Consider the following 230,686-nt stretch of genomic DNA (forward strand, 5'->3'; position numbering starts at 1 on the left):
TCCAGGGTTTGCGCCATCGTCTGTAGTTCAGCGATCTTCGCCTTCAGACCTGCAATGTGTGAGAGCGCCACCGCCTTAACATCGGCGCTTGCGCGTTCACGGTCGTGCCACAGGGTCAGCAATGCCGATATTTGCTCAACAGAAAAACCCAGGTCGCGTGAGCGCCGAATAAAACGCAGGCTATGCACGTCCGGCGAGCCGTAATGGCGATAACCTGCATCGGAGCGCGCCGCTCGCGGGATCAGGCCGATTTGTTCGTAATAGCGAATCATTTTCGCCGAAACGCCGGATAATCTGGCGGCTTGTCCGATGTTCATCCTGCTCTCCTCTTATAATGATGCCGATGCCCCGGTGGAACGGGCTGCCACCCCCGTCGTTTCAGGGGGAGACGCCACGGCCATCGGCGCTGGAAAACGTTTGAGCCGCAGCGCGTTGCCGAGCACGAAGATGCTGGAAAGCGCCATCGCGGCCGCGGCGAAAATGGGTGAAAGCAACGTGCCATTCAGCGGATAAAGCGCACCTGCTGCGACCGGGATCAGGACGGCGTTATAAGCGAAGGCCCAAAACAGGTTTTGCTTGATGTTGCGTATCGTCGCCTGGCTGAGCGCGATGGCATTCGGCACGCCGCGCAAATCGCCCGACATCAACACCACGTCAGCGGCCTCTATCGCCACATCGGTACCCGTGCCGATGGCCAGTCCGACGTCCGCTTCCGCCAGCGCCGGTGCATCGTTGATGCCATCTCCGACAAAGGCGACGTGGGCGCCCTGGCTGCGGAACGACTTCAGCGCCGCCACCTTGCCGTCGGGGAGAACCTCAGCGGCGACGTCATCAATGCCCAGTTGCCGGGCGATCGCCGCTGCCGTCGCCGCATTGTCGCCGGTGATCATCGCGACCTTGAGCCCAAGCGCGTGCAGTGCCTGGATCGCCTCCGGCGTTGTCTCCTTGATCGGATCGGCGACGGCGATCACCGCCGCCAGACGGCCGTCAACGGCGGCATAAAGTGGGCTTTTGCCCTGCGCGCCGAGGCGTTCGGCGACGGATTGGAAACTTGTCGCATCAAGGCCGAGCCGGGTCATGAAGCGATCTGCGCCAACGGACACCGTCCGGCCGCCGATCGTAGCCGAAACGCCGAAGCCTGGCGTGGCGGTAAAGCTGTCGATAGCGGCAAGCGTGAGATTTCGCTGTTTTGCCGCCGTCACGAGCGCTTCGGCGATAGGATGCTCGGAGCGCGTTTCGACTGCTGCGACCAAAGCCAGCACGTCATCGTATGCGAAACCGTCTGCGGGAACGAGATCGGTCAACTCCGGGCGGCCTTTGGTCAGCGTGCCGGTTTTATCGAGGGCGATAACGCTCACATCGCGCAGCGCTTGCAAAGCCTCTCCTTTGCGGAACAATACGCCCAGCTCGGCGGCACGCCCGGTGCCGACCATGATCGAGGTCGGCGTAGCCAGCCCCATGGCGCAAGGGCAGGCGATAATCAGCACCGCCACCGCATTTACCAATGCGAAAGTCAATGCGGGGGTCGGCCCGAATAATAACCAGACCAGGAAGGTCAGCACGGCCGCCGCCATCACGGCCGGAACAAACCACATGGTGACTTTATCGACCAGCGCCTGGATCGGCAGTTTGGAACCTTGCGCCTCTTCCACCAGACGAATGATTTGCGCCAGCACGGTATTCGCACCGACTTTTGTCGCCCGGAAACTGAACGCGCCGTTTTTGTTGATCGTTCCGCCGACCACTTCAGCCCCTACGTTTTTCGAAACCGGCAGCGGTTCGCCGGTGATCATGCTTTCATCGACATAAGATGCGCCTGCAACGACGTCGCCATCCACGGCGATTTTCTCACCTGGCCGAACGAATACCACATCGCCGGCGACCACCTGGGCGAGGGGGATTTCAACGGTTTCACCGCCGCGTTCGACGCGCGCGGTCTTGGGTTGAAGGTTCACGAGCCGTTTGATTGCCTGCGAGGTTCGCCCCTTGGCGCGCGCTTCCAGCATGCGCCCAAGCAGGATCAGTGTGACTATCACGGCGGCGGCCTCGAAATAGACGTTGGCGGTCCCCTGCGGCAACACCGCAGGAGCGAAGGTGGCGACCAGCGAATAGCCGTAAGCCGCCGCCGTGCCGACCGAAACCAGTGAGTTCATGTCAGGGGCGCCGCGCAGGAGCGCCGGAATGCCTTTGCGGAAAAAGCGCAGCCCCGGGCCGAGCAGCACAAGGGTGGTGAGTGCGAACTGTATGTGCCAACTCGTTTGCTCGCCCAACGTATGCATAACCCAATCATGCACGGCGGGGATGAGGTGCGAACCCATTTCCAGCAGAAATACCGGCAAGGTAAGGAGGGTGGCGGCGAGCAACGCGCGTCGTAATGCCCGCGCCTCGTTCTCGCGACGTTCGGCATCCCGCTCGGCCGCGTTGGCGATATCCGCTGACAGGCGGCGAGGCGTGTAGCCTGCGCGCGTGACGGCGGCCTCAAGATCTTCTGTGGACACCGCGCCGGCAAGGTAACGTACGCGGGCGCGTTCTGTCGCCAGATTAACCGTGGCTTCAAGCACGCCGCTGACTTGCGCCAGCGCTTTCTCCACCCGGCCGACACAGGAAGCGCAGGTCATATTTTCGATCGCAAACTCGGCGCTTTCCTCCCGCACGGCATAGCCGGCATCTGCGATGGCGCGGACGGCCGCTTGCGGATCGGCATCGCGGCTGAAAGTGACGTCGGCGCGTTCGGTTGCCAGATTAACCGTGGCCGCCTGCACCCCAGGCACTGCGTTCAGCGCGCGTTCGACGCGGCCAACGCACGATGCGCAGGTCATGCCTTCAACCGGCAGGCTGAGACGCACGGCCGAGGGTGGGGATACGTTGACGTTAAGTGAATTCATGTCATAGGCCCTTAAAGAGTGGCTGGTATAAGAAGGCTAGAGCTTCCCATCGGGGGAAGGTCAAGGTTCATTGAGGATCTTTATCGCCGGCGTTGAACCGCGTGCGCCACGGCAGTCTTTGAGCGCCGTCGTGCACGCTTCCCAGCCGCCGCCGAGCGCCTTGTAGATGCTCACCACGGCAAGTTGCTGATTAGCGCGAGCTATTGCCACTGCGCGTCGGCTGGCAAAATCGGCCCGTTCGGCCTCGAGCACCTCCAGATAAACGCCTTCACCTGCGGCGAATCGCACCTGTGAGAGCCGCGCCGCCTCACGATTCGCCGCCGCTTCGAGCAGCCGCAGATCTAGCGTGCTGGCCGCCCCGGCATAGGCTTTGAAAGCATCATCCGTTTCACGCAGCGCACGCAGCACCGTCTGGTCGTAAATCAACAGCGCCTGTCGCGTGCGCGCCTCGCTGGCGGCGATCCTGGCGCGTACACGGCCGATATCGAGAAAAGACCAGCGAATCACCGGGCTGATGAAGCCGGAGAGCACGCCGGCATCGCTCATCGCATCGAGGTTGCCGGCGACCAGCCCGATCGCCCCCCGAGCCTCGATTTGCGGGTAAAGCGCCGCTGTCTCCACCCCAATCAGGGCGGTAGCCGCCGCCAGATCCCGTTCAGCCGCCGCAATGTCGGCGCGCCGTGAAAGCAGGGCGCCGGGGGTGCCCACGGTGACGGTCCGCAGCGCCGGTGTCCGATTCTCGGCGGGGGCGGCCGGAAGACGAAATGTCTGGGGCATTTCGCCAAGCAGCGAGGCCAGCGCGTTGGCGGTGGCCGCGCGGCGGCGTTCCAGTTCCGGCGCCGTCACCTCGGTGCCGCGCAATAGCGCCTCGGCGCGCAATCGATCGAATTCGCTGGCGGCGCCGGCGCGCAGTTGCCTGTCGACCAACGCCAGGCTCTGGCGCTGGCTCCGGCTGATGTCGGCGACCACATTGAGCTCGGCCTCGATGCCGCGTAGTTCGAACCAGGCGGCGGCCACTTCTGCGGCGACGCCCGCCTGAATGGCGCGCAGCAGTGCCTCGCGGCTCCCCGCCTGCGCCTGAGCGGCCTCAACCGAACGCCGCACACGGCCAAAAAGGTCGATTTCCCATGCGGTTTCAACAGCCCCGCGGTAGATTTCCGCATGACGCGGTTGCCCGGGCGATCTTTCAATTTCGCCCAGGCGACGAGTCTCATAACTCAGTGCCGCGCCGCCGTGCGGCAGGGCATCCTGCCGCTGTTCACGCAGCATGGCCTTCGCTTCGTCAAGCCGGGCGACGGCGATGCCAATGTCATGGTTGGCCGCCAACGCGCGCTGAATCAAGGCGGTGAGCGCCGGATCGTCAAAGATGCGCCACCACTCAACCTCGATGTCTCCCGTGCCTATCCCCTGGGGCGGTTGCCCGAAGTCGGCGGGAAGCCGCGCGGCGGGCGGCGAGTAATCGGGTCCGACGGACGCACATCCGCTTAGCAGGGCGAGCGCGCTCAGCGGGAATAAAAAGGCTTTATAAAGGCGTTTCATCAAGTGCGCTCCTGGCTACTGCGTTGTTTGGCTTGTGAGCGATAGTGCTCGAACCAGGTTGCCAGGCCGCGGACCACCACATAAAAGACCGGCGTCAGGAACAGGCCGAATAGGGTCACGCCCAGCATGCCGGCAAAAACCGCAACCCCCATGGCCTGACGCATTTCCGCGCCCGCGCCGCTGGCGAAGATCAGCGGAACGACGCCGGCGATAAAAGCAAGCGATGTCATTACGATGGGCCTTAACCGCAGCCGGCAGGCTTTGATGACCGCATCGAGCGCGCTTGCGCCTTCCTCTTCCAGACTGCGGGCGAACTCCACGATCAGAATGGCGTTCTTGGCGGCCAAACCGACCAGCACAATGAGGCCTATCTGGACGAAGACGTTGTTGTCGCCGCCCACCAGCCAGACGCCCAGGATGGCGCTCAGCAAACACATGGGCACGATGAGCAGCACCGCCAAAGGCAGCAGCCAGCTGTTGTATTGCGTGGCGAGGATCAGGTAGGCGAGCAGTACGCACAGTGGGAAAATGAACAACGCCGTATCCCCTGCGAGTTTTTGCTGGTAGGTGAGGTCTGTCCATTCTACGGCCATGCCTTCTGGCAGCGTCTCTTTGGCCAAACGCTCCATGAGTGCAACCACCTGCCCGGAACTGACGCCCGCCGCCGCGCCGCCCGTGATATCGGCCGAGGGATAGCCGTTGTAACGGATGATGCGATCCGGGCCGGCGCTCGGCGTCACGGTGACAAAGGAAGACAGCGGCAACATGTTTCCGGCGGCATTGCGCACCTGTAGCCGACCGATGGCCTCAGCCTGCATGCGATGATCGGCATCGGCCTGGGCGGTCACCTTGTAGGTGCGGCCAAACCGATTGAAATCATTGATGTAGAGTGAACCGAGGTAGATCTGCAGCGACTCGAACACCTCTGCCAGACGCACCCCTTGGCTCTGGGCCTGAGTGCGATCGATAGAGACGTCGAATTGCGGCGCATTGATGTCCAGGCTGGTCATCAGGCCGGCTACCTGTCCTGACTCGGCGGCTTTCGTCATCAGGATTTGGGTGTGCTGAACCAAGGCTTCAAGCCCGGCGCCGCTGCGATCTTCTACCTGCATCTTGAATCCGCCGGTGGCGCCGAGACCGGGCACCGGCGGCGGCGGAAAGACGCCGAGGAAGCCATCGGGGATGTCGGCGAATTTTGCCTGCAGCCGTCCGGCTATCGCCGTCGCGGCGAGTTCTGGCGTTGTGCGATCCTTAAACGGATCGAGCATGACGAACATCACGGCGGCATTGGGCACGTTGACGAAACCGTTGATGGAAAGCCCCGTGAAAGCCACGACGCTTTCAACGCCGGGCTCCGCCAATGCGATCTGCGACATCTTTTTCACCACCGTATCGGTGCGATCCAGCGAGGCTGAGTTGGGCAACTGGGCGATACCGACGAGGTAGTACTTGTCCTGCATAGGCACGAACCCCGGCGGTACGGCCTTGAAACCAAAGAAGGTCAGGACGAGGAGCCCGCCGTAAATCAGCAACGCCACGCCGCTGATGCGCACGATCTTGCGCACGGCATTGCTATACGCGTCCGGAACGCGTTGGAAGGGACGAACGATCGTGTGCCACGGCCGGGGAAGGCGTTCACCGGCCGGGTGCGGGCGGAGCAACAGCCCGGCCAACGCCGGACTGAGCGTGAGCGAATTGAGCGCCGACAAGAGGGTCGAAATAGCAATGGTCAGGGCGAACTGCCGATAAAATTCGCCCTGCAGGCCGCTCAAGAAAGCGGTTGGAATGAAAACGGCGGCAAGCACCGAGGTGATGGCGATGATCGGACCGGTGACTTCGCCCATGGCCAGCTGCGCGGCTCGCTGCGGTTTCTCGCCATTTTCGAGGTGCCGTTCCACGTTTTCCACGACCACGATCGCATCATCGACGACGATGCCGATCGACAACACCAGGCCGAACAAGGACAGCGTATTGAGCGAGAACCCCAGCAAATACATGATGGCGAAGGTCCCGACCAGTGAAACCGGCACTGCCATCAATGGGATCAGCGAGGCTCGCCAACTGCGCAGGAACAGCACGACCACAAGGACGACCAGCAGGATAGCTTCCAACAGGGTCGTCGCCACCGACTCGAGCGACGCGCGCACGAAGACCGTGGGATCATAGGCGATCCGGGAACTGAGCCCGGCCGGGAAGTTGCCTTCAAGGCGCTTGACGGTCGTTCTGACCGCTTGTGCGACGTCAAGCGCGTTGGCGCCGGGACTCTGAATGATTTGCAATGCGACGGCCGGCTCACCGTCGAGCAGGCTGCGCAGTGTGTAAGCATCAGCGCCCATTTCGATGCGGGCGACATCGCGCAAACGGGTCACCTGACCGTCGTCGCCGGTGCGAATGATGATATCGCCAAACTGCTTCTCGTCGGTCAGCCGCCCGAGGGTGTTTACCGTAACCAGGAATGCGGCGTTGGCATCGGGCGCCTGGCCGACGGAACCGGCCGCGACCTGAACGTTTTGCTCGCGCACTGCGGTAACCACGTCGCCGGCAGTCAGCCCGCGTGCGGCGATCAGGTCCGGATCCAGCCAGAGACGCATACTGTATTCGCCGGCCCCCCAGACCTGAACGTCGCTGACTCCCGGAATGCGGGACAGTTCGTCACGGACCTGAAGGTAGGCGTAATTCGAGATATAAAGCGGGTCATAGCGTTTGTCGGGAGACAGGAGATGCACCACCATCAGGATATCCGGTGATGTTTTCTGCGTCACCACCCCCTGATGCTGCACTTCTTCAGGCAGGCGTGGTAGCACGCGCGCGACCCGGTTTTGCACCTGGATTTGCGCCATATCGGCATTCGTCCCTTGTGCAAAGGTGATGCTCAAGGTCATTCGGCCGTCGGTCGCCGCCTGCGATGACAGATACAGCATGCCTTCGACGCCGGTGATCGCTTGTTCAAGCGGGGCCGCCACCGTTTCCGCAATCACTTGCGGATTGGCGCCGGGATAAGAGGTGGTTACTTGTACGGTGGGCGGCGTGACCGCGGGATACTCGCTGAGCGGCAATCGGAACAGCGCCACGATGCCGGCGATCAGCGTCAAGATGGAAAGGACGATGGCGAAGATCGGGCGTTTGATGAAAACGCGAGGGAAGTTCATGTCGCGTCTCCCGAAACGTGCAGCGGCGCGATAGGGGTGCCGTCAATCGCGGTGGGGTGCGGCGTGATTGGCATGCCGGGACGCACCAGCCCTTTCACCACGATACGTTCTCCCGGCTGCAGGCCTTGCTCTATTACGCGCATGCCCTCAACGAGTGGGCCAAGTTCGACGGGGCGGTATTCGGTCTTATCGTTTTTGTCTACGACCAGTACGTAGCGGCGGCTTTGATCGGTGCCGATCGATTGATCGGAGATCAGGATCTTGGCTTGCGGCGCGCCGGTTTCCAGCTTGACCTTGGCGAACAGCCCCGGTGACAGTCGTCCATCCGGATTAGCGATCGCCGCGCGCAGTCTCACCGTTCCCGTCGCGCGGTCGGCGACATTGGCGAGGAAGTCAACGCGGCCGCGTCGGGAATAGGTCTTGTCGGCGAGCAACGCCACCGTCACCCTGATGTCATGCGTCACCGTCTTGTCGCGCCACGCGGCGAGCGATTGCAAATAGGTGCGTTCATCGACATCGAAATAAACGTGGAGCGGGTCGATCGAGACAATAGTGGTGAGTGGCGTGACGCCGCTGGCGACGTAGTTGCCTTCGGTGATGAGCGTCTGGCCGACGCGCCCGGTAATCGGTGCGGTAACGCGGGTAAAGTCCATGTCCAACTTCGCCGCCTCTCGCGCCGCCTTCGCCACATTGACCTGCGCTTTGCTCGCATTCATCGCGGCGGTGGCCGCATCCAAGCGATCGCGGGCGATGACGTTTTGGATAAACAGCGTTTTGGCGCGCGTATAGTCGGCCTGGGCGAGGGTTGAGGCGGCTTCCGCCTCTTGCAAGCGCGCCGTGGCTGCGTTGAGCGCGGCCTGGAATGGCCGCGGATCAATGAGAAAAAGCGGGTAGCCTTTTTCTATGACGCGTCCTTCCGGCACATGCACTTCCTGCACGTAGCCGGCGACGCGAGGACGCAGTTCAACGCGCTTGATGGCGGTCAGCGAACCGGTGAGTTCGACAAAGGGCGTGATTGGGCGAACCAGCACCTCGGCTACCGGAACGTTGGGCGGCGGCACAGGGGCCGCCGGGGAAGGATTCTCTTTGCACCCGACGGCAGCGAAAGCGACGCTTGTCGCCGCTGCAATCAGGGTAATCGTTTTGGCTTTCATCATGTGACCATTCCTATCGAAGTCGACAGTAGAATTGGCTGCGTCGAGGCAGCTCATCCTGCGTTATCCGACTTCCAACGTTTGGAAGGTCAAGCGATTTTTGGCCTATGAAAAGGGGGAGGGGCTGCAGTAAGGGAGCCTTATTCTGCGTCAGCCCCCGCCGTTTACTGCTCCAGCAGCTCGGTGAACTTCGCCAGCCATTGCGGGTGCGCCGGCCAGGCCGGTGCGGTGACCAGATTACCGTCGACGTGCGCCTGATCGAGGCCGATCTCCGCATAGTGGCCGCCGCCGAGCCGCACTTCCGGCGCACAGGCCGGGTAGGCGCTGCAGGTGCGGCCTTTCAACACCCCGGCCGCCGCCAGGAGCTGCGGGCCGTGACAAACGGCGGCGATCGGTTTGTTCGCGGCGTCAAACGCCCGTACCAGCGCGATCACTTCAGGATTCAGGCGCAGGTATTCCGGTGCCCGGCCGCCGGGGATCAACAGCGCGTCGTAGTGCTCTTCTTTCGCGGTGGCAAAGTCGGCATTCAGGAGGAAGCGATGGCCGGGTTTCTCGCTGTAGGTCTGCGCGCCGTCAAAGTCGTGGATCGCCGTCATGATGTAATCGCCGATGGCTTTGCCGGGGCACACGGCATCCACCCAGTGGCCAATCATCTGCAACGCCTGAAACGGCACCATGGTTTCGTAATCTTCGGCGTAGTCGCCGACCAGCATCAGGATCTTTTTCTTGCTCATGATCACAACTCCTGCGGGATGGGTGTTGCCTAAGGTATAGCCCAGCGGCCGGCGGAATGCGAAGCGCGAAGTGCTTTGGAATACACGATAAATAAGCGTAAAAATAGAGTTGACTTTCTTGGTGTGAATAAAAAAATAATTGTCTTAGCGATCTGTTCAGTAATGGATTTGATTTTCGTTTGTTTCCTATGATAGAAAAACGGCTCCTCACTAAAATGGAAAGGAAACCGGTTAGCACGTTCCGTACAAATACACCAGAATTCTGTGATTATTACCATTGCGTAATAGTAGAAAGCACTTGTTTAGTTTTTTATTATTTTTGAAGGAACAAAAAAATGCCTATTTTAAATCGCTGTGCCACAGCCTGCGCATTGGCGCTGAGCCTGTTGGGGAGCTCGGTTGCAGCACACGCTGGGGAACAAGAGGAACTCACCAAGAAACTGGATGAGTCGGTAATGACGTATGCTTACTCTAAGAGTAGCAGCGATATGGACACCATTAATGAACTGATAAAAAATGGCGCTCACCCCACGATTCAAACGGTATGGTATGCCGCCTATTACAAACAGCCGGCGCTGCTCGATCGTTTTCTTGATATGTCGGTGAATGTGAATCAAGCCATTAGTGACAATGGAGAAACAGTATTGTTGTCAGCGTTGGGAAATACCGACAAGTCTGAATTATCCGATGATGATCTTCACATTCTACAGAGCTTGCTAAAAGCCGGTGCCAATACCAATGTCATTGCACAGGGGGGGACGAATACGCCACTTATTGCCGCCACCAAAAGCCAAGGAGCCGCGCCCGCGCTGGTGAAACTGTTGCTGCAATTTGGTGCGGATGCCAAGCAGGTTACCCCGCAAGGATTTTCACCAATAATGGGGGAAGGGGCGGCAAATCTGGAGGTCATCAAACTGCTGGTAGCCGCCGGCACAGATCCGTATGGCGTCAGCAAGGTAGGATCAACGCCTTTGCACTTTGTTTGCACGCGGGATTATACCCAGGACGGTAAGCCGGACCCGCAAGCGGCACAGCGTATCGCCTTGTTGCATAAACCCGGAACGTCTATCGATGCTCAACCGCCCCAGCAACAGGCCTGGCCTGTTGGCACACCGCTGCTGGAAAGCTTGACCAGCAATAATCCTGACTGCGTCAAGGCGTTGTTGGCGGCGGGTGCTGATAAAGATGCGTTGGCTTTCCCGGCAGAGTATGTGGCAGCAGATCCAAGCGTAAAAGGTAAAACGGTTCGTCAGAATATACTCGGGTCGGCAGAAAAATATCCTACCCTGTATTCGCCAGAAATCGTGGCCTTGTTTCAAAAATAGGTGAAAACGAAAAAGGGGGCTTTCGCCCCCTGATAAAATGGCCCGCGCGCGGGCCAAATAAGCCAGCATCAGCCTGGGTAGATGCCGCGCTCTTTACGTGCGGTCAGGATGCGCTCACAGGCCACGATGTAAGCGGCGGTGCGCAGGCTGCACTCTTTCTCAGCCGCTTTGTTCCAGACGTGGACCATCGCGTCGGTCATGATCTTGTCCATACGCTCGTTGATCTCGGACTCGCTCCAGAAGTAGCTCGCCATGTCCTGCACCCACTCGAAGTAACTGACCGTTACGCCGCCGGCGTTACAGATAACGTCCGGGACCACGGTGATGTTACGGGAACGCAGAATGTCGTCCGCATCCGGGAAGGTAGGGCCGTTAGCGCCTTCCAGCACCAGCTTGGCGCTGAGGATTTCGGCGCGCTGGCGGGTGATTTGGCCTTCCAGCGCCGCTGGGATCAGGATGTCCATGTCAACCGACCAGAATGCTTCGCTCTCGATCTCGCTGGCGCCAGGGAAGCCGGCGATCTGCTTGTGCTTGGCCTGGTATTCGGTCAGCGCGGTCAGGTCGATGCCGTTGGCGTTGAACAGGGTGGCGGAGTGGTCCTGGATGGTGACGACGCGAGCGCCGACGCCAACGAACAGACGCGCCGCTTCGCTGCCCACGTTACCGAAGCCTTGTACCGCAACCTTGGCACCTTCGATCTGCACGCCCAGACGCTTGGCCACTTCGCTGCCGGTGACGAACACGCCGCGGCCGGTGGCTTTCTCACGGCCCAGGGAGCCGCCGAGGTGGATTGGCTTGCCGGTGACCACGCCGGTGATGGTGGTGCCGTGGTTCATGGAGTAGGTGTCCATCATCCAGGCCATCACTTTGGCGTTGGTGCCGACGTCCGGCGCAGGAATGTCTTTCTGTGGCCCGATGATGAAGCCGATTTCGCTGGTGTAGCGGCGGGTCAGTCGCTCCAGTTCACCTTCAGACAGTTTGAACGGGTCGACGCGGATGCCGCCCTTGGCGCCGCCGTACGGCAGGTTGACCGCGGCACACTTGATGGTCATCCAGGCGGACAGGGCCATCACTTCGTTCAGATCGACGTCAGGGTGGAAGCGGATACCGCCTTTGCCCGGCCCACGCGACAGGTTGTGCTGTACGCGGAAACCTTCGAAGTGGCGGATGGTGCCATCGTCCATCTGCAGCGGGATATCAACAATCAAAGCGCGCTTAGGGTGACGCAGCGTATCAACCCAGCGTGACAGCTCGCCGAGGTAAGGGGCGACGCGATCGATTTGTTGCAGATATGTAGCCCAAGCGGTGGTGCTGCTGTCTGAAGCGTAGGATAGCTTTTCCATAACCAACCTTTATATATTAGAGGTATTTATTTCGTTTAACCGTGGATTAGCAAGCGCATAACACTTTGCGACGCTAAATTTACCATTAATTATGCCGGTTGTTACCCCCCCTCTCATCGGGCCAGCGGCCGCTTTTTCGCCACTTGTGGGGCGATAAATGAATAGTTAATTACTTTTTGTCGACCCTGAGCGGACACACGCACAATTTATGCATATAAAGCGCATAAAACACCTTTTTATCTATTTTTCAGAAGCTTGAATGTGATCAAAAAGTTTCATTTTATTTAACTGCCATGTTGACAATGGCATTTCCCCTCGCCAGAGTTAAATTAATGTTAAAACGGCACCGGCGTCGTTTTTTTGTTGCACAAGGGAAAGTTTAACCATTTGATATTGTAGTGTTTACTCACCACGCTCAGGCTTGCACGCCAAACGTGGACGATACGGCTGTTCACGCGAGCTTTTCTTGGTACCCATTATTATTACCTCCCCGTCACAACGGGGCGGGCGGCGTTTGGTCTGAATTTTTTTGCCGGTTAGAGCGCCTGCGGGCGTTTCACTCCTGCTGCAACCGCACATCGGTTGCTTAATCGCCTTAATGACGGACAGGTAACACCATGACAAAAAATCACTGCGATCGGCTGAACCCAGGTTCAGCCGAGGGGCCGAACTGTGCCCAAACCCTGCAGCGCGGGCTGAGCGCGCGCCATATTCAACTGATTTCGATCGGCGGCGCCATCGGCACCGGGCTGTTTATGGGCTCCGGGAAGACCATCGCGCTGTCGGGCACCTCCATCGTGCTGACTTACGCCATCGTCGGCTTTTTCATGTTCATGGTGATGCGGGCGATGGGGGAGCTGCTGCTCACCCGGCTTGACTACCGTTCGTTCGCCGACTTCGTCTCCGAATACCTGGGGCCGCGCGCCAGCTTTTTTCTCGGCTGGTCCTACTGGCTGAGCTGGGTGGTGACCTGCATCGCCGACGTGGTGGTGTGCGGCGGTTACGTGCAGTATTGGTTGCCGAACGTCTCGCCCTGGCTGCCGGCGCTGCTGACGCTGGGGTTCCTGTGTCTGTTCAACATGCTGTCGGTCAAGATGTTCGGCGAAGCCGAATTCTGGTTCGCCATGATCAAAGTGGTGGCGATCGTCGCGCTGATCGCCACCGGTGCCTGGATGGTGTTCAGTGGCTGGACCTCGCCGGACGGCGTGACCGCATCGCTGCATAACGTCACCGATCCCGCCATTTTCATGCCGCACGGTATCTTCGGCTTCTTCGCCGGTTTCCAGATCGCTATTTTCTCCTGCACCGGCATCGAGCTGCTGGGCACGATGTCGGCGGAGACCAAAAACCCGGAGAAGGTGCTGCCAAAGGCGATCAACGTGATCCCCGCGCGCATCATCGTCTTCTACGTGTGCTCGATGCTGACCATCATCGCCGTCACCTCGTGGAGCCATATCTCACCGGACAGCAGCCCGTTCGTGATGCTGTTCGATCAGGCGGGGCTGCCGGCCGCGGCTGCGGTGATCAACTTCGTGGTGCTGACCTCGGCGATGTCCTCGGCCAACAGCGGGGTCTACTCCAGTACCCGCATGCTTTACAGCCTGTCGATGGAAAAGCACGCGCACGGCCAGTTCCGCATTCTGTCGCGCAGCACCGCCATCCCGATCCGCAGCCTGCTGTTTTCCTGCTTCTGCATGGTGGCTGGCACCTTGCTGCTGGTGCTGGTGCCGAACGTGATGACGCTGTTCACCATCGTCTCCACCGTGGCGGCGATCCTGGTGGTTTACAGCTGGGGCATGATTTTGGTTGCCTACCTGGTGTATCGCCAAAAGCGGCCGGATCTGCACGCCGGTTCCAACTTCAAAATGCCGGGCGGGGTACTGATGGCCTGGCTGACGCTGGCGTTCTTCGCCTTTACGTTGGTGCTGATGGTGTTCGATCGCGATACGCTGATCGCGTTGTGCAGCATGCCGCTGTGGTTTACCGCGCTCGGTCTGATCTGGCGTTATCGGGTTCGCGACAGCCTGGCGCGCGAAAGCTACGTGTTTTATCAGCGCGGCGCCGAGGCGGAATAACCGGTGAAGGATGCGCCGCTTGCCGCCCGTCCACTCGGCAAGCGGCGGCAACTGCGGTATGCTAAGCGGCTGAACAGCAAACCAAACCGGGCTATACGGAGACACCCCAGCGTGCCGAACTCTTCTTCTCAACTCGAACTTTTACGCTCGGTCGCCGATGGCATCGCGGCCCTGTTTTTCCCGAATGCGGAAGTGGTGATCCACGATCTGGCCACCAACAAGGTCGCCTATCTGGCGAACAACCTGTCGAAGCGCAAACCGGGCGACGACGCCGGGCTGGAGGATTTCGATCTCGATGATGGCGCCGGCGTGACCGGCCCTTATGAGAAGCTGAACTGGGACGGCAAAAAGATGCGTTCGGTGAGCATCGCCGCGCGCGACGAGCAAGGCAACCCCAGCTACCTGCTGTGCATCAACCTGAGCACCGCGATGTTCGAGGACGCCCGCAACGCGCTGGACATGTTCCTGTCGGTCACGCGGCTGCAGCCACAGCCGCAACAGCTGTTCAAAGACGACTGGCAGGAGAAGATCAACACCTTTCTGCACGACTGGCTGCGGCGGGAGAACGCCGCGCTCGGCGCGTTGAGCCGCGAACAGAAACGGCGGCTGGTCAGCGATCTCTATCACCAGGGGGCGTTCAAGGCCAAAAGCGCGGCGGACTACATCGCCAATGTACTGTCGATGGGGCGCGCCACGGTGTACAAACACCTGCGAGAACTGAAACAAGGGGAGTAACGCCGCACGCTCACTTAGCCGTACTTGCTTGCGAATATTGCGGCAGGCGATCCTCGATCGATTCCCATGATGCTTTTTCCGCCACGAATCGATGTTCCCTGGCGGTTTTATGCAGCGGCGTATCCAACGTTCCCAATCGGATACCCAACACTTCAGGATGCTCTGTGCGCCAGGCGTAAATCGGGGAACCGCAATGGCTGCAGAAAGCCCGAAACATCCCCGGTGAGGATTCGAACTCGCGCAGCACCTCCTTGCCGGCGGTCAACACGAAGTGTTGCCGGTTGACAGGGGCATTCGCCCCGTGTGCGGAACCACTGGCCTTGCGGCAACTGATACAGTGGCAATAGCCAAAGTCACCCGGTTCAGACAGCAGCGTATACTTCACTTTTTGGCACAAACAGCTTCCGTCATACATTTTTCAACCCTCTTGCTGTTAGCGATGGCCTTCAATCCAGAGAGACGTTGGCCGGCAAACGATGCTGTTCCCCCCAGTGGCACATCATGTCGATCACCGGGATCAGCGAGCGGCCGCGCTCGGACAGGCTGTACTCCACCTTGGGCGGGATCTGCGGGTATTCCTTTCTCACCACCAACCGATCTTTTTCCAGCTCCTTCAGCGTTGAACTCAGCGTCTTGTACGAGATAGTGCCGATACAGCGCTGCAGCTCGTTGAACCGCAGCACCGGTTTATACAGCGCCAGCCAGTACAGAATGATCATTTTATATTTGCCGTTGATCACCGACAGCGTATAGCCATAGCCGGTGTCTTCGAGGCTGATGCCCGTTGGGCTGCAGCGGGATTCGGCGGTCATTGGATACTTTCTCCAGGGTAAGTATGTGTCGTAAGTGTGCGTATTTTACATTTTTAAAGCATACCCTATGATGCGCCGGTAAACACCTGACAGGAGAAATCGATATGAAAACGCTGGTGGTGGTGACCCATCCCGACATGGCGAACTCGGTGGTCAATAAGCGTTGGCTGGAGGAGCTGCGGCGCTACCCGGAACGGTATACCGTGCACGAACTGCACCAGGCCTATCCCGACTGGCAGATTGACGTCGCCGAAGAGCAGCGGCTGATTGAAGCCCATGACAACATCGTGCTGCAGTTCCCGATATTCTGGTTCAGCAGCCCGCCGCTGTTGAAAAAATGGCTGGACGACGTGCTGACTTATGGCTGGGCCTACGGTTCCCGCAGCGGCTACAAGATGCAAAACAAAACGCTGGCGCTGGCGGTCACGGCGGGGATACGCGCCGAGGATTATGCGCGTGAAGGGCGCTATCGTTACTCGCTGGAAGAAATTTTCCGGCCGTTTGAAGTGACCGCCGATTACGTGCGGGCCAACTATGCGCCATTCTTCGCCTTTTACGGCAAGGAAGCCGCTTCGGACGGGACGGTGGCAGCGCTGCAACCCCACGAGTTGGAGCGCAGCGCGCAAGACTACCGAGCGTTTATCGCCGCCCTGAATTAATGGCGCTTCCGGCGCGCAAGGGCGTGCGCGTCGGGTCACTCGATATGGACGCCGAAACCACCTTGCCCCGGTGCCAGATGCGCTTTCAGCGTCAGTTGCGGGATCAGGTAGTCGCCGGCGTTCTGCCGCCGGAAGCGGATCGGCTCGGCGTTCCACAGATTATCCAGCCGTTGCCCAAGCTGCTCGCACAGGGCGGCGAAACGCACCTCATCGGTTTTGCCGGCACGGTAGGTGACGAACGGCGGCAACACCTCGAACCCCGGATAGTGCAGCATACCGTGCTGGATCGGGAACAGAATATCGTCGATCGGCCCGTTGATGCCGCGCGGGGCGTAATGAGATTCCCAGCCGCCGGCGGTGACGATCAGCATTGCCCGTTTGCCCGCCAGCGAACCTTCTCCGTAACGGTCGCCCCAGTGCGTATCGGAATGTTCCCCCACGCCGTAACCGAAGCCACAGGCATACACACGCTCCACCCAGCCTTTGAGGATCGCCGGCATCGAGAACCACCACAGCGGAAACTGCAGCAGCACCGCGTCCGCCCAGCGCAGCTTCTGCTGTTCCCGTTCGATATCAGCGCTCTGCGCGCCGTTGGCGAACGCACGTTGGGAATCCTGCGAGGGATCGAAACGGGGGCCTAATGGGCCTTCCAGGCTGTCGTCGGCATCGAGCGCCGCTTTCCACTTCATGGCGTACAGGTCGGACACCTGTACCCGATGGCCGGCCTGCGTCAAACGTTCAACGGCGAAGTTTTTCAGCGAGCCGGTCAACGACAACGGCTCCGGGTGGGCGTAAACAATCAGCACATTCATAACAGCTCTCCTTGGTGTGAGAGCTGCAGGTTAGGCTGTTACTAGGTATATTAGAAATGAATTGCCATTATCCCAGGTATAACCATGAATAATTTAAGGCGACTGGATCTCAACCTGTTGGTGACGCTCGACGCGCTGCTGGCGGAGCATAACGTGACGCGCGCGGCACAGCGGCTCAACTTCTCCCAACCGGCGGTCAGCGTGCATCTTGCCAAACTGCGGACGATCTTTGGCGATCCGCTGCTGTTGCCCGGCCCGCGCGGCATGCGGCCGACCGCCAGAGCGGAACAGCTGCGGGAACCGCTGCGCCAGGCGTTGGCGGCGCTCGAGTTGGCGGTGACGCCGGCCACGCCGTTCGATCCCGCGGTGGCGGGCGATACCTGGCGCGTCGCCGCCTTCGATTACGGCGAATCCACCATCGTGCTGCCGGCGCTCAACGGTTTGCGCACGGCCGCGCCCGGCACCCGGCTGGCGGTGTTGGAAATCGTACCGGCGCGCCTCGCCAAGCTGGCGGAACAAGGGGAGATAGACCTGGCGTTTCATACCCGTGAAGGCGCACCGCCCGGTCTGCGGCAGCGCACGTTGTTTAGCGAACGCTACGTGCTGGCGGGGCGAATCGGCCACCCTAAATTGCATGAAAAGCTGACGCCGGCGCAATTTTGCGAATTGGAGCAGGTAATGGTCTCGCCGGACGGCGGCGGGTTCTTCGGCATGACCGATCGGGCGCTGGCGGAAGTGGGGTTGGCACGGCGCGTGGTGCTCTCCGTGCCGCATTTTCTGTTCGTGATCTCGGTATTGACGCAATCCGACCTGGTGGCGATGTTGCCGGCACGGCTGGTGCGTAACCAGCCGTTATTGCAACAGATCGAACCGCCGCTGGCGGTGCCTGGCTTTGAAATGACCATGCTGTGGCACGAACGATCGCATCGGGATCCCGCTCACCAGTGGCTGCGTGAACATATCGTGCGCTCGGTGTGAGCGGGGTGTCGAATTAAACGGAGAAGCGCTTTTTAATTCTGTCGACCGGCGTGCCATCGTTGAGCGGCACCTGCGGCAAACGGTCGTAATCGCGAAAACCCATTTTTTGGTAATAGGCGAGGCCGCCCACGTTATCCGCCCGAATGGTGGCGTTGATGTGCCGGAAACCGTGCGCTTTTGCCGCCGCCAACGTTGCCGGGAACAGCGCGCTGCCTATGCCCCGAACCTTGGGCGACAAACGGGAAAAGGTGGCGATGTCTGCGGTATCCGACGGCAGCGTCTCATCGGCGCTCAGCGACTGAAAACCAAGCAACAATCCATCCTGTTCCGCAACCTGGCAACTCAGCGCCTGCTCGCCGCTGATGAACCACTCGGCGAATTCGGTAGGGGTCAACGGCGTTTCAATCGCCGTGGTGCCGCCGGCGGCGATCACTTCATTCAATAACTGCGTCAGCGCTTCAGCATCTTGCGGGGTTACCGTTCTGATCTTCATTGCGTTCCCATCTCCTCGACAGTGCCCGTTTCAGGCGTGATGAATCCGGTGAAACCATCGAAAGAAGATAGACGCAGTCGTCCGATAATGAAATATCGGAACGTGCCGGACAAAAAAACAGTGAGGGGAATTACATGAACAGGAAGCGGTCGGCTAGCGGAACCCCACGTTCGAGGCGCGGAGGCAGCGCGTCGTCGCGATCGTCAGCTTGGGTAGCCTGCGGTGCGGTGTCTTCGGCTTTTTCGATCATCAGCTCGCCGAGCAGGGCCAGAAAACGAGTGAGCTTTTGCATATTCCCTCCGGATCCTTGATTACATTGAGAGTGATACTAATCGCCGCTCAACCGAATGGGAAAAACTTAAAACTCATATCCTAAGAACCGGATCGCATATCGCTTGACCGGGCGACGGTTGCCCATCGCCCGGTGAACGGCTTAGAAGGTGACGTTAACCTTGGCCCACAGGGTGCGGCCCGGTTCATTCACCGCGCTGTTGGCCGAATAGCCGAAGGCGCTGTTGCCTGCCAGGTTGAGGTGCTCGCTGTAGGTCTTGTTCAGGATGTTATCCAGACCGGCGCTCAGCTTGACGTTTTTATTCACCTTATAGGCGGCGTTGGCGGAGAGTACGCCGAAGCCGGCGCTTTCGGCGAAGTCTTTGCCCACCACGTTGCCTTCGTTGATCGCCACGCGGTGCTGGCTGCTGACCAAGCGCCACAGGCCGGTGCCGCTCCAGTCGCCGTACTCATAGGTCAGCCCCAGACGCGCTTCCAGCGGCGGGATCTGCGGCAGTGGGCGGCCGTCGCTGGTGTTTTTACCCCAGGAGTAGGCCAGGCTGGCGTCGGTTTTCCAGTGCTCGCTCAACGGGTAGCCCATGCCCATTTCGCCGCCCATGATGTTGGCATTGACGTTATCGGCCTGGCTGAGACGCGCGTTATGCGGATCGTATTTGAACAGAATGAAATCATCCACCCGGCCGACGTAAGCGGAGACCCAGCCGTTGAAACGCTTACCGTTGTATTGCGCGCCGATATCGAGCTGCGTGGTTTTCTCGCTCTTGACGCTGGAGAACGGATCCTTGCTGCCGTTCGGGCCGAGCTTCGGCGAGAACAGCTCCCAGTAATCCGGGAAGCGCTCGGTATAACCGACGCCGGCATACAGCATCAGCGGCAGATCGGCCAGCGTATGCTCCAGGCGCATAAAGCCGCTCGGCAGGGTGTCTGAACGCTCCACGTCGCCGCCGTTGCGGAAGTTCTCCACCAGGGTGCGATCGAGACGCGCGCCGCCGATCAGCTTATCCTGATCGCTGGTGGCCCAGGTCAGTTCACCGAAGGCGCCGTAGCTGTTGAACTGGGCGTCTTTTTCCCAGCTGCCGTGGCTCATGCTGCGGTGGGTGTTGGTTTGGGTGTCCAGGCCGCTTTCAAGCTTCACGTCTTGCCACTGCCAGGTGCCCATCACGCGGCCGCCGACGGTGCGGCGATCGAGCTGCATCGTCATGCCGGAGGACATCATGTGCCCGCCGTGGCCCCCCATGCCCATGCCGCCGTGGCCACCGTGGCCGCCCATGCCGCCGCTGCCCGGTGAGCGCAGGGTCACGTTGTCCATCACGTGGTTGGCGTAGTTGTAGTAAACCTGCGCTTCCAGCTTATCCAGCACCTCGCCGATGTTGGATTTTTCCACCCGCATGCCCAGGCTTTCACGTTTGAACTGCGAACCGTCCATGCTGCGGCCGGCATAGCGCGCTTCGCCGTTGCCGCGGCCCATGGTCACTTCCAGCAGCGTGTCGTTGTCCGGTGTCCAGCCGAGCGCCAGATCGCCGTTCCACTTGTCCCAGCGCGATGGCACGCGAGTATTCGTACCGTCCTGATAGTCGTTGGAACGGGACTTGTTGGCCATCACCCGCAGGTAGCCTTGTTCGGCGCCCAGGCTGGCGTCGATATTCTCGTCCCAACGGCCGTTGGAGCCGGTCAGCACGCTGGCGTTGCCTTTAATGCCCGGTTTGTCGAAGCGCGGGCGTTCACGCTCGAAACGCACCGTGCCCGCCGACGACCCCGGCCCCCACAGCACCGTCTGCGGCCCTTTGGTGATGGTTAACAGATCGAAGCTTTCCGGCGAGATGTACGAGGTTGGCGCATCCATACGCGATGGGCAGGCGCCCAGCATTTCCGAACCGTCGGTGAGGATCTTCAGCCGCGAACCGAACATGCCGCGGAACACCGGATCGCCGTTGGTGCCGCCGTTGCGGATCTGTGAAAAACCGGGGATGGTTTTCAGGTAATCCGAGCCGTCGCTGGCTGGTACCGGTTGGCGCGGGGTTTTCGGCGATGTGACGATGGTCAGCGGGGAGTAGAGCGGTGCGGTGACGGTGATCACGTCGCCGTCATTGACCTGCGCGTCGGTAGGGTGCTGATGCGCCTGCGCCGCGTGGCCTGCCAGCAAGAACAGCGGCATGGCGGTGGTTATCGCGCGGGTGACGGCGTTCTTTTTATAAGTCGGTTTAAACATCATCTTTCCTTAAGCTAACTATTTTTCCATGTTTAACCGAGGGATTATTCAGGCGTGGGGTGGCCTGGCGAAAATCACCATCGGAAAATACGGGGGTTAATTCCACCAACGTGGAAATAACCGGGCTAATAATGTCGTCTCAATGAATAACCGTTGGGCGAAATAATTCCGCCGGGTTGAGGCGATCAACGGCAATACAGAGAACGGCAATGGGCTTATTTTAAAATCAGAGGAAAGAGACGGGGGGCGCGCGCGGCTGTAACTCGGTGTGAACGACGTGGGCGAACAGGGGAACGAGATAGTGAATCGGCGGCGGGCGTGAGGCCAGCGACTGGGACCAGAACAGCGGCGCGTGGCTCACGTCCAGCAGCGGCGCGTGCAGCAACAGCACGCAGTAGCCGCAGGCGCTGTCGTCCATCATCATCGCCATATTGTGATGGCCGCCGCCGTGCTGCATCATCGGCATCGCCGTTTTTTCAGGTTCAGGCGTTGCCGGCGGCGAGTGCATCCCATGATGCATCGGCATGTCCATGCCGCAATCCGCCATGACGGTCGTTTCAGCACTTCCGGCGCGCGCATGCTCCAGGGATCGCGAGACCACCGGGGCGATGAACAACATCAGAATGGCAAACATCCCTAACCAGGCAGCGGCCCGGCTTCGCGATGCATGGGTCTGAATTAACGACACATTCAACCTAAAAAAAGGGTTAACACAGGGTAGGGAATTGTACTGGTTTATGTCGAAATGTTAAAACCTTTTATTTATGGTCAACGAACTGTTGGTGAATATATTATCGGACAATAGCTTTAATTATGACCAAACGCTATTTTTTGGCGCAACATGGGCGCGGAGACACTATTAATGACGGAAGCGTTGGCGAACACCATTATCCCGCTGTATGACAAACATGCCGCCGCCTGGGAACGGTTAAGATCCACCACGCTGTTTGAACGGCCGTGGCTTGACCGTTTTTTGCAACTTGCCCCGGCCAATGCGCGGCTGCTGGATCTCGGTTGCGGCAACGGTAAGCCGATCGCCGCCTATTTTATCGCACAGGGCTATCGGGTGACCGGTATCGACGGTTCACGGGCGATGATCGCACGCTGCCGGCAACATTTTCCTCAGCAGGAATGGCAGCAGATGGATATGCGCAAGCTGGATTTGGCGGCGAAGTTTGATGGCCTGCTGGCCTGGGACAGTTTCTTTCATCTGGCGCGCGACGATCAGCGCCGCATGTTCCCGTTGTTCAGGCGGCATGCCAAGCCGCATGCCGCGTTGATGTTCACCAGCGGCCCCGCCGATGGCGTGGCGATCGGCAGCTTCGAAGGCCAGCCGCTGTTTCACGCTAGCCTGGCGCCGGAAGCGTATACGCACTTGCTGCAGGAAAACGGCTTCGGCGTGATTGACCATGTGGTGGAAGATCCTGCCTGCGGGGGGAGAACGGTCTGGTTGGCGCAGGCTATCGAGTGACAATGTCACGGGCAAGTTCATCGGAACCTGCCCGTTAACGTTATTTAGCGCTGACGCGCCAAACGGTGTTGCCCACGTCGTCCGCTATCAGCAGGGCGCCGGTCTTATCGACCGCCAATCCCACCGGTGCGCCATAGAGTGCCTTCCCGTCGTCGGAGACAAAGCCGGTCACCACCGCTTTGAGTTTGCCGACCGGCATACCTTGCTCAAACGCCACGTAGCTGACCCGGTAACCGTTCAGCGGCGAGCGATCCCAGCTGCCATGTTCGCTGACAAAGGCGCCGCCGTGATAGTCGGCCGGCAGAGCTCTCGCGGTGTAGAACAACAGCCCCAGCGGCGCGACGTGCGAGCTGAGGGCGTAATCCGGCTTGATGGCTTTCGCCACCCGATCCGGCCGCGCCGGCTGCACCCGCCGATCGACGTGCTGGCCGAAATAGCTGTAAGGCCAGCCGTAGAAGCCGCCGTCCTGCACCGAGGTCAGGTAGTCCGGCACCAGATCGGCACCGATCTCGTCACGCTCGTTGACGATGGCCCACAGCTTGCCGCTGTGCGGTTCCCACTGCAGCCCGGTCGGGTTACGCAGACCGCTGGCGAAGATACGGCTGGCGCCGGAGGCGGTATCCACTTCCAGCACGGCGGCGCGCCGGTACTCTACGGCCAGGCCGTTTTCGGTGATGTTGCTGTTTGAACCGACGCCGACATACAGCTTTCTACCGTCCGGGCTGGCCAGCAGCGCCTTGGTCCAATGATGGTTGATGGTGTCCGGCAGATCGGCCAGCTCTTTACCCGGATCGCTGATGCGCGTTTCGCCCGGTTGATAGGCGTATTGCATGATGTTGCCGGTGTTGGCCACATACAGGGTGTTGCCAATCAGCTGGACGCCAAACGGGGAATCGAGCCCCTCGAGGAAGACATGTTTTTCCCAGCTGCCGCCGGTGGTTGGGCGCAGCAGGGTGATGCGGTTACCGCCTTTGCCGCCTTTACCGGACTGCCCCTTCACCAGACCGGCGATCAGCTGCTTGGGCGTACTCACCGCCTCGGCGCCCGGCCCGTTGGCTTCCACCACCAGTACATCGCCGTTGGGCAGGGTGAGCAACTGGCGCGGATGCAGCAAACCATCCGCCACCTTGTCGATTTTTAAGCCTTCGGCCACTTTCGGCATCTGGTTTTGCTGCCAGCCGACGCCCTTTGGCACCTGCATCGGTGGCATCAGGAAGTTTTGCGCCGCCGGCAACGTCGGATCCGGCCCCATTTGTTGTTCTGGCGAGATGACGGCGCTGTTATCGCAGCCGGCCAGCGCCAGCACGACCGAAAGTGCAATCGCGATGGATGATAGCTTCATGAAAACCTCCTTATTTTGCGCGGGCGCCCACGGCCAGAAGAATGTTGGCAAGGCTGAGCAGCGCGACCACGATCGCAGACAGCGCCAGGCCTTGCGGCACCACGGCATATGCATCCCGGCTATGCACGAAAGCGTTGATGATGGCGAAAACGATGGCCAACAGATTCAGCCAGAAATGGAGTTTGACCAATGAGCCCAGCAGCCGGCCGCTGCCGAACCATACCTGCACCAGGTTAATCAGCCGGGGGATAATGGCAAAAATCAGGCCGATGGCAATCAGCCAGCTGGCGCCATTAACCCACGGAATATTCGCCGTGCAGGCATAGATGATGTCGAAAATCAGCGCCGCAGTGAAAAATCCGTAGGGTATCGGGTTGAGCCATTCATAGACGGCCACCGCGACCGCTGAAGGCCTTGCTGTCGTTTGCGTGGTCATTCAGGTATCTCCATGAAAAATGATAGGTAAAGGGCGTTGCTCCCTTAAAAGCTTTGTTCAGTTTCACCGAATTTAACAATTTTAATTCTCATATTTAGCATGCGATGTTAAAAATGAAGGCGTAGCAGCCGTATTATCAATAGGTTAGGGAGAGAGAGGAGAGGGAATGCGCATCGGGCGAGAGAATGACACCACAACGGTTGGCCAGCATCACGGGAGTGGATTGACGTGACGAGGTAACTTCATCGGGTTTTATATGCCAATGAGGCCCGTTTTTTGGGTTCACTTTGAACACATCTGCAGGTAAATGGGTGCCAGATCTTTCCAGATTTCACGTAGCGCGATCGGTCGAGTATGCTCTTTCACGGGGTAGTTGGTAATTTTTGCGTTTTGGAATTACACTTCTCTGGATTTTGCTCAATGAATTACCGCATGACTTATTTTTTGAACACCGATTTACATCAGGAGTGGCATTAATGTTTGATTCCAGGAGAGGTTTTTTGCGACACACCTCCATGAGACGGATTTTTTATTATCATTATAAAAAGAGCAATAGTGTCACTACCTTGTTGATGATTCACGGATTTGCCGAAGCCTCTTTTATTTGGGAGAAAACCGCGCAGGAGGTGGCGCAAAAATTCAACTGTGATGTTATTGCCATCGATCTCAGTGGCCACGGCCGCTCGGATTGGCGAGATGATGGCCTGTATAATACCGTGACCTATGCTGATGATGTCGAATTTGTTATAAATGAGTTGAGTATTAACTCCTTTATTTTAATCGGGCACTCGATGGGTGGGCGAATTGCCAATGAATTAGTGAAAAGAAAGGTACCTGGAGTATGCGGAATGATTATGGTGGATTTCTGTCCCGATACTCGTGGGGGCAGACCATTAAATCACGTTGTGAACAACTTCGAAAGATCGGTAGCAAGATCGTGGTCCATTGATGAATATGCTGAGTTTATCAGCAAAACCAGGCCGCTAATGCCGAGAGAAGACCTTAAATGGTTGGCGGGTGAGTTATTGACTAAAATGAACGGCAGCTATTTTTTTCATGCAGACTCTCGCATTATAAATTACAGCTCAAATTACAACCCCGCTAAGAAAACAGCTGAGCAGACGTTTTCAATTCCTATTGCAATAATCAGGGGGCGTTACTCTTCGTTTGTTAGTGAACAGCAGGCAAAAGACTATCTTCACGAGATTAAACTCTCGAAATATTACAGCGTGGCTAATTCAGGGCATGGTTTGGTGATTGAAAACAACAGCGGATTCAATATGGCGCTCTATGATTTCATGAAGATGATCCCCGGTGTCGAGCGGTTGGCTTGATGGAGTGAAGCGCACTGCAGCGCGCTCACGGCCGACTTAGGCTGCGGCCAGATGTTCTGGTGAGTGCGTTTTCTTCGCATTTTCGCTTAATTTTTATTTTATCTCATCCGTTGTTTTATTCAAATTTCTAATGGATACTGTTTACTCTGCTTGATGACGTCAGTCGGGCGTCAATCAATGAAATCATTTGCAGTAAAAATCATCATTCGGAGCCAAAAGCGAACCTGTTACCTATACGGGGTGAATGTCGTGGTCCAGAGAATCTCTGTTGATTTTTAATTGAGGTGTTTCAAGCATGCCCAGCGAAAATGAATATGTAAAGGTGACATTATACATCGCATTGCTTTTGAGTGTGCCTGGCCCAACGAATACATTACTGTTGTGTGCAGGTTATACGCAGGGTTTTGTAAAAAGTTTGCGGCTGATCTTATCGGAATGGCTGGGGTATTTCCTGGCGGTGACGGCGTGGGGAATGTTTTTTACCTATCTGGCGCAGCATGGCAACCCGGCATTAACCATCATTAAGTTAATGTCAGAATTTTACGCGGCTTATTTAGCGGTGAAGGTGTGGCGATTTTCTCTCCATCAGGTGAGAGGCAATGTCACTTTCGCTACGGTATTTATTACCACGATGCTTAACCCAAAGGCCTTTTTATTTGCGGATTCCATCATTCCGCCATCGGCTTTTCTGTATCAAGACAGTTACTTTCATTCAATGCTCTGCTTGTTATTGGCATTGCTGCCCGTTTCTCTCCTGTGGACCTATTCAGGTACTCTGATTAACTTCCGTGAGAACTCAAGTTACAAATTGAAACCCGTTCTGTTTTATCGCAGCGCCTCGCTGGTTATCTCGCTCTTTGCCGCATCGATGTTTTACAAATCGATATTAATGATGTTATAGCGCTGGCTCGGCCGGATTAAACAGGGGCCACATGCGCTAATTGCCAAATAGCCTGTCGATGTTTTGTCTGACTTCCGGTTGGAAAAAGGTCTTCTCATGCATGAGCACCTCTTGCGCGGTATAGGTCGACAACTGGGCACGCAGGTGTTGGGTAAGATGAGCTTTTAAAGTGATCAGTGACAACCGCGGCTTTTTTACCAGATCCCTGGCGATGGACAAGGCCGCCGCCGCGACGTCTGCCCGAGGATAAACGGGGAAGGGGACGCCGCGCTGCCTCAACGCCTCGCCGCGATAGTTATTGCCCAACATCAACATCTCATGCCCTAACGCCAGCCCCAGTTTCTCCGGCACGATCAGGGTTCCTCCCATGCCGGGTGTAAAGCCGTACTTCATAAAATTGGCGGTATAAATACTTTCCTTACTCATAATCACAAAGTCGGCAAATAGCCCCATCACCAGCCCACCTCCCACGGCATGTCCCTGCATCGCGGAAATGACCGGGATAGGGCACTCGAGGGGCAGACTGTAGATGTTGGTATCCGTGAACTTTCCTTTCCCTGCCTGTAAGGCGAACAGGTCTTCCTGCGTTCCCCCGGTGGCGAAGTAGTTATCGTAGCCAGTAAGAATGACGGCTTTGTAGCGCTCTGCCGATTCAATCTGTTTGAATGCCAGGATCAACGCGTCGACCAAGGCGCGTGAAAAGGTGTTCTTATAGGCCCGATCCTGCATGCGTATGTGGGCGATCCCCGGTTCTATTTCCTGAAAATCGATGACGTCTGTCGACATGTCTAAGCCTCCCAAGGGTACTTGCCCGTTTGGATATAACGGGTGATTTTATCGATGTTGTCCCGATCTGAAAAAATCTCCACATTCATCGCCAGCGCCGTGGCTTTCTGATCGCTAACACGCGTATCAAGTTCCGCCAGATAGGATTTGTAACGTACGATGGCCTGCTTTGATAAGCAGCTAAGCCGCTGTATGTGTTTTTTAAGGAGCAGGTCGCTGTTGTCGCCATAATCGTCAACCAATCCCCAGCGGTGGGCCTGTTCCGCCGACACCGGCTTGGTCATTAACGTCATATAATGCGCTTTTTGTTTTCCTATCTTGTTGATTAAGAAGGGGAGCACACAGGCAGGCAGCAAGCCGAACAGCATTTCAGACAGGCTGAACAGGGCCTGACTATCGGCAATGACGATATCGCTGGCGGCAACGAAACCTAATCCGCCCGCGTTGGCTTTGCCTTTGACATGGGCAAGGCTGATGTAAGGCCCGTTCATCATATCCTGCCAGACAGAATAAAGGATCTCCGGATCCTGGGGGCGGCCGCCGCTGCCGTTACCGGCGATGTTGCCTCGCTCGATGGCCTGTAAATCTGCGCCAAAGCAAAAGACCTCCGGCAAACCCTCAACGACTAATATGTTGATGCGATCGCGGAACTCACGGATGGCCGCCCGGCATTCGATGGCAAATGCCTCATTGATCGTATTGCTGGCTTCAGGCCGGTATATTTGCAGATACAGTACCGACCCTTCCTGCCGCAGTCGTAGCGTTTGATAAGATGACATGGTTAAACCCATTCATATTCACGGTGAAACTTGTTGATGCGTTTCAGGACCAGGCGCTGCGGCTCCCGCGAACCTGACAGGATTTGCGGGAAGAGGTTCAGATCCAGTTCGACGTCTTTGGTGCCGAAGCTGACGCGTTGGTTGCTGTAAAGCAAGGCGTCATACTCACCCATGCTCAGTTCACGGCGGCCATCAAGGTGAGCGCCGACGTTCATTTGTCTGACGCGCCGCGCGCTTTCAGGCGTCACGACGCCGCTGAAAAACTCGGAGCAACACCCCGAACCGTAAGAGAAACATCCGATGCGCTGCGGGGATTGAATATCGGCATTCGCCAACGTACTGAGTAGCGAAAGCGCTAGCGTCGCCCCCATAATATTGCCGACGCGCTGGCAATAATTTAAGCCAGGAGTGACCCGACGGGTAAAGTCGGCTTCAATATCCTGCGGGGCGGCGCGAACCCGTTTGCGCATCATATTGCGATGAGCGCCTTTGACCATTCCGCCGAAGGGCGTGTGGAATGCCAGATAGCCAAAAGTGTTGACATAGTCGATGTCGGCGGTGCGTTTCTCGTACTCCTGATAGGCTTTTTCGCAGCATTCCAGGTAGGCCAATAATGACAGATCCGAGTCCCCGGTTTCCTTATCAGGAAGGGGTCTGCAGGTGTCCATCACCTCATAGCCGTAATAACCATTTGCCCCGACGTCGATTTGGAAAACATGGGGGCTGTCGCTAACCAGCATGGCGACAGCGCCAGAACCGCCGCTCGGCTCGGCAAAAGACCAGTCCTGACTGGTGTGTTCAACGTTTTCCTCCTCCAGGATAAAACGTGTCATATCGGTCGCGATAACGAGCGCCTTACTGCCCGGAGATGTCTGGGAAAGGATGGTATTGATCGCCATTTGCAAGCCGGCGACGCCGGAATAGCAGGCCGTTTTCAGCTCGAACAAGCGGCAATTTCGCTTCAATCCCAGATAATGATGCACATAGGTACTGATCGACTTGCCGAAGTCGATGCCTGACTCAGTACAGGTGATCAGCAGCTCAATGCTATTTTTTTCTGCATCGCTCAGCGCATCCAGAATCGGTTTGGCGGCATTGACGGCAAAGCTGACGGGATCTTCGCAAGGCAAACTGACCGTTTTCTGCTTCATCAACAGGTTGTCGAAGCGTGATATATCCAGCTGACGGTGCTGAGCCAGATCCCTGACATTGATATAGCTTGAGCCGCAAAAGGCGTTAATCGCTTCAATTCCGACGGAAATCATAATGTCCCTTATCGCGAGATTACATGGGAAGTGTGCCGCTATTGGCTGACATGCTCCAAAACAACACAGGTATTAATACCGCCGAAGCCGAAGGCGTTGTTCAACGCGACGGTGATCGGCTGGCTTTGGGCCTGTTGCCCGACAAAACGGCATTCCTTGTCGATGGGGTTTTCCAGATTCACGTTCGGATGCAGGAAACGCGCTTTCATCTGTATCAGCGTGGCCGCCGCTTCCACGGCCGCGGCGGCATACAGGCAATGTCCCGTAAGACTTTTGGTGGCGTTAAGCCAAATCTGTCGATGATGGGGGCCAAAAGCGTGCTTGATGGCGGCGATTTCAGTTTCATCGCCCTGCAATGAACTGGTGCCATGGGTATTGATATAGCTGACGGAATCATAAGGCCGTTTGGCCGCTTCCAGCGCTTGTCTCATTACGCGTGATTCGCCTTCCCAGCTTGGGTTGCTGCCGCGATTGGCATCCAGGCAGAGGCTGCCGCCAAGCACGCGTCCCCAAATAGGCGCATGGCGTTCGTTGGCGCTTTGCTCATTTTCCAGCAACAAGCAGGCGCAGCCCTGACCGTAGACAAAGCCCTGACGATCGCGATCAAAAGGGCGGCAAAGCCGCGCCGGATCGGAAGTGGCGCCGTCAGTCAGCAGGGCGCCGCTGCTTTTGAACGCCTGTATTTCTGGCGGTGATAAATCCGCCATCGCGCCGACCACCAGACAGGCCTGGACGGTTCCCGAAGCGACTTGCCGGTAGGCGTGGAGCAGGCCGACGTTGCCGCTGGCGGAGGCTCCGCCGACGGTATAGCCTTCTGCACGAAGGGTTAACAGTTCGCTAAGCAGCCCCAGTTGATGGGTGTCCATAAAGCACAGCGCATGGCTGGCGGGAACAAACTCGGGGCGCTCGGCATAGGACTGGCGGATTTGATATTGATATTTTTGCTCGATGTTATGGCCGGCAATGATGACGCCTCTTTGTTCGGGAGGATAGGGACATCCGTCGGCAAAGGCATCATGCCAGGCTTCCAGCGCGGTGGCGAGCGATAAACAGGCGCTGAGCGGCGCTTTGGCCCCCAGGCGCAGCGCATTTTTAAGCGTTTCCTGCGTGAGCGGTAAAGATGACAGTGCGGTTTTGTAACTGTAGTCCGCCAGGCTGGCTTTGATGGCGGGAAACGCATTGGCATGACATTGGATGCCGCTGATCCCCGCTTTCAGGGACTGGGTAAAGGCGGGTACGCCAATTCCATTGGCGGCCGAAACGCCTAAGCCGGTCACAACGACATGGTTCTTCATACGCCCCCTGTATAAATTTACTGAATGAACGTTTTTTCAACAGAGCAGCATAGGTAAAGCATTACTGCGTTTTGGCGTGCAGGAAGCTGACTAGCTCACCGATGTTTTTTAGAGAGGCGGCTTCATGAAGAGGGAATATGATATCAATGGCTTCCATGCTGGAGAGAAGAATATCCGCACGGTCAATCGAGTTGGCCCCCAAATCTTTCATGCTATGTTCTGGGGTAATATCGCCGGCATCCAGGTGCGGTAAGGTTTCCAATAAGTTATTTACGATAACGTTGAATATCTCTTCTTTACTCTTTGGGCGCATACGCTGCTCCTGTTTGTATGGGTGAGCAAGGCTTCAAATGGCATTGAATAAAGTTTTGTAATTTGAATGCCGGATAAAACCACCCAGGTTAATCATCCTTTGATAATTAAACCTGAACGGTTATCCGGTTGTTTTCTATGAAGGTCGAGAGGGTGGTGACTATCGACAATCATGAGATTCGTTTAACCTTCAACTTTGTGGTCAATTTTATAGCAGGGCAAATAAAGCAGTGTCAAACAGTATTTATCAATTTTTTTACAGTTTCATCACTCGAGATGTGCACGTTTTTTATCCGGTCGTCTGTGCCCAGGCAGCGCAAGGTTGCTGCGCCTCCAGCCATAAGAGGGCTAACTGTGCTCACCAAATCACCAGGGAATGCGCCCGCAAGTACAGATAGCGAGAACATCCGCTATCACGATTTTCACTGCGCACTTCTTGGTGGGCGCTTTATCAAATGCTGTGCGAATCAGGTGTATGGGGTTGAATGGTTGTTTCTCCATTGAACGAAAATAATCTCAACACATTGATATCAATAAAATTAAAAGATTTATGATTGCGATGGTTGACCTTGCGCCGAGCCGTGCGGATATACCTGAAGCCTGTCGTTTTTTGTTCTCTGCAGGCGACTTTAGGCGCGGCGGGTGTCACACTTCGCCTGGCCGGAGTAGACCGTGGTTATCCCAGCCAAGGCCATCGTCCTGTTCACTTTACCGCCTGAGGCACTGACGCCTGCACCTTTGCGGCATCCGACAGGCTTGCTTATGATTGTTAAAATTGCTTTAACTGTTACCTTGCTGTTTTTGTTAAGAAAAACTGATTAAATATTAATAGTGAAATCAATAGAAATATTTTGAAATGGTTTTTCCTTGAGTGCTCAATGTGTCATTTAAAGTTTTGGTTATAGTTGTTTGACTCTGAATATATTGAAATTGAATCTTACGTAAAGCAGCCATCGGCAGTTAACCAGGTTATTCATCCATATTGGTGAAGGGGTCGTGATGTCGGCGTACACATTAAGTGACCGTAGTCTTATTGTTTCCGGGCATGTGGTGTTGAATGAGCCTATTCTACCCGCGATGGGATATGTCCATTTTGTTGCGGCCTCATTATTGAATAATAATAACGCTAATAATGTTGAATCAATTTATCCGGTGCGGATAAAAAATGCCGTCTGGTTCTCACCTATCGTTGCGGGTCATGACTCCTGCGAGGTCAATATTGTTTTTGACGATGAAGAGGGGGAGAAAACTTACTGGGTCACGTCAAAGGTGCCGGGTAAGGCGACCCAGCGTCATGCGACAGGTATCGTCTCATCCGATGATAACGTTGCCGCAGGCGGCACCCACACCGTATTTCCTCGCCCCGATGTCGCCGCGCAGACCTTCACCCACCGGTTGGATCGCGATGACATTTACCGGCAATTTCTGTCTACCGGCATCGATTACCGGGGGAATTTTCAGTGTCTGCAGGCGCTGCACTGCAATCAGACGCTGTTTTGGGGGCAGATCTTGGCGGATGAAGAGAGTCTGACCGACCTTCCTTCTCCCTACATCCTCGACGCCGCGATCCAAACGGTTTTGCTTGGTGCCAGAAAGGCCCGAAGCCATGACCATCCCGAACAGGTTTATGTCCCTTTTTCGCTGGACAATATATTGATTTACAAGCCATTAGCATCAAAGTGCGATGTGTTTGCCGTTCCAAGGCAGACGTCATCCTCCGCGCCTGAACAGGGGGTTTTCGACGTGCTTGTCGTGTGTGAGTCGGGGGACATCGTGGTGGAAATGAAAGGTTTGCATGTACGGCCATACCATAATGCCGGGAGGGGCACAAAGATGGAAAAAAGCACACGACTTGGCGACAAGGCAGCGGATGCGGGGCAAACGTGGGCCATTGCCGCTACCTTCACTGCGGAACCGATCGTTGAACCGCTGCAGGCCTGGTTCGCTCAACTGGGCTGGAATGATCGCGTCAAGTTCGCGCCATACAAACAGGTTTATCAGGAGCTACTCAGCCCACAGAGTTTGCTGGCGGCAAACGGTGAAGGCGTAAACGCGATTATGTGCCGATTAGAGGATCTGATCGCCAACGATGCGGCAGCGTCCGGCTCTGGGAAAAGTGAACGTCCCCAGGTTTCGTTGGCGCAAATCAATCAGCATTTGACCGACTGTGAGCGTTTTGTCCTGCCTAACGGCATGGAGATCGCGCATCTGAAACCTTATGAGACCCGCTATCTGTACGAAGAAATTTTCGTAGAGAAAACATACGTGAAACACGGCATTTCCTTTGCCCCAGGGAATGTGGTCGTCGATATTGGTGGCAACATCGGCATGTTCTCTCTGTTTGCTACGACCCAATGCCCTGATTTACGTATTTTTTCTTGTGAACCTTCACCGATTTCTCACGCCGTTCTGCAAAAGAACCTCGCACTCTATGCGCCTGAGGCGAAAGCGCTGCAGGTGGGCATTGCCGACAAGGACGGCGAGGCCGAATTCGTGTTTTATCCCAATTCCTCGGTTTGGTCAGGGTTCCATACCGACGAAGCGGAAGACGGCGAAGCGCTGAAAAAATCCATGGAAAATGAAGTGGCCAAGCATCTCGGCGAGATGGATAGCGAGGTCATTCGCGAGCATTTGGATGCCATGATCGGCGAACGTCTGCAAAAGCAAACCTATCAGGTGCAGATGCGCTCATTGGCCAGCATTATGCGAGAGCATCACATCGAGACTATCGATCTGCTGAAAGTCGATGCGGAAAAATGTGAATGGGACATCTTAAGCAGCATTGCCGATGAGGTTTGGCCGAATATCCGTCAGATTGTGGTTGAGGTTCATGATAAAGAAGGCGTGACGGCGGAAAAAATCGCCCGGCTGCTGCGCGACAAAGGGTATGAACTGGCGGTGGTGGAAGAGGACATGCTCAAATCTTCGGGGCTCGCCAATTTTTACGCCAGACGCCCGGCGGTGCAGGCCGGCGATGAATCGCGCTTATCCCGCTTTGAACAAGGGATCTGCAACAACTTTAAAGATCTGCTGACCCTGATCGGTCAACAGCCGCCTCGCCGTCATGCCCCGACGCTCTTCGTGCTTTGTCCGCCTTCTCCCGCCATGAGCGCGCAATTTTCCGCCGCTTTGTTAGCGCAAACCGCTCAGATGATGCAGCAGATATTGGGCGATAGGGCGGATATGAGCTGCATTGACCTGAGCCGCGAGCTGCAGGCTTATGCCGTTACCGAATATCACGATGCCGTTCGAGATGAAATGGGGCATATCCCTTATACCCCTGCATTTTTCGAGATGGCCGCCTCAGTGCTGGTGCGCCATATTCATGCCAGCCGGCGCCCGCCTTATAAAGTGATCGCTCTGGACTGCGACAACACCTTGTGGTCTGGCGTCGTGGGTGAACAGGGGGCTGGCGATGTCCTTATTGATGCGAATTTCCGCGCATTGCAACAGTTCATGCTGCGCCAAAAACAGCAGGGCATGTTGTTATGCCTGGTGAGCAAGAATAACCATGAGGATGTAAAGCGGGTCTTTGACAGCCGTGACGATATGGTTTTGCAGTGGGATGATTTTGTCGATGTGCAAATCAACTGGAACGCAAAATCCGACAATTTGCAACGCCTGGCAAAAACGCTGAATCTGGGGTTGGACAGCTTCATTTTTCTTGATGACAGCCCGATGGAATGCGCCGAGGTTGCTGCACGTTGCCCGCAGGTGCTCAGTCTGCGATTGCCGGAAAATCACGATGCGATCCCTGGGTTCATGGCGCATGTCTGGGCCTTTGACCAGGTGTGTCGCACGACGGATGAAGATGCCAAACGCACCCACCTCTATCAGGAGCAAGTCCGGCGTGAAGCGTTCCGCCAGAGCGCATTCAGCATGGAGGCGTTTATTCGCGGGCTTGACCTTGCCGTCACCCTCCAGCCGGCGACGTCGGATCAGGCGGAAAGACTGTCTCAATTGACGCACCGCACCAATCAGTTCAACTTCGTCAAAAGACCACACTCCGTCGGCGATATTCTGTCCCGCATTCAACAGCCGGAACAGGGGTGTTGGAGCATCCGTGTTTCCGACCGTTTTGGTGACTATGGCCTCTGCGGGCTGTGTTTGTTTTCCGAGCACGAACACCGGTTATCCGTCGATGGGCTATTGCTTAGTTGCCGCGTGCTGGGGCGCGGCGTTGAATATCAGGTGTTGAATGCGTTGGGGCGAACCGCGCTGGAGCGGAAGAAAGAAACCGTCGCCATCCACTTTGCGGCCAGTGATAAAAACCAACCGGCGCACAACTTCCTGTGCAGTATTACGCAATTGACGCCGGAATCGTCCGGAGCGTGGGCATACACCGCGCCAGCCGGCACCTTAGCCGAGCTGGCGTTTGCGCCGTCGTCTCAAACGATTGATTCACCGCGCGACAGTACGCCTGCCGCGCAGGATACCGACGTGTTACCGCGCGGGCGGTCAAACGATACGCTTCTGATGCAACGGATCGCCGAGCACCACGGGCAGCTTGCGGCGCCGCGATCCGAACCCATGACGCCGCACCCGACGGCGCCGGCGGCCCTCGCCCGGCCAGATGATATCGACAGCGATGCCATTTCGCATTTTATCGATGCTGCCATCGAGAAGAGTTTGCACGAATGCCTGAAGGCAAAGGTGGACATCGACGAGACGAAAGCCTTTTCCGAGTATGGCATTGACTCCTTTGCCGCCATTAACCTGGCCGTAAAGCTGAACGCCGCGTTTTCGATCAAGCTGCCCGGCACCGTGCTCTTCGACTATGGCTGTGTCAGCGATTTGCGCCGCTATCTGCTGGCAAACTATCGGCATGAGGTTGCGGCGCGTATGCAGCCGGCGCAACGGCAAGATGCCGCCTCGGCCGGCAATGCGGCGCCTCGCGCCGAAACGCCGCCGCCGAGCCCGCGCCGTGAGCAGGCGGCGGAAGCCGACAAGCGCGAACACGATGGTGATATCGCCGTCATCGGCATGTCTGCGCGTTTCCCCGGCATGGCGAACGTTGACGAATTCTGGGCGATGCTATTGGCCAGCGGCGACTGCATTTCCGAAGTGCCGGCAGACCGTTGGGACATTGCGGCCTATTACGACGAGGATCGCTCGAAGCCAAATAAAACCTATGGTCGCTGGGGCGGCTTTATCGAACATATCGATAAGTTTGATGCCTCGTTCTTCGGTATTTCCGGCAAAGAGGCCAAACAAATGGATCCTCAGCAACGCCTGTTCCTGCAGGAAAGTTGGCATGCGCTGGAGGATGCCGGGTATGCCAACCGGGACATCAAAAACAAGAGGTGGGGCGTTTATGTCGGCGCGGATGCCGGCGATTATCACGCCAATCTGTTGCGCCACGGCGTTCCGCTCGACGGCTCTTCGTTCATGGGGAACGACGCGTCGATTCTGGCGGCGCGCATTGCTTACTTTATGGATATGAAAGGCCCGGCGATGGCGATAGATACCGCGTCTTCATCGTCGCTGGCCGCGGTGCATTTGGCTTGTGAAAGCCTCAGAAGCGGCGCCGTCGACATGGCGATCGCCGGCGGCGTTTCAATTCATACCACCGTAAACTTCCATATTTTGTGCGCGAAAGCCGGCATGTTGTCGGCCGATGGGCGCTGTAAGCCTTTCGATCATCGGGCCGACGGTTTTGTCCCGGGAGAGGCGGTCGGCGTCGTGGTGCTGAAGCGTCTGCAGGACGCCATTAAGGACAAAGATCCTATTTATAGCGTCATCAAAGGTTCCGCGATGAATCAGGATGGCAAAACGAACGGGATCACGGCGCCGAGCAGCCGTTCGCAGACCGAGTTGATTTGCCAGGTTTATGATGAGCTGAAGCTCAGCGCCGATGAGTTGACCTATATTGAGGCCCACGGCACCGGCACCAAGTTGGGCGATCCGATTGAGATCACCGCTTTGACGGATGCCTTCCGCCGACAGACCCAGCGCACCGGTTTTTGCGCCATCGGCTCGGTAAAAAGCAACATCGGCCATTGTGTCCATGCGTCCGGGGTCAGTGCGTTGATCAAACTGCTGCTGTCTTTCAAACATCGCACATTGCCGCCCAGCGCCAACTATGACCAACCGAATCCGCTGATCCCGTTTGAAGAAACGCCTTTTGTCGTCAATACCCGGGTGCAGGATTGGCGGCCGAACGTGCAGGGCAAACGGATCGCCGCGGTGAGCTCATTCGGTTTTAGTGGCACCAATGTGCACATGGTTCTTGAAGAGTTCCGCGCGGCGAACGGCGAAGGGGGGCCGGCACAGCCGGTTGATGCGTGGGATGCCGAGCCCGCCTTACTGCTGCTTTCTGCCCGAAGCGACGCGCAATTGCGCATCCTGGCTCAACAATTGAAAGCCTATCTTCAGCAACATGCGCCTCTGACGCTCGGCGAGATAAAGGACATCGCTTATACCTTGCAACTGGGCCGGGAGTCTCTCAGCCATCGCCTGGCGATCGTCGGAAAAAGCGAGTCTGAGATGATCTCGGGGCTGGAAGATTATCTCCACCGGAATGCGTTGGCTCAACGTTACCTTACCGCCGCCGTGGCGCAAGGTGAGCGGAATAAGGGCAACAGCGCGCGGCAACAGACGGAAATCGACGGCGCCATTCAGCAGCGGGATTTGCGTGGGCTGGCCGGACAATGGCTGGAAGGCCGGCAGGTTGACTGGTCCTCATGGTATCCGAGCGCGCGCCAACGCGTCGCCAATCTGCCGCGTTATCCTTTTGAACAAGAGCGGTACTGGTTGCCGGAACACCCGGCTCACATCATGCCACAGGCCGTGGACGGCGGGGCGACGCCGATCGCCGATGTCCTGCCGTCTCCCTTACCCTCGCCTGAAAGCGCGCCGGGCAAACGCGTGCTGGCGGCCCTGCAAACCTTCCAGCCTGCGGATGTGCAGGCGCAAAGCGCCTCTGACCTCCCGTTGACGGATGAAGGCCAGGGCATATTTTCGCTGCACCTGCGTGGCGCCGACGGGGTTTCCTCCCGCGATCTTGCCCGCGTGTTGACGGCGTTAAAAAACCGCGCGGACATCAACGTTCTCTTGCTCTGCGGTGATGAGCACGGCTTCCTCGCCGATCTTGCGCAGGACGAAGCACTGTTTTTACAGCAGGGGCTGTATCGCACCGTGCTGACGATGCCGTTTCCGGTGATCGCCGCCGTGCCCGGCGGCTGCAACGGTTATGCCTGGTTGCTCGCCTGCCTGTGCGATTTTACCGTTTTAAGCGCGACGGCTCGCTATCACTATGCCGGCGGCGGTCAGCAGGTCTCGCAGCAGTTGTATCACCTCCTGAGCGAGCGTTTTACGCCCGCCGCCGCCAAGGCATTGCTGACCGACCCGCAGCCGATGGAAGGGCGGCAGTTGAAAGCGTTGGGGATACTGATGCCTGTTTTCCCGGCGGCGGACGTCGCCGGGGAAAGCCTGAAACTGGCGCGGGAGTTGGCCCGCGCGCCCAGAGAGGCGCTTGTTCAATTGAAGCGGCATTTGGCGGCCGCGCAGATTCAACGATCTGTTGCGTTGGCAGAGCGCCCGGTCGACTTTGCCGGCGTCGAGATGCCTGCGCCAACGTTGCTGCCGGAAAACGGGGTGCAGGCGTTCGAAAATGGCCTCTTGCCGGCGCCGTCAGGCCGGCCGCGCAAAGTGGCGCTCACTTCCGCAGCGATCGAGGCGGAGGTTTATGACAATGGCGTGCTGTTGGTCCGGCTATGCGAACGTGACAGCCGTAATAAATTTTCGAAAGCCTTCGTGGCCGGTTTTGAAGAGATCTTTGCACATATTCGCCAAAATCAACGCTATAAGGTGGTGGTGCTAACCGGCTATGACCACTATTTTGCCAGCGGCGGCACGATGGAGACGCTGCAGGCGATCCAGAGAGGTGAAGCGAAATTCACCGACGAGAAAATCTTTGCCCTGCCGCTCGAATGCGACATTCCGGTCATTGCCGCGATGCAAGGGCATGGTATTGGTCCGGGGTGGGCCGTCGGCATGTTTTGCGATGAGGCGATCTTCAGCCTGGAAAGCGTCTATTACAGCCCTTATATGCGTTACGGCTTCACTCCGGGCGCCGGGGCGACGCTGATACTTCCGAGCCGTTTGGGGCTCGATCTCGCCCGGGAAGTGCTGTTTACCGCCAACGAGTATAAAGGGTATGAACTTCATGCCCGCGGGCTAAAAAACCCGGTGCTTGAACGCGCTCGGGTGTTGCCGTTTGCGCTGGCCGTCGCCAATGCGCTCGCCCTGCAGCCGCGGGCAGAGCTGGTTGCGGCGAAGACACAACGCTCGCAGCGTCTTCGAGATCAAGTCGAGGCGAACTACGAGCGGGAGCTGCAGATGCATGAACGGACTTTCGTCGGCAATCAAGAGGTGCTGTCCCGCATCCAGCAACATTTCAATCCGGGTGCGCTCGGTCACCAGGCGCAGGAACAAACCAACCGGCAGCAAGACGCGGCGCCGTTGAGGGTGAATGAACCGCATGCGGCGGTGTCTGGGCAGCCTACGCAAGACGCTCCTCAGGCGTTGTTTGATCGCGTTTATATTCTCTTGCGGCGGATGCTGAGCGAAGAGTTGCAAATCAACGTCGAACACGTTGAAAGCGAGCAGCCTTTTGTCGATCTGGGTCTGGATTCGATCACCGGCGTCACCTGGGTGAGAAAGGTCAATGCGGAATACGGGCTGGCGCTCAATGCCGCCGACATCTACAGCTATCCCAATCTGAAACTCTTCACCGCGTGGGTGATTGACAAAGCGGGCCTCAATGCCGCGCCTGAACCTACAGCCGTTGCAGCGAATGCGTCCGAGAACGTCTCGCCGCCGCAGGCCGCGATGGCCGATCGCGCCAACGACAGGGTAACGCCGTCGGCAAGCGTGTTGGCATTTTTAAGCCAAACGCTGTCTCAAGAGCTGCAAATCAAACCGCAGGCGATCGATCCCGACATCGCTTTCGTCGATCTGGGCCTGGATTCGATCACCGGCGTTACCTGGATAAGAAAGATCAATCAACACTTCGGTCTGGCGCTGAATGCGGCGGAAATATACGGCCATCCGACGTTGCAATCCTTCGCCGCGCTGATTCAGCGTGGTGTCGGGCCAGCCCTCGCTGCCGCAACGCCGCTCAGTCAGGCGGAAACGGCGGATAACCGCGCGGAACTGGAGATGCCGATACCGGCCGCCACACACCGGCATCCGTCGGAGGAGCAACGCGTCCAGAGCGCCCGCGCCCCGGCGCGGCAGCCCGCTTCATGTCAGGCGATTGCCGTCGTCGGTATGTCCGGCCAGTTCCCGAAAGCGAAGAATCTACAGCAGTTCTGGGAGAATCTGCGCGCCGGCGCCGACTGCATTTCAGAAGTCCCGGCTGAACGCTGGCCGGTCGCGTCCTTCTTTGATCCTGACCGCCAAACGCCCGGCAAAACCTACTCCAAGTGGATGGGGGTGTTGGACGATGCCGATAAGTTTGATCCGCTGTTCTTTAATATCTCGCCTCGCGAAGCCGAGCTGATGGATCCGCAACAGCGCGTATTTCTTGAAGCCTGTTGGAGCTGCATTGAAGACTCAGGGCAAAACCCCGCCGCGCTGTCCGGCAGCCGATGCGGCGTGTTCGTCGGGTGCGGTGACGGGGATTATGAGGCGCGTTTTGGCATGGCGCTCAATGCGCAAACCTTTATGGGAAATGCCATCTCGATTCTCGCCGCAAGAATCGCCTACCACCTGGATTTGCAAGGGCCGAGCCTGGCAATCGACACCGCCTGTTCATCATCGTTGGTGGCGATCGCCTCTGCCTGCGACAGCCTGGCGTTGGGCAATTGCGATCTGGCTTTGGCCGGCGGGGTTTCGGTGTTGGCCGGCCCAAGCATGCACATCATGACCAGCAAAGCCGGCATGCTGTCGGAAGAGGGACGCTGCTTTACCTTTGATCAGCGCGCCAATGGCTTTGTCCCTGGCGAAGGCGTGGGGGTGGTGTTGTTAAAACGCCTGGAAGATGCGCTCGAGGATCAGGATGAGATCCACGGCGTGATCCGGGGATGGGGGCTGAATCAGGATGGCAAAAGCAATGGCATCACGGCCCCGAATGGCAACGCGCAGTCGCGCCTGGAGCAGGAGGTCTACGCCCGCTTCGACATTGACCCTGAACACATCCAATATGTCGAGACGCACGGCACGGGAACCAAACTGGGCGATCCGGTTGAAGTCGCGGGTTTGAAGCAGAGCTTCGCGCAATTTACCCGCAAAGAGAATTACTGCGCGTTGGGTTCGGTGAAGAGCAATATCGGTCACACCCTAAGAGCCGCCGGCGTCGCCTCGGTGCTGAAGGTGCTATTGGCGATGAAACATCGCCAGATACCACCCATGTTGCATCATCAGACGCTCAATGAACACATTGCGCTGGAGGGGTCGCCTTTTTACGTCAACCGGGAGTTGCGCGACTGGACAGCGGCGCCAGGGCATCGCCGCCAGGCGGCCGTCAGCTCGTTCGGCTTTAGCGGAACCAACGCCCATCTGGTTATTGAACAGTACTCAACGGAGGACGCCCTCGCCACCGAGCGGCCCGCGCCCGGACAACCTGCCGTGCACGATCCGGCGCTGATCGTTTTGTCGGCGAAAAGCGAAGCCCAACTGCGGCAAAGCATCGTCAACCTGTTGGCCCATGTGCGCGAACGGGGGGAGCGGGAGCATGGCGAAGGGGCGAAGACCTACCTTCATTCACTGGCTTATACGCTGCAAACCGGCCGTGAAGCGATGAACGAGCGCTTAGCCTTTGTCGCGCACTCTCTCGATGAGCTGCAACACCGGCTTGCTGCCGCATTGGACGACGAGCAGCAAACCGCCGAGCCGTTCTTCCGGGGGAAAAGCAAGTCGCAGAGCGATGTGGCGTCAATATTCAACGTCGATGAAGATATGCGGGGTCTGGTGCAGTCCTGGGCCGCCAAGGGCAAGTGGGCCAAACTTTTGGAGATATGGGTCAAAGGCGTCAATATCGATTGGGCCGTCCTCCATTTAAACGCCAGCCCCAGAAGAGTTTCTCTGCCGACCTATCCCTTTGCTCGTGAACGCTATTGGGTCGCGTTGCCAACCGCGTCAGCGGATGCTGCCCCGGGCGCAACAACGTCGCCCGCTAAATCACTTCAGGAAACGTTTACCGCGCTGGGCGATTTCTCCGCTTATGGCAACCTGCTGGCGGCAGGCGCAATGTCCGCACAAGACCGGCTGCCGGGATTATGGTTGCTGGAGCAAGCGCTGAGCGCCTGGGCGTCATCCGGCCAGGGCCCGGCGGCAGAGTTGAATTACCTGCTGTGGGGACAACCGGCCTGCGTGCAGGATGCCCTGGATGGCCACATCCAGACCTATTTCTCCCGCGAGGATGACGGGCTCTATTTCCAATGCGTGACCGAGAAAGCGCATAAATCCGTCATTCATCATTTTGGTCAGGTAGCCCTCATCGCCCCCGCCGCTGGCGGAGGCCACGCGCAGGACATACAAGCGTTGGAAGCGCGGTTGAGCGCGCCTCAACACCATCAGGTGACCCAGCAATTCAAACGGGCAATCGATGACAGCGGGCTGCGCAGCCCGGCGGTGGCCGAAAACGTTTGTTTTGACGGCGCGCAGCTGCTGGTGCGGCTCGGCGGCCTGGCGGAGCGGCCGACGCTGCTGACGGCCTGTTGGCAGTTGCTCTCGGCGCTCAATCACCATCGTCACTCGCAAACACCGGCGCAGGGGCAATGGCACCCATTCTCGTTGGACGCGATCGTGACCTATAAGCCGGTGCCCGCGCGAGCGACGGTCTGCATTTCTCCCGCGTCGGCGGAAAAAGAGTCCCTGGTGATCGCCGGCGATCTGCCCGGATATGACCTGAGCGTGTACGACGAGACGGGGGCGCTCTGCATGTGGCTCAGTAACCTGAAAATGGTGAAGGAAGCCGCCTTGCTCACCTTCGAAGCGTCGAACCATGACTGAGACAGCGATTGATTACTGACCGACTAACCGGTACGGCTATGCCGGCCCGTTGAAAGAGGGGATGTCATTGATGGATGTACAAGGAAAACGAGTATGCATTATCGGCGGTGGCCCCTATGGGGTCAGCCTCGGTAAAGAGTTGAACCAGGGGGGGATTGACTATGACCTGTATGAGGCTGAGTCGGACTTTGGCGGCGTATGGAATGCTGACAGCCGCTGTGGCCGCACCTATCCGTCATTGCATCTGATCTCCCCGAAGGTCAATACCCAATATCCCGATTTTCCCATGCCGGAAGATTATCCCCATTACCCCAACCATACACTGATGCAGCAGTATATTCGCCATTATGCGAGAACGTTTGGGGTATATGAAAAAGCCCATTTTAACGTCGCCGTCGTCCGCATTGAACCGCAGGATAATGGCTGGCAGGTTGAATTATCGACCGGGGAAAGAAAGTTTTATTCTTTTGTTTTGGTCAGCAACGGTATGCAACGAGAGGCCCGGTATCCTGAACCGGCCTATCGCGGCCATTTCACCGGCGACATCATGCATTCGATCGATTATCGAACGCCGGAACGGATCAAGGGCAAGCGGGTCTTGATCATCGGCGCCGGCAATTCAGGCTGCGATATCGCGGTTGACGCGGTTCATCATTGCCAGGCCGTCTACCACAGCACGCGCCGCGGTTACTACTATCAGCCCAAATTTATCAATGGCCTGCCGACCCCGAGATGGATGGAAGGGTTAGGGAATAAATTCGACACCCGCGAAGAAACGTTGGCGTATATACAGCAGGTTTTTAAGCTTGCCGGCTATGACGGTACGGATTTCGGCTTAAAGAAACCGGATTATCCGTTGGATGCCTCCCATCCCATCATGAACTCGCAACTGCTCTATTTTATCGGCCACGGCGATATCCAGCCTAAAGGCGATGTGCGTGAATTTCGCGATAATACCGTGATCTTCGACGACGGTTCGCATGTTGAGGTCGATACCCTTATTTACGCGACGGGATATAACCGCCGTTTCCCATTCCTGGACAGCAAATATCTGGAGCTCAAGAACGGCATTCCAGATTGCTTTTTACATATCGTCCCCAAGAACTTTAATAACCTACTCTTTGTCGGGTACATCAATTCAGCCACGGGGTTGGGCGTTTCTGCCCGGTCTCACGGTTTATTCGTGGTGGATTACCTCAAGGCGTATTTCACACAGTCTGCCGGGCTGCACGATTTCACCCGCATGAAGAAAGAACAGAATCCCGACCTTGGACAGCACTATTACATCGGATCTTTCCGGCATCAGTGGGAAGTCGATCTGTGGAAATTTCTTAAGTTATTAGCGCAGTACCGTGAAGTACTCAATAGAAGGTAGAGGCGATGACAGGCAAAGAGAATCCAACCCACGACTTACACGAGTCAGCCCGAAATGCGCTAGAGGCTGAGCTGATGCAATCTGCCCGCAAGCAGGCGCCAGTCACTGCCCATTCTGCCAACGCCGTTGAGCCGGCGCTTGCCGCGGCTGCCGGCACCTCGAGCCGCCAGGCGCTGCGGCACGAGGTACTGGCGATTATTTCCGTGATACTCAAATTGCCGGTGGAAAAAATCGACAGTGAGGAAAAGATATCAACCTATGGCGTTGATTCGATTGTCATTACGGAAATTATGGGGCGTATTGCCGGCGCATTGGGGGTGTCTCTTTCCGCCGCCATTTTCTTTGAAGCCAGAAACATTGAAGAGCTGACCGATATCATCATTACGCGTTTCGGCCAGCAAGTCGCGGCGCGATACGATAGCCCGTCCCACCGCAGCGATGGCCGTCAGCCGCCCGCGTCGGCAACGAAGCCAGAGAACGGGCCGGCCGCCGGCGAAAAATCCGCCAGGAGCATCCAGGCGCTGCTGGCGAAAAGTCATCAAATCAGGCAAAAACGGCAGCGGCCCGTCGTCGCCCCGGCAAACGGCCGCTACGAACCGATCGCCATCATCGGGATGAGTGGCATGTTTGCGCAGTCTTCCTCGGTGGAAGCGTTGCAGCGTCACCTGTATCAAGGCCGGGATTGCATCAGCGAAGTCCCCAACGCACGCTGGGATTGGAAAGCTGTCTACGGCAACCCCAAAGACGGCGAGTTCACCAACGTGAAATACGCCGGCTTTATTGAGGATGTGGACAAATTTGATCCGGGTTTTTTTGGCATATCGCCTCGTGAAGCTCAGACGATGGATCCGCAGCATCGGCTGTTTATCGAGTCGGCCTGGCAACTCATCGAATCGTCAGGCTATGCGCCCGGATCGTTATCCGGCAAAAAGGTCGGCGTGTATGCCGGCATCAATTTGCAGGACTATGCCGAAACCGTCCTGAATGCCCAATCTCGCGATATTGTCGAGCTAACGGCGATCCCCCATATGTTTTGCCCGAATCGCCTCTCTTATTTGCTGGATGTGCATGGCCCCAGTGAAATTATCGACACCGCATGCTCCAGTTCTTTAGTAGCGATCCATCGTGCAGTGATGAGCATTCAGCACGGCGACTGCGATATGGCGATAGCCGGCGGCGCCAACCTGATCCTCAGCCCGAAAATGCACATTCTGTACAGCAAGGCGGAAATGATTTGCGAGGATGGCCGGTGCAAGACGTTCTCTGAGCAGGCCAATGGTTATGCCCGCGGGGAAGGGGTTGGCGTCGTCATGCTGAAAAGGCTGGCCGACGCGCAGGCGGATAAAGACAACATTCTCGGGGTCATTATCGGCTCCGCGGAAAATCACGGCGGCGCCGCCACCTCTCTGATGGCGCCCAATCCGAATGCGCAGGCCCGGCTGATTCGCGATGCGCACAGGCGATCCGGGGTTGATCCGCGCAGCATTACGTATATCGAGTGCCACGGGACCGGGACGCCGCTGGGCGATCCTATCGAGGTCAACGGCCTGAAAACGGCATTTAACCATCTCTATCAGGATCACGGGCTCTATTCCGCACCGGCGAAACACTGCGCGTTAGGGTCGGTTAAATCGAATATCGGCCATACGGAAACGGCCGCCGGCGTGGCCGGCGTCATCAAAGTGTTGCTGGCAATGCGGGATGAATATTTGCCCAAGTCGTTGCATTGCCAGCAGCTGAATCCGCTGCTGGAGCTGGAAGAAAGCCCGTTTTATGTTCTGCAGGAGGGGCAAACATGGCAACGGCCGACGATCGGTGACGCGCCACAGCCATTGCGGGCCGGCGTGAGCTCTTTCGGCGCCGGCGGTGCCAACGCGCATCTGGTCATTGAGGAGTACCGTCGGGAGCCCGAAGAGAGGGCACCCCACACCAATGAGCCGGAGATCATCGTGCTGTCCGCCAAAAACAGCGAAAGGCTGCAGGCCTATGCACAACACGTGCTGCAGTATGTCACTCAGCACTCGGCTTATGTCGCGACGCATTTCAAACAGTTCGCCTACACGCTGCAAACGGCGCGGGATGTGATGCCCGCGCGGGCCGCGTTCGTTGTCGACGATGTGGCTTCGCTGGTGCGCCAGCTGACTCACCTGGCGCAGAATGCTGCCGCTGCGGCAACTATTTTTGTCAGCGACGAGGCGGCTCGCGTTGCCGGTGTCGATACACAGGATATTGCGCAATGGTGGCAGACCAAGCGCTATACAGAGATCGCCCAAGCATGGGCCGAGACCGGTTTGGTTGACTGGCGGCAGCTATACGCGGGCCGCCATTATGCGCGGTTGGCGCTGCCAACCTATCCGTTTGACCGCCGTCGCTACTGGATCAAAGAGACGCAGCAGCCGCCGGCGGTGGTGCTCGCGGCCATACAGCCGACGATGGAGCCGGTGAAAAAAGCCAGCCACTCGGAAAAGATTCGGCTGCAGCCGCTGAAGCTGAAGACAGACGCCCACCCGGAGGTGGCCAAGGGTACCGAGACGCCCCCCGCGGCGGCCAAACGCGTTGAGCCGCCGCAGGAGCATCAGGCGATGAATGGCAACGGCGCCTCGCGCAGCGGCGAGAGGTCGCTGGAGCGCGTTATCGGCGCATTACGAACGAGTTTGGCTCACGCGCTCTGTGCCGGCGAAGCGGAAATTCATGTGGATCGATCCTTTGCTGAAATGGGGTTGGATTCCATCGTCGGCGCTGAATGGGTGCACGCCATCAACCAACAACTCGGTTGCGCCTTGTCCGCCACCCGGATATACGATTATTCCAGCGTTCGCCAACTGGCGCAGTTTATCGTGCTGCAAAGCGAGCAGGGGAACGCCGCGCACGAACGCGCGCCGCAAATACGCCACGCCAGCGAGGAGTCTGCGCAGGATGACATACGCAGCGACGCAGGGGGGCAATCCGCAGACTCTCGGCGCGACTCGGCGGCGATCGCGTCATTACTGAAAGCCAGCCTGGCCGACGCGCTTTACATCACTGTGGACGAGATCCAGAACGATCGGGCTTTTGCGGCGTTAGGCCTGGATTCGATCATCGGCGCCGAATGGATCCATGAGCTCAACAAGACGCTTGGCACCGAGCTTTCCGCCACGCGATTGTACGACTATCCCACTATTCAGGTTTTAGCGGAATATATTGCAACGCAATCTCATGGAGCTACGCCGCGCCCAAAACCGAACGCGGCCGTTTCAGAGCCTGAGGCCCCCTGTTCGCAGGATCTGAAACCGGCCGCATCCGACGCACCGGCAGAAGCAACCGCCGCGTCTCATCGCCGGGACGAAAAAATCGCCATCATCGGCATGGCCGGCCGCTACCCCGACGCGGACAATCTGGATCAATACTGGGATAACCTGGCGAATGGCCGCAATTCTGTGCGAGAAGTCCCAAGGGAGCGCTGGAACGTCGATCAATACTTCGATGCCGACCGCAGCAAAGACGGGAAGGTCTATTGCAAATGGTTAGGGGCATTAACGGATATCGACGGTTTCGACCCGCTATTTTTCTCGATTTCGCCCGCCGAAGCGGAGGGCATGGATCCCCAACACCGCCTCTTTCTGCAGGAGGGATACAAAGCATTTGAAGATGCCGGTTACAGCCCCGAGGCGCTGAGCCACACGAAATGCGGCGTTTATATGGGAATAATGAGCTATGAATATGCTCACTTGATGCTGAACTCGGCCCGCCCGCTGTCCGGCACCGGTAACAGTTTTGCCATCGGGGCGGCGCGCATTCCGTATTTCCTGAACCTGAAAGGGCCGGCCATTCCTGTTGACACCGCGTGCTCGTCCTCGCTGGTCGCGACCCATTTGGCCGTCACGGCGCTCCAGAACGGGGAGATAGACCTGGCGCTGGTCGGCGGCGTGAGCCTCTATCTGATGCCGGAAACCTACATGGGCATGTGCGCTGCCGGCATGTTGTCCCCCGAAGGCCAGTGCAAGGCTTTCGATGATGCGGCGGATGGGTTCGTGCCCGGCGAAGGGGCGGGATGCCTGGTGTTGAAACGGCTGTCTCAGGCCGAGGCGGACGGCGATCCTATTCATGGCGTCATCATCGGCTCGGGCATCAACCAAGACGGCAAAACCAACGGTATCACGGCGCCTAGCGTCAACAGCCAGATCGAACTGGAGAGAGAAGTCTACCGCAAGTCTCAAATTACCCCTGATTCGATAAGCTATGTGGAAACGCACGGCACAGGGACTAAGCTCGGCGACCCTATCGAGTTTGAGGCGCTGACGGCCGTCTTCAGAGAACAGACATCGCGCAAGCATTTCTGCGGCCTCGGCTCGGTGAAAAGCAATATCGGTCATGCGTCAGCGGCGTCCGGCATGGCCAGCGTGCATAAAACGCTGCTGTCGATGAAACACAAGCAACTCGCACCGTCTTTGCATTTTTCCAAACCGAACCAACACGTTAACTTCGAAGACTCGCCTTTCTACGTCAATACGCAACTCAAGCCCTGGCGACATGATGAACGCCAACCGCGCAGAGCGGCGGTGAGCGCTTTTGGCTACAGCGGCACGAACGCGCATTTGGTCATTGAAGAGTACCTGCCGTCATCGGCGGCGGAAGCGGCGGTGGAAAAACCGAGGATGATCGCTTTATCGGCGATGCGCGCCGATCGCTTGCCGTTGATGGCGAATAACCTGCTGGCCTGGATCCAGCGGGAACGCGCGGCGGGCCGCGCTGTTGATTTATGTCGGCTGGCTTATACCTTGCTGCAGGGGCGGCAGGCCATGACGGAACGGCTGGCGTTCATCGTCGGCTCGGTCGACGAATTGCAAGAGAAACTGAGCCGGTTTGTCGCAGGAGATAGCGCTACGCCGCCATTCTTCAGGGGACAAGCGAGCAGCAACCCGCCGGCGTCTGCGCCGCAGGCGCGCGATCGAGACTTGCACGCGCTGGCGGCTGAGTGGGCCGCGGGTGGCACGCTGTCCTGGGAGCGGCTCTATTCACCGGCGCACGGCGCTGAGCGCCGTTTCCCCCAAAAAATCAGCTTGCCGACGTATCCATTTTACTCCCAGTCCTGCTGGTTTGAGGAGAAAGCCGCCGTTGTTTCGCCGGTGAGCTTGCCGGATGCCGCAGAGGAAAACCAGACTGGTGAATCAACGTCATGGCTGCGGGCGACAGAAGACTGGGTTGACGTGGAGTCCAGTGAAAACACGCCGTGGGTTGAACGCATCGAGGCTAACCGCGACAGGCGAATTTTGGTGCTTGGCCAAACCGCTGCAGACTGTCGGGCCGTGGAGCAGGTCTGTCTTGATATCCAGACCCTGACGCATAACCCACAGCCGATCTGGGATGTGCGGTATATCGCCTTGCCGAAGGAAGCCTTAACGGCTGAAGCGGAGCGCGCTGCCCTGAACGGCGCGCTTTCGGCGGCCATTCCGCATCCCGACACGCCATTGACCGTTTTTCTGTTCTTGCCCGATAACCCGGATGCCGGGTTGCGGCTCGCCTATCTTTGCATACAAGCCCTCCAGGCGGTCGCCCGAGTCAACCCGCTACAGTTCTATTGCTGTCACCGGGCGGACTATGAACACGGCCTGACAACCGCGACGGTGCAATATGAAGCGCTCTCCGGGTTGCTGCGTTCTGCGATTCTGGAAACCGTGGGGCATGACTATCGGAGCATCGTCTTTTCCCCGCAGTCGGCACCGCAAGAGACGGCGCTGCAACTGATGCAAACCTGGCTGTGCGCCGTGCGGCCTGCGCCTGAAACGGGAAGACAGGCGCAGGCGATCGACGCATCGACGGTGCGCTTCTCCGGCGGCCGGCGGTACGCGCTGCGCGTCAGCGAATCTGACCGGTATGAAGGGGCCGGCGCGCGTTTTCGCACGGGCGCGACCTATTTAATGATCGGTGCCCTGGGTGAAACGGGGGAGCAATTTTGTCGGGCTTTAGGGCAGCACTATCAGGCACAGCTGGTGATTTTTTCACGCCGCCCGGAAAACCAGGTGGCGCCGATCCTGGCGCGCATCCGGGCCTCGGGTGCCCGCGTTATTTACCATGCCGTCGATATTCTGGACGCGGAGCGGGTCAACCAGACGATGCGAACCCTGGCGTCTGAAGGCATCAGCCTGCACGGAGTGGTGCATCTGGCCCGGCAGGTGAGCGACGGCGCCATCGTGAATAAGCCCTGGGATGCGTTTCGGCAGACCCTGGCGGCGAAAGTCACCGGCACGCTGAACATTGACGCGGCGACGGCCAATGAACCGCTGGAGCTTTTCCTGATGTTCTCTTCCGTGGCCGCGTTCGGTATCCAGGGATCTTCTGACTACGCCTATTCTGCCGCGTTCCAGAATGCGTTTGCCCGCTACCGGCAACAGCGCGTGGCCTTAAAACAAAGACGCGGGGTCACGGCTTCCGTTTGTTGGGGGCAATGGGACGTTGACGGCGCCGTTGCCCCTGAGCGGTTGCCTGCGCGTTTGGCGCAGTTGGCGCATCAGGGTATGGGCAGCATTAGCGCCCCGGCGGCGCTGCGGCAGTTGCAAACCGGGCTGACAGAGGGCGTCACGGCGTTGGTCGCCGTCACCGACCGTGAAAAGGCGAGAACGCTGCTGGGGCTTAACGAGCCTCCGGCGGCCGCCAACGCCGTACAGGCGCACGCGATGGCAGAGGCGGTTCGCCAAAACATCCATCGCTATCGGGTCGGGGAATTAACGCCTGCGGCGTTTGCGGACTATCTCTCCGCCTTGTCCTTACCGGCGTTGCCGGCCGAGTTGCAACATGAGGTCGGGGCCGCGATTGCGACCACTCTGCCTGCGCCGGTTGCCGAAAATACCGCCATTGAGGCCGGCAAGGGCGCCGGCGGCGCTATGCCGAGAGAAAGCGAACTGCGCAGCGTGCTGGCCTTCGGGATCGAGAAAGTCATGAAGCTGGGCGACGACCTGGATTGGGATAAACCCCTGCAGGACTACGGAATGGACTCGATTATCGCCATGCAGTTGAGCACCACGCTGGAAAAACAGATGAAATTCCCGGTGCAGCCGAATTGGCTGATCGATCATCCAACCCCCAACTTGCTGATGAAAAAGTTGCGTGAGCAGGCTGGCGCAAGAGGGAACCGGCTATGAATACGCTAAATCAAAAGCTGGAGCATTTTTTCTCCGGTTATCGCACCGCAGACGCCGAGGCGACGATCCGCCGGCCTGGCGCAGACGTTTCTTTTAGCTATCTGTTTTTTTCTGATGTGCGCAAAGATGTCTCTGACCGGGATAAATACCGTTTTGCTCGTGAGTTGGTCGAATTTGCCGACCAGGCCGGGTTTGAATCGGTTTGCTTTCCTGAACGCCATTTCTATGAGTTTGGCTCGATCTACGCCAATAACGGCATTGCGGCGGCTTACTTTGCGCCATTGACGAAAAACGTGCGTCTGCGTTCGGCCGCCGTGACCAACACGTTGCATCATCCCGTTGAGATCGTCGAGAACTGGGCGATGGTGGATATTCTCTCCGATGGACGGGTTGATTTGGGCGTCGGCAGCGGCTGGAACAAAGCGGACTTCATCCTGTCACCGGAAACGTATGAGGAGCGGGCGGCAATCCGCGATCGGCGCATTCCGGTAATACAGAAACTCTGGCGGGGGGAAAGCGTAGACTTTCCCGGCCCCGGCGGGGAGATATTCCCAACGGTCGTGTATCCGCGCCCGATTCAAAAAGAGATCGCCATTTGGTACTTCAGCATCTCAGAACAGGGTTTTCGCCATGCGGGGCGGCAAGGCTATAACGTTTTCGGCATGTTGCACGGAATAGACCTCCACGAGTTCGGCAAATACGTGGACAGCTATCGCGCCGCACGCGCCGAAGCCGGGCTGGATCCGCTCGGCGGCCGGGTAACGCTGATGATGCACACCTTCGTTCATCCGGACATGGAATGGGTACAGCAGGTGGTCTGCGATCCGTTCAAAGCCTATATTCGCAGCAGCATTATTCCCCAGATGAAGGCCAGAGATAAGCATTTCGACAACAGCCAGATAGATCAAATTCTTGATTACGCCTATGCCCGCTTTTTCAAAACCGGCGGCATATTTGGCCCGCTTGATGAATGCCAGAAACAAATCAATTTGGCGGTAGCGTGCGGGGTGAATGAAATTGCCTTTCTTCAGGACTTCGGCATGGATTACGCCGCCGTCAAAAACGCCCTTGGTTATTTGCAGCAATTAGTTGACCTTAATCTCAAGCGGGAGAAGTCTTTTTATGAGTGAGCAATCAGCACCCTTGTCTGTCATTGCACAGTGGATTAAAAATCATAAAACCGCTTCATTAGACTCGGCGTCAACGCTGTTGGCTGCACAAGGTAATCTCGACCCCCTGGCGATTACAGGTCTGGCGGGGTATTTCCCGCAGTGCATGAGCATTGCCGAGCTATGGCGGCATCTCGATGCCGACGACACGTTAATCACCTCATTGCCGGCGCAACGCGCAGCGTGGTATCGGCAAAGCGAACGCGAGGGGGAAACGCCGTGGCCGCCGCTTGCGGGCGGGTTTATTCCCGATATTGCTGCGTTTGATGCGGACAAGTTCGGCATTTTACCGATAGAAGCCGAAGAGATGGATCCGCGGCAGCGCCTGCTGCTGATGGCGACCTACCATACGCTGGAAGATGCCGGCATCGATCCCGCTTCCCTGAGCAAAACGCAGACCGGCGTATTTATCGGCTGCGAATCCAATGAGTATGCCGCCCTGATGGCGCACCACGGTTATCGCCCCGAGTTCGGCCTGACGCAGGCTGACAGCATGATCGCCAACCGGATTTCTTACCAGTTTGACCTGGCCGGGCCCAGTGAAATCGTCAATGCGACATGCGCCGGATTTGCCGTGGCGCTTCACAGAGCCACACTGGCGCTCAGAGCCGGCATCATTGATCGAGCGATTGTCGGTGCGGCCAATATTATTCTGGTGCCGGACGTGACCCATCGGTTAAATGATGCCGGGCAACTGACCCACCGCCGGCAGGTGCTGTCTTTCGGCGAAAATGGCGATGGATTCATTCGTTCCGAAGGGGTTGGAACCCTTCTCCTGGAACGCCTGGCGGATGTCGAACGGGCCGGCCGCCGGGTCTATGCGATCGTCAAGCATTCCCGGGTCAACTTCAATGGGCAAGGTGGCGTTTCGATGGCGTCGCCGAATACGGACGCGCACTGTGAGCTGATCAAAGACTGTTACCGTGAAGCCGGCATCGACCCGCGCCGCGTTTCTTACATTGAGGCCCAGGGAATGGGATTGCCGGTAGCGGATATTGCCGAATGGACGGCGATAAACCGGGCGCTGAGCCAACTGTGCGATGAAAACGGCGTGGCGTTCGAACCGGGTTACTGCCGGGTCAGCAGCCTGAAACCGCTGTTGGGGCATATGCATTCCGCCTCGTCGCTCGGGGCGCTGTTAAAGGTTATCCGCAGTCTTCAAACCGATAAAATCCATAAAATACCGGGTTTTGTTCAGCCGAATGCCTACTGCGACACGCAAGATGCACCCTGTGATTTTGCCCGGGAAACGCAGGATTGGCCGGCCGGCGAGCAGCCCAGAATCGCCGCGATTCATAGCTACGGCTCCGGCGGCAATAATGCCCACATCCTGATCGAAGAATATCGCGGCGCTCACCCGGCGGGCGCCGCGTATCCGTCGGCTTCGCCCCATTATGCCTTCGCCCGTGAACACTGTTGGTTTCAGCCTGCCGCGCGCAGCGCGCAGACAGCAGGGGCGATGGCCGCGGCGGAAGCCGACGTGCGAGCGACGATAGGGCGCCTGCTGGGCATTAACGGCGCTGATGATGAAACCTGCCAACAGGCATTTACCGATCTCGGACTCGATTCCGTCTCCGTTGCCGCCTTCGTCAGCCGTCTGGTGGCGGCGTATCCGGTTAAATTGCGGCGCTCCGATGTGTTCAGTTACACCACGCCGGCGGCCTTGGCGCGCGCGGTAGCAGAACGAATGCAAACCGACGCGCCGGCGAAAGAAGGTCGCCAAAATGCCGCGCCGGGCCCGCTGCCGGGCGGCAGCGGCGATATCGCCATCATCGGCCTCGATATTAACGTGGCCGGTGCTGATAACGCAGCGGAGTTTTGGCAATTGCTGCGCGAGGGCCGCAGCAGTGTCGGGCAAGTGCCGCAAGGGCGGCGGCAGCGCGAAGATCTGTCAATGAAAACCACCCGGGGCGGTTTTATGGCGCATATCGATCGCTTTGATCCGCTGTTTTTCAAGATTTCCCCTCGGGAAGCCCAACTGATGGATCCTCATCATCGCTTGCTGTTGCAGTCCGCATGGCGAGCGATTGAAGATGCCGGCTACGATCCGCAGGAATGGCACGGACAACAGCACGGCATTTTTATCGGCATGGAAGAGTCGGATTATCCGTTGACCGAACACTCTGCGATTACCTCCGTGCATACCGGGACCGCGCCGGCGCGCATCGGTTATCTCCTTGACACCAAAGGCCCTTTGCTGGCGATTGGCACCGCCTGTTCCTCTTCGTTGGTCGCCCTGCATTATGCCTGCCAGAGCATTTTAAACGGTGACAGCACATTGGCGCTGGCCGGCGGGTGCAATGTGATCTGCCAGCCGGAGCGCATGTTGCATGGCCTGTCTCGCATGGGCGACATGCTCTCGCCAGACGGCGTCTGCTACGCCTTTGATAGCCGAGCCAACGGCATGGTGGTGGGCGAAGGCTGTGCAACGGTGGTGTTAAAACGCCATGAGGACGCCTTGCGGGATGGCGACGACATTTATGCCATCATCAAAGGCAGCGCGATTAACTATGACGGCAAAACCAATGGCCTGACGGCGCCCAGCGGGGCCCGCCAAAGCGAGCTATACGCGCAGGTCTATCAGCAAAGCGGCATTTCTCCGGAGCAGATCGACTATGTGGTCAGCCACGGCACCGGCACCCTGTTAGGCGATCCCGTCGAGTGCAATGCGCTGATTGATGCCTTCCAGCGCGAAGGGGTGAAGAAGCAGCAGTATTGCGCGTTGACCTCGCCGAAAACCAATATTGGCCATACGCAAGCGGCAGCCGGGATCGTGAATGTCATCACGGCGGCGTTGGCGCTGAAACAGCGGGAAATCCCGCCGTCGCTGAACTATGCCCAACCCAATGCGGATATTGATTTTACCGCCGGCCCTTTTTATGTGAACACCGAGCTCAAGCGCTGGGAGCGGGAGCGGCGCTTTGCGGCGGTCAGTTCCTTCGGCCACACGGGAACCAATGCTCACCTGGTGTTGCAGAGCGCAGAGGTGCGGGAGACGCCGCAGGACGAGCCTTCAGATCCCAATGAGCCGTACCTGATTGTCTTATCGGCAAAAAGCGCAGCGCAACTGAAACAGATGGCGGCCAATCTGCTCGCCGCTGCCGAGCCGGAAAGCCTGCGCGATTTCGCTTATACCCTGCAAGTCGGGCGAACGCCGATGCCGCATCGTCTGGCGCTGTTCAGCGACGGCTGGCAGAGCTTGCAGGAGAGCTTGAGACGTTATCTTGCCATCGGAGATGAGATAAGCGCCTCGCACGATTTGTATTATGCCGACCTCTTGGGCTCAACCTGTTCCGCGGCCGCACAGGCATTGCTGCATGAGGACGGCGCGGCGGCCGAAGGGGCCGCACACATTCAGCTGGCCTGCTGGCTGCGCGGCGAGGCGGCGGATTGGGCGGCGTTATATGCCGAGGCGAAACCGCGCAGAATGCATCTGCCGACCTATCCATTCGCGGAGGAGAGTTATTGGATCGCCGCGACCGATGATTTCAATGCCGCCAAACGCCGTTCAGAGGACGCCGAACGGCACGACGCGATTTGGATCGCCCGCGAGCGCTGGCGTGAACAACCGCTGCCGGATGCCCTGAACCGCGTCGCCGGGCGCGTCCTATGCGTCATGCCAACCGCCGCGCAGGCGGCGCTGGAGACCGGCATTACACAGCTTGCGGGCGAGGCTTCAACGACGTTTTTCAATTGGGACGCGGCGGGGACAGACGCCGGTGCCTGCAGCCGCTTCTTTGCGTCGGTGAACATGGCCACGCAAGCGGAGGGGGAGCCTCAGCCTGCAGACGCGTTGTTGTGCTTTGTCGAGCCCGAATTCGCGCTGGATCAGCTGGTGCCGCTGTTCCAGGGGCTGTTGTCCAGTGGGATGTCGCTGCGCCGTATGGTGATTGTCAGCGTCTTTAGCGATGCGTTGGCGCGTTGTTACGCCGATGCGTTGGTCGCCTTCGGCGCCTCGCTGCGCCTTGTGCTGCCGGACACGCGCGTCACGTTTGCCGGGTTCGACGCCGCCGCCGACGCTGAGCCGTGGTGGGCGCTCGCCGCATCGCTTCCCGCCGTCTGGGCTGAACTGCACAGCGAACCGGGACAAAACGCACTGTATCTTCAGGGAAAACGTCATGTGCTGACGTTCGAATCGGCCCAGATGGCAAACGACGATCACCCGCTGCAAGCGGAAAGCTGTTTGAAAGTAGGCGGATGCTACCTGATCACCGGGGGGCTCGGTGGCCTGGGGATGATATTTGCCCGCTATCTGTGTGAAAAACGGGCGGCGAAGGTGATTTTGGTTGGCCGCTCGGCGCTTGCGTTGGAGCAACAGGCGCAGCTGCGGGCCATCGAGCAACATGGCGGCCAGATGACGTATTGCCAGGCCGATGTGAGCGCGGTGTCGCAGATGGAATCTCTGTTTGCGGACTGCCGGCGCCAGGGGATCCGGATCGACGGCATAGTGCATGCCGCGGGGATGCAAACGCAGCAAACGCTGGCGCAGAAAGATCTCGCCGGGGTTCATCAGGTGTTGGCACCGAAAATTCAGGGCGCTCTGGCGATTGATACGGCCTGGCAAAGCGTCTTCGGCGCTGAGCAGACACTGGACTTTATCGCTTATTTCTCGTCCAGTGCCGCCGTTTTTGGCGACTTTGGCGCCGGTGACTATGCCGTGGCGAATCGCTTCCAAATGGCTTATGCCAACAGCCGGCATCGCGGTGCCACGTTCGCCCGCAAGACCATCGCGATCGGGTGGCCGGTGTGGGAGGACGGCGGCATGACGCAAGGATCGGCCGAACGGGAACAGGCGACATCCTTGTACCTGAAAACCAGCGGCCAGCGTGCCTTGCGCAGTGACGAAGGATTGCGGGCGTTCGAACAGTTGCTCGCCGGTGAAGAGGGCGCGGCGCTGATCATGGCAGGCCGACCCGATGCGATACAACGTCTGTTGGCGGGGGCGCATCGTCAACAGGACGCGCAACCTCGGCCGACAACCGCCATCGTTGCCCCTCCTGAAATGAAAGGGCTGACGGTTGAACAGCGTGTGCTGTGGGACTTGCAGCAAGCGGTGAGTGATATCTTAAGCATTGAGCGGCATAGTCTGCATCATGACGTGAACCTGGCGGATTTCGGCTTTGATTCAATCAGCCTGGCTGAGTTTGCGTCCGTGCTCAGCCGACGCTGGAAAATCGCTGTATCACCGGCGCTGTTTTTCGGGCATGCCACGCTGGCGAAGCTCAGCCAGTATTTTATGTCGGCTCACGAAACGCTGATGCAAACCTGCTACGGCGGTTCGGCCAGTGAGCGCACGCCGCGCGATCCGAGCGCGCATGTTACTCCGCCATCAACCCGCCATGCCGCGGGGCAATCGTCGTTTGCGCAGGACGATGAGCCGATCGCGGTGATCGGCATGAGCGGCCGTTTCCCCGGCGCCCGTGACGTTGATGAAATGTGGCGTTGTCTGGCTGAAGGCAAGTCGTGCGTCAGCCAGGTGAGCGAGACGTATCTGCGCCGCCGCGACGAATCTTGCCGCGAGCGCCACACCGCGTCGGAGCGCCTGCGGTGGTGCGGCGTCATGCCCGGCGTCGCCGAATTTGACCCGCTGTTTTTTGAAATTTCTCCGCGAGAAGCGCAGAACATGGATCCCGGCCAGCGCCAACTGTTACAGGAAGCCTGGAAAGCGCTCGAACATGCCGGTTACGGAGAACACCCGCTGCGCCGGCACAGTATCGGCACCTTCGTCGGCGTGGAGGAAGGCACCTACGGCCGTTTCACCGATACCGAGCAGGTTGAAATCACCGCCAATCATACGGGCATTCTGGCTTCACGACTGGCCTATTTCCTCGATCTGCACGGCCCCGTGCTGGCGGTCAATACGGCCTGTTCATCGGGTCTGGTCGCGGCGCATCTGGCATGCGCCAGCCTGCGTAATCGGGAATGTGACACCGCATTGGCCGCCGGCGTCAGCCTGCAGCTCTCGACGGAAGGTTTCGACATCATGGCGCGGTCAGGCATGATGTCGGAGGACGGAACCTGTTATACCTTCGACCAGCGCGCCAACGGTATGGTGCCGGGTGAAGCCGCCGTGGTGCTGGTATTGAAACGGTTGTCGCAGGCCGAGGCCGATGGGGATCTGATCCATGGCGTGATCCGTGCCAGCGGCATTAACTATGATGGCAAGACGAATGGCATCACGGCACCGAACGGCGTGGCGCAGGCCGACTTGCTCAAGTCCGTGTATCAGCGCGCCGGCGTTAATCCGGCGCAAATCGAGTATGTCGTCACGCACGGCACGGGCACCCGTCTGGGCGATCCGGTGGAGGTCAATGCGCTGAATGAGGCGTTCAAGGCGCACACCGATAAGCAGGCTTTTTGCGCCCTGACATCGACCAAAACGAATTTCGGTCATACCTTCGCTGCCTCCGGGCTCCTGAGCGCCGTGAGCCTGATCCAGGCCTTGAATCGGCAAATCATTCCCGCAAGCCTGAACTGCCAACAGGAAAATGACTACATCACCTGGTCGGAGAGTCCTTTCTACGTCAATAAAACGGCCCGCGCTTGGCCGATGGCGGTGGGCAAACAAAGAATGGGGGCGGTGAGCGCGTTCGGCATGAGCGGCACCAATGCGCATTTTGTTATCCAGGAGTATATGCAGCCGGCCGCAGCGCCAGCGCGGCAACGCAGCCACTATCTGCTCTGTTTGTCCGCCAAGACCGAGGAAACGCTCTCTCTCAAGGCCGACGATCTGATAGCGCATTTGCAACAGACGGAAAGCGAAAGCCAGAGTCTGGCGGCGATCGGCTATACGCTGCTCCGCGGCCGCAGCCATTTTAGATACCGCCTGGCGGTCGTGGTCGAGGATCGAGAAAGCGCCATTGTCAGCCTGCAGCAGGCCGAACCGTCGCAACGGCCCAATCTGTTTCGCGGTAACGGCATCCCTCTGGGATTCACGGGGCAGCCGGCGATTCAAAAACACGTCGATGCTTTGCTGCGCCAGTCGCAAGACAGCGAAGGGCAGGAGTATCAGGAAAATCTGTTCGCGCTGGCAGATTATTATTGCCAGGGATACGCGCTGAACGGTGCCGAGCTGTGGCCGGACGTATCCCGTTGCGTGGTCCTGCCGGCTTACCCGTTCGCCCGGGAACGCTGTTGGGTGGCGGACGGTGCGTCAGCGCCAGCGCGGAATGCCATTGCCGAACGCGGCGCTCTGCACCCGCTGTTGCAGGAGAATGCGTCAACGCTGGGCGAGCTGCGTTTTCGCTCTGAGTTCAGCGGCGAAGAGTTCTTCCTCCGCGATCACCGGGTCTACGGGCAGAAAGTGTTGCCGGGCGTCAGCTACCTGGAAATGGCGCGGGCGGCCTATGCCCGCACCGCCTCAGCACCCCAGCCGCTGCGCTTTAACATGCAGCAGATCCTTTGGTTGCAACCGGCGATCGCCGCGCAACGGACGACGACCCTCTACCTCGGGCTCAGCGAGCGGGAGGAAGGGCTGGTTGACTACCGGGTTTATTCGGAGAACGACGGCCAGCCGCGCACGATCCATAGCCAGGGCGTGATAGTTCCCTGTCTGAATGACGCGACCCCGGAAAGCCGGACTCTGGATCTGGAACGGTTGAAAAGCCAGATGACGGGGCAGGATTACCTGCCGGCACAGTGCTACCAGACGTTCCGCAGCATGGGGCTCGAGTATGGCGAGTCATTCCAATGTATTGAGCAATTGCTGACGGGGGAAGGTCAGGTGTTGGCCAGGATTGCGTTGCCGAATGCGGCGGCCATGCCGGCCTTCGGCCTGCACCCGAGTTTGATGGACGCCGCATTGCAAACCAGCCTGGGGCTGTATGGCTCGGCGCCGCGTCCCGATGTCGCCTATGTGCCTTTTGCGCTGGAGCAGTTAGCGGTCTTTGGCGAAATCGCCGGCCGGCTTTGGGTTTGGTTGCGGCTGGCGACAACGGAGAACGCGGCGGATCCGCAAGTGCAAAAAATGGACGTCGATCTGTGCGATGAGCAGGGGCGCATTTGCGTCAGCATGCGCGGTTTTTCGACCCGCATGCTGTCGGCATCTCCCCGCTCAGAGCACGATGCAGAACCGCAAAGCGCGGCGGCGCCAGAGATCGTCGTGGGCGCACAGCGCAAAACGTTAACCGGGCGTGAATACTTTTTGCAAGACCACGGCGGGCTACTGCCGGGCATGCTTTCGCTGGCGTGGATGAGCGAATTGGCGGCGGCGCACCTTCAAGCCTCCGCCGTCATCGGGCTCAAGCAGGTGGTCTGGCGGCAACCCGTGGCGGTGGGAGAGCAGGGGGCGGATATCGATCTGATCCTGAATCGGGATCGTCAAGGTTATTACTGCGCGATCGTCGCGCAGGGGGAAACGCACGCCCAGGCGAGAGTGGTGACCGCGACCGGCAGCGAAGAGGCGCCTGCGCCCCTGCCGCTTGACGAAATCGCACAACGCTGCCGACAGCGTAAAGAACGTCACGCCTGCGCTGAATTCTTCGGTTCGGCGATCGGGCCACGGTTGCTCGGGATCACCCGCTATGAACAAGGGCAGCATGAAGCGCTGATCGCGCTGGCGGCACCCGCTGATGTCGACGACGCGGCGGCGATGCTGCATCCGGCCCTGATGAATGGCGCCCTGTTGGCCGCGATCATGCTGGCCGGCGGCGGGGAACGACAAGGCGACCGTCCGCTGATGCCTTTTAGTCTGGATGAACTGCGGATCCACCAGCCATTGCCGGCAGAGGTGTGGGCCTATATTCGGCAACACCCGTCAGAAAGCGGCGCGGATCCGCGGATCGTCAGCTGCGATATCGGGTTTACCGATCGTCACGGCCACATTCTGGTCGAAATGAAGGGACTGAAAATGATCGCCGCCCAGTCGCCGTCTCTGGTCTTCGCCCGACCTCAGTGGCTTGTCCGGCCGCTTGCCGCCCTTGCGCAAACGGAACCGGCTTCAGGCTCGGCGCCTTGTTTGATCCTGGCGGATGGCAGTGATGCGTTGCAAACCGCTTTACAACGCGCCTGGCCGGCCGCCCAGGTCGAGCGTCTGTCGTCCGACGCAAATCAGACGCCGGCGCAACTGACGTCGACTCTGCAACAGGTGTTTGCCCGCCTGAAAGAAAGAACGCGCGCCTGTACGGAGCACGCTCAGCGGCAGACCCTGTTCATACTCGCCGCGGAGCCGGCTAATGCATCGTGGCTTTCCGCCGCCGCAGGGTTGCTCAAGACCGCCCGCCAGGAGCAACCGGGCCTCAACGTGAAATTGATGCGTTATCCGACGTCAGCGGACGCGATCGCTCTGCTGCGTTCTGAAATGCAGGATGCAAAAGAGAGTGTAGAGATTCGTTACGATGCGACGGGCGCCAGGCATGTGCGGGAGTGGCAGCCAATCACGCTGACGGGCAGCGCCGATGCGCCGCCGATGGCTTCTGGCTCTGTCATCTGGATCACCGGCGGGCTGGGCGGCATTGGCACTCAGCTGGTTCGCGAGCTGGGGGCGCGTTATCCGGTTCGTTTCGTCCTGAGCGGGCGTTCTGCGCCGAGTGACCACATTGAGCAACGGCTCGCGGCGTTACGGCAGCAGGGAATGCAGGTGGCTTACTATCAGGGAGATGTGACCGAACCGGCGCAAGTTCGCCGCCTGGTGCAGCAAATCCTGCAAAATGAGGGCCGGTTGAATGGCGTGATCCACAGTGCGGGGATCACGCGCGACGCGTTCATCGTCAATAAAACTGAACGCGAAGTGTTTGACGTTTTAGCGCCGAAAGTCGCGGGAACGCTGGCGATAGACGAGGCGACCCAAGATTGCGATCTGGATTTCATGGTGCTGTTCTCCTCTTTAAGCAGCGCGTTCGGCAATACCGGCCAGGCTGACTATGCCTGCGCCAATGGTTTTATGGATGGCTTTGCCGAGCAGCGCAACCAGCAGGTCGCGGCGGGCTTGCGGCGGGGGAAAACCCTGTCGATAAACTGGCCGCTTTGGCGTGACGGCGGCATGGGCGTTTCCGAGCAGGCGGCCGAACAGCTCGAACGCCAGACGGGATTGGTGCCGATGCCCGCCGCGGCGGGCATCGAGGCGTTGATTCTGGGACTGCAAAGCCCGGAATCGCAACTTGCCGTCATGTATGGCGAAGCCGCGAAGATCGCGCGAAAACTCTCGGATGCGCCCGCCGCGGACAGCCAAGAGACCTCCCGCCGGCAGGAAGGCGGAAACAGCCCGGTTCAGCCGGCGCAGGTTAACGCCATGCTGGTCGGCATGGTGGCCCAGCTGCAAAAACTCGATGAGAAGAAGGTTGAGCTGGACATGGAACTGTCCAAATATGGCTTCAATTCCATCGACTTTACCGAGTTTGCCGGCCGGCTCAATAAGGCCTATGGCCTGACGCTGATGCCGACGGTGTTCTTTGAACATTCAACCCTGAGAGCGATGGGCCGCCACCTGATCGACACTTATCCCGATGCCTTCGCACCGCTATCAGGGCCGCCGCCGGCTGCAGCGGCTAACGGGCCATCGCCGATCGCCGCTCCCCATGTTGCCCAGCGCGATGACGACGTCAAAACGTTCGGCTGGCGGGCGGCGTCTCCTCTGCCAATGCCTCAGCGGGCACCCGCGGCCGTTGCCGTTTCTTCGGCGCCGGAGCGGCCGCAAGAGCCGGAAGCGATAGCGGTTATCGGGATGAGCGGTCGCTTCCCGCAATCACGCAATCTGGATGAGTTCTGGCGGCAGCTGGAAGCGAACCGGGACTTGATCGGCCCGGTGCCGGCCGATCGTTGGGACTGGCGGGAATATTATGGCAACCCGCATGAAACGCCCGGAAAAACCAAAGTGAATTGCGGTGGGTTCATGCAGGATGTCGACTGTTTCGACCCGCTGTTTTTCGGCATCTCGCCCCGTGAAGCGCAGTCATTGGATCCGCAGTTCCGAATTTTCCTGGAAACGGTATGGGCGACGATTGAGGATGCCGGCTATCGCGCCGGCGATCTGTCAGGCAGCAACACCGGTGTGTTTGTCGGCGTATCGACCTCTGAGTATAAAGACGCCTGGCTGAAGTATTCCCACGATAAGTTCGGTATTGGCGATCCGCCCTGGCTTTCCCATTTCGCGCTGGCCAATCGCGTGTCTTACATATTGAACCTTCATGGCCCTAGTGAGCCTATCGACACCGCCTGTTCCAGTTCGCTGGTCGCCATTCATCGGGCAATCGAGGCGATGCGCGCAGGCAGTTGTGAGCAGGCGATCGTTGGCGGCGCCAACATTATCGTTAATCCCGGGATCACCATCACCGCAGGCGAGGCGGGGATCCTCAGCGAAGATGGCCGCTGCAAAACCTTTGATATCGGCGCAGACGGCTATGGCCGCGGCGAGGGCGTCGGCGCCATTATGCTGAAACCTCTGCGTCAGGCGATAGCCGATGGCGATCGCATTCACGGCCTGATCCGCGGCAGCGCTGAGAATCACGGCGGCAAAGCGACGTCGCCTACCGCGCCGAACCCGGTTGCCCAGCAGGCGCTGCTGACCCAGGCTTATCGCCGCAGCGGCATCGATCCGGCACGGGTGGGCTATATCGAGACCCACGGCACGGGAACCCGGCTGGGAGATCCGATCGAGATCAATGGGCTGAAAAAAGCGTTCGCCGCCCTGTATCAAGATCGGGAGAAAACCCTGCCGCGCGACGCGTTGTGCGGCCTCGGGTCGGTAAAAACCAATATCGGACATCTGGAAGCGGCAGCCGGTATTTCTGGCGTCCTGAAGGTGTTATTGATGTTCCGTCATCAAAAAATGCCCGGCAATGTTCATCTGCAGACGGCGAACCCGTATTTGGATCTGGCCGAGAGCCCGTTCTACCTGGTGCGCGAAACCCAGCCGTGGCCGGCGATGAAAGCGGCCGACGGCCGGTCGCTGCCGAGAGTGGCCGGCGTCAGCAGTTTCGGCATCGGCGGGGCGAACGCGCACATTGTCCTTGAAGAATATGTGGCGCCGCCGGCAGAGAACGAGCGCGCTTGCGCCGCGGCGCCGGTAGCGATTGTTCTGTCGGCAAAAAAAGCCGCTCGTCTGGAGGCGGTTGTTCAAGGTTTGTCCGACTACCTGGCGTCTGCGGAGTTTACCGAACGGCCGTCGAGCCTGGCTGATATCGCTTACACCCTGCAAGTGGGGCGAGAAGCCATGGACGAACGCCTGGGCCTGGTCGCCGACTCCGTGTCGGCCCTGAAAGACGCCTTGTCCCGCTATCTTGCTGACCCTGCAAGTGTGGACGGGATCTACCGAGGCAATGCGAAAGCAGGCAGCGGCGCTGTATCGGCGGCGGATGACGACACCTGGCAAGCGACGGCCAGATCCTGGCTGCAACAAGGCGACTACGGCAAATTGCTTGCGGCCTGGGTGACGGGGGCCGCCGTGGACTGGAAAGCGGGGTATTCCGCGGCCATGGCGCCTCGCCGAGTCGGCCTGCCGACTTACCCGTTCGCCCGGGACCGTTTCTGGTTGAAAGAACAACCTGCGGCGGGCGGGAAGACGCTGCCGTCCGCCATCCCGCAGCCTTATCGCCTGCATCCTCTGGTGCACCGCAATACCTCTGACGTTACCGAACTCAGCTTTACCTCTTGCTTTGACGGCGGCGAGTTCTTCCTGTCAGACCATGTGGTGAGGGGAAAACGGTTGCTGCCCGGCGTCGCCTATCTGGAGATGGCGCGCGCCGCCGTTGAACAGGCGGTGGGGCGTGAGCGGCCTCTGCAGTTGACTCAGATCGTTTGGATCCGCCCTTACATTGCCGCCGGCGAGGAGGGGCTTTCCCCCGTGCGGATCAAGTTGCTGCCGCAATCGCCGGCGGTGATTCGGTTCGAAATCTGTTCGCAGACGCCGGAGGGTGAAACCCAGATGCATTGCCAGGGGAAAGTGCTGGTGCTGGACGCGCCTGCCGCGGACACCCCACGCCTCGATCTGTCAGCCGCGCTGGCCGAACATCAGGAAAGCGTGATGGATAAGACCGAATGTTACCGGGCTTTCCGTCAGCTGGGGATCGACTATGGCGCCGGACACCAGGGGATTGAGCGATTGCATATCGCCGAAGGCCGCGTGTTGGCGCGGCTGGCTTTGCCGGAGACGCTCAGCGAGACGCTCGGCGAGTATGTCCTGCATCCCAGCCTGTTGGATTCGGCATTACAGGCGACGCTGGGCTTGTCCCGGGATCATCGGTTGGGCTTGCCGTTTGAGCTGGCGTCGATGGAAATTCTGCAGCGCTGCACGGCCAGCATGTGGGCCTGTATTGCTTATGATAACGCGGGCGAAACGGCGCACCGGACGAAAGTGCAAAAACTGGCCGTTGATCTCTATGACGATGCCGGTCGGCTTTGCGTTCGTCTGCAGGGATTCAGCGCGCGCACGCCTGAGCCGGCTTTGCCGCCCGACGACGGGACTCTGCTGTTAGTGCCGACGTGGTCAGGCAAACCGGTGCGGGGCGATGCCGTTGCTCCGCACGCGTATGCGAGCCGGCAAATCCTCTTCTGCGGAGAGCCCGCCGTCGCCAAAGCCATGGGCCTGACGGATGATCTGATTTTCCCATCCGCACTGGGTGATGACCAGATCGCACTGAGCTTCCAGCAACAGGCGTTGGCGCTGTTTAACCGGGTAAAAACCCTGTTGAACGGGCGGCCCGCGCAGCCCATGCTGCTGCAAGTGGTGGTGGCCGGTGCGCATTGCGCACCGCTTTCCGCCGCGCTGTGCGGGGTGTTAAAAACGGCGCGTTTAGAGAATGGGCGATTTATTGGCCAGCTGATTGAGCTGGAGACGGCGGCCCACGCGGACGAGATCCACGACAGGCTGCGGGAGAGCAGCCTGGTGCCGGAAGACATTCATATTCGCTACGGCCGGGAGGGCCGCCAGATTTCATCCTGGCGCGAGGTGAGCGCACTCACCGGGCCATCCGCCGCAGCGGCGTCCTCTGGGGCGCACCGTATGCCGTGGAAAGAGCGCGGCGTTTATCTGATCACCGGCGGTGCCGGTGGGCTGGGGCTGATTTTTGCCGCAGAGATTGCCCGACAAACCCGCGGTGCAACGCTGATTCTGACCGGCCGGACGCCGATGAACGATCGGATCCAAGACGCGATCAACCCACTGGCGGCGCTGGGCGCCGAGGTTGACTACCGCATGCTGGATGTCTGCGATCGGCAAGGGGTCGAGGCGCTGATCGCGAGCGTCATCGCGAAGTACGGCGCCATCAACGGCGTGCTGCATTGCGCCGGCGTGCTGCGCGATAGCTACATGCTGAAAAAGTCGCCGGCGGATTTCCTGGCCGTACTGGCGCCAAAAGTGCAGGGAACGGTGAACCTGGATCTGGCTTTGGCATCGCACCCGCTGGATTTCTTGGTGCTCTTTTCCTCAACGGCGGCCGCCTTAGGCAACCCGGGGCAGGTGGATTATGTGACGGCGAACAGCTTCATGGATGCGTACGCCCACTATCGCCAGCGGCAGGTGGGGCTTCAGGTACGGATGGGCAGAAGTCTGTCGATCAACTGGCCGCTGTGGAAAGAGGGCGGGATGACGGTTGATGACGCCTTCGCGACCCAGATGCGCCAAAACACGGGCATGGTCGCGATGTCTGCGGCCGCCGGCCTGCAGGCTTTCTATCAGGCTTTTGCGCGGGAAGAAAACCAGGTGCTGGCGATTGCCGGCGATCTTAAAAGGTTGCGTCAGACATTGGCAAGCCGCGTTGAGCCGGCTGCACAGCCCGAGGCACGGGTCGACCTGCCGGGGCTTGAAGAGGCGGTGCAGCAACTTCTGGTTCGTGAAGTCTCCGCATTGCTTGATGTGGCGGCAAGCGAGATAGACCTGGATCTCGAACTGACCGAGCTGGGGTTCGATTCCATTTTGACGACCGGGTTCGCTAACAAACTCAATCAACGGTATCAGCTTGATCTGCTGCCGACCCTGTTTTTCGAATACCCGACGATCTCGGCGCTGAGCGGCTATCTGACGGCAACCTACCAGGCCGTCTTCGCTGCGCGGTTTACGGCGCTCACGCCGGCGGAGCCGGGGGCGCAAACCACCGCCGATGCAGAGCTGGCGGCGTCGCCGACACAGGCTGCCACGACCGTGGATATGCCGGCTTTGCAGGAGGCGATTCAGTCGCTTTTGACGCAGGAGATCTCGGCGCTGTTACACGTCGGCGTCGCCGACATCGAGAGCGATATGGAGCTGAGCGAACTGGGATTCGACTCGATTCTGACGACCAGCTTCGCGAACACGTTGAACCGGCGATATGCGTTGGAACTGCTGCCGACCGTGTTTTTCGAATACCCGACCGTCGCCGGATTGACGCACTATCTGGCCGATAACTATTGCGACCGTTTTAGCCGGCAGTTTGCCGCGCAAGTGATGGTGCCATCATCGGGCGACGATGATGCCCCGGCGGACGCGCTTTTGGCCGAACGCGTGTCCCAGACGACACCGTCATCCTCGCCGGCCGTGAGCCACAAGCACGATGAGCCGGAAGCGATCGCCATTGTGGGCATGAGCGGCAGTTTCCCGATGGCCCCGGATCTGGATGCCTACTGGGAAAATCTGCTGCAGGGGAAAGATTGCATCAGCGAAGTGCCGCCGGAACGCTGGAATTGGCGCGATTACTTGCAGGATGTGCACGGTGCTGAAAACCGGGACAGTATTCGCTGGGGCGGGTTCATTCAGGATATGGCGGAATTCGATCCGCTGTTTTTCGGCATCTCCCCCCGCGAGGCTGAACTGATGGATCCCCAACAGCGGCTGTTGATGACCCATGCCTGGAAAGTGATTGAAGACGCGGGCTACTCGGCCGGCGCGTTGGCCGGCAGTACGCTGGGCATCTATGTCGGTACAGGCAACACCGGTTATGCCGGCCTGATCGTGGAGGCGAAACTGCCGGCGGAAGGTTTTACCGCCACGGGGATCGTGCCTTCGGTCGGCCCGAATCGGATGAGTTATTTCCTCAATGTTCATGGGCCGAGCGAGCCGATTGAAACGGCGTGTTCCTCTTCGCTGATTGCCATTCATCGCGGCGTTTCCGCCCTGCGTCATGAGGGCTGCGATATGGTCATCGTAGGCGGAATCAATACGTTGGTGACGCCGGATACGTTTGTCAGCTTCTGCAAAGCGGGCATGCTCGCCGCCGACGGCCGTTGTAAAACCTTCTCCAGCCAGGCTGACGGCTATGTGCGGGGAGAGGGCGCAGGCATGCTGTTGCTGAAGCGCTTAACGCAGGCGGAAGCGGACGGCGATCATATCTATGGCGTGATCCGCGGCAGTGCGCAGAATCACGGCGGGCGCGCCAGTTCGTTGACCGCGCCGAATCCAAAGGCGCAGGCGGCCTTGTTGGCAAGCGCCTATCGCGATGCCGGCGTCGATCCCCGCACGGTCGGTTACATCGAAGCGCACGGGACGGGAACCAAACTCGGCGATCCGATTGAAATCAACAGCCTGAAAACCGCGTTTCACGACATGAAGGCCCGCTATCCGGGCGAGGAATACCCTGAGGCCAGCTGCGGCATCGGTTCGGTGAAAACCAACATCGGGCATTTGGAGATGGCGGCGGGCATTGCCGGCGTGATTAAAGTGCTGTTGCAGATGAAGCACCAGACCCTGGTGAAGAGCCTGCACTGTGAAAACCTGAATCCTTATATCGATCTTACGCACACGCCATTCTATGTCGTGGCGGCGAACCGCCCTTGGCGCGCAATGAAAAATGCGCAGGGTGAAACCTTGCCGCGCCGGGCCGGTGTCAGCTCTTTCGGCTTTGGCGGCGCTAACGCGCATATCGTGATAGAGGAATATCGCGACAGCCGTCCGGCGCTGCCGGCAACGCAACCGCGTTACGTGATCCCGTTGTCGGCCAGGGATGATGACCGTTTGCGGGAGGTAGCCCAAAATCTCAGGCTGTATCTGGAACAACAGCGAAACAACCCTGCGCTGACGTTGACGAATCTGGCCTATACGCTGCAGGCCGGGCGAGATGCGATGGCGGTGCGGTTGGGCTGGATCGTGCAATCTCTCGACGAGCTGCTGGCGAAGTTGGACGGCTTTTTGCAGGGCGGCGATGAACCCGGCGAGATTTACCGTGGCCAACGCAGCGCTAACAACGCGCTACTGGCGCAGTTCTCCGCTGATGAAGAGTTGCGCGAAGCCATCGCGAAATGGGTGGCGCGGGGCAAATACGCCAGGCTGCTGAATCTGTGGTGTCAGGGGGGGGAGTTTGATTGGTCAGCCTTATATCAAGGGCAACGGCCGCGGCGCCTGAGTCTGCCGACCTATCCTTTCAACCGCCAGTCATTCTGGCTGCCGAGCGCCCCGACGGCGGTGCGCCGCCCGCCGCAAAACAGCGGCCATACCCCGTCGCCATCGCCGGCGGCCGGGGAAGGTTTTAACCTCGAAGCCTATCTGATCGCGCTGATTGGCCGGCAGCTCAAGGTGGCCGAAGAGGCGATCCGCCCTGATGTCGCCCTGGAGGAGCTGGGCATGGATTCGGTCGTGTCCATCGCGCTGTTAAATGACATCCGGGAAAAATTCCCGCAGGTCTCCCGTTCGCTGTTTATGGAATACCACACCGTAGGCGAAATTCAGCAATACCTGAGCAACCATTTCAGCGAACGGCTGGCCATGCTGAGCGACCGGCCGTCGAGTGCGGAAGCGGAGGAAAGCAAAGCGCCGGCGGATGAGGCACGGGCCGCGCCGGAAAAGGAGCGCGGGCAAAACATCAGCATTATCGGCATGGCGGGGATTTTCCCGCAGGCCGGGGACATCGCGGCGTTTTGGGACAACCTGCGCGCCGGCCGCGCGGCGCATTCCACGCTGAGCGACAAGCGCAGGCGGCTGATGGCTCTGGAGAAGGACGAGATCGGCAGCAGCAGAATCGGCGCTTATCTGGACGGGGTTGAGTATTTCGATCGCAAGCTGTTCAAAGTACCCCACAAAGACGCGCAACGGCTGGATCCCCAGATGCGAAAATTGCTTGAGGTCATTTGGCAATCCATCACCGACGCCGGATATACCCTGAGTCAGTTCCGCGAGAAACGGACCGGGCTCTTTGTCGCGACACGCGGCCATTCAGGGTATCAGGATATTCAGGCCAAAGTGGATCCGCAGCAGGCGGCTCAGTGGCGTTTCCAGGCGGAGCAGATATCCGCTTACGCCAACCGCATCTCCAACATTCTGAATCTTTACGGGCTCAGCGAAATTGTGGAAACCGGATGCGCCAGCTTTTTGGTTGCGATCAGGCAAGCCATGAGCGCCATCAGAGAGGGGCGTTGCCAGCAGGCGATTGTCGCCACGGCGGAGCTGGGGCTTTCTCCCTTCGCTCAGAACCGTACCGACGATCAGGCGCTGTATAGCTCGCATCCGGTGACGAAAAGCTTCGCCAGTGATTCTGACGGTTATGTGAAAAGTGAAGTGGTCGGCGCCATTATCCTGAAGGCGGAGGACGATGCGTTGGCGCAGGGCGACGCCATTTACGCCAACGTTAAAGGCGTCGGTGTCAGCCACGGCGGCAAAGCGCCGCTGAAATGGTATAGCCCCAACATTGAAGGGCAGAAAGCGGCTATCGCCGCCGTTTTCGCGGAGACCGGTCTCGATCCGGCGACGATCTCTTATATCGAGCCCGAGGCTAATGGCTCCCAATTGGGGGACGCCGCGGAGCTGGTCGCCATCCAGGCGGTATATGGCCCTCACTTGCAGGCCGGTCAAGCACCGACCGCCATTGGCTCCCTCAAGCCCCTGACCGGGCACGCTGAAACGGCATCGACTTTCCCTGTACTGGTGAAAATGGTGCTGTCCATGCGCCACCGTCAGTTGGCAAAAATCGAGGGGCTGGGCGCGTTGAACGAAGGGATCAGCCTGGCCGAGGGTTTTGAGTTGCTCGATGAAGATCGCCCCTGGCACAAGCGGGGGCACCATCCTCGGCGCGGCGCTATCCATTCCATGAGCATTGGCGGCGTGAATGCCCATCTGTTGCTTGAGGACTATGAGGCGGAACATCAGGCCGCGTTACCGCAACGAGAACGGCCGTTCATTTTCCTGTTTTCCGACGTGGACGAGGCCGGGTTAAACCAGCTGGTGAACGATTATCTGGATTTTCTGCCGCGCGCGTTGGCCAGCCTCTCTGCGCACGACGCTGTGCATGGGGCGGCAGCAGAAAAACAGCGGGCGCGAGAGTCACTCTATCTGGAACGGCTCGAGTATACCCTGCAGCAGGGCCGAGAACATCGGGACGTGAGGCTGGCGGTCAGCGCCGCCAGCATGGCGCAGCTGCATGAAGGGCTGCAGCGCTGGCAGGCGCAGACGGGCCGTCATCAGGGCAACGTTTTCGACAGCCGAGATCCGGCGCCGGCGAGTGAGGAGACGCTGTCTTCGTTCAGCGCCGGCGTTCGGCAAGCCTTGCTGACCTGGCTGGCGGGGCATGCCGTGGATTGGTCTCTGTTGCGTCGGGAGGAAGGATGGCGCGACGGGCTCCAAAAACTGCATTTGCCGGTCAACCCATTGCGAAAAGTGTTCTGCTGGCATGAGGGTTTCCACGATATCGACATCGCCGAGGAAAATAATGCAGTTAATGCAGTGCCGACAGAGGCGGAGCCGCGTTCTGTCGTGGAGTAAAGGACGCAGTTGCGTTGTCGTTTTTTTATTCAAATAAGGGTGTGCCATGAATGAATTAGATGAAGCGTTATCGGGTTATCTCGTCACGTTAGCGGCGAAAGTACTGAAGTGCAGCCCGGACAATATAGAGTGGGAGAGTGATGTTGATGAATATGGATTTGAGTCGATGGAGGTCAACCAATATTGCGTCGATCTGAATAAGTTTTTTTCTATCAAGCTGACTCCGGTGGTATTCCTGGAGGTCAACTCCCTTCAAGGGTTGAGTGAGTATCTGAAAAAGCATCACTTCAATAGCCTTGAAACGACTTTATTATGAACATGAAGCCAAAGGAAATTTCTATGGAAAAGTATGACATTCAAAGTGAAACGCAGCGCAAAGCATTTGATTTGATGCCACACTTCTTTCTCGATCAGGAAGAGCAGGCGAATTTCCACTTTATGATGCATATGCGCTTGCTGTTGAACTCGCCTGAGTTTATGGCGACGTTCGAGCGGGATCTGTTTGAGAAGAAGTTGGCTGACCTCCAGGCGAAATGCCCGGATCTGGCCGACATGGATTGTGCTGATACGTTCATAAAAATGAAGTCCTACGATTTCTCAAACATGGACCGAAATACATTCCAGCAAATGATCAATGACGCGAGCAACCCGCCGATTATTGCCAAGGGTTTTCTCAACGACACGAAAGCCGTTCAGCAATGGACTCACGAGTACCTGATTGAACACTACAAAGACACCGAAATTATCGCGGTGGGTTATGATGAAAAAGAAACCAGCCTGAAAAAACTCAAGCTGGAAAAGATTTTACGGTCTCAATTGGACAAGGAATCCAAGGTTAGCTACTACATCAACAATTCCGCGGAAATATTTAATGACTACCCCGATTTAATCGATGAAGTGGGTGCGGAAAAAATACTTGATCTGTTTCATGGTCACTCTGCAAATAGTTTCAGCCAGTTATTTGTCGGTAATCTTCGCACCTGGGGAACCAACTGGCATCAGGGGAATGATATTTCCTGCGCCCTGATGATCAGCGGTGTGAAACGCTGGTATTTCGTCGACCCCCGGTTAGGCTATATTTTGCGCCCATTTTTTGATGGCGCCAACGGCATGTCAGCCAAGATGGATGCTCGCCTGGATATCAATTTCCATAAAATCCATAGCCCGCTTTATGCCTATGCGCCCAAGTTTTATGTCGATCTGGAACCGGGCGATGTCATCTTCTTCACCAAGTACTGGCCGCATGCGGTCATCAACACGACGCCACTGCAGATCATGGCCAATATGCGCATGACGGAAGTGAATCTGGATACCATGACCAAAGGCAAAGATGTCCCGACGCTGATGCCCGTGTACGACAACATTCTGAACTCCGATCCGTCATTCATTAAATTCAAGTTCGATATCTTTAATAACTTAGGGAAAAAGTCCAAAGCCATCGGCGATGAGAACTATTTCTCGGCCTATACTTCGACCAGCGATGTTCTGACCAATGGGGATAAGCAATGAGCGAGTACCTGATCAATTCCGGCGAGTTCAACATGATTGTTTGCCCGACAGACAAGGCGTACTACATCCTTAATGAGGATCGCGCTTCGGTGGAGACGCTGCAGGAGTTTTTGCAGGGCGATAAGGTTCAGTACCAGCGGCTGAAGCCCCTTTGGTTTAAATATCGTCCCGATGAATCCTGGCAAGATCTCGACAAAAAAGAGCACCGATTGGGGGAATCGCTTTCCGAAGCGGAACTGATCGATCGGTTTGTATTGAAGGCGTTTAACTTTGGCAGCCTGGTTGCCGTCCGTGACACCCAAACGGGGAGCGTCAAGGTATTTAAACGCGACAAACTGAAATTGTCTGCACGTTAAATCGATTCGCCTGAAGAAAAGTGAAGCACGCCTTCCTTTGATTTCTCCCTGTTGTACTAGACTCAAGGGGGGCGTGCGGCAGCCTGTAAACTGTGCCAGGGAAAGTGATTGGAGATGCAAGTGACGAAGCAGAATAACGACAGTGAAAACGCCTCGATATTAAATAATATACATGATAAGGAAATGGCCACCAGCCTGAACCCCGATGAAAGAAAAGACGCGGTTGCCATTATCGGTATAGGCGGATTCTTTCCTGGCGCCGACTCTCTCGAAGAGTTTTGCGCCAAACTGGATAAGCAAGCGTCTCTGTTTTCACCGGTGCCCGACAATCACTTTCCCGGGCCGGAAATGCAGGGCAGATACGGTGCGTTTTTGCATGACATATCCGGATTCGATCCTGACGTATTCAATATCGGCCCAATGGAAGCCGAATACATGGATCCAAGAACGCGTTTGCTCTTGATGTCCACGTGGCATACGTTGGAGGATGCCTGTTATTTGCCGCAACAGCTGCGTGAGGCCAAAGTCGATGTTTATATCGCTTCGGAAGGCGCCGCTTATACGCCGTTTCTCGCCAAGGCTGAGCTGACGAGCTATTCCATCTTGGGAATGATGTCCTGGTCTTTACCGAATTACCTCTCGCACGCTTTTCGTTTTAACGGCAAAAGCCTGTATATCGATACGGCCTGTTCCGGCGCCAGCGTGGCGTTGCACCAGGCGAAGGAAGCGCTGCTGCGCGGAGAGACGGATTATGCGCTGGTCGGCGCCGCCAATCTGTTATTCGGCGATGCACTGGCCGGATCGTATTTGGGGCAGGAGTCACTGGGCATTCTCGGGGGAGAGGCGACCTGTTCTCCGTTTCAGGCCGACGCCAAGGGCTTTCTGCCGGCGGAAGCGACGGTCACCGTGTTGCTTAAGCGGTTATCCCAGGCGATTGACGATCGGGATAACATTCATGGGGTGATCCTGGGCTCCGCCGTCAACCATACCGGGGGCTATGGCAGCCTGACGATGCCTTCGGCCGAATCACAGGCGGAGGTCATGGTCAGTGCCTATCGTCAAGCCGGCATCGATGCGGATACCGTGGGTTATATCGAAGCGCATGGCGCTTCATCGCTGCTGGCTGATGCCGAAGAAATCAAAGCGTTCAAACGTGCGGATGCGCAATTGGCAACGCGTCAGGCGCCCGCGACGGGGACGCCGTGCAAAATCAGTACGCTCAAACCGAATATGGGCCATGCCAACTCGGCCTCCGGGATGGTGTCGCTGATCCGCGTGTTGCATGCGTTTAAAATGCAGAAAAAACCGGGGATCAAGGATTTCACCGCCTGCAGTGACAATATCAAGCTCGCCGGTTCGCGTTTTTATCTCAACGACGCGACAGAAGCGTGGGCACCGCTTTTGGATGCGCATGGCCACGAGATTGCTCGCCGGGCAGCAATTAATAACTTCGGCGCAGGCGGGGTTAACGCCCATTTGCTGCTGGAGGCATTCACTCCCGCCGCCGTCAGCGTTGACGATGCGTCGGCACCGGGCGCGGGATACTTTCTGGCATTGTCGACGATGCATGAATGGCAGTGGATCGACTATGCGGAATCTCTCTTGGCCTTTCTGCAGCGCTCCCCGGACATCACGCCTGGCGCACTGGAGTATTTTTATCTGACAGCGCGCAACAAGTTTGAGCAGCGGGTGGTCTTTCGTTATACCAGCTTGGGCCAGTTACAGGAAAAACTGACCCAGTTCATTGCCGCCAAAGGGCAGAAAGCTTACTACCTGAAAAGTGGAACGCGTGATGAGAATAACGCGCTCGACATGTTTAACCGCCATCAACGCCTGTCAACGTTGCTGACAACGCTGGAGTGGGAAAACGACAAGCGTTTTCTGATCGATCTGTGGGTTCAAGGGGTCGATTTTCCGCTGGTTCAGGCCCTCGGCGTGCCGGCGTTTCACAAGTTGTCGCTGCCTCGTTATCCGTTTAACCGCGAGCATTACTGGAGTGCGGCGGTGTCAGCGTCAAAGCCGCAGGGCGATCATACTCATCGCGACCTGCATCCGTTGGTGCAGCAGAATACGTCGGATTTTTATACGCAGCGTTACAGCAGTTTCTTTACCGGGCAGGAGTTTTTTCTGGCCGACCATCTTGTTAAAGGCCAGAAAGTGTTGCCTGGGGTCGCCTACCTGGAATTGGCGCGGGCGGCGCTGGCCGATGCTTTAGGCCAACCGACGGCGATCCGGCTGGAGAACATCAGCTGGATACGGCCAATGCGCGTGCAGGAACCGGGGTTGAAGGTTGCCGTTGAACTGTACCCCGAAGGCGAGGCGCGCTTTGGCTTCGAGATATACAGCGCCGGTGCATCCGCAGAGGAAGGCGATAGGGTAACGCATTGTCGGGGGCAAGCCAGAATAATGCCCGACGCGGCGTTGGCACCGCCCCCCGCGATCGACATCCCCGCGCTGCAGCAGCAGTGTGACGTCAGGCATCTGGACAGCCAGGCATGTTATGCCGCTTACAGCGCGATGGATATCCTCCACGGGCCGGCTTATCAGGGCGTGGTCGCGATTGATGAAGGCGAGGCGCAGGCCATTGCCCGCATCGAATTGCCGGCCTGCGTGGCCCAAAGTCACAGCCAACTCTTTTTACACCCCAGCCTGATGGATTCGGCATTACAAATGGCTGCCGGTCTGCTGGTGGATGCTGAGCATCCTGAGTTTGCGTTGCCGTTTGCCCTGGAGAGTTTGGAGATATTCCCGCGGCCAGGGGCAAACGCGCTGCCGGTACGCCTGTGGGTCTGGGCCCGGTTTAAAGCCGGCGCCACGAGAACCGACAAAGTCAAAAAAATGGATTATGACTTATGCGATGAGACCGGCCAGGTTTGGGTACGACTGTGCGGTTTTTCTTCCCGGGCGGTGGACAGTGCGCCGATCGGCGTCAGTTCGGCGGTACCCGCCGACACCGCGCTGCCCGAGGTGCCGCATTCCGCCACGCCGGCCGCCACGCAGAACGCGGAGAACAAGGGATTGCAGGACAGGCTGCTCCCTCTGATGCAACAATCGCTGGCCAGGCTGCGAAAGCTGGAGCCGGGGCGAATCGATCCCAAGGTGGAACTGTCTCGGTTTGGCCTGGACTCCATTCAGCTCACGGAATTTACCAACCTGTTGAATCGCCAGTACTCACTGACGCTGACGCCCACGGTATTTTTTGAATATTCCACCCTGGGAGAGTTTGTCGGCTACCTGGCACAGACCCACCCGAACGCCTTCTCAACGTTGCTCGGCGAGCATAAACCAACCTCACAACCCGCCGCACAGGCTGAGCGGGAAAACGGGGATACCTCTCACGAGGCGTCCCCCCAGAGCGCGGCAGCCCGCACTCAGCGCACGGTGACCCGGCACGAGACGGCGCGGCTTGCGGTGGCCGGCCCACCAACCGCGCCGGTAAACGAGCCGATAGCCATTGTCGGCATGACGGGCCGTTTCCCGATGGCCCAGGATCTGGATGCCTTTTGGGACAATCTGGTGAACGGCAAGGATTGTATTCGGGAGATCCCGGAGCAGCGCTGGGACTGGCGCGCGTTGTATGGCGATCCGGTGCGCGAGGTAAACAAATGCCAAGTGAAATGGGGCGGGTTCATTGATGGCATCGATGAATTTGATCCCCTGTTTTTCGGCATTTCGCCGAAAGAAGCCGAGTTGATGGATCCTCAGCAACGATTGCTGATGACGTACATCTGGAGCGTCATTGAAGACGCGGGCTACAGCGCCGGTGAACTCTCCGGCACCGACACCGGCATTTTCGTAGGAACCGGCATGAGCGGGTACGGCAGCCTTATCTCGGAGGCCAGGCTCCCCATCGAAGGGTATTCGATGACCGGGATTGTTCCCTCCGTCGGGCCGAATCGGATGAGCTTCTTCCTGAATGTTCACGGCCCCAGCGAACCGGTGGAAACGGCGTGCTCTTCCTCTCTGATCGCCATTCACCGCGCCGTTCAGGCCATCGACGCCGGCGAATGTGAACAGGCGATTGTTGGCGGCGTGAATACGCTGGTGACCCCTGACGGCTATATCAGCTTCAGCAAGGCCGGCATGCTGTGCCAGGACGGGCGCTGTAAAACGTTTTCCAGCACGGCTAACGGTTATGTGCGGGGGGAAGGCGTCGGCATGCTTTTCCTGCGCAAACTCAGCGACGCGGAAGCGGCGGGCGATCATATCTATGGCTTGATTCGCTCCAGCGCTGAAAATCACGGTGGCCGGGCCAATTCATTAACGGCCCCCAATCCGAAAGCGCAAACGGCTTTGTTGAAGCGAGCTTACGCCAAGGCCGGGATCGATCCGCGCAGCGTCGGATACATCGAGGCTCACGGGACAGGAACGCCATTGGGCGATCCGATAGAGATCGACGGGCTGAAAACCGCGTTTCAAGATTTATATCGCAAGACGCCGGCGACGACCGAACTGGGCGACAAGCCTCAGCACTGCGGTTTGGGCTCGATAAAGACCAATATCGGCCATTTGGAAATGGCGGCCGGCATTGCCGGGGTGATCAAAGTGTTATTGCAGCTGCAACACAAGACGCTGGTGAAAAGCTTGCATGCCGAACAGCTCAATCCTTATATCCAACTGGATAACTCACCTTTCTATGTCGTGCGGGAGAACCAGCCCTGGCTTGCCCCGCGCGATCCGCAGGGCCACGCGCTGCCTCGCCGGGCCGGCGTCAGCTCATTCGGCTTTGGCGGCGCCAACGCGCATATCGTGCTGGAGGAATACACCGGTGGACGAGCGGTGCCGGCGGAAGACCGGCGCCAAGACCCTGCGGAACCCGTTATGGTCATCCTGTCGGCAAAGAATGCCGAGCGCCTGACGGCGGCGGCGCAGAATCTGCTAACCCGGATTACGGCTGAAAATAAAGCGCGACCGCCGCTGGATGCACTCGCCTATACCCTGCAGGTCGGGCGGGAGGCGATGGATCACCGGTTGGGGATCCTTACCGCGTCCCTCGATGAATTGGCCGAAAAACTCAGCCAGTTTCTGGCGGGGGAAGAGGTTATCGACGGCCTTTATCGCGGTAATGTCCGGCAGAATAAAGAGATGCTGGCTATGTTCGTCGCAGATGAAGACCTGACGGCCACTCTCGACCTTTGGTTCCAGAAGCGTAAATACGCCAAGGTCCTGGCGCTATGGGTAAAAGGAATGGTGATCGACTGGTATCGGTTATACCCGCAGCAGCGGCCGCAGCGGCTCAGTTTACCGACTTATCCGTTCGCCACCGATCAATATTGGATCAAAGGTGCCCGCCACGCGGCGTTGAGCGCACCGACAGATCAAACGCCAGGCGGGGTGCCCAGTGAGCTCGCGTCGAGCGCGGCGCAAATGCAGCCCGATCCCGGTGATGACTTCAGCCATGTCGTGCTCTGGGAAGCGGATGACGCTTCCCAGCAGGCGCTTACCGTTATGCCTGGCACGGGGGCGGTTCTGATCGTCGGGGGCGCACAGGAAACGGAACTGGAAAGCGCGCTGGTCGCCAGGCTGGCCGGCCAAACCCCGCGTCTGCTGCGTTTCTCCCTGCGCTCTGCGGCCAATCAGCCAATCGGCCCCGATCGCTGGGCATGTGACATTCGGGATGAAAAAGCCCTCGGCCAGTGCCTGGATGGCGCCGGCGGCATCCAGCGCGTCTTTTTCATCGCTGACAGCGCCATTGACCCGCAACGGGGCGATGCGGAAGCGATCACGGCCAGCCTGGAACAAAACGAGTTGCAACTGCTGCGCTTGGTGAAATCGCTGCAGCAGCGGCTGGCGAAAGAGACCGAGGTGGATCTTACCGTGCTGACGCAGGACAACCACGCCTGGTCGCCCGATGAGATCCGCTACCACGGCGCCGGAATAAGCGGCCTGGCTTATGCCATCGCCCAGGGCGATCACCGTTTCCGGGTCAGGAATTTGGATATTTCCTCGCGCGACCTGCAGTCGCCCGAGCGGCGCGAAAAATTGCTGTGGCAGATCATCAACGAAGCGGCCAGCGAACGGGGCGAGCAAATTCGCTTGTCTTCCGGGCGGCGCTACCGCCAGACCTTCTTCCGTCTGGATCCGCAAAGTTACGGCGACGAAAACGCCATCAAGCATGGCGGCGTTTATCTGATCCTGGGAGGCAGCGGCACGGTGGGCGGCGTCATCACCCGCCAGCTGTTGCAACAATACCAGGCGAAAGTGATTTGGCTGGGGCGCCAATCTGAAAGCAGCCCGGCGGTGCAAAGCCGCTTGGATGCGTTGGCCAGCGTGGGCGAACGGCCGGATTATTTCCAGGCCGATGCGACCGACTTGGCCTCCCTGGAGGCGGCCCTGGCGCAAATCAAGCGCCGCTATCCCCGCATCGACGGGGCGGTATTCGCCGGCCTGGTTTTTGACGCCGAGAATACCGTCAGCCAGACAACCGAAGAGGCTTTCTGGCAAATACTGCAGGTCAAGGCGTCAGGCAGCCTTAATTTCTACCGGGCGCTCCGCCATGAATCACTGGATTTCCTGGCCTATTTTTCTTCCTGCCAGGCCTTCTCGTTCTCTGGCGCCGCGACGCTGTCGGCGTATGCCGCCGGGATTACTTTCTCCGACACGCTGGTGCGCAGCCTGCAGGCGCAGGCCGATTTCCCCGTGGGAATTATCAACTGGGGATTCTGGCAAGCCTCCCTGGCCGGTTTGCCGGCCAGCCAGAGTATTTTCGCCCTGAGCGATGCGGACGGCTTCGCCTGTTTTGAACGTTTCGTCACGCTGCTACAGCAGCGACGCCAAGGGCAGTTTGTGTGCCTGAATGCCTCCGCGCCTGTCCAGCAACTGATGAATCTGCATCCGCATGAGTCCGTGCTGGTCAGCCATCAACGCCACCCTTCATCCGATACCGTTAACCAGGGGCTGATCAATGCCTAAGATCTCTGACAATCAATGGGATAAAGAGACCGACTTGCTGTTGCAGTCCCATCATCCTCACGCCATCAACGCCTGGCTGACTCAACTGCTGTATCTCCAGCTCGATCGGCTTGGCGCTTTCTCAGCGCCTGCCCATCACGATGATTTTACGGAGCATACCGACCATTGGGGGCTTGACCCGCAGTTTCGGCCCTGGTGGCGCGAATCGGTCGGGCTGCTGCTGGAAGCCGGACTGATAGCCTGGCGGGACGGCGCGCTGATTTGTCATGGGCCGGGCGCGGAGCAAGCGCAGGCGGTATGGCAGGCCTGGGATGAGTTTCGCGATGGCCATCGGCATGACCCTGCACGCATGACGCAAATGAATCTTGTCGATGCCTGTTTGCGCCATCTGCCGCAGATCCTGACCGGAGAACTGCCGGCGACGGAAGTGTTGTTCCCCGATGCGTCGATGGAAAAAGTTGAAGGCATTTATAAAGATAATCCGGTTTCAGATCTGTTCAACCGGGTGCTGACGAAAACCGTCAGCGACTATGTGAGCGACGTGCTGCGGGGCGATCGCCAGGCGCAATTGAGTCTGGTTGAGATCGGCGCCGGCACCGGCGGCACGACGGCCATGGTTCTGCCGGCGTTGATGGCGCATCAAGACAATATTCAAAAATACCTGTATACGGATCTTTCCCAGGCCTTTTTGATGCATGCCAGGCGCAGCTATGGGCCCACTTGCCCGTTTCTTGACTATGCGCTGTGGGACATTGAGCAGCCTTTGGCGACGCAGCCGATTCTCCCGGCTTCCTTTGATGTGGCGATCGCAACAAACGTGCTCCATGCCACCAGGGATATTCGGAGCACGCTGCGCCATTGCAAAGCCGCCTTGCGCAACGGCGGTATGGTAGTGATCAATGAGCTGAGCGATAAGTCCGTTTTCACGCATTTGACGTTCGGGCTGCTCAAAGGCTGGTGGTTGCATCAGGATAGCGCATTGCGCATAGCGGGCAGCCCGGCAATAGCGCCTGACACCTGGCGAGAGATACTGGAAGAAGAGGGGTTTCACTCGGTTGAGTTTCCGGCGCAAAAAGCACATGCGCTGGGGCAAACCATTATTGTCGCCCTCAGCAACGGCGTTATCCGGCAGCAAACCCACCGGCCGAAGAAAAACAAGCAGCATGACAAGCAACCGGTGACGCCGCGTCCCCTTGCACGCGCGTCGGCACCGGCCGCCGACACCAACCTCACGGAAGAGCGCCTTACCGCCCATATCAGCGACGCGATCGCGTCGGCGCTGGCGCAAGCGGTCAGCCTTGCGCCTGAGCAAATCGATGTGCAAACCGCCTTTGCCGAATACGGTATCGACTCTATTTTGACCGTTAATTTCACCAATAAAATTAACGAATTAATGGGCGTTCACCTGAACCCGGCGGCGCTTTACGATTACCAAACCGTTACCGCGCTGACTGGCCATATCCACCGCACCGCCAGAGATGCGGTGCTTTCCTCGCTGGCCATCGCCGCCGCGCCCGATGGTGGCGATGCGTCGGGCGCTCGGACGGAGCCGCACGCTGCAGACAGGCGCAAATATATTACGGACAGTGTGATTGACGGATTGGCTAAGACGGTCAACCTGCGGCCAGAACGCATCGATGAGCAGACGGCATTGGCAGATTTCGGCATTGACTCAATTCTCAGCGTTAATTTTATCAATCAGATCAATCAATCACTGGGGATCACGTTAAACCCGGCGGTGCTCTATGACTATACGACGATCGAAGCGTTAAGCGCGCATATCGGCCGGGCTTACCCCGAGCTGAGCATGACGTCGGAACCGCAGCCGGATTCCACCCCAAACCGGCAGCGGGATCCGGCACCGGTGGCCACATCGTCAAAAGCGAACGCTTCCGGGCCACGGCACGCCGATCCGGATGCGATCGCGGTGATCGGCATGGCGGGGCAGTTCCCCGGCGCCGGCGATATCCACGATTTCTGGCAGAACCTTGCGGCAGATAACACCGGAATTGAAGCGTTGCCTCGTCATTATTTGGATCCGGCGAGATATTCCGCCGATACGGATAAAGAAATGGCGGTTCGTGACGGGAAAACGTATTGCCAGTGGGGCGGTATCGTTAAAGACCGGGACTGTTTCGATGCCACGTTCTTCCGCATCTCCGAGCAGGATGCCTTGTCGATGAGCCCTCATCAGCGTCTGGTGCTGCAAGAAAGCTGGAAGGCGCTGGAGGATGCCGGTTATAACCCCAAAGCGCTGGCCGGGACCGAGGCGGGCGTGTTCATTGGCGCAGAACCCGCCAATTACCGCCACGGCTCGTTTGTTGGCTCGTCCGAGGCGATTATCGCGTCACGCGTCTCTTATTTTTTAGATATGAAGGGCCCGGCGCTGGTGGTCAATACCGGCTGTTCATCGTCAGCCGTGGCGATACATCTGGCGTGCGAAAGCCTGCGCCGCCGTGAAACGACGCTCGCATTGGCCGGAGGCGTCTTTGCAGCGCTGGATGCCGACGCGCTGGCGAGCCTGTCCGGCATTGGGTTGCTGTCCCGCAACGCGACATGCCCCGTGTTTGATCGGGCAGCCGACGGCATGCTGCTCGCGGAAGGGATTGGCATGGTCGTGCTGAAAAATCTGGATCAGGCCATCGCGGACGGCGACCCCATCCACGCCGTCATCCGCGCCTCAGGCATCAATCAGGATGGCGCCAGCAATGGCATCACGGCGCCGAGTGGCGCCGCACAGCAACAATTGTTGGAACAGGTCTATCGGAAGTACCGCATCAACCCTGAGGACATAAGCTACTTTGAAGCGCACGCCACCGGCGGCAAGTTAGGGGATACCATTGAGGTCAATGCGCTGGCGCGTACTTTTAAAGCGCTGACCGCCAAACCGCGTTTCTGCGCACTGGGCAGCGTGAAATCGCATATCGGCCATACTTCCGCTGCGTCAGGCGTGATTGGCCTGATCAAGATCGTGCTGTCGATGCGCCATCGCCAACTGCCGGGTTTGAGAGATTATCAACAGATCAATCCGCTGTTCGAATTGCAGGACTCCGCATTTTACATTCAGAGTGCGTCTTCATCGTGGGATCGCCGCGGCGATACCCCGCGGTTGGCGGCCCTGAATTCTTTCGGCCACAGTGGTACCAACGCCCATCTGGTCATCGAAGAGTATGTCGCGAAGCCAGCGGCGACCGAACCGGCGCTCGCCGGTTGGATGATGCCCTTGTCGGCCAAAACGACGGACAGTCTGTACGCGCAGGCGGAGACGCTGATCGCCTATCTGGAAACGCTGGCGCGGCAGGGCGACGCTAGCGAAGACGATGCCCGTGCCTTGATGCAATCAATGGCGTACACATTGCAAGTCGGGCGCGAAGCGATGTCGGAACGCTTCTTTATAATCGCGCGGGATCTTCATGACTGCCTGCAGCAGCTGCAGGCATTTTGTCAACGGCAAACGGCGGCAGGCCAGGCCACGCCCGCCGCCAGAAAACAGCCGCGGTTAACCGCAGAGACCTACCAATACCGCCGTTTACACCAGCTTTCCCAGGCAGAACTGGAGGATGTCGGCTACGCCTGGCAGCAGGGGCGCCTCGTCGACTGGCAAAGTTTCTATTCGGCGGCGCCCAACCGAGTTCATTTGCCGGGCTATCGCTTTGCGAAAACGGTTTTCCGCGCGTCGGATGCCGGGGCCACCGAGCAGGTCGCCATTGAAGATGGCCGTTACGCCATCGGGAAAGCGGATCTATTCCCGGCGGGGCATCCCTGGAGCCGGCCTTTTGATCGCCAACATCCCGTTTTGCGTCATCACAAGGCATTTGGCCAATCGCTGATGCCCGGCCTGGCGTATATCGATCTGCTGTTCCAGTTTTTCCAGCGTCAGGGCATGGATTATCGGCAGTTGGAAATGCGCAACCTGGTCATCCATCACCCGTTGACCATTGCCGACGACTACGCGGTGGAGGCGCATATCCATTGTCAAAAACATGAGCACGGGTACTGGCAGCTCAGCGTAGAAGGCAGCGAGATATCCGATGGGCGGCGAACGGAGCCGAAAGTCTACATGAGTGCAGAAATGCACCCGGTGCAGGCCGCGCCGTTCAATGAAACGCTTGACTTTATCCAGTTGAAACAACGCACCAACGGGCAGTTGGGGCTACGGGAAGCCTACGAAACGTTTGGCGGGGCCGATATTCGCCACAGCGGGCCGATGGTCGGCGACGGCGTGATTTATCACCTGCCTTCGGCTAATTTGATCGACATCGCCGTACCTGACGAACCGTTGCCCGGCGCCGAAGGCTATTTGTTCCACCCGGTGTTGATCGACGGCAGCGCCATCGGTTCCGGGAGTCTGTTCCTGGAACAGAACGAACGGCAGGACATCTTCTTGCCGCTTTATTACGAGTCCTTCCGGGCGACGGCGCCGTTATCGGCACACTGCATTACCCGGATCGGCCGCGAATCGCTGAAACAAACGCCGCAGCTCTCGTATCTGACGATGGAATTCTTTACGCCCGGCGGCGAAAAGATTGGCGAGCTGAAAAACTTCACCTGCAAGCGTGTGCGTGACGCCGCAGCCATCCATGCATCGCGTCCCCACGCCCCGGCTGAGTCTGCCGTTACGCCTGCTAACCCCATTGAGCCTATGAAAAATGAAACCCTGTCTGTGACCCCATCCGTCATATCCGAACAGAGCGATTCGGCATTGGAACGCGCCGAGCAGAGCGTGAAGAAGATCCTTGCGGATACATTGGCGAAAAACATCGAAGAGATTGATACCGATATTGGTTATTACGAGTTGGGCCTGGATTCCGCCGGGCTGCTGCACATGGTGCGATTGCTGGAACAGTCGCTCAAGGTGAAACTGAACCCGACCGTGCTGTTTGAATATGCCAACGTCGGCGCACTTGCCGCGTATTTGGTCAAACACTATCCGATGTCTTTCGCCTCTGCGGACAGGGCTCCCTCCTTGGCGCCGGACACCGCTGTCGCCTCGCACGCCGGCGAGACGGATGCCGCCTCGATCCGCCCTGCAGCGCCTGAGTTGCGGAAAACAGCGGCCGGTGGTGATGAAGATATCGCGGTGATCGGGATTGCGGGGCGATACCCCGGCGCGAAAGATATGGCGGAGTTTTGGGCTAATCTCAAAGCCGGCAAGGATTCCGTAACGGAGATCCCCGCGGAAAGATGGCGCAACGGGATATTGGAAGGCATCGTATCCCCCTCGGGCCGCCCGATTTCCCGATGGGGAGGATTTATCGACGATGTGGACTGTTTCGACTCCCAGTTCTTCCGCGTGTCCCCGAGAGAAGCACAGTGGCTCAACCCTCAAGAGCGGCTCTTCCTGGAGACGTGCTGGACGGCGATCGAGGATGCGGGGTACACGCCGGAAACGCTTGTGCCCGAGCAGGGCCCCAATAAGCGGCGCGACGTCGGCGTTTTTGTGGGCGTCATGCATAACGACTACGCCCTGATCGCGGCGGAAATCGTCAATCGCGGGCAGGTCATGCCGCTGTCGATGAACCATGCGCCAATCGCTAACCGGGTCTCTTATTTTTGCGGTTTTCACGGCCCTTCTTTTGCCATCGATACCGTGTGTTCCTCTTCGCTGACGGCGCTGCATCTGGCGCTGGAAAGCTTGCATCGGGGGGAAAGCAAGGTCGCGATAGCCGGCGGGGTAAATCTGTCTTTGCATCCTTATAAGTACATGACCTATGGGCTGGCGGACATGTATGCCACCGACGGGCGTTGCCGGACTTTTGGCGACGGGGGGAACGGTTTCGTCTCCGGTGAAGGGGTGGGCGCGGTGCTGCTTAAACCGCTTTCTCAAGCGCTGGCAGACGGGGACCATATCTATGGGCTGATCAAAGGCAGCGCCATCAACCACGTTGGGCAAGTCAGCGGCATTACCGTCCCCAGCCCGGTGTCGCAGGCCGACTTGATGCTGCGCTGCTATGAAAAAACCGGCATCGATCCGCGCACCATCAGCTATATCGAAGCGCACGGCACCGGGACGGCGCTGGGCGATCCCATCGAAATCCAGGGGTTGGTCAAGGCCTTCCGGCAACATACCCCGGATAAGCAGTTTTGCGCGATCGGCTCCGTGAAATCCAACATTGGCCATGCGGAATCGGCGGCGGGCATCAGTGGGTTAAGCAAAGTGCTCCTGCAGCTGCATCATAAGACGCTGGTGCCTTCACTGTTGCATTCAGAGCAGGTAAACCCGTATCTGGAACTGGAGCATTCGCCGTTCTATATTCAACGCGAAGCGCAGGCCTGGGAACAGCCCACGGTGGCGCGCAACGGCGATGCGATCGCCGCGCCCCGGCGCGCCGGGATCAGTTCATTTGGCGCCACCGGTTCAAATGCGCACCTGATCGCCGAAGAGTTTCTGCCGCCGGCCCGCCGCAGAATGGAACAACATCAGCCGCTGATCGTGCCCCTATCCGCAAAAAATGAAGACAGACTGCGGGTGATGGCGGGAAACCTGGCGCAATTTTTGGCGCAGCACCCGAATCTGGACGGCCTGCCGCCTGAGGATTTGGCCTTCACGCTGCAGGTGGGGCGGCGTTCTTTGGAAGAGCGCGCGGTGTTTGTCGTGCAGGATCTCAGCGAGTTAATGCAGAAACTGACGGCATTCGCCCACGAGGCCACGCTGCCTGAGGGATGCTGGCGGGGCAGCGCGGGCGGCAAAGACGGTGGCCGCAGTGGCGGCTTTATAACGGCAGATGACAGCGCCGCTTTGCTTCAGCGTTGGATAGCGCAAGGCGCCATGCACAAGATCGCCCGTTTCTGGGTGGACGGTTTTCTGGTGGACTGGCGTCAGCTATACCCGCACGCCACACCTTGTCGCGTTAGCCTGCCAGGCTATCCGTTTGCCAGAGAGAAACATTGGCTGCCCGCGCCGGACGATCTGGGCCGGATCGCGCATGGGACATCCACGCCTCCGTCGGCGCCGATTTCGGCTCCCGTCGATGCGGAAGAGCCCGAGACGCTGATGCTGTTTACCGAGGCGTGGCATAAGATGCCGGCGCCGCCCGCCTCCCGAGCGCCCCGTGAATTTAACACCCTGATCTGCTTCTTGTCGCAGCCGGAGAATCAGCGTTTGCTGCAGCTGCAAATGCGGGCGTTGGCGCCGCAAAGCGAAATTGTGTTTGTTTCCCGGCACCCGGAACACCGCGGAGAACGTGTTTTCCCGCTGCCGCCGGCGGACACCGAAACGGCACAGGCGGAACACTATCACCGCTGCTTCACCCAGCTGAAAGCCGCGCGGATCCTCCCGCAACACAGTGCGATCTTGTATCTCTGGCCGTTGGAAGAGCCTGGTCATCTATCTGATTACGCCGCGCTGCATCAGCTCCTGTCTGCAATGGTGAAGAACGACATGGCGCCGCAGCGTCTCTTGTTGGCCGGGGTAAGCCATCATTCGCTGGAACGGGCTTACCTGGAATCATGGGTTGGCATCGAGCGCTCCCTGACCGCCGCCTTGCCGGGCACTCAATGCGCCATTGCCGCCAGCTGCGTGGCGAATTCAGCCGAATCCGTCGTGACAGAGCCTTATGTCTCACAGCTGTATCAGCAGGTTACGGCACACGATTTTAACAGCGTCTGCTATGACGAGGGAGAGCGGCATGTCCTGCAGGTTCAACCAAGCCACGCGGCCCTGACAGCGCGGGAGGAGACGGGGATCAAGCAGGGGGGAACCTACCTGATCACCGGCGGATTCGGCGGGCTGGGTTTGATTTTCGCCCGATATCTGGCGCAGCGTTATTCAGCCAGACTGATTCTGACCGGCCGTACCGCCATGAATGCCGAGCGCAAAGCGCGGGTTGACGAGCTGGTTCAGCTGGGGGGACAGGTGCACTACATCCAGGCGGATGTGTGCGATGTCAGCGCCATGCGCTTTCATCTGGCGCAGGCAAAGCGCACGATGGGCGAGATCCTTGGCGTGATTCACGCCGCCGGCCTTGAAGCCGGCGAACCTGTCTTTGCCAAGTCTCGCCAGGCTTTCGAAGCGATTCTCCGGCCGAAGGTGGACGGAGCGCAAATATTAGACGCATTGCTAACGCCGGAGCCGTTGGACTTTGTCTGCTATTTCTCTTCCAGCGCCGCATTCCTGGGCGATTTCGGCTCTTGCGATTACGCGATGGGAAACCGTTTCCTGATGAGCTACGGCAAACATCGCATGGAGCAGGTGAAACAGGGGCATCTTCGCGGTAAGACCTTGATTATCAACTGGCCTTTCTGGGAAGAAGGGCGCATGGGCGCTCACGATCGGGAAAGCGCCGGTTTTTATCTCAGCGCGACCGGGCAACGGGCGCTGAACAGTGCGGAAGGGTTGCAGCTCTTCGAACAGCTTTTGCAGCAAGGTGAAGGTCAATATCTGGTGCTTGCCGGAAAACCAGCGCGCGCCGCCCAGCTGCTGGGGCTGGTGAAACATGCGGTGGCCGATTCGGGCGCAGCTCATCAGGTGAGCCACCCGCAGCGCGCCGCTGAAGTTTCAACGGCTGCCGAACGCGCTCCGAAACAACCGGCACTCCCCGTTGGAGAAACGGCAGATCTGCGCGCTGAGGTCAGCAACAGACTGAAAACGTTGATCAACCGCTTGCTAGGTACCCCGTTGGAACGCATCGGATTAGACAGCGGTTTTGCTGATTTCGGTTTTGATTCGATCACGCTGGCGTCGTTTTCCCGTGAATTGAGTCAGCACTTTAATCTCGACATCACGCCGACGGTGCTCTTCGGTCATTCCTCCGTAAAACGGTTGACGGAATACTTCTGTCGTGAACACGCCCCGGCGCTGCATGCCATGCTGTCAGCGCCAATGGCGGCACAAACCGCTACCGCCGCCGTCTCAGCGGCGCACACCACGCCTGCGCCGTCATCCACTTTCGCCACGGCCAACGCGGAGGCTGCGGCAACGCCGACCGGCACCGCCGAAGAACCGATCGCCATCATCGGGATGAGCGGGCGCTTTCCGCAGGCGGATAACATCGATGAGTTCTGGGATAAGTTGATTCGGGGGGAGAGTTGCATCGGCGAGATGTCTGAACCGCGTTGGGACTGGCGCTCCGTCACCGGCAACGGGGAGCAGGAAGGGCAGCCGCTTCCGCAATGGGGCGCATTCATGAAGGACATCATGCGCTTCGATGCCGCTTTCTTCGATATTGCGCCGAAAGAGGCGATGGAGATGGATCCCAGACAGCGGATCTTCCTGCAGGAGGCCTGGCGCACGTTTGAAGATGCGGGTTACATGGGACAGCGCATCCGCGACATGGCCTGCGGTGTGTATGTGGGGGCGGAAGAAAGCGACTATGGCGCACTGGTTGGTGAACAGGGGTCGATCAATGGCAACCAGAACGCCACGCTGGCGGCGCGGATCTCTTATGCGCTGGATCTGAAAGGGCCGAACATGGCCCTGACCGCGGCCTGCGCGTCGGGGTTGGTCGCCATTCATCAGGCCTGCCTGGCGTTGCGCCAGGGGGATTGCGAAATGGCGTTGGCCGGGGGGATCAACCTGCTGATGACACCGTGGGTGTATCAGAGCATGCACCGGAGCGGGATGTTGTCGCCGGACGGCAATGCCAGCGTGTTTGATCAACGCGCCAACGGGTTGGTGCCGGGAGAAGCGGTCGCGGTGGTATTGCTCAAGCCGTTGTCAAAAGCCAAGGCCGATGGCGATCGCATCTATGGGTGCATTAAAGCCAGCGGCGTAAACTACGACGGGAAAACCAATGGCATTACGGCGCCGAATCCGCTACGTCAGGCTGAATTGCTGAAAAATGTCTATGACCGCTATCAGATTGACCCCCGCGAGATTCAATATGTCATTTCCCACAGCACCGGTTCGCAGTTGGGAGACCCGATTGAGGTGCAGGCGCTGGCTGATGCCTTCGCCGGCGGGAAAGACGATCCCCGGCGCTGCGTTTTAGGCTCGATTAAACCGCTTATCGGCCATACGTTTGCCGCCTCCGGCATCGTCAGCCTCATCGCCATGCTTAAAGCGATGGCGCATCAGACGATGCCGGCGACCCATCGCTTTGAAACATGCAACCGCTACATCAATCTGGAGCGGACGCCCTTTACGATTGAACGCCAGAACCAACCCTGGTTGCGCCGGGACATGCAGCCCAGAATGGGGGCCATCAGCGCAACGGGGATCAGCGGCACCAATGCGCATGCGGTCATTGAAGAATACAGTGCGGAAGACCCCGAATCCTCGCTGACAACAAAAACGCCGGTGGCGACGGGGGACGGCGCCGCTCCGCACGCCGCGATCGTGCCGATCTCAGCAAAAACCACCGAAGCGCTGCATGCTTATGTTCAGTCCTGCGCGCAATATCTCCAATGCCATCCGGCTACCCGGCTTGATCGGCTGGCCTACAGTCTGCAAACCGGGCGAGATGCGATGGCGAAACGCGTAGCCTTCGTCGCATCTGATATCACGGAACTGCGCGAGCAGTTGGCGTCGTTCATGGCCGGCGTCATGTCCTCGGGCATTTACTCTGCCGACGCACAAGGTGGTGACAATGTCACAAATTTGACGGCGTTAGCCAGCGCATGGAGCCGCGGCGCCGACATCGATTGGTTTGAGTTATACCGGGAAACCGTGCCGCCGCAACGCATTGGGGCACCGGTTTATCCTTTCCAGGGCAAGCGCTACTGGGCCACGCTCCCGCCTACGGCACCGCCCAGCCCGGCCCGCGAGCCGGCGGTTGCCGTATTGCCGGCCGGCAATGCAGCGATAAACCACAGTGAAGTCGCGTCGCTTGACGCCACCACCCGTCAGGTTCGCTCGTTACTGATAAGCGCGCTGTATTTTGAAGAGAATGAGGTTGAAAATCATCAGCCGTTTACCGAGCTGGGGCTCAATTCAATCAATGCGGTGGGCTTTATTGAGGCGATTAACCGGTCATTAGCTGCCGGGCTCACGATTAATGCCATCTTTGATCATCCCAGCATCGACGCCTTGTCTTTGCATCTACACGCCTCAGCGCACCGCCAGGGGGATAGCGTCACTCCGCCGGCAACGAAGGCCCCGGTTGAAGCCCCGCAACTGACGGCGATGAACGACCGCACCGCGCCAATGGAAAAACACTGGCTGAAACACTATCCGGAATGCATGCCGCTCAGCCGGCAATTGCGGGCTCGGCGCAACGACGGCGATGAAAGCGAACCCGAGCGATCCCGCTTCTGGATCCACCCGCTGACGGGATCAACCGGCTTATATCTGAAGGTGGCTGAAAACCTGGGGGACGAATACGCCCTATGGGGAATTCATTCGCGCGGCTTTCTGACTCGGCATCAACCGTTGCAAAGCATTGAAAGCATGGCGCGTTACTATATCGACATTCTCCAGGCCGGCAACGCCACCGGGCCTTATGAGCTTGCGGGCTATTCGATGGGCGGCATTATCGCCTATGAAATGGCCCGCCAGCTGCAACTGGCGGGATTCCGGGTGACGAGCCTGATCCTGCTGGAACCGCCGTTCCCGCAGCCGGAGAACCTGCGTCACTCGTCCCCCTTTGATTATCGCGACGCGTTGCTGATGAGCGCGAATTTCTTCTTGCACTATAGTGTGAAGGACATTTTGGCCTCAGGGCAGGTTGAGTTTGAAACGCTCGCCTGCACGGAGCAGGAGCTGATGGGCATTGACGCCGATAACGCGCTGGCGTGGCTGGCTGAAAGATGCCTCAAAAAAGGGGTCGCGCAGCCGTTATCGGTGGTGCAGGAAAAAATCGAGAATATGGCCCAGATCCTTAAACATAACCGCGAAGCCATGGCGGCCTATTCGGTAAAAGCGTTACCGAATGCCCATGAGATCGACTTGCACTACATGACCGTGGAGCCATCGTGTCACGATAGTCGATCGGATAAGTCTGCCTTAGCGGCAAACAATCGCCATGTTCTGGGGGAAGCGTTAACCCATGATGAGAGCCATTGCCAGCGATGGTTAGACTATTTGCCCGGCGCACAGGTATTCCGCACCCGGGCCAAAGACCATTTTCACCTGTTATCTGAACGCGAAAGCGTCGCCATGATTTCCGAGCGCTGCCGGGCGATTTATCAGAGCGCGTCAGCCGGCAAAAAAACCGCGCCCCATGTGGGAGACGCCGCGGCCAGGCCAAGCCAGGCGGAGCGGGAGCGCATTGCGATCATCGGGATGTCCGGGCAATTCCCCGGCGCCGGGAATGCGGATGAGCTCTGGCAACTGCTTGAGCGGGGCCACTCCTCGTTTACGCCGCCGCCGGATAATCGCGACTGGCCAGCCGGCCAATATCAAGGCTACGGCGCTTTTCTCTCGGAGATAAAATCCTTCGACCCGCTGTTTTTCAATATGTCGCCGCAAGAAGCCTCGATGCTGGATCCTTGCGAACGTCTGTTTCTACAGGAAAGCTGGAAGGCGATTGAGGATGCGGGCATCGCGCCTGACACGCTCTCCGGCAAGCGCTGGGGGGTCTTCTGCGGCAGCGGGGGCGATTATACGCTGCGCTTTGCGGCCGGAGAGCATTTCGCGCCGAATATCACGCTGTCCCAGATCCCGGGGCGCGTCTCTTACAGCTTGGATCTGCACGGGCCTTGCCTCTGTGTAGAGGCGGGGTGTGCGTCCTCTCTGCTGTCTATCGCTCAGGCTTGCGACCATTTAACGCGGGGGCAATGTGACGTCGCCATTGCCGGCGGGGCGCAGATTTACTCCACGCCGAATATGTTGATCAGCGCTTCTCGCTTCGGGCTTTTATCACCGGCAGATCGCGGTTGCGCCTTTTCGACGCGCGCCGCCGGCATGGTGCCAGGCGAATCGGTGGGGGTGGTGATTTTGAAACCCTTAGCATTGGCCTTAGCGGAGGGGGACAGAATTTATGGCGTGATCGAAGCCTGGGGCAGCAATCACAACGGCAAAACCCATGGGATTATGGCGCCGAGCGCAGGCGCTCAGGAGGCGCTGCTGACGGAAACCTATCAACGGTTTGATATCCGCCCCGAGAGCATTACGCTGGTGGAAGCCCATGCGGCAGGGATGCCTGCCGCAGATGCGGCGGAGCTCGCAGCCCTGACAAACGTCTTTGGCGATCGCGAGCGAGGGCGCCAATCCTGCGCGTTGGGCAGCGTTGAGAACAACATTGGCCATGCTTTCCACAGTTCGGGGATGAATCACCTGTTCAAGGTGCTGCTGGCCATCAAACACCGGACGATCCCCGGAACGCCGAATACCGACGATCGGGGGGCATTGCCCGCGCTGGAAGACGGCCCGTTCTATATCAATGCGGAAACGGTTCCCTGGCAGCCGCCGGCAGGCGTAGCGCGGCGAGCCGCCATCAGCTCATTCGGCGCGACGGGAATCAACGTTCATCTTGTGGTCGCCGAACCCGCCGCGCGTGAGCGGGCGGCGGATGCCCCTGATTCGGCGCGTCGCAGGCCGGTGTGTATCGCGCTGTCGGGAAAAAATGAAAGGGCTTTGCAGCAACGTTGCCGCGAGTTGCACGATTTCATCCAGGCCCGGCCAGAATTGGATCTGCAGCAACTGGCGGCTAACTTACTGTTGCGCCGCACGCATTTCGCTTATCGGTGCGCCTGTGTGGTGGCGGACATTGAAGAGTTACGCCATTTTCTGGCACAGGCGATCGCGGGCGCGACGTTGACCCCGGCGGATAAAGGCTACCGGGGGAAGGTGGATGCAAACCGCCCACGCGGGGCTGGGGAGGCGGTTGCCGGCGTGCAGCAAGCCATCCGGGATCGGAACGACAGCGGGAATTGGTTGCAGCTAGCCCGGCTCTATGTCGAGGGCGTAGATTTCTTTACTGAGGATTTCCACCCCGAGGCGCGTATCGCGCAGGCATTCTCTGCGGCCGAGACGTTCCCGCTATCGCTGCCGACATATCCGTTTGACCTGCGCCCGTGCTGGGCCGGGGAAGCGCTCGCCCAAGCATCGGCAACCCTCACGCCCGTGCAGGCAACCCCGCCGTCGGCCTCTAAGCCGGTAGTGCACCGGCTGCTCGGCATCCTGGCGGAACTGGCCGGTCTTTCTCATGCTGAAATTGATCCGGACGAGCCGATCGCACACTACGGTATCGATTCACTGCTGGGGCTGCGTTTGCTAAACCGGATCAACTCCGCGTTTGTCACGGCGTTTGACGCCGACCTGTTGACCCGAGGCTCGCTGAGGGCGATTGCCGAAGAAATTGCCCGCCGCTCACCCAACGCCGATCAGGATGCGGCGCCGGCGCATCGTCCGGCCTCTATTCAATCGGTCTCATGGCCGATACGGCGGACGGCTGCACTGACTGCCGATGAAACGGCGTTGGCTCGTACTGAGTTAAGCCGGTTATTGCAGCAGGGCGTTGGCGTGTGGAAAGGCGCGACAGCGCTTCACGCCGAATTTAACCGCCATGCCCGATGCGCCCAGCGTGCACTGGAACGAACGAATCAACCGGATATGTTAGGGTCGTACCTGGAAGACGGGGTGCGTTACTATCCGACCAGCCACATCCAGACGTTTGTTCTGCATGAAACCGAGGTAAGAAAACGCGCTACCTTTAATATCGGCCAGGGTTTTTGGCTGGATACGCCCATCGAACTGTCGCTGTTGAATCGGGCGTTGAACGACATGGTGAGCCGCCACGCGATCTTGCGAACCGGCGCCGAGCTTTTCGGGCAACAGTGGGCGCAAGTCGTTCATGAGGCGTTGACGCTGGAATGCCGGGAAGTTTGTTGGCCGCATATCATTGACCGGTCAGCGTTCGAACAGACATTCGCGCGTTTCCAACAGTCGGTGAACAACGAACTGTTCCACGCCGATCGGATGCCGATGTTCGATCTGTATGTGGCTCATAACGGCGCGGATCTGGGGGCGGTTTACTTTGTTACGCATCACTTCCATGCCGATGGTTTCACCCTGTTCATGCTTCTGCAGGAGCTTTATCTCCGCTATGCCGCGCTGCTCAACGGCACCGAGTTTGCCGGTGTAATACCCACGGCTGAGTATGCGCATTTCGCCTTGAGCCAGTTCGGCGAACACCGGGATAGCGCCACCGAATATTGGCTGAACACACTGCATGACAAACGAACGTCATTTAAGCTGCGCGACAAACGCGTCGCGCGTGGAAGCCAACATCACAAAGCCGGAAACGCCGAAAAAGCGGGGGTGTACCCTCTGTCAATCTCGGATGAGATGCTTGGCCGGCTGCAAGCGGCGAATCGTCGCGACAATACCACGCTTACGCAGCTCGCGACCTGTGCCTTGGCGATGCTGGCGTATCGCATCACAGGCGTCAATATGCCGATCCAGATGGCGTATAACCTCAGGGACCGATATGAATTCGAGCCGGTATACGGCGATTTCTCATCTTCGGTTCCCCTGGTGTTGACGCTTAAACCTCACTTCACCCTGCGGCAAGTGTGGCGCGTTTATGAAGACGCGTTGCTGCAGGTGCAGAAATATAAGCACTTTGATTTTGTTGCTTTGCATCAACAGCTGGCCCCGGCAGGGGGTCAACTCCACGAACACACTCTACTGGGCAGCCTGTCGGTTGACAGCAATGACCGGGACAGCTTCGTTGACGTAACGGCTTTCGCCGAGAAATTGCTGCCGATGTCACTGGACGAAAGGGAGCCCGCGGCGCCCTTGCTCATGGGGTTGCTGAAGACGCGCGGTGAGCTGAGCCTGCCGTTCATCTACGACCGCAGTTATTTCTCGGCGGACCTGATTCGAGTGCTGGCCGAGCACGTAGGCTGCTTATTGGCGCTGATGGTAGAGCAGCCGGAGTTGAAAGTTGAAGACATTCCCATTCCCGACATGCTGATTGATCGTTTGTCGCCCGAGGAGGTGGCGACCGTGGAGGTTTAGCGTCAAAACGAAAGGCTAACCCGATTAGCCATGGACTGAAAACAACTGATGAGGATATCGATGTCATTGTCCCTGTTTAAACGTAAAGCCGCCGCCGTCGCGGCTTTCGCTCTGCCATTGATGGCATTTAACGCGTATGCGGATAACCATTTATCGAAACCGATGGGATTTAGCCAGGTGCTGACCTTTATGGGATCCGGCGTGATCAATATCACCCAGAGCGAACCCTTTCCCGGCGTGAGCGGTTGCCTGGGTACCTTATGCACCAGCGATTATTTCTACACACAAATTATGGGGCTTAACAAACAGCAGGTAGCGCAAAAAAGGGAAGACGCAATCGCTTATTTCAACCAGGAGTTCGGCATTGATGTCAACGCGCTGCTCGCACAAAAGCGGATTGAATTGAAGCCCTATACCGGCAATCCGGATGGTGAGTATCGTTTATATTCGGTTGCCGGGATGGACTTGCCCCCCTCTGGATGGATTGTGCGTGACGGCGGCTTTTATATTACGGTGCTCGACAACGGCGGTATCCCTCTGGGCGGGCGCCACCGCGGTGAAAAGGCCACGCCAAAGAATCAGATGTATTACGGAAATTACAACATTCTGGCGGCCGTCCCACCGCATCAGCTAAAAGAAATCATTATTCGCTATGAGTCGAACGAGATGGCGGTGATATCCCCGGATGGCTTGCGAACGACGTTTAATACCCGCACTTACAATGACCGCTGGGGAGAAGGGCAAAGCTATGTAAGCTATGAATTTAAATTGAAGGGTGACCAAACGGTGTTGACCAATGGCCGGGAGGTAATGACGTTTGCCAAGTATCCCCTGACCAGAGATTTTCCAGACTATCCATCTTTTGCCATGAAAGGTAATGCCTCCGCGCATTGAGGCTTTCCTGACTGCCTGAGTAAGTGAACGAGAGGCAATGATGACCAATGTGAAACAAACTCTGGCGGAGCGCCGCCAAACCCCGTCTCATCATGAGGAAGGCGAAGGACGGCCGCTTGCTCAGGCAGAGCAGTTGGGAAGCGCGGCGTTCCGCCAGGACTATGGCGTTAAATATGCCTATTCCACGGGTTCTATGTATCAGGGGATCGCATCCCGAAAATTGGTGGTGGCGATGGCTCGGGCGAACATGATGAGCTTCTTCGGCTCGGGTGGGCTGAGCCTGCCGCTTTTGCAAGAGGCCATCATCGGCATTCAAGCCGATCTGAACGGAGAGTCGTTCGGTATGAATATGCTCGCCGACTATGATTTTCCGGAAAAGGAAATGCGCCGGATCGAATTGTTCCTGGCCCATGACATTCGTTTTATTGAAGCCGCCGCTTATATCGCGATTACGCCCGCGCTGGTGCTTTACCGGCTACGCGGCATTCATCTGGGTGAAGATCGACACATTGTGATCCCGCATACGCTGATGGCGAAAGTTTCACGCCCTGAAGTTGCCGAGGTGTTTGCCAACCCGGCGCCGCCGGATTTAGTTGCCCAACTGTACGCGCAAGGTTTGCTTACGCAGCAAGAGGCGGAGCTGGCTCCCCAGGTCCCCATGGCGCAGGACATTTGTGTCGAGTCGGACTCCGCCGGCCACACCGATCAGGGCAACGCATACGTCCTTTTTCCGGCCATTGCCCGGCTTTGTCGGGACATTTCGGCCCGGCAACACTACCGGAAGCCGCTCAGAGTGGGGGCCGCCGGCGGTATCGGAACGCCGGAGGCCGTGATGGCGGCGTTTATGCTGGGGGCTGATTTTATCGTCACGGGGTCGGTGAATCAGTGTTCGGTAGAGGCGGCGACCAGCGATGAGGTGAAGGACATGCTGCAACACATCAATATTCAGGATACCGACTATGCGCCTGCCGGCGATATGTTTGAGCAGGGCGCCAAGGTACAGGTATTGAAGCGAGGCGTGTTTTTCCCCACGCGCGCCAATAAACTCTACCAGCTTTATCAGCAATATAGCTCATTGGATGAGCTGCCGCAGGCGGTAAAAAACCAGCTTGAAGATAAATATTTCAAGCGGCCGCTATCCGCCGTTTGGGAAGACGTGAAGCAATATTATCAAACGCACCGTCCAGAAATGCTGGAAAAAATAGAGGGGCAACCGCGACGTAAAATGGCGGCGGTATTTCGCTGGTATTTTGCTTACAGCTCGCGGCTGGCGTTATCCGGCGATCGGGAAAACAAGGTTGATTATCAGGTACATTGCGGGCCGGCCTTGGGCGCCTTCAATCAATGGGTAAAAGGTTCCGCTTATGAAAACTGGCGCAACCGCCACGTCGATGAAATCGGGGAAATGCTAATGCGGGAAGCCGCCTCGATGCTGTCGGAAAAACTCGGTTTGCTCAAAGGCCGTGCTTTATCTTCTTACTCATATTCTTAATCGGATAGCGGGGCGTTTATGAAAACAGTCTATACCTTTCCAGGCCAGGGATCGCAATATCGCACGATGGGTTATGGCCTCTTCGATCAATTTCCTGAGCAGGTCGCGCAAGCCAACCAGGTTCTTGGGTATGACATTGCCGAACTTTGCCTCAAGGATCCGCTGCGCGTGTTAAACCAGACGCAATACACGCAACCGGCGCTATATACCGTGAATGTGCTCACCTACCTGGAACGCATGGCCCGTGGCGCCACGCCGCCGGACATCTTGGCCGGGCACAGCCTGGGGGAATATAGCGCGTTGTTCGCCGCCGGGGCTTTTGACTTTATTACCGGGCTTAAGTTGGTGCAAAAACGCGGGCAACTGATGAGCCTCGCCTCCAGGGGAGCCATGGCCGCCGTATTGGAAATCAATCTCGCCGATATTGAACGCATCCTGGCCGAGAGCGGTTTTCAGCATGTGGAGATCGCCAATATCAATGCCCTCCAGCAATGCATTATTTCTGGCGCGTATGATGAAGTGGTGGCGTTGGAAACTCGCTTTCTCGATGCCGGCGCCCGCTTTGTGCAATTGAATGTCAGTGCGGCGTTCCATTCCCGCTTTATGTCGGATACAGAGAACGCGTTTGCCGACTACCTGACGGCGTTCACTTTCCACCCTTTATCGATCCCCGTTGTGTCGAATGTGACCGCCAGGGTTTATCCCACTACGGACTATCAGAGTTTGTTAACCCGGCAAATATCAAGCCCGGTTCGCTGGTACGAATCGATCTCCTGGTTACTGGCACAAGGTTGCGATGACTTTATCGAGGTTGGCCCAGGTGATGTGCTCACCAAGCTGCACCGGCGGATCGCCGAAACGCCAATGCCGATGGCACCAGAGCGCGCTGCGCCCTCGAACACTACCCACGAGGCCAAGACGCCACCGGCGCCGCCCAGCGCTCCCACGCCGGCAGCAGCGACCAAATACGTTTTTATGTATGCGGGCCAGGGGAGTCAGTACTATCAGATGGGGAGGGCCTTCTATCATGCCGACGGCCATTTCCGCCAGACGATGGACCGCCTTTGCCACAAGGTGTATATGCTCAGCGGTGTGAATCTGCTGGAACAACTGTACGGCGACCGCGATCCCGGTACGGAGTTCGACGATATTCGCTATACCCATCCGGCACTGTTTTGTTTTGGCTACAGCCTGACCCAGATGTTGATAGCCCGGGGCGTTCAACCCGCCGCCGTGGTCGGCCACAGCCTGGGGGAGTATGTGGCCGCCGTGGTCGCCGGCATGCTTACACTCGACGACGCGCTTCGGTTAGTCGTTGAACAAGCACATCTGCTGGCGCAACATGCGCCGCCGGGGGGATTGGCGGTGGTGCTGGCTTCGCCGGACATTTTTCACCGCTCAGCAGACAGCTTTTCAGGTTGTACGCTGGCCGGCGTGAATTTCGACAATAACTTCTTTATCTCGGGCGAACAGAGCGCTATCGCCAACGCGAGGCAGAAGCTGACGGATCAAGGCATTCTGTCGCTGGCGCTGCCGGTCAGATACGGTTTTCATTCTTCCTCAATTGAAGCGATCAAACCGTCGTATCAAAAATTACTGGATAAGACGCCGTGCTTCTCGCCAACGATGCCCGTTTATTCGTCGGTGCTGGGGCGCTCAGTTGGCGCAATGCAACAGGCTGATGCGCAAAGCTATTTATGGCAAGTTATCCGCGACAAGGTCGATTTCTCCACCCTGGTCGATTCGGTATTTCCCGCCATGGAAGACCACTTTTTTGTTGATGCATCCGCCACCGGCAGCCTCGCCAACTTCTTGAAGTATTCTCAGGATTTTGCTGGTCGGCACGGTTATGTCTTAAACCCGTTCAGTGACGGGATGAAATCGCTTGAAACCCTGTTATCGCAATTGAAGGCGTAGCGGGACCGGTAGTTAATAGATCCAATGTGAAGGAGTGCAGGCTATGCCAATTCGAGTTTATATGTTCCCGGGACAGGGATCTCAGCAACCCGGAATGGGGCGCGAACTGTTCAGCCAGTTCCCTGATTTAACCCGTATTGCCGACGATATTTTAGGCTATTCCATCGAGCGGCTCTGCCTTGATGACCCAGACGGCGAGTTAAACAAGACGCAATACACTCAACCGGCCATTTATGTTGTTAATGCCTTGTCTTACTTGAAGAAACGGCAAGAGACCGGCATTCAACCGGATTTTGTTTTAGGGCATAGCCTCGGTGAGTTCAACGCGTTGCTGGCCGCCGAATGTTTTGACTTCGCTACCGGTCTGAAACTGGTAAAAAAACGCGGCGAATTGATGGCGCAAGCCGCAGGCGGCGGCATGGCGGCGGTGCTGGGGTTGAGCGAAGCGAAACTGCGGGCGTTTTTAACGGAGAGAAAACTCGATGACATTGATTTGGCGAACTTTAATACCCCTTCGCAAATCGTTATCTCTGGCCCTAGTGACACCGTAACAAAGGCGTTGGATGCATTCGCACAAAGCGGGATTAGGTGCGTGCCCTTGAATACCAGCGGCGCATTTCACTCCAGATTGATGCAGGGCGCCAAGGAGAAATTCGAACATTACCTGCAAGACTTTCCGTTTTCTGCGCCGAAGATCCCGGTGATTGCCAATACCACGGCGCGACCCTATGAGGACGACAAACTGTTAACCGGCCTGGCGCAACAGATTGCCAGCCCGGTGCGTTGGACCGCAAGCATTCAATATCTGCTGAGCCTGGGCGCACCAGACTTTACCGAGTTGGGCCACAGCGAAGTGGTCAGCGGCCTGGTCGACAAGATCAAAGCAGAAACGACGGAGGATGAGCTGCAAAGCATCAGGTTACAACGTCACGAAAATACCATGGCCACGGGGGCAGCGACAGCGGCTGACAGCACGGCAGACTCAATGGCGCTGGCGCCGGCCGAGAAAATTGCGCAATGGAACAGCCGGTTCCCGATCGGGCAAAAGGTTCATTCCACAATATTGAACGCAGAGGCGGAAACCCGAACTGAGGCGTTACTGTTATTTCAGCACCGTGCGGCTGTCTACCTGAAGGGCTACAACGGTTACTTCGAACTCGATGAGCTAAAGCCAATTTAGATTTCAACAAGAGAAAATGGCGGTAGCGTTCACGCGACGCTGTCGCCAATGCGTATTTTATGCGCAATATCGGCCGTTTTTGAGGTGAGATTTGAGTGAATCTGCAGTCACATAGGTGCCAAACATGCTCAGATTTCACGTAGCGCGATCAGAAAAGCAGGGTATTTTCACCAAGAATCTCTGTGCATGCATCACACAAAAGATGCTCGGTCATCATTAGTCAGACACCAGTGACGAACTTGCAAAGGTAAAAAACCAGTAATATTGCTTTTATCGTATATTTGAAGAATCGGGATAAACGGTGGGCATAACCGAACGACAAAATCTGATGAGCGACGATAATCGAGGAAAGCAGGATGGCACGAACAGTTGAAAAAATTGAGTACGATCTGGAGCGAGCACGCCGCGAACGTGATGCATGGAAAACCAATCGTGGTGGGCAGTCTAACTATCAGATGGCAAGCGTGATGGTATCTGCGCTGGAGAAAGAGCTTTCAGAGGCCATCAGCAACCAGGCCAACGATGCCCACAAAACGCCGGATTCTGTCTGATTCTATAATGGTGCGCATAATGTATATTATGTTAAATTGAGCGTGGTAAATACTAACCTCATCGTGTGGAGCCTTCCTAAGCACGTAACTCTCTGCTGCTTATCGGGGTTCTTCCATAGAACCCCTAACCTTTTACTACTATCCTCTTAGTGGCTGAGGTATTCGTCAAATATATGCGAACCTAAAGTACGAATCACTTCTGAGCGTTCATCCAAAGAAGTATCCGCTTTCCTCACATAGATGCTGATGAATACAGGATCATGATTATTTGACCAGACCATCGACGTTATCCCTCTGACACCATAATCACTTGCACCTGACCTATCGGCGATTTTCCATCCTTTAGGAAGAGACGCTCTAAGCATATTATCAGCGACTTTGTTATTGACCATCCATTCTTTCAATTGCGCTTTTGATGAATCACTGAGAACTTCGCCAGTCAAAATTTTCTTGATACTCTTGCTCATCGCATCAGGAGTCGTTGTATCTCGCAAATCATTCACGGGATTGACAGTCAATTCTGGCTCATATCGGTCAGAACGAGTAACAGTATCTCCTATAGCTCTCATAAATGCCGTCAGAGCTTCTGGTCCTCCACCCGAAGAAATAGCAAAATTAGCTGCCGTATTATCACTGTATTCATTGGCAGCTTTACAAGCTTGCTCAAGCGTAAATGGCTTATTCATATAGTCTTTAGCAACTGGCGAATATGTCACAATGTTTTTTTCAGTCACTATCATAGAATGATTTAGTGAAAGCTTTTTTGCATCAACCTTTGCCAGAACATTAGCGCAAGCAATTGATTTAACTGTGCTATCTAAAGGAAAGCGCTGATTCCCATTTATAGAAATCGTTTTGCCATCTGAAGATAGAATTGACAAACCCACCTTCCAGCCCTCTTTCTCGTACTGTTTAACTTGATCTTGTAAAGTCGAAGCAAAAGCAGAGGATACAATAGGCATGCTTAACACCAATGTGGCAAATGCTTTAAATCGTAAATTCATAGTCAACCTTTGATAGTCAATGCTTATATAATGAGGTTATTTCAGCATAAATAGAGAGTCTAATTTATGCAGGGTTTTATTTTTAATCATGATTATATTTTCTTTTGTATGGTTAACAAATGATGATAATTTTTAGTAGCCTATAGAAAAACTTATAGCGTGATTTAGATGATGCCATTCGAACAGCGTTTAAACTCTGCTCAATCCTCTGTCGGCGTGCCTTGATGAAACCGCATCCGCCAACCCGCCGTAGCGGTCATAAGCCAAATCGACAAGCGATCTGTGCAACGGACGGCGTGGCCCTTATGGGCCAAAATGCCCTCCTTTTTGATCGCGCTACGTGAAATCTGGCAAACTTCGGCAGCCAATCTGCACCAGAAAAACACGCGTGAAACCTGACTATTTCCAGGATCCCTTCTCATAGGTTTTTTGCCAGTTCTTTTCCGTGACGGGCATCAGTTCTCCGTTAAACGTGGAGCCTCTGGATGTAACACTTTATCTTCTATAGAGTTTTTTCTTTTTATCTCAATACGCTCTCATCAAACTTCCGTAGTGACATTGTCACCAAAAAGAAAACCCTCACGCCTGTTTCCCACCCAAATGCGACCGCCGAACCCGCAATTCTCCGTGCCGCCAGGCGCCGTCCGCCGTGGCGCGATTGTCGATCAGGCGATTCAAGGCCTCTGCGACCAACCGGTCGATGCGTTGACTGTAGCTGGTCAGCGCCCAGTTGGCTGAACCGGCCTCGTCGATATCATCGAAGCCTACCACGGCCATCGCGGACGACGGCGCCGTTTGCCTGAGCGCTTCGAGCGCCCCCAGCGCCAGCACGTCGTTCTCGCAGAACAGCGCCTCAACCCGCTCGCTTTCCGGCGTTGCCTGCAGGTATTCGCTCATCAGCTGGAAAGCGCGTTGGCGATCGTAGTGGCCGGCGGTGAGCACGCGATCCAGCTGAAAGCCGGCGGCGCTCAGTTTGTCGCGGTAGCCTTCCATGCGCAGCAAATGGCTGCTTTGCGTGTCCGGCCCTTTCATATAGCCAAAGCGCCGGTGGCCTTGCTCTATCAGCAACGTGGCGATCTCTTCGCCGGCGCGGTAGCCGTCGATATTGACCACATCAATATGCTCGCTTTCCGTATTGCGGCACACCTGCACCAGCGGAATTTGATGCAGATCCTGCGCGATCGCCACCCACTCCTTGGTTAACACCGTCGCCAGGAACAGAATGCCATCCACCTGCAGCTGATCGGCCATCGCCATCACCGCCCGGTAGTTTTCCCCGGCGGTGATGTTCAGCAACAGCGCCATATAGCCGCGGGTTTGCAGCTGTTTGGTCACCATATCGAGCATCATCATCGAATGTGGGTTCTTCATCTCGTCGATGGCCACGCCGATGATGTGCGTGCGCTTTTGCGACAGGCTGCGCGCCAGCAGGTTTGGCCGATAGCCCAACTCGGCCGCCGCCGCCAGTACGCTTTCACGCGCGCTGTCCGAGATCGACGCGCCGGGCGTAAAGGCGCGCGATACCGTCCATTTGGAGACGCCGGCCTTTTCGGCGACGTCGCTGGCGGTGGCTTTATGGTGTTTCGTCATGATGTGCGTCGATCCCTGTTTCGTTGAAATCAAACTATACCCTGTTCGCTCAGCGCCCCTAAGCGCCTGCTTGATACTCCTGCTGCAATTATGTGCCTTTTTTGCACCCGATTGCAATTCGTTATGCAACCGGGTGCAAAGTGTAAAGAGTTTGTGATCGTCCGCGCTGTTTTCACCTTTTCCCGGTTGACCAAATTTTATCCATAGCCGACATTCACGGTGGCATTCAGAGACTCATTGCCATTTTGCCTCCTATTTTGCACCCGGTTGCAAAAACGCTATTTTTACACAACACCACTCTTCTCAACAGGATACTGTAATGAAAAAAACCAGACTGCTGTTGATGTTAGCATGCTCGCTGTTTGTCGTGACCGCCCAGGCCAAGACCTACCAGGTCGGCGTGGCGCTGGCCAATTTCGATCTCAACTTCGTCTCCATCCTGCGCAGCCAGATGGCCCGCGAACTGGCTGCCCAGCAGCTGCAAGGTCAGTTCGTCGATGCCAAGGGCGATGTCGCCCTGCAGGTGCAACAGGTAGACGATCTGATTAATCAGGGCGTGGATGCCATTATCCTCAACCCGGTCGATACGCAAGGCGTTCAGCCGATGATAGCGGCCGCCAAACGCGCCGCGATCCCCCTTATCTTCGTCAACCGCAAACCCGAAGTGCCACTGACCGGTGCGACGGCCTACGTCGGTTCAGACTCAGCCCTCAGCGGCCATATGCAGATGGAAGCCCTGGCGAAAAAAATGAATTATCGCGGCAACGTGGCAATCCTGATGGGCGCTCTCTCCAACGAAGAAACCCGCGAGCGCACCCGCGCGGTAGAAGCGGTGATCGCTAAATACAACGACCTGAAAGTGGTAGAGAAACAGACCGCCAAATGGCAACGCAATGAAGCGGTCGACGTGGTTTCTGGCTGGTTGCTGAACGGCGCGCCGATCGATGCGATCGCCGCCAACAATGATGAGATGGCCATCGGCGCGATCATCGCACTGAAACAGGCCAAAAAGAACGGCGTGCTGGTTGCCGGTATCGATGGCACGCCCGACGGCCTGCAATTTATCAAAAACGGCGATCTGGCAGTCACCATTTTCCAGGATGCCAAAGCTCAGGCGATCGGCGCGGTACAGGTGACTCGCGCCATGTTGGATCACGCCAAAACCGAACCCTATAACTGGATACCCTACGCCACCGTGACGCAAGAAAACTACCCGCAATTTGCGCAAATGAACCAGAAATAAGCCGTTGTCACTCTCTTTTTCAACCCGGTTTGCACCCGAGTGCAAATCCCCTAACCTCAGGAGTCAGCATGTTAAATGGTGAAAGAAGCATCCCTCGCCCGCTGCGTTGGGCGATGATCGGCGGCGGCCGCCTCAGCCAGGTGGGTTACAAGCACCGTTCCGGCGCATTGCGCGACAACACCGCCTATCGGCTGGTTGCCGGCGCCTTTGATATCGACGCGGTGCGCGGGCGTGAGTTTGGCGTCAATCTCGGCGTGCCCGCCGAACGCTGCTATGACAACTATCAACAGCTGCTGGAGCAAGAAGCCAAACGTGAAGATGGCGTTGAGGTGGTTACCATCGCCACCCCCAACGGCACCCACTATGAAATCACCCGCGCCGCGCTGAATGCCGGCCTACATGTCATCTGCGAAAAGCCGCTGTTCTTCACCACGGCGGAGGCGAGAGAAATCAAGGCGCTGGCGGCGGAGAAAGGCCTGATCGTCGGCGTAACCTACGGCTTCTCCGGCCATCCGCTGCTGATGCAGATGCGCGCCATGATCGCGAACGGCGACATCGGAGAAATACGCATGGTCGAATTGCAGTACACCCACGGTTTCAACGCCAACGAAAGCGCGGACACGTTTGAGGCACAAAAGTGGCGCGTTGACCCGAAAATCGCCGGCCCCTCTTTTGTGCTGGGCGACATCTCCACTCACACCTTCTACATCTCGCAGCTGGTGATGCCCGACATGAAAATTGCCGCCCTGCTGTGCGATCGCCAGAGCTTTATCCCTTCCCGTGCGCCGCTGGAAGACAACGCCATGGTACTGATGCACTACGAAAACGGCGCCGTTGGCCGCATGTGGGCATCGTCCATCAATGCCGGTGCCATGGACAGCCAAAGCATCCGCGTGGTGGGCTCACTCGCCAGTCTGCAATGGAGCGATTCCACGCCCGGCGAATTGCGCTATGAGATCCAAGGGCAACCCAATCAAACCCTGCACCACGGTATGCCCTATCTGGACGACAGCGCCCTGGCCGAAGAACGGCTCGGCGCGCTGCATACCGAAGGCCTGGCCGAATCCTGGGCCAATATCTACCTCAAGTTTGCCATTGCCATCAGCGCCCGCCAGCGCGGCGATCGGCAGACGCTGGCTACGCTGATCTACCCGGATATCGACGCCGGATTGGAAGGCGTGCGCTGGATTGAAAACTGCGTTCGCTCCGCCGACAACGGCGCCACCTGGGTTCACTACCAATAAGGAAAGCCTCATGAGACTCTCATTCTGTACCGACAGCCTGGGCCATTTACCCTTCGAGCAGATGCTGGACCGGTTGCTGGAGCTGGGGGTGCGCGGCGTGGAAATGACCACCGGCGGCTGGTCCCCGGCGCCCCATCTGAATACCGACGAACTGTTGGCCAATCCTGCCAAACGCCGGCAACTGCAGCAGGCGCTGGCCAGTCGCGGCATGGAGATCGCCGCGCTCAATGTCTCCGGCAATCCGCTCGATCCCGGCGAATTGGGGCAACGTCATCAGCGCCAAACCGACAACACGCTCGAACTGGCCGGCCTGTTGGGGGTAAAAAAGATCGTCATGATGAGCGGCCTGCCGCCGGCCAGCCCACATGACACCATCCCCAACTGGATCACCTATACCGTCAGCTGGCCGCCGACGGTAAAAAATTGTTTGGACTATCAATGGAATGAGGTGGCGATCCCCTATTGGCAGGCGCTGGTCGCCCGAGCCAAAGCGTGCGGCGTCAAGCGGTTTGCGCTGGAGAACTTCAGCGCCATGCTGGTGTGGAACCCGGAGACGCTGTTCCGGCTGCGCGAGGCCGTCGGCCCGATGGTAGGGCTGAACCTCGATCCCAGCCATTTGATCTGGATGGGGGCAGATCCCATTGCGGTGGCCCGCGCCCTCGGCCCCGCCATTCATCATGTGCACGGCAAAGACGTGCGCCTGGAGCGCGGCGTCGTCGAGGTTAACGGGCTGCTGGAAACCAAACCGATAGACGACGTGGCCGGCCGCGCCTGGAACTACGTCGCCGTCGGCTGCGGGCGGGATTTGCAGTGGTGGAAGGAGTTCTTCTCCGTCGTTCGCATGATGGGCTACAACGACTGGGTGTCGCTGGAGATGGAAGACCTGACCATGTCGGCCGACGCCGGCATCGCCTCATCCGTTCAGGCGCTGCAGCAGACCATCAGCCGGTAAAACCGGGCGCAGCGGTCGCGGCCACTGCGCCTTTTTCACGCCCAGGCCTGGTTGGCGATGCGCTACAAACACCACACCGGCCGGGCGCCCACCGTGGCGCTGGCATGTCCGGCGCCGTGGCTCAGACACAGCGTTCTTAAGCCGGCAGCGGCACCGGAATACCAGGCACCGCCACGCATCAGAATGCGCTCGCCGTAGTTGCGCAGATAAACCTGGTCGCCGTCCGCACAGCGGTGCTGGGGCGCAACGCCGAGGATTTTCAACCTATCCGGCACCGGCTGCCCCCCCGTCGTACCAATACGATCGAACGCATCGTCCATCAAACCTGGCGGATACCCGTTGTCCTGCGGATCGCCGTTGAAATGCCGGATGCGGTCGGCAATCAGCGGCGCGCCGGCATTGCCGGTAAGCAGTGACGATGCGGCGTCGAATTTGGCTGTGCCGTCGCTGCCGGGGAGCACCCACGCGCCAGTAGCCAGATCGACCGCACGCCAGCGTTCTCCCTCATCGGCGGCTATCGGCATCGCGGCGTCGTTATCCGGCAACATTTGAATTTCCCCCGCGACCAATTTCAACCCGTGCTGCCACTCCCACAGGTTACCGCAGAGATCGCCGATGCCGAACGGCGTACCGTCGTGATACCAGGTGGCCGGGCCGGACGCGGTAAGCGTCGTCGGATCGCCCTGTTCATCGCCAACGACACCGCCATCACTTCTCTTGCCATACTGGCGATGGTCGTGATGCGACCGGCCACTCGCGGTATTGCCGAATTCCGACCACCCATGATGACGACACCAGAACATCAGCGCGGCCCACTCCGCGTTGGTACCAATATGCCAACCGACGCCGTTGCGTGCCGCCGCCTGGCGAAACGCGCTCAGGTTGTGCCAACTGGCCGGGGCCCTCTCAGGTTGGCTGATCAGCTCGCCATCGATCAGGGCGCCGGGATAGCAGCCGTAGAAGAAGGCGTCTTTCTGCTGACCGTTGATGATAAACGCGGGGTGAACCGCCTCACCTAACCCGGATGTGACATCTTGCAGCGTAAAACGCGGGATCACATACATGTAACTGGGTTGGCCGCTGGCGGTGTAAAGTACGGTGCGACGCCCTTGCGACTCAGCTTCCACCTTGCTGCGCAAAGCGTCTTTTACGATGATCATTAATTTACACGTCCATTGATAAAGCCAAGGCCGGGGAGACTTAAACTCCCCGGCCCATTTTTACGCCACCATGGCGGCGGATTTGATCGGTTGCAACAATTGGCCGACATCGCAATTGAGCAGTTGCGCACGTTGCAGCAATTCCTCAGTCTTGGCGCCAATCACGGAATGAACGTAGGCGTTGACCTGCTCCTGATTCATTTGGTTGTAGCGGTCGGCGAATGCCATTTCGATACTGTCGCAGATCACCGCACCGGCGTTACTGACGTAGTCCGGCAGATAATGGATGCCGCGTGCCAGCAACCGCTGTTCGGCCTGCGGCGTATTGAACGGCGAGTTGGCGCTGCTGATCACCCAACGGGTATTCAGCAGTTCGACGTTCTGTGCATTCAAGATGTTGGACAATGAAGCGATGCACAGCACCTCGCTGGGTTGCGCCCAAAGCTCTTCTTCGCTGACGCGGCGCACCCCAGGCGGGAACTGCGCCGCAGGGTTGATGTCGTACGCCATCACGTCGCAACCGAACAGCAGGCTCTGTTTCGCCACTTCAGCCCCCACTTTTCCCATGCCGTGGATAGCGATGCGGGCGCGAGGCAAATGGTTGAGCCGCAGCGTCAACACCTTCTTCATCGAACTCCAGACGCCGTAGCCCGTCGCCACCGAGGTATCGACTTGCGGGCTGTCCATGGCGTTCAGGATCCACGGCGTGAACTGCCGCAGGTAGTTCATCTCTTGATTGCCGGTATTGATATCGCACCCCGTAAACATGGTGCCGCCATAGCGATTGAGCAGTTCGCCGATCGCTTCAAGCACCGCAGGTTGCTCTTGGGGGGAACGTTTGCAGTTCACCACAATCTTGCCGCCGCTGAAACCGGTGTTGTACAGCCCGTGTTTCAGCGACATGCGCTGCGCCAGCATGATCGCCTCCTCCTCCTGCTGTTGGCGGGACGCATAATTGCGCCACCGGATGCCGCCATTGGCCGGCAACAGCTTGATCTGCGAAGAATAAGCCAGGGTGAATGACGTTTCGTCATCGATCACCACCGTTTCTACCTGATATTGGTTATGCGTATTCAGCAATTCGTTGTTAACTGACATAATTTGCCATCCTGTTTTAATGGGATTCTTGCTCGAATGCTCCAGCCTGGTCTAACTGTTGTTTTATGCCCCACGGCGTAGGCCGCTGTAGAAAACCGGCCATGCTTATCGCCTGGCCAAACTCTTGCTCCAACATCGCCATCAGGCGCAGCGCCATCAGCGACTGACCGCCGGCGTCAAAAAAATCACAGTGGTTGGAATCGGGGTTCACGCCGGTCACATCGCCCCAAACGCGCCAGATGCGCGCCATCTCCGGATCGGGCTTATCCGTTGCCGCCGGCGTGCGTCCGGCTTCCGGCCCCTGTCGGTCTCGTTCACCCAACCACCATTGCGCCGGATCGAAGGGATACATCGGCAACGCGATGCGCGAAGGCGGGATCTGCCACAGGCGGCGCCAGTTAACGTTAACGCTGGCGCGCCAGATCTTTTGCAGCGCCTGGATCCACACGGCGCTTTCGCTCTGCGCTTCGTCGCGGCGCGGCAACGTTCGCACCGCCGTCACGGTGCCGGTGGATTTCAGCTGTGCGACCAACGCCGTGAGCGTCGAGCCTGGGCCCACTTCGACGAACAGCGTCTTGCCGCGCCGCGGGATATGCTGCAAGGCGCGATGGTAATTGACGGGTTCACGGGCATGGCGCGACCAATAGCGGCCGTCAAGCGCCGCAGGCGCAATTTCGGTCGCCAGCAAGGCAGAAACGTAGCGTACCCCCGTCGTCGGTTCACCCGGCGGCGGCGCGAGGGCGGCCAGTTCGTCAAGAATGGGGTCCATCAGGGCCGAATGGAACGCATGCGACACATTCAATGCCTTGCAGCGCACGCCTCTGTCGCGCATCTGTCGTTCGCAAGCGCGAATAGCCTCAGCCGCGCCGGATAGCACGCAGCCGTTCTCACTGTTCTCCGCCGCCAGAGACAGGCGATCGCCCAACCAGGGCTGAACCTGCTGCGCGCTCAGCTCTACCGCCAACATCATCCCGGATTGCAGCCCGGCCATCAGGCGTCCGCGGCGGGCGGCGAAGAGCAACGCCTCGTGCGTTGAGAACACGCCGGCGGCCCAGGCCGCAGCGATCTCGCCCAGGCTGTGCCCAACGACCCAATCCGGCTCGACGCCGTAATGCTTCAGCAGTTCGGCCACCGCGATTTCGACGGCGATCAGCGCAGGCTGCGTCAAGGCGGTGTCGTTGATCGTCTCGGGCGCGGCCTGTCCGGTAAACAAGGGAGAAAGATCCAGGGCGGCATGCGTTTGCAAAATCTGCAGTTTGTCGTCCATCAGTTTTCTGAAGGTCGCATCCTGCGCCATCAAATCGCTGGCCATACCGATAAACTGGCTTCCCTGACCTGGGAATTGGAACACCACGGACAAACGCCCCTTGCCCGTATCTACCATGTTTTCTTTCACGCTCAATACGCCCTGTTCATCGATATGCAACGTGCCGCGATAACGCAGCGGTTTTCTCCCGCTTTGCGCGCTCCAGGCCAGACGCCCGTCGTTCTCGCCGCATGGACGCTGCAGATAACGTTTTGCCAATCGGTGCCAGGCCTGCTCGGACTGTGCGCTGATCGGCACGACCGTGGCCGCCAACGCGGCCGTTGTCTGCGCAGGTGGTGTTTGCGGCGGTCTCGCCAGCACCACATGCGCATTCGTTCCGCCGATGCCAAATGCGCTGACGCCGATCGCCTGGCGCGGATCGTCGCGCTCCCAACGTTGTGCGGAACAGATGAACTCAAACGGGCTATCCGCCAATGCCATCTCCGGATTTGGCGAGGCAAAGTTGATCTGCGGCGCAATCCAGCCGTGCCGGATCTGCAGCGCGGCTTTGATCAATCCCGCCATGCCGGCGCAGGTTTCCAGGTGCCCGACATTGGCCTTGACTGCGCCGATGGCGCAGAAAGCACGCTGCGTCGATCGTTCGCGGAAAACGCTGTTTAGCGCGTCGAATTCGATGGGATCGCCGGCCAACGTGCCGGTGCCGTGCGCTTCGATGGCGCGGAAGGCCTCCGGCGCCAGTCGGGCATCGTCCATCGCCTGACGCAACAGGCGTTGCTGGCCATGCAAGCTGGTCGTGGTAAAGCTGACTTTGCGCGCGCCGTCATTATTCATCGCCACGCCTTTGATCACGGCGATGACGTCATCGCCGGCCGCCAGCGCGTCAGTCAGGCGTTTCATCACCACGACGCCGACGCCGCTGCCGAAAACCGTGCCGCTGGCATCCGCGGAAAATGGCCGGCAGTGTCCATCGGTGGAAAACACCATGCCCTGCTGCGCGAAATATCCGTCATCTTGCGGGATCCGCAGGGTGCACGCGCCGGCCAGCGCCATGTTGCAGCGGCCGCTGCGCAACGCGTGAACCGCTTCGTAAACCGCCACCAACGAAGTGGCGCAGGCGGCCTGCACATTGCACACCGGCCCCCCGATGCCCAGGTGCCAGGCCACTCTGCTGGTGAGGTAATCTTTATCGCTCGCGATTTGCCGCTCAAACGGCGACGGGTTGAGTTTGCCGAGCAACTCAGACCCCTCCGCCTGGCGCAAATAGTCAGAACCGCTGCAGCCGGCGAACAATCCGGTCTCTTCGAGCTCGCCCGGCGTCACCCCGGCGCTTTCCAGAGCGTGCCAGGCGCACTCCAGAAAGAGCCTTTGCTGGGGATCCATCAGCAGCGCTTCGCGCGCGCTCAGGCCGAAGAACCCCGCATCGAAACGGGATATATCGCCGGCTATCGGCGCCGCAACCGGGATATATCCACTGTCGACGGCATTCCCCCGATCGTTATCGACGCGAACCAGCGATTCGACGCCGTTGATCAAGTTATGCCACCAGCTTTCGGTGTCCTCGGCGCCCGGGAAGCGGCAGGCCATACCCACCAAGGCGATATCCCGTTCATTGCTGTTCACCTGCTGCATAAAGGTTCTCCGATCAGAAACGCAATGCGCTGATGTCCCAACGCGGCTCTCGTTCCGCCAGCAGGTCGGCGCAAATTTGCCCCATCAGAGGGGTGAATTTGAACGCCCAGCCCCCTGCCGAGACCACCAGATGTTCACCGCCGTGGCAGCGGCCCTTGGCGCTGTCGAGATAGAATTGGCGCGCCGGATCGGTAGGCAGCACCGCCAGACAGCTTGACGCGGAATGCTGTTTATCCGGCGCGAGGAAAGGCATGTGCCGGCGGGCAAACTCCAACGCCCGCTCCACGTGCTGCGGGTTGGCCTGGTAACTTGGCGCATTGGCCTCGGTGATCGGATCCACTTCAAAGTCGGTTCCCAGACGATCAAAGCCATTGACTGACCAAGGGTTGGGCGGGAAACCGTAGAACAGGTTGCTGTCGCTCTCCACCGGCGGCTGGAAGGCAAACCAGAAGGGATCGTTGGCCCCAAGACGCTGGCTGCGCAGCATGCTGATACAGGCCATCTCATAGGTGGACAGCGCCAGATCGATATCCAGCTGGCGCAGCAGCTTCTTGCTGCCCGGCCCGCCGGCGACCAGAACTTTACGGGCGCGATAACGATTTTGCGTCGTCAGCACCGTTGCGCCCCGGGCATCGGGTTCCACGGCCTTCACGCATTGCTGGAACTGGAACTCCACACCGGCCTCGCTCGCCAGCGAGTAAAGCGACGCCAGCGTGCCTTTAACGTCGATCACCCCGCCGTCTTGCTGCAAGAAGCCTTCATAGTTGCTGTCCAGCCCGGTAAAACCGTAGCGTCGTTCGATTTCGCGCATCGCCAGACGCTCATAGGGCAACCGCATCTCATCCATCGACAGCATGGTTTGGCGGATCTGCCCCTCATTGGTCCAGACATCCGCATCGCCGAACCACAGGCTGCCGATTCGGTGGATCAATTTTCTATCCGCCTGCTGCTCCAACTGCCGCCATAACTTGTCGGCTTCCAGGGTCAGGCGAAATATTTCCAATTCGGAATATTGCAAACGCCAGTGGCGTTCTTCGCCGCTGGTGCCAGCCAATTGCGTAAATAACGTGTGTTGTTCCAGCACCAATACTTTATGGTCCTGATGTTCTCGCGCATAATTCCACGCGGCGGCCAGCCCGATGGGGCCGGCGCCGATAATAATGACATCCCAGTGTACTGACGTGTGCATACCTATCCCTCGCAACGGATATTCTGTGTGTTTGATAAAATTATTTTTTAATTAAGCTTTTAATCTGATCCAACGGCACCAGGACGATCAGCGTCAAATATTTTTCTCGCGGAATATCCTGATAAAGCTGACGCACGCCAATTTTCCCCATGACATCCCCGCTGACGCCGGCGGCGAACAGCGATTGCCATTGCCCCGCCCAAATGGCGCTGGAATTCCAGATACCGGCGGTTTCGATCCGGCCCAGCGGCGTTTCGGCGGTTTCGTGATACCAGGAAACCACGCTGTCATCCGGCAATGAGGCGATCTTCCATCCCTGCCCCTTCATCGTGCCAACATCACGCCCTTGCTTATCCACCAACAGGTCAGTGTGTGAATTGGCATCGCCAACGTTAGGGGCATTATCCGTTTTCGCTTTAAAGGTAATATTCGCCATTTCGATAACGGAAAACACCGTGACATTTTTATAACCGTCATTCGATTCGAGAATACGTTCAACTTCCGTGGCATCTTTGCTGGCGTTCATTAACTGACGAACATAATCCCCAAGCGTGATCAGCTCAGACAATACATTGTTATTGCCTTGTATAATTTCCATAAAATAATCCTTGTAGGTGTTGTTATGCGGTCAATGCTTCAGACTGTTTGAACCAGTCACGCCCTTTTTCACGATCGATATCGGAACCGGCGTCGGCGAAGAGCGTGACAACGCGTTGATCCGGGCCCAGCGTTTCGGCCAGCTTACAAGCCGTTTTCCAGTTAGCGGCTGATGAGGCGCCGATTTTTACGCCGGTCAGTTGATGGAACTCGTACATCGCGCTGAGGGCTTCCCGATAGGAGACCGGATTGAAAGGCGGCTCTTGCGGCATCAGTTTACTGATGAAGGGTTGACGGAAACCGAAGCCCAATCCACCGGCACCGGCGAATTTCGGCTCGCCGTTAGGCGCGGACAGCGTACCGTAAGGCAGTTCGCGCGGCGTGCTGCCCCACACGATCAGCTGCGGGTTATCCTGCCGCAACGCCGCGGCGACGCCCGACAGCGTACCGCCGGTTCCTACCGCCGAGACCCAGCCGTCGACGCGTTCGCCGTTCAGCTGCCGACGGATCTCTCCGCCCGTCTCATGCTGATGTACGGCAGTATTGACCAGGTTGAGATGCTGGGAAAGCAGCGTCCAACTCGCATCTTCATGCGCAATCTGCTGGCTGCGCGCAATCACGCCGAGCAGGAATTGATTGCGATCGACCAGGGTAACGACGGCATTGTCCCCCTTCAGCGTATCGATCAGCGGTTGCGGAGACGAATCCGGGATCACCACTTGCACCGCTATCCCGCACATGTTGCCGAGTTTAGCCAGCGCTTTCGCCATATTGCCCCCCGAGGAATCGAGCAACTTCAATTCACCGGTGGCGAAGTCGTGTTGATTGATGGCATCGCAGAACAGGCCGAACGCGGTACGATCCTTCACCGAACCAAACGGATTTTCAAACTCGAACTTGGCGTAAATCGACGCTTTCCCCTTTGGCGACGGCACTTCAACCAGCGGGGTATTGCCTAACGCCGCATAGAATTTTTTCAATTGGGGGAACAGAGTAAAGGCTTTCTCCGTATCCGGCGCGCCATCCTGTGGGTTAAACAGCTCAAAATTCATCAGAGGTTCCTTTAAAGCCATACGTTGACAAATAAACCAGCGTTACTGAAGCAGCTGGCGGAGAAACGCAGCGGTGTCCTGCGTGAAATAAAAGTGGTCGCCAGCCAGGAAGCGAGTCCGGCTGCCGGGAAGTTCCGTTTCCCACTGCAACAGCGCGGCGCGGCTCACCAACGGATCGTTGTCGCCCCCCCAAATCCGTGGCTGCAGGTCGGGCAGCGGTTCGGCGCAGAGCGCACCCAGCAGCTGTAAATCTTGCTGTATCAAGCGGGTGACAAGAGGCCGCGTGATCTCATCAAGCGACAGCGCGCCGCTGCGTTCACTGAACGTCAGGATGCTGTCCAACACTTCCTGCCGTTGGCTTTCCTGCCGGAGTATTTTCAGCTCAGAGGGGGCGCGCTGTGCCGACAACACGGTGTCGATGCTAAAGCGCGACGTTTGCAGCGCTGCGGCAACCTGCAGCGCGAGCAACGTGCCCATGCTGTGACCGAAAATCACCACCGGCGCGATACCCAGTGAGGATTGCAGCGCATTGACGCAGCTCGCGATCGCGCGCTGCGCCGTTTCCCAGGCCGGCACGTCTTGCGCTTCTTCACGGCCGGGATATTGCACGATGAACAGATCCACCTCGTCCGGCAGCAGGTCGCGCCAGTGTTGGTAGAAAGCGGCGCCGCCGCCGGCGTGCGGAAAAACGACCAGTTGCTTGCTGACCGGCGAACTGCTCAGGCGGCTGAGCCTGACCACGCAGCCGAGAGACGTGCGCAACCCCGTCATGAGTTCAACCCCGCCGTATTTTTGGCTGGCCGTTGTTGACGCAGCAGGTCGCGCAGCGTCAGACGATCTATCTTGCCGATGCCCTTCATGGGAATGGCGTCGATGACGATCAATTTTTCCGGCGCCTTGAACGCCGCCAACCCTTCTTTCTCAAAGAAACGGCGCAATGCGCTGAGAGTCAGGGTGTCATCTGCGGTGGTGACAAACAGGCACGGCACTTCACCGTACAGATCGTCCTCCATGCCGACGCAGGCGGCGCGCACCACGGCGGGATGCTGTTCAGCCAACTCCTCTATCTCGTTCGGGCTGAACTTTTCCCCTCCGCGGTTGATAGAATCGTTGACGCGTCCATCGATGAAAATATTGCCAGCGGCGTCGACGTGCGCCAGATCGCCGGTACGGTAAAAGCCGTCCGCCGTAAAGGCAGTGAGATTAGCCTTGGGGTTTTGGTAGTACTCGGTGAGCGTATAAGGGCCGCGGGTGATCAGTTCACCTGACTTGCCGACGGGCAACGGGCGATCGTTTTCATCGACGATCAGCACTTCATCATGCGGACTCAGCGGCCGCCCCTGTGAGCTGAAGCGCAGCGCGTCATCGTCGTCGACCGCGTTAAAACACAGCAGCCCTTCGCTCATGCCATAACATTGCTGCAGGGTGATGCCGAGGTCGCGGGATGAGGAGGCCGCCAGCTCAGGCGTCACCCTGGCGCCCCCCACCTGGACATGCCATAACGACGTCAGGTTGCGCGGCGTTTGGCGCTGAAGTTCGCTCCATTGTGACAGCAACGCGGGCACCAGCGTGGTGTGCGTCACGCCGCACCGTTCGATCACGTCCAACGCCGTTTCCGCCGATGGCGCATCGGCGAGCGCCACGGCGCCGCCGCGAGAAAGCGTGCCGAGTATGCCGGGGCAATTGATGACGAATCCGTGTGAAACCGGCATAGCGGCGAAATAGACCGAATGACTCGCCAAAACGAACACGTCACAGCCGCATTCGATCATATAGCTGTAGCCGCCATTTTTACGGGCGATCGCTTTAGGCAAACCGGTGGTGCCGCTCGAGAGCAGCATGACGGCGGTATCTGACGGCGTCATGGTGACGGCGCAGAGTTCCGGCGCGGGCGTCAATGGTGCACAGAAATGTTGCAGGTTTAAATAGCGCGTATCGTGCCCGGCGTCATCGTAGTCTTCGACCAGTATCACGTCGATGTTGAGACCTTCCGCCAACAGCGTCTGCAAGGCGGCCAACGGATTATAGCGACGGGAGCCGCGCTGCAGAGCAAACACTTTCGGCGCTGTCAGATGCAGAATGTGCCGCAGCTCTTTCTCCCGGTAAGAGGGCAAGATCGGCACCGGTATCGCGCCGAGCATCAGCGACGACAGCATCACGATGACCGCTTCGCGGGTATTACGCAATTGATATGCGATCCGGTCGCCCTTCTCCACACCCAGTTGACGCAACCTGTGGGCTGTCGAAGCGACCGCGCCGTTCAGCCAGTCGTAGCTGTAAACCTCCTCGTTTTCAAAAAGCGCCGGGCGTTGTCCATACTGCTGAAGGGCCCGCAATAAACGTTGATTGATTGAATCCTCAACACTGACCATAGCGACTCCATAATGAGTTAACTCACTGTTTGACTGCTTTATTTCTCAATCACAATTCGTTAAACAAACAGCTTTCGGCGCCTCTGTCAGGCGGCACCATCATTTCTGTACTGGCTCACAATGAAAAGCAAAACGGACTCAAAAACACTTCATTTTCTTGGCCGACATCAAACACCACGACCGACCGTCAGTCAATTGTCTTGAAGTTAATTATTTATGTTTCTTATGTTTCATGCCCGGAATGATGTTTTAAATCTTTTTATAAACAGCACGTTATGAAAAACATTTTTTTCACGCTTGCTTATGACATTTCGGAAATAAGCTGCTCTAATGAATAATCGCGTCCTCCCCAAAGTGATGGCGCAGTGCCGCAGCGCGCTTTCAGCAGGGCCTGCAACGCCACGGTTTCCGCCGAACTGAGCGCTAAGTCTTGCCGTAACTGCCAGCTGCCATCCGCCTCTTGCAGCACGTCTTCAGGCACCCCGACCTCTGCCAACAGCGCCAACAAATCATCCAGAGTCTTCATAATGTTATCCAACCGTTAAATGGTATTGATAATTATTCATATTGACCGTCAGTCGGTCAATGAGTATTTTAACGCTTGTCCGAGATGACCAGGCACCTGCCATCGCTGCGGGGCTGTTACTTGAAAAGGGATTATTTTTGAACAAATTCAACGGACTTCACCTAAGACGCGCTTATCTTTGTCCGCTGCTGTTGGGCATGGCGGCCTGCTTTACGCAGGCCGCCGACGAAGAGTCGATATGGGTGGTGGCCGACAGTTCATCCACAAACAACGCTCTACGTGGCTACGCGGCCCAACAAGCGGAAGTGGCGACCAAGACCCGTTCGCCGCTGGTCGAAGTGCCGCAATTCGTCTCGGTGGTCAACCGCCAGCAAATGGACGTGCAATCAGCCGACACCGTCAGCCAGGCGCTGCGTTACAGCGCCGGCGTCGCCGTGGAGCGCTTCGGCGCATTTTCCAGCGGCGTAGACTTCGCCAGAATTCGCGGTTTTGACGCCGACTACTATTTGGATGGCTTACGCGTCATCGGCAATACCGGCATTTGGGGGCCACAGATTGAAGCCTGGGGATTGCAAAGCGTCGAAGTCCTGCATGGCCCCTCCTCCTCGTTATACGGCCAAGGCGGCGCCGGCGGCGTGATCAATATGGTTTCCCGACGCCCCTCCGCTACCGAGTCGAATCAACTCAAGCTGGATGTTGGCAATTACCGCACGCGTTCCCTCAGCCTCGATGCCACCGGCGCGCTAACTGACGATGAACAGTGGCTGTACCGCGTCGATGGCCTGGCGGCGACCCGCGGCTCGCAAATCGAAGACACCAAGCAGAAGCGCCTCTATCTGGCGCCCGCAATAACCTGGCAGCCGAACGAACGCACGCGCTGGACCGTGCTGACCCACTATTTGCGTGAACCCCAATCGGGCTATTACAACACGTTGCCCGCCCAGGTATTGGGCCTACTGCCCAATCCGCGCGGCAAGATCGACACCGACAGAAATTACAGCGATCCGGCGCACGAGCGTTCGAGCCGCACGCAGTATGACGTAACCTCGCTGTTTGAGTTCGAGTTAAACGATCGCTGGCGCTTTAAGCAGAATCTGCGCTATTCCCACGTAGACTCTGCGGTGCGACGCGATTTTACGCGTGCTGTCACCCCGGACAATCGCCTTTTGACGGCGGTCTATCAAGACTCCCCCAGCCAGGCGGATAGCGTCGTAATGGATAACCAGGCCGCAGCGACATTCGTCACCGGCCCCATCGGCCATCGGTGGCTGAGCGGAATCGACTATCAGACCGGTAAACTTGATAAAAACTGGTGGGGTTCGCAAACCGTGACGTTCGATCCCTGGTCCAGCCAATACCGGCCCTCATTCGATCCCGTGCCGGTTTCACGCACGTCGACAACGCAACGTTTTCACCGTGTAGGCGTATACGGACAGGATGAAGCACGTTGGCGGGGATGGCATTTGCTGTTGGGCGGCCGCCATGACTGGTCGCGAATGCGCACCAGTGACAATCTGGCCCATACCCAAACGCAAACCAATGACGCCGCCTGGAGCTATCGCGCCGGGTTGAGTTACCCGTTCGACAGCGGTTTGGCACCTTGGACCAGCGTCTCTACCGCCTTCGATCCGCTGACCGGCACCGACGCTCGGGGCGCACCGTTCAAGCCCACCCATTCCACGCAGTATGAAATGGGCCTGAAACTTCAGCCACCCGGCAGTGCAACAATGACCAGCCTGGCGGTCTACCAACTGACGCAACGCGATGTGAACACCGTCGATCCCCTCAATCCCAGTTATTACACGCAAACTGGCGAGGTGCGTTCCCGGGGCGTGGAGCTGGAATCGCGGGCGGCGCTGACCGAAAACCTCAACCTGATGCTGTCCTATGCCTGGGTCAACAACGTCGTGACTCAGGCCAACGATAATACCCAAGGGCGGCACCCCGTCGGCGTTCCGGCGCAAACCGGCTCAATGTGGCTGGACTATCGCTTTACTCAAGGTTTTTTGCAGGGGCTGCTGATCGGCGGCGGTGCCCGCTACCTGGGATCGAGTTGGGGAGATGGCGCCAACACCTTCAAAGTGCCCGCCGTTTGGCTCGGTGATATGTCCGTTCGTTATACGCCGGGCGCCTGGGATGCTCGCTTGTATAATCTGGAGCTGGGGTTGACCGTCAACAATCTGACCAACAAATCTTATGTCGCCAGTTGTACCAGCGCGCCTTACTGCAGCATCGGGGTCGAACGCAGCGTCATCGGTTCGATAAGTTGGTATTTCTGATGCGCAGACGGCGTTTTCTTCAGGCGGCCACCTTACTGGCGCTTTCTGCGCCCTTGCGATCTCTGCGCGCTCAGGCCGATACGCAGAGCGTTACCGATATCGTCGGGCGCACGGTGATCTTGCGCTATCCGCTGCGGCGTATTTTCCTGGCGGAAGGCAATCTGTTTTATACCGTCGCGGCGCTCAATCCGCGTTCACCGATGGAAAAACTGGTGGGTTGGCGAGACAACTTCCGCACCGCCGATCTGGACAGCTATCAGCTGTACCTGCGTCATTTTCCCGAGCTGGCGCAGCTGCCGACTTTTGCCGGGGTGCAGCAGATACAATTCGATCTGGAAAGGCTGATCGCCTTGCGGCCCGAAGCCATGCTGCTCAATGCCAATACTCGCTCGGCGTTGGAAGCGAGCGGCCTGATGGCGAAACTCACGGCGGCGAACATCCCCGTGGTTTTTGTCGATATGAGCATCGGCCTGATGAACAATAGCGCCAGAAGCATCGCCATCATGGGACAATTGTTTGATAATCCACAAAGTGCAGACAGTCTGATTCGCTTTCGCCAGCGACATCTGGATAAGATCCTCGCCACGTTGGCGAAACGGACCCCGCCGCGCCCACGGGTCATGATGGAGCGCGCCGCCGGGTTGTACGACGATTGCTGCCTGTCTTGGGGAAATGGCAACTACGGTGAGATGGTGGATATCGCAGGCGGGTTCAATTTGGCTCAGACGCATATCCGCGGCGTCTATGGCTCGCTGAGTCAGGAAACGGTGATCGCTTCCCGACCCGATAAAATTGTCGTGACCGGCAGCAACTGGCGTAATTACTCGCCTCATGGCGACTGGGTCAACCTCGGCCCGGGCGCAGACTTAGCTCTGGCAAAAACGCGGCTGGAAAAATTGATGCGCCGCCCGGCTTACCGCACTCTGGCCGCGGCAAAAAGCGGAAAAGCGTATGCCATCTGGCACCCGTTTTACGATCATCCTTTTAATTTTGTCGCCATCGAGCGGCTGGCCACCTGGTTCCATCCGGCGCTGTTCGCCGACGTTGATCCCGAGGCGACGTTTGCGGAGCTCTTCGCCCGCTTTCTTTCCATTCCGTATCAACCCGGTTATTGGCTATCGCTGGAGGCGGGGGCATGAACGATCAGCGACACCCCAGCAAACGCATGAATTCCTGCGCCAGCGCCGCCCCCAGCCTTTGACGGTCGGCGTTGGGATTGACCATGACGTCATCCACGGCGCCGTGCATGCCGTGATACATCAGGATGGCGGTCAGATGCGGGTTATCCAGCCGCCAGGCCCCCGCCGCCGCGCCGTCGTTTAAAATCGTCAGGATCTGTTCCAGCACGGCATCACGATCCTGATTGCCTCGGGTATGATAATGATGATCGTGATACAACGCGTCGTGCAGTTCCATGCCTTCGAAATAGGTCGCCACGCCGGCGTCACACCAGGCTCTCAGACGCGCCAACCAGTCATCCGGCGCACACTCATCGATAGCCAGCTGAATTTTCTCGATGAAGTGATTGGTGAAACGTATACGTAATGCAGACAACATTTCGTTCTTGGACGGGAAATAGTGGTAGAACGTCCCTTTGGCAACGTTGGCGTCGCGGACGATATCGCTGATGGTGGTCGCTTCAAAACCCTTTTCGATAAACAACTTCTGCGCCGCATCCATCAGTTCGTCCAGGCGCACTTCCGCCGGTTTGGTACGAGGCTGTGTTTCTTTCATCTTTTCTTTTGTCTTCATATCAACGTCCACTGGGAGCCCAGCGGCCATCGTAACCAATGTTGTTGCCATTGACCAGCCGGCCTGGCGCAGTGAAATCAATATTCACACTCCATTGACCGACGGTCAGTCATAATATAAGGTGAGAATAGTTTTCACTATCACTACCCTCTGAATAAGGAGCCCCTTTATGTCCGGTATGCGCAGGATTTCGCTCGTTGCCGCCATCTGTCTGGGTACATTTATGGCGTCGCTCGATATCAGCATTGTCAATGTGGCACTGCCCACCATGCTGGAATCACTGCAAACCGACATGTCGGGCCTGCAGTGGGTTGTTGACGCCTACGCCCTTTGCCTCTCTGCGTTGATTCTTTCTTCCGGCCCGCTGGGTGACCGATTTGGCCGCAAGCGCATTTGGCTCTGCGGCGTGGCGTTATTTACCCTCGGTTCGATCGTGTGCGCATTCGCCACCAGTCTCGGCATGCTGTTGACGGGCCGAGTGATCCAGGGCATCGCCGGCGCCGCCGTGATCCCCGGCGCGCTGTCTCTCTTGACCCATGCTTTTCCGGAAGAGCAATTGCGCACCCGGGCGATCGGTATCTGGTCCTCGGTCAATGCCCTCTCTTTGGTGATTGGGCCGGTTCTGGGGGGGCTGCTGGTGCACACCACCGGTTGGCCGGGCATCTTTTGGATCAATATTCCGGTTGGGATCATCGCACTGGTGTTGGGGGGCTGGGGGCTGCGGGAAAGCTCGCATCCGGAGCAGGCCGCGCTCGATCCGCTTGGCCAGGGGTTGAGCATCTTGTGGCTCGGCGCGCTGACCTATGGGTTGATTGCCGCCGGCGAATTCGGCTGGCACAGCGCACAGTCACGCTTTCCGCTGTACGCCGCCCTGGTGCTGTTTGCGCTGTTTCTCTGGGTGGAAACGCAGGTCAAACGCCCTTTGCTGCAGTTAAGTCTGTTTCGTCACGCCGACTTTACCGGCTATAACCTCGCCTCTTTCGTGCTCGGCTTCTCCGCTTACAGCAGCGTCTTCTTCGTGTCGCTGTTTCTGCAACAGGCGCAAGGCTGGAGCCCCGCCGACACCGGCTGGCGCATGGCGCCCGAATTCCTCGCCATGGCGCTGGCCGCTTCCGGTTTCGGCCGCCTGTCCGCCAAGCTGAGCGTGAACTCTCTGATGATCGCCGGCTACGGCTCGATGGGCATTGCCCTGCTGTTGCTGACGCAGCTGCATGCCGATTCGCCTTACGCCCTGGTGGCGCTGTATTTGGCCTTGCTCGGTTTCGGCATGGGCTTGTCGATGCCGGCGACCAGCGCATTGGTGATGCGCACCGTCGAGCCGCAACGCTCTGGAATGGCGTCAGCCACGATGAACGCGCTGCGACAAACCGGCATGACGCTGGGCATCGCCTTGCTGGGCACGCTGATGAGCATGAAAGCGGTCACGACCTTGACCGCGGCTTTGCAAACGCAAGGGGTGGAACAGGCAGCCGCAATCGCCCGGGCCGCAGTGATCGAACAACAGCAGACGGCCGCCGACGCGTTGAGCGCGAGCCGCCTGCAAGATCTGACGCATAGCGCCTTCGCCGGCGGTTTCGGGATCGCCATGCTTTGGGCCGGGTTGCTCAGTATTGCGATGACCGTCTGGCTGCTGATCATGCTTCACCCGCGTTTTCGTCTGCATACACAGGCCGAGAACGCCGCACTGAGCAAGTCACCTGAACGACTGAACGAGGAATAAACATGACGAAATTACCGGTCGACCCGATCGAAGAATTGATCGCTTTCGCTTCGCAGGTCGATGCTTGCATGATTCCCCCCGCCGTCTTGGCATTCCAATGCAAACGGCTGATGGATAATCTTGGCTGCCTCGCCGCCGGGTACGATCAAAGCGGCGTTGACGCGGCGCTGTCGTTGGCCCGGCGCTGGAGCGGCAACGCCGAGGCCAGCATTATCGGCAGCGAGGAGCGCCTCGCCGCACCGCAGGCGGCATTCGTCAACGCCGTGCGCGCCCGTGCGCTCGACTATTGCGACGTCCTTTCCCCCGGTTGGCACCCCAGCTCCTCGGATATTCCGGTGGCGTTGGCGGCGGCGGAACTGTCGGGCGCTTCCGGCCTGGACATGCTGGCTGCATTGGCCGTTGGGCAAGATTTTGCCCAACGCATCAATCTCGCCGCACAGGCGAACGGCTTTTTCTATCGCGGATTCGATTCGAATATCCTCGGTCTGTTTTCCGGTGCGGTGATCGCCGCCCGCTTGCTGCGCCTGGATCAGCAGGCCTTTGCCGACGCTATCGGCCTGGCGTTCGATTTCGGCATCGGCACCTTCCAACACTACCAGGACAAAACGTTGGCGGTACGCATCAGCCAGGGGTTGGTGGCGCGCCATGCGCTGGAAGCGGTCATGATGGCGCAGGCCGGCATAAGCGGCCCCAAACGCGTCCTGAGCGGAGAGAACGGCTTTTTTAATCTTTATGCGCCGGGTGAACCCGACCTGGGGTCATTAACTCGCCAACTGGGCATCGCCTTTCTGGGTGAAGAAGCCACCTGCTTCAAACTGTACCCGCATTGCAGCATTCTGCTGGCGTTGACCGAAACGCTCTTGAACGACGGGCCGCACCGGCAGTTGTCCGCTCCCGAACGGGCGAAAATCACGCTGCATGCGTCACCGACCATGCGTATGGTGTGCGGCGCGCCCTATGAGCCGCAGAAAACGGCCGAAATCGACGCGCAATTCAGCGCGCGTTATATCATCGCCAATGCGTTGCTGCGCGGCCAGGCCAGCGCTCGCGAATTCAGCGCCGACTTCGCGATGGAACCGACGGTCGTTGCACTGGCGCAACGTATCGAAGTTCATGAACAAAACGCTTTCGAACGGTTTGACCGCTTCGAACTGCATATCACGCCGGAACAAGGCGATACGCTGCGGCTTGAAGCGGAGTTCGGCCGCGGTTGGCCGGAGAACCCGGCGGACCTGCAGGATATCCGGGAGAAATTTCTTCGCTGCTGCGCGCAATCGCCTAATCATGGATTGCGGCATAATGCGCAAGAACTGATGGCCTGCATCGAGAATCTGGTCGAAGCGCCGTCCTTGCATGCCTTGTTGGCCGCAACGCGCGACGTTCGCTAGCCAACAGAGTGCAAATGAACGTGTTGTGACGGCTTACCCGGCGAACCCCGCCGGGGTTAAACCGGCGATCAGCGCCTGCAATAAGGCGCTGACCTTCGGCTGAGCACGGCGGCTTTTCAGCCAGACCACATTGATTGGCAGGCCGTCGGTCGCCAGATGCGGTAACACCTCGACCAACGTCCCCGCTTCTACCTGCCGTTTGACCAGCCAGGTCGGCAATTGAGCGATGCCGTGCCCCGCCAGCACCGCCGTCAACTGCCCCTCCGCATCCCCGATAGCCACCCGCGCCGCCAGCATTCTTTTCTCTACCGGCTGCGTGCCTGTGCCCGAGAAATGCCAGGGTGTCTGCACACCGTCGTTTTCCTGGTACAACACGCAGTGATGATGCGCCAATTCGTCGGCGGTAGTGGGCTCGCCATGCTTTTTCAGGTAACCGGGCGCCGCGCAGAAGATATGCCGCTGCGCGCCGAGGTAATGATGCCCCACCGCGTTCGGCCAGACGTCCGAGCCGCCGATGCGCACCAGAATATCGATGCCCTCGCTGACCGGATCGGCAAAACGGTCCGAAAACGTGATATGCGGCACCAGCAACGGATGGTCCGCAATAAATCGCAGGATCGCCGGCAGCGCATGTAAACGGCCGAAGGAGGCGGGAAGATCGATGCGCACCCTGCCGCGTGGCTCCGCGCTTTCCGCCTGTATCGCCAGCTCCGCCTCTTCCAGCTCGGCCAGCACGCCGGTGCAGGTGCGATAAAAATGGGCGCCGGCGTCGGTCAGCGACAGCCGCCGTGTGGTGCGGTGGAACAGCCTGGTCTGCAAGCGGCTCTCCAGCCGGGCGATCCCTTTGCTGACGGCGGAGCCGGTCAGGTTCATGCGCTCCGCCGCCAGCGTAAAGCTGCCCATATCGGCCACGCAGACAAACAGACTGATCCCTTTTAGACGTTCGGAAGAAAACATGCCTTCACCTTATTGATGAATTAATTTCCGCCAACTTGATAATTTATAGCGCAAATCGTGATTTTTATTCCGATAGACTTTCCCTCGAAGCGATAGAAACCGCAAGAGGTGTGTTATGAAAAGCAATAAACCCAAGATCCTGATCACCGGCGCCACCGGCCAGATAGGCGGCGCCACCCTGCGTCTTTTGCAATCGGAGACGGCGATCGAACCGGTCGCCGCCGTGCGCTCTGCCGCCAAGGCGGCGCCCTTCGCCCAGCGGGGCATCCGCACCGTGTTGCTCGATTTTGATCGGGAAGAAACGCTGGCGCCGGCGCTGGCCGGCATCGACCGCGTATTCCTGGCCACCGGTTACACGGTGGACATGCTGCGGCAAAGCAAGGTGTTCCTCGACCAAGCGCGCCAGGCGGGGGTGCGGCATGTCGTGCATCTCGGCGCCTGCGGGCGCGACGACACCACCGTGGCGCACTGGGCCTGGCACCAGCTCATCGAATGTTACATCGAAGGAGCGGGTTTTTCTTTCACCCACCTGCGGCCGGAGTGTTTCATGCAGAACTTGCTCAACTACGACGGCGTGCCGGCGGTGAAAAATGGCGTGATCCGGCAATATACCGGCGACGCCCCATTCAGCTGGGTGGACGGCGACGATGTGGCGCAGGCGGCAGCGCTGGCGCTGCTGCACCCCGAGCTGCACGGCGGCAAAACCTACCGTATGGGCTATGACGTCAAATCCTATGGCGAGATCGCCGCCATAATGACGGAAGAGCTGGGACAGCCGTTCCGCTATGAAGCGCAGGATCCGCAGATTTTCCTGGAAGAGATGCGGGCGATGGGGGCCGAGATGGCCTATATGCGCTGCGTCTACGACAATTTTCGCCGCATAGCGGCTCGCGATATCCCTGGCGTCGAAGACGTTTTCGATAATTTCCCGCAGATCGCCGGAAGAGAGCCGATGCGGCTCAGGGCGTTTATCCGCAAACACCGTGACAGTCTGGCCTACTGAGCCGCGCAAGGTTCGCCTGGAAAACCCGGCGAACCTTTTCTGCTCCCTGCCGCTGCGCCGTTACAGCATCCATTCGATCGGCAGCCAACCGGCCACGGTAAGAACAATGCGTTTTACCCAGCCGGCGCCGGGCTCTTGCTGATGCACTTCGGTGTGGCCGTCTTCGAAGGCTTCGTTCCACACCATTTTGCCCTCGGGCGTCAATGTCGGCCGGTAGGCGGCAAACTTGAGCGGGCCATCAAACAGCTGTCGGGTGTCGGCCGCCAGCGCCGGACTGTCGATCAGAAACCCCATTTCGCAGTTCAGGTGCGCCGAGCGTGGATCGAAGTTAAACGAGCCGATAAACACCCGCTTATCGTCGATGGCGAAAGTCTTCGCATGCAGCGCCGCACCGGACAGCCCCAGCGGCTTGAGCTCCTGCCGCCCCGTCGGTTGGCCGGCGCGCAGCTTCAGTTCGAACAGCTCAACGCCCGCCTGCAGCAGCGCCCGCCGATATTTGGCGTAGCCCGCATGCACCACCAGCACATCGGTCGTATTCATCGCGTTAGTCAATACGCGAATGGATTTACCCTGCCTGGCGAGCGATTCAAAGTATGTCGCCCCCTCCCGGCCCGGCACGAAATAGGCGGACACCAGATCCAATTGCCGGCCGACGCCGCCGATGATCTTGCCCAGCTGCGTCACCATCAAATGATCGTGCGACGCCTTGCCCAGCCCCTTCACCGGATCGTCGGCCACCAGCTGCACCGTGGTGAATTCCGGCTGCGCGGCGCCATCGCGAAAACGCACCGCGCTGGTTTCCAGCTGCACCGCCAGTTTGCGCGCGCGCTCGCCGGCTTCGGTGTCGGCGGCCTGCGTCAGGAATGCCGAAAGGTTGCCGTCGCGCCCGATAATTTGCTCAACCCCGTACACCGAGGCGCTGTTCCAGTAACGATCGAAGACATCGGCGGTCTCCGCCACCACCTTGCCGACGCTCAGCACGTCGAGATCGAGGAAATAGTTTTCGTCACCGACCTGGAAATATTCATCGCCGATGTTGCGGCCACCGATGATCGCCACGGCGCCGTCGACGATGTAAGACTTGTTGTGCATGCGCCGGTTCATGCGCATAAAATCAAAGGCGTAACCGGCCAGCTTAGGCGTGCGCACGGTCGACGGGTTGAACAGACGGATCTCGACGTTGTTCTGGGCGTTCAGCGCCGCCAGGGTATCGTCCATCGCGACGCCGTTATCGTCCAGCAGCAGTCGCACGCGCACGCCGCGCTGGGCGGCGTCATACAGGGTTTTCAGCAGGATCTGCCCGGAGGTATCGTTATGCCAGATGTAGTACTGGGCGTCGATCGACCTTTCCGCCATCCGCGCCAGCGCCAGGCGGCTGGCGAACGCATCGTGCCCGCTGACCAAAGGCAGCACGCCGCTCAGGCCCGGATGCGCCGCCATCAGTTCGGCGGCCCTGGCCGGCAATTGGGCGCTGGGATCTGCCGGCAACGCCATTTGCGGCAAACGCTGAGAAATATCCGGCAAACGAAAGATGACTCTTGCCGCAATAATGGCGATCGTCACGGCGATAATCAGATACACGACAATTTTTATCACGGAAAGCGGCCTCGAAGTTGACTGCTTTGCTTTATACGTCATTAGGTTGCTTCAATCTATAAGAGAAGCGCGTCATCTCATGCGGTTATAGCGTAAAGCGCGAAGGCGAAACGCCAAACAGTTTTTTAAACGCCACCGAGTAGGCGCTGTGGCTTTCGTAACCGCTTTCGAAGGCCGCATGAATGATCGAGTTGCCGGCCAGCAACAGCGGAATGGATGACAGCAGCCGCAGGCGCTGTTTCCACTGGCCGAAGGTGATCCCGGTCTGCTGGCTGAAATGGCGTTGGAAGGTTTTCGCGCTGATCGACAATGACTCCGCCCAGGCATCAATGCTGCGATCGTCGGCCGGTGTGATGACCAGCTGCCGGCAAATGTCGGCCATTCTCGCCTCGGCCGGCCAGGGAAGGTGCAGCGCCAACTGCTGCTGCAGGCACAGCTCTTCCAGGAACAGCGCTCTGAGCAGCGTATTGCGTTGGCTCTCGGCGTCCTCCGGGGCCATCGTCGTCACCTGCGCGATCAGTTCCCGCAGCAGCGGCGACACCTGCAACACGCCGTCGCGCAGCGGCAAGCGCGTGGCGGTGAGCTCATCGACGAAGACGCCGTAAACGCAGGTGTTGCTCTGCATGACGATCTGATGCTCCACCATCGGCCGCAGCCAGACCGCGGTGGTCGGCGGCACGATCCAGCGCCCGCTGCCCGCCTCGACGGCCATGACGCCCTGCTGCGCATAGAGCAAATGACAGCGTCTGTGCGTATGGGAAGGAATAACGAAACCCGCCGGATAGTGTTTCACCAGCCCCGTCACCTCGAACGGCGAATTCTCGTAACCGCTCAGATCGATGCTTTTCGTCTCGGCGTTGTCTACCTCGTATCCCATGCCCGTTTGTCCCTTTTGATAAAGCGAATGTCTTTTATTTGATAGAGGGGCCGCATCATCCTCCATATAGTGACGTTCTCGCAAGCCACACCAGGGTCCTATGCGAAGAAAGTCATTGTTTAAGCCATAATTTCATCGTTCTGCGCTCTATCGAAGGCGGTGACATTGCGCATGCGCGGCGCAATGGCGGCATGTTGCGGGGGCGACGGTTGCCGTTAGTGATGGAAAGGGAAAGCGCGGCGGTATTATCAGGAGGTGGTCGCATTTATCGGCAGGAAGCTCAGCCTGGGGGGGCGGCTCGATGCTGAATGGATATGGAGAGCGCCTAGTCTCTCCGCTATCCATTATCACTCCGCTATCAGCGCGCCAACTCGGCACCATCCAGCTCGGAAATCGCCAGACAAATCACTTCCGTTATCGCCTGAACCGTATAGGCGGTATTGGCAGGGATAATTAACATCTCATGAGGCTGCAACGTCTGATCGTCGACTTTCAGTTCGCCGCTCAGGACCATCAGTTTCACCCATCCCGGATGGAAGCGCGCCGGCTGCCGGCTGCCCGCATCCAGTTTCAATAACGCCGTATGACCAGGCGTCTCCCGTTTCAAAATGTGATAGTGCACCCCATCGTAAGGCATGTTTTCGTAATGCAGTGACGCCAGTGTTCTCTTATGCATGCTAAGTGTCCTCGTAACCGGTGAGCAGCTGCTTCGCTTTCGGGCGCCCGATCAACGTATTGGCGGATATCCTTACCGAAAGCACAGGCCCGCAGCCTCTTGGCGAACGGATTTACTGTCGTACTTGCAGCGGCTGAACCCGCCGCCGTTTCATGCCTAACCTGCCTCAGGCATGCTAATAAATATATAAGAGCCTCGCCGACGGCGCAAAATTCCGCTGCAACGTTGAGCGTATATTCATTTCCCGTCGTCAAATCGCTCGGGGCGATAAGCGTGCGGAATGGCAGGATTGACGCCATACAGCAGCTCGTCGCTGATCAACCGGCCAAGCGTCGGCGCGCACATCACTGCCGGGTGCATCACCGCCACATAGAGCCGGGTAGCGCCCAGTGGCCCGATGATGGGATAACCGTCGCGCGGCCGGGGCCGCATCCCCACCGAACACGCCTGCAGTTGCAAGGGTGCCGTATCCGGCAGGCGGTTTTTAATCGCCGATTGCGCGTCGTTTTCCACCCGTTTAACCTCCCCCTCCGGCAGGTAATCCTCCGCCGCCAGCAGATCGCCGTTTTGCGTATGGCGCACTTCAACGTCATCGCCCGCAATCAGCGTGTTCACTGCCAGTGCCGCTGCACGATAGCGTAACAGAATCGCCGGCGACGCCTCGATCGGCAGCGAGAACCCACTGCCATCCAGCAGTGCGGAGATTCCCGTGCCGCAGGCGAGCACCACCCGATCGGCGGCAATCGCGCCTTCCTCGGTAACGATGCCGATTATCTGCCCCTCTTCACGCAAAAATCCGGTGACGGTTCGCCCCAGGAGCAACTCCCCGCCCCACGCGCTAACGCACTCGAGCAACCGCTGTGTCACTTCTTGCGGATCGACGGCGCCGTCACGCGCCGCAAAATAGGCTTGGCTATCGGGCTGCCTGAGCCCCGGTTCCAGCGCGTTCACCTCGGCGGAGGGCAAAAGCCGATTGTCGGGGTTTTGCGTCGCCGGCGCCTGGCCATAGCTGAGCGCGCCGGACCAATTCACCCAGAGATCCGGGATCTCCTGCGCCAGGCGCATCCAGTCAGCGACGATCTCGCGCCGCAGAAACGCGTCGGGAGCGCCCTCAGGCACGCCTTCGCTGATCCAGCCAAACGAGCTGCCTGTGGCCCCCGCCGCGGGATGCGCCTGCTCAACGACGACAACGTGCTGCCCCTGGCGCGCGAGATGATAGGCGACCGATGCCCCGACAATCCCGGCGCCCACGATAACCATGCGTGATGATGTTCCATTCATTTAATGATGTCCGTACCTCATTTCAAGTGCTGCCGCCAAAGCAGGCAGGCCGCCAGACAGGCTACTCCACCGCCGCAGGCCAATACGGCATAAGACGTGCTCCAGCTCTGGGTGGCATCCATCACGACGCCAAAAGATAAGGGGGAAAACGAACCGATGCCGAACCCCAGTAACGATCGCCAGCCCATCACGCTGCCAAGCTGTTGCGGCGGCACGTTATCCGCCATTGCGGCAGAGAGTACGCCGGAGTCACCGAGGATAAAGAAGCAGCCTACGCTGACCGCCAGCAACGTCCAACCCGTTCCCCAATCGGCCGACCACCCCATCATCAGCGATCCCAACGCGCCGGCGGCGCCCATAAACATCAGCACCGATGCGCGATTGAAATAGTCGGAAACGGTGCCGACGATCAGCGTAGCAAACATGCCGGCCAGGTGGATCACCGCCGCAACGATCAATCCGGTGCTGAGCGGATCCAGAGAGAAACCGCTCAACGCCTCGCTGACCAGGCTGGGTGCCCAGGCCCAGTTGCCGAGCAGTTCCCAGCTGTGGGCGATATACCCGACCAGCAACAGCAGCGTCGCATAGGTGATAGCATAGCTTTCACGTTTCGTCTGCCTCCCCAGCGTGCGCGGCTGCGGCTCCTGATAACCGACCAATGCCAACGAACCGGCCAGCGCCCCCAGCAACGCGCCGACGGCGCACAGAGAGAACGCCACGCCGGCTCCCCAGCGCATGGCACTCCAGCCGGCAATGAAGACCGACAGAAAATACCCCAAAGAGCTGGCCGCCAGTATCATACCGATGGCATAACCACGCCGGGCCGGGCCGTTCATCCCCATCGCCAACAGCAGCGCCGGCGTATAGGCGCCCCCCTGCGTCAGACCGACGAAGGCCATCAACGCCAGCGCCCCGACATAAGAGTGGGCAAACACGGCGAACAGCACCAACGCGATGGCACCCAGCCAGGAAAACAGCAGATAAACCCGACGCGCGCCCAACGAATCACACCACCAGGAAGCCACCAGCAAAGCCACCGCATTGGTCAGGCTGAACACCGTCTGCACCGTGCCGGCGGAGGCGGCGTCGAGTTGCCATTCGTTTCTGATGGTTGGCAGCGCGCCGGCGAACATCATGGTGCCCAGACAGAGGCCCGCCCGGCTCGCGCAAAGCAAATAAAAAGCCCGCATTTCAGCGCCGTCCCCCCGCCAACCACAGGGTGAGGATAACGCCACTAACATAAACGGCCGATGACCAGGAGCATCGCATGGCAAACTCAGCAATCAGAGAGAAGTGCATCATAATAGTGAGCAAAATCAAAGGCTGACAAACGATCTTTCCTCCCTCATTTGGTTGAGCTAGACTCAACCTATGAAGAAAGTTCACTCCCTGCCTCACTTGCCCGCTTTCGAAGCCGCCGCGCGTCTCGGCAGCTTCAGCGCCGCTGCAGATGAGCTGTTTCTCACCACCGGCGCGGTCAGCCGCCACATTCGCAGCCTGGAAGAACAGCTGGGGATCACACTGTTTTATCGCGGGCACAAGTCGGTACGTTTGACGCAGGCCGGTGAAAACTTTTCCCGCACCGCCTCCCGGGTGATAAGCGAACTGTTTGCCGCAGAAAGCGCGCTGAAAGAGAGCGCCGGCCAGCAGCGGCTGGTGGTACACAGCCTGCCGACATTCACCATGCACTGGCTGATGCCGAAGCTGGCGGCGTTCAATGAAATCTATCCGGGGGTGGCGATTGATATCACCACCGGCATCGGTGCCGTCGATCGCAACACGCCGTTTGACGTAGCGATCAGGCGCGATCCCGCGCATTTCTCCGGGCTGAAAGCGATCCCCTTCCTGCAGGAAGACAGCCTGCTGGTCTGCAGCCAGAGTTATTTGCGCGCCATGCCGGTCAACGCACCGGGCCTGCTTGCCGGACACACCGCCATCCGCATCCGCGCCCGTGAGGATTTGTGGCACAGCTGGTTGAATGCCTACCCGATGGCGCTGGACGACTCGCCGCCGCCGCTCACGCTCGATCATACCTTCGCCGCTATCCAGGCGGCCGAGGACGGCCTGGGGCTGGCCGTCGTGCCCTACCTGTTCTGCGCCAAACATTTGTCGTCCGGCCGGCTGGTGTCGCCTTTCCCGGCGTTGACTATCCGAACCGGCGTCTATTCCCTGCTGCTGCGCGATCGGGACGATGAGGTAGTGAGAAAATTCGCCGCCTGGCTGCAGACTTTCGGCGGCTAATTGGGGACGATCTTGCGCAACAAACCGTAACGCGCTATCACCCACAGCGCCATCAACCCGGACACATGTACCGCCGTGTTAAAAAGCCAATGCTGTGTCCAGAGATCAAAAGTCACGAACTGGCTGATGAACAGCACCAGATAGACATGGATGATGAAGGTATACAGCGAATTTTGCCCCAGCACGATCAAGAACCAGCCGGCGACCCTATTGATAGGCTGCCAGCAGACGGTGAGCAGCCAATAGGCGCTGGCGATCAGGCAAAAATCATTCAGGATGCGTACGGGCCCCAGCGCATTCTTGGCGGCAAGGTGCTGATAAAACCAGTTGAATTCCCCCGCCGGGATCACGTGCATCATCAGCGCCGGCGGCATAAAGGGATTGGTATGGTTCTGTGCGACGAACAGCATGACCAAAGCCACCGCCGCCATAGCGCAGGCGGTGACCTTGCCCATACGCGTTTTGGCCAGTGACGCGATCTCCTCTTTATACCACCCGCAGCACAGGCCCAATACGTAGATTAACTGCCAGGCCAGGAACGGAAATGCGAACTCGAACTCCGCCGAAGTCATTGGCATGCCGCTGATCTGGTAATAACCGTAAGCAATGAGCGACAGCGCCAAAAGCCAGGCCACTCGGCCCGAATTCAATAGCCAGAGAAACAGCGGGCTGAGCAACAGCAGATAAAAATAGAGCCCCAGGATTTGCGTTTGATGCGGCCCGATCTGCAAGAAAATAATCTCGTTTAACCAGGCCTCTTTGACCTGCTCATTAATTGGGTACATCGAATACACCGCGCCAGAAAAGCGGTCAACGAAGTGCGTCACCTCAAAGGTATCGATAAAGTCCAGCGTTTTTAGCAGTAGAATACTTATAATAATAACGATATTAACGAAATAAAGCTTCACCGCCCGCCGCACCAAGGAATAGGCCACCGTCAACATGGGTTCGGTTTGTAACTGCCGCCGTTTCATATTACCGAGAATAAATCCGGACAAAATAACAAAACCTTCCGCCCCGGTGGTTAACCCGAACCGTTCCCAGGTGAAAATATTCAAAATCGACATGATCTCTACATGCGCCACCACCATCATCACCAGCGCGACGCCGCGCAACATGTCGATGCGTAAATCGCGCTTTCCGGTGGCGACATAGTGAATCGCCGTCGCTGGATAGTGGTCAACTTGCTGTAAATTCATGCAGTTATCCCATGATAATTCAGACTGAAAGACATCGAAGCGCCTTTTGATTGCGTGTGTTATTAATTAAGATTTAAATCTATAACTCACTAATCTTTTATTGCCGCCACGGCACCTAGGAATTTTAGATGAAAAATTAAATTTATCCGCCCGAACCGCGTTTTTTACGATGCTATTATGAATCTGGCAATCATATAAAAAAGAAAGAGATGCGCTTTTAATTTTAAGGGCGCTGGCTTGCTAATCCTTCACCCTTAACTAAACTCTCTATCTATATCACAACCTCCTTGCCGGGAATGAAATGCATGGCGCATTTTTATTTTTCATCTTTTGAAAAAAGGAGCCCCCCTGCACCGCTAAAAACCTCGCGGGCAATAGAGTTCCTTTGGCAAATTCTTGCCGTTGCCGCCCTGGTGGTCGGCGCCAACTACATTCGCTGGCGTTGGATGGCGTCGCTCAATTATGATGCCTTATGGTATGCCGTTCCGTTGGTGATTGCGGAAACCCTGGCCTATTGCGGTACGATCCTGTTTACCATCAATCTGTGGCAAGTGCGCGACGTCAAACGCCGGCCGCCGCCGAGCGACATTCGGCAATGCCTTGAACCCGATGACGAGGTAGCCCCCCGTCCGGTAAAAGTCGATCTGTTTATCGCCACTTACTCCGAAGATACCGAACTGGTCAGGTTGTCGATTCAGGACGCCAAGCGAGTGACCTACCCCTTCCCGCTGGATTACCGCATACATGTGCTGGACGACGGCAAGCGTCCTGAGATGCGGCGCGTCGCTGAACAGGAAGGCGTAAATTATCTGTCGCGCGAGAACAATATCGGCTTTAAGGCCGGCAATCTGCGCAACGGGCTGGAGCATACGGACGGGGATTTTATCGTCATCTGCGACGCCGATACCCGTGTCTTCCCGTCCATTCTGACCGATACCCTGGGGTATTTCCGCGATCCTCTGGTGGCCTGGGTGCAAACGCCGCAATGGTTTTACGATCTGCCCGCCGGTAAACGTGTGCCGCAGTTGCTGAAGGACAGGTTCGGACGACCCGGCCATATCGCCGGACGCGCGCTGGAAGGGCTCGTCGGCCCTCTCACCGTCGGCCACGATCCCTTTTTCAACGATCCCAAAATGTTTTACGACGTGATACTGCGCCGCCGCAACTGGGCCAACGCCGCCTTCTGTTGCGGCGCGGCGTCGCTCCATCGGCGCGAGGCGATCATGCAGAGCGCGCTGCGCAGCTATGCGCACGCCGTCGAAACGGAAATCGATCGCTATACCCGCGACGTGACGGATGTCGGGCTGCGCGACGAGCTGGGCCGGGCGATGAAGCCCCAGGTTGCGTTCGATACGGAATTGACCCCCTATAAATTCCACGTGTCGGAAGATATTTACACCTCGATCGTGCTGCACGGCGATCCCGAGCGGCGCTGGCGTTCCGTCATGCATCCTGAGGTGGAGTCGCGCATGCTGTCGCCGCAAGACTTGTTGACCTGGATGATCCAGCGCTTCAAATATGCGGCGGGCTCGTTGGACATCCTGTTGCACGATGCGCTGTTCAGCGCGAAGAACTTCAAACTGAGCCTGGCGCAAAAACTGATGTACGGCACCACGTTCTGGTCCTATCTGGCCTGCATGTGGAATACGGTGTTCCTGATCTCGCCGTTGATCTATCTGTTTACCGGCATTCCGCCGGTTTCTGCTTACTCGCTGCCCTTCTACCTGCACTTCTTGCCGTTCTTCCTGCTGTCGGAGCTGGCTTTCATGTTCGGCACCTGGGGGATCTCCGCCTGGGACGGCAAAGCCTCCTACCTTTCACTGTTCTCCATGAATCTGCGGGCGCTGGATACGGTGCTGCGCGGTGAGAAGATCAAATTCCACGTCACCCCCAAAGAGCGCCAGCAGGGCAACTTCCTGACGTTGGTCAAACCGCAGCTGGCCATCATCGCTTTGACGTTGCTTGGGCTGTTGTGGGGGGGCATACAGCTGTATCTCGGCAGGGTTAACGACCCGTCCGGCTACGTGATCAACATTTTTTGGGGGGGCGTTAACATCATCGCCATGCTGCCGATGGTGCTCGCGGCCCTGTGGCGCCCCGCGCCGGAAACCCCTTCCGAGCAGCAGGAGGCCGGATAAACATGGCGTGGAAGCACTCATTGCTGCAGGCGCGCAGCTATATTGCGGTGATCATCGGCTTCCTGCTGGCGTTCGGCGTCGTGGTGTATGTCGAGACCCACATGCCGCCCGCGCCGGCGGAAAGCACCGAGCTGGCGCTGAGCGCCGATTTCCCCACGCTGCCCGCGCCACGGGCGCTGACCTTCGATGAAGCGGTCTGGGCGCGCATCGCCTGGCAATATTTCATCAACAATACTCAGCCTAATGGACTGGTGAACGCCATCGACAACCAGCCCTATACCACCATGTGGGATACCGGCAGTTATCTGATGGCGGCGATCAGCGCGCAACGTCTTGGGATCATTACGCGCGACGAGCTGAATGCGCGGGTGAATGCCGTTCTGACAACGCTGTCGTCGTTGCCCCTGGCCGACGGGCAACTGCCGGCGCTGTATTACCATACCCAGCGTTCAGTCAGGCTGAACAGCCTCAGCCAAAATGAAAACCAACCCGATTGGTCGGCCGTCGATATCAGCCGTTTGTTGATGGCGTTGGATATCGCCGCCTGGCTGTACCCGGAGCAGACCGAGGCGATCACCCGCCTGACCGCGCCCTGGCAGTTCGACGCCTTGTTCATGCAACAAGAGCCGCAACAACCGTTGAATTTCCGCGTGGCCAAAAAATGGCTGCTCGTCACCCAAAGCAACCGCGGCAGTTACGGTTACCAGCTTTACGCCGCCAACGGATTGCGCCGCGTGAGCCCCCTGGCCGGCATCGTACTCAGTTCGCAACAGCCGTCGCCGCACGCCATCAGCATTGACGGCATCCGTATACCCTACGACAGCCTGGTTAAAATCGGCAAGGTCGATCATCCGGTCGTCACCACCATGCCCTATTTGCTGACCGGCCTGGAGGCTGGGTTCGACATCAACTCGGCGGAAATCAGCTGGCGGGTGATGAAAGTGCAGGAAAGCCGCTATCGCAGCCACGGCGATTACGCCTATGTGAACGCCGATTATGAAGAGCAATTGCCCCGCTTTATCGACGAGACAGTCATCAGCCGTTTCCCGGCGCTGATCGACAAATCGCGTGCGGAGATCAAAGAAGCGGCGCTACAGCTGTCAACCAAATCGGTGTTCGGTTGGTACGCCCTGTTTCGCACGCCGTGGAGCGACGAGATGCGCCGCCGCGCCGGCGTCTTGTTCGAGCCGGGGCGCGGCTGGTATGACGGCATCATCGCCGCCAACGGGCAGCAGAGCCGGATGATCGGTGCCAATACCAACGCCCTGATATTGGAAAGCCTGGTCTATATCGCGCAAGGTCCGCTGTTCTGCCAAAACTGCGCCCCCGCTTCCCCTTTGAATCTCGCCGACGGTCAACGGCCGTAACCAGTCATAAGGAGCCATTATGCCTCACCATTATCTCATCAGGCCGTTTGTCACGCTCGCCGCATTAATCCGGCGCGTGCTGTGCGGCTGCTTGTTGTTGTTGCTGATGGCACCCGCGGCCGTAGGCGATACCCAGTTGCCCGCCGCCGCCTATCCGCAGCGCCACGGCGACCTGACGCCGCGCGAGCAAGCCATGGCGGCCAAGGCCTGGCAATACTTCGTCACCAACTACCAGCCGGCTACCGGGCTGGTCAACGCCGTCAACAACTACCCGTCGACCACCATGTGGGACAGCGCCTCCTATCTGGCCGCGCTGACGGCCGCCCGCGAACTCGGCCTTATCGACAAGGAGCAGTTCGATCAACGTCTGATCAAGTTTCTCGCCACGCTGAACACCGTGCCGCTGTTCCAAAATCAGATGCCCAACAAGGCGTATAACACCATCACCGCGCAAAAGGTCGACTACCTCAACAAGCCCGGCGAGATCGGTTTTTCATCCATTGATATCGGCAGAATGCTGCTGTGGTTGAAAATCATCAAAGAGCGCTATCCCGAATTCGCCAATGACATCGACAACGTCGTGCTGCGTTGGGATTTCAGTCATATCATCGACGATTGCGGCACGCTGTATGGCGCGAACCTGGACGCCAACAAACAGCCGGTCTATGTGCAGGAAGGCCGGTTGGGTTATGAAGAGTATGCCGCCAGCGGTTTCCAACTGTGGGGATTCTCCACCTGCCAGGCTTCCCGCGCGGAGCCTTATCAACTGGCGGAAATCTACTGTGTTCTGGTGCCCTATGACTCGCGCGATCCGCGCACCACCAGTCAGCATAACTACGTGGCCACCGAACCCTATGTGCTGCACGGGCTGGAGATGGGCTGGGACACCAGCGACGATCGCAGCGCCGATCTCGGCAAACACAGCCATCCCTGGATGCAAGACTTCGCCAATCGGGTCTATCAGGTTCAGGAAAACCGCTACCAGATTACCGGCCGCCTGACGGCGCGTTCCGAACACCAGCTCGACCGCGCGCCGTACTTCGTGTACGACACGGTCTATTCCGACGGTTTCGACTGGAACACCATCACGGATAAGGGGGAGTACGTGCCGGACACCGCCGCTATCTCCCTCAAGGCGGCGCTCGGGATGTGGAGCCTGTGGCAATCCCCGTATACCGATCGGCTGCTCGACGTGATTGAGAATGCCAATGAAAAAGACAAAGGCTTCTACGAAGGCCTGTATGAAAACGGCGCCGGGCCGATCCGTGAGTTCACCGCCAACAACAACGGCATCATGCTTGAAGCCCTGCTGTTCAAAAAGCAGGGCCGCCTGTTGAAGTTCAATACCAATGACCAAAGCAACAGCAAGTACGCGCCGGCGCTGTGGGATAAAACGCTGGTGAACGTGTTTGACGACAAAAACACGCCGTTTAACCGGCCTTTCATCACGCCGGACGCCAACCTGAAAACCTGGTGCCAGCAAACGGGGGTCGCGCTGCGCAACGCGCCGTCCTGCAAAGCCTGCAAATGTCCGCAGTGTCAGAATGACGCCCCCATGAAACTGCCTCCGGTAGCGACATCATGCTTAAAACCCTAACGCTGATCGTCTCCATCGTCGTTGCGCTCGCGCTGGTCGTACTGCTGGGCGTCATGGCACGCCCTGACGGCGCCGGCCCGATGTGGGAACGCTGGCAGCATCAGTCTCGTCGCGGCGCACTGACCGAAGAACAGCGGCAATGGGCCGAGGTCGCCTGGCGCTATGTGCAAAACAACACGCAGCCGGGAACCGGGTTGGTGAACGGCAAAGATCGCTACCCGGTCGTCTCGCTGTGGAACATCGGCGACAGCCTGATTGCAGTGACTGCCGCGCGGCGTTTGAACCTGATCCCGCAACAAGAGTTCGACGCCCGCCTGGCGGCGCTGCTGACGACGCTCGATCGTTTGCCTTTAACCCGCATCGGAGCGCCGGGCGCGCTGTACGACGCCGCCAATGGCACATTCAGCCAGAACGGCGCCACCACCAGCGAAGCGCAAGGGATGGCGCGCTTGCTCGGCGGCATGCGTCTCACGGCGCAAAGCTTTCCCGAATACCGCACCTTTCTTGAACGCATCGCGCTGCGCTGGAACTTCTGTGAACTGCTGAACCAAGACGGGCAGCCGCTTGACGGCCGGGCGCAAAACGGCGATTGGCGCAGTACGGCGGCCGTCGATGTCGGTTACGCCGACTACAGCCGCGCCGCTTTTGGCTTGTGGGGGTTTCCGCATTCGTCAACGGGGGCAACGCCGCACAAAACGGCGATTATCTATGGCGTGCCTGTCGAGGTGACGGCGCGCGATCCGCGCCTGACCGGCGCGCCCGCCGGCATCGAAAGCACCCCCTACTTGCTCACCGGCCTCGAGATGGGATGGGCAGCGCCTCATTCCGGCAGTGACAGCGACGCCGGCGTGATGCAGCGTGCGCAGCGTCTTTACCAGGTGCAGGAAATGCGCTGGCGCCAAGAGAAAATCCTCACCGCCCGGGCGCAATATTCACGCAGCAGTGCACCGTGGGAGGTATATGACAGTCTGTTCGCCAACGGCTATCCCTGGAATACCCTGGCGGACGACGGCCGTTACGCGCCCGAGCTGGCGCTGCTCTCGACCCGCGCCATTTTCGGCCTGTGGGCGCTGTGGGATACCCGCTACACCGACGCCCTGATGCAGCTGGGGCGGCTGCATCAGGATGACAAACGCGGGTGGTTCGAAGGCCGTTACGAAGCGAACGGCGGCTATAACACCACCTTCACCCTGACGACCAACACCGTCGTGCTGGAAGCCTTGCTGTTCAAACAGAACCGCGGCCCGCTGCTGCAGGCGGCGCTCCAGGACGGTTATCTCGATGCGCGCATGAAAGACATTTTCAATTGGCCTCGCCACTGTTTGCCGCAGGAGCGTCATCCGCTCCCCAGCGCAAAAGGAGGATGACATGGGGATTAATTACGAGGAATTGTTCAATAACAGCTACAGCCGAATCACGCAGGGAGACAAAGGCGATCGGTTTTTCGCCCATTTTTATGCGTTGTTCATCGGCAGCACCGAAGATATCAACACGCCGGGCAGCATCGCCCAGCGGCTGGAAAAACAAAAAATCATCTATAAAACCTTTTTCTATATGCTTTCGGTCGCCAACACCCACATCGTGGCGGATTATTTGGTGCAGGTGACGCAGGAAGGCAGCCCGCAAAGCCTCAATCTGCCGCCGTCGATTTATGCGCTGTGGCGCAGAGCCGTGCTGCAAACCGTGCGCGATCTCGATCCCGAATGCGATGAGGAGATCCTGACCGCATGGGCCATCGTGCTGGCACCGGGCCTGGAGTTCATGCGGCGCCAGGCCGAACTGCATCACAATCCCGCCGCGCAATCGGGGCTGCCAGGATGAACAAGATGCCGCTGCTCTCCGCGCTCGACGCGCCGCCGATCGCGCTGGCCATCTATGATGCCGAAGAAAAACTGAGCTACTGGAATCAGCGCGTGCTCGATTATTACCCCGGCCTGGAAAGCTGGCTGCGCGTCGGGGTGACGCTCGCCGACGTCTTGCACATGATGATCGACATCAGTTACCCCTCGCTGCATGACGACGCCCAAAAGCGCATGGTGGCCTCTCTGCTGGCCAGCTATCGTCAACACGACCATTACGAAGTCCGACGCATCACCGATCGGACGTTGTACATCCAACACCATCGCACCCCGGAAGGCGGCGTGATCAGCACCCACACCGACATCAGCCGCTATGCCGACGTCATCAAAGCCGAGCAGCGGTTGCACAGCGATTTTATTCTGGCGGCGGAAACGTCGCGCATCGGCATCTGGGAGTGGGATTTGGCGACGGACGAGCTGCAGGTCAACGACGCGCTGCTGCTGTTGCTGGATATTCCGCGCACGCAACCGACGCTTTCCGGCGCCCTGTGGGCGCAGGCCTTCCCCGCCGACGACCTGGCGTACTTCAATCAGAGCATCCATCAGGCGAGCCGGGCGACCCTGCCGGTGTTCGCCTGCGAAGCGAAAGTCCAGCGCGCGGACGAGCATTACGGCTGGGTATCGCTGCAGGGCCAGATCGTGCAACAAGGCATGCAAGGTGAAGTGCAGCGAGTGATCGGCACGCTGCAAGACATCACGGAACACAAGGAGGCGGAGGCCTCGTCTCGGCAGTCGGTGGAAATAGCCAAAGCGGCCAACCAGGCGAAAAGCGAGTTTCTCGCCAATATGAGCCATGAAATCCGCACGCCGATGAACGGCATTCTCGGTATGACTCAGCTCTGCCTGGAGACCGAGTTGAATCAGGAACAGCGCGACTACATCACGATGGCGTACAGCTCCGCGCGCGCTCTGTTGAAGATCATCGATGATATCCTGGACTTCTCCAAAATCGAAGCGGGCAAGATCAGCCTGGATCCGGAAGATTTCGCCCTACGGCCGCTGGTGCAGGAGATCACCCGCCCGCTGATGCCCAAGTTCTCCGAGAAAAACGTCGAGCTGCTGGTGGATATCCACCCCGACGTCGCCGACGAGATATACGGCGATCCGCTGCGCCTGCGCCAGATATTGACCAACCTGATCGGCAACGCGCTCAAGTTTACGCCCGCGGGCGAAGTGATACTGCGGATTGCGCCGGTCGCCAACGATCCGAGCCGTCTGTTGTTCAGCATCCGCGACAGCGGTATCGGCATCGCCGCCGACAAGCAGAAGGTCATTTTCGAATCATTCAGCCAGGCGGACAATTCGACGACGCGAAAGTACGGCGGTACCGGGCTGGGGCTGACGATCTCCGCCAGGCTGGTCGAGATGATGGGCGGCGAATTGCAGGTCGACAGCGATGTGGGGCGCGGCAGCTGTTTCTATTTCTCGCTGCCGGTGTTGTCAGGCGCGCGCAGAAAAAGCGTCAGCTGGCCGCAAACGTTGGCGGGCATCGAGGTTCTGGTGGTGGACGACAACGCCACCAATTTGCGCCTGTTGTCCGACCTGCTGCGCAATATGGGGTTGAAACCGGTCACCGTCGGTTCGGGGAAAGAGGCGCTGGCACTGATGAACAACCGCGCCCCCTTCCCGTTGGTGCTGCTGGACGCGCAAATGCCGGAAATGGACGGCATGGCGCTGGCGCTGGAGATCATGTCCACCCCGTCGTTACGGCACTGCACGCTGATCATGCTGAGCTCGACGGGAAGCCGCATCGATAAGGCCGTGCTGAAAAAAGTGGGCGTCTCCTTTTTCCTGACGAAACCCATCGATGCCGGAGAGCTGTTTGCCGCGATGGAACAGGCGCTGGTGCCGATGCTGCCGAGCGTGCCCGCCGCTGTGGCGGCAACGGAGGCGCCGCCGACCGCCGCCGCCGCTCCTCATTACCATTTGCTGATCGCCGAAGACAACCCGGTCAACCAAAAGCTGGCGCTCAGCTTCATCGGCAAACTGGGGCACAGCGCCGACCTGGCCGGCAACGGCGCCGAAGCGCTGAGCCTGCTGCAAACGGCGCGCTACGACGTCATCTTAATGGATCTGCAGATGCCGGAAATGGACGGCGTCGAAGCGGTGCAGGCGATTCGCCTGGCGGAGCGACAGCAGCCGACGGGCGAGCCGCCGCAGCGGATCATCGCCATGACCGCGCACGCCATGAAAGGCGACAGAGAAAAATGCCTGCAGCTCGGCTTTGACGGTTATATCGCCAAACCGATCCTGCTGGACAAGCTGGCCGAAGAAATTGCACGTGTGATCGCCGCCGCGCCTGCCCCGGCGCCCGCGTTCGACTACCCACAGGCACTCGCGCAGTTGGACAACGATCCGGCGCTGTTCAACGAACTGGCGGCGATGTTCATCGACGAACTGCCCAGATTGTTGAACGCGTTGCAGGCGGCGATCGCCGCCCAGGCATTCGATGAGATCAAACGCTGCGCGCACCGCCTCAAGGGCGAAACGCTGCACTTTGCCGGTTCGGCGCTGGCACCCTGCCTGCAAACCATTGAGCTGGCCGCCGGCGCCCAAGAGTTCGCGTCGATAAGCCGTCTGCAGCCGCAGTTGACGCCGCTGAGTCATCAGTTGCGCGACGCACTGGTCGCCATCATGGAGGCAACATGAAGACAACACTCTGGCTCTCGCTGTCGCTGCTGGCCTGCGCGCCATACGCCGTTGCGCAGGCGCCGCGCGACTATTCTCTCGACGGCGTATGGCAATACAGCGACGCCAACCCGCCCCATGACGACCGACAACATCTGCCGCTGAACTGGCACCCCCTGCGGGTGCCGGCGAACTGGTACAGCGCCGGCGTCGACCATCAGGGCGCACTGTGGTACCGCACGACCTTCAACCTGCCGCGCCTCACCCGCGATCAGTTGGCCACGCTCACTTTCGACGGCGTCGATTACCGCGCGGACGCCTGGCTCAACCACCGCTTTCTCGGCCAACATCAGGGTTACTTTCAGCGTTTTCAATTCGACGTCACTCAGGCGGCGCGGCGCGAGAATCATCTGCTGGTTAAGGTGGACAGCCCGTTCGAAACTCCCGGCACCGTCTGGCCGCTGCACAAGCGCGTGATTAAAGGCGTGCTGTCGCAACACGATACCCGCCCCGGCGGCGCCTGGTCGCCACAGGGGCAGGACGCCAATTCGGGCGGTATCTGGCAACCTGTCACGCTACGTATCAGCCGCGGTGCGGCGATCGATACCGTCACGGCGCTGCCCGATTGGCGCAACGGGTTGGACAACCCGGCGCTTAACGTGCGCCTCGATTATCGGGTGAACCGACCGAAAAAGGCACGCCTGACCCTGCACCTGACGCCGCTGAACTTCACCGGCAAAAGCTATCGCCTTACCCGCCGCGTGGCGTTGACCGGTGACGCGCCGCTCTCCGTTTCGCTGCCGATGCCGGGCGCCGCACTGTGGTGGCCGTATGGCTACGGTGAGCAAAATCTTTATCGCATTGAGGCGACGTTGTCCGACGCCGAAGGGGTGCTGGATCGGCGCACGTCACAGACCGGCTTGAGAGAGGTCCGTGAGGTGGCGACAGGCCACGGCTGGACGATCAACGGCCGTCGTCTGTTTATTCGCGGTACCAACTACATCGGCTCGCCGTGGCTCGGCACCATGACCGCACCGCTTTATCGGCGCGATTTGTTGTTGATGCGTGCGGCGAACATCAACGCCGTGCGGGTGCATGGGCACATCGCCGGTCAGGCGCTGTATCGCGAGGCCGATGAGCTGGGCATGTTGTTGTGGCAGGACATGCCGCTGCAATGGGGTTATGACGACAGCGAGGCCTTCGCCGCCGAAGCGGCGCGTCAGGCCGGCGATCTGCTGCGGCAACGGGGCAACCACCCTTCGGTGATCGTGTGGGCTGGGCAAAATGAGCCGCCTTTCGACTCGCCCTGGATGAAACAGCGGTTTGCCGACTGGACGCCCACGCTCAACCGGCGGCTGGCGCAGCGCGTGGCGGAGGCGCTGAGCGAAGACAACACCCGTATCGTCCACCGCTGGTCGACGGTGTCCGAACATTACTGGCAGGGCTGGTATTTCGGCACGATCAACGACTTCCTCAAACCGGCGACCAGCCCGATCATCAGCGAGTTTGGCGCGCAGGCACTGCCCCGTCTCGCCACGTTGCGCACCATCATTCCGGCGGCGAAACTGTGGCCCGCCAGCGCGTCCCCCGACGATCCGGGCTGGAAGATCTGGCAATATCATAATTTCCAGCCCGAGCAGGCGTTCGGCCTGGCCAAACTGTCACGCGGCGCCACGATCGAGAGTTTTATCGCCAACACCCAGGCTTATCAGGCGGAAGGCATCCAGCTGGCGGCGGAGAGTTATCGGCGCCAGCGCTATCAGCCGGTCGCCGCCCTGTTCCAGTTTATGTTCAGCGAGACCTGGCCTTCGATCAACTGGGCGGTCATCGATTATCAGCGCCTGCCTAAAGCGGGTTATTACGCCTTGCAACAGGCCTATCAACCCGTATTGCCCTCCATCGAGCCGATCACGCTCAACTGGCGGCCGGGTGAAAGCGGCAACATCGGCCTGTGGGCGATCAACGATCGCTGGAAAGATTACCCCGCCGCCACGTTGCGTTGGCGAGTAACGCAAGGAGAGCACGAGCTGGCGCGCGGCGAGATGGCGCTCGATCTGCCGGCGGACAGCGGCCGCAAACTCAAGGAGCTCACCGTCACGCCGCGTTCGGCGCTGCCCCTGCAGGTGGTGACGGAACTGACGGACAGCGACGGCCTTCGGCTAGGTGAGAATCATCGGCGGTTTTCGGTGAGCGCCCCATAAAACGGCGTTGCGCTACGAGCCCCGCCGCAGCTGTCCGTGGACATCGACCAACGCGCAGAGCTTTTCCGGCGCCACCGCCGGTGAAAAGAAGAAGCCCTGCGCGACGTCACACTGATACTGCGTCAGGTAACGGAGCGACTCCGGGTCTTCTACGCCTTCCGCCAGCACTTCATAGTTGAGCTTATGCAGCATGTCGATGATGTTTTCCACAATAATGCGGCTTTCCGCATCGCTCTTTAGCTGTTTGATCAGCGAGGCGTCCAGTTTGACTACGTCGGCGGGGATATGGCGCAAATAGTTTAAATTGCTGTAACCGGCGCCGAAGTCATCCAGCGCGATGCGGTGCCCGTTGGCCTTGAGCGTGTGCAGACAGGCCAGCGCCGCGCTGCTTTCCTGAATGCGTTGCGACTCCAGACACTCTATCTCAATATCCCCCGGCTGCAGCCCGCGCCGGGCGATGGCATCGTTCAACCGTTCGGCAAAGTGTCGTTCAGCCAGGTTGCCGGCCGTCACGTTGATTGAAATTGGAAATGCCATCCCCGCCTTACGCAGCAACACCAGCTGTGCCAGCACCTGCGCGATGACGAACTCGGTCAGCGGTTTTATCAGCGAGGTGTTCTCTACCAGCGGAATGAACTCCTCTGTCGGGATCGCGCCCAGCGTCTCGTGCCGCCAGCGCAGCAGCGCTTCCGCGCCGACGATCCTGCCGCTCGCCAAATCAATCTGAGGCTGGTATTCCAAAAATAGCCCGCGTTTCTGCTTCAGGCTTTGTGCTAGTTCATTGAACAGATTGAATTTATGTTTACGTGCCGCATCTTTCGGCTCGCTGTAAAGGGAAACGATCCTGCCTTCGTCTATCGAATCATGCAGCGCGCTGGTCGCCTGGCGCAAAATTTCGGAAGGATCGGCATGCGGCGCGGAAAATAACGCATAACCTGCATAAAGCTCCAGACGCAACGGCACGTCTCCCCTCACTTCGCGGTACAGACGATCGGCGCAGCGCAACAGATCGTGCTTGGCCTGCGGCATTTGCTGCGCTTCGATAATGACGGCAAAACGTCCGGGCGCGATGCTGTACAACATCCGATCGCTGAGAAAAGTCTCTTTCAAAAAATGGCCGATATCCCCCAGCAGCAGTTCTACCGTAGACAGGCCGAAAGAACGTGCCATCTCGTAGGCGTATTTGATATCTATCGTATCGACCAGCAATAACGCGTATTTACCCGCATCCGGTAAATTGCCGAGTTCACCCATCAGCCGTTGGCGGTTGGGCAAACGCGTAATGGCATCGACCAGGCCGATTTCGTTCTGTGCTTCGATGAGCTCGCCAACGATAGTGGCCATACTGCGCAGCAGCTCGACCTGGCGATGCGTTAAGTGCTTTGGTCGTGGGCCAACGAGGCAGAATGCGCCGATCGTGTCACCTTCGCGGGTGGACAGCGGGATGGCGGTACAGTGGCGGATCGCCGCCGCCCCCCTGACCATGGGGTCCGATGCAAAGCGTTCATCCGCGAAAGTATCCGGACAAAACAGCGCCTCGCCGTGCAGGCGAACGAAATTGAACAAAGGGCTGGTGAAATCTATCTCTTCAAAGCCGATGTCAATCTGCGCCCGGAGCCAGATCTTGCGCGAACCGTACAGGCAAATGAGACATCCCGAAGCCTGCAGCAGCTTGCGGGTGATGCCCAGCACCTGGTGAATCGCGTCATCGCGGTGCGCCCCCAGGCCCGCCAACCTATCGATGGCCGCCAGGCGCTCATCTTCATTTTTACTGGGATATCGTAACATTCGCTCACAGTTCGCAGATGGCATAAGTGCCTTTACCGGCGGATTTCGCCTGGTACATCGCGCCGTCGGCGCTGGCCAACAACATTTCCGCCGTGACCTCTCCGTTCGAAGAGATCGCCGCGCCAATACTGGCGGACAGGCTGACTTTCTGCTGGCCAATCTGCGAGATATCGGCCAGCCGCGCCAACACGTTTTCGCAAAATTCGTTGACCTCGCGCCGCGGCTCTGTCAACGGCCACAGGATCACCGTGAACTCGTCGCCGGCCAGGCGCGATACGCTGTGGCGCTCGCCGGCGCAGGCGCTGAGCAATTTGGCGAACGTTTTCAGGATCAGATCGCCGAAGTCGTGGCCATAGCTGTCGTTCAGGGTCTTGAAACCATCGAGATCGATGAACAGTAGCGCCATCTGCCGCTGGTGGCAGCAGGACTGCAGCGTACCCGACAACCGCCGCAGAAATGCGCGGCGGTTGGTCAACCCGGTCAGCATGTCGTGCGTGGCGTCATATTCCAAGCGCTGCTGCAGACGCTTCAATTCGGTGATGTCCATGGCAAGAATGTAAAAACCCTGCGCCTCGCACGGCACCAGCGTGGTGTGGATCATCAGCAGCCCCTGCTGGGTCTGCAATTCGTTCTCGAAGCTGACCATTTCACCCGCCAGAGCCCGCTCGATCATCGGCTTGGCCATCTGGTACACACTTTCGCCCATAAACTCACGTACCGTCATACCCTGCAGGCTGGTCTCTTCCAGACCGAACCAGGTCTTATAGGCGCTGTTGGCAAACAGATAGCGTTCATTGGCGTCGATCTGGCTGATCAACGCCGGCATGTTGTCGGTAATGGCGCGCAGGCGCTCTTTCTCCGTGCTGAGCTGATATTCGGCCAGCACCCGGGTTTCTATCTCTTCATTGAGCTTTTTGACGGCCACACTCAGCTCATGCGTGCGAATTTCGACGCGTTCCTCCAGCTCATGCTGCAACGAGAACAGATCGGCCTCCGCCACCTTGCGCTCGCTGATATCGACGATGACGGAAATGAAATGATCAGGCTTGCCGTTTGGCAGCCGATTGAGCGCCACCGTCAGTTGCACCCAGACGATCGAACCGTCGGCGCGGAAATAGCGTTTTTCCATCGAATAGGTGCTGATCTCGTTTTTCAGCAGCTGTTGCAGATACTCCAGATCGGAATTGAGATCGAGCGGATAAGTGATGTCCTGAAAGGTACGATCCATCAGCTCGCGTTCGGAGTAATGCAGCATTTCGCAGATGCGCGGATTGACCCGCAGCCAATACCCCTGCAGCGAGACCAGCGCCATCCCCACCGCCGCCTGGGAGAAGGTCTGTTCGAACAACGCCTCCGTGCGCTGCAGGTCGGATTTCAGATTTTCGGTGTAGACGTGGCGCTCAATGCTCTGCAGATACTCCTCCACCACGGCGGCGAAGTCATGCAGGTCGGCTAACTTATCCTGAGGAAACGGCTGCGGGTGGCTGTCGATAATACACAGCGTGCCAAGCGGCAAGCCGTCGAGCGACAGCAGCGGTTGCCCGACGTAAAAACCGATCCTCGGGCCCCCGACCACCAGCGGGTTATCGAAAAAGCGCGGGTCTTTGGCGGTGTCGGGTACCACCAGGGTTTCGCGTTGCAAAATCGCATGGCCGCAAAACGAGATATTGCGCGGCGTTTCCCGGGCGTCCAGCCCGTAGCGCGATAGAAACCATTGGCGATCCCGATCGATCAGTGACACCAGCGCAATGGTCACGCCGAAATATTTCGCGGCCAGACGCGTGATGCGGTCCAGCTTTTCCACTGAGGTCGAATCCAGCACATTCAGCGAATTCAATACCGAGAGGCGTTCGGCTTCGTTTTCGGGGAAGCATGGCTCGAGCATGTTGACTCCTGTTACGTCTCCAACGGGCCGTTCGCCGCCTTTCAGGCCTGCTCGACCGTCGCGTTTTTAATCAGAATCAGCTCGTTGCGTCCGGCGGTGGAACGGTAACGAACATCGTCCATCATGGAATAAATCAGTATCAATCCGATTCCGCTTTCTGGCCAACTTTCCAGGGTGCCGGATTCGGGGAATGTCCGCTGTTTCTCCGCCAAAGCCTGCAGAATCTCCGGCGGTATCGGACGCCCGCCGTCGACCAGCGTGAGGCTGAGCGCGCCGGCAGAAAGTGACATAGTCACATCAACCGCTTGCCGGCCATCGTGATTGACACCATGCCTGACGATGTTGCTGAATGCCTCACTGGCCGCCAGATCCATCTGGTATATCGCCGCCGGATCGAGCGCGAACGGCGCCACGAACCGTTGGAGGGCGCTGCTCAGCGCATCCAGGTTTTCAAGCGTCGCGCCCAGGCGCAACGCGGTGGTGGCAGTCTCCATCAGGGCCTCCCGGCAATGCGCCGCGCTATTCGTGGGCAAGGATATCCAACGCGTCCTGACGCGTAGCGCCGATGGTAAAGATACGATCCATTCGGGTCAGCTTGAACAGGTGCTGGATATTGCCGTTCAGCGAACACAGCACCAGCTCCCCTTTACCGTTCAACGTTTTGAGTATCGAAACCAACGCGCCCAGGCAGCTACTGTCGATAAAATCGACCCGGCTGAAGTCGAGCAGCACATGATTGCCGTTGCGCGCGATCACCTCCAGCACCTGCTGCTTGAACGCCAGCGCGACAGAGGCGTCGAGACGGCGCACCAGCGGCACCACGATCTCAATGTCATTTTCGGTGTACATTTCAAAATTCATGGTATTCCTCATCGATGTTGTCTGGAATCATTCGGTGCGTTCGATCGCCACCAGCGAGATATCGTCATTAAAGAAACGGCCATACTCCGTGAGCGCGTCGGCTTCCGGCCGGCTCCAATTCACCAGTTCGCGCTCAACGCATTGAAAAATTTCCGACCGCGCCCGCAGCCGCTGCTCAATCAACAGTTGCTGCAACCGCGTTTCGCCATAGAGCTCGCCCGCCCGGTTTTCGCATTCACTGACGCCGTCGCTGTACAGATAGAGCCTGTCGCCCGGCGCCAGCGAAAATTCGCAGCTCTGGTAGTCCGACTGCGGAAACAACCCGACGGGGACACCACCGAGGCCGACGGTGCACAGTTCTCCGTCCCGGCGAATAATGAAAGGCGTGGGATGCCCGGCCTGGCATAGCGCGCCCTGCCCGGTTTGAGTGTCGATAAACCCGTAGATGAGGGTGAAATAGCTGGTGATCTCTTCGTTATCCAGGCAAAAACGCCGGTTGAGCGCCGCCACCACCTGATGCGGCGCGACCACGTTCCCTTCAACGATCAGCAGCCGTTCATCGACCCGCCCGGTGAGAAACTCCCTGGCAACCGCCAGGGAGAGCATGGCGGCGCTGACCCCATGACCGGCGACGTCGATGCAGTAAAACGCCAGATGACGGTTATCGAGCGCGAAATAGTTCAGCAGATCGCCGGAAACGTACGCGGAAGGCAAAAACATCCAGTCCGCCTGATAGCCGCTGAACGCCAGCGCGGCCGCAGGCAACACGCTGCGCTGCAGCCGCGCGGCGGCCTGCAGATCTTGCTCAATCTGCCGGTAGGCGCTGCTCAGCCGTTGGTTGCGCACCGCCAACGTGCTTTCCAGCGTCAGGATGCGTTCGGCGGCATGCAGCCGGGCGCGCAGCTGGCTTTGATTGACCGGTTTGGAGAGGAAATCGTCAGCGCCGGACTCCAAGCCCTGCACCAGATCGTCGATCGACTGGCGTGCCGTCACCAAAATGGCATAGATGTAATGGCCGAAATCACGCTGGCGAATTTGGCGGCACAGCGCCACGCCGTCCATTTGCGGCATTTCCCAGTCGCTGATGACGGCATTGATGGTTTGCGTTTCCAACAGCGCCAGCGCATGCACGCCGTCCTGCGCCTCCAGCACCCGGTAGCCCCATTTGCTCAGCATGCTGCCGAGCAGATGCCGGTAACTCCTCGAGTCATCGACAATCAGGATGGTCAGAGAGGACGCACTGTCTTTATCCGTCGATTCCACAGTCACACTCGCTTAAAACGGGAGCGTCCAGCTCAGGTTGATCGTCCCGCTACGAAAATTGGCATTGGCGTCTCTGCGCCACGGGTAGCGCGTGCCGGTGTAGTTGTCATAATGTATGGAAACCGCGCCCGGCAAATAACTGGAAACATAGCCGATGCTGTAGGTGTAATCGTAATCCCAGGGTTGCTGTTGCTGGTTGTCGGGGTAATAGAACGACGACACGCGCAGAAAGTAGTGTTGCAGCAGCGTGTAGCCGCAGCTGGCCAACAGCGAACTTTTGTTACGTTTGATGTCGCCGTCGGCCAGGGAAAAGTAGCGCGGGACATAGCTGTACCCCACCTGGCAGATCAGCGCGTCTTCTTTGTTGATCAACAGGTGCTTTTCGAGGCTGTCCGGCAGAGCGAACTTATAGGCGAAGGTCCAGGCGCCTTGTTCAAAATAGGTGTGTCTGGCGCCGCTGGTGGTATAAAAATGGTTATTTTCGTTATAGTTGCCGTATACCAGGCTGAAAGTGCCCGGATGCCAGTCATCGTAGCCGAAGCTGTAGACGAAGTCGGTGCTGTATTTGTTGGTATCCTGCAGCGGCACGCGCACCGTCATGTTGACGAAGAAATAGCTCAGTGGCGAATACTGCATACTCAGCAACAGACGCTGATTGTACTTATCACGGATCTCGGAAGAATCGCGCCCCGTAGGCACATAAACCTCATGCCGCGCCAAATCGGAGTTATAGGTTAACGCCGTGGAAAAAGACGACTCGCTGCCGGAAAACAGACGCGCCCAGGGGCTGGTGAACACCCGCACCGCCGGCTGGTTAGGCGCGGTGTCCGCCGCCCAGCCGCAAACGCTGAACAGACAGCCGGCAAGCGGGGACAGGCGCCGCAAAAAACGGGTGGTCATATCAGTAATTCATCCCCCAAATATCCCTGGCATAGCCACGAATGGTGCGATCGCTGGAAAAACCGCCCATGCGCGCGATCGTCAACAGCGCGCGACGATGCCACTGTTCCGGCTCGTCGAAATCGGTCGCCGCCCGCTGCTGGGCCAGCCGATAGCTCTCGAAATCTTGCAGGTGGCAGAAATAGTCACTGGTGGTCAGAATGTGACGCAGCGGGGCAAACAGCTCGGTATCGGCCGCGAATAGCCCCGACGTCAGCGAGTCCACCACGCGGGCGATACGCGGGTTGTTGCGATAATGATCGCCGCCGTGGTAACCGTTGTGCCTGATGGCGTCGATTTCCTCGGCGGTGGCGCCGAACAGGTAAAAATTGCTCTCCCCAACCGCATCGCGGATCTCGATGTTCGCCCCATCCAGCGTGCCGATGGTCAGCGCGCCATTGAGCGCGAACTTCATGTTGCTGGTGCCCGAGGCTTCGGTGCCGGCGGTTGAGATCTGCTCGGACAGGTCGGTCGCGGGAATAATGCGTTCGGCCAGCGAGACCTTATAGTCCTCCAGGAACACCACCTTCAGTTGGCCGCCGACGCGCGAGTCTTGGTTGATGCGCTGCGCCACAGCGCCGATCAGTTGAATGATCAGCTTGGCCACCGCATAACTGGGTGCGGCCTTACCGGCGAACAGATGCACTTTGGGCGCGATGGTTTTACCGCCCTCCTTGATCTCCAGATAAAGGTCTATCACGTGGAGGATGTTCAGCAATTGCCGTTTATATTCATGGATCCGCTTCACCTGGCAGTCGAACATCGCCATCGGATCGAGATGGATACCGTGCCGCTGGGCGATCAGCTGGCACAACGCAACCTTGTTGGCGCGTTTTATCGTGCGTATCTCGTCGATCGCGCCGATGTCGTCGGCCAATTTTTCCAGGCCGGCCAGCTGTTGCAGATCAGTCGGCCATTCATCCCCCAGGTGTTGATGTAAAAACGCCGCCAACGGCGGGTTGGCCTGCTGTACCCAGCGGCGCGGCGTCACGCCGTTAGTCTGGTTAATGAACTTTTCCGGTGAGATAAAATAAAAATCCGGCACCAGATTTTTCTTGATCAATTCCGAATGCAGCTTCGCCACGCCGTTAACCCGATGGCTGCCGACGATCGCCAGGTTGGCCATGCGCATCTTCTTATCGTTCTCGCCTGCAAACAGCGAAAGCGACGGCAACAGCTGCGGTTGATCGGGCCAACGTTCGGCGACCTCCGCCAGAAAACGCCGGTTAATCTCATAAATGATCTGCAGATGGCGCGGCAGCAGCTTTTCGAACAGGCTCACCGACCAGGTTTCCAGCGCTTCAGGCATCAGCGTGTGGTTGGTGAAAGCGCAGGTTCGCTGCGTGATGTCCCAGGCTTGCTCCCACGGCAGTTGATGCTCATCGACCAACAGACGCATCAGTTCTGCCACCGCCAGGGCGGGATGGGTGTCGTTAAGCTGGATCGCCACCCGCTCAGGCAACGCCGTGATAGGCGCCTCTTCAGCGGCGTAATCGGCCAGCACATCCCGCAGCGTGCAGGCGACCAGGAAATATTCCTGCGTAAGGCGCAGTTCCTTGCCGGTCAACGCCTCATCCGCCGGGTAGAGTATTTTCGAGATATTCTCGGAGGCGATTTTCTCGCTCACCGCCTTGATGTAGTCGCCCCGGTTGAAGATGTGAATATTGAAGGAGTCGGAAGCCAACGCGCTGTAAAGGCGCAGTTTATTGGTCGCCGAGCCTTGATAGCCGGAAACGAAATAGTCGTGCGGGACACCGACGATAATCCGCCAGTCCATCCACATCGGGTTGTAGTTGCCTTCGGTGTCTTCCCCGTGCTCCACGCGGCCGCCGATGGGGATCAACATCTGTTGGGCATGGTGTTCCACCAACCACGGCGAGTGCGTGGAGTGCCAGTCATCCGGCTGTTCGACCTGCCTGCCGTCGTGGAGCGCCTGTTTGAACAGCCCATACTCGTACTTGATGCCGTGCCCGGAGGCGGCAATATCCAGGGTGGCCATCGAATCGATGAAACAGGCGGCCAAACGCCCCAACCCGCCATTGCCTAACGCCGCATCGGGTTCTTCATCCACGATACTGTCGAAGTCGAAGCCTAACGCGGCGACCGCTCGCCGCATATTCGTCAACAAGCCGGTATTGATCAGGTTATTGCGCAACGACTGGCCCAGTAAGAACTCCATCGACAAATAATAAAGACGTTTCTTTTTTTCCGCCCGCTGTCTTTGGTGCGTATTCAGGAAGTCATCGTATTGATAATGGCGAATGGTCAGCGCAACAGCATTGAAAATATCCCTGTCAGTTGCCGCTTTCAAAGGGACACAAAGTTGATATTTAAGGTTATTTTCAATCTGTGCGCTCAGATCGCTAACGCTCGGCACATTGGCTACAGGCTGTTCTGGTTTCATTGCACTTCCTTTCGGGAATGATGTTCAACGTTATATTCGTTAAACGGCAATAAGTTATCAGATAAATTTTAGCGCCTTTTCCTGTAATGTCTTTTTTTCACGGAATTTATTTTCCGTTCAAAATGAAATGGTGAGATTGTTAATTATATTAAGATAGAAAAAATTAAATAACAGCCGGGCAATGATTCACGCCGCTCCGTTTTCCACCAGCCGGGCATCGCCGCCCTGCATCAGCCCCTGCTGTGCGTAGTAGCGTATCGCCGGTGCGATCCGTCAATTCTCCGCTCTCATACCCTATTGACCTTAAAGTTAACTTTAAACCTAGTATAGCGGTATTCACCTCACGACAGGAGCGCACATCCGATGTTTACCCCACTGATTCTGCCCAACGGCAGCCGCTTGACCAACCGTCTGGCCAAGGCGGCGATGGAGGAAAATCTGGCCGACCAGGGCCAACTGCCCGGCCCCGCACTGTGGCGTTTGTATCGCTACTGGGCTGAAGGCGGCGCCGGTTTGATCATCACCGGCAACGTGATGATCGACGGCCGCGCCATGACCGGCCCCGGTGGCGTGGTATTGGAACAAGACACGCCGCTCGCCCCCTTCAAAACCTGGGCCAAGGCCGCACGCCAGGGCAACGCACAGGTGTGGATGCAGCTCAACCATCCGGGCCGCCAGGTGATGGCAAACATGGGCGGCAACGCGTGGGCCCCCTCCGCCATTCCGCTGGCGATGGGCAAACACAGCAAGCTGTTCGCCCAGCCGCAGGCTATGGATGAAGCGCAGATCGCCGAGGTTATCGCCCGCTTCGCCGCCAGCGCGCACGCCGCCGAACAGGCCGGCTTTACCGGCGTGGAGATCCACGCGGCGCACGGCTACCTCATTTCCCAGTTTTTGTCGCCGCTGACCAACCAGCGCAGCGACCGTTGGGGCGGCGAGTTGGCGAATCGCGCCCGCCTGTTGCTTGAAGTGGTGCGCGCGGTGCGCGAGCGTGTCTCGCCGGGCTTTTGCGTGGCGGTCAAGCTTAACTCCGCCGATTTTCAGCGCGGCGGTTTTTCATCAGACGATGCCCGCCAGGTGGTGCTGATGCTGAACGAACTGCCGGTCGATCTGATCGAACTGTCCGGCGGCAGTTATGAAAGCCCGGCGATGCAAGGGGAAACGGCGGATGGCCGCACCCTGGCGCGTGAAGCCTATTTTCTGACCTTCGCCCGCGATCTCGCCGCGGTAGCCCGCATGCCGGTGATGACCACCGGCGGCATCGCCCGCCCGTCGGTGGCGCAGCGGGTGCTCGACAGCGGCGTCGCCGTTGCCGGTATCGCCACCGCCATGGCGGAAGTGCCCGATCTGCCGCAGCGTTGGCAAACCGGCGCGGCGCCCCATGCGTTGCCCGCCCCGGTCGCCTGGCGCAGCAAAGCAATGGCGTCGCTCGCCCGCATGGCGTTGGTCAAGCGCCGAATGCGGGCGCTGAGCGACGACCGGTCGCGCAGCGTGCGCTATTCTCCACTGTTCACGCTGATCGTCGATCGGTGGCGCACCCGCCGCATCCTGCGGCGCTACCACGCATGGTTACGGCAACGTTAACAACAGCAACGCCGGCGAACAGGCCGGCACTGCATAAAAATCACGCTATTTTGATCGCGCTACGTGAAATCTGAGAAAAATCACCGCCCTGGACACGGCGCTTTTAACGCTCAACCGTTTATATTCATCACAAACTTTGTGTATATAAACGCTATAGGACTTAATGTGGTGAATAGATGAAAATAAGCCGTTATTTTCTATTTATGTTATTAACCGGAAATTCACCTTATTAATAAACGCATTAAAGGCGCCTCCGGGTTGGCGCCGGAAAGGGCTTTTGCATTATGTTAACAATATGTTGTTTTTTGCCGCAAAAACCAACGGTCAATAAATCAACAACATATTGATGAACCTAAGAAAAAACTAAACAATTCAAAACAAAATCGGCTATTGAGTCCCAGGCGAAAAAGCCATATATTGGACGCGCTTTTCACAAGGCAGTTACTTTTCTAATTCATTAATTCAATCGGAGCGTGTTGAGACCTTCGGTTGTAGGAGAGATATGATGACGGATAAAGTCCGTATTGATACTTTAGTTGCAAACTCATTAAACGGAAACAATGAAACCTATTTGGCGCGTCAAGCCGAATTTGAGTCGAATGTTAGGAGTTATCCGCGTAAATTGCCGCTGGCAATTGCGAAAGCCCAGGGCGTTTGGATCACTGATGTTGAGAATAATCAATATCTTGATTGCCTGGCTGGGGCGGGAACGTTGGCTCTTGGACATAATCACCCCGACGTCCTGCAAAGCATCCAAAATGTCATTACCAGCGGCTTGCCGTTACATACCCTCGATCTCACGACCCCGTTAAAAGATCGTTTCTCCGACTACCTGCTCTCTCTGTTGCCGGGTGAAGGCAAAGAGTATTGCCTGCAGTTCTGCGGCCCTTCCGGCGCCGATGCGGTGGAAGCCGCGCTGAAGCTGGCGAAAAAACACACCGGCCGTTCCGGCGTGATCAGCTTCTCCGGCGGTTATCACGGCATGACCCACGGCGCGCTGTCGGTCACCGGCAACCTGTCGCCGAAGGCGGCAATCAACGGCATGATGCCGGAAGTGCAGTTCATGCCTTATCCGCATGAATACCGCTGCCCGCTGGGCATCGGCGGCGAAGCCGGCGTCAAGGCGCTGACCTACTACTTCGACAACCTGATCAACGACGTGGAAAGCGGCGTGCGTAAGCCGGCCGCGGTGATCCTGGAAGCCGTTCAGGGCGAAGGCGGCGTTAACCCGGCACCGGCCGAGTGGCTGCAGCGCATCCGCAAAGTGACGCAAGAGCATGGCATTCTGCTGATCATCGACGAAGTTCAGGCCGGCTTCGCCCGCACAGGCAAGCTGTTTGCCTTCGAACACGCGGGTATCGAACCGGACATCATCGTGATGTCGAAAGCGGTCGGCGGCGGCTTGCCGCTCGCGGTACTGGGCATCAAGAAACAGTTCGACGCCTGGGAACCGGGTCACCACACCGGCACATTCCGCGGCAACCAGCTGGCGATGGCCACCGGCCTGACTACCCTGCAATACCTGAAAGAGCACAAGGTCGCCGACAAAGTGGCCGCGCAGGGCGAATGGCTGAAAGGCAAACTAGCCGATCTGCAGAAACGTTATCCGGTGATCGGTCACGTCCGCGGTCTGGGCCTGATGATCGGCATCGAGATCGTCAAGCCGAACGAAGCGCAGGATCACATGGGCTGCTACCCGGCCGATGGTGAGCTGTCCGCGCTGCTGCAGAAAAAATGCTTCGAATCCGGTCTGATCCTGGAGCGCGGCGGGCGCAACGGCTGCGTGCTGCGTCTGCTGCCTTCCCTGCTGATCACCAATGATGAGCTGGGCATTTTCCTGGATAAATTTGAGCAGGCGCTGTTGGCCGCCGGCGTCAAGCCAGTCTGATTGGAGCGAATGACCGCGATGTCCAAGTTAAACCCGATTCTGGCTTCCTCGGCGCACAGCGCCGAGGCTTACCGCCAGGCGATCGCGCAGAGCAGCGAAGCCGTCGTGCAGTGGCTGCAACAACCTGAGATGTATCAGGGCAAAACCGTTGCCGAACTGCGCGAGCGCATCAAGCTCGACTTCAACCCGCAGGGCCTGGGCAACCAGGCGGCGATCGAACGCGCCATCGAATATTTTTTGAAAGACAGCCTGTCGGTGCACCACCCACAGTGCGTGGCGCACCTGCACTGCCCGAGCCTGGTGATTAGCCAGGCTGCCGAAGTGCTGATCAACGCCACCAACCAGAGCATGGACTCCTGGGATCAAAGCCCGTCGGCCACGCTGATCGAAATGAAGCTGATCGAGTGGCTGCGCGCCCAGGTCGGTTACCAACCCGGCGACGCCGGGGTGTTTACCAGCGGCGGCACCCAGAGCAACCTGATGGGGCTGATGCTGGCGCGCGATGCGTTCTTCGCGCGTCAGGGCCACTCCGTGCAGCAGGACGGCCTAGTGGGCGATCTGCGCAAACTGAAGGTGTTCTGTTCTGAAAACGCCCACTTCTCGGTGCAGAAGAACATGGCGCTGATGGGCCTCGGCTATCAGTCCGTCACCCTGGTGAAAACCGATCGCTTCGCCCGCATGGACGTGAACGATCTGGCGGAAAAACTGGCGCAGGCCAAGGCCAACGGCGAGCAGGTCATGGCGATTGTCGCGACCGCCGGCACCACCGACGCCGGGGCGATCGACCCGCTGCGCGACATCGCGCGGCTGGCGGCGGAGCAGCAGATCTGGGTGCACGTGGATGCGGCCTGGGGCGGCGCACTGCTGCTCTCCGAGCAGTACCGCGACTACCTGGACGGCCTGGAACTGGTGGACTCCATCACGCTGGACTTCCACAAGCAGTTCTTCCAGACCATCAGCTGCGGCGCCTTCCTGCTGAAAGACGCGCACCACTATGAGCTGATGCGCTACCAGGCGGCTTACCTGAACTCCGAGTTCGACGAAGCGCAAGGCGTGCCGAACCTGGTGTCCAAGTCGCTGCAGACCACCCGCCGCTTCGATGCGTTGAAGCTGTGGATGGGGCTGGAAGCGCTGGGGCAGAAGCAATATGCCGAGATCATCGATCATGGCGTGACGCTGGCGCAACAGGTGGCGCGCTACATCGCCGATCAGGAATCGCTGGAACTGGTGATGCAGCCGCAGTTGGCCAGCGTGCTGTTCCGCTACCGTCCGGCGCCGCTGGCGGCCAACGGCGACGCGGCCGTCGCCCTGTTCAACCAGCGCATCGGCGACGCCCTGCTGGAATCGGGCCGCGCCAACGTCGGCGTGACCGAGTTCGATGGCGTGACCTGCCTGAAGATGACGCTGCTGAACCCGACAGTGACGCTGGAAGACATCAAGCTGTTGCTGGCGCTGGTCGAGAAAACCGCGCAGCAGCTGCCGGCGTAACGTCGCGCAGCCTGCTCGTTCAAGCCGATAACGCCCGTTATCGGCTTTTTATTGCCTCAAATACGCGACAGATACTCTTCCAACACCAGCGGATAGCCACCGCCGGAAGGATGCTCGATCGCCACGCCGGCGAAAGTGCTGGCTTCCGCCACCCATTTGCGCTGCGGCGGCAACCCCCAGGGCAGCAGTTGCTGGCGTTGATCCGCCTCCAGCAGATTGGTCTCCAGCTCAATATCGATCATTTGATACGGCGTGTTATGCAACTCAAGACGATGCCCGTCGGGATCGCGCAGATAAACGAACAGCACGTGCCCCATGCCGTGCCGGCCCGGCCCTCTCTCCACCGCGTCACCAAACCCCATGTTGCCGGCGGTATCGCAGGCGCGCAGGATCTCCTGAGAATCCGGAATGGTATAGCCGAAGTGGTGCAGGCGCGGCCCCGGCCCATGCAAATACACCAAATCCTGCGTATTGCCCTTGCGCTGCAAAAAGGCGGCGCCCAACCCCTGCTCGTTCAAATAGATGTCCGAGGCACGAAACCCCAACTGCGTCATGTAGAATTCTGCCGCCCGCTGCACATAGGGGGTATGCAGTTGAAAATGGTCAAGCCGCTGCGCGCTGCCGCCGCGGTACAGATGCACCTGATGGTGCAGACGCGGTACGACCGGCATGGTGGCGCACAGTTCGATCGGCGTGCCTACTGGGTCGGTGAAATGTAGGGTACGCCCCTGAAAAGGCACCTCCGCCCAGCGATTCTCAAGGCCCTGCAGATCCAGAAACTGCTTGGCCGCTGCCAGATCTTTTTCCTGAAACACCCGCAGGCCGATGCGCTCGCAGTGGGGTTCCGCCTTGCTGTAGGTGATCACCAGACTGTGATGGCAGGCCTCTTCCAAACCGCGCAGATACAGCCGTCGATCGTCCTTGTGCGTCAGTACCATACCGGCCACCTGGGTATAAAACCGCTCGCTGGCGGCCAGGTCTTGCGAGGTCAGCACCAGGTGGCTGGCGCGGGTGATGGCGAAAGGCGGATCGTACTGGGTAACCGGTATTCGGCTCATTACCGCTCCTTATGGGGCGCCCGGCCCCGCTTCAGTAGGGCTCAGTAACACATGATGACGGATTTCAGCTCGGTGTAGGATTCGATAAACGCACTGCCGAACTCGCGGCCGATGCCGGAGGCTTTCCAGCCGCCGAACGGCACGGCCGGATCCATGATGGTATGCGAATTGATCCACACCATGCCCGCCTCGATACGCCGCATCAGGCGCAGCGCTTTGCTGAAGTCATTGGTCCAAATACTGGCGGACAAGCCGTAGGCGCTGTCGTTCATCCAATGCAGCAGCTTTTCTTCGTCGTCAAACGGCATAAAGCTCAGCACGCCGGCAAACGCCTCTTCGCGCATCAGCGGATCGTCATGCCCGCGGGCACGGATCACCGTCGGCGTCACGTAAAAACCGTCCCCCGATAGCGCCCGCCCGCCGCTCAGCACCTGGCCGCCCTGCCGCGCCCGTTCGAACAGCGCCTGCATACGGGCAAAGTGCGGTTGGTTGGCCAACGGCCCGTATTGCGTCGCCTCATCCAGCGGCGAACCGATGCGCAGCGCTTCAACGCGCGCGATCACCCGTTCGACGATTTCGTCGAAGCGCGAAGCGTGGATATAAAAGCGCTCTGCGGATGAGCAAACCTGCCCCTGATGCACCAGACCGGCGAGCATGATGCCGTCCACCGCCCGATCGGCATCGACGTCGGCGAGAAACGCCGCCGGGTTTTTGCCGCCCAGCTCCAACGTCACGCGGGTCAGATCGGCTTTGAGCGCCGCCTGGCCGATAGCGATGCCGGCGGGCACGGAACCGGTGAAACTGACTTTATTGACGCGCGGATGTTCGATCAACCACTGCCCGACCTGGCGCCCGCCGTTGACCACATTGAACACCCCGGCGGGCACGCCGGCCTGATGGGCCAACTCGGCCAGACGCAGCAGCGTCAACGGCGCGAACTCACTCGGTTTCAGCACGATGCAGCAGCCGGTGCAAAGCGCGGCGGCGACTTTCCAGATGGCGATCATCACCGGAAAGTTCCAGGGAACGATCGCCGCCACCACCCCCACCGGCTCCCGGTAGGTCATGGCGGTGTACTGTTCGCCGGCGAACGAAGGGATGGACGGCATCAGCGTTTCGCCGTGCAGTTTAGTGGCCCAGCCCGCGTAATACCGGATGAAAACGCAAGTATGGTCAACCTCGAAGCGACGCGCGTCGCCGATCAGTTTGCCATTGGTCAACGACTCCAGTTGAGCAAACTCCTCGCGATGCGCCTCGAGCAGATCGGCAAAACGCAGCAATATCTGCTGGCGTTGCGCGGGCAAACAGCGGCCCCATTCCCCCTGCAACGCGCGCCCGGCACTCTCCAGCGCCCGGTCTACGTCGTCGGCAGAGGCCGACGCCACATCGGCTATCGTCCTGCCGTTGGCCGGATTGATCACCGGCAAGCGCTCGCCGTTGGCCGTCGTGCGATACTGTCCATCGATAAATTGCCCGTGATCCTGCGCCAAAAAGGCGGAAACCTGCGGCAGAATGTGAATATCAGCCATCGTACTCCTCCTGCTTCGTCGGGTGGGTATGAGCGAGCGCCGTCAGGCGTCGGTATCGTGAATAACGGGATTGCTGAGCGTACCGAGCCCGGCGATCGCCACCTCAACCCGATCGCCGGCCTGCAGCCAGAGCGGCGGCTGGCGGAAGGCACCCACGCCACCGGGCGTGCCGGTCACCAGCACGTCGCCCGGCGCCAGCGCGGTAAAGGTTGAACAGTAGGCGATCAACGCCGGGATGGAAAAGATCAGTTCCGCCAGCGAAGCCTGCTGCATGACCGCGCCGTTGACGCGAGTTTCCAGCTGCAATGCGCTCGGCTCGGGCACGCGATCCGCACTCAGCAACCACGGGCCGAAGGCGCCGGTGCCGCTGAAGTTCTTACCGGCCGTGAACTGCGAGCTGTGGCGCTGCCAGTCGCGCACGCTGCCGTCGTTGTAACAGGCATAGCCGGCGACGTGCCGCAGGGCATCGTGTTCGGCAATGCGCCGCCCGCCCAAGCCAATCACCACCGCCAGCTCGCCTTCATAATCAAGCTTCGTCGATTCCGCCGGGATCAGCAGTGGCTGGCAGTGGCCTACCTGCGAGGCGGGCAACCGCAGAAACAGCGTCGGATGGTCGGGCGCTTCACGGCCCGTTTCCAGCAGATGCGGCCGATAATTGAGGCCGACGCAGAGGATTTTCTCCGGGTTGACGATCGGCGGCAACCAACTGACCTCTGCGGCCTTCAGCGTGGCCGGCGCGTCGCGCAGCGGGGCAAAAGCCGCCATGCCGCCGGCGGCCAACGCGCTGCGGACATCGGGATAAGGCAGCAGCGCGCTGCCATCGACAATCTCATCTTCTCCACGCAGCAGGCCGTAACCGCTGCGCCCGCTGGCAATAAAACTGACGATTCGCATGGGATCTCCTATCGCGTGGAGCCGCCATTGAAAGCGGGATTGTCCGTCTGTTCGATAATCCGCTGCGCGGTGTGCTGATAGTGCTGGGCCAGCAACGCGGCCGCACGATCCGCATCCCGTGCCAACGCGGCGTCCATGATCGCCTGGTGCTCGCCGTCCACGTCACGCGCCGGCTCTGCACCGGCCAGTTCATAACCGAAACGCAGCCGGCGATAGCGCTCGGACTGATCGAACAACAGATCGGAGAAGCGCAACATCCACGGCGAGCCGCAGGCCATCAGCAGGCTGCGGTGAAAGGCGTAGTGAAGCTGGCTCCAGGCGTGCGTTTGGCTCTCATCCTCCAGACGCGGGCTGCGTTTGAGGCGGTGAAACGCGGCGATGATCCCCGCCTCCCATTCGGCATCGCCGTTGGCTATGGACAGCCGCAGCGCGTGGGTTTCGATCATTTGCCGGTTGGCGGTAATGTCCTGCAATTCCTTCAGCGATACCTCGCTGGCGCGGAAACCGCGCTGTTCATGGGCGGTGACCAGGCCTTCGGTCACCAGCCGCGACAACGCTTCACGCACCAGGCCGGGGCTGATGTCCAGTTCGGCGGAGATATTGCCGATCACCAGTTTACTGCCGGGTTGATATTGCCCATCGATAATGCGGCGACGGATCAACGCCACCGCGGCGCCGCTCAGGCTTTTGAACTCCCCCTGCTGCTGCAGCGGGTTTTCCGTAGGTTTATTGTTCATTGCGCTCTCTTATCGTTGCTTTGCTATAACAAGGCGGGATAGGCGCCGCCATCCAGATGCATGTTTTGTCCCGTCATATATCCGCTCATCTCGCTGCACAGGTAGGCGCAGGCGGCGCCGAACTCTTCCGGCAACCCCATTCGCCCGGCGGGAATGGAGTCGATCTGGCTCTGCCGCGCCTGCTGGAAGGTGATGCCGCGCTGTTCCATGGCAATATGCGCCATCTGTTGCTGGCGCGGCGTATCGAAACGTTCGGGCAACAGGTTATTGATCGTGACGTTGTCGGCGACAAACTCGCGCGACAGCCCCTTGCAAGCCGCCGTCAGACCCGCGCGTGAGGCGGCGGACAGCGTCATGTGGCCACGCGGCGTGCTGACCATCGCCGAGGTAATATTGATGATGCGGCCGAATTTACGCGCCCGCATCCCCGGCGTCAGCGCGCGGATCAACATCAGCGGCGCGAGCAGATTCCCCTGCAGCGCCGTCAACCACGCTTGCTCATCGAAGCCGAAGAAGTTGCCCGGCTCCGGGCCGGCATTGTTATTGACCAGAATATCGGCGTCCGGACAGGCCGCCAGCAGGGCCGCACGCCCTTCCTGCGTGGTGATGTCGGCGGCCACCGCCTGCACGCGGCCGCCGATTTCCGCCAACAGGCGCCGCCGAGCCGCTTCCAACCGCTGCGCATTGCGCCCGTTGATCCAGACGCTTGCCCCCTCTTTCAACAGCGCGGCGGCGCAAGCATACCCCAACCCGCTGCTGGAAGCGCAGACCAAGGCGCGTTTATCCGCAAGCTTCATATCCATAACCGGTCTCTCCTGTCGCCAGATAAGCCCATCGCTGAGCATGGTGATGTTGCTTAAATGTCATGCTAACGATAAAAAATATAGACATCAATAAAAAATATTCTTTACTATAAAAAATATATTTTTTGCGTTTCTGGCATTTCCACTATCACCCTTCAGGGAGAGCGCATGCAAGAGAACGAACGGTATGACTATATTGTGGTGGGCGGCGGTTCCGCCGGTTGCGTGGTGGCGGGCTTGTTGGCGGAAAGAACCGCCGCGCGCATTTTGCTGCTGGAAGCCGGGCGGGAGGACAAAAGCCTGTTCATCCGGATGCCGGCCGGCTTTCCGGAGATCGTCGGCAAGCTGGTTTGGCCCTACCAAAGCGACGATGAGCCGCATATGCGCCATCGTGCTATGGGCATACCGCAAGGGCGCGTGTTGGGCGGCGGCAGCTCGGTAAACGGGCAGCTGTATGTGCGCGGCCATGCACAGGACTACGATGACTGGGAGCAGCTCGACGGCTGTACCGGTTGGGGCTACCGCGATGTGCTGCCCTATTTTATCAAAGCGGAGTGCAACCAGAGCCTGCATGATGCCTACCACGGCGACCGCGGCCATCTCAAGGTCAGCGACTCCGGCTACCGCCACCCGCTGAGCTACGCCATCGTCAAAGCCGGGCAAGAGCTGGGTTATCCCTACTCCCTGGATTTCAACGGCCAACAGCAACAGGGCATCGGTTTCTATCAAACGACTACCTTTCAGGGGCGGCGCTGCAGCACCGCCGCAGCCTACCTGACGCCGATGCGCCGCCAACCCCATCTGCGCGTGATGAGCGGCGTACTGGTGGAACGCCTGTTGTTCGAACACGATCGCGCCGTCGGCGTCGCCTACATCGATACCGACGGCAAACGCCAGCAGGCGATGGCCGACCGCGAGATCGTGCTGTGCGCCGGCGCCATCGGCACGCCGAAGCTACTGATGCTGTCCGGTATCGGCCCGGCAGATCATCTGCGTGAGGTCGGCATCAAACTCACTCTCGACAGCCCGCTGGTTGGCCAACGCCTGCAGGATCACCTGCACTTCTCCGTTATCGCCGCCTTGAAGCACCCCATCAGCCTGCTCGGGCAGGACAAGGGCGTTAAAGCGCTGGCGAACGGCCTGGAATGGCTGCTGTTCAAACGCGGCATTTGCGCCTCCAACCTGCTGGAGTGCGGCGGATTTTTCGCCACCGGCGACGATGAGCGGCCTGACGTGCAGCTGATGGGGCTGGCGGCGGCGGACAACGTGGACGACAAAGGCCGGCAGGCGCAGAAGCTGCACGCGGTCTCGCTGAAGCTGGCCCACCTGCGGCCGCAGGCCCGCGGCGAAGTACGCTTGCGGGACAGCAACCCACGTTCGCTGCCCCGCATTCGGCTGAATTATCTGGCCGAGGAAGCGGACGTCGCCGCGCAAATCAGGGCGGTACGTCTGGGTTTGCGGCTGTTTCAGGCGCCGGCCTTGGCCGACGTGATCGAACGCGTGCTGTTGCCGACGCCGGATCAGCGCAGCGATGAACAGCTGGCGGAGTTCGTGCGCCAGCACGGTAAAACCGAGTACCACCCCGTCGGCACTTGCCGCATGGGCGCCGCGCCGGCGGATTCGGTGGTGGATTTACAGCTGCGCTTGCACGGCATAAGCGGCGTCCGCATCGCGGATGCCTCGGTGTTTCCCCGCATTCCGGCAGGCAACACCAACGCGCCAACCATCATGGTGGCGGAACGCGCGGTCGATATGATGCTGACAAGCCTCGAGGAGCAAGACGATGCATAAAAAACTGACGCTGACGTTTGACAACGGCCCCCACCCGGTAGGCACGCCGCTGGTGCTGCAAACGCTGGCGGAACGTCGAATTCTGGCCAACTTCTTTCCCATCGGCGAGAAAATCGCCGCAAAAGGCGGCGAAGCGCTGGTCGCCGCCGTCAAACAGGCCGGACACCGCGTCGGCATCCATACCCTGACCCACTCGTTGCCTTTGGGGCTCGGGGCGCCGGGCTTCGCTCGCCATGAGATCGCCGAAGGGCAAGCCCGGCTCGGCGTCTACAGCGAATCGCCCCCGCTGTTTCGCCCCTATGCCGGCAAAGGCATTCTTGGCCCGCACGTGCTGAACCAGGAAGCGGTCGAGGTTTTGCAGCAGCAGGGTTTTACCCTGGTGCTGTGGAATTCGGTGCCGCGCGACTGGGAACTGCCGACCCACGGTTGGGTGACGCGTGCGCTGGAAGATGTCGCCGCCCAGCCCTGGACGGTGATGGTGTTGCACGACGCGCGCCCGGAGGCGATGGAACATCTCGGCGATTTTCTCGATCGGTTGGTGCTGCGGGATGTGGAAATTACCCAGCAACTGCCCGACTGGGTGATGCCGATCCAGGCCGGCGTGGCACGCCATCCCTTCGCCGCCCTGGTGGCGCCGGCAACCGAGTAACAGCGCGATAAGGAGACAGGTTATGCAACCCGATAACGTGATTGGCGAGTTTCACTATCAACAATACCCGGTTAGGCTGCCACCGCTGGAGAGCGGCCGCGAAACGCGCCGCCATCAGGTGGTTATCGTCGGCGGCGGGCCGGTCGGTTTGGCCACCGCGCTGGCGCTGGCGCGACAGGGCGTCGCCTCGCTGGTTCTGGAGAACAACACCCAGGTGTGCACCGGCAGCCGAGCGGCCTGCATCTCGCGCCGCAGCCTGGAAATCCTCGATAAGCTGGGCGTCGCCGCCGCCTTTGTCGACAAAGGGCTGGCCTGGACGCGCGGCCGCAGCTTTTATCACGGCGAACAGGTGATGCAATTCGACATGCTGCTGGATGACAACCAGCAGTTTCCGGCGATGATCAACTTGCAGCAGTACTACATCGAGCAGTTCCTGTTGGACGCAGCGATGCATTGCGACGATCTGATCGAAATCCGCTGGGGTTCTGAGGCGCAGCGCATCGTGCCGTCAGACGAGGGCGTCAGCGTGTCGGTGCAGGCGGCGGGCGTCGATTATCAGCTCGAAGCCGATTGGCTGCTCGCCTGCGACGGCGGCCGCAGCCGCATGCGGGAGCAGCTGGGCTTGCATCTGCAGGGCCAGGTGCATAAAGGGCGTTTCGCCATCATCGATATCGAATTGGAAAGCGATACGCCGGCTGAGCGCCGGGTTTGGTTCGAAACGCCGCTGCGGCCCGGTCCGATGTGGATGCACCGCCAGCCTGACAATATCTGGCGCATCGATTACCTGCTGGAGGATCATGTCAGTGACGAAGAGGGTCTGAAACCGGAAAACGTGCTGCCGGTGGTGGAAGATTTTCTGCAGATGGTCGGCGAAACGGGACAATGGCGACCGATCTGGATCAGCATGTACAACGCCAAGGCACTGTCGCTGGAGCGTTACCGCCACGGCCGGGTGCTGTTCGTCGGCGATGCAGCGCACGTAGTGCCGATCTTCGGCGTGCGCGGCCTCAACGGTGGCCTGGACGACGCCTACAATCTGGGGTGGAAACTGGCCTATGTTCTGCAAGGGCGCGCGCCGGAGCGCCTGCTGGACAGCTACTCCCACGAACGGCGCGGCGCCTGGCGCGATAATGCCGATCAAGCGAGCCGCAGCGCGGAATTCATGTGCCCCGCTACGCCCGGCGGCACCACGCTGCGCAACGCGGTGCTGTCGCTGGCGGCCCGTCATCCGCAGTTTTCGTCGCTGATCAACCCACGTCAGACCCACAGCATCCGCTATGCGGACTCGCCGCTGAATACCCTGACGACGGGCGACGATCTGCCCGGCCCGGCGGTAGGCGCGGTGTTGGCCGAGTACCCGCTGTTGCGGGACGGCCGCCCTCACGCGCTGACCGGGTTGATCGACGCGCGCAGCTTCACCCTGCTGCGTTTCCCGGCGCGAGAAGAACATGGCGACACGGTACGGGAACGGCAAACGCGTTATCCGCTGCGCGTCGTCACCGTCGGTCTGCCGGGGCAGCCGCAGCCCGGCGATGCCGGCATGATTGAGGATCCGCACGGGCGGCTGCATGCCGCTTACGGCACCGCACAAGGCGCGCTGTATCTGGTTAGGCCCGATGGCCACGTGTGCTGGCGCTGGGAGCGGGCGCAACCGGCCACGGCCCAACAAATCGAGCAGGCCCTGCTGCGCGCCTGCGCTCACCTGAGCGGCGACGAGGAGACAACCGATGAACGCTGAGCTGAACGACCGTCAACGCGATGAGATCTATCGTCATTTCGAGCAGGCCGCCGGCCGCTTCAGCGGTGAAGACCTGGCGCTGTTTTTGGCGCGGCTGAACCTGTTGCTGCTGGAGGCACTGGCGGATGAACAAACGGCCCGGGCGTTGATTACCGAGGCTGCTGAGCTACCGCCAGAAAGCGTTCAACCCCCGGCGGAAAAAGCGGCACGCTGATAATACTCCGCCAGGAAGTCCACGAAGCTGCGTATGTTAACCGGCAGGTAGCGCCGGTTAACGTACAGCACGTACAGCGAACGGCTGGTCCACACGTATTCCGCCATCACCCTGACCAACGCACCGGCGGCCAGCGCTTCCCTGACCACGAACTCCGGCTCCAGGATAATGCCCCGGCCTTCAAGCGCGCTGGCGAGCAGCGCATCGCCGCTGTTGGCGCGCAGCGTGCCGAACACCGGCACTTCAATCGCCCGGCCCTGCGCATCCAGATATTCCCATTGTTCCGTACGCGGCAACAATGAATACATCAGGCAGTTGTGGTCCCGCAGCGCCTGCGGCGTGGCGGGAACGCCGTGCCGCGCCAAATACTCGGGCGAAGCGCAGAGAATGCGCGGAATGTCGCACAGCCGGCGTGCCACCAGAGTGGAGTCAGACAGGTTGGCTACGCGGATCGCCACGTCGATGCCCTGTTCGATCAGGTTGACCAGCTGATCGCTGAGGCAAAACTCCACCGCTACGCGCGGATAGCGGCGCTGATAGGCGGCGACGATAGCCGCCAGTTCGGCGCGGCAATAAGGGTGCGGCGCGCTGATGCGCAACGTGCCGCCCGGCTGCCCCTGGTTACCCATATACTCCTCCAGCGCCTGACATTCAGCGGTGATGCGCTGGCTGAACGCGTGGCATTCCCGCCCCGCTTCCGTCAGCGTCATCGAGCGCGTCGTACGCTGCAGCAAACGCACGCCGAAATGCTGCTCCAGCTCGGCGATGTGTTTGCTAACCCGCGGGCGTGAGAGATCGAGCGCCTCAGCGGCGGCGGTGAAACTGCCGCTGGCCACCACCGCGTTAAATACGCGCAATGCGTTGATCATATCCATGTTTTCTTCCCGTTTCCCCAGCGCGTTATTAGCACACTATAGGCCATCTATTGGTGCCTGTGTGTTACCAGTATGGTGCCGTTTGTCTACTCGTCGCGGTAACGTCGTCCCGCTAGTTTAGTTATTCACCCGCTAAGCGGTGTCCACTAAGGGATCCGAAATGAGTAGCCAAAGCAAAACCTTCGCCCAATGGCGGCAGCAAGCCGCCGGGCTGCAAATTGAAGGCCGCGCCTATATCGCCGGCCGGTATCAGGATTCAGCCGATGGCGCGACCTTCGTCGACGCCAGCCCGATCGACGGGCGACCGCTGGCCAACATCGCCGACTGTGATGAAGCCACGGTCAACCGCGCCGTGGCGGCCGCCGAACAGGCGTTCAAAGCCGGCGACTGGGCGCGGCGCACGCCGGCGCAACGCAAGGCGGCGCTGCTGCGGCTCGCCGACCTGGTGGCGCAACACCAGGAGGAGCTGGCGCTGCTGGAAAGCCTGGACACCGGCAAAACCATCCGCGAATCGCTGGATATGGACATGCAGGATGTGCAGACCGCCATCCGCTATTACGCCGAGGCGATCGACAAGGTCGCCGGCGAGATCGCCCCGACAGGTGATGCCTTTCACGGCATGATTACCCTGGCGCCGCTCGGCGTGGTGGCGGTGATGACGCCGTGGAACAACCCGCTGATGATCGCCTGTTGGAAGATCGCTCCGGCGCTGGCGATGGGCAACTCGGTGGTGTTCAAGCCGTCGGAGAAAGCGCCGCTGACCGGTATTCGCCTGGCCGAGCTGACCCGTCTGGCCGGTATCCCCGACGGCGTGTTCAACGTGGTCACCGGTGGCGCACAGGTGGGGAAAACGCTGGCGTTGCACCCGCGGGTGCGCGCAATGGCGTTCACCGGCTCCACTCAGGTGGCCAAACAACTGCTGATCTACGCCGGGCAGTCGAACATGAAACGCACCTTCCTTGAAGGCGGCGGTAAAAATGCGCACATCATTTTTGCCGACACGCCGGATCTGGCGCGCGCGGCGCGCTTCGCCGCGCTGGGATTCTGTGCCAATCAGGGCGCGGTGTGCGCTTCCGGCACCCGACTGCTGGTGCAATCCTCCATCAAAGACCGGTTCCTGACGCTGCTGCTGGAAGAGTTGAAGAAATGGCAGCCGGGCCATCCGCTGGATCCGGCCACGGCAATGGGCCCCTTAATCGATGCTCAACATCAGGCCAACGTGTTGCGCTATATCGAATCGGCGCGCGCTGAAGGTGCCGGCATCGTCAGCGGCGGCCAGGCCGACAACGCCCTGCTGCCGGGCGGGTATGTGCTGCCGCCCACGCTGATCGACAACGCCACGCCGGACATGACCGCTTCGCAAAACGAAATCTTCGGGCCGGTCGCCTCGTTGATGACCTTCGAAGACGAGGAGCAGGCCATTCGGTTGGCGAACGACAGCGAATACGGTCTGACCGTCGGATTCTGGACGCCGGACATCGCCAAGGTGCACCGCGTCGCTAGACAGTTGGAGGCCGGCACCGTGTGGGTCAACCATTTCCTGACGCGCGACATCCTTTCGCCGTTCGGCGGTTTCAAACAGTCCGGCATCGGCCGCGATCTGTCGCTGCACGCCCTGCCGCAGTACGGCGAAATGAAGGCCACCTGGATCGCGCTGCAAGATGTCGATGCCCATTGATCGGTCGAGAGGAAACACCATGAAGCAAGACAAAATCACCGCTAACGCCGGACGCCGCAAATTCATTGCCGCCAGCCTGGCGATGGGGGCGGCGGCGGCGCTGCCGTTTTCCGGCTATGCGCGCACTACCGCCCGCACCAACGATCCCAAATACGATTTTATCGTCATCGGCGCCGGTTCCGCCGGTTCGGTCGTGACTCGGCGACTGGTGGACGCCGGCCTGCGCGTGCTGTTGCTTGAGGCGGGGCCGCGCGATGACATGCCGGCGATCCATAACCCGCCGGAAGCGATGGCGCTGTGGCACTCCGCCGTTGACTGGGGGTTTTCGACTCAGCCGCAGACCTTCGCCGGCAAACAGGATATCTATTGGCCGCGCGGAAAAACGCTGGGCGGATCCAGCGCCATCAACGGCATGATGTACGTGCGCGGCCTGCCGGCAGATTATGACAACTGGGCCGCGCTGGGCGCCGCCGGCTGGGCCTGGCGAGATGTGCTGCCCTATTTCCGCAAGGCGGAAAACTGCAATATCGCCGGGCTTTCCGCGCAGCATGCCACCGGTGGCCTATTGCAGGTTTCACGCCCGGCGATGACGCCGCTGGCCCACGCGTTTGTCGAAGCGGGCCAACAGGCGGGCTTGCGCTGGGTTGAGGATTACAACGACGGCAACGATCCCAGCGGAGTCAGCTTCCCGCAATACACCATGACGCCGGACGGCAAACGGGCCAGCGCCTGGGTGTGCTACGGCGACGCCATTCGCCAGGCACCGAACCTGTCGGTCATGACGGAAGCGCGGGTGTTGAAGCTGTTGAACCAGGGCGATCGCATTACTGGGGTACACTTCCTGCATCGCGGCATCGACTATCGTATTGAAGCTAAACATGAGGTGCTGCTGTGCGCCGGGTCGCTGATGAGTCCTTCCATTTTGCTGCACTCCGGCATCGGCCCGGCGCAGCAGCTGGAAAAACTGGGCATGACGGCGCTGGTCAACCTGCCCGGTGTCGGTGAGAACCTGCACGATCACCTGGTCTGCCCGATGGTGTGGTCTTCCCCGCAGCCGGTCGCGGTCGGCCAGGCTTCCGGCATCGAAGCACAGATTTTCCATAAATCAGCGCCGCAGCTGAGTGGCCCGGATACGCAGTCGCTGCTGTTCACCATGCCGTTCCTGCCCGGCGTTAGCCAGGGGTATACCGTCACGCCGGGTCTGGTACGGCCGAAAAGTCGCGGCCGGCTGTGGCTCGGTTCACGCGATCCCCTGCGTCCCCCGTTGATGGATCCGCAGGTGTATGCCGAGAACGAAGATCTGGAGATCATGACCGACAAGGCACTGTTAATGCGCGACGTGATGCACCAGAGCGCGATGGCACCGTGGCGCGGCCGGGAACAAGGCCTGGATGGCGTGAACAGTCGCGCGCAAATGCGCGACTATATCCGCCGTGCCACCGGTTCCTACCACCATCAGGTGGGCACCGCGCGCATGGGCGTCGACGACATGGCGGTGGTCAATCCGCAGCTGCAGGTGCGCGGTTTGTCGGGGCTGCGGGTGATCGACGCCTCGGTGATGCCGGTCATTCCCAGCGGCAACACCAATGCGCCCAGCATCATGATCGGTGAAAAGGCCGCCGACATGATCCTCGCCGGTCGTTAAGGCCTTTGCCGCCCGACGCCGGGCGGCACTCTTCACACTCTCAAACAGATAAGTCATAGCGTGCGAAAAAGATAACCATGCATAATGGCAAGCGGCGGATGCAGCATAGGTGACGTTCACCTGCATCAGACGCCTTCTCTTATCTTCAGCGCCACAGGATACGCACGCATGACTGACCCCGATTTCAACCTGCTGATCGCGCTCGACGCGCTGCTGACGGCGGGCAGCGTCGCCGGCGCGGCACGGCGTCTCGGTTTAAGCGCCTCGGCGATGAGCCGCACGCTCAGCCGGCTGCGCGCCGCCACCGGCGATCCCCTGCTGGTGCGCGCCGGCCGCCATATGGTACTGACACCTTATGCCGAAACGCTGCGTGAGCGGGCGCGAAACGCGACGTTCGAAGCCCGCGCGGTGCTGCGACCGGCACAGGGTGAGCTGGATCCGGCCAGGCTGGATCGCACCTTTACGCTGCGCGCCAACGACGGTTTCGTCGAGGCCTTCGGCCCGGCGCTGATCGCCGCCGCTGCCGAACAGGCGCCGCGAGTACGGCTGCGCTTTGCGCCCAAACCGGAGAAAAGCGACCGCCCCCTGCGTGAAGGGCTGGTCGACCTGGAGATTGGCGTGCTGGGCGATATGGGGCCGGAAATCCGCCTGCAGGCGCTGTTCCGCGATCGTTTCGTCGGCGTGATGAGAACCGCACATCCACTGGCGCGGCAACCGGAGATCGGCGCCGCCGCCTATGCCGCCTGCGGCCACGTGGTGGCCTCGCGCAGCGGACGCATCCTCGGGCCGGTTGACGCCGCGCTGGCAGAGCTGGGGCTGGCGCGCCATATCGCCGCCGTGGTGCCGAGCTTTCCGGCTGCGCTGGCGGTCGCGCAAGCCTCGAACCTGCTGGCGTTGCTGCCCGCCTCCTTCCTGCACGCGCAACCGGCCGACGGCCCGCTGCGCGTTTTCGAACTGCCGGTGAAAACGCCGCCCATCACCGTGTCGCAAATGTGGCATCCGCGCCTGGACGCCGAGGCAGATCACCGCTGGCTGCGGCAGCTGGTGCTGACTGTCTGCCGCCAGAGATCAGATAAATAAAATGCATTCCGAACAATAAAACCTTAATCAGTTGCGCACTAATGCTGACTTAGGTGTCAGTGGTGAGTTTTCAGATATATACTCCCACTCAATACGCAATACTTTCAATTTTGAAATCATGTCATCATCTTGTAGTCCTGATTTTTTTGAACGGAGGTTCTCTAGTTGCCGTCTTAATTTCCCATAACTGCTGGCGGCAGAACGATGCAACTCGGCTTTCTCAGCAAAGCGGCCGAACGACACGATGCCCGACAATGCCGCTGACAGAACGCTGATGAAAAACAGCATGAGTTTTAATCCACCATCGGCCTGTAGAAAAAAGCACGACGTCACAATCGTTGAGCTAAAAATCAATAAATAGCCTGTATAATCAGCCCACCGATACAACCTTTCCGAACACACATAGTGCCCCGTTTGAGCATTGCATAACCTTGTGTACCAATCCGCCATCAAAGCATCCATGTCCTTATATTTCTCAATCCCAGAATCGCTCACAATTCACTCCAAATAAGCTGTAGTAGATAAAATAACAATAAGAAATTATTCCAATGAAAATGGAATGCGTGCAAAGATCTCCGCTTATAATAATCTCTTTAGGCTAAAATTTATTTTGCCAAAAGTAAATTTGACGTCAAGTGCTCACCACTATTATCTATTATTTTTTAAATATCCTGCCGAATTGAATAATGTGAAAACTTGCCAGGTATTGCGCAATAATACAACATAGCGCTCATGATGCCTGACTCAGTGAAACGCCCATGACGCTTCCCCCTCTCTGGCCGGTATTCGACGGCCATAACGACCTGCTGCTCAACCTGTGGCTGCAGCACGACGACGATCCGGTCACCGCCTTCTATTCGCGCGTCGCGCCAGGCCACCTCGATTTTTCTCGCATGCGGCGCGGCGGATTCTGCGGCGGGCTGTTCGCGGTGTTTATTCCGCCGGTCAGCTATATCGCTCAGGTGCGCAACCAAACGCAGGATGAGGCGCAGGCGGCCTTCGATCCGTTGGCGATCGCCGAACGGCAGGTAGCCATCATGCAGCAGCTGGAACAGGCCTCCCAAGGGCAGTTGCGTATCTGCCGTACGGCCAAAGAAATAGAACAGTGCCGTCTCAACCGGCAAATCGCCGCGGTGTTGCATATCGAAGGCGCCGGTATGATCGACGCGGAGCTGACGCAGCTGGATGCCTTCTATCAGCTGGGCGTGCGCAGCATCGGGCCGTTCTGGAATCTGCCGAACGCCTTCGGCACCGGCGTCAGCGGGCCGTTCCCCGGCTCACCCGATACCGGTCCCGGCCTGACGCCGGCCGGGGAAGCGTTGATTCACGCCTGCAACCGGCGCCGCATCCTGATCGACGTCTCGCACATGAACGAGAAAACCTTCTGGCAAACCGCCGCGCTGAGCCGCGCGCCGCTGGTCGCCACCCACTCCAACGCCCACGCCCTCTGCGCGCAGCCGCGCAACCTGACCGACGCGCAGCTGGACGCCATCGCCCAGAGCGACGGAATGGTCGGCGTCAATTTCGGCACCGCCTTCCTGCGGGCGGACGGCAAACGTGACAGTGCAACGACTGACGTAACCGAAATTGTTAAACACGTTGAGTATTTGATCGCTAAACTTGGAGAAGATCGCGTGGGATTTGGCTCTGATTTTGACGGGGTCAACGTACCGCAACCGTTGGAGGATGTCGGTGGGCTGCCGCGCCTGACGCAAGCGCTGGCGCAGGCCGGGTTCGATAACCGGCTGCTGGAAAAGCTGACCTGGCGCAACTGGCTGAACGTGCTCGCCGCCACCTGGGGTGAATAAACCGGTTACGCTTTAAAAGTTGCGATCTCCGTCACATTTCGTCAACACTGGGCCAGCCTAATGCGAACGTTTCTCATTGGGTTTGACACATCACGCTGCATGCAAAGGAGCACCGCTATGACTACCTGGACTAAACCTGAGTTTGTTGACCTGCGTCTGGGGCTGGAAGTGACGCTGTACATTTCCAACCGTTAATCGCCTGTCTGCCCGCCTCTCGCGCGGGCATTTCTTTCCTTTTTCTTCTGGTTCAGACATGCAGATAAAAGTTCTCGGCTCGGCGGCGGGCGGCGGCTTTCCCCAGTGGAATTGCAACTGCGAAAACTGCCGCGGCGTGCGCGACCACAGCATCAACGCCACGCGCCGCACGCAATCCTCTATCGCCGTCAGCGACGACGGTAAAAACTGGGTGCTGTGCAACGTTTCCCCGGACATTTGCCATCAGCTGCTGGCCGCACCCGAATTGAATAATCCCGACGTGCTGCGCGGCACCGGCATTGGCGCGATCGTGCTGACCGACAGCCAGATCGATCACAGCGCGGGCTTACTCAATTTGCGTGAGGGCTGCCCGCACCACGTCTGGTGCACCCCTGAGGTGCATGACGATCTCAGCACCGGTTTCCCGGTGTTTCCCATGCTCTCCCACTGGAACGGCGGGTTGATTCACCACCCGGTAACGCCCGGTGAACCGTTCCACACGGCGGTCTGCCCGAACGTGCGCTTCACCGCCATTCCGCTACTCAGCAACGCGCCGCCTTATTCGCCGTACCGCGATCGCCCGCTGCCAGGCCACAACGTGGCGCTGTTTATCGAAGATACCGCGCGCGGGGTCGGCCTACTGTATGCGCCGGGCCTGGGTGAGCCGGACGCGGCGCTGATGCCGTGGCTGCGCCGCGCCGATTGCCTGCTGATCGACGGCACGCTGTGGCGCGACAACGAGCTGGCCAACGTCGGCGTGGGCCGCAATACCGGCAAAGACATGGGGCATTTGGCGCTGGCGGAAGAACACGGGCTGGCGGCCCTGCTCGCTACCTTGCCCGCCAGGCGCAAAATCCTGATCCACATTAACAATACCAACCCAATCCTCAATGAAGACTCGGTAGAGCGGCAAAGCCTGACCGCCACCGGCATCGAGGTGAGCTGGGACGGCATGCACATCGAACTGTAGGGAACCGCCATGACGCAACCACTTCCCCTTTCTCCGCAGGCGTTTGAAGCGGCGCTGCGCGCCAAAGGCGCTTATTATCATATTCACCACCCGTACCACATCGCGATGCATAACGGCGAAGCGACCCGCGCGCAGATTCAGGGCTGGGTGGCCAACCGCTTCTACTACCAGACCAGCATTCCGATCAAGGACGCGGCGATCATGGCCAACTGCCCGCAGCCGGAAACCCGTCGTAAATGGGTGCAGCGCATCCTGGATCACGACGGCTACGGTGACAGCGAAGGCGGCATCGAAGCGTGGCTGCGCCTGGGCGAAGCCGTCGGGCTGCAGCGCGACGCCCTGCTCTCTGAAGAGCTGGTGCTGCCGGGCGTGCGCTTCGCGGTGGATGCTTACGTCAATTTCGCACGCCGCGCCTGCTGGCAGGAAGCGGCCTGCAGCTCGCTGACCGAACTGTTCGCGCCGCAGATCCACCAGTCGCGCCTTGACAGCTGGCCGCAGCATTACCCGTGGATCGACGCCGCCGGCTACGACTATTTCCGCAGCCGCCTCGGCCAGGCCAACCGCGACGTGGAGCACGGCCTGTCATTGGCGCTGGACTATTGCGACACCGTAGAGAAGCAACAGCGCATGCTGGAGATCCTGCAGTTCAAGCTGGATATTCTGTGGAGCATGCTGGACGCCATGAGCATGGCCTATACCCTGAACCGTCCCCCGTACCACAGCGTGACCACCGCGCGGGTATGGCACAACCAGAGGCTGGTGTAATGACGCTGAACCCTGAACACACCCCCGTCTTCCGCCGCGGTTACCGCCTGCAATGGGAGCAGGTGCAAAACAGCCACGTGATCCTCTACCCGGAGGGCATGGCCAAGCTGAACGACAGCGCCGCCGCCATTTTGCAGCTGGTCGACGGCCAAACCACGCTGCACGGCATCATCGCGCAGCTAAACGCCCGCTTCCCCGGTGCCGAAGGGCTGGCGGACGACGTGCTGGAGTTTTTCCAGCGCGCCTACGAACAGAAATGGGTGACCTTCCGTGACTGAACCACGCGCGCCGGCGGTGAATCCGCCACTTTGGCTGCTCGCGGAGCTGACCTACCGCTGCCCGCTGCAGTGCCCGTACTGCTCCAACCCGCTCGATTTCGCCGCGCAGGAAAAGGAGCTGACCACCGCGCAGTGGATCGAGGTGTTTCGCCAGGCGCGGGCGATGGGCAGCGTGCAGCTCGGTTTCTCCGGCGGCGAACCGTTGGTGCGTAAAGACCTGCCCGAGCTGATCGCCGCCGCGCGCGATCTCGGGTTTTACACCAACCTGATCACCTCCGGCATCGGCCTGACCGAGAAAAAGTTGCAGACCTTCGCCGACGCCGGGCTGGACCATATCCAGATCAGTTTTCAGGCCAGCGACGAAACGCTGAATGCCGCGCTGGCGGGTTCCGCCAAGGCGTTTCAGCAGAAGCTGGCGATGGCCAAAGCGGTCAAGGCGCTCGGCTATCCGATGGTGCTCAACTTCGTGCTGCATCGCCATAATATCGACCAGATCGACCGCATCATCGAACTGGCGATCCAGCTGGACGCCGACGACGTCGAGCTGGCGACCTGCCAGTTCTACGGCTGGGCGCACCTGAACCGCGAAGGCCTGTTACCGACCCGCGAACAGATCGTCGCAGCGGAAGCGGTGGTGAAACGCTATCGCGAACGCATGGCCGCCGACGGCAAGCTGGCCAACCTGCTGTTCGTCACCCCGGACTACTACGAAGAACGGCCCAAAGGCTGTATGGGCGGCTGGGGAGCGATCTTCATGAGCGTGACGCCGGAAGGCATGGCGTTACCCTGTCACAGTGCTCGTCAGCTACCGATCGCCTTCCCGTCGGTGCTGGAGCACGATCTGCAGCATATCTGGTACCACTCGTTCGGTTTTAACCGCTATCGCGGCGATGACTGGATGCCGGAGCCCTGCCGTTCCTGCTCGGAGAAAGAGAAAGACTACGGCGGCTGCCGCTGCCAGGCGTTCATGCTGACCGGCAACGCCGACAACGCCGACCCGGTATGCGGCAAATCGCCACACCACGGCGCTATTCTGGCGGCACGCGAAGCGGCGAACCGCACGCAGATCGGTATCGAACAGCTGCGTTTTCGCAATCAGGCCAACTCCCGGCTGATCTTCAAGGGTTGACCATGACACTCACCGCCGCCTCGTGGCAGCTCGAAAACGGTTTGGCCGTCAAAGCGATAACCGCCCCCACGGCCACCGGCGCCGCCGCACTGGTGCGCATCGAAGCGGGCAGTTTTCAGGCGCCCGTCGCCTGGCCGGGCCTGGCGCATCTGCTGGAACATATGCTGTTTCGCGGCAGTGCGAATTTCACCGCGCAGGATGGCCTGATGAGCTGGACACCGGCGACCGGCGGCCGGCTGAACGCCACCACCCAAGCCACGCAAACCGCTTTTTTCTTCGAGGTGGGCGCCGACCATGTCGAGCAGGGGTTGGCGCGGCTTTGCGATATGCTTGCCGCCCCGCAGCTGGCGGCGGAAGCGATAGCGCAGGAGATCGAAGTCATCGACGCCGAATATCGCCTGCTGCGCGCCGATACTGAAACCCGCTGCGAAGCCGCGCAGCGGCAGATGTTCCGCGGCCTTGACGCGTTGCACCGTTTTCATATCGGCAGCCGCGCAGTTTTCGGCAACGATATTCCGGCGTTGCAACACGCGCTGCGGCAATTTCACCGCCGCTATTTCCGCGCGCCGAACATGACGCTGTGGCTGCAAGGCCCCCAGTCGCTGGAGCAATTGCATGTGCTGGCACAGCGCTACGGCAGCCTTTTGCCCCAGGGCCGCGTCGCGCCGCACGTGACGTTGCCGCCGCTGAGCGCCGCCGAAGATTACACCCTTGATCTCCCCGGCGCGCCGCAGCTGCGGCTGGTGTTCGCCCTGCCGCACTCCCGGTCGCGCGGCTGGCTGCGGCGGCTGGAGCGTTTGTTGCTGGACGCAGCGCCCGGCGGGCTGCTGGCCCGGCTGCGCGCTCAGGCGTGGTGCGACGGCATTCGGCTGGATTATGCGCGCTGCAGCGAGAACAGCGCGCTACTGAGCGTTATATTCACCGTCAATCACGGTTCTGCCGCTGAAGCCGCCCATATCGAAAGCGCCCTGCGGGCGTGGCTGCAGGCATTGCTCTCGCTGACGCCGGCTCAGCTTGCGCATTACGGGCAACTGGCAAATCGCGACTTCCACCGTTTGGCGCCGCTCGATCAGCTGCGGGCCAGAGCGCTTGGGTTACCGCCGACGGAACCGAATGACGACTGGGCACGGCATATCGCCGCGCTGATTGCGGCACGGCACCGTCGCCTGGTCGTGCGGCCCGATGGCGGCGGCGAAACGCGTGAAATTCAGGGGTTGCCGCTGGCGCTCGGCACCTTCGCCGGCGCCGCACTCACGCCCGCAGTGGAGCCTTTCCACTTTTTCTCTTCCTCGGCGGCGCTGCCGAACCCGACACTGCCTGCGGGCCTGGCGCCACTGCGGCATCGGCTCCCTGGCGCAGCGCAGCCGGTGTTGATGCTGCGACCGGCGCCGTTCAGCGCATTCAGCGATGAACAGGCCTACCGCATACAGGCGGCGTTACGCGCCGGCTCGGCAGAATTGGCGCACCGGGAGGGACATTTAAGCTTCGAACGCCATCAGGGCGTCTGGTTGCTGCAACTGACGGGCAGCGAAGCGCTGATCTGCCACGGGCTGAGCATCGTTAACCGCGCGCTGGCGGCGTTCTCACCGGCCATCATCAACGAGGCGGCGAGAAACCTGCGCCATGCCCAGTTGAAAGAGCAAAACGATATTGCCATTCGCCGTCTGTTAGCCCAGCTGCCGGCGACGTTAAGCGTGGCGACGTCACCGGCGCAGTGGCATGCCACCTTGATCGGCGGCGGTGATGCGCTACCACAGCAGCTGTCGCATTTACTGTACGACTTCCCCTATTCCGTAACTACGGAGCCGCAGGTGCCGCCCCATCAGTATCATCGCCCCGTCACGCTGACGGAAAGCGGCACTGAGCACGCCCTGCTGCAGTTTTACCCGCTGCCACACAACGAAGCCGAAGGGCGCTGGGCGCTGCGCGTGCTGGCCCAGCTTTATGCACCGCGTTATTTCCAGCGGCTGCGCGTACAGCGCAACGTCGGCTATGTAGTGCAATGCGCCTTCCACCGCAGCGCCGATACCGAAGGCCTGCTGTTCGCCCTGCAATCCCCGGCATTCGCCGTTGAGCAGCTACGGCAGTTTACCGACGACTTTTTACGGCAAATGCGCCATGAACTGGCACACCTCGGCGGTGAAGAGTGGGAACAGGCGCAACAGACGTTGCGGCAACGTTTGCAACACCTCAGCGCGGAGCCGTTGCAGCGCGCCTGTGAAATCGTCCTGGAAAATCGCCCCGCTGTGGCACAGGTGGCCGCAATGCCGGCGGAGCAGCTGCGGCGCTGGCAGCAGCGGCTATTCAATTGGCCAAACAACAGCGGTGCCACGTGGCGGAGGCCATGATTACCATCGTCGACGGCTTGCCGCTCACCCAATAAAAAGCCCCCATCGTTGCGATGGAGGCTGAGTAAGGTCAAACGGGATAAAGCGATCAGAAGCGCCAGGTCAGACCGGCGTTGACGCTGTTGTCCTGGTGGTTTGACGACAATTGCCCGCCGTAGCCGAGGGACAAGACGGCGTTCTTGTTAACCGAAACGTCCACGCCTGCCTTCAGAACCGCGCCATCGCGAGAAACCGGCACGCTGTTCACGTCAAACGCCGCATCGGTGCGTTTGAACATCAACTGCGTTTTGCGCTCCAGCTTGCCATACTGGTGCTGCCAGCCCAACTCACCGCGCAGCGCGATCGCCACGCTATCGGCCTGCCACTGCGTATCGGCGCGCAGACCCAGCGTCGAAGCGGTGGCGGACTGGTTTTGCTTGTCCCCCCGCAGCGCCGCCGCGCCGCCGTGCTCGTTGATCCCTTCGTTACGATAGTGGGTGTACGCCAGGTTAACGAACGGCTCAAGATTGAGCGTGTCGTTGCTCCAGTCGTAACCGCTTTCGATAAACAGCTGGCCGGTGCGCGCGTTATAGCTGGCTTTTTCGCGATCCGACTGCGCACCGTAGTTCACCGAGCGCGAGGTGTCGATACGGTGCCAGGTATAGGCGCTCCCCGCCCGCAGCGCCAACGCGCCGAAGCGTTTGCCGCCGTACAGCCCCAGATGGTAGTTGTCGCTGTGAGCGTCTGACTGATAACCGCCATCCAGCGAGGTGCGGGTGTACCCGGTCATCACCCCAAGCCGACCGTCGTCAAACAGCTCACTGTCCAGCCCCAATAACACGCCGTAGGTGGATGTCTGGTAACCGGTGGCGTTGTCGTTGCCGGAAGCATGTCCCCAGCTGCCCAGCAGTTTCGCCCAGGCGCCGTTATCATCCGCTTTGATGTCGGTAGCAATGCGGCGGCCTTCCGCCTGGCGCAGACGCTCGGTAGCCGTGTCGCGCAGATAGCGGCTTTCGTTGAGCTGGGCGGCAGCCATATCCGCGTGGATCTGGCCGGACAGCTGGCGGGTTGCCTGTTGCAGCTCTCTGGCCGAGGTGAAACCGAGGAAGCTTTCATAAACCGGATGACCGGCAACCGGATTCACGTCTTCGGTAACGGCTTGCGCCTCGCCTTCATCGCCTTGCAGCAGGTTCGCCGCTGCAGCGGTTGGGGCCGCCACGCTGCGCTTGACCGTTTCCGTTACCGGTTCCGTCGCGTTGAGCGTTTCCACCGCGCGAGCCACCGCTTTCTCGTTCTCCGTACCGGCCAAGCTGTCGAAGCGGGCGGCGGTGCGCGTGATGCCAAGACCGACCTCATTGCCCTGATAATCCAGCGCCACGTTGACAAACGGGTACGCAGGGTTGGCGTTTTCGAAACGGCCGGTGACGCCGCTCGTCGTCGTCAGGATAGTGTATTTGTTGCCCAGCAGGCTTTGCGCTTCACTCTGCGACAGCAGGTTAGTGCTGTGCTCCAGGCTGACATTCACGCTACCGCCGTTCAACAAGGCGCGGCGCGCCTCGATTTTATCGCTGCGGCCATTTCCCGCCACTTCGACGTTATACTGCGAGCCGCGTTCGAATATGGCGTCATTCAACACGTGCAGCGTGCCGATGCCGTTACCCGGCGCAACGCTGCCGCCCCGGCCGGCCCTGAAGGCATTCACGGTGCCGCTGCCGGCCAAGGTGCCGCTATTTTCGATATAGACGTTGGAAACCACCGAACCATTGATCGCCAGCGCCCCCTGTTTCACCCAGGTATCGCCGCTGTAGGTATTGTTGCCCAACAGCGCCAACGTGCCGGCACCCGTTTTGGTCAATCCCCCGTGGCCGGTGATGTCATTGCTCCACGAATCGAAGTCGCATTCGATCGACGTGCAGCGCCGTTCAACCGTGGTGCCAGGTTCGACGATATTTCCCAGACCGGGAATATTCACCACGAACTGTTTTTCGCTATAAGAGCCAGGCACATAAAATTCCTGCGGAATATCCTCTTTGGTGATAAACATTTTCGGCCCGTTGATCGCATCCCGTAAATTGACGCGCCCCCAGCCGAACAGATTGTCAATACCGGCAACGCCCAAATCGGTGGCAGTGGTTTTAATTACCGCGGATATTTGATCGGCGCTCATATAAGGGAAGCGTTGCATCAATACGGCAGCGACGCCGGTAACATGCGGTGCCGCCATTGAGGTGCCGGATTTATTGCCGTAGCCGGGATTAAGCGACAGCTCGCCTTTATTATAGGCTTCACGATTAACGGCGCCGCCGGTATTCGATTCCAGTCGGCCGACGGTGCTGTAGATATCGGAACCCGGTGCGGAAACGCAGTAACTGGCCGTTTGCCCACAGCTGGTCGAAGAGACGCTTAACGTGTTTTCGTCGCTCAGGTTGGTCACGATCAGGTAATTATTCAACACGTCCGGGAAGGCGTAAGGCAGTGACTTTTGCGCCTCAGGAATATTGTAGTTGTTGTAATTGCCCGCCGAGAAGACGATCAGCTTACCGTGTCTGGCCGCCCGCAGCAGCGCCGACATGGAGTTATGTGCGCCGGTTGGTACCGGCTGTTCGCTGCCCCATTCCACGCTGGCCTTGCTGCGCATCATTTCGCCGATCACGTCGCTTTTAACGAACGCCACATAGTCCGGTCTGCCATTCGGCAACCAAATGATATCGCCTTTCGCGTCTCGCCGAATGTCCGGCGCAATCCCCCAACTGTTGTTGATGACGCGAGCAGCGCTCTGAATCAGCTCTTCACGGCCGTTGCGGTTACCGTAGTCATTCAACTTGGTGCCGATAATATCCGCGTCGAAAGCCACGCCGTGCATGCCGGAACCGTCTCTTTTCGCCGCTGCAATACCGGCTACGTGGGTGCCGTGATCGCCAAAAGACATATTATCTTGTCTATCGTACGAGAAATTATAGCTGCCGTTATCCAGCCGCGTCAGTTTGCCGGCGAATTCAGAATGGGAAAGAACGGCATTATCGATAATGCCGATTGTCACGCCTTTTCCGGTATACCCCCGGGCGTAGGCGAATTCGGCAGAAATAGCCCCAAGCCCCCATTGACGATTAAATTCAGCGGTTTTCCAACTGCCGGGCGAACCGAGCAAGCCGGGATCATTATAAGCGGCGAGAGAAGAATGTATGGATAAGCCATAACAGCCAAGAAAAACGCAGTACGCTAACTTCAATTTTTTATTAAGTATCATTTTACGCTCCATGTTTATTTATACCCAGAAGAAAACTTACGTTTTAACCGCCCTGCGACCTCCCGTAACAGCGAAACGATAGATGGCGCATGCCGGCCCGATGTGGGCTGCATGAGAAATTGAGTCGGTACAAACGGGTGCGGGCATCCAGCGACGGCATGCCGCCGCGCCACGCACTTAAAGCGTGGGTGCCTGAACAGGAGGCGAATGGACGTTGGCCGGGGAGGATCCCGGTTTCGTTACGCCGTCTGCGCCCGGCCGTCTGGCTTGGGCGCGAGCATCTGGCTGTGGTTGCATCTCGCTTAATTATCCAGTTTTATTAATGATTTTCATTCGCGAGGCTATCTTATACGTAAGCAAAGTGTCAACAGATGAAACAAAACATTTCTTGATTTGCATCATGACTTTTCTGGCAAGCGCCCACAAATGCCCCTCCGCCGGCCGACGAAGAGTGCATAAAATGGCGTTTATTGCCGCTTTGAGTGAGGATTTCTTCAGTGAACGCGCATAAGCCGTACCCCATGCCGGCCAGAGTAACATCATGCCGGCTGTTCATTTCGCCAAATAGAAACATCAATAGTCATTAATTTTCAGGGCAATCACGCGATGTGGTCGGAGCACTTATTTTTCTTCGCAATATAAGATCCGCTTATAAATAACAGGAATATTCCTAATGCGTTCACGCAAGATGTATTCCATGCTACCGGGCTGATTTTTAGTCGCGTCCCCTGGCTATTCCAATTTTCGTTGGCAAGACTATATTGATAGAGGCTCTGCTATAGAGCGAGAATATGGGTAATTTTCCGAGGAAATACCGCATGACCCTGTTGCCCGAGCAGACCAATAACAAAAATCCGATTGATATCTATGGTGAAATCGTCGACGACTTACCCGGTCTGATTTGCTTCGGCAACCGCCTTGGCGGTTACTTTAATAAACTGTGGCGCGACTATACCGGTGCAATCGCCGGTGAACACGGCGCCGCCGACTGGCTCGACGCCCTGCATCCCGACGATCGCGAGCGGCTGGCCACGCAATGGCGCCAGGCGATGGTCGCCCTCTCCTCGTTCGCCGGCGAAGCTCGCCTGTGCGATCGCAGCGGCGAATTCCGTTGGTTTATGCTGGCGTTCAATGCCCGCCAGGATGGCGTGGCGCTGGAGCCAAGCTGGTACCTCACCGCCACCGACATCCACCCGCAAATACTGCAACGCCAGCAAAACGCGCAGGCGCTCTCCATCCAGCAAGACATGTTGGACGCCAGCGTCGACTGCATCAAAGTGATCAATAACGACGGCACGCTGCGCCACATGAACCGCTCCGGCAGCCTGGCGCTCGGCCTCGATCCGGCGCAAAAGGAGTTCGGCATGCCCTGGCTGGGGCTGTTGTCGCCCGAGGTCCGCCGCCGCGGCAGCAAGGCGCTGCGCAACGTCAGGGCCGGTAAGAACGCGCGCTTCACGGGGTTAAGCGTCACGCCGCAGGGCAAGAAACAGCACTGGGACAACATTCTCACGCCGGTCAGCGATGAACACGGCGCGGTGGCCGAGATCTTGTGCGTCTCGCGCGACGTGACTTCACAGCGCGTAATGGAACAGCGCCTGCTGCTCGCCAGCGAGTATGATGAATTGACCGGCCTGCCCAACCGGCGCTTGTTCAAGAAAAAGCTGAAGCAAGAGATGAAGCGCGCCCTGCACGGCAACAAGTCGCTCGGACTGGTGCTGCTGGATCTCGACCATTTCAAACTGGTGAACGACACGCTGGGCCACGCAGCGGGCGATCACCTACTGCGGGTTCTGGGCAAAAGGCTTAGCGCCTGCATGAATGCGCATTCGTTCGTCTCTCGCCTCGGCGGCGACGAATTCGCGGTGGTCATCAGCGACGTCGAAAACGAGCAAGATATTTTCCGCATCGCCAACAAGTTTCTGCTGCAGTTGGAGACGCCGATCACCCACGGCGGCAAGACGCTGCATTGCGGCATGAGCATCGGTGGCGCCATTTACCCCAAAGACGCCCGCGACGCCTCCGAGTTGATGAAATGCGCCGATACCGCGCTGTATGAGCTGAAAGACGGCGGCCGCGGCGGGGTGTACATGTTCGATCGCAAGATGATGGACAAGGCCCGCGCCCGCGCCAGTCAACTGAACTACGCGCGCCAGATCGTGCGCGACAATCGCATTCGCCCCAGCTACCAGCCGAAGGTCAGCCTGACCGACGGCAGCATCGTCGGCTTCGAAGCGCTGCTGCGCTGGCATTGCCCAATCAACGGCGTGCAGTTGCCGGCGACGGTGTGCGAGGCGTTTAACGACTACGAACTGGCGACCAAAATCAGCGAAGCCATGCAGTTGAAGGTCTTCGCCGATATCGCCCGCTGGCGCGCGGCCGGCGTGGCGGTGCGGCCCATCTCGCTGAACGTGTCGCCGATCGAGTTTTTACGCGACAACTACGCCGAAACCTTCCTGCAGCGCCTGCTGAAATTCCACATTCCCCACCACCTGATCGAGCTGGAGGTAACCGAACACGCGTTCAACAAGCACGGGTCGAAATACGTGCTGCGCGCGCTGCAAATGCTCAAAGAGATGGGCATCCGCATCGCGCTGGACGACTTCGGCACCGGCCACTCCTCGTTCAGCCACATCATGGACTACCCGCTGGACTGCATTAAGCTGGACTGCGACTTCATTCAGCGTATGAACAGCGAACCGGCGATCCTGGCCATCGTGGAAAGCATCGGCATCCTCGGACAAAAACTGTCGATCGATATCATCGCCGAGGGCGTGGAAACCGAGCAGCAGCGGCAAACGCTGTGCGAAGCCGGTTTCCATATTGGCCAGGGGTTCCTGTTCAGCCGGGCGGTGGAATCCCAGCGGGTACCGGCGCTGCTGCAGGCGGCACCGCAGCCTATCGACGGCCGCTGAATCAGACGGCCTTCAGCGTTTGTCTAACGGCTTTAGCTGCATGCCCAGCAGCGTCGCCACGCAAATGCTCGCTCCGGCGTAGAAGGTGGCGGCGGAACCGACCAGCTCCCACAGCGCGCCGGCGCCAAGGCTCGCCAACAGTAGCGCCACGCCGCTGATCAGGTTGAACATGCCGAACGCGGTGCCGCGCAGGTGCGCCGGCGCGGTCTGCGCCACCATCGCCGCCAACAACCCCTGGGTCATGCCCATGTGCACGCCCCACAGCGCCACGCCAAACAGCACCCCCGCCCAATGATCGCTCAGCGCCAAGACCAGATCGGCGGCGATCAGCACCAGCAAACCGGCCGTTAACAGCCCCTGGTGGCTCAAACGGTCGGAAAGCTTGCCGAACGGATAGGCCGAGCAGGCGTAGACCAGATTCATGGCGACCATCACCAGCGGGATCAACGCCAGCGGCGTGCCGCCCTGCTGCGCCTTCAGCACCAGAAACGCCTCGCTGAAGCGCGCCAGAGTGAAAACGGCACCGATGCCCACCACCCACCAATAGCCGCGCCCCAGCAGCCGCAGGTTGGCGCGGGTGATCGGGTTGGTGCGCTTGTGGGTTATCGCGGCGGCCGGCTCTTTCAGGCCGAAAAACAGCAGCGCGATGGCCAGCGCAGCCGGGATCGCCGCCACCCAGAAGATGGCGCGAAAATCGTTGTGCCACAGCAGCATCAGGCCAACAGCCAGCAGCGGCCCGAGAAAAGCGCCGACGGTATCCAGCGACTGCCGCAGCCCGAAGGCCGCGCCGCGAATCTCCGGCGGCGTTACGTCGGCTACCAGAGCATCTCGTGGCGCGCCGCGGATGCCTTTGCCCACGCGATCCAGCAGACGCGCGCTCATCACCATACCGGACGACGAAGCGATGGCAAAAAACGGTTTGCTGACGGCGCCCAGACCGTAACCTAACAACGCCAACCCTTTGCGTTTGCCGAGATAATCGCTGAGCGCTCCGGAAAACACCTTGACGATCAGCGCCGTCGCCTCCGCCACCCCCTCGATCAGCCCGATGACGATCACGCTGACACCCAGCGTCGTCGCCATAAACAGCGGCAGCAGGCTGTGGATCATTTCCGAGGAAACGTCCATCAGCAGACTCACCCCGCCCAACACCCACACGCCGCGCGGTATGCGGCCCAACGTAGCGAAACGCAGCAGCATGGTTCATCCCCGATGCATTCAGCGCCGCCGGTGGCGCTTCATGATAATTCCAAGATTGATTAGTGGATTTTGTTCGTTCACAGATCTGCAGCCTTCAGAGATAGTGCAACGACCGTGTGACACCCATAATAATGAAGGTAATTAACATAATGATAGATAGCAAAAAGATGATAGCGATTGCGGCATTGCTGAGCTTTTCCGCCGCCGCCGCGCCGGGGGTGGATATCGTCGCCAACGAAACGCCGATCCACGCGGTGAAAAACGCCGAAGCCGTCGCCAAAATCCCCGCCGGTTTCAGGTTTGTGGAACCCGGCACGCTGACGGTGGCCATTTCGCTGTTGGGTAGCGGCCCGCCGTTCGGCCTGTATGCTCGCGACAATAAAACGGTGATCGGCAGCGAGGCGGATATCGCACGCCTGGTGGCCGACGGCCTGGGGCTGAAACTCAAACTGGTGCCCACCTCGTGGGAAGACTGGCCGCTGGGCGTAACCTCAGGCAAATATGACGCCGCGATCTACAACATCACCGTGACCAACGAACGCAAGACCAAATTCGATTTCGCTACCTATCGGCAGGACACGCTGGGTTTCTACGTCAAATCCGACAGTAAAATCACCCAGATCAACACCGCGCCGGATATCGCCGGCAAAAAGATCATCGTCGATTCCGGCACCAATCAGGAAGCGGTGCTGCTGGCCTGGGACAAAGAGAACCGCGCCAAGGGATTAGCGCCGCTGCAGCCGGTGTACGTCACCGATAAAGCCGCCTCTACGCTGGCCATCCAGTCCGGCCGCGCCGATGCCACCTTCGGCCCCAACGTCTCCGGCGCCTATCAGGCGCGGCTGACCGGCAAAACCCGGCTGGTGGGCATCGTGCCCGGCGGCTGGCCGAAGACCGCCAACATCGCCGTCACGCTGAAGAAAGGCAACGGCCTGGTGGACGCGGTGCAGGCTTCGCTCAACGGCGCCATCGCCAACGGCAGCTATCTGCAGGTGCTGGATCGCTGGGCGGAGAGCGACGAGAAAATCGCGCATTCGGAGATTAACCCGCCGGGGCTGGGGGACTGAGACATGAACAGGCCCCGCGCTGCGGGGCCGCGACTGACGGCCAATCACGGTGTTTCATTCCACCGCCAATCTTTGCCGCCCCAGCTTGCGGTACAGCGTGCTGCGCGAAACGCCGAGGGCTTTCGCCGCCCGGCTGAGGTTGCCGCCCGCTTTTCGGATCGCCGCCTGCAGATCCTCCGCCCCGTCGTCGCCACGCTCCTGCAGCGGCGCCAGCACCGCGATGGACTGCGGCAGATCGTCCAATGTCAGCGCCGCGTGATCGTCCGCCAGCGCCAACAGCACTTTGAGCGTGCTCAGCAGTTGCCGCACATTGCCGGGCCACGGATAGCGCGCCAGCATCGCCAGCGTCTCCGGCAGCAGGCGAATGTCGCGCCGTTCGCCACCCAGCTCCCGCCACAGCTGCAGAATGAAAAGCTCCAGCTGCGCCCGTTCTCTGAGCGGCGGGATGCGCAAGCTGTACTCCTGTATGCGGTACAGCAAGTCTTCGCGAAACGCCCCCGCCTGCACCTGCCGGTTCAGATCGTGGTGCGTGGCGCAGACCAGCGCGAAGTCGACCGGATAGGCGCTGCGACTGCCGAGCGGCGTGACCGTTTTTTCCTGCAGCACCCGCAGCAGGCGCGTTTGCAAGCCCGCCGGCATATCGCCGATTTCATCGAGGAACAGCACGCCGCCATCGGCCTCGCGGATCTTGCCGATATAGCCTTTGGGATTGGCGCCGGTAAATGCCCCCGGCGCATAGCCGAACAGCTCGGATTCGATCAGCGGTTCAGGCAGCGCCGCGCAGTTGATCGCCACGAAGTTGCCGCTGCGCCAGCGACTCTCCTCAAACAGGCGTCGGCTGAAATGCTCCTTGCCGCAGCCGGTTTCGCCGGTCACACACAAGGAAAGGCCGGCGTTGAGAATACGCAACGCTTTCTGATGCGGCTCGTCATGCCGTTCCTCCGGCGGCGGCGCCGAGCGCAAGGCGCTGACGCGGCGCTGCGGCGCCTCCAGCAGCGAATAATAATGCCGTTGATTGACGGCCAGCGTCTGGCGCGGGGCGCCGGAGGGGTGCCGCAACAGCTCGGGGAACAGCTGGGCGAACTCAAGCGAGCCGAATGCGGCCGGTGAAAGCTGGAACTCCAGCATCGCCAGCCGATTGGCGGCGACCAGTACTTCGTCGTGAAACACCAGCAGCAGCTCCTGCGCGCTGCCCAGGCTACCGGCGTCGGCGTGCAGGCGCAGCGTCCAGTGACGATCGGCGATCGCGCTTCTGACCCAGCGGTGTTCGATGTGTCGCACAGCCTGCATGATCAAGCGTTGCGCATCGCGATACGGCCGCTGCGCGGGCGCGGAGAGATCCAGTATGCCGGCGATGCGGCCATCCGGCCGGTAGATCGGCGCAGCGGTGCAGTTTAAACCGGCGTTTTGATTGAGGAAGTGCTGGTCGCCGCGCACCTCGCAGAACGCCCCCAGCGCCAGCGCGGTGCCGATGGCGTTGGTGCCTCGCTCCGGCTCCCCCCACAGGTTGCCCGGCGCCAGCGCAAAACGCGACGCCTTGTGCAGAAAGTCGGTATTGCCGCAGGTTTCCAGCACCAGCCCATCGGCGTCGGCGATCACCACGATGGCCGGTTGACGCGCGATCTGCGCGCCCAGCTGTTCGATCAGCGGCTGTACCCGCTGTGGCACCCAGTCGTTACGGCTGCGCAGCTCTTCGAGCAGCCCGGCCTTGATAACGGGTATGTGTTCATCGGCGCGCGCCAGGCCGTAGCCCCGGCTGCGCTGCCAGGATTCCGCCAGCGAGTTGGTCAGCAAACTGGCGCCCTCTGCGGGCAAGCGGTCGTCAGGCAACATGCGTTTCTCCCCCGTTCGCGAGTGTTGCAAACATGTATCACAGATGTGTACCAAGCGTTGCGACACGGGACACAAAAAATCACCGCCGGCGGCGGAACGGCACGATGAGTTAAGCCGCATGATTGATTAACAATCTAATAAATAAAGACTTTCAAACGCTCTGTTCCGCCCTCGTCAACCTGGCACGGGGCGTGCTTCTCTGTGCTGCGGCGACATGCCGCATTCACAGGCGCAGCCCAATAGCGCCGGTTTTCATCTGCAGAGAGGTGCTTAACATGAAATATGTCCACCCCGGTTTGCCTGGCTCGCTGGTTTCGTTCCGTAAACGCTATGGCAACTACATTGGCGGCAAATTTGTCGAACCGGTATCCGGCAACTACTTCACCAACACCTCGCCGGTGACCGGCCAGCCGATCGCCGAATTCCCGCGCTCCGACGCCAAGGACATCGAGCTGGCGCTCGACGCGGCGCACGCGGCGGCGGACGCCTGGGGCAAAACCAGCGTGCAGGAACGTTCCAACGTGCTGCTGGCGATCGCCGATCGCATCGAATCGCGGCTGGAGATGCTGGCGCTGACCGAAACTTGGGACAACGGCAAGCCGATCCGCGAAACCCTGAACGCCGATCTGCCGCTGGCGGTCGACCATTTCCGCTACTTCGCCGGCTGCCTGCGCGCGCAGGAAGGCACCGCGGCGGAGATCGACCAAAATACCGTGGCCTACCATATCTATGAACCGCTGGGCGTGGTCGGCCAGATCATTCCGTGGAACTTCCCGCTGCTGATGGCCGCCTGGAAGCTGGCGCCGGCGCTGGCGGGCGGTAACTGCGTGGTGCTGAAACCGGCGGAACAGACGCCGCTCGGCATCAGCGTGCTGATGGAGGAGATCGGCGATCTGCTGCCGCCGGGCGTACTCAACGTCGTGCAAGGTTTCGGCGCAGAGGCCGGCGAAGCGCTGGCGCGCAGCAAGCGCATCGAGAAAATCGCCTTCACCGGCTCCACGCCAGTCGGCCGCCACATCCTCGCCTGTGCGGCGGAAAACATCATCCCCAGCACCGTCGAACTGGGCGGTAAATCGCCGAACATCTATTTTGAAGACATCATGCAGGCGGAACCGGAGTTTATCGACAAGGCGGTTGAGGGGCTGGTGCTGGGCTTCTTCAACCAGGGAGAGGTTTGTACCTGCCCTTCACGCGCGCTGATCCAAGAATCCATCTACCCGCAGTTTATGGAGAAAGTGCTGGCACGTATCGCCACCATCCGCCAGGGCGATCCCTTCGACACCGAGACCATGATCGGTGCCCAAGCGTCAAAACAGCAGTACGACAAGATCCTGTCCTACATCGACATCGCTAAAAACGAAGGGGGCAAAATCGTTGTGGGCGGCGAGCCCGCCCAGCGTGGCGTCGAAGTACAAAACGGTTTCTATCTGCAGCCGACGCTGATTACCGGCAACAACAGCATGCGTTTCTTCCGCGAGGAGATCTTCGGGCCGGTGATTGGCGTCACCACCTTCAAGGATGAGGCCGAAGCCTTGGCGCTGGCCAACGACACTGAGTTCGGGCTGGGCGCCGGGCTGTGGACCCGCGACATCAACCGCGCCTACCGCATGGGCCGCGCAATCAAAGCGGGCCGCGTATGGACCAACTGTTACCACCTGTACCCGGCGCACGCGGCGTTCGGCGGTTACAAGAACTCCGGCATCGGACGTGAAACCCATAAAGCGGCGCTGTCGCACTATCAGCAGGTGAAAAACCTGCTGGTCAGCTACGACGCCAAACCGCTGGGCCTGTTCTGAGCCCGACGTAACAACAAGAAGGCCACCCGCAGGTGGCCTTCTTTTTTAGCGGCGCTTACTTCGCCATGTTGAGATCGATCACCATGCGCCCGCGAATGGTGCCCGCCTTCATCTCTTCGAAGATGGCGTTGATGTCGCCCAGCGGCCGTTTGGTCACTTTCGGCGTCACCTTGCCTTCGGCGGCGAATTGGAACGCTTCTTTCAGATCTTCGCGCGTGCCCACCAGCGAACCCACCACCTGAATGCCGTCCAGCACCAGGCGCGGAATGCTCAGATCCATGCTCTCCGGCGGCAGCCCCACGGCCACCACTTTGCCGCCGGCGCGGACCGCATTAACCGCCGAATTGAAGGCCGCTTTCGCCACCGCCGTCACCACCGCCGCATGCGCGCCGCCGGTTTGCTGCTGAATGATCTCCTCCGCATTTTGCGTTTTGGAGTTGATGGTCAGATCGGCGCCGATCTGTTTGGCGAACTCCAGCTGGCCGTCATTGACATCGATGGCGATCACTTTGGCGTTAAACACGTTCTTGGCATATTGCAGCGCCAGGTTGCCCAGCCCGCCCAAGCCATAGATGGCGATCCATTGCCCCGGCTTGATATCGGAAATTTTCACCGCTTTGTAGGTGGTGACGCCGGCACAGGTGATGCTGCTGGCGGCGAAAGAATCGAGCCCGTCCGGCACTTTCACCGCGTAGTCCGCCACCACGATGCACTCTTCTGCCATGCCGCCGTCAACGCTGTAGCCGGCGTTTTTCACCGAGCGGCACAGGGTTTCGTTGCCGCTGACGCAATATTCGCAATGGCCGCAACCCTGGTAAAACCAGGCGACGCTGGCGCGGTCGCCCACTTTTAACGAGGTGACGCCCTCACCGACGGCGGAGACCACGCCGATGCCCTCATGCCCTAACGTAATGCCCGGCACCTCGCCGAAATCGCCGTTCTTCACGTGCAAATCGGTGTGGCACACCCCGCAACACTCCATTTTCAACGCCGCCTCGCCGTGCTTCAGCGGGCGCAGCACTTTATCCTGAATGTCTACGGTATGGTTTTTCGTCACTACGGCAGCTTTCATGGTGTTTTCCTTAGCAGAGTGGGAAGTACTGTTGTTAATGTAGTGACTGTATCCGGTGAGGGCAAGCACCGCGTGTTTCTTGTAAAAACAAATAATTAAATATGAACCAGCATGACTATTTCATAAAAAACAATTAACAGACGGCAACGATAACGCCGCCATGACTTGATTTACCCCTTAAATCGATTAACGGGGATTTTGAGGTAGTGTTGCCCATCATCTTCACAATCAGGCAGCACGCCGCCGCGAATGTTGACCTGCAGCGCCATCAGCATGAGTTCCGGATGCGGCAATGTGGCGTCTCGCTGGTTTCTTTGAGCAATAAATCGGGATTTATCCATGTTTACCACCCAAGGGTTATTCTCTCGCTGCTCTCTCACGGTGCTTTCCCACCGTGCCTCACGGCCCGCCGGACGATAATCATGGCCGGTAAACAGGCGGGTATCGGCAGGCAAACTCAAGATCCGCTGTAACGAATCCCACAGGGCTTCAGCATTTCCGCCAGGAAAATCCGCCCTGGCGGTGCCGCTGTCCGGCATGAAGAACGTATCGTGGATAAACGCGGCATCCGCGATGTAGTAAGTGACGGACGCCAGCGTGTGCCCGGGGGACAGCAAGACTTCAGCGCGCAGGTTGCCGATAAAAAAGACGTCTCCGTCCGCGAACAACACATCCCAGACGGTATTGGCGGGAGGCAGGTCTTTCAAATTATAGATCTCTTCCCACAGCCCCTGAACGGCGGTAATTTTTTCACCGATGCCGGTGAAGGCGCCGGTTTTCTGCGCCAGCCAGGTAGCGGCCGAAAAATGGTCGGCGTGCGGGTGCGTATCCAGCACCCAAGCCACTCCCCACCCCCGTTGATGGATAAAATTCAGGATATCGTTGGCCTGTTGATGCGAGACCGTGCCCGATCGGCGGTCAAAATTCAGAACAGGGTCGATAATCGCACAGCGACGCGCCTCGGGATCGGCGACGACATACTGCAGGCTGCCGCTTTCCGGCTCGTAAAACGCGTGAACTTCCGCGTTAGGCTGCACGGACTGATGCTGGTTATACCAACCGAGCGCCTTATCGGCATCCGCACCGTATTCTGCGCACTGACTGCGGAATTGCGCTTCATTGATCACCCCTTCTCTTAGTGCGTACAGCAAAGAGAGGCAGGCAGAGCGCGCCCCGCTCCGGCAATGCGCCAAGGTTTTCTTGCCTTGCCGCAACAGGTAATGGAAGGCGTAAACGCTCTCCCAGGTCAGCGTGTCGAACGTATAGGGGAGATAGACGTAGCCCATGCCCAACTGTTCAGCCAGCGCTTTCTCTTGCCGATGGCTAAGATGCTCCCCAGGTTCATCGTCCGGCCGATTGTTGACGATCAGCCGATAGCCTTGTTGATACAGCATGTTGAAATCACTGGCTTCGGGGGCGCCCGAAAATGAGAGCTGATGATGATAAGTGCGGATGTGCATTTTTTTCCTGTCACCTCATAGGCTTTTGAATAACATATACAGGGCCAGTGCAAGGAGCATGACGGCATACAGCGTATTGATAATGCCCTCGCGTTTTTTCAGGCGTTCGGTGAGCGCAACCCCTGCGACGCCGCCCAGGAGGCCGCCGACGATCAGCCAGCAGGTAATGGCGAACGATACTTTCCCGGACATTGCATAGCTTGCGCTTGTCGATAAACCCAGGGCGGAAACCACCACCAGTGAAGTTGCCACCGCTTCGATCAGAGAAAAACGGAAAAACCAGACCAGCGCCGGTACAACTAAAAATCCGCCGCCGATGCCCAGAAAACCGGCCACCCCGCCTAGCGCCAGCACGCTGGGCCATACGATGGCAGGATGAACGGAAGAAGGAAGGGACGGTGAGGCGCTGCCGGCAAGGGTGTTTTTTTTCAGCGTTAATCCGGCAACTACCAGCATCAACATAGAGAAAGGCAGGGTTAAATAGCGCCCGTCAGTGATTTTCCCCATCTGTGAACCTGCCAGCGCGCCCACGACGGCGACCAGCGAAACAACCGCCCCGGTCTGCCACCTGACGTTTCCTTTGGCGGCATGCGTGAAAAGGTTGATCAGCGCGCTAATAGCAACCGACATCGCACTGGTTCCTATAATCAAATGCGTATCCGGGATTTTCACCATATACAGCAACAGCGGCACGCATACGATGGATCCCCCTCCTCCTGTCAGCGCCAAGAGAAATCCGACGACGCCACCGGTTATCACTAACAGCACCTCGGTATAAAAAGTAAAATGAAAAAAATCCAATGCGTTAATTCCTTAACGATGTCCGTGGCATTTATTAATGACCAGTTTCCGTCGGTTGTCAAATAACTTATTCCTGATTGTTATTACATATAGCAAAATGGAATATGAAAATTTTCATATAACCACAAGTTCTATAAATTCCCTTTTCATCCGGGAGATAACCTCCTACGTTCATATGAAAGGAGGTCTGTATGAAAGCAGAAAAAATAAACGCAAAGAAAAAAATCGTTGTTATTGGCGGTGGTTCATCTGGCATAGGTGTCATTGCAAGCATACAGAAAAGAGTTAAAGGTGTTGATATAACGGTAATTGAACCTGGCGAACGTCATTATTACCAGCCGGCGTGGACCTTGGTGGGGGGCGGGCTGTTCGATATAAATAAAACGCATCGCGCCATGGGCACTGTCATTCCCACAGGAGCCGCATGGGTTCAGGACAGCGTTACCCGCGTAGAACCCAGGGAGAAATATATCGAGACCCGCCAAGGGCGAAAAATAAACTATGACTTCCTTATTATTGCATGCGGACTCGTTTTGCGTTGGGATAAAATAGGCGGTCTCGAAGAGACTTTAGGGTTTAACGGCGTTACATCTAATTATCGTTTTGATCTCGCAGAATACACCTGGAAACTTGTCCGGGAAATGAAAGGCGGCCGGGCTATATTTTCTCAGCCAGCGTTACCCATCAAGTGTGCGGGTGCGCCGCAGAAAGCATTGTATCTTTCATGCGATCACTGGCGCCGACAAGGTATCCTTAATAATATCAACGTCAATTTCTGCCTTGCGGGCGCGGCTGTTTTCGGTATGCCGCAATTCGTCCCCTCACTGACCGAATATTTGGAAAAATACCGTGCACAGGTCAATTTCAATCATCATTTAATCCGTGTTGATGGCGAAAGTCGGCAAGCGACCTTTTCTGTGGGTGCAAATGAAGAAGGGAAGCGTGAGTTCACCCTGCCTTTCGATATGCTCCATGTAGTGCCGCCCCAATCTGCCCCGGCGTTTATTTCGCAAAGCGGGCTCGCTGAGGGATCCGGCTGGTGCGATGTGGATAAATTCACCCTACAGCATAAGTATTGGCCGGATATTTTTGCGGTAGGCGACTGTTGCTCAACGCCAAACGCCAAAACCCTGGCGGCAGCCCGAAAGCAGGTGGTGGTGGTGGCGGAAAACGTCGCGGCGCTGATTCATGGCGTGCCTCTCACGGCCCATTATGATGGCTATGGCTCCTGTCCATTGACGGTAGAGAAAGGCAAAGTTGTGCTGGCGGAGTTTGGTTATGACGGTACATTGCTCCCCACGTTTCCGCTGCTCGACGCAACCCAACCCAGCCGCATGGCATGGTGGCTGAAAGCCTGGTTTTTACCCCGGTTTTATTGGGCGGGCATGCTGCGTGGGGTGGAATGGTTTGCCGGCAGCAAGCGGCCGTGACGCACACTCGGCCCCCCTTGCCGCAGCAGACGCTTGACTATTTGGCAATACGCAGCCACCATCGCTTGCGAGTCCATCAGGCTGATTGCGAGCCGTTACCACTACCGGTCGATCAATGATGAAAAATGCCCCCGCCGTTACGATTCACTACTGTTCACAATGCAACTGGCTGTTGCGCGCCGGCTGGATGGCGCAAGAGCTGCTCAACACCTTCGGCGACGATCTCGCCTCCGTCACCCTGATGCCGGGCACCGGCGGGGTGTATCAAATCAGCGTCGATGGCGTGATGATTTGGGATCGCAAAATTGACGGCGGCTTCCCCGATGCCGCTCAGCTGAAGCAGCGGCTGCGCGATCACAGCTTCCCCGATCGTTCTCTCGGCCACAGCGACGATAAAAAAGCCAGGCACTGAAGGCGTTAGCGGCCATCTGGCCCGATTCCATCGTTTATTGTCCGACAGGCTACTCACCGGTGCTCTGAGCGGTTGCCTATACTGGCGCCATCTTAACCGCTCAGGAGCCACCGATGAAACTGACACAAATCCGCAACGCCACCCTGCTGCTCGACTACGCCGGGCAAACATTCTTGATAGACCCGTTTCTGGCACCGCGCGGTGCCTACCCTGGGTTGGAAGGCACGCTGAACGCCCATCTGCGCAACCCGCTGGTCGATCTGCCGGTCGAGGTGGAGAGCCTGCTGCATCCCGATGCGGTGCTGGTCACTCACACCCATCCCGATCATTGGGATGAGGCTGCACAGCGCCTGCTGCCCAAGGATACGCCGATCTTTGCGCAACACGAACAAGACGCCGCGCTTATCCGTGCGGCCGGTTTCCGCCAGGTGCGCGTATTGCAAGCGCAGACGGCGTTCGGCGGGATCACCTTGTACAAGACCGCCGGGCAACACGGCAGCGATCGGGCTTACGCCGACGCGCAACTGGCTTCGATCCTCGGCGAAGTCTGCGGGATCGTGTTCTCGCACCCGGCGGAACCGCGCGTCTATCTGGCCGGCGACACCGTGTGGCACCCGCAGGTGGACGAGGCATTGCGCACTTTCACGCCGGACGTCATTATTCTGAACGCCGGCGATGCGCAAATCCCGGGCGTCGGCAATATTATCATGGGGAAGGAGGACGTCTTGCGCGCGCACCGGGCCATGCCGAACGCCACTATCGTGGCCACGCACCTGGAAGCTGTGAACCACTGCGTCCTCAGCCGCGAGACGCTGCGCCGCTTTATCGCGGAGCAGGCGTTAGGCCCCTGGGTGCGCGTGCCGGAGGATGGCGAGAGTTATTATCTGTAATCAGAGGAAATGTATGGCCGTTCCATCCGTATCTATCGTTGCGACGCCCGGTTTCAGCCCGTTTCATTTTTCGGTGCCCTGCATCATTTTCGGCGAGATGTTGGCCGACGAACCGCTGTTCGACCTGCGAATTTGTGCGCTGCAGGCGGGGGTTATTCGTTCCGATCTCGGCATGTCGCTGGAAGTGCCCGACGATCTGACGGCGTTACAGCGGGCGGATATCATCGTGATCCCCTTCTGGCCGCATCCGGAGGAGCGTCCCGATGTGGCGCTGATCGATGCGTTGAACGACGCCTACCGGCGCGGCGCGCAGATCGTCGGGCTGTGCCTGGGCACCTACGTGCTGGCCTATGCCGGCCTGCTCGATCATCGCCGCGCCGCCACCCACTGGGAAAACGAAGCGGATTTCTCGGCGCGTTTTCCTCAGGTGCAGTTGGACGCCAACGCGCTGTACGTCAGCGATGAGCGGCTGATCACCTCCGCCGGCACCGCCGCCGGGCTGGATTGCTGTCTGCACGTGGTCAGGCAGCACCACGGCAGCGCCATCGCCAATCGTCTGGCCAGACGCATGGTGATCCCGCCGCATCGGGATGGCGGCCAGGCGCAGTTTATCGCCCGCCCGCTGCCGGCCACGACGCAGGATCAGCGCATCAATCACTTGCTGGTTCATCTGCGCGAGCGCCTGGCGCAGCCGCACGATCTCGATACGCTGGCCCGCTTTGCCGCGATGAGCCGCCGCACCTTTACCCGCCATTTCCAACAGGCCACCGGCATGAGCGTCGGCGAGTGGCTGAATGCCGAACGCCTACTGTACAGCCAGGAGCTGCTGGAGAGCACGCGGCACCCCATTTCAACCATCGCCGCCCTGGCGGGTTTTCAATCCGAAGTCTCTTTCCGCCAGCGTTTTAAACAGCGTTTTGCCGTCAGCCCCAGCGAATGGCGCAGAACCTTCCAGCCACCGGGCGCAAGCGGTTGATTTCGCCTAGGCCACTTGCGTTATACTGAGCGCCCTTTTAGCCACGAATTTAAAACAATTTTATGATGGAACGCTTGCTAGAAAACGCAATGTACGCCTCCCGCTGGCTGCTCGCGCCGGTTTATTTCGGCCTTTCACTGGCCCTGGTCGCCCTGTCGATCAAATTTTTTCAGGAGATACTGCACGTCCTGCCCAACATTTTTTCCGTTGCTGAAGCCGATCTGATCCTGACCCTGCTGTCGCTGGTCGACATGGCGCTGGTGGGCGGGCTGCTGGTGATGGTGATGTTCTCCGGGTATGAAAACTTCGTCTCGCAGCTGGATATCACCGAAGGGAAAGAAAAGCTGAGCTGGCTGGGGAAAATGGACGCCACCTCGCTGAAAAACAAAGTCGCCGCGTCTATCGTCGCCATCTCCTCCATTCACCTGCTGCGGGTGTTTATGGACGCCAAAAACGTGCCGGACAACAAGCTGATGTGGTATGTGATCATCCATCTCACCTTCGTGCTTTCGGCCTTCGTGATGGGCTACCTGGACAAAGTCACCCGCTCCAAGCACTAAACGCGCTGCCACACCCGGTCGCCAGGATCGGGTGCCTCCCCCTGCCAAATCCGCCGCCTGTTTCCCTGCCGTCATTGCCGTCGTTTTTTTCATCTGGCACATCTGATGATAATTTTATTATAATGTTATTACACTCATCATGGACTGAACGCCGGCCATCGCACCGGTTTCGCCGCAGACAGGATCACGCTCCCCCATGCCATTGAATGGTCATCCCCTGCAATTCAACGATATTCAGGCTATTTTGCCCCATCGCTATCCCTGCCTGTTGGTCGATCGCGTGCTGCCCGCCGGCACCTGCATTGCCGAAGGGCGGCTGAGCGCCATTAAGAACATCACCGCCAATGAGCCGACGTTCTGGAGCGGCCACGCCCACTTCGCCGGTTTTCCCGGCGTGCTGTTGGTGGAAGCGCTGGCGCAAAGCACCGGTCTGTTGGCCCACTATTACCTCGCGGCGTTAAACGAAGGGGAGCATTACTATTTTGCCGCCATTCAGCGGGCGCGTTTTTATCGCGCCGCCCGCCCCGGTGACCAAGTGCTGCTGGAGGTCGCTTTTGTTCGCCAGCGCGGCGCGATCGCCCGCTTCACCGGCCGCGCCAGTATCGATGGCCGGCGCATTTGCACCGCCGATTTCATGTGCGCCCGTAAATAGACCGCTTGCCAAAGGAGCCCTGCGAATACCATGTCTCTGGTTGACAGCTTACTCAAAACCCTCGATTTCTCCCCGCGCGGCCAGGTGATCGCACGCGAAGCCGACGCCTGGGGCGAGATCATCGTTTCCGACCACAAGGACTACCGCACGCTGCGGTTTGACGGCATCTGCGAGCAAAGCAAAATGAGTCTCAGCAACCCCGCGCAGCCGATCCACAACTACATCAAAGCGATGTTGATGGCGGTAGCCTGGCAGCCGCCGGCGTCGGCGTTGATTTTGGGATTGGGCGGCGGCAGCCTGCTGCGCGCGCTGCACGCCGTCGATCCGGCTATGCGGCTGGAGGTGGTCGAACTGCGCGCTGCGGTGATCGCCGTCGCGCGCCGCTACTTTACGCTGCCGGCCGCCGACAACATCAGCCTGCGCACCGCCGACGCCATGGACTTTGTTCGCCCGCCCGCCGAGACGCGTTACGATCTGATTTTTTCCGATCTTTATTCGGCGTTCTCTATGGATCCGCAGCAAGGTAGCCAGACATTCCTGGAAAACTGCGCCGCTCGGTTGACCGACGGGGGTTGGCTGGTGCTGAATTACCACGATCTGCCCGACGAAAACAGCCTGCTGTACCACAGCTTGCACCGGGTATTTAACACCGTGCTGTTTTGCGTCGCCCCCAGCGGCAACGTGATCATCTATGCCACCCTGGCCCGGGTAACGCTGCCACTGAGCGCCCTGCGCAGCCTGGCCGCTGACAGCGGAGCGCTGTTCGGCTGCGAGCTTGGCTACCTGTCACGCAAAATAGAGCGGCTGCATTTCCGTTGAATGCGTGCGGCGACGCTGTCTGGCTGGCCGCTTCGTCCACGTGGTATTATCATTCAATTATCATTCTCTGGAGGATTCTGATGGAAAAGAAAACGGCGCGGCTAACGGTGCTGATTGACCCGGACAAGAAGAAAGCCCTGGAAGAGCTGTGTCTGCAACAGGACGTCACGCCTTCCCAGGTGGTGCGCCAGCTGATCCGCGACTATCTGCACAAGCATCAGGTGGATTATCCCAGCCAACCCACCCATGCCAATCCGCGCGTCGAGAGCAATTGATCCCCGTGCTTATTTCTGCGCCGTGGACAATAACCCTCGCAAAAATACCATCAGGATTTTTCCATACGGCTCTCCGCCGTGCGTCGCTTTCTGCAGCGCCAGGCCGTGCGCCATCGCCATAAACGCCGCCGCCAATGCGTCCGGCGCCGCCGGCGGCGTTTTGTCCAAACGTTGGAACAGCGCCCCCAGCACTGATGCCAGCGCCGTCTGATGGCGCTGCCAGACTTTTTTATATTCTGCGGCAAACGTCGGGCTGCGCTGTGCCTGCAGTTGCAACTCGACCGACAGCATGCCCCAATCCACGTCCAGATTCAGCGTCGCCGCCCACGCATCCAACGCGGCCAACACTTGCGCCGGCGTTCGCGCATCGTGCTGCGTCAAACCCGCCAATTGGTCCGCCTCCGCCTGCATATGGCGTTGTAACAGCAACAGCAACAACTCTTCCTTGGAAGCGAAATTGGAGTAGAACGCCCCCTGCGAATAGCCGGCCTGAGCGGCGATGTCACGAATGGAAGCGGCGCCATAACCGCTGGCGATGAAGAGTTGCCGCGCCGTTTCAATCAGCCGCTCGCGGGTTTGCCGTTGGCTCTCCTCGCGCGTTAAGCGTTTGTTCGTCGTTTTCATTGGGATCGTTCTGTCTCTCGGTCGATAATCAACATTCAAGATATCACTTGATATTTTAAATGTCCGCCACTAATTTAAATATCACTTGAACTTTAAATAACAGTTGAGATTCTGGCATGTCCGACACAAAAACGGCTTTCGTTACCGGCGCCACCGGGCTGCTCGGCAACCATTTGGTGCGTGCGCTGTTGGCGCAGGGGTGGCAGATCCGGGCGCTGGTGCGCTCGGATGAAAAAGGCCGCCGGCAGTTCGGCGATATCGCCGGCATTGAGCGGGTCAGCGGTGACATGAAGAACGTCGCCGCTTTCGCCGACCGGCTGGCGGGATGCGACGTTTTGTTTCATACCGCCGCCTATTTCCGCGATAACTACAAGGGCGGCAACCATTGGGATGCGCTGCAAGCCATCAATGTCGCAGGCACACAATGCCTGCTGGAACAGGCCTATCAGGCCGGCATTCGTCGCTTCGTCCACACCTCCTCAATCGCCGTATTGGCCGGGGAACCCGGGCAGCTCCTCGATGAAACCTGCCTGCGCCGCCCGGAAAACGCCGATGATTACTACCGCAGCAAGATCATGGCCGACGAGGTCGTGCTCGACTTTCTGCAACGTCATCCCGATATGCACGGCAGCATGGTGTTGCCGGGCTGGATGTGGGGCCCTGCCGATTTAGGCCCCACCTCATCGGGCCAATTAGCCCGCGATGTCCTGCGCGGTAAGTTACCGGGCCTGATGGCGGGCAGTTTTTCGCTGGTCGATGCCCGCGATGTGGCGCAGGCGCTGATCCTGGCCGCAGAACGCGGGAAACGCGGCGCCCGCTATCTGGCGGCCGGCCGACATATCACGATGCAAGAACTGGTGCCGCTGCTGGGCGACATCGCCGGCGTCAAAACGCCAACGCGCGTTTTGCCCTTCGCTCTGCTGTACGCGCTGGCGGCGTTGCAGGAGGCCTATTCTCGCCTCAGCGGCAAACCGATTCTGCTGAGCCTGGCGACGGTAAAGTTAATGATGCAGGAAGCCGACCGTTCACACTACAACCCGGCCAAAAGCGAGCGCGAGCTGGGGCTGAGCTTCAGACCGCTGGAGCAAACGCTCGGCGACACCCTGAACTGGATCCGCGCCAACGCACTCTGACTGCGTTTGATCTGTCCATTCGGCGTTATCGCTGCTACTGTTCTATGCGGTCATTCTCTCTTCGGAAAGGAAGCACGCCATGTTTAGCCATATTACCGTCGGCGTCAGCGATTTGGACGCCGCCGCCGCGTTCTACGACGCCATTTTGTTGCCGCTGGGGTTACAACGGCGGGCAGTGACGCCGGACGGCGGCCCCGCCGCCCGCTGCTGGGTGATGCCAGGCCAAAACCTGCCCCGTTTTTATGCCTACCAACCCTTCGACAAGCAGCCCCCCAGCGCCGGCAACGGCAGCATGTTGGCCTTTCTCGCCGCCGATGAACTGGCGGTCAAACGCGCCTACGCCGCCGGTCTGCTGGCGGGCGGCAGCAGCGAAGGCGAACCCGGCGAACGCGCGCACTACGGCAAAGGCTATTTCGGCGCTTACCTGCGCGATCCCGACGGCAACAAGGTCCATCTGGTTTTCCGGGGAGATCTCGCCTGATGAAATGTTCGGTATATATCGCCACCAGCGTGGACGGCTTCATCGCCGGCGCGGACGGCGACATCGATTGGCTGCTGCGGCCCGAGTACGCGGTTTCCTTGCTCAATGGGCTGAGCTATGAGGCGTTTATCGCCGACATCGACGCGCTGGTGATGGGCCGCCATACCTATGAAAAAGTCCGCGCCTTTCCCGAATGGCCCTATGGCGAACTGCCGGTGGTGGTGCTGTCGACGCAGCCGCCCGCGCCGCAGGGCGCAGGACATGTCCGCTGGATGAACGGCGAACCGGCAGCCATCGTAGCGCAGTTGGCCGAGGCCGGCTGCCGCCATCTGTATATCGACGGCGGCCAGACCGTACAGCGCTTTCTGCAGGCCGGATTGATCGACGAATTGACTATCACGCGCGTGCCGCTGCTGCTGGGCGGCGGCATTCCCTTGTTCGGCGCCGATGCCCCTGAGCAGCGCCTGCGCCTGCTCGCCGTCACTCAGTCGGACAACGGTTTCGTGCAAGAACGCTACGCGGTTCAGCGCGCGTCGTAACGCAGCGCCAGCCGGCGACCGCCGAAGGCGATGAGCCATGCCGCCAGCGCCAACAGCGCCGCCGCGCCGTAGGTTACACGCATGCCGTATACCGCGGCGGCAGCGTCACCGGTCACCCGCTGCGAAGCCAGATAAAACAGCGCGCCCATCACCGATGCGCCGGTGATCGCCCCGAGATTGCGTGACAGGTTTACCATTCCGGCGATCGCCCCGCGCCGTTCGGGAAACAGATCCTTCATCAGCACCGTATTGTTGGCCACCTGGAACAGCGCATAGCCGGCGGTCAACAGCGCGATCGGCGCGACATAGCCGAACACGCCCCACCGGCTCAGCAGCGACAACAGCGCCGCCCCGGCGGCCACCGCCGCCAGCCCAAGCTGGGCGATGCGCTGCGATCCAAAACGATCCACCCAATAACCGGCCGGAATGCCGGTCAGGATCGCCACCGCCGGCCCTGCTGACATCACCAACCCAACCTGCGCGGCGCTTAGCCCCAGCGCACGCGACAGATAGAAAGGCCCGACCACCAGCGTGGCGGTCATCACCGTCATTACCAGCGCGCTGGCCGCCAGCCCCGCCGTCAGGATCGGATGACGAAACATCGCCGGCGCCAAAAGCGGCGACACGGCGCGGCGCTCCACGCGGATAAACAGCCCCCCCGCCAGCAGAGCCCCCAGCATCAACGCCAGGTTAAGCACGCCGAAATCGCCGCGCCCGAGGGTCATCGCCAGCGAATAACAAAGCAATGCGCTACCCAGCAACAGCGTGCCGGTGCCGTCGAACGGCACCCGCCGCGTTGCCGTGCGCGGGCCATTCGGCAAGTATCGCCAGGCGAGCCACAGTGCCAGCAGGCCCAGAGGCAGGTTGATCAGAAACATCGCCCGCCAGCCGAAGCCGGCAATCAGCGCGCCGCCCAACGACGGCCCCAGCGCAGTGCCCACCGCCGACATAGTGCCGAGCAGCCCCATCGCGCGGCCAATTTTTTCCGTGCCCAGCGCCTCGCTCGCCAGCGCCATGGCGATCGACATCATGACCGCGCCACCCAGCCCTTGTACCATGCGCGCCACCAGCAGCAACCAAAGCTGCGGGGCCAGCGCGCAACACAGCGAAGCGGCGGTAAACAACGCGATACCCGCCAGCAGCAGACGACGGCGGTTGAGGCTGTCGCCCAAACGGCCAATGCCGATGATGCAGGTGGTAACGGCCAACAGATAGCACAGCAGCACCCACTGTACCGCCTGAAACGAGGCATGAAATGCGGCGGCCAGCGCCGGTAAACCGACGTTGGCGATGCTGATGCCGAGCGATGACAACAACATGCTCAGTGAAAGTGCGGCCAGTATGCCGCGGGTCGCCCGCGATGAAGGATGGGATAACATGATAAGCGCTCCTGACATAGACTGATTGCCAGCCTATGTCAGGGCTCGCGATGGCGGAAGACGCACGGCTTGCACTGTATTAATGCGTCTGACGCCATGTCTGTGCGACGCCTTTACCAGGCGGCGATTTCCGCTTCGGTAAGCGGCAGCGGCTGGGTCGTGCCGGTTTCCGCCGCGTGGGTCGCCGCCTCCAGCACCGCCATCACCGCCAACGCCTGCGGAGCGGTGACCGGGTTAGCGCCGACGCCGCGCAGCGCGTCGCGCACCTGGACGTAGTATTGACGCTGATCGCCATCCGGCGTCGGCAGCGTGCGCGCCGGCTCCGTGCCGATAAATAGGCTCATCGCGTCGTCGTCTTTGCCCCACTCCGCCGAGCCCGGCGTGACGCCGGCCAGCAGCTGACTTTCCTGCCCGTCGGCACGCGCTTTGACCACGCTGCCTTTCTCACCGTGCACGGTAAAGCGCGCCACGCCGCCCGCCACCAGCATGCTGCCGTGCAGGATCACTCGGTGTGTCGGGTAGTTCAGCACCACGTGGGCCCAGTCATTAATCTGCGCGTTGGGGCGCAGCGTGGCGATGTTGGCCTGCACGCTGTGCGGCAAACCGAACAGCTGCAGCGCCTGATCGACCATGTGCGGCCCCAGGTCGAACCACAGACCGCTGCCCGGCAGGTTCTGCTCGCGCCAGCGCACCCGCACTTCAGGGCGGTAGCGATCGATATGAGACTCAAAGTGCGTCACTTTGCCGATCAGCCCCTGTTCGATCACCTGCTTCACCCCCAGGTAGTCGCTGTCCCAACGGCGGTTCTGGAACACCGACAGCAGGCGATCGTGCTTTTCCGCCGCCGCAATCAGCGTGCGCGCCTGCGCCAAATCCAGCGTGAAGGGCTTATCCACCACCACATGTTTGCCTGCCTCCAGCGCGGCCAGCGCCAACGGCGCATGGGTGTCGTTCGGTGAAGCGATCACCACCAAGTCCACATCCGGCCGGCGGATGGCCGCCAGCGGATCGGCGATCACCTGCACGTGCGGCAGATCGGCGTGCACCTTGGCGGCATCGCGCGAAGCCACCACGCTCAGTTCCAGCCCCGGCACGGCGTTGATCAGCGGCGCATGAAACGCTTTACCAACAAAGCCGTAGCCAATCAGCGCCACCTGCAACGGTCGAGCGGTATCGTTCATCAGTGTTCTCCTCTAGCGGTCGTCGGTGACGACACAAAGTTCAATCAATGACTGTTCGTCCAGGTTGTCCCACGGGCGATCGGTAAACAGGCGTTGGATCTGCGCCAGATCCGCAACGTGATGCGGTTCGCAGCGATCCAGCTTCATATGATCGGCCACCAGCCAGCGCTGGCCGCTGTTGGCCAACATGGCGCGTTTGACCTCTGCATCGGCCTCTTCGCCGGCGCTCAGCCCCAGCTGCGCATGCACCGCGCAGGCGCCCAGCAGGGCGATGTCCGCGCGATAGCGTGCCAGCAACGCCAACGTGGCGCTGCCGGCGAACAGCCGCTGGCGCGCATCCCATTGGCCGCCGAGCAAGACCAGGTTGATCTCCGGCCTGTCGCTCAGGCACTGTGCGATATCCAACGAGGCGGTGATCACCGTAGCCGGGCCGTGCAGCGCTTGCGCCACCGCCAGTAGCGTACTGCCCGCGTCCAGCATCAGGGTGCTGCCGGGCGGGATCTGCGCGGCCACCGCGCGGCCAAGCCGCTGCTTGACCTGCGGCAACAGCGCCGCGCGCGCCTGGCGCGGCATGCCGGACGGTTCGAGCGCGATCGCCCCGCCGTGATGTTTCTGCGCCAGCCCTTGCCGCTCGAGATCGGTCAGATCGCGGCGCACGGTATCAACGGATACGCCGATGGCGGCGGCCAATTCCGCCACCGCCGCCTGCCCGCGCTCGCTGAGCAAATCCAGTAAATGGCGCTGTCGTGCCGCTTTGTGCATGGGTTTACTCCGCAATAAAAGGCATAAAACCGCAATATACAGCAGAAAACAGCAACGGAGAAGCGGCAATTTTACGCACCGGAGATCAAACATCTTTTCGCCGCCAGGATGATGATGAAAGCAGAACGCATAACAATCAGGAGAAATGATGAGCATCGATCTGACGTTTGAAAACCTGAACGCGCGCGCCATGCAATACAACGCCCGCGCATCGGTGGAGGATTTTGACGCCTGCATGACGGAGTACGCCGCGCTGGCCCGGCACGCCAGGGCACAGACACCCGGCATTTACGATCTGCGCTACGGCATGAGCGACGCCGAACGCCTCGATCTGTTCCCGGCCAGCGTTCAGCCCGCCCCGCTGCTGATCTTCATTCATGGCGGCTACTGGCATTCGCAGTGCAAAGAAGAGGCCTGTTCGATGGCCGCCGCGTTTGCCCGCCGCGGCGTGGCGGTCGCTACGCTGGAATACACGCTGGCGCCGGAAGCGACACTGGCGGAGATCGTGCATGAGGTGCGCAGCGCCATCGCTTGGCTTTATCATCACGGGGCGCCCTTCGGCATCGATCCGGCGCGTATTTTCGTCAGCGGCAGTTCGGCCGGCGGCCACCTGTGCGGCATGCTGATCGCCGACGGCTGGCAACAACGCTATCGCCTGCCGCCCGACGTGATCAAAGGCGCGCTGGCGCTGAGTGGCTTATACGATCTGCGCCCGCTGTGCGATATCTACATCAATGACTGGCTACACCTGACGCACGAGCAAGCGCAAACCCTCAGCCCGCTGTTTTTGCTGCCGGCGAAAGCGTATGCGCCGCAGATCCTGCTCGACGTCGGCCAGCGGGAAACGCAAGGGTTCAAAAACCAGACGCAGGCCTATTATGACGCCTGCCTGGCGCGCGGCCTCGCCGTCCAACTGCTGGCCGATCGCCACTGTAATCACTTTACGCTGGTCAATTCGCTGGCCGATCCGGAAAGCGCGATGTTCCGGCAGGTGATGGCGATGATCGACGCGACGCAACGGTAACCTGCCGTTGCAACCGCAGCCTGGCGGCGATCGTCATCACCGCCAGTGCGGCAAACATGGCCCCGCACAGCAGGCTGCCCTGTAGCCCCCAGGCTTCGATAAACCAGCCGCCGACCAGCGATCCCACCGCCACGCCCAGATTGATAAAGGCGATATACAGCCCGGTGGCGAATTCCGGCGCCTGCGGCGCTTCGGACGTCAGCCAGATCTGCGTCACGATCAAACCGCTGGTGTGCGCCGCCCCCCAATACAGGCACAAGACGGCCATCGTCCCGACATGCGCGCTACCGTAGCGGTACAGCAGCGCATAAGCCGCAACCAACGCCACCGGATGCAGCAGAACCGTCGCCGCGCGATGACGGCTCAATAATTTGCCGGCCAACAGGTTGCCCACGATGCCGCCCAGCCCGAACACCACCAAAAGAACACCGATGGCGGCGTCGCCAATGCCAATTTCACGGCTGAGATATTCGGCCGCATACGCATAGACGGCAAACATGGCGGCAAAGATCAGCACGCAGGTGGCGATATTCAGCCACAGCGTGCCGCTGCGCAGGATCGCCAGTTGCTTGCCATAGCTGAGGCGCTGTACGGCAACGTTGGGCAAGCGCATCAGCAACCCCACCGCCGCCAGGAGGTTCACCAGCGCACAAAACCAGAACGACGCTTCGTAACTGAATTGCCCGGCGATCCATTGCGTCAGCGGTATCCCCAGCACCATTCCCATGCTGGTGCCGACAAACGCATAAGCGGTCGCTTTGGTAGCCTGATGCGGCGGATACAACGCCGCGGCCGCCACCATCGCCAGCGAAAAATAGATCGGGTGAAACAACGCGGGCACAATGCGCAGCAGCATTAACAGTGTGAAACTGTCCGTCTGGGCGGACAACGCGCCGGCCGCCGCAAACACGGCCAGCGCGATCAACAACATGCGTTTGCGATTGAACCGCGAGGCCAGCAGCACCAACAGCGGCCCGAGCAGCGCAATGGTCAAGGCGAATACCCCAACCAGCCAGCCGGCCTGCGCCGTTGACACCTCATAGCGCGCGATGATCTGCGGCAAGATGCCCACTACGCCGAATTCGATGCAGTAAACGCCGAACAGCCCCAGCGCAATGAAGAAAATCGGCGGTATCAGGCGCATCGTATCGCTCCCGTCGCGGCATAAACCGCCTGGCAAATCTCGCCGACAAAGGCCCCGGACATCCCCTCCAGCGCCGTGTTGGTAAAGGCCACCACGCTGAGCCGCCGGGCAGGATCGACAAACCAGGAGTGGCCATAGGTGCCGCCCATACGCCAGGTGCCCACAGATTCCGGCGTTTGCGCGGCGATGGGATCTTTCAATACGGTAATGCCCAACCCGAAACCGCGCCCCGGCCAAAACGGCATCGGCAGTTCGCCGATTTGGTTGGTGGTCAGCGCCGTCACCCAATCGGTCGGCAACACCGGCGCTCCTCCCTGGCGCAATGCTTCCAGCAAGCGCAGGAAATCCTCCGCCGAACCGACCATGCCTGCACCGCCGGAAGCATAAGCCCGTGGATCCAACGCACGCGCCGGCGACAGATGGAAGCCGGCGCTGCCATCGATAAACGGTAAGCGGTCCGGCTGGCGCAGACGGCGCGGCTCACCGGGATGATCGGCATAGGCGGCCGCCAACCGCGCGGCATCCACCGCCAGGAAATCGGTATCCGCCATCCCCAGCGGCCCGGTCACCCATTTTTTGACCGCCTGCGCCAGCGGTAAACCGCCGGCCTGTTCGATCGCGGCACCCAGTACATCGGTGGCGATGGAATAGCGCCACTCCGCGCCGGGCGGTGCCAGCAGCGGTGCATCGGCGATGCGCCGCACATTTTCCTGCAGGCTGATCGTCGCATCATCCATACCGTCGGAAACGTCCGCCTGCGCGTAGAACCCACCTTCCGGCTGGAAAAAACGGTAACTCAGCCCGGCGGTATGCGTCATTAAATGACGTAACGTCAGCAACGGTGTGGTGCCATCCGCCAGCCGCGGGCGGAAGTCCGGCAACCAACGGGTGATGGGATCGTCCAACTGCATGCCGCCTTGCGCCATCAGCGCCAACGCCGCGGTAGATACGATCGGTTTGGAGACCGAAGCCAAACGGAACAGCGTATTGAACGCCATCGGTTTACCCGCCTCGCGATCCGCCATGCCCGCCGCGCGCCGATAAATCGTTTCGCCCCCCTGCGCCACCAAAATCACCGCACCGACCAGCCGTTTGTCGCTCAAGGCTTTGTCGATCGCGTCATCGATCGCCTTGGCGGTAAGCCCGTATTCACTCATTTTTATTGCTCCAGGTAATCAGCCCATGCTGTAGCCACGAGCATAGGGCCTGGCGATTAACGGAAAAACAGGCTAGATTTCCGTTCATAGCGGACACTAACGTCCGTAATAGGACCAACGATGGATAATTTGGCCGGCGTGACCGCCTTTGTACAAGCCGCTGAAACACTGAGTTTCGTTGACGCCGGCCGCCTGCTCGGCATCTCCGCGTCTGCGGTGGGAAAAAGCATCGCTCGCCTGGAAAGCCGACTGGGCGTGCGCCTGTTTCACCGCAGTACGCGCAGCATGACGCTGACCGCCGAAGGCCGGCTGTTTCTGCAACGCTGCCGGCGCATCCTCGGGGAAATGGCGGCGGCGGAGCGGGAAATCAGTGATACGCGCAGCGTGCCGCGCGGGAAACTGCGCGTCAGTTTGCCGCTGGTTGGCGGCCTGTTGAACCCGGTGTTGGCGGAGTTTACCCGCCGCTATCCCGAGATTGAGCTGGAAGCCGATTTTTCCGACCGTCGGGTCGATGTCATAGAGGAAGGCTTTGACGCCGTGATCCGCGTCGGTGATACCGAGGATTCACGCCTGATGAGCCGCCGGCTGGGCACTTTTCACCTGCAACTGGTGGCGGCGCCGGATTATCTTCGCCAGGCGGGGATCCCGCTTCAACCGACGGCACTGCGCGGCCACGCCTGCCTGCTGTACAAATTCCCCTCTACCGGCAAGGTGGAGCCCTGGCCGATCGATGGATGGGAAAAGCTGCTCGCCGAGGGGTTGGGCCCCCGTGTGGTATGTAACACGGTCGATACTCTGATATACCTGGCGGAAAGCGGCCAGGGCATCGCCTGTTTGCCGGATTTTGCAGTGAAACGCGCGCTGGAACAGCAGCGGTTGCAGCAGATATTGCCTGAATATTGCCGCCACAGCGGCAGCTTCAAAGTGCTTTGGCCCTCCAGCAAACACCTGACGCCCAAACTCAGGGTGTTTATCGATACGCTGAGCGACCGGCTTTTCCAGAATGAGGCGGGTGTTTAGACGACGGGACAATCATAAGAAGGGAAATGCGAGGACGCCGGAGGGCGATAGCCGCCCTCTGGCATGCTGGCTCAACCGTTTTTGCGGCCGATAGCGGAAAAGGCGTTGAACACTTCACCCAGACCGTAAATCGTGCCGAGCAAGACGGCCACCATTACCGGCACCAGGATCACCACGGTGGCCAAACTTTCAATCATTTCTAACATCGTTCTCTCCTGGTTTTTAAGCACAGTAAATCTGCGCCGGAATAAAGCTTTCCGGTCAATCTGTTCATTATCGTCGGGAGGCAGTCTAAAACGTGAGCTACATCACACTTGATGCGAGCTAATGTAACTTACACAATTACATTAACGCAATGCAAAAAATGCTCTGCGCGACAACGGGATTGGCGTGGTTTTTTATTGCGTATCTATTTGATATTGCGGAGAACAAGGGACAAAAGGATAGCCTGCGCGCCGCTCGACCTGGCCCGCCATCTCGGCGATGCTGGTTTTCGCCAGGCTCTCTTCCAGCGCATGGCCGACGCGCGCGAACTCTTGCTCCAACACCGGGGTAATGGCGTGGCCGATATAGCACGCCTCATTGGGCCGGGTGCGGTGCAACATGAAGTAAGGTTGCTCCTCCACTGCGCGATACACGTCCAGCAGTGAGATCGCTTCCGCCGGCCGCGCCAACAGCGCCCCGCCGCCTTGCCCCATCTGCGAATAAGTCAGCCCTGCCTCTGCCAGCGCACCAAGAATGCGCCGCACCACCGTCGGGTTGGTATTGACGCTGCGCGCGATATCTTCAGAACGCACCGTCTGGCCGCGACACAGCGTGATATTGGTCAGAATGTGGATGGCAACGGCAAATCGCGTAGAGGTAGACACCTTGGCTCCTGCTCAGAGTTTGGTTTATGTCGCATTAAAACATAAGTAAAATGCATTAATTACAGATAATACACATAATGAGTAGGGGAAATGAGAATGTCAACCGCCCCCCGCCCAATGGCGGCGGCGGTTCACGCTTCTGCACGGATTTCCGCGACTTTGTCGGGGTAAAACGCCAGATGATCCTTGATCGCCACCACGGCGTTGTAGGGCATTTCATAGCTCCAGGCGACGTTAAGCCCCTGCGCACCGTTCAGCGGGAGGGAAAAATAACTGCAGTCCCCCTTATAAGGGCAGTAGCTGACGTGATCGCTCTTTTGCAGCAGCCGCATGTTTACATCCTCACGCGGAAAGTAAAACACCGGTGGATAGTTGGCTTCCTGCAAGATGAGCACATCGCAGCTGTCAGCCAGGATCTGACCGGCGGCGCGCACGCTGACCCGCGTCGGATGGCGGGTCAGCGTGATCGGATGATCCGGGCCGGGAATTTTCACCGGTTTGCCGGCTGCGGAAACAAGGTCGGACATGGCGGCCTCCAGCGTTTGCGCCCCGCTCCCCGCGAGGCCTTTCCCCAGTATAGTCGAGCGTTTTTATCGGCGGCCGCACATTCGGCGAGCAAACGCTTTTCACCGCCACAAAATTAAGAATTTTTACCTGTTCGATTTTCTTACGGAGGAATACATTCATCCCAACTTCTACCGGCGGGTTAATCGGATTATTTTTAATCCATTAATCAACCCAATTATCAGGAACTCATTATGAATATTAAACGTGCCGCAGGTGTATTGATGGTGGTGATGGCGACGCTTTCCGTCACCGCATGTGGGCATATGTCCAATCGCGATCGCAACACGGCGATCGGCGCGGGCGTCGGCGCAGTAGGCGGCGCCGTGCTGACCGACGGCAGCACGCTGGGCACCCTCGGCGGTGCGGCGCTGGGCGGCATCATCGGCCACCAGACCAGCCGTTAATCGGCTCGTCAAAAATAACCTCCGCAGGCCGGCTCTTTTTTCAACCAACAAGAGCCGGCCTGTTTTTTATTAATCCTGAGGCACTTTCTCAGGGTACGGAAATAATAAATAACGTTAAACGCAGCTTTATTATTCATTAATCTGCGCCAGGCTTATTTATTGCGCCGGCAGCCTGAAGCGCGCCATCGCCCTTTCCAACCGTTCCGACTCGTCCTGCAACCGCTGTGAAGCCTCGGTCACGGCGTTCACCACCGTGCCGGTTTGCCGCGCCACCTGATTCAGCGCCGCGATGCGCGCCGTCACATCCTGAATGCTTTCTCCCTGATTGAGCGACGCCAGAGAGATTTCTCCCACCAGCGCGCTGGATTTGTTCACCAGATCGATAATCTGGCGCAGGTTATCCGTCAGCAGATCTACCGCCTGGGAACCTTGATCGATTTGCCGTAACGAGCGGTTGATTAACTGCTGAATGTCGCGCGTCGAATGGCTGCTTTTTTGCGCCAGCAAGCCCACCTCTTTGGCCACGATGGCGAAACCGCGGCCGTGAACGCCGGCGTGCGCGGCCTCAATCGCCGCATTCAGCGCCAGAATATTGGTCTGAAACGCAACGCTGTCGATCAACGCCACGATGCCGCGCATCTCGGCCGACTGGTTGACGATACCCTGCATCGAGACATTGACGGTTTGCATCATCTGCTCACCGGCGCCGGCGCACTCGCGGGCCTGTTCGGTACGTTGGCTGGCCTGTTGCGCGTATTGGCCGTTTTCCTCCACCCGCGCCGCCAGCTGCTGCACGTGCTCGGTCGCCAACTGCAATTCGCCGTCCTGCTTCGCCGACTGCGCCGTCAATTGTCGATTGCCGTCCGCCAACCGTCCGACGCAGTTCAAGATCCCGCTCGCCGCATCGCGCACCTCGCACACCAGGCGCTGCAGACCGCCCTGCATGTGGCCGATGCTGGTCTGCAGCTGGCGCATCTCACGGTTAAACGCCCGTTCAGGCGGCAGCGGTCGCGAAAGATCGCCGGCGGCCAGCACGTTGAGGTGCGCTATCGCCCGCTGCAGCGGCGCGATCACCCAGCGGGAGACGCCGAACCACACCCCCACGGCGATCAGCGCCAACGCGGCCAGCGCGCCGAGCGCAAAGGTCTTGGCCTGCTCCAGCGCCGCCAATTGCCGCATGTTGACGTCATCGCCACGCCGCTCGTTCAGCGCCTGATAAGCGAGAAACTTCTCGTTAAAATCCGCCTGAAACGCCTGGATCGGCACGGCGAAAAACGCATCGATGCTGCTACCCTGCAACCCTTGCGCCTGCTCTTTCAGGCCGTCATAGAACAGGCGATAGCTGTCTTTCAGGGCGCCCGCCGCTTCGGGCGCATCCGCGCTCAAGCGCTCGAACTGGGCGAAGGCCTGCTCTGAGGCCTGCAACGCCGCCAACGACGCCTCCAGCAGGCTGTGCCAGCTGCCGTCGGAACCGGTGGCTTTGTCCTGCAGATAATAGATGCCCGCACGGTTCAGGGTATCGCTGGCCGTCAGCAGCGACAGTCTGGCGCGATCCATCGTCGCCTGCTGGCGATGCAATGCGTCGCCCGTCACCAGGTTAATCTTGGCGTCGCGCAGAATATTGGAAATAAATACGGTGGAGAACAATTGCAGCAGAGAAAATAGCGCAATAACGCAAATTACGCCGCTTAATAAACCCATGCTTTTGCCGATGCCAAACGCGCGCGGCAGCGCTGTCGCAGGTTTTGCCCTACGACCCAGTGTCAGTTTTATGTTCATGATTTTTAGTCAGTAATACCAGGGTGCCGCGAGTCTAACGGCCATTGATGACACTAATATTTCAACCGACTCTGTGCCGCCATTCACAGACCGAGACGGCAAAACCATCGGTATTGCACATCAACTCTCATTTTTATTTCTTGACTTGTTTAATACCGGATTTATAGTTTTCTCATTAATCAAGGAACAAAGTTTCATATATTAATCAAAACCAAAGTTAATATATTAAACACTTAGGAAAGTCGTCTCAAATATAAAACCGATGAGCGTAACCACCCTATTTACAGGTGAAACTCGCTCGCCATAATAAACATTCCATTCTCTTCAGTGGCCCGGCACGCGCAAGATCACGCTTTGTTTTTCTTTTGCTTACCAGTGAGTTACGCAACCGAAGCCGCGTTGCCCAGCGACGCTACCGCCACTGCGGCGCCGGTAAAAAAAAGCAACCCGGCATTTCCGCACATTCATTGGCAAAGCGAGGATAATAAAAAGAATATTAATATCGGCGGCGCACTGCGCGCCAATTATCGCTATGAAGATTGGCACAGCAGCAATTATCGGAATCCGCCGCATTTGCGCTTTGACGCCTTTCGCATCGATGCCGCCGGCCAGGTAAACGACGCGTTTTTCGATAGCGGATTCTGGTTTCAGGATCGGCGCAAATACGCCATCGACCGCGCCTATGTCGGCTATCACCTGTCTGAGCATTCCGCCGTGCAAATCGGCGCGCCGTTCAAACCGTTCGGCCTGATGCCCTATCCGCAGTTCGGCTGGTCGTACGGCATTCCGTTTTACCTTGGCTTCGGCGTCAACACCGGGCTGGGCGCCAAATACCAATTCCAGCATGACGATTGGTCCTTCGACGCCGCCTACTACCCGCGTATGATGCCGACCGGCGTGCGTTACGCCCCCGACGTTGCCAGCTATAACGATCTGAAGAACACCCACTTTGCGTCGCAGCATTTGCAGCGCAACGAAAAACGCGATCAGGTAAACCTGCGGCTGACGCGCGCTTTCCATCAGGGCGGCTGGGACAATGAGCTCGGCGGGTCGCTGGCGGCCTCGCGGCTCTACAACCAGGCGACCGGCGATAATGGCAGCTTCTGGGCGGCGGGCCTGCACACGCTGGTAAATTACGATCCCTGGCATCTGTCCGGCCAGGTGATCCGTTACGGCTATGATGCCAAAGGCCCGGCCGGCGCCAACAATTCGGTGATCCTGATGGGGGGTAACGGCCTGACGCCGGCCTACCTGATCCCGGCGCAGGCCACCACCGCCGCCATCAACCTGGCACGTGACGTCGAGGTGCCCTGGGGACCGGTGAAAAAACTGAGGTTCTACAACGACTACAGCGTGCTCTGGAAAGATAAGCACGGCGGCTCCGACTCCAAAATGAATACGCTGGGGGTACAGGTGTTCGCCATGCCGGTGATGCTGTGGGTGGATCTGACCTGGGCGCAGAACGCCAACCCGTGGGGCGGCGTGGAAAACGCCACCGGCTGGACCGCCACCCAGTCTTCCGGCAGCAATAAGTGGTATTTTCGCACCAACGTGAACATCGGTTACTACTTCTGAACGCGGCGGGGTCTACACTGAGGTATCGGCGCCAACCGGAGAAAACATCATGCTGAGCGCACAAACGCTGCACGTCTCCATCAACCGCCCCTGTGACGAGGTGTACGCTTTTCTCAGCCGCCCGGAAAATTTCCCATTGTGGGCCAAAGGGTTAGCCAACAGTTTACAGCGGGAAGGTGAAGACTGGGTCGCGGACACGCCACAGGGGAGGATCCGCATTCGCTTCAGCGCGCCGAACGCCTTCGGCGTGCTGGATCATTGGGTGACGCTGCCGGACGGCGGCGTGGTCTACGTGCCGCTGCGCGCGCTCGCCAACCGGCGTGGCACCGAGGTGATCTTCACCCTGTTCCGCCAGCCGGAGATGGACGATGCGCTGTTCGCCCGCGACGCCGGGCTGGTGGACGCCGATCTGCAGGCGCTGAAGCGCCTGCTGGAATCGCGCTAATCCCCATCACCCCTTGACCGACGACACCACGTTAAGCGGCTGGGCATCCGGCAGAATATTCATGTGCTCCAGCACCTGGGCCATGATTTTGCCGAACACCGGCCCCGCCACCGAACCGCCGAAGTGCTTGCCGGCTTTCGGGTTGTTGACCATCACCACCAGCGCCACCTGCGGATCGCTGGCCGGCGCCACGCCGGCGGTGTAGTTGATGTAGCCGCCGTCATATTTGCCGCTCGGGCCCATTTTCTCGGCGGTACCGGTTTTGATCGCCAGCCGGTAGCCCGGCACCGCGGCGCTCACCCCGCTGCCGCCCGGCAACGCGTCGCTCTCCATCATATGCACCACGGATCGTACCGTCTCCGCCGGCAGAATACGTTGCCCCATCACCGGCGGCGTCACCTTGGTGATCGACAGCGGCCGATAAATGCCGAAAGAACCGATAGCAGCATACTCGCGCGCCATCTGCAGCGGCGTCACCCGCAGCCCATAGCCGAAGGAGAAAGTGGCGCGTTCGATATCGGCCCAGCGTTCGCGATGCTGCGGCAGGTAGCCACTGCTCTCGTTGCCGATGCCCAGCTCGGTCGGCCGCCCCAGACCAAAGCTGCGGTAGACCGCCGGCAGCACCGTGGCCGGCAACGCCAGCGCAATATGCGAGACCGCGATGTCGCTCGATTTTTGCAGCACGCCGGTGATGGTCAGCTTCGACCAGTGGCCGACGTCTTTGATCAGGTGACCGTTCACCCGATACGGCGTGGTGTCCAGCACCGTATCCGGCCGGATCAGCTTATGCTCCAGCCCCACCATCACCACCACCGGTTTCACCGTCGACCCCGGTTCGAAGCTGTCGCTGCTGCACACGTTGCGAATGTCTTTCGCCGGGGTGCTGCCATAGTTGTTCGGGTTGAACGACGGGTAGCTGGCCATGCCGAGGATCTCGCCGGTGTCGATCTTGACCAGCACCGCACAGCCGGAATCGGCCTGGTTGGCCACCACGCCATCGCGGATCTGCGCATAAAGCACGTATTGGATAAATTTATCGATGCTGAGCGTCACGTTCGGCGGCGGCACCGGATCCACGCTTTTGAGCACGCCGATCACCGCGCCGCTGCCGTCCTTCTGGTAGACCCGCAGGCCATTTTTACCCTGCAACAGCGGGTTGAAGCCCAGCTCGATGCCCTCCAGCCCCTGGTTGTCCTGGCCGACAATGCCGATCAACCCGGCGGCGTCCTGGCCCATCGGATAGAAGCGGCTAAAATCCTGCTCGGTGCTGACGCCGGTCAGGTGCAGTTTGTTGATGTAGAGGGCGTTGTCGTCCTCCACTTTGCGCGCCAGATAGACGAAGCGCTTGCGCGCGTTGCTCTGGATCAGATGCTGTATGTCCGCCAACGGGAGCTTCAGCACGTTGGCCATACTCTGCCAGCGCTCGTTGCCGGTGTCGGTCTGGGTATCGAGGATGTGCTTCGGATCCAGCACGATATCTTTGGAGGACACGCTGACCGCCAGCGCCTCATTGTTGCGATCGGTGATCATGGCGCGGTTGGTCGGCACCACCTGGGTGCGGATCGACCGCTGGTCGGCCTGATCCGCCAGCTGCTGGTGTTCCAGCAGTTGCAGATAGCCGACCCTGAACGCCAACAGAAAAAAACAGACCAGCATGCCGGCGCAAATCCAGCCGAAACGAACTGTGGAATAGGTTTTACCGCTTTTTTTGGTCGATGGCGCCACTGTTGTGTTAACCCTGCGTTTTTATTCGGTTTATGGTGTTATTTCAGTCTACCTTGCCGGAAATGGTCAGGAGATTGCAGTTTGTAAGAAAGTAAAAACAAACCGCCTCACCGTTGCACATCCGCACTGTCGTTTAACTGCGGTTTACTTTGCGCCGCATCGCCGGGCTGTGGCGCGTTGGCCGGGTCAAAAATGTGGTCGAGGATCGCGCGCGCGGTCGGCCCCGCCACCACGCCGTCGCCGCCGCCGTTTTCCAGGATCAACGCCATCGCCACTCGCGGATTTTTGTAAGGCGCGAACAGCGTATAGAAGATGTGATCGCGCAGCCGCACCGGGATCATTTTGGCGTTGTAAATCTGGTTCTGCTTCAAGCTGAACACCTGCGAAGTACCGGATTTGGCGGCAATCTGGTACGGCGCGGTGTGGAACAGCTTGTAGCCGGTGCCGTTCGGCAGGTTGGCCATGCCGTACATGCCGTTGCGCACGATGCCCCAGTAAGGCGAACGGGGATCGCCAATCTGCGCCGCCTGCGCCGGTGGCCGGTAGCGCATCACCCGGTTGCCCTGCTGCAGCGAATACAGCAGATGCGGCGTTTTCACCTGGCCGTTGTTGAGCAGCGTGGTCAGCGCTTTCACCATCTGGATCGGCGTGGCTACCCAATACCCCTGGCCGATGCCCACCGAAACCGTATCCCCCTGATACCAACCCTTTTTGTGCACCTTCAGCTTCCAGTCGCGGCTCGGCAGTACGCCGCGGTACTCTTCGTTCAGATCGATGCCGGTGGACTGGCCATAGCCGAACTGGCTCAGCCAGTGGTGGATGCGATCGATGCCCATCTCATACGCCACCTGATAAAAGAAGGTGTCGGCGGATTCCTCAATCGCTTTGGTGACGTTGAGCATGCCGTGGCCGGTTTTCAGCCAGTCGCGGTAGCGGCGTTCGGTGCCGGGCAGCGTCCAGGTCGGCGCACCAAAAAAGGTGGTGGTGGGCGTGATCACTCCGGCGAACAGCGCCGAAACGGCCATGTAAGGCTTCACCGTCGACGCCGGTGGGTACAATCCCTGGGTGACGCGGTTGATCAGCGGCAGATCCGGGTTGGTCAACAACGCCTTATAGGCCTGATAACCGATGCCTTTGACGAAGGGATTGGGATCGTAGCTGGGGCTGGAGACCATCGCCAGAATGCCGCCGTCGCGCGGGTCTTCCACCACCACCGCGGCGCGCTGCCCCTTCAGCACCGATTCGATGTACTGCTGCAGCGGCAAGTCGAGCGTCAAGTAGATGTTTTTACCGGCCTGTGGCGGCTGCTCCTTCAGCAAGCGGATCACCCGCCCGTGGTTATCCACCTCCACTTCCTGATAGCCGGTGGTGCCGTGCAGTTCAGACTCGTAATAGGCCTCGATGCCCTGTTTGCCGATGTTGCGGTCGGCAGCGTAGTTCTCACTCAGCCCGGCCTTGTCCAGACGCTTAAGATCGCTGTCGTTGATCTTCGATACATAGCCCAGCACGTGCGCCAACTGGGCGCCATAAGGATATTCACGCTGTTGATAGGTATCGATGGTCACCCCGTCGAAACGGTATTGATTGACGGCAAAGCGCGCCACCTCGGTGTCGCTCAGTCCGGCTTTGAGCGTCACCGGCTTGTAGCGGCTGTTGTGGTGCATATCGTCGCGAAACGTGCGGATGTCTTCCGGCGTCAGAGAGACGATCGGCGTCAACGCCTGCAGCAACGCCGCCATATCGGTAATTTTACTGGGCGTGACCTCGATGCGATACAGTGTCACGTTTCGCACCAGCGGAATGCCGTTGCGATCGAAGATCAACCCGCGGCTGGGGGCGATCGGCAGCATCTTGATGTCGTTCTGGTTGGAACGCGTTTGGTAAAAGCCGTGCTGGCGAATTTGCAGCCGGTAGAGGTTGACGATCAGCGCACCGAAACAGACCACCACCAACGCCAACGCTACGCCTGCCCGCCGGATAAACAGCATCTCTTCCGCAGAGTGGTCGCGAATTTTTTCTTTTAACAGGGCCATGCGGTGCCGATACCTTTTGCGTCACATTTCCCCGCAAAATCAGGGAACTGAAAAGCCGGCAAGCATAGCGTTATCGGGCGCACCGCCCCATGAAAAGGTTGCTAATGAAATGGCATAACTGTTTCAGCATATTGGAATGTTACCGTCGGCGTTTTTTTCACCGCGCTCCCCATTGAGCCACCGTTCGCCCCAATGCTACAATGTGATCTTAATCACACTATTCCCGTTATTCCCCCGCATTTCCCTGTCGGCGCCCTGCCGGATGCGGCTTTTTTGTGACATAGGATCGAGTTCGATGAGTGCCATTGCCACCGGTTTAATCATGATGCGCTGGGAGTTGCTGAGCGCCGTGATGATGTTCTTCGCCAGCCAGTTAAACGTCGTTTGCCGTAAAACCAGCCGCAACGGCATGGCGTTCATGTTCAGCAGCCTGGGCCTGTTTACCGCCTGCTGGTTCGTGACGGGCCTGATGGGCATCCACTTCACCCTGGAAGCCTTCACCCAATTCTGGTCATCGGCCTGGGACCGCTATGTGGACGTGGTCAGCACCATGCCGGTCGATTGGCCGATGCCGTAACCTCGCCGCCCCCGCGATTATTCCGTTTCCGTTGACGGCGCCGCCGCCAGCCGCGCCATCAGCGCCCCCGCTTCGATCAACAGCGCTTGCTCCCGCTCGCTTAAACAGCTTTCCATTGCCGCCAGCAGCCACGTTTCACGCCGCGTGCGGCTCTCCTGCAGCAACCCCAGACCGGCGGGCGTCAGACACACCCGCACTCGGCGCTTATCTTCGGCATCCGGCGTGCGCACCAGCAGCCCATCGGCCTCCAGCTCACGCAGCGCGGCGGCCAGGTTAGAGGAGCGCATACGCTCCGACTCCGCCAACAGCGACGGCGTTGCTTCGCCGCCGTGGCGGTCGATAGCTCCCAGCAACAGCAGCTGAGCCCAGGACTTTTCGTCGCTGCGCGACTCGCGCCGCATACGGCGCACCAGCGACATTAACTGCGTACGCAGCAGCGTCACATCTTCAGGATGATCTTTTTTCATTGGCATCAGTCGATAGTGTTCAGTTTATCCCTACTTTCACCCTGCCGGCTCGCGCGGTCAATGACGCCCTGTTCAGCCACCGCGCCGCTCTGGCTTAACCTAATTACCTATGATAATATAGCTATTAATATATAGCAAAAAAGACACTGCAACCGGCAGGGTTACGTTTGCTCACGCATTTGCCCCTCGCCGATTAATTTGCAGTGTTATTATTATTTTGCTTAATAAATCCCTCCTCATTCAACGTGGTACGGTAAGCCGATGGAAGCGTGGAAAGTCAATCTGATCTCGGTCTGGCTCGGGTGTTTCTTCACCGGGCTGGCGATGAGCCAAATCCTCCCTTTTCTGCCGCTGTACGTCGAACAGCTCGGCGTCAGCGATCACCAATCCCTCAGCCTGTGGTCCGGGCTGGTGTTCAGCGGCACCTTTTTAGTCTCGGCGGTGGTATCGCCGCTGTGGGGCAGCCTGGCCGACCGTAAAGGCCGCAAGCTGATGCTGCTGCGCGCCTCGTTGGGCATGGCGATCGTCATCGCGCTGCAGGGGTTAGCCACCAACGTCTGGCAATTGTTCGCGCTGCGCGCCCTGATGGGGCTGACGTCCGGCTATATTCCCAACGCCATGGCGCTGGTCGCCTCGCAGGCGCCGCGCGATAAAAGCGGCTGGGCGCTGGGGACGCTCTCTACCGGGCAGATCTCCGGCGTGATCGCCGGGCCGCTGCTGGGCGGGCTGATGGCCGACCATCTGGGGCTGCGGGTGGTGTTTTTCGTCACCGCCGGGCTGATGTTCGTCAGCTTCCTGGTGACGCTGTTCCTGATTAAAGAGCGGCGCATCACGGTGAAAAAAGCGGATCAGTTGAGCGGCAAGGCGGTGTTCCGCACGCTGCCCTATCCAGCGCTGATCGTCACCCTGTTCGTTTGCACCCTGATGATCCAGCTAGCCAACTCGTCCATCAGCCCGATCCTGACGCTGTTCATTCGCGAACTGTCGGGCGATGTCAGCAATATCGCCTTTGTCAGCGGTATGATCGCCGCCGTACCCGGCATTGCGGCACTGATCTCGGCACCGCGACTCGGGCGGCTCGGCGATCGCATCGGCACCGCGCGCATTCTGATCGCCGCGCTGCTGTTCACCACCGGCCTGTTCGCCGTGATGGCCTGGGTGAATACGCCGCTGCAGCTGGGCATTCTGCGTTTTCTGCTGGGCTTTGCCGACGGCGCGCTGATGCCGGCGGTGCAGGCGCTGTTGCTGAAGTATTCCTCCGATCAGGTGACCGGCCGCATTTTCGGCTATAACCAATCATTTATGTATCTGGGCAACGTGGTCGGCCCGCTGCTGGGTTCAGGCATTTCGGCGCTGATGGGGTTCCGTTGGGTGTTCGCCGTAACGGCGGTGCTGGTGCTTGTCAATGCGCTGCAGCTGCGCAATCAGTTCAATAAGCTGGATAATAAACGCGTGGGATAACGAGGGAATGCCTCAAGCAGTAGTGGGACAATGACGCCCATCAACCGTACCACCACTGCTAAAGGCGGCCGTAGCCTACTCGACGCTGCGGTCATTTGGTACTTATGTAAGTAAATAAAGTGTTGCGCAGATGTAGAGAGGGCCGCCGCAGCGGCCCGCTGCATCAGAACATGGTATTGTCGTTGGCCGATTTTTCCGGCACTTCCTGATTGACGTCCCAATGCTCGGTGATTTTCCCCTGATCGTTCACCCGATAAATATCCACGCTGGCGGTGCCGCGATCCTGCGGGTTATTCTGGTATTGGACGTGAACGTAGACCAGATCGCCGCTGACCGCGCTGCGGTATATTTTGGCGCTGAACTGCGGGTTATCTTTAAAGTTCTGGCTGAAGAAATCCAGGAACGGTTTGATGCCGTCACCGACGAACGGATTGTGTTGTTTGTAATTCTCCGCGATCAGCTTCTGCGCCACGCTGATGTCGTGGCGGTTGAAGAAGCCCGCATACAGCTCTTCCACCACCTTCAGCTTTTGCTGAGCATGATGATAGCCGCCTTGACCGGCCGGCTGCTGAGACGCCGCCCGATCCGTTGACAGCGCCGGGTCACTCGCCAGTAAGCCGCCGGCGATCGCACAGGTGATCAATGCCTTTTTCATAAACGCTCCTTATTTTCCTGAGTGACCTACGATTTTCAACTGCCCTTTCAGATGGGTGAAGCTACCGTCCTTGGCGGCGATGTTGGTGTAAACCTCGCCGCGCTCAAAGTCCTCGATATGCGTCACGTTGTCGCCGGACTGCGGCTCGTGCCAATAGACCATATAGACCTGCGGCCGAATCTCCACCGCGGTGTACTGCACGGTATCGGTGATGCCCTGCGACGCCTCGCCGATGCCGGTGAAGGTCATGGTCTTGTCATCGGTAAAATCCAGCTTGAAGGCGAAATCGCCGAAGGTCACCTGCACCACTTTACCGACCGCAATGAACTGCCCGTGTTTTTCCGTCATCGTCGCCGCCTTATTGTTTGCCAGGGAGGTTTGCGCCGCCGCAGCGGCAGGGAATGCTAGGGGGAAAGTCAGGGCTATCGCCAACGCGATACCCGTTCGCTTCACTGTTTTCATCGTTCCTTCTCCTTTCCGTGGTTGAAAACGAGAATCATTATTATTTCTTAACGATTGGCAGAAATATAAGAATAATCTCTATTCCTATCAGGTACCTGGCGGCGAAATAAGACGGCGGAAAATCGCCGCAAAATGGCATGGCAATAGCGCGTTCTGGCCATTGGTTTTTACGCAATGAACGGGATTACTGTTTCCAGCAAGGGAAACGACTCGGGGTTTTGATGGGTCTATAGCGCAGATCGTTTTAAGCTAATGCGTATTTATTCTTAAGCCGCCCGCCGCAGGAAAACGGCGGCGAACGGCGCGGGGGTTTAGCGCAGCCAGGGTGTATAGGTGACGCCAATCAGCAACCCTTCCGGGCTGAGCAAGCGGGTGACGCTTTGCCCCCACGGCTCTTCGCGGTTGGCGACCAGCAGCCGATAACCGCGATCGATCAGGCCTTGGGTAGCCAGCGCCATATCGGCCACGTCGAACTCGATCCACGCCTGCGGCGTTGGTAAATCCGCCGGCCAACGATCGTCGCCAAAGCAGGACTGCGCCGCCTGCGCCAACGGCCACAGGGCGAAATGCTTCACCCCGTCCAGCGCGCCCTGCTCCGACAGCAGATAGGTTTCGTTGCCCGGCATCGGCTTGAGCGGCAGCCCCAGCGCCTCGACATAAAACGCTTTGCTCTCGTCGCTCTCACGCGTGATCGGCCCGAATCCGGCGACAAACAACACGCCCAGCCCCGCAAATTGTTGATCCATGCTGCTCTCCATTCCGGTTAGCGCCCCTGCCGCACCTGCAGCGGAGCAAATCCATAGGCCGCCTTGAAGCGGTTGCTGAAATGGCTGGCGGAGCTGAAGCCGCACGCCAGCGCGATCTCGGTAATCGGCTGTTGGCTATGCCGCAACAGC

At 59.1% G+C, this 230,686-nt stretch carries 155 protein-coding genes (2 of these 155 only partly in view); 78 read left to right on the forward strand and 77 right to left on the reverse strand.

The genetic code is table 11. The features are described 5' to 3' along the window. From cueR to BHU62_RS02225, 6 genes are all read right to left on the reverse strand, one after another. Positions 1 to 317, reverse strand: the 5' portion of a protein-coding gene (cueR, locus tag BHU62_RS02200) for a Cu(I)-responsive transcriptional regulator (protein WP_073528942.1). It extends 130 nt beyond the left edge of the window; only the first 317 of its 447 coding nucleotides appear in the window; its start codon is at positions 315 to 317; its stop codon lies beyond the left edge, outside the window. A gap of 12 nt (positions 318 to 329) precedes the next feature. Further along, positions 330 to 2,885, reverse strand: coding sequence for a heavy metal translocating P-type ATPase (locus tag BHU62_RS02205; protein ID WP_073528943.1), 2,556 nt, complete (start codon positions 2,883 to 2,885; stop codon positions 330 to 332). A gap of 60 nt (positions 2,886 to 2,945) precedes the next feature. Beyond that, a complete protein-coding gene (locus BHU62_RS02210) occupies positions 2,946 to 4,424 on the reverse strand; it encodes an efflux transporter outer membrane subunit (protein ID WP_073528944.1) in 1,479 nt (492 codons plus the stop codon). Then, complete coding sequence (locus BHU62_RS02215) at positions 4,424 to 7,573, reverse strand: efflux RND transporter permease subunit (RefSeq protein ID WP_073528945.1); 3,150 nt, start codon at positions 7,571 to 7,573, stop codon at positions 4,424 to 4,426. Before BHU62_RS02215 ends, BHU62_RS02210 begins: the two co-directional genes overlap by 1 nt. Next, complete coding sequence (locus BHU62_RS02220; protein WP_321970032.1) at positions 7,570 to 8,730, reverse strand: efflux RND transporter periplasmic adaptor subunit; 1,161 nt, start codon at positions 8,728 to 8,730, stop codon at positions 7,570 to 7,572. Before BHU62_RS02220 ends, BHU62_RS02215 begins: the two co-directional genes overlap by 4 nt. A 161-nt stretch (positions 8,731 to 8,891) precedes the next feature. Beyond that, positions 8,892 to 9,461, reverse strand: a complete 570-nt coding sequence (locus tag BHU62_RS02225; protein ID WP_073528946.1) for a DJ-1/PfpI family protein — start codon at positions 9,459 to 9,461, stop codon at positions 8,892 to 8,894. A gap of 335 nt (positions 9,462 to 9,796) precedes the next feature. On the opposite strand from BHU62_RS02225, the gene BHU62_RS02230 reads away from it, so the two are divergent. After that, positions 9,797 to 10,786, forward strand: a complete 990-nt coding sequence (locus BHU62_RS02230; protein WP_073528947.1) for an ankyrin repeat domain-containing protein — start codon at positions 9,797 to 9,799, stop codon at positions 10,784 to 10,786. A gap of 68 nt (positions 10,787 to 10,854) precedes the next feature. Here BHU62_RS02230 and BHU62_RS02235 read toward each other — a convergent pair whose 3' ends face one another. Next, positions 10,855 to 12,129, reverse strand: coding sequence for a Glu/Leu/Phe/Val family dehydrogenase (locus BHU62_RS02235; protein ID WP_038871583.1), 1,275 nt, complete (start codon positions 12,127 to 12,129; stop codon positions 10,855 to 10,857). Between the two features lie 617 nt (positions 12,130 to 12,746). Between BHU62_RS02235 and BHU62_RS02240 the strand changes: the two genes are divergently transcribed. Both BHU62_RS02240 and BHU62_RS02245 read left to right on the forward strand, forming a co-directional pair. Further along, a complete protein-coding gene (locus BHU62_RS02240; RefSeq protein ID WP_073528948.1) occupies positions 12,747 to 14,204 on the forward strand; it encodes an amino acid permease in 1,458 nt (485 codons plus the stop codon). 111 nt (positions 14,205 to 14,315) lie between these two features. Beyond that, positions 14,316 to 14,939, forward strand: a complete 624-nt coding sequence (locus tag BHU62_RS02245; RefSeq protein ID WP_073528949.1) for a transcriptional regulator — start codon at positions 14,316 to 14,318, stop codon at positions 14,937 to 14,939. Between the two features lie 10 nt (positions 14,940 to 14,949). Here BHU62_RS02245 and BHU62_RS02250 read toward each other — a convergent pair whose 3' ends face one another. Both BHU62_RS02250 and BHU62_RS02255 read right to left on the reverse strand, forming a co-directional pair. Further along, positions 14,950 to 15,354 (reverse strand): GFA family protein, encoded by a 405-nt coding sequence (locus BHU62_RS02250; RefSeq protein WP_073528950.1) that lies wholly within the window; start codon positions 15,352 to 15,354, stop codon positions 14,950 to 14,952. A 31-nt stretch (positions 15,355 to 15,385) separates the two neighbouring features. Next, a complete protein-coding gene (locus tag BHU62_RS02255; RefSeq protein WP_073528951.1) occupies positions 15,386 to 15,751 on the reverse strand; it encodes a winged helix-turn-helix transcriptional regulator in 366 nt (121 codons plus the stop codon). 104 nt (positions 15,752 to 15,855) lie between these two features. On the opposite strand from BHU62_RS02255, the gene BHU62_RS02260 reads away from it, so the two are divergent. After that, the gene (locus tag BHU62_RS02260) at positions 15,856 to 16,410 is read left to right on the forward strand and encodes an NAD(P)H-dependent oxidoreductase (protein ID WP_073528952.1); all 555 of its coding nucleotides are present in this window, start codon (positions 15,856 to 15,858) and stop codon (positions 16,408 to 16,410) included. Between the two features lie 35 nt (positions 16,411 to 16,445). Here the strand turns inward: BHU62_RS02260 and BHU62_RS02265 are convergent, their stop codons facing one another. Then, positions 16,446 to 17,222, reverse strand: a complete 777-nt coding sequence (locus BHU62_RS02265) for an NAD(P)H-dependent oxidoreductase (RefSeq protein WP_073528953.1) — start codon at positions 17,220 to 17,222, stop codon at positions 16,446 to 16,448. An 84-nt stretch (positions 17,223 to 17,306) separates the two neighbouring features. On the opposite strand from BHU62_RS02265, the gene BHU62_RS02270 reads away from it, so the two are divergent. Continuing rightward, complete coding sequence (locus BHU62_RS02270) at positions 17,307 to 18,200, forward strand: LysR family transcriptional regulator (protein WP_073528954.1); 894 nt, start codon at positions 17,307 to 17,309, stop codon at positions 18,198 to 18,200. Between the two features lie 13 nt (positions 18,201 to 18,213). Here the strand turns inward: BHU62_RS02270 and BHU62_RS02275 are convergent, their stop codons facing one another. From BHU62_RS02275 to BHU62_RS02285, 4 genes are all read right to left on the reverse strand, one after another. Beyond that, positions 18,214 to 18,693, reverse strand: a complete 480-nt coding sequence (locus BHU62_RS02275; protein WP_073528955.1) for a GNAT family N-acetyltransferase — start codon at positions 18,691 to 18,693, stop codon at positions 18,214 to 18,216. Between the two features lie 130 nt (positions 18,694 to 18,823). Next, positions 18,824 to 18,985: a hypothetical protein gene (locus BHU62_RS25170; protein ID WP_171971284.1), complete on the reverse strand. Its 162-nt coding sequence runs from the start codon at positions 18,983 to 18,985 to the stop codon at positions 18,824 to 18,826. Between the two features lie 141 nt (positions 18,986 to 19,126). Next, positions 19,127 to 21,193 carry a TonB-dependent copper receptor gene (locus BHU62_RS02280; protein WP_073528956.1) on the reverse strand — a complete coding sequence of 689 codons (2,067 nt, stop codon included), beginning with the start codon at positions 21,191 to 21,193 and terminating at the stop codon, positions 19,127 to 19,129. A 226-nt stretch (positions 21,194 to 21,419) separates the two neighbouring features. Then, positions 21,420 to 21,812: a DUF2946 domain-containing protein gene (locus BHU62_RS02285; RefSeq protein WP_236720582.1), complete on the reverse strand. Its 393-nt coding sequence runs from the start codon at positions 21,810 to 21,812 to the stop codon at positions 21,420 to 21,422. Between the two features lie 243 nt (positions 21,813 to 22,055). Here BHU62_RS02285 and BHU62_RS02290 point away from each other — a divergent pair, with 243 nt between their 5' ends. Further along, positions 22,056 to 22,664: a class I SAM-dependent DNA methyltransferase gene (locus tag BHU62_RS02290; protein ID WP_073528958.1), complete on the forward strand. Its 609-nt coding sequence runs from the start codon at positions 22,056 to 22,058 to the stop codon at positions 22,662 to 22,664. Positions 22,665 to 22,704: 40 nt separating this feature from the next. Here the strand turns inward: BHU62_RS02290 and BHU62_RS02295 are convergent, their stop codons facing one another. Beyond that, a complete protein-coding gene (locus BHU62_RS02295) occupies positions 22,705 to 24,006 on the reverse strand; it encodes a PQQ-dependent sugar dehydrogenase (protein WP_073528959.1) in 1,302 nt (433 codons plus the stop codon). A gap of 10 nt (positions 24,007 to 24,016) precedes the next feature. Continuing rightward, complete coding sequence (locus BHU62_RS02300) at positions 24,017 to 24,442, reverse strand: DUF2231 domain-containing protein (RefSeq protein WP_073528960.1); 426 nt, start codon at positions 24,440 to 24,442, stop codon at positions 24,017 to 24,019. 476 nt (positions 24,443 to 24,918) lie between these two features. Between BHU62_RS02300 and BHU62_RS02305 the strand changes: the two genes are divergently transcribed. Together BHU62_RS02305 and BHU62_RS02310 are read left to right on the forward strand one after the other, a co-directional pair. Then, positions 24,919 to 25,776: an alpha/beta fold hydrolase gene (locus BHU62_RS02305; protein WP_073528961.1), complete on the forward strand. Its 858-nt coding sequence runs from the start codon at positions 24,919 to 24,921 to the stop codon at positions 25,774 to 25,776. A 295-nt stretch (positions 25,777 to 26,071) separates the two neighbouring features. Next, positions 26,072 to 26,677, forward strand: coding sequence for a LysE family translocator (locus tag BHU62_RS02310; RefSeq protein WP_073528962.1), 606 nt, complete (start codon positions 26,072 to 26,074; stop codon positions 26,675 to 26,677). Positions 26,678 to 26,713: 36 nt separating this feature from the next. Here the strand turns inward: BHU62_RS02310 and BHU62_RS02315 are convergent, their stop codons facing one another. The 5 genes from BHU62_RS02315 to BHU62_RS02335 all read right to left on the reverse strand — a co-directional run bounded on the left by BHU62_RS02315 (position 26,714) and on the right by BHU62_RS02335 (position 31,115). Then, positions 26,714 to 27,463: a polyketide synthase gene (locus BHU62_RS02315; RefSeq protein ID WP_073528963.1), complete on the reverse strand. Its 750-nt coding sequence runs from the start codon at positions 27,461 to 27,463 to the stop codon at positions 26,714 to 26,716. Positions 27,464 to 27,465: 2 nt separating this feature from the next. Further along, entirely contained in the window at positions 27,466 to 28,242 is a 777-nt protein-coding gene (locus BHU62_RS02320; protein WP_236720585.1) for an enoyl-CoA hydratase/isomerase, read from the reverse strand. 2 nt (positions 28,243 to 28,244) lie between these two features. After that, entirely contained in the window at positions 28,245 to 29,507 is a 1,263-nt protein-coding gene (locus BHU62_RS02325; protein ID WP_073528965.1) for a hydroxymethylglutaryl-CoA synthase family protein, read from the reverse strand. Between the two features lie 38 nt (positions 29,508 to 29,545). Continuing rightward, positions 29,546 to 30,802 carry a beta-ketoacyl synthase N-terminal-like domain-containing protein gene (locus BHU62_RS02330; protein WP_073528966.1) on the reverse strand — a complete coding sequence of 419 codons (1,257 nt, stop codon included), beginning with the start codon at positions 30,800 to 30,802 and terminating at the stop codon, positions 29,546 to 29,548. Between the two features lie 61 nt (positions 30,803 to 30,863). After that, positions 30,864 to 31,115 (reverse strand): acyl carrier protein, encoded by a 252-nt coding sequence (locus tag BHU62_RS02335; RefSeq protein ID WP_073528967.1) that lies wholly within the window; start codon positions 31,113 to 31,115, stop codon positions 30,864 to 30,866. A 671-nt stretch (positions 31,116 to 31,786) separates the two neighbouring features. Here BHU62_RS02335 and BHU62_RS25175 point away from each other — a divergent pair. The 16 genes from BHU62_RS25175 (at position 31,787) to BHU62_RS24795 (ending at position 102,980) form a co-directional block, all read left to right on the forward strand. After that, entirely contained in the window at positions 31,787 to 31,936 is a 150-nt protein-coding gene (locus BHU62_RS25175; protein ID WP_171971285.1) for a hypothetical protein, read from the forward strand. Positions 31,937 to 32,113: 177 nt separating this feature from the next. Further along, entirely contained in the window at positions 32,114 to 43,072 is a 10,959-nt protein-coding gene (locus BHU62_RS02340; RefSeq protein WP_073528968.1) for an FkbM family methyltransferase, read from the forward strand. 70 nt (positions 43,073 to 43,142) lie between these two features. Continuing rightward, complete coding sequence (locus BHU62_RS02345) at positions 43,143 to 44,447, forward strand: flavin-containing monooxygenase (protein WP_073529101.1); 1,305 nt, start codon at positions 43,143 to 43,145, stop codon at positions 44,445 to 44,447. A 5-nt stretch (positions 44,448 to 44,452) separates the two neighbouring features. Further along, complete coding sequence (locus tag BHU62_RS02350; RefSeq protein ID WP_073528969.1) at positions 44,453 to 51,565, forward strand: beta-ketoacyl synthase N-terminal-like domain-containing protein; 7,113 nt, start codon at positions 44,453 to 44,455, stop codon at positions 51,563 to 51,565. Next, positions 51,562 to 52,695 carry a MupA/Atu3671 family FMN-dependent luciferase-like monooxygenase gene (locus BHU62_RS02355; RefSeq protein ID WP_073528970.1) on the forward strand — a complete coding sequence of 378 codons (1,134 nt, stop codon included), beginning with the start codon at positions 51,562 to 51,564 and terminating at the stop codon, positions 52,693 to 52,695. Before BHU62_RS02350 ends, BHU62_RS02355 begins: the two co-directional genes overlap by 4 nt. Next, positions 52,688 to 72,328, forward strand: a complete 19,641-nt coding sequence (locus tag BHU62_RS02360; protein WP_073528971.1) for an SDR family NAD(P)-dependent oxidoreductase — start codon at positions 52,688 to 52,690, stop codon at positions 72,326 to 72,328. Before BHU62_RS02355 ends, BHU62_RS02360 begins: the two co-directional genes overlap by 8 nt. 46 nt (positions 72,329 to 72,374) lie before the next feature. Beyond that, entirely contained in the window at positions 72,375 to 72,644 is a 270-nt protein-coding gene (locus BHU62_RS02365; RefSeq protein WP_073528972.1) for an acyl carrier protein, read from the forward strand. A 23-nt stretch (positions 72,645 to 72,667) separates the two neighbouring features. Then, entirely contained in the window at positions 72,668 to 73,837 is a 1,170-nt protein-coding gene (locus BHU62_RS02370; RefSeq protein WP_073528973.1) for a cupin-like domain-containing protein, read from the forward strand. Then, on the forward strand, positions 73,834 to 74,193 hold the full coding sequence (locus tag BHU62_RS02375) for a hypothetical protein (protein WP_073528974.1): 360 nt from the start codon (positions 73,834 to 73,836) through the stop codon (positions 74,191 to 74,193). The genes BHU62_RS02370 and BHU62_RS02375 overlap by 4 nt, the downstream gene beginning before the upstream one ends. Positions 74,194 to 74,376: 183 nt before the next feature. Beyond that, the gene (locus tag BHU62_RS02380) at positions 74,377 to 81,105 is read left to right on the forward strand and encodes an SDR family NAD(P)-dependent oxidoreductase (protein WP_236720587.1); all 6,729 of its coding nucleotides are present in this window, start codon (positions 74,377 to 74,379) and stop codon (positions 81,103 to 81,105) included. Continuing rightward, entirely contained in the window at positions 81,098 to 96,946 is a 15,849-nt protein-coding gene (locus tag BHU62_RS02385; RefSeq protein WP_073528976.1) for an SDR family NAD(P)-dependent oxidoreductase, read from the forward strand. Before BHU62_RS02380 ends, BHU62_RS02385 begins: the two co-directional genes overlap by 8 nt. Positions 96,947 to 97,006: 60 nt before the next feature. Further along, positions 97,007 to 97,840: a hypothetical protein gene (locus tag BHU62_RS02390; RefSeq protein WP_073529102.1), complete on the forward strand. Its 834-nt coding sequence runs from the start codon at positions 97,007 to 97,009 to the stop codon at positions 97,838 to 97,840. 37 nt (positions 97,841 to 97,877) lie between these two features. After that, positions 97,878 to 99,332, forward strand: coding sequence for a PfaD family polyunsaturated fatty acid/polyketide biosynthesis protein (locus BHU62_RS02395; protein ID WP_236720593.1), 1,455 nt, complete (start codon positions 97,878 to 97,880; stop codon positions 99,330 to 99,332). A gap of 18 nt (positions 99,333 to 99,350) precedes the next feature. Then, positions 99,351 to 101,249 carry an ACP S-malonyltransferase gene (gene fabD / locus BHU62_RS02400; RefSeq protein WP_073528977.1) on the forward strand — a complete coding sequence of 633 codons (1,899 nt, stop codon included), beginning with the start codon at positions 99,351 to 99,353 and terminating at the stop codon, positions 101,247 to 101,249. A gap of 43 nt (positions 101,250 to 101,292) precedes the next feature. After that, entirely contained in the window at positions 101,293 to 102,429 is a 1,137-nt protein-coding gene (gene fabD / locus BHU62_RS02405; RefSeq protein ID WP_073528978.1) for an ACP S-malonyltransferase, read from the forward strand. 356 nt (positions 102,430 to 102,785) lie between these two features. Then, a complete protein-coding gene (locus BHU62_RS24795; protein WP_139282244.1) occupies positions 102,786 to 102,980 on the forward strand; it encodes a hypothetical protein in 195 nt (64 codons plus the stop codon). Positions 102,981 to 103,126: 146 nt separating this feature from the next. Here BHU62_RS24795 and bla read toward each other — a convergent pair whose 3' ends face one another. Both bla and BHU62_RS02415 read right to left on the reverse strand, forming a co-directional pair. Further along, the gene (bla, locus tag BHU62_RS02410) at positions 103,127 to 103,984 is read right to left on the reverse strand and encodes a class A beta-lactamase (protein WP_073528979.1); all 858 of its coding nucleotides are present in this window, start codon (positions 103,982 to 103,984) and stop codon (positions 103,127 to 103,129) included. Between the two features lie 579 nt (positions 103,985 to 104,563). Further along, entirely contained in the window at positions 104,564 to 105,574 is a 1,011-nt protein-coding gene (locus tag BHU62_RS02415; RefSeq protein WP_073528980.1) for a LacI family DNA-binding transcriptional regulator, read from the reverse strand. Between the two features lie 319 nt (positions 105,575 to 105,893). On the opposite strand from BHU62_RS02415, the gene BHU62_RS02420 reads away from it, so the two are divergent. The 3 genes from BHU62_RS02420 (at position 105,894) to BHU62_RS02430 (ending at position 109,013) form a co-directional block, all read left to right on the forward strand. Then, complete coding sequence (locus BHU62_RS02420) at positions 105,894 to 106,817, forward strand: substrate-binding domain-containing protein (protein ID WP_073528981.1); 924 nt, start codon at positions 105,894 to 105,896, stop codon at positions 106,815 to 106,817. 68 nt (positions 106,818 to 106,885) lie between these two features. After that, a complete protein-coding gene (locus BHU62_RS02425) occupies positions 106,886 to 108,061 on the forward strand; it encodes a Gfo/Idh/MocA family protein (protein ID WP_073528982.1) in 1,176 nt (391 codons plus the stop codon). 10 nt (positions 108,062 to 108,071) lie between these two features. Next, complete coding sequence (locus BHU62_RS02430; protein WP_073528983.1) at positions 108,072 to 109,013, forward strand: sugar phosphate isomerase/epimerase family protein; 942 nt, start codon at positions 108,072 to 108,074, stop codon at positions 109,011 to 109,013. A 62-nt stretch (positions 109,014 to 109,075) separates the two neighbouring features. Here BHU62_RS02430 and BHU62_RS02435 read toward each other — a convergent pair whose 3' ends face one another. From BHU62_RS02435 to BHU62_RS02475, 9 genes are all read right to left on the reverse strand, one after another. After that, the gene (locus BHU62_RS02435) at positions 109,076 to 110,173 is read right to left on the reverse strand and encodes a hypothetical protein (protein ID WP_073528984.1); all 1,098 of its coding nucleotides are present in this window, start codon (positions 110,171 to 110,173) and stop codon (positions 109,076 to 109,078) included. A 60-nt stretch (positions 110,174 to 110,233) separates the two neighbouring features. Continuing rightward, entirely contained in the window at positions 110,234 to 111,271 is a 1,038-nt protein-coding gene (locus tag BHU62_RS02440; protein WP_073528985.1) for a Glu/Leu/Phe/Val dehydrogenase dimerization domain-containing protein, read from the reverse strand. Between the two features lie 16 nt (positions 111,272 to 111,287). Beyond that, complete coding sequence (locus BHU62_RS02445; protein ID WP_073528986.1) at positions 111,288 to 114,167, reverse strand: type I polyketide synthase; 2,880 nt, start codon at positions 114,165 to 114,167, stop codon at positions 111,288 to 111,290. A gap of 13 nt (positions 114,168 to 114,180) precedes the next feature. Continuing rightward, positions 114,181 to 115,356, reverse strand: a complete 1,176-nt coding sequence (locus BHU62_RS02450; RefSeq protein ID WP_073528987.1) for an NAD(P)/FAD-dependent oxidoreductase — start codon at positions 115,354 to 115,356, stop codon at positions 114,181 to 114,183. 40 nt (positions 115,357 to 115,396) lie between these two features. After that, entirely contained in the window at positions 115,397 to 115,954 is a 558-nt protein-coding gene (locus BHU62_RS02455; RefSeq protein ID WP_073528988.1) for an allene oxide cyclase barrel-like domain-containing protein, read from the reverse strand. A gap of 22 nt (positions 115,955 to 115,976) precedes the next feature. Then, complete coding sequence (locus BHU62_RS02460) at positions 115,977 to 117,005, reverse strand: pyridoxal-phosphate dependent enzyme (protein ID WP_073528989.1); 1,029 nt, start codon at positions 117,003 to 117,005, stop codon at positions 115,977 to 115,979. A 42-nt stretch (positions 117,006 to 117,047) separates the two neighbouring features. Continuing rightward, the gene (locus BHU62_RS02465; protein ID WP_073528990.1) at positions 117,048 to 117,776 is read right to left on the reverse strand and encodes a thioesterase II family protein; all 729 of its coding nucleotides are present in this window, start codon (positions 117,774 to 117,776) and stop codon (positions 117,048 to 117,050) included. Beyond that, a complete protein-coding gene (locus tag BHU62_RS02470) occupies positions 117,773 to 119,377 on the reverse strand; it encodes an AMP-binding protein (RefSeq protein ID WP_073528991.1) in 1,605 nt (534 codons plus the stop codon). The genes BHU62_RS02465 and BHU62_RS02470 overlap by 4 nt, the downstream gene beginning before the upstream one ends. Positions 119,378 to 119,678: 301 nt before the next feature. Further along, positions 119,679 to 119,903, reverse strand: a complete 225-nt coding sequence (locus BHU62_RS02475) for a hypothetical protein (RefSeq protein WP_073528992.1) — start codon at positions 119,901 to 119,903, stop codon at positions 119,679 to 119,681. A gap of 137 nt (positions 119,904 to 120,040) precedes the next feature. On the opposite strand from BHU62_RS02475, the gene BHU62_RS02480 reads away from it, so the two are divergent. Beyond that, a complete protein-coding gene (locus BHU62_RS02480; RefSeq protein ID WP_171971286.1) occupies positions 120,041 to 122,182 on the forward strand; it encodes a TonB-dependent siderophore receptor in 2,142 nt (713 codons plus the stop codon). After that, a complete protein-coding gene (locus tag BHU62_RS02485; RefSeq protein WP_236720594.1) occupies positions 122,110 to 123,321 on the forward strand; it encodes an ABC transporter substrate-binding protein in 1,212 nt (403 codons plus the stop codon). The genes BHU62_RS02480 and BHU62_RS02485 overlap by 73 nt, the downstream gene beginning before the upstream one ends. Positions 123,322 to 123,325: 4 nt before the next feature. Here the strand turns inward: BHU62_RS02485 and BHU62_RS02490 are convergent, their stop codons facing one another. Beyond that, the gene (locus tag BHU62_RS02490; protein ID WP_073529105.1) at positions 123,326 to 123,934 is read right to left on the reverse strand and encodes a TetR/AcrR family transcriptional regulator; all 609 of its coding nucleotides are present in this window, start codon (positions 123,932 to 123,934) and stop codon (positions 123,326 to 123,328) included. Positions 123,935 to 124,103: 169 nt separating this feature from the next. Between BHU62_RS02490 and BHU62_RS02495 the strand changes: the two genes are divergently transcribed. Beyond that, positions 124,104 to 125,654 carry an MFS transporter gene (locus BHU62_RS02495; protein WP_073528994.1) on the forward strand — a complete coding sequence of 517 codons (1,551 nt, stop codon included), beginning with the start codon at positions 124,104 to 124,106 and terminating at the stop codon, positions 125,652 to 125,654. Between the two features lie 2 nt (positions 125,655 to 125,656). Further along, positions 125,657 to 127,042 carry an MmgE/PrpD family protein gene (locus tag BHU62_RS02500; protein ID WP_073528995.1) on the forward strand — a complete coding sequence of 462 codons (1,386 nt, stop codon included), beginning with the start codon at positions 125,657 to 125,659 and terminating at the stop codon, positions 127,040 to 127,042. A gap of 33 nt (positions 127,043 to 127,075) precedes the next feature. Here BHU62_RS02500 and BHU62_RS02505 read toward each other — a convergent pair whose 3' ends face one another. Continuing rightward, positions 127,076 to 127,999, reverse strand: coding sequence for a LysR family transcriptional regulator (locus tag BHU62_RS02505; protein ID WP_073528996.1), 924 nt, complete (start codon positions 127,997 to 127,999; stop codon positions 127,076 to 127,078). Between the two features lie 115 nt (positions 128,000 to 128,114). Between BHU62_RS02505 and BHU62_RS02510 the strand changes: the two genes are divergently transcribed. After that, on the forward strand, positions 128,115 to 129,002 hold the full coding sequence (locus BHU62_RS02510) for an NmrA family NAD(P)-binding protein (protein ID WP_073528997.1): 888 nt from the start codon (positions 128,115 to 128,117) through the stop codon (positions 129,000 to 129,002). 60 nt (positions 129,003 to 129,062) lie between these two features. Here the strand turns inward: BHU62_RS02510 and BHU62_RS02515 are convergent, their stop codons facing one another. From BHU62_RS02515 to BHU62_RS02535, 5 genes are all read right to left on the reverse strand, one after another. Beyond that, positions 129,063 to 130,598: a phospholipase D family protein gene (locus tag BHU62_RS02515; RefSeq protein WP_078061994.1), complete on the reverse strand. Its 1,536-nt coding sequence runs from the start codon at positions 130,596 to 130,598 to the stop codon at positions 129,063 to 129,065. A gap of 85 nt (positions 130,599 to 130,683) precedes the next feature. Continuing rightward, entirely contained in the window at positions 130,684 to 131,475 is a 792-nt protein-coding gene (locus BHU62_RS02520) for an AraC family transcriptional regulator (RefSeq protein ID WP_073528999.1), read from the reverse strand. 358 nt (positions 131,476 to 131,833) lie between these two features. Beyond that, positions 131,834 to 132,151, reverse strand: a complete 318-nt coding sequence (locus BHU62_RS02525; protein ID WP_073529000.1) for a cupin domain-containing protein — start codon at positions 132,149 to 132,151, stop codon at positions 131,834 to 131,836. 237 nt (positions 132,152 to 132,388) lie between these two features. Continuing rightward, positions 132,389 to 133,432 (reverse strand): NAD(P)/FAD-dependent oxidoreductase, encoded by a 1,044-nt coding sequence (locus BHU62_RS02530; RefSeq protein ID WP_073529001.1) that lies wholly within the window; start codon positions 133,430 to 133,432, stop codon positions 132,389 to 132,391. A gap of 17 nt (positions 133,433 to 133,449) precedes the next feature. Continuing rightward, the gene (locus tag BHU62_RS02535) at positions 133,450 to 134,622 is read right to left on the reverse strand and encodes an MFS transporter (RefSeq protein ID WP_236720595.1); all 1,173 of its coding nucleotides are present in this window, start codon (positions 134,620 to 134,622) and stop codon (positions 133,450 to 133,452) included. Positions 134,623 to 134,803: 181 nt separating this feature from the next. Between BHU62_RS02535 and BHU62_RS02540 the strand changes: the two genes are divergently transcribed. Next, positions 134,804 to 135,673 (forward strand): LysR substrate-binding domain-containing protein, encoded by an 870-nt coding sequence (locus BHU62_RS02540; RefSeq protein ID WP_073529002.1) that lies wholly within the window; start codon positions 134,804 to 134,806, stop codon positions 135,671 to 135,673. Here the strand turns inward: BHU62_RS02540 and opgC are convergent. Beyond that, complete coding sequence (opgC, locus tag BHU62_RS02545) at positions 135,670 to 136,872, reverse strand: OpgC domain-containing protein (RefSeq protein WP_073529003.1); 1,203 nt, start codon at positions 136,870 to 136,872, stop codon at positions 135,670 to 135,672. The two genes, BHU62_RS02540 and opgC, sit on opposite strands and share 4 nt — an antisense overlap. Positions 136,873 to 137,177: 305 nt before the next feature. Between opgC and BHU62_RS02550 the strand changes: the two genes are divergently transcribed. From BHU62_RS02550 to BHU62_RS02580, 7 genes are read left to right on the forward strand one after another with little or no spacing between them, the layout of a single operon-like run. Beyond that, the gene (locus tag BHU62_RS02550; protein ID WP_073529004.1) at positions 137,178 to 139,010 is read left to right on the forward strand and encodes a glycosyltransferase; all 1,833 of its coding nucleotides are present in this window, start codon (positions 137,178 to 137,180) and stop codon (positions 139,008 to 139,010) included. Positions 139,011 to 139,012: 2 nt separating this feature from the next. Beyond that, positions 139,013 to 140,377, forward strand: a complete 1,365-nt coding sequence (locus BHU62_RS02555) for a DUF3131 domain-containing protein (RefSeq protein WP_073529005.1) — start codon at positions 139,013 to 139,015, stop codon at positions 140,375 to 140,377. Between the two features lie 19 nt (positions 140,378 to 140,396). After that, on the forward strand, positions 140,397 to 141,974 hold the full coding sequence (locus BHU62_RS02560; RefSeq protein WP_073529006.1) for a DUF3131 domain-containing protein: 1,578 nt from the start codon (positions 140,397 to 140,399) through the stop codon (positions 141,972 to 141,974). Then, positions 141,959 to 143,341: a DUF3131 domain-containing protein gene (locus BHU62_RS02565; RefSeq protein WP_073529007.1), complete on the forward strand. Its 1,383-nt coding sequence runs from the start codon at positions 141,959 to 141,961 to the stop codon at positions 143,339 to 143,341. The genes BHU62_RS02560 and BHU62_RS02565 overlap by 16 nt, the downstream gene beginning before the upstream one ends. 1 nt (position 143,342) lies before the next feature. Beyond that, positions 143,343 to 143,795, forward strand: coding sequence for a Globin (locus BHU62_RS02570; RefSeq protein WP_073529008.1), 453 nt, complete (start codon positions 143,343 to 143,345; stop codon positions 143,793 to 143,795). Between the two features lie 5 nt (positions 143,796 to 143,800). Next, complete coding sequence (locus BHU62_RS02575; protein ID WP_073529009.1) at positions 143,801 to 146,482, forward strand: response regulator; 2,682 nt, start codon at positions 143,801 to 143,803, stop codon at positions 146,480 to 146,482. Next, complete coding sequence (locus tag BHU62_RS02580; RefSeq protein ID WP_078061996.1) at positions 146,479 to 148,662, forward strand: glycoside hydrolase family 2 protein; 2,184 nt, start codon at positions 146,479 to 146,481, stop codon at positions 148,660 to 148,662. Before BHU62_RS02575 ends, BHU62_RS02580 begins: the two co-directional genes overlap by 4 nt. 12 nt (positions 148,663 to 148,674) lie before the next feature. Here BHU62_RS02580 and BHU62_RS02585 read toward each other — a convergent pair whose 3' ends face one another. Genes BHU62_RS02585 through BHU62_RS02615 form a run of 7 tightly spaced genes read right to left on the reverse strand, consistent with a single transcriptional unit; the run spans position 148,675 to position 157,802 of the window. Next, complete coding sequence (locus BHU62_RS02585; protein ID WP_073529010.1) at positions 148,675 to 150,450, reverse strand: sensor domain-containing phosphodiesterase; 1,776 nt, start codon at positions 150,448 to 150,450, stop codon at positions 148,675 to 148,677. A 4-nt stretch (positions 150,451 to 150,454) separates the two neighbouring features. After that, a complete protein-coding gene (locus BHU62_RS02590) occupies positions 150,455 to 152,335 on the reverse strand; it encodes a diguanylate cyclase domain-containing protein (RefSeq protein ID WP_073529011.1) in 1,881 nt (626 codons plus the stop codon). 41 nt (positions 152,336 to 152,376) lie between these two features. Continuing rightward, a complete protein-coding gene (locus BHU62_RS02595; RefSeq protein WP_073529012.1) occupies positions 152,377 to 152,829 on the reverse strand; it encodes an ATP-binding protein in 453 nt (150 codons plus the stop codon). 25 nt (positions 152,830 to 152,854) lie between these two features. Next, positions 152,855 to 153,196, reverse strand: coding sequence for an STAS domain-containing protein (locus tag BHU62_RS02600; protein ID WP_073529013.1), 342 nt, complete (start codon positions 153,194 to 153,196; stop codon positions 152,855 to 152,857). 27 nt (positions 153,197 to 153,223) lie between these two features. Beyond that, on the reverse strand, positions 153,224 to 154,459 hold the full coding sequence (locus BHU62_RS02605; protein WP_265341094.1) for a PP2C family protein-serine/threonine phosphatase: 1,236 nt from the start codon (positions 154,457 to 154,459) through the stop codon (positions 153,224 to 153,226). 12 nt (positions 154,460 to 154,471) lie between these two features. Continuing rightward, on the reverse strand, positions 154,472 to 155,359 hold the full coding sequence (locus tag BHU62_RS02610; RefSeq protein ID WP_236720596.1) for a hypothetical protein: 888 nt from the start codon (positions 155,357 to 155,359) through the stop codon (positions 154,472 to 154,474). Between the two features lies 1 nt (position 155,360). After that, the gene (locus BHU62_RS02615; RefSeq protein ID WP_073529015.1) at positions 155,361 to 157,802 is read right to left on the reverse strand and encodes a glycogen/starch/alpha-glucan phosphorylase; all 2,442 of its coding nucleotides are present in this window, start codon (positions 157,800 to 157,802) and stop codon (positions 155,361 to 155,363) included. A 363-nt stretch (positions 157,803 to 158,165) separates the two neighbouring features. Here BHU62_RS02615 and BHU62_RS02620 point away from each other — a divergent pair, with 363 nt between their 5' ends. The 3 genes from BHU62_RS02620 to BHU62_RS02630 all read left to right on the forward strand — a co-directional run bounded on the left by BHU62_RS02620 (position 158,166) and on the right by BHU62_RS02630 (position 162,762). Continuing rightward, the gene (locus BHU62_RS02620; RefSeq protein WP_073529016.1) at positions 158,166 to 159,386 is read left to right on the forward strand and encodes an NADH:flavin oxidoreductase/NADH oxidase family protein; all 1,221 of its coding nucleotides are present in this window, start codon (positions 158,166 to 158,168) and stop codon (positions 159,384 to 159,386) included. A 505-nt stretch (positions 159,387 to 159,891) separates the two neighbouring features. Continuing rightward, positions 159,892 to 161,274, forward strand: a complete 1,383-nt coding sequence (locus BHU62_RS02625) for a diaminobutyrate--2-oxoglutarate transaminase (protein ID WP_073529109.1) — start codon at positions 159,892 to 159,894, stop codon at positions 161,272 to 161,274. An 18-nt stretch (positions 161,275 to 161,292) separates the two neighbouring features. After that, on the forward strand, positions 161,293 to 162,762 hold the full coding sequence (locus BHU62_RS02630) for a pyridoxal phosphate-dependent decarboxylase family protein (protein WP_073529110.1): 1,470 nt from the start codon (positions 161,293 to 161,295) through the stop codon (positions 162,760 to 162,762). 56 nt (positions 162,763 to 162,818) lie between these two features. On the opposite strand, the gene BHU62_RS02635 is transcribed toward BHU62_RS02630, so the two are convergent. The 5 genes from BHU62_RS02635 to BHU62_RS02655 are packed head-to-tail and all read right to left on the reverse strand — an operon-like array spanning position 162,819 to position 167,783. Next, entirely contained in the window at positions 162,819 to 163,820 is a 1,002-nt protein-coding gene (locus BHU62_RS02635) for a VOC family protein (RefSeq protein ID WP_073529017.1), read from the reverse strand. A gap of 41 nt (positions 163,821 to 163,861) precedes the next feature. Continuing rightward, positions 163,862 to 165,349, reverse strand: a complete 1,488-nt coding sequence (locus tag BHU62_RS02640) for an aldehyde dehydrogenase family protein (protein WP_073529018.1) — start codon at positions 165,347 to 165,349, stop codon at positions 163,862 to 163,864. 42 nt (positions 165,350 to 165,391) lie between these two features. Continuing rightward, positions 165,392 to 166,243, reverse strand: coding sequence for a fumarylacetoacetate hydrolase family protein (locus BHU62_RS02645; protein WP_073529019.1), 852 nt, complete (start codon positions 166,241 to 166,243; stop codon positions 165,392 to 165,394). Positions 166,244 to 166,251: 8 nt separating this feature from the next. Continuing rightward, positions 166,252 to 166,980 carry a GntR family transcriptional regulator gene (locus BHU62_RS02650; protein ID WP_073529020.1) on the reverse strand — a complete coding sequence of 243 codons (729 nt, stop codon included), beginning with the start codon at positions 166,978 to 166,980 and terminating at the stop codon, positions 166,252 to 166,254. A gap of 23 nt (positions 166,981 to 167,003) precedes the next feature. Next, positions 167,004 to 167,783, reverse strand: coding sequence for an SDR family oxidoreductase (locus BHU62_RS02655; RefSeq protein WP_073529021.1), 780 nt, complete (start codon positions 167,781 to 167,783; stop codon positions 167,004 to 167,006). Positions 167,784 to 167,951: 168 nt separating this feature from the next. On the opposite strand from BHU62_RS02655, the gene BHU62_RS02660 reads away from it, so the two are divergent. Genes BHU62_RS02660 through BHU62_RS02675 form a run of 4 tightly spaced genes read left to right on the forward strand, consistent with a single transcriptional unit; the run spans position 167,952 to position 172,175 of the window. Continuing rightward, complete coding sequence (locus tag BHU62_RS02660; RefSeq protein WP_073529022.1) at positions 167,952 to 169,574, forward strand: GMC family oxidoreductase; 1,623 nt, start codon at positions 167,952 to 167,954, stop codon at positions 169,572 to 169,574. Continuing rightward, positions 169,567 to 170,223 carry a polysaccharide deacetylase family protein gene (locus tag BHU62_RS02665; RefSeq protein WP_073529023.1) on the forward strand — a complete coding sequence of 219 codons (657 nt, stop codon included), beginning with the start codon at positions 169,567 to 169,569 and terminating at the stop codon, positions 170,221 to 170,223. Before BHU62_RS02660 ends, BHU62_RS02665 begins: the two co-directional genes overlap by 8 nt. Before the next feature lie 22 nt (positions 170,224 to 170,245). After that, a complete protein-coding gene (locus tag BHU62_RS02670; RefSeq protein ID WP_073529024.1) occupies positions 170,246 to 171,961 on the forward strand; it encodes an FAD-dependent monooxygenase in 1,716 nt (571 codons plus the stop codon). Continuing rightward, a complete protein-coding gene (locus BHU62_RS02675; protein WP_073529025.1) occupies positions 171,951 to 172,175 on the forward strand; it encodes a hypothetical protein in 225 nt (74 codons plus the stop codon). Before BHU62_RS02670 ends, BHU62_RS02675 begins: the two co-directional genes overlap by 11 nt. Here BHU62_RS02675 and BHU62_RS02680 read toward each other — a convergent pair. After that, a complete protein-coding gene (locus BHU62_RS02680; protein ID WP_073529026.1) occupies positions 172,145 to 173,050 on the reverse strand; it encodes a LysR family transcriptional regulator in 906 nt (301 codons plus the stop codon). The two genes, BHU62_RS02675 and BHU62_RS02680, sit on opposite strands and share 31 nt — an antisense overlap. Before the next feature lie 160 nt (positions 173,051 to 173,210). On the opposite strand from BHU62_RS02680, the gene BHU62_RS02685 reads away from it, so the two are divergent. The 3 genes from BHU62_RS02685 to BHU62_RS02695 all read left to right on the forward strand — a co-directional run bounded on the left by BHU62_RS02685 (position 173,211) and on the right by BHU62_RS02695 (position 177,453). After that, the gene (locus tag BHU62_RS02685) at positions 173,211 to 174,728 is read left to right on the forward strand and encodes an aldehyde dehydrogenase family protein (RefSeq protein ID WP_073529027.1); all 1,518 of its coding nucleotides are present in this window, start codon (positions 173,211 to 173,213) and stop codon (positions 174,726 to 174,728) included. A 19-nt stretch (positions 174,729 to 174,747) separates the two neighbouring features. Beyond that, entirely contained in the window at positions 174,748 to 176,373 is a 1,626-nt protein-coding gene (locus BHU62_RS02690; RefSeq protein WP_078061997.1) for a GMC family oxidoreductase, read from the forward strand. A 168-nt stretch (positions 176,374 to 176,541) separates the two neighbouring features. Continuing rightward, positions 176,542 to 177,453 (forward strand): LysR family transcriptional regulator, encoded by a 912-nt coding sequence (locus tag BHU62_RS02695; protein ID WP_073529028.1) that lies wholly within the window; start codon positions 176,542 to 176,544, stop codon positions 177,451 to 177,453. A gap of 27 nt (positions 177,454 to 177,480) precedes the next feature. Here BHU62_RS02695 and BHU62_RS02700 read toward each other — a convergent pair whose 3' ends face one another. Then, positions 177,481 to 177,948: an SLATT domain-containing protein gene (locus BHU62_RS02700; RefSeq protein ID WP_078061998.1), complete on the reverse strand. Its 468-nt coding sequence runs from the start codon at positions 177,946 to 177,948 to the stop codon at positions 177,481 to 177,483. Between the two features lie 263 nt (positions 177,949 to 178,211). On the opposite strand from BHU62_RS02700, the gene BHU62_RS02705 reads away from it, so the two are divergent. The 7 genes from BHU62_RS02705 to pqqF all read left to right on the forward strand — a co-directional run bounded on the left by BHU62_RS02705 (position 178,212) and on the right by pqqF (position 184,946). Beyond that, positions 178,212 to 179,261, forward strand: a complete 1,050-nt coding sequence (locus BHU62_RS02705; protein WP_073529029.1) for a dipeptidase — start codon at positions 178,212 to 178,214, stop codon at positions 179,259 to 179,261. 117 nt (positions 179,262 to 179,378) lie between these two features. Beyond that, positions 179,379 to 179,456 (forward strand): pyrroloquinoline quinone precursor peptide PqqA, encoded by a 78-nt coding sequence (pqqA, locus tag BHU62_RS02710; RefSeq protein ID WP_004937827.1) that lies wholly within the window; start codon positions 179,379 to 179,381, stop codon positions 179,454 to 179,456. Between the two features lie 58 nt (positions 179,457 to 179,514). After that, the gene (pqqB, locus tag BHU62_RS02715) at positions 179,515 to 180,426 is read left to right on the forward strand and encodes a pyrroloquinoline quinone biosynthesis protein PqqB (RefSeq protein ID WP_073529030.1); all 912 of its coding nucleotides are present in this window, start codon (positions 179,515 to 179,517) and stop codon (positions 180,424 to 180,426) included. A 9-nt stretch (positions 180,427 to 180,435) separates the two neighbouring features. Continuing rightward, positions 180,436 to 181,191: a pyrroloquinoline-quinone synthase PqqC gene (pqqC, locus tag BHU62_RS02720; protein WP_073529031.1), complete on the forward strand. Its 756-nt coding sequence runs from the start codon at positions 180,436 to 180,438 to the stop codon at positions 181,189 to 181,191. Beyond that, positions 181,191 to 181,469, forward strand: a complete 279-nt coding sequence (gene pqqD / locus BHU62_RS02725; RefSeq protein WP_073529032.1) for a pyrroloquinoline quinone biosynthesis peptide chaperone PqqD — start codon at positions 181,191 to 181,193, stop codon at positions 181,467 to 181,469. Before pqqC ends, pqqD begins: the two co-directional genes overlap by 1 nt. Further along, on the forward strand, positions 181,462 to 182,598 hold the full coding sequence (gene pqqE / locus BHU62_RS02730; RefSeq protein ID WP_073529033.1) for a pyrroloquinoline quinone biosynthesis protein PqqE: 1,137 nt from the start codon (positions 181,462 to 181,464) through the stop codon (positions 182,596 to 182,598). Before pqqD ends, pqqE begins: the two co-directional genes overlap by 8 nt. Positions 182,599 to 182,600: 2 nt before the next feature. After that, positions 182,601 to 184,946 (forward strand): pyrroloquinoline quinone biosynthesis protein PqqF, encoded by a 2,346-nt coding sequence (gene pqqF, locus BHU62_RS02735; protein ID WP_073529034.1) that lies wholly within the window; start codon positions 182,601 to 182,603, stop codon positions 184,944 to 184,946. An 88-nt stretch (positions 184,947 to 185,034) separates the two neighbouring features. Here the strand turns inward: pqqF and BHU62_RS02740 are convergent, their stop codons facing one another. Then, entirely contained in the window at positions 185,035 to 188,073 is a 3,039-nt protein-coding gene (locus BHU62_RS02740) for an autotransporter serine protease (RefSeq protein ID WP_078061999.1), read from the reverse strand. A gap of 917 nt (positions 188,074 to 188,990) precedes the next feature. Between BHU62_RS02740 and BHU62_RS02745 the strand changes: the two genes are divergently transcribed. Beyond that, the gene (locus tag BHU62_RS02745; RefSeq protein ID WP_073529035.1) at positions 188,991 to 191,084 is read left to right on the forward strand and encodes a putative bifunctional diguanylate cyclase/phosphodiesterase; all 2,094 of its coding nucleotides are present in this window, start codon (positions 188,991 to 188,993) and stop codon (positions 191,082 to 191,084) included. Between the two features lie 12 nt (positions 191,085 to 191,096). On the opposite strand, the gene BHU62_RS02750 is transcribed toward BHU62_RS02745, so the two are convergent. Continuing rightward, on the reverse strand, positions 191,097 to 192,284 hold the full coding sequence (locus BHU62_RS02750; protein WP_073529036.1) for an MFS transporter: 1,188 nt from the start codon (positions 192,282 to 192,284) through the stop codon (positions 191,097 to 191,099). Between the two features lie 149 nt (positions 192,285 to 192,433). On the opposite strand from BHU62_RS02750, the gene BHU62_RS02755 reads away from it, so the two are divergent. Next, on the forward strand, positions 192,434 to 193,351 hold the full coding sequence (locus BHU62_RS02755; protein ID WP_088776027.1) for an ABC transporter substrate-binding protein: 918 nt from the start codon (positions 192,434 to 192,436) through the stop codon (positions 193,349 to 193,351). 54 nt (positions 193,352 to 193,405) lie between these two features. Here BHU62_RS02755 and BHU62_RS02760 read toward each other — a convergent pair whose 3' ends face one another. Continuing rightward, the gene (locus tag BHU62_RS02760; protein ID WP_073529038.1) at positions 193,406 to 195,184 is read right to left on the reverse strand and encodes a sigma-54-dependent Fis family transcriptional regulator; all 1,779 of its coding nucleotides are present in this window, start codon (positions 195,182 to 195,184) and stop codon (positions 193,406 to 193,408) included. A 275-nt stretch (positions 195,185 to 195,459) separates the two neighbouring features. On the opposite strand from BHU62_RS02760, the gene BHU62_RS02765 reads away from it, so the two are divergent. Continuing rightward, entirely contained in the window at positions 195,460 to 196,980 is a 1,521-nt protein-coding gene (locus BHU62_RS02765) for an aldehyde dehydrogenase family protein (RefSeq protein WP_073529039.1), read from the forward strand. 55 nt (positions 196,981 to 197,035) lie between these two features. Here BHU62_RS02765 and adhP read toward each other — a convergent pair whose 3' ends face one another. The 3 genes from adhP to BHU62_RS02780 form a co-directional block, all read right to left on the reverse strand. Then, complete coding sequence (adhP, locus tag BHU62_RS02770; RefSeq protein WP_073529040.1) at positions 197,036 to 198,052, reverse strand: alcohol dehydrogenase AdhP; 1,017 nt, start codon at positions 198,050 to 198,052, stop codon at positions 197,036 to 197,038. A gap of 170 nt (positions 198,053 to 198,222) precedes the next feature. After that, a complete protein-coding gene (gene blh, locus BHU62_RS02775; protein WP_073529041.1) occupies positions 198,223 to 199,512 on the reverse strand; it encodes a bifunctional sulfur transferase/dioxygenase Blh in 1,290 nt (429 codons plus the stop codon). A 15-nt stretch (positions 199,513 to 199,527) separates the two neighbouring features. Continuing rightward, positions 199,528 to 200,313 carry a sulfite exporter TauE/SafE family protein gene (locus BHU62_RS02780; RefSeq protein WP_073529042.1) on the reverse strand — a complete coding sequence of 262 codons (786 nt, stop codon included), beginning with the start codon at positions 200,311 to 200,313 and terminating at the stop codon, positions 199,528 to 199,530. Between the two features lie 191 nt (positions 200,314 to 200,504). Between BHU62_RS02780 and BHU62_RS02785 the strand changes: the two genes are divergently transcribed. From BHU62_RS02785 to BHU62_RS02820, 8 genes are all read left to right on the forward strand, one after another. After that, positions 200,505 to 201,743 carry an FAD/NAD(P)-binding oxidoreductase gene (locus BHU62_RS02785; RefSeq protein WP_073529043.1) on the forward strand — a complete coding sequence of 413 codons (1,239 nt, stop codon included), beginning with the start codon at positions 200,505 to 200,507 and terminating at the stop codon, positions 201,741 to 201,743. A 118-nt stretch (positions 201,744 to 201,861) separates the two neighbouring features. Then, positions 201,862 to 202,155 carry a SelT/SelW/SelH family protein gene (locus BHU62_RS02790; RefSeq protein ID WP_038873012.1) on the forward strand — a complete coding sequence of 98 codons (294 nt, stop codon included), beginning with the start codon at positions 201,862 to 201,864 and terminating at the stop codon, positions 202,153 to 202,155. A 113-nt stretch (positions 202,156 to 202,268) separates the two neighbouring features. After that, positions 202,269 to 203,045 carry an MBL fold metallo-hydrolase gene (locus BHU62_RS02795; RefSeq protein WP_073529044.1) on the forward strand — a complete coding sequence of 259 codons (777 nt, stop codon included), beginning with the start codon at positions 202,269 to 202,271 and terminating at the stop codon, positions 203,043 to 203,045. Positions 203,046 to 203,058: 13 nt separating this feature from the next. Further along, complete coding sequence (locus tag BHU62_RS02800) at positions 203,059 to 204,021, forward strand: GlxA family transcriptional regulator (RefSeq protein ID WP_073529045.1); 963 nt, start codon at positions 203,059 to 203,061, stop codon at positions 204,019 to 204,021. 65 nt (positions 204,022 to 204,086) lie between these two features. Further along, positions 204,087 to 204,581, forward strand: coding sequence for a TIGR00645 family protein (locus tag BHU62_RS02805; protein WP_025302805.1), 495 nt, complete (start codon positions 204,087 to 204,089; stop codon positions 204,579 to 204,581). A 196-nt stretch (positions 204,582 to 204,777) separates the two neighbouring features. Continuing rightward, the gene (gene fabZ / locus BHU62_RS02810) at positions 204,778 to 205,233 is read left to right on the forward strand and encodes a 3-hydroxyacyl-ACP dehydratase FabZ (RefSeq protein WP_073529046.1); all 456 of its coding nucleotides are present in this window, start codon (positions 204,778 to 204,780) and stop codon (positions 205,231 to 205,233) included. Between the two features lie 30 nt (positions 205,234 to 205,263). Next, on the forward strand, positions 205,264 to 206,052 hold the full coding sequence (locus tag BHU62_RS02815) for a spermidine synthase (protein ID WP_073529047.1): 789 nt from the start codon (positions 205,264 to 205,266) through the stop codon (positions 206,050 to 206,052). 80 nt (positions 206,053 to 206,132) lie between these two features. Beyond that, the gene (locus tag BHU62_RS02820; protein WP_004928567.1) at positions 206,133 to 206,327 is read left to right on the forward strand and encodes a ribbon-helix-helix protein, CopG family; all 195 of its coding nucleotides are present in this window, start codon (positions 206,133 to 206,135) and stop codon (positions 206,325 to 206,327) included. Positions 206,328 to 206,336: 9 nt separating this feature from the next. Here the strand turns inward: BHU62_RS02820 and BHU62_RS02825 are convergent, their stop codons facing one another. Then, entirely contained in the window at positions 206,337 to 206,951 is a 615-nt protein-coding gene (locus tag BHU62_RS02825; protein WP_073529048.1) for a TetR/AcrR family transcriptional regulator, read from the reverse strand. Between the two features lie 116 nt (positions 206,952 to 207,067). Between BHU62_RS02825 and BHU62_RS02830 the strand changes: the two genes are divergently transcribed. From BHU62_RS02830 to BHU62_RS02840, 3 genes are all read left to right on the forward strand, one after another. After that, on the forward strand, positions 207,068 to 208,084 hold the full coding sequence (locus BHU62_RS02830) for an SDR family oxidoreductase (protein ID WP_073529049.1): 1,017 nt from the start codon (positions 207,068 to 207,070) through the stop codon (positions 208,082 to 208,084). A gap of 79 nt (positions 208,085 to 208,163) precedes the next feature. Next, positions 208,164 to 208,565 (forward strand): VOC family protein, encoded by a 402-nt coding sequence (locus tag BHU62_RS02835; RefSeq protein ID WP_073529050.1) that lies wholly within the window; start codon positions 208,164 to 208,166, stop codon positions 208,563 to 208,565. Continuing rightward, the gene (locus BHU62_RS02840) at positions 208,565 to 209,104 is read left to right on the forward strand and encodes a dihydrofolate reductase family protein (RefSeq protein WP_171971287.1); all 540 of its coding nucleotides are present in this window, start codon (positions 208,565 to 208,567) and stop codon (positions 209,102 to 209,104) included. Before BHU62_RS02835 ends, BHU62_RS02840 begins: the two co-directional genes overlap by 1 nt. Here the strand turns inward: BHU62_RS02840 and BHU62_RS02845 are convergent. From BHU62_RS02845 to BHU62_RS02855, 3 genes are all read right to left on the reverse strand, one after another. Next, on the reverse strand, positions 209,089 to 210,483 hold the full coding sequence (locus BHU62_RS02845; protein ID WP_073529052.1) for an MFS transporter: 1,395 nt from the start codon (positions 210,481 to 210,483) through the stop codon (positions 209,089 to 209,091). The two genes, BHU62_RS02840 and BHU62_RS02845, sit on opposite strands and share 16 nt — an antisense overlap. Before the next feature lie 113 nt (positions 210,484 to 210,596). Continuing rightward, positions 210,597 to 211,664 (reverse strand): oxidoreductase, encoded by a 1,068-nt coding sequence (locus BHU62_RS02850; protein WP_073529053.1) that lies wholly within the window; start codon positions 211,662 to 211,664, stop codon positions 210,597 to 210,599. Positions 211,665 to 211,676: 12 nt separating this feature from the next. Further along, complete coding sequence (locus BHU62_RS02855; RefSeq protein WP_073529054.1) at positions 211,677 to 212,426, reverse strand: DeoR/GlpR family DNA-binding transcription regulator; 750 nt, start codon at positions 212,424 to 212,426, stop codon at positions 211,677 to 211,679. Positions 212,427 to 212,574: 148 nt separating this feature from the next. Between BHU62_RS02855 and BHU62_RS02860 the strand changes: the two genes are divergently transcribed. Continuing rightward, complete coding sequence (locus BHU62_RS02860) at positions 212,575 to 213,450, forward strand: alpha/beta hydrolase (protein WP_073529055.1); 876 nt, start codon at positions 212,575 to 212,577, stop codon at positions 213,448 to 213,450. Here BHU62_RS02860 and BHU62_RS02865 read toward each other — a convergent pair. Continuing rightward, complete coding sequence (locus tag BHU62_RS02865; protein WP_073529056.1) at positions 213,377 to 214,594, reverse strand: MFS transporter; 1,218 nt, start codon at positions 214,592 to 214,594, stop codon at positions 213,377 to 213,379. The genes BHU62_RS02860 and BHU62_RS02865 overlap by 74 nt on opposite strands. Then, positions 214,585 to 215,751 (reverse strand): serine hydrolase domain-containing protein, encoded by a 1,167-nt coding sequence (locus BHU62_RS02870; RefSeq protein ID WP_073529057.1) that lies wholly within the window; start codon positions 215,749 to 215,751, stop codon positions 214,585 to 214,587. The genes BHU62_RS02865 and BHU62_RS02870 overlap by 10 nt, the downstream gene beginning before the upstream one ends. 120 nt (positions 215,752 to 215,871) lie before the next feature. Between BHU62_RS02870 and BHU62_RS02875 the strand changes: the two genes are divergently transcribed. Then, positions 215,872 to 216,771, forward strand: coding sequence for a LysR family transcriptional regulator (locus BHU62_RS02875; protein ID WP_073529058.1), 900 nt, complete (start codon positions 215,872 to 215,874; stop codon positions 216,769 to 216,771). A gap of 71 nt (positions 216,772 to 216,842) precedes the next feature. Here the strand turns inward: BHU62_RS02875 and BHU62_RS02880 are convergent, their stop codons facing one another. The 3 genes from BHU62_RS02880 to BHU62_RS02890 all read right to left on the reverse strand — a co-directional run bounded on the left by BHU62_RS02880 (position 216,843) and on the right by BHU62_RS02890 (position 218,167). Beyond that, on the reverse strand, positions 216,843 to 216,977 hold the full coding sequence (locus BHU62_RS02880; RefSeq protein WP_073529059.1) for an AcrZ family multidrug efflux pump-associated protein: 135 nt from the start codon (positions 216,975 to 216,977) through the stop codon (positions 216,843 to 216,845). A gap of 192 nt (positions 216,978 to 217,169) precedes the next feature. Beyond that, positions 217,170 to 217,640, reverse strand: a complete 471-nt coding sequence (locus BHU62_RS02885) for an Rrf2 family transcriptional regulator (RefSeq protein ID WP_073529060.1) — start codon at positions 217,638 to 217,640, stop codon at positions 217,170 to 217,172. A 131-nt stretch (positions 217,641 to 217,771) separates the two neighbouring features. Further along, on the reverse strand, positions 217,772 to 218,167 hold the full coding sequence (locus BHU62_RS02890) for a DUF427 domain-containing protein (RefSeq protein WP_073529061.1): 396 nt from the start codon (positions 218,165 to 218,167) through the stop codon (positions 217,772 to 217,774). Between the two features lie 231 nt (positions 218,168 to 218,398). Between BHU62_RS02890 and osmB the strand changes: the two genes are divergently transcribed. Beyond that, positions 218,399 to 218,611 carry an osmotically-inducible lipoprotein OsmB gene (osmB, locus tag BHU62_RS02895; protein ID WP_073529062.1) on the forward strand — a complete coding sequence of 71 codons (213 nt, stop codon included), beginning with the start codon at positions 218,399 to 218,401 and terminating at the stop codon, positions 218,609 to 218,611. Positions 218,612 to 218,767: 156 nt separating this feature from the next. Here the strand turns inward: osmB and BHU62_RS02900 are convergent, their stop codons facing one another. Beyond that, entirely contained in the window at positions 218,768 to 220,312 is a 1,545-nt protein-coding gene (locus BHU62_RS02900) for a methyl-accepting chemotaxis protein (protein ID WP_073529063.1), read from the reverse strand. 453 nt (positions 220,313 to 220,765) lie between these two features. On the opposite strand from BHU62_RS02900, the gene BHU62_RS02905 reads away from it, so the two are divergent. Both BHU62_RS02905 and BHU62_RS02910 read left to right on the forward strand, forming a co-directional pair. Further along, on the forward strand, positions 220,766 to 221,965 hold the full coding sequence (locus tag BHU62_RS02905) for a hypothetical protein (RefSeq protein WP_078062000.1): 1,200 nt from the start codon (positions 220,766 to 220,768) through the stop codon (positions 221,963 to 221,965). 49 nt (positions 221,966 to 222,014) lie between these two features. Beyond that, the gene (locus tag BHU62_RS02910; protein WP_236720599.1) at positions 222,015 to 222,410 is read left to right on the forward strand and encodes an SRPBCC family protein; all 396 of its coding nucleotides are present in this window, start codon (positions 222,015 to 222,017) and stop codon (positions 222,408 to 222,410) included. Positions 222,411 to 222,416: 6 nt separating this feature from the next. On the opposite strand, the gene BHU62_RS02915 is transcribed toward BHU62_RS02910, so the two are convergent. Beyond that, complete coding sequence (locus BHU62_RS02915; protein ID WP_073529066.1) at positions 222,417 to 224,135, reverse strand: penicillin-binding transpeptidase domain-containing protein; 1,719 nt, start codon at positions 224,133 to 224,135, stop codon at positions 222,417 to 222,419. A gap of 107 nt (positions 224,136 to 224,242) precedes the next feature. Next, positions 224,243 to 226,168: a penicillin-binding protein 2 gene (gene mrdA / locus BHU62_RS02920; RefSeq protein WP_073529067.1), complete on the reverse strand. Its 1,926-nt coding sequence runs from the start codon at positions 226,166 to 226,168 to the stop codon at positions 224,243 to 224,245. Positions 226,169 to 226,463: 295 nt separating this feature from the next. Here mrdA and BHU62_RS02925 point away from each other — a divergent pair, with 295 nt between their 5' ends. Beyond that, positions 226,464 to 226,745 (forward strand): YjcB family protein, encoded by a 282-nt coding sequence (locus BHU62_RS02925; protein WP_073529068.1) that lies wholly within the window; start codon positions 226,464 to 226,466, stop codon positions 226,743 to 226,745. A gap of 17 nt (positions 226,746 to 226,762) precedes the next feature. Here BHU62_RS02925 and BHU62_RS02930 read toward each other — a convergent pair whose 3' ends face one another. After that, on the reverse strand, positions 226,763 to 227,212 hold the full coding sequence (locus BHU62_RS02930; protein ID WP_073529069.1) for a MarR family winged helix-turn-helix transcriptional regulator: 450 nt from the start codon (positions 227,210 to 227,212) through the stop codon (positions 226,763 to 226,765). 261 nt (positions 227,213 to 227,473) lie between these two features. Here BHU62_RS02930 and BHU62_RS02935 point away from each other — a divergent pair, with 261 nt between their 5' ends. Further along, positions 227,474 to 228,673: a multidrug efflux MFS transporter gene (locus BHU62_RS02935; RefSeq protein WP_073529070.1), complete on the forward strand. Its 1,200-nt coding sequence runs from the start codon at positions 227,474 to 227,476 to the stop codon at positions 228,671 to 228,673. A gap of 163 nt (positions 228,674 to 228,836) precedes the next feature. Here the strand turns inward: BHU62_RS02935 and BHU62_RS02940 are convergent, their stop codons facing one another. The 4 genes from BHU62_RS02940 to BHU62_RS02955 form a co-directional block, all read right to left on the reverse strand. Continuing rightward, the gene (locus BHU62_RS02940) at positions 228,837 to 229,328 is read right to left on the reverse strand and encodes an ester cyclase (RefSeq protein ID WP_073529071.1); all 492 of its coding nucleotides are present in this window, start codon (positions 229,326 to 229,328) and stop codon (positions 228,837 to 228,839) included. A gap of 9 nt (positions 229,329 to 229,337) precedes the next feature. Then, positions 229,338 to 229,790 carry a MoaF-related domain-containing protein gene (locus BHU62_RS02945; protein WP_236720601.1) on the reverse strand — a complete coding sequence of 151 codons (453 nt, stop codon included), beginning with the start codon at positions 229,788 to 229,790 and terminating at the stop codon, positions 229,338 to 229,340. Between the two features lie 311 nt (positions 229,791 to 230,101). Continuing rightward, positions 230,102 to 230,536: a glyoxalase gene (locus BHU62_RS02950; protein WP_073529073.1), complete on the reverse strand. Its 435-nt coding sequence runs from the start codon at positions 230,534 to 230,536 to the stop codon at positions 230,102 to 230,104. 17 nt (positions 230,537 to 230,553) lie between these two features. Next, on the reverse strand, positions 230,554 to 230,686 hold the 3' end of the coding sequence (locus tag BHU62_RS02955; protein ID WP_073529114.1) for a helix-turn-helix domain-containing protein. Its footprint extends 737 nt past the window's final position; only the last 133 of its 870 coding nucleotides appear in the window; its start codon lies off the right edge, out of view; the stop codon is at positions 230,554 to 230,556.

It is taken from the genome of Serratia marcescens, assembly GCF_001902635.1.
GTDB classification, from domain to species: Bacteria; Pseudomonadota; Gammaproteobacteria; order Enterobacterales; family Enterobacteriaceae; genus Serratia; species Serratia marcescens_F.

Bases quoted from the DNA above. Each gene is read 5' to 3' on its own strand.
- BHU62_RS02205 (WP_073528943.1), bottom strand. From the start codon at position 2,885: ATGAATTCACTTAACGTCAACGTATCCCCACCCTCGGCCGTGCGTCTC.
- BHU62_RS02210 (WP_073528944.1), bottom strand. From the start codon at position 4,424: ATGAAACGCCTTTATAAAGCCTTTTTATTCCCGCTGAGCGCGCTCGCC.
- BHU62_RS02215 (WP_073528945.1), bottom strand. From the start codon at position 7,573: ATGAACTTCCCTCGCGTTTTCATCAAACGCCCGATCTTCGCCATCGTC.
- BHU62_RS02220 (WP_321970032.1), bottom strand. From the start codon at position 8,730: ATGATGAAAGCCAAAACGATTACCCTGATTGCAGCGGCGACAAGCGTC.
- BHU62_RS02225 (WP_073528946.1), bottom strand. From the start codon at position 9,461: ATGAGCAAGAAAAAGATCCTGATGCTGGTCGGCGACTACGCCGAAGAT.
- BHU62_RS02230 (WP_073528947.1), top strand. From the start codon at position 9,797: ATGCCTATTTTAAATCGCTGTGCCACAGCCTGCGCATTGGCGCTGAGC.
- BHU62_RS02235 (WP_038871583.1), bottom strand. From the start codon at position 12,129: ATGGAAAAGCTATCCTACGCTTCAGACAGCAGCACCACCGCTTGGGCT.
- BHU62_RS02240 (WP_073528948.1), top strand. From the start codon at position 12,747: ATGACAAAAAATCACTGCGATCGGCTGAACCCAGGTTCAGCCGAGGGG.
- BHU62_RS02250 (WP_073528950.1), bottom strand. From the start codon at position 15,354: ATGTATGACGGAAGCTGTTTGTGCCAAAAAGTGAAGTATACGCTGCTG.
- BHU62_RS02255 (WP_073528951.1), bottom strand. From the start codon at position 15,751: ATGACCGCCGAATCCCGCTGCAGCCCAACGGGCATCAGCCTCGAAGAC.
- BHU62_RS02260 (WP_073528952.1), top strand. From the start codon at position 15,856: ATGAAAACGCTGGTGGTGGTGACCCATCCCGACATGGCGAACTCGGTG.
- BHU62_RS02265 (WP_073528953.1), bottom strand. From the start codon at position 17,222: ATGAATGTGCTGATTGTTTACGCCCACCCGGAGCCGTTGTCGTTGACC.
- BHU62_RS02270 (WP_073528954.1), top strand. From the start codon at position 17,307: ATGAATAATTTAAGGCGACTGGATCTCAACCTGTTGGTGACGCTCGAC.
- BHU62_RS02275 (WP_073528955.1), bottom strand. From the start codon at position 18,693: ATGAAGATCAGAACGGTAACCCCGCAAGATGCTGAAGCGCTGACGCAG.
- BHU62_RS25170 (WP_171971284.1), bottom strand. From the start codon at position 18,985: ATGCAAAAGCTCACTCGTTTTCTGGCCCTGCTCGGCGAGCTGATGATC.
- BHU62_RS02280 (WP_073528956.1), bottom strand. From the start codon at position 21,193: ATGTTTAAACCGACTTATAAAAAGAACGCCGTCACCCGCGCGATAACC.
- BHU62_RS02285 (WP_236720582.1), bottom strand. From the start codon at position 21,812: ATGTTGTTCATCGCCCCGGTGGTCTCGCGATCCCTGGAGCATGCGCGC.
- BHU62_RS02290 (WP_073528958.1), top strand. From the start codon at position 22,056: ATGACGGAAGCGTTGGCGAACACCATTATCCCGCTGTATGACAAACAT.
- BHU62_RS02295 (WP_073528959.1), bottom strand. From the start codon at position 24,006: ATGAAGCTATCATCCATCGCGATTGCACTTTCGGTCGTGCTGGCGCTG.
- BHU62_RS02300 (WP_073528960.1), bottom strand. From the start codon at position 24,442: ATGACCACGCAAACGACAGCAAGGCCTTCAGCGGTCGCGGTGGCCGTC.
- BHU62_RS02305 (WP_073528961.1), top strand. From the start codon at position 24,919: ATGTTTGATTCCAGGAGAGGTTTTTTGCGACACACCTCCATGAGACGG.
- BHU62_RS02310 (WP_073528962.1), top strand. From the start codon at position 26,072: ATGCCCAGCGAAAATGAATATGTAAAGGTGACATTATACATCGCATTG.
- BHU62_RS02315 (WP_073528963.1), bottom strand. From the start codon at position 27,463: ATGTCGACAGACGTCATCGATTTTCAGGAAATAGAACCGGGGATCGCC.
- BHU62_RS02320 (WP_236720585.1), bottom strand. From the start codon at position 28,242: ATGTCATCTTATCAAACGCTACGACTGCGGCAGGAAGGGTCGGTACTG.
- BHU62_RS02325 (WP_073528965.1), bottom strand. From the start codon at position 29,507: ATGATTTCCGTCGGAATTGAAGCGATTAACGCCTTTTGCGGCTCAAGC.
- BHU62_RS02330 (WP_073528966.1), bottom strand. From the start codon at position 30,802: ATGAAGAACCATGTCGTTGTGACCGGCTTAGGCGTTTCGGCCGCCAAT.
- BHU62_RS02335 (WP_073528967.1), bottom strand. From the start codon at position 31,115: ATGCGCCCAAAGAGTAAAGAAGAGATATTCAACGTTATCGTAAATAAC.
- BHU62_RS02340 (WP_073528968.1), top strand. From the start codon at position 32,114: ATGTCGGCGTACACATTAAGTGACCGTAGTCTTATTGTTTCCGGGCAT.
- BHU62_RS02345 (WP_073529101.1), top strand. From the start codon at position 43,143: ATGGATGTACAAGGAAAACGAGTATGCATTATCGGCGGTGGCCCCTAT.
- BHU62_RS02350 (WP_073528969.1), top strand. From the start codon at position 44,453: ATGACAGGCAAAGAGAATCCAACCCACGACTTACACGAGTCAGCCCGA.
- BHU62_RS02355 (WP_073528970.1), top strand. From the start codon at position 51,562: ATGAATACGCTAAATCAAAAGCTGGAGCATTTTTTCTCCGGTTATCGC.
- BHU62_RS02360 (WP_073528971.1), top strand. From the start codon at position 52,688: ATGAGTGAGCAATCAGCACCCTTGTCTGTCATTGCACAGTGGATTAAA.
- BHU62_RS02365 (WP_073528972.1), top strand. From the start codon at position 72,375: ATGAATGAATTAGATGAAGCGTTATCGGGTTATCTCGTCACGTTAGCG.
- BHU62_RS02370 (WP_073528973.1), top strand. From the start codon at position 72,668: ATGGAAAAGTATGACATTCAAAGTGAAACGCAGCGCAAAGCATTTGAT.
- BHU62_RS02375 (WP_073528974.1), top strand. From the start codon at position 73,834: ATGAGCGAGTACCTGATCAATTCCGGCGAGTTCAACATGATTGTTTGC.
- BHU62_RS02380 (WP_236720587.1), top strand. From the start codon at position 74,377: ATGGCCACCAGCCTGAACCCCGATGAAAGAAAAGACGCGGTTGCCATT.
- BHU62_RS02385 (WP_073528976.1), top strand. From the start codon at position 81,098: ATGCCTAAGATCTCTGACAATCAATGGGATAAAGAGACCGACTTGCTG.
- BHU62_RS02390 (WP_073529102.1), top strand. From the start codon at position 97,007: ATGTCATTGTCCCTGTTTAAACGTAAAGCCGCCGCCGTCGCGGCTTTC.
- BHU62_RS02395 (WP_236720593.1), top strand. From the start codon at position 97,878: ATGATGACCAATGTGAAACAAACTCTGGCGGAGCGCCGCCAAACCCCG.
- fabD (WP_073528977.1), top strand. From the start codon at position 99,351: ATGAAAACAGTCTATACCTTTCCAGGCCAGGGATCGCAATATCGCACG.
- fabD (WP_073528978.1), top strand. From the start codon at position 101,293: ATGCCAATTCGAGTTTATATGTTCCCGGGACAGGGATCTCAGCAACCC.
- BHU62_RS24795 (WP_139282244.1), top strand. From the start codon at position 102,786: ATGGCACGAACAGTTGAAAAAATTGAGTACGATCTGGAGCGAGCACGC.
- bla (WP_073528979.1), bottom strand. From the start codon at position 103,984: ATGAATTTACGATTTAAAGCATTTGCCACATTGGTGTTAAGCATGCCT.
- BHU62_RS02415 (WP_073528980.1), bottom strand. From the start codon at position 105,574: ATGACGAAACACCATAAAGCCACCGCCAGCGACGTCGCCGAAAAGGCC.
- BHU62_RS02420 (WP_073528981.1), top strand. From the start codon at position 105,894: ATGAAAAAAACCAGACTGCTGTTGATGTTAGCATGCTCGCTGTTTGTC.
- BHU62_RS02425 (WP_073528982.1), top strand. From the start codon at position 106,886: ATGTTAAATGGTGAAAGAAGCATCCCTCGCCCGCTGCGTTGGGCGATG.
- BHU62_RS02430 (WP_073528983.1), top strand. From the start codon at position 108,072: ATGAGACTCTCATTCTGTACCGACAGCCTGGGCCATTTACCCTTCGAG.
- BHU62_RS02435 (WP_073528984.1), bottom strand. From the start codon at position 110,173: ATGATCATCGTAAAAGACGCTTTGCGCAGCAAGGTGGAAGCTGAGTCG.
- BHU62_RS02440 (WP_073528985.1), bottom strand. From the start codon at position 111,271: ATGTCAGTTAACAACGAATTGCTGAATACGCATAACCAATATCAGGTA.
- BHU62_RS02445 (WP_073528986.1), bottom strand. From the start codon at position 114,167: ATGCAGCAGGTGAACAGCAATGAACGGGATATCGCCTTGGTGGGTATG.
- BHU62_RS02450 (WP_073528987.1), bottom strand. From the start codon at position 115,356: ATGCACACGTCAGTACACTGGGATGTCATTATTATCGGCGCCGGCCCC.
- BHU62_RS02455 (WP_073528988.1), bottom strand. From the start codon at position 115,954: ATGGAAATTATACAAGGCAATAACAATGTATTGTCTGAGCTGATCACG.
- BHU62_RS02460 (WP_073528989.1), bottom strand. From the start codon at position 117,005: ATGAATTTTGAGCTGTTTAACCCACAGGATGGCGCGCCGGATACGGAG.
- BHU62_RS02465 (WP_073528990.1), bottom strand. From the start codon at position 117,776: ATGACGGGGTTGCGCACGTCTCTCGGCTGCGTGGTCAGGCTCAGCCGC.
- BHU62_RS02470 (WP_073528991.1), bottom strand. From the start codon at position 119,377: ATGGTCAGTGTTGAGGATTCAATCAATCAACGTTTATTGCGGGCCCTT.
- BHU62_RS02475 (WP_073528992.1), bottom strand. From the start codon at position 119,903: ATGAAGACTCTGGATGATTTGTTGGCGCTGTTGGCAGAGGTCGGGGTG.
- BHU62_RS02490 (WP_073529105.1), bottom strand. From the start codon at position 123,934: ATGAAGACAAAAGAAAAGATGAAAGAAACACAGCCTCGTACCAAACCG.
- BHU62_RS02495 (WP_073528994.1), top strand. From the start codon at position 124,104: ATGTCCGGTATGCGCAGGATTTCGCTCGTTGCCGCCATCTGTCTGGGT.
- BHU62_RS02500 (WP_073528995.1), top strand. From the start codon at position 125,657: ATGACGAAATTACCGGTCGACCCGATCGAAGAATTGATCGCTTTCGCT.
- BHU62_RS02505 (WP_073528996.1), bottom strand. From the start codon at position 127,999: ATGTTTTCTTCCGAACGTCTAAAAGGGATCAGTCTGTTTGTCTGCGTG.
- BHU62_RS02510 (WP_073528997.1), top strand. From the start codon at position 128,115: ATGAAAAGCAATAAACCCAAGATCCTGATCACCGGCGCCACCGGCCAG.
- BHU62_RS02520 (WP_073528999.1), bottom strand. From the start codon at position 131,475: ATGGGATACGAGGTAGACAACGCCGAGACGAAAAGCATCGATCTGAGC.
- BHU62_RS02525 (WP_073529000.1), bottom strand. From the start codon at position 132,151: ATGCATAAGAGAACACTGGCGTCACTGCATTACGAAAACATGCCTTAC.
- BHU62_RS02530 (WP_073529001.1), bottom strand. From the start codon at position 133,432: ATGAATGGAACATCATCACGCATGGTTATCGTGGGCGCCGGGATTGTC.
- BHU62_RS02535 (WP_236720595.1), bottom strand. From the start codon at position 134,622: ATGCGGGCTTTTTATTTGCTTTGCGCGAGCCGGGCGGGCCTCTGTCTG.
- BHU62_RS02540 (WP_073529002.1), top strand. From the start codon at position 134,804: ATGAAGAAAGTTCACTCCCTGCCTCACTTGCCCGCTTTCGAAGCCGCC.
- opgC (WP_073529003.1), bottom strand. From the start codon at position 136,872: ATGAATTTACAGCAAGTTGACCACTATCCAGCGACGGCGATTCACTAT.
- BHU62_RS02550 (WP_073529004.1), top strand. From the start codon at position 137,178: ATGGCGCATTTTTATTTTTCATCTTTTGAAAAAAGGAGCCCCCCTGCA.
- BHU62_RS02555 (WP_073529005.1), top strand. From the start codon at position 139,013: ATGGCGTGGAAGCACTCATTGCTGCAGGCGCGCAGCTATATTGCGGTG.
- BHU62_RS02560 (WP_073529006.1), top strand. From the start codon at position 140,397: ATGCCTCACCATTATCTCATCAGGCCGTTTGTCACGCTCGCCGCATTA.
- BHU62_RS02565 (WP_073529007.1), top strand. From the start codon at position 141,959: ATGCTTAAAACCCTAACGCTGATCGTCTCCATCGTCGTTGCGCTCGCG.
- BHU62_RS02570 (WP_073529008.1), top strand. From the start codon at position 143,343: ATGGGGATTAATTACGAGGAATTGTTCAATAACAGCTACAGCCGAATC.
- BHU62_RS02575 (WP_073529009.1), top strand. From the start codon at position 143,801: ATGCCGCTGCTCTCCGCGCTCGACGCGCCGCCGATCGCGCTGGCCATC.
- BHU62_RS02580 (WP_078061996.1), top strand. From the start codon at position 146,479: ATGAAGACAACACTCTGGCTCTCGCTGTCGCTGCTGGCCTGCGCGCCA.
- BHU62_RS02585 (WP_073529010.1), bottom strand. From the start codon at position 150,450: ATGTTACGATATCCCAGTAAAAATGAAGATGAGCGCCTGGCGGCCATC.
- BHU62_RS02590 (WP_073529011.1), bottom strand. From the start codon at position 152,335: ATGCTCGAGCCATGCTTCCCCGAAAACGAAGCCGAACGCCTCTCGGTA.
- BHU62_RS02595 (WP_073529012.1), bottom strand. From the start codon at position 152,829: ATGGAGACTGCCACCACCGCGTTGCGCCTGGGCGCGACGCTTGAAAAC.
- BHU62_RS02600 (WP_073529013.1), bottom strand. From the start codon at position 153,196: ATGAATTTTGAAATGTACACCGAAAATGACATTGAGATCGTGGTGCCG.
- BHU62_RS02610 (WP_236720596.1), bottom strand. From the start codon at position 155,359: ATGACCACCCGTTTTTTGCGGCGCCTGTCCCCGCTTGCCGGCTGTCTG.
- BHU62_RS02615 (WP_073529015.1), bottom strand. From the start codon at position 157,802: ATGAAACCAGAACAGCCTGTAGCCAATGTGCCGAGCGTTAGCGATCTG.
- BHU62_RS02620 (WP_073529016.1), top strand. From the start codon at position 158,166: ATGTTTACCCCACTGATTCTGCCCAACGGCAGCCGCTTGACCAACCGT.
- BHU62_RS02625 (WP_073529109.1), top strand. From the start codon at position 159,892: ATGACGGATAAAGTCCGTATTGATACTTTAGTTGCAAACTCATTAAAC.
- BHU62_RS02630 (WP_073529110.1), top strand. From the start codon at position 161,293: ATGTCCAAGTTAAACCCGATTCTGGCTTCCTCGGCGCACAGCGCCGAG.
- BHU62_RS02635 (WP_073529017.1), bottom strand. From the start codon at position 163,820: ATGAGCCGAATACCGGTTACCCAGTACGATCCGCCTTTCGCCATCACC.
- BHU62_RS02640 (WP_073529018.1), bottom strand. From the start codon at position 165,349: ATGGCTGATATTCACATTCTGCCGCAGGTTTCCGCCTTTTTGGCGCAG.
- BHU62_RS02645 (WP_073529019.1), bottom strand. From the start codon at position 166,243: ATGCGAATCGTCAGTTTTATTGCCAGCGGGCGCAGCGGTTACGGCCTG.
- BHU62_RS02650 (WP_073529020.1), bottom strand. From the start codon at position 166,980: ATGAACAATAAACCTACGGAAAACCCGCTGCAGCAGCAGGGGGAGTTC.
- BHU62_RS02655 (WP_073529021.1), bottom strand. From the start codon at position 167,783: ATGGATATGAAGCTTGCGGATAAACGCGCCTTGGTCTGCGCTTCCAGC.
- BHU62_RS02660 (WP_073529022.1), top strand. From the start codon at position 167,952: ATGCAAGAGAACGAACGGTATGACTATATTGTGGTGGGCGGCGGTTCC.
- BHU62_RS02665 (WP_073529023.1), top strand. From the start codon at position 169,567: ATGCATAAAAAACTGACGCTGACGTTTGACAACGGCCCCCACCCGGTA.
- BHU62_RS02670 (WP_073529024.1), top strand. From the start codon at position 170,246: ATGCAACCCGATAACGTGATTGGCGAGTTTCACTATCAACAATACCCG.
- BHU62_RS02675 (WP_073529025.1), top strand. From the start codon at position 171,951: ATGAACGCTGAGCTGAACGACCGTCAACGCGATGAGATCTATCGTCAT.
- BHU62_RS02680 (WP_073529026.1), bottom strand. From the start codon at position 173,050: ATGGATATGATCAACGCATTGCGCGTATTTAACGCGGTGGTGGCCAGC.
- BHU62_RS02685 (WP_073529027.1), top strand. From the start codon at position 173,211: ATGAGTAGCCAAAGCAAAACCTTCGCCCAATGGCGGCAGCAAGCCGCC.
- BHU62_RS02690 (WP_078061997.1), top strand. From the start codon at position 174,748: ATGAAGCAAGACAAAATCACCGCTAACGCCGGACGCCGCAAATTCATT.
- BHU62_RS02695 (WP_073529028.1), top strand. From the start codon at position 176,542: ATGACTGACCCCGATTTCAACCTGCTGATCGCGCTCGACGCGCTGCTG.
- BHU62_RS02705 (WP_073529029.1), top strand. From the start codon at position 178,212: ATGACGCTTCCCCCTCTCTGGCCGGTATTCGACGGCCATAACGACCTG.
- pqqA (WP_004937827.1), top strand. From the start codon at position 179,379: ATGACTACCTGGACTAAACCTGAGTTTGTTGACCTGCGTCTGGGGCTG.
- pqqB (WP_073529030.1), top strand. From the start codon at position 179,515: ATGCAGATAAAAGTTCTCGGCTCGGCGGCGGGCGGCGGCTTTCCCCAG.
- pqqC (WP_073529031.1), top strand. From the start codon at position 180,436: ATGACGCAACCACTTCCCCTTTCTCCGCAGGCGTTTGAAGCGGCGCTG.
- pqqD (WP_073529032.1), top strand. From the start codon at position 181,191: ATGACGCTGAACCCTGAACACACCCCCGTCTTCCGCCGCGGTTACCGC.
- pqqF (WP_073529034.1), top strand. From the start codon at position 182,601: ATGACACTCACCGCCGCCTCGTGGCAGCTCGAAAACGGTTTGGCCGTC.
- BHU62_RS02745 (WP_073529035.1), top strand. From the start codon at position 188,991: ATGACCCTGTTGCCCGAGCAGACCAATAACAAAAATCCGATTGATATC.
- BHU62_RS02750 (WP_073529036.1), bottom strand. From the start codon at position 192,284: ATGCTGCTGCGTTTCGCTACGTTGGGCCGCATACCGCGCGGCGTGTGG.
- BHU62_RS02755 (WP_088776027.1), top strand. From the start codon at position 192,434: ATGATAGATAGCAAAAAGATGATAGCGATTGCGGCATTGCTGAGCTTT.
- BHU62_RS02760 (WP_073529038.1), bottom strand. From the start codon at position 195,184: ATGTTGCCTGACGACCGCTTGCCCGCAGAGGGCGCCAGTTTGCTGACC.
- BHU62_RS02765 (WP_073529039.1), top strand. From the start codon at position 195,460: ATGAAATATGTCCACCCCGGTTTGCCTGGCTCGCTGGTTTCGTTCCGT.
- adhP (WP_073529040.1), bottom strand. From the start codon at position 198,052: ATGAAAGCTGCCGTAGTGACGAAAAACCATACCGTAGACATTCAGGAT.
- blh (WP_073529041.1), bottom strand. From the start codon at position 199,512: ATGCACATCCGCACTTATCATCATCAGCTCTCATTTTCGGGCGCCCCC.
- BHU62_RS02785 (WP_073529043.1), top strand. From the start codon at position 200,505: ATGAAAGCAGAAAAAATAAACGCAAAGAAAAAAATCGTTGTTATTGGC.
- BHU62_RS02790 (WP_038873012.1), top strand. From the start codon at position 201,862: ATGAAAAATGCCCCCGCCGTTACGATTCACTACTGTTCACAATGCAAC.
- BHU62_RS02795 (WP_073529044.1), top strand. From the start codon at position 202,269: ATGAAACTGACACAAATCCGCAACGCCACCCTGCTGCTCGACTACGCC.
- BHU62_RS02800 (WP_073529045.1), top strand. From the start codon at position 203,059: ATGGCCGTTCCATCCGTATCTATCGTTGCGACGCCCGGTTTCAGCCCG.
- BHU62_RS02805 (WP_025302805.1), top strand. From the start codon at position 204,087: ATGGAACGCTTGCTAGAAAACGCAATGTACGCCTCCCGCTGGCTGCTC.
- fabZ (WP_073529046.1), top strand. From the start codon at position 204,778: ATGCCATTGAATGGTCATCCCCTGCAATTCAACGATATTCAGGCTATT.
- BHU62_RS02815 (WP_073529047.1), top strand. From the start codon at position 205,264: ATGTCTCTGGTTGACAGCTTACTCAAAACCCTCGATTTCTCCCCGCGC.
- BHU62_RS02820 (WP_004928567.1), top strand. From the start codon at position 206,133: ATGGAAAAGAAAACGGCGCGGCTAACGGTGCTGATTGACCCGGACAAG.
- BHU62_RS02825 (WP_073529048.1), bottom strand. From the start codon at position 206,951: ATGAAAACGACGAACAAACGCTTAACGCGCGAGGAGAGCCAACGGCAA.
- BHU62_RS02830 (WP_073529049.1), top strand. From the start codon at position 207,068: ATGTCCGACACAAAAACGGCTTTCGTTACCGGCGCCACCGGGCTGCTC.
- BHU62_RS02835 (WP_073529050.1), top strand. From the start codon at position 208,164: ATGTTTAGCCATATTACCGTCGGCGTCAGCGATTTGGACGCCGCCGCC.
- BHU62_RS02840 (WP_171971287.1), top strand. From the start codon at position 208,565: ATGAAATGTTCGGTATATATCGCCACCAGCGTGGACGGCTTCATCGCC.
- BHU62_RS02845 (WP_073529052.1), bottom strand. From the start codon at position 210,483: ATGTTATCCCATCCTTCATCGCGGGCGACCCGCGGCATACTGGCCGCA.
- BHU62_RS02850 (WP_073529053.1), bottom strand. From the start codon at position 211,664: ATGAACGATACCGCTCGACCGTTGCAGGTGGCGCTGATTGGCTACGGC.
- BHU62_RS02855 (WP_073529054.1), bottom strand. From the start codon at position 212,426: ATGCACAAAGCGGCACGACAGCGCCATTTACTGGATTTGCTCAGCGAG.
- BHU62_RS02860 (WP_073529055.1), top strand. From the start codon at position 212,575: ATGAGCATCGATCTGACGTTTGAAAACCTGAACGCGCGCGCCATGCAA.
- BHU62_RS02865 (WP_073529056.1), bottom strand. From the start codon at position 214,594: ATGCGCCTGATACCGCCGATTTTCTTCATTGCGCTGGGGCTGTTCGGC.
- BHU62_RS02870 (WP_073529057.1), bottom strand. From the start codon at position 215,751: ATGAGTGAATACGGGCTTACCGCCAAGGCGATCGATGACGCGATCGAC.
- BHU62_RS02875 (WP_073529058.1), top strand. From the start codon at position 215,872: ATGGATAATTTGGCCGGCGTGACCGCCTTTGTACAAGCCGCTGAAACA.
- BHU62_RS02880 (WP_073529059.1), bottom strand. From the start codon at position 216,977: ATGTTAGAAATGATTGAAAGTTTGGCCACCGTGGTGATCCTGGTGCCG.
- BHU62_RS02890 (WP_073529061.1), bottom strand. From the start codon at position 218,167: ATGTCCGACCTTGTTTCCGCAGCCGGCAAACCGGTGAAAATTCCCGGC.
- osmB (WP_073529062.1), top strand. From the start codon at position 218,399: ATGAATATTAAACGTGCCGCAGGTGTATTGATGGTGGTGATGGCGACG.
- BHU62_RS02900 (WP_073529063.1), bottom strand. From the start codon at position 220,312: ATGGGTTTATTAAGCGGCGTAATTTGCGTTATTGCGCTATTTTCTCTG.
- BHU62_RS02910 (WP_236720599.1), top strand. From the start codon at position 222,015: ATGCTGAGCGCACAAACGCTGCACGTCTCCATCAACCGCCCCTGTGAC.
- mrdA (WP_073529067.1), bottom strand. From the start codon at position 226,168: ATGGCCCTGTTAAAAGAAAAAATTCGCGACCACTCTGCGGAAGAGATG.
- BHU62_RS02925 (WP_073529068.1), top strand. From the start codon at position 226,464: ATGAGTGCCATTGCCACCGGTTTAATCATGATGCGCTGGGAGTTGCTG.
- BHU62_RS02930 (WP_073529069.1), bottom strand. From the start codon at position 227,212: ATGAAAAAAGATCATCCTGAAGATGTGACGCTGCTGCGTACGCAGTTA.
- BHU62_RS02935 (WP_073529070.1), top strand. From the start codon at position 227,474: ATGGAAGCGTGGAAAGTCAATCTGATCTCGGTCTGGCTCGGGTGTTTC.
- BHU62_RS02940 (WP_073529071.1), bottom strand. From the start codon at position 229,328: ATGAAAAAGGCATTGATCACCTGTGCGATCGCCGGCGGCTTACTGGCG.
- BHU62_RS02945 (WP_236720601.1), bottom strand. From the start codon at position 229,790: ATGAAAACAGTGAAGCGAACGGGTATCGCGTTGGCGATAGCCCTGACT.
- BHU62_RS02950 (WP_073529073.1), bottom strand. From the start codon at position 230,536: ATGGATCAACAATTTGCGGGGCTGGGCGTGTTGTTTGTCGCCGGATTC.